Annotated in this window: 202 protein-coding genes, 2 tRNA genes and 2 pseudogenes (1 of these 206 cut by a window edge); 113 read left to right on the top strand and 93 right to left on the bottom strand. The window is 42.6% G+C overall.

What is annotated here, in order from left to right; genetic code table 11:
• From rpoC1 to gcvT, 3 genes are all read right to left on the bottom strand, one after another.
• Positions 1 to 552, bottom strand: the 5' portion of a protein-coding gene (gene rpoC1 / locus H6G05_RS03610; protein ID WP_190576368.1) for a DNA-directed RNA polymerase subunit gamma. It extends 1,485 nt beyond the left edge of the window; only the first 552 of its 2,037 coding nucleotides appear in the window; its start codon is at positions 550 to 552; the stop codon falls past the left edge of the window.
• Positions 553 to 783: 231 nt separating this feature from the next.
• The gene (gene rpoB, locus H6G05_RS03605; RefSeq protein WP_094529762.1) at positions 784 to 4,086 is read right to left on the bottom strand and encodes a DNA-directed RNA polymerase subunit beta; all 3,303 of its coding nucleotides are present in this window, start codon (positions 4,084 to 4,086) and stop codon (positions 784 to 786) included.
• A gap of 210 nt (positions 4,087 to 4,296) precedes the next feature.
• A complete protein-coding gene (gene gcvT / locus H6G05_RS03600; RefSeq protein WP_190576366.1) occupies positions 4,297 to 5,385 on the bottom strand; it encodes a glycine cleavage system aminomethyltransferase GcvT in 1,089 nt (362 codons plus the stop codon).
• A gap of 316 nt (positions 5,386 to 5,701) precedes the next feature.
• Between gcvT and H6G05_RS03595 the strand changes: the two genes are divergently transcribed.
• From H6G05_RS03595 to H6G05_RS03580, 4 genes are all read left to right on the top strand, one after another.
• Positions 5,702 to 6,130, top strand: a complete 429-nt coding sequence (locus tag H6G05_RS03595; RefSeq protein ID WP_190576364.1) for a hypothetical protein — start codon at positions 5,702 to 5,704, stop codon at positions 6,128 to 6,130.
• Positions 6,131 to 6,212: 82 nt separating this feature from the next.
• Positions 6,213 to 6,635: a large conductance mechanosensitive channel protein MscL gene (gene mscL, locus H6G05_RS03590; RefSeq protein ID WP_190576362.1), complete on the top strand. Its 423-nt coding sequence runs from the start codon at positions 6,213 to 6,215 to the stop codon at positions 6,633 to 6,635.
• Positions 6,636 to 6,787: 152 nt separating this feature from the next.
• On the top strand, positions 6,788 to 7,807 hold the full coding sequence (locus tag H6G05_RS03585) for a hypothetical protein (RefSeq protein ID WP_190576360.1): 1,020 nt from the start codon (positions 6,788 to 6,790) through the stop codon (positions 7,805 to 7,807).
• 85 nt (positions 7,808 to 7,892) lie between these two features.
• On the top strand, positions 7,893 to 9,140 hold the full coding sequence (locus tag H6G05_RS03580) for a dihydroorotase (RefSeq protein WP_190576359.1): 1,248 nt from the start codon (positions 7,893 to 7,895) through the stop codon (positions 9,138 to 9,140).
• Positions 9,141 to 9,388: 248 nt separating this feature from the next.
• Here the strand turns inward: H6G05_RS03580 and H6G05_RS03575 are convergent, their stop codons facing one another.
• The 6 genes from H6G05_RS03575 to H6G05_RS03550 form a co-directional block, all read right to left on the bottom strand.
• On the bottom strand, positions 9,389 to 10,684 hold the full coding sequence (locus H6G05_RS03575) for a homoserine dehydrogenase (RefSeq protein WP_190576358.1): 1,296 nt from the start codon (positions 10,682 to 10,684) through the stop codon (positions 9,389 to 9,391).
• A gap of 244 nt (positions 10,685 to 10,928) precedes the next feature.
• Entirely contained in the window at positions 10,929 to 11,270 is a 342-nt protein-coding gene (locus H6G05_RS03570; protein WP_190576356.1) for a DUF1830 domain-containing protein, read from the bottom strand.
• 349 nt (positions 11,271 to 11,619) lie between these two features.
• Entirely contained in the window at positions 11,620 to 13,089 is a 1,470-nt protein-coding gene (locus H6G05_RS03565) for a mechanosensitive ion channel domain-containing protein (RefSeq protein ID WP_190576355.1), read from the bottom strand.
• Positions 13,090 to 13,255: 166 nt separating this feature from the next.
• A complete protein-coding gene (locus H6G05_RS03560; protein ID WP_190576353.1) occupies positions 13,256 to 13,498 on the bottom strand; it encodes a hypothetical protein in 243 nt (80 codons plus the stop codon).
• 314 nt (positions 13,499 to 13,812) lie between these two features.
• Positions 13,813 to 14,892 (bottom strand): ligand-binding sensor domain-containing protein, encoded by a 1,080-nt coding sequence (locus H6G05_RS03555; protein ID WP_242025210.1) that lies wholly within the window; start codon positions 14,890 to 14,892, stop codon positions 13,813 to 13,815.
• A gap of 169 nt (positions 14,893 to 15,061) precedes the next feature.
• The gene (locus H6G05_RS03550) at positions 15,062 to 16,186 is read right to left on the bottom strand and encodes a FecR domain-containing protein (protein WP_190576350.1); all 1,125 of its coding nucleotides are present in this window, start codon (positions 16,184 to 16,186) and stop codon (positions 15,062 to 15,064) included.
• Between the two features lie 210 nt (positions 16,187 to 16,396).
• Between H6G05_RS03550 and rplI the strand changes: the two genes are divergently transcribed.
• Positions 16,397 to 16,858 (top strand): 50S ribosomal protein L9, encoded by a 462-nt coding sequence (gene rplI / locus H6G05_RS03545; RefSeq protein ID WP_094531764.1) that lies wholly within the window; start codon positions 16,397 to 16,399, stop codon positions 16,856 to 16,858.
• Positions 16,859 to 16,916: 58 nt separating this feature from the next.
• On the opposite strand, the gene pdxA is transcribed toward rplI, so the two are convergent.
• The gene (gene pdxA / locus H6G05_RS03540; RefSeq protein ID WP_190576348.1) at positions 16,917 to 17,999 is read right to left on the bottom strand and encodes a 4-hydroxythreonine-4-phosphate dehydrogenase PdxA; all 1,083 of its coding nucleotides are present in this window, start codon (positions 17,997 to 17,999) and stop codon (positions 16,917 to 16,919) included.
• Positions 18,000 to 18,083: 84 nt separating this feature from the next.
• Here pdxA and dnaA point away from each other — a divergent pair, with 84 nt between their 5' ends.
• Complete coding sequence (gene dnaA, locus H6G05_RS03535) at positions 18,084 to 19,559, top strand: chromosomal replication initiator protein DnaA (protein WP_190576346.1); 1,476 nt, start codon at positions 18,084 to 18,086, stop codon at positions 19,557 to 19,559.
• Between the two features lie 49 nt (positions 19,560 to 19,608).
• Positions 19,609 to 19,986 carry an allophanate hydrolase-related protein gene (locus tag H6G05_RS03530; RefSeq protein ID WP_190576344.1) on the top strand — a complete coding sequence of 126 codons (378 nt, stop codon included), beginning with the start codon at positions 19,609 to 19,611 and terminating at the stop codon, positions 19,984 to 19,986.
• A gap of 148 nt (positions 19,987 to 20,134) precedes the next feature.
• Here H6G05_RS03530 and H6G05_RS03525 read toward each other — a convergent pair whose 3' ends face one another.
• From H6G05_RS03525 to corA, 3 genes are all read right to left on the bottom strand, one after another.
• The gene (locus H6G05_RS03525) at positions 20,135 to 21,814 is read right to left on the bottom strand and encodes a CocE/NonD family hydrolase (protein ID WP_190576342.1); all 1,680 of its coding nucleotides are present in this window, start codon (positions 21,812 to 21,814) and stop codon (positions 20,135 to 20,137) included.
• A 9-nt stretch (positions 21,815 to 21,823) separates the two neighbouring features.
• Complete coding sequence (locus H6G05_RS03520; protein ID WP_190576340.1) at positions 21,824 to 22,009, bottom strand: hypothetical protein; 186 nt, start codon at positions 22,007 to 22,009, stop codon at positions 21,824 to 21,826.
• Between the two features lie 79 nt (positions 22,010 to 22,088).
• Positions 22,089 to 23,243 carry a magnesium/cobalt transporter CorA gene (corA, locus tag H6G05_RS03515; protein ID WP_190576337.1) on the bottom strand — a complete coding sequence of 385 codons (1,155 nt, stop codon included), beginning with the start codon at positions 23,241 to 23,243 and terminating at the stop codon, positions 22,089 to 22,091.
• 339 nt (positions 23,244 to 23,582) lie between these two features.
• Here corA and H6G05_RS03510 point away from each other — a divergent pair, with 339 nt between their 5' ends.
• Positions 23,583 to 25,163 carry a glycoside hydrolase family 10 protein gene (locus tag H6G05_RS03510; protein WP_190576336.1) on the top strand — a complete coding sequence of 527 codons (1,581 nt, stop codon included), beginning with the start codon at positions 23,583 to 23,585 and terminating at the stop codon, positions 25,161 to 25,163.
• Positions 25,164 to 25,224: 61 nt separating this feature from the next.
• Here H6G05_RS03510 and coaBC read toward each other — a convergent pair whose 3' ends face one another.
• The 5 genes from coaBC to H6G05_RS03485 form a co-directional block, all read right to left on the bottom strand.
• Positions 25,225 to 26,424: a bifunctional phosphopantothenoylcysteine decarboxylase/phosphopantothenate--cysteine ligase CoaBC gene (gene coaBC, locus H6G05_RS03505; protein WP_190576334.1), complete on the bottom strand. Its 1,200-nt coding sequence runs from the start codon at positions 26,422 to 26,424 to the stop codon at positions 25,225 to 25,227.
• A 56-nt stretch (positions 26,425 to 26,480) separates the two neighbouring features.
• The gene (locus tag H6G05_RS03500) at positions 26,481 to 27,056 is read right to left on the bottom strand and encodes a Uma2 family endonuclease (RefSeq protein WP_190576332.1); all 576 of its coding nucleotides are present in this window, start codon (positions 27,054 to 27,056) and stop codon (positions 26,481 to 26,483) included.
• A gap of 83 nt (positions 27,057 to 27,139) precedes the next feature.
• Positions 27,140 to 27,838 (bottom strand): hypothetical protein, encoded by a 699-nt coding sequence (locus H6G05_RS03495; protein WP_190576330.1) that lies wholly within the window; start codon positions 27,836 to 27,838, stop codon positions 27,140 to 27,142.
• A gap of 309 nt (positions 27,839 to 28,147) precedes the next feature.
• On the bottom strand, positions 28,148 to 28,651 hold the full coding sequence (locus H6G05_RS03490; protein ID WP_190576328.1) for a hypothetical protein: 504 nt from the start codon (positions 28,649 to 28,651) through the stop codon (positions 28,148 to 28,150).
• A gap of 115 nt (positions 28,652 to 28,766) precedes the next feature.
• Positions 28,767 to 29,240, bottom strand: coding sequence for an EVE domain-containing protein (locus H6G05_RS03485; protein ID WP_242025208.1), 474 nt, complete (start codon positions 29,238 to 29,240; stop codon positions 28,767 to 28,769).
• Between the two features lie 628 nt (positions 29,241 to 29,868).
• Here H6G05_RS03485 and gltB point away from each other — a divergent pair.
• A complete protein-coding gene (gene gltB, locus H6G05_RS03480; RefSeq protein WP_408962456.1) occupies positions 29,869 to 34,491 on the top strand; it encodes a glutamate synthase large subunit in 4,623 nt (1,540 codons plus the stop codon).
• A 45-nt stretch (positions 34,492 to 34,536) separates the two neighbouring features.
• Here the strand turns inward: gltB and H6G05_RS03475 are convergent, their stop codons facing one another.
• The 3 genes from H6G05_RS03475 to H6G05_RS03465 all read right to left on the bottom strand — a co-directional run bounded on the left by H6G05_RS03475 (position 34,537) and on the right by H6G05_RS03465 (position 37,903).
• Positions 34,537 to 34,695 carry a hypothetical protein gene (locus H6G05_RS03475; RefSeq protein WP_190576326.1) on the bottom strand — a complete coding sequence of 53 codons (159 nt, stop codon included), beginning with the start codon at positions 34,693 to 34,695 and terminating at the stop codon, positions 34,537 to 34,539.
• 15 nt (positions 34,696 to 34,710) lie between these two features.
• Positions 34,711 to 35,268, bottom strand: a complete 558-nt coding sequence (locus H6G05_RS03470; RefSeq protein ID WP_190576324.1) for a GIY-YIG nuclease family protein — start codon at positions 35,266 to 35,268, stop codon at positions 34,711 to 34,713.
• Positions 35,269 to 35,335: 67 nt separating this feature from the next.
• Positions 35,336 to 37,903: a TIGR03960 family B12-binding radical SAM protein gene (locus tag H6G05_RS03465; protein ID WP_190576321.1), complete on the bottom strand. Its 2,568-nt coding sequence runs from the start codon at positions 37,901 to 37,903 to the stop codon at positions 35,336 to 35,338.
• A gap of 131 nt (positions 37,904 to 38,034) precedes the next feature.
• On the opposite strand from H6G05_RS03465, the gene H6G05_RS03460 reads away from it, so the two are divergent.
• Positions 38,035 to 38,655: a hypothetical protein gene (locus tag H6G05_RS03460; RefSeq protein ID WP_190576320.1), complete on the top strand. Its 621-nt coding sequence runs from the start codon at positions 38,035 to 38,037 to the stop codon at positions 38,653 to 38,655.
• A 119-nt stretch (positions 38,656 to 38,774) separates the two neighbouring features.
• On the opposite strand, the gene H6G05_RS03455 is transcribed toward H6G05_RS03460, so the two are convergent.
• Positions 38,775 to 39,338, bottom strand: a complete 564-nt coding sequence (locus H6G05_RS03455; RefSeq protein ID WP_190576318.1) for a Uma2 family endonuclease — start codon at positions 39,336 to 39,338, stop codon at positions 38,775 to 38,777.
• Positions 39,339 to 39,455: 117 nt separating this feature from the next.
• Here H6G05_RS03455 and mfd point away from each other — a divergent pair, with 117 nt between their 5' ends.
• From mfd to H6G05_RS03435, 4 genes are all read left to right on the top strand, one after another.
• Positions 39,456 to 42,896 (top strand): transcription-repair coupling factor, encoded by a 3,441-nt coding sequence (gene mfd / locus H6G05_RS03450; protein WP_190576314.1) that lies wholly within the window; start codon positions 39,456 to 39,458, stop codon positions 42,894 to 42,896.
• A gap of 271 nt (positions 42,897 to 43,167) precedes the next feature.
• Positions 43,168 to 44,925, top strand: coding sequence for a DMT family transporter (locus tag H6G05_RS03445; RefSeq protein ID WP_190576312.1), 1,758 nt, complete (start codon positions 43,168 to 43,170; stop codon positions 44,923 to 44,925).
• A gap of 93 nt (positions 44,926 to 45,018) precedes the next feature.
• The gene (locus H6G05_RS03440; RefSeq protein WP_190576310.1) at positions 45,019 to 45,744 is read left to right on the top strand and encodes a hypothetical protein; all 726 of its coding nucleotides are present in this window, start codon (positions 45,019 to 45,021) and stop codon (positions 45,742 to 45,744) included.
• A 77-nt stretch (positions 45,745 to 45,821) separates the two neighbouring features.
• Positions 45,822 to 46,325, top strand: coding sequence for a hypothetical protein (locus tag H6G05_RS03435; protein ID WP_190576308.1), 504 nt, complete (start codon positions 45,822 to 45,824; stop codon positions 46,323 to 46,325).
• 32 nt (positions 46,326 to 46,357) lie between these two features.
• On the opposite strand, the gene H6G05_RS03430 is transcribed toward H6G05_RS03435, so the two are convergent.
• A complete protein-coding gene (locus H6G05_RS03430; RefSeq protein WP_190576307.1) occupies positions 46,358 to 46,708 on the bottom strand; it encodes a hypothetical protein in 351 nt (116 codons plus the stop codon).
• A gap of 468 nt (positions 46,709 to 47,176) precedes the next feature.
• On the opposite strand from H6G05_RS03430, the gene H6G05_RS25555 reads away from it, so the two are divergent.
• The 3 genes from H6G05_RS25555 to H6G05_RS03415 all read left to right on the top strand — a co-directional run bounded on the left by H6G05_RS25555 (position 47,177) and on the right by H6G05_RS03415 (position 50,283).
• Positions 47,177 to 47,578 carry a pentapeptide repeat-containing protein gene (locus tag H6G05_RS25555; protein WP_190576306.1) on the top strand — a complete coding sequence of 134 codons (402 nt, stop codon included), beginning with the start codon at positions 47,177 to 47,179 and terminating at the stop codon, positions 47,576 to 47,578.
• A gap of 151 nt (positions 47,579 to 47,729) precedes the next feature.
• A complete protein-coding gene (locus H6G05_RS03420) occupies positions 47,730 to 48,806 on the top strand; it encodes a PIN/TRAM domain-containing protein (RefSeq protein WP_094533477.1) in 1,077 nt (358 codons plus the stop codon).
• A gap of 52 nt (positions 48,807 to 48,858) precedes the next feature.
• Positions 48,859 to 50,283, top strand: a complete 1,425-nt coding sequence (locus H6G05_RS03415) for a hypothetical protein (protein WP_190576305.1) — start codon at positions 48,859 to 48,861, stop codon at positions 50,281 to 50,283.
• 35 nt (positions 50,284 to 50,318) lie between these two features.
• On the opposite strand, the gene H6G05_RS03410 is transcribed toward H6G05_RS03415, so the two are convergent.
• On the bottom strand, positions 50,319 to 50,786 hold the full coding sequence (locus H6G05_RS03410; protein WP_094531081.1) for a tetratricopeptide repeat protein: 468 nt from the start codon (positions 50,784 to 50,786) through the stop codon (positions 50,319 to 50,321).
• Positions 50,787 to 50,963: 177 nt separating this feature from the next.
• On the opposite strand from H6G05_RS03410, the gene H6G05_RS03405 reads away from it, so the two are divergent.
• Positions 50,964 to 51,302 (top strand): rhodanese-like domain-containing protein, encoded by a 339-nt coding sequence (locus H6G05_RS03405; RefSeq protein WP_190576304.1) that lies wholly within the window; start codon positions 50,964 to 50,966, stop codon positions 51,300 to 51,302.
• A gap of 57 nt (positions 51,303 to 51,359) precedes the next feature.
• On the opposite strand, the gene H6G05_RS03400 is transcribed toward H6G05_RS03405, so the two are convergent.
• Positions 51,360 to 51,545 carry a hypothetical protein gene (locus H6G05_RS03400; protein WP_190576303.1) on the bottom strand — a complete coding sequence of 62 codons (186 nt, stop codon included), beginning with the start codon at positions 51,543 to 51,545 and terminating at the stop codon, positions 51,360 to 51,362.
• An 82-nt stretch (positions 51,546 to 51,627) separates the two neighbouring features.
• Here H6G05_RS03400 and H6G05_RS03395 point away from each other — a divergent pair, with 82 nt between their 5' ends.
• From H6G05_RS03395 to H6G05_RS03360, 8 genes are all read left to right on the top strand, one after another.
• Positions 51,628 to 52,986 (top strand): anthranilate synthase component I, encoded by a 1,359-nt coding sequence (locus tag H6G05_RS03395; protein ID WP_190576302.1) that lies wholly within the window; start codon positions 51,628 to 51,630, stop codon positions 52,984 to 52,986.
• A gap of 162 nt (positions 52,987 to 53,148) precedes the next feature.
• On the top strand, positions 53,149 to 53,874 hold the full coding sequence (gene purC / locus H6G05_RS03390) for a phosphoribosylaminoimidazolesuccinocarboxamide synthase (protein ID WP_190576301.1): 726 nt from the start codon (positions 53,149 to 53,151) through the stop codon (positions 53,872 to 53,874).
• 246 nt (positions 53,875 to 54,120) lie between these two features.
• Positions 54,121 to 56,130, top strand: coding sequence for a BamA/TamA family outer membrane protein (locus H6G05_RS03385; protein ID WP_190576300.1), 2,010 nt, complete (start codon positions 54,121 to 54,123; stop codon positions 56,128 to 56,130).
• A 2-nt stretch (positions 56,131 to 56,132) separates the two neighbouring features.
• Positions 56,133 to 56,960, top strand: coding sequence for a UDP-3-O-acyl-N-acetylglucosamine deacetylase (lpxC, locus tag H6G05_RS03380; protein ID WP_190576298.1), 828 nt, complete (start codon positions 56,133 to 56,135; stop codon positions 56,958 to 56,960).
• A gap of 39 nt (positions 56,961 to 56,999) precedes the next feature.
• Positions 57,000 to 57,506, top strand: a complete 507-nt coding sequence (fabZ, locus tag H6G05_RS03375; protein ID WP_190576296.1) for a 3-hydroxyacyl-ACP dehydratase FabZ — start codon at positions 57,000 to 57,002, stop codon at positions 57,504 to 57,506.
• A 120-nt stretch (positions 57,507 to 57,626) separates the two neighbouring features.
• Positions 57,627 to 58,424 carry an acyl-ACP--UDP-N-acetylglucosamine O-acyltransferase gene (lpxA, locus tag H6G05_RS03370; RefSeq protein WP_322096322.1) on the top strand — a complete coding sequence of 266 codons (798 nt, stop codon included), beginning with the start codon at positions 57,627 to 57,629 and terminating at the stop codon, positions 58,422 to 58,424.
• Positions 58,425 to 58,819: 395 nt separating this feature from the next.
• Positions 58,820 to 59,149 carry a Mo-dependent nitrogenase C-terminal domain-containing protein gene (locus tag H6G05_RS03365; RefSeq protein ID WP_190576292.1) on the top strand — a complete coding sequence of 110 codons (330 nt, stop codon included), beginning with the start codon at positions 58,820 to 58,822 and terminating at the stop codon, positions 59,147 to 59,149.
• 109 nt (positions 59,150 to 59,258) lie between these two features.
• Positions 59,259 to 60,530 (top strand): hypothetical protein, encoded by a 1,272-nt coding sequence (locus H6G05_RS03360; protein WP_190576291.1) that lies wholly within the window; start codon positions 59,259 to 59,261, stop codon positions 60,528 to 60,530.
• Between the two features lie 69 nt (positions 60,531 to 60,599).
• Here H6G05_RS03360 and H6G05_RS03355 read toward each other — a convergent pair whose 3' ends face one another.
• Together H6G05_RS03355 and H6G05_RS03350 are read right to left on the bottom strand one after the other, a co-directional pair.
• Positions 60,600 to 61,913, bottom strand: coding sequence for an FGGY-family carbohydrate kinase (locus H6G05_RS03355; RefSeq protein ID WP_190576290.1), 1,314 nt, complete (start codon positions 61,911 to 61,913; stop codon positions 60,600 to 60,602).
• A 138-nt stretch (positions 61,914 to 62,051) separates the two neighbouring features.
• A complete protein-coding gene (locus H6G05_RS03350) occupies positions 62,052 to 62,456 on the bottom strand; it encodes a DUF3119 family protein (protein ID WP_190576289.1) in 405 nt (134 codons plus the stop codon).
• 179 nt (positions 62,457 to 62,635) lie between these two features.
• Here H6G05_RS03350 and H6G05_RS03345 point away from each other — a divergent pair, with 179 nt between their 5' ends.
• Entirely contained in the window at positions 62,636 to 62,878 is a 243-nt protein-coding gene (locus H6G05_RS03345; RefSeq protein ID WP_190576288.1) for a hypothetical protein, read from the top strand.
• A gap of 15 nt (positions 62,879 to 62,893) precedes the next feature.
• Positions 62,894 to 63,565: a HEAT repeat domain-containing protein gene (locus H6G05_RS03340; protein ID WP_322096321.1), complete on the top strand. Its 672-nt coding sequence runs from the start codon at positions 62,894 to 62,896 to the stop codon at positions 63,563 to 63,565.
• A 69-nt stretch (positions 63,566 to 63,634) separates the two neighbouring features.
• On the opposite strand, the gene H6G05_RS03335 is transcribed toward H6G05_RS03340, so the two are convergent.
• Positions 63,635 to 64,060 carry a DUF29 domain-containing protein gene (locus tag H6G05_RS03335; protein WP_190576287.1) on the bottom strand — a complete coding sequence of 142 codons (426 nt, stop codon included), beginning with the start codon at positions 64,058 to 64,060 and terminating at the stop codon, positions 63,635 to 63,637.
• Between the two features lie 107 nt (positions 64,061 to 64,167).
• A complete protein-coding gene (locus H6G05_RS03330; RefSeq protein WP_190576286.1) occupies positions 64,168 to 65,823 on the bottom strand; it encodes an iron uptake porin in 1,656 nt (551 codons plus the stop codon).
• A gap of 839 nt (positions 65,824 to 66,662) precedes the next feature.
• Here H6G05_RS03330 and H6G05_RS03325 point away from each other — a divergent pair.
• The 6 genes from H6G05_RS03325 to rdgB all read left to right on the top strand — a co-directional run bounded on the left by H6G05_RS03325 (position 66,663) and on the right by rdgB (position 75,824).
• The gene (locus H6G05_RS03325) at positions 66,663 to 68,987 is read left to right on the top strand and encodes a ribonuclease R family protein (protein WP_190576284.1); all 2,325 of its coding nucleotides are present in this window, start codon (positions 66,663 to 66,665) and stop codon (positions 68,985 to 68,987) included.
• 103 nt (positions 68,988 to 69,090) lie between these two features.
• Positions 69,091 to 71,100, top strand: coding sequence for a chloride channel protein (locus tag H6G05_RS03320; RefSeq protein WP_190576282.1), 2,010 nt, complete (start codon positions 69,091 to 69,093; stop codon positions 71,098 to 71,100).
• Positions 71,101 to 71,154: 54 nt separating this feature from the next.
• Positions 71,155 to 71,745: a GUN4 domain-containing protein gene (locus H6G05_RS03315; protein WP_190576280.1), complete on the top strand. Its 591-nt coding sequence runs from the start codon at positions 71,155 to 71,157 to the stop codon at positions 71,743 to 71,745.
• A 147-nt stretch (positions 71,746 to 71,892) separates the two neighbouring features.
• Complete coding sequence (locus tag H6G05_RS03310; protein WP_190576278.1) at positions 71,893 to 73,047, top strand: Hpt domain-containing protein; 1,155 nt, start codon at positions 71,893 to 71,895, stop codon at positions 73,045 to 73,047.
• Positions 73,048 to 73,131: 84 nt separating this feature from the next.
• The gene (locus H6G05_RS03305) at positions 73,132 to 75,126 is read left to right on the top strand and encodes a DUF3352 domain-containing protein (protein WP_190576275.1); all 1,995 of its coding nucleotides are present in this window, start codon (positions 73,132 to 73,134) and stop codon (positions 75,124 to 75,126) included.
• A 107-nt stretch (positions 75,127 to 75,233) separates the two neighbouring features.
• The gene (gene rdgB, locus H6G05_RS03300) at positions 75,234 to 75,824 is read left to right on the top strand and encodes an RdgB/HAM1 family non-canonical purine NTP pyrophosphatase (protein ID WP_199310294.1); all 591 of its coding nucleotides are present in this window, start codon (positions 75,234 to 75,236) and stop codon (positions 75,822 to 75,824) included.
• Between the two features lie 375 nt (positions 75,825 to 76,199).
• On the opposite strand, the gene H6G05_RS03295 is transcribed toward rdgB, so the two are convergent.
• From H6G05_RS03295 to H6G05_RS03280, 4 genes are all read right to left on the bottom strand, one after another.
• Entirely contained in the window at positions 76,200 to 77,165 is a 966-nt protein-coding gene (locus tag H6G05_RS03295; protein ID WP_190576271.1) for an exopolyphosphatase, read from the bottom strand.
• Between the two features lie 453 nt (positions 77,166 to 77,618).
• Entirely contained in the window at positions 77,619 to 81,125 is a 3,507-nt protein-coding gene (locus H6G05_RS03290) for a response regulator (RefSeq protein ID WP_190576270.1), read from the bottom strand.
• A gap of 290 nt (positions 81,126 to 81,415) precedes the next feature.
• On the bottom strand, positions 81,416 to 81,703 hold the full coding sequence (locus H6G05_RS03285; protein ID WP_190576268.1) for a DUF3288 family protein: 288 nt from the start codon (positions 81,701 to 81,703) through the stop codon (positions 81,416 to 81,418).
• Positions 81,704 to 81,742: 39 nt separating this feature from the next.
• Positions 81,743 to 82,939, bottom strand: coding sequence for a hypothetical protein (locus H6G05_RS03280; protein ID WP_190576265.1), 1,197 nt, complete (start codon positions 82,937 to 82,939; stop codon positions 81,743 to 81,745).
• A 630-nt stretch (positions 82,940 to 83,569) separates the two neighbouring features.
• Here H6G05_RS03280 and H6G05_RS03275 point away from each other — a divergent pair.
• The gene (locus H6G05_RS03275; protein WP_190576264.1) at positions 83,570 to 84,751 is read left to right on the top strand and encodes a glycosyltransferase family 4 protein; all 1,182 of its coding nucleotides are present in this window, start codon (positions 83,570 to 83,572) and stop codon (positions 84,749 to 84,751) included.
• A gap of 17 nt (positions 84,752 to 84,768) precedes the next feature.
• Here H6G05_RS03275 and H6G05_RS03270 read toward each other — a convergent pair whose 3' ends face one another.
• Together H6G05_RS03270 and H6G05_RS03265 are read right to left on the bottom strand one after the other, a co-directional pair.
• A complete protein-coding gene (locus H6G05_RS03270) occupies positions 84,769 to 84,963 on the bottom strand; it encodes a hypothetical protein (protein ID WP_190576262.1) in 195 nt (64 codons plus the stop codon).
• A 100-nt stretch (positions 84,964 to 85,063) separates the two neighbouring features.
• Entirely contained in the window at positions 85,064 to 85,696 is a 633-nt protein-coding gene (locus H6G05_RS03265) for a GIY-YIG nuclease family protein (RefSeq protein ID WP_190576260.1), read from the bottom strand.
• A gap of 67 nt (positions 85,697 to 85,763) precedes the next feature.
• Here H6G05_RS03265 and H6G05_RS03260 point away from each other — a divergent pair, with 67 nt between their 5' ends.
• Both H6G05_RS03260 and H6G05_RS03255 read left to right on the top strand, forming a co-directional pair.
• Positions 85,764 to 86,807, top strand: coding sequence for a tRNA dihydrouridine synthase (locus tag H6G05_RS03260; RefSeq protein WP_242025205.1), 1,044 nt, complete (start codon positions 85,764 to 85,766; stop codon positions 86,805 to 86,807).
• Between the two features lie 219 nt (positions 86,808 to 87,026).
• Positions 87,027 to 88,721 carry an ABC1 kinase family protein gene (locus tag H6G05_RS03255; protein ID WP_190576258.1) on the top strand — a complete coding sequence of 565 codons (1,695 nt, stop codon included), beginning with the start codon at positions 87,027 to 87,029 and terminating at the stop codon, positions 88,719 to 88,721.
• A 91-nt stretch (positions 88,722 to 88,812) separates the two neighbouring features.
• On the opposite strand, the gene H6G05_RS03250 is transcribed toward H6G05_RS03255, so the two are convergent.
• Entirely contained in the window at positions 88,813 to 89,649 is an 837-nt protein-coding gene (locus H6G05_RS03250) for a DUF6745 domain-containing protein (protein ID WP_190576257.1), read from the bottom strand.
• A gap of 178 nt (positions 89,650 to 89,827) precedes the next feature.
• Here H6G05_RS03250 and H6G05_RS03245 point away from each other — a divergent pair, with 178 nt between their 5' ends.
• Positions 89,828 to 90,781: an RluA family pseudouridine synthase gene (locus H6G05_RS03245; RefSeq protein ID WP_190576255.1), complete on the top strand. Its 954-nt coding sequence runs from the start codon at positions 89,828 to 89,830 to the stop codon at positions 90,779 to 90,781.
• 23 nt (positions 90,782 to 90,804) lie between these two features.
• On the opposite strand, the gene rsmI is transcribed toward H6G05_RS03245, so the two are convergent.
• Positions 90,805 to 91,641: a 16S rRNA (cytidine(1402)-2'-O)-methyltransferase gene (rsmI, locus tag H6G05_RS03240; RefSeq protein WP_190576253.1), complete on the bottom strand. Its 837-nt coding sequence runs from the start codon at positions 91,639 to 91,641 to the stop codon at positions 90,805 to 90,807.
• A 122-nt stretch (positions 91,642 to 91,763) separates the two neighbouring features.
• Positions 91,764 to 92,087 carry a phasin family protein gene (locus H6G05_RS03235; protein WP_094535806.1) on the bottom strand — a complete coding sequence of 108 codons (324 nt, stop codon included), beginning with the start codon at positions 92,085 to 92,087 and terminating at the stop codon, positions 91,764 to 91,766.
• A 332-nt stretch (positions 92,088 to 92,419) separates the two neighbouring features.
• On the opposite strand from H6G05_RS03235, the gene H6G05_RS03230 reads away from it, so the two are divergent.
• The gene (locus H6G05_RS03230; RefSeq protein WP_190576251.1) at positions 92,420 to 92,902 is read left to right on the top strand and encodes a peptidylprolyl isomerase; all 483 of its coding nucleotides are present in this window, start codon (positions 92,420 to 92,422) and stop codon (positions 92,900 to 92,902) included.
• Positions 92,903 to 92,961: 59 nt separating this feature from the next.
• Here the strand turns inward: H6G05_RS03230 and hmpF are convergent, their stop codons facing one another.
• From hmpF to H6G05_RS03205, 5 genes are all read right to left on the bottom strand, one after another.
• Positions 92,962 to 94,650, bottom strand: a complete 1,689-nt coding sequence (gene hmpF, locus H6G05_RS03225; RefSeq protein ID WP_190576249.1) for a pilus motility taxis protein HmpF — start codon at positions 94,648 to 94,650, stop codon at positions 92,962 to 92,964.
• 169 nt (positions 94,651 to 94,819) lie between these two features.
• A complete protein-coding gene (locus H6G05_RS03220) occupies positions 94,820 to 95,848 on the bottom strand; it encodes an ABC transporter permease (protein ID WP_190576247.1) in 1,029 nt (342 codons plus the stop codon).
• A complete protein-coding gene (locus H6G05_RS03215; protein WP_190576246.1) occupies positions 95,848 to 96,033 on the bottom strand; it encodes a hypothetical protein in 186 nt (61 codons plus the stop codon). Before H6G05_RS03215 ends, H6G05_RS03220 begins: the two co-directional genes overlap by 1 nt.
• Before the next feature lie 101 nt (positions 96,034 to 96,134).
• On the bottom strand, positions 96,135 to 96,860 hold the full coding sequence (locus H6G05_RS03210; RefSeq protein WP_190576244.1) for a hypothetical protein: 726 nt from the start codon (positions 96,858 to 96,860) through the stop codon (positions 96,135 to 96,137).
• Between the two features lie 364 nt (positions 96,861 to 97,224).
• On the bottom strand, positions 97,225 to 97,635 hold the full coding sequence (locus H6G05_RS03205) for a GIY-YIG nuclease family protein (RefSeq protein ID WP_190576242.1): 411 nt from the start codon (positions 97,633 to 97,635) through the stop codon (positions 97,225 to 97,227).
• A gap of 130 nt (positions 97,636 to 97,765) precedes the next feature.
• Here H6G05_RS03205 and H6G05_RS25550 point away from each other — a divergent pair, with 130 nt between their 5' ends.
• The 4 genes from H6G05_RS25550 to H6G05_RS03190 all read left to right on the top strand — a co-directional run bounded on the left by H6G05_RS25550 (position 97,766) and on the right by H6G05_RS03190 (position 100,291).
• Positions 97,766 to 97,900 (top strand): hypothetical protein, encoded by a 135-nt coding sequence (locus tag H6G05_RS25550; RefSeq protein ID WP_254923778.1) that lies wholly within the window; start codon positions 97,766 to 97,768, stop codon positions 97,898 to 97,900.
• Positions 97,901 to 98,093: 193 nt separating this feature from the next.
• Positions 98,094 to 98,582 (top strand): flavin reductase family protein, encoded by a 489-nt coding sequence (locus H6G05_RS03200; protein WP_190576241.1) that lies wholly within the window; start codon positions 98,094 to 98,096, stop codon positions 98,580 to 98,582.
• 135 nt (positions 98,583 to 98,717) lie between these two features.
• A tRNA-Gly gene (locus tag H6G05_RS03195) sits at positions 98,718 to 98,789 on the top strand.
• A 59-nt stretch (positions 98,790 to 98,848) separates the two neighbouring features.
• Complete coding sequence (locus H6G05_RS03190; RefSeq protein ID WP_190576239.1) at positions 98,849 to 100,291, top strand: TldD/PmbA family protein; 1,443 nt, start codon at positions 98,849 to 98,851, stop codon at positions 100,289 to 100,291.
• Between the two features lie 31 nt (positions 100,292 to 100,322).
• On the opposite strand, the gene H6G05_RS03185 is transcribed toward H6G05_RS03190, so the two are convergent.
• Both H6G05_RS03185 and H6G05_RS03180 read right to left on the bottom strand, forming a co-directional pair.
• The gene (locus tag H6G05_RS03185) at positions 100,323 to 100,478 is read right to left on the bottom strand and encodes a hypothetical protein (protein ID WP_190576237.1); all 156 of its coding nucleotides are present in this window, start codon (positions 100,476 to 100,478) and stop codon (positions 100,323 to 100,325) included.
• A 314-nt stretch (positions 100,479 to 100,792) separates the two neighbouring features.
• Positions 100,793 to 102,391, bottom strand: a complete 1,599-nt coding sequence (locus H6G05_RS03180) for a glycoside hydrolase family 57 protein (RefSeq protein WP_190576235.1) — start codon at positions 102,389 to 102,391, stop codon at positions 100,793 to 100,795.
• Positions 102,392 to 103,433: 1,042 nt separating this feature from the next.
• Between H6G05_RS03180 and H6G05_RS03175 the strand changes: the two genes are divergently transcribed.
• From H6G05_RS03175 to H6G05_RS03155, 5 genes are all read left to right on the top strand, one after another.
• Positions 103,434 to 105,977 carry a peptidoglycan DD-metalloendopeptidase family protein gene (locus tag H6G05_RS03175; protein WP_190576234.1) on the top strand — a complete coding sequence of 848 codons (2,544 nt, stop codon included), beginning with the start codon at positions 103,434 to 103,436 and terminating at the stop codon, positions 105,975 to 105,977.
• A 245-nt stretch (positions 105,978 to 106,222) separates the two neighbouring features.
• Positions 106,223 to 107,227 (top strand): phenylalanine--tRNA ligase subunit alpha, encoded by a 1,005-nt coding sequence (gene pheS, locus H6G05_RS03170; RefSeq protein WP_190576233.1) that lies wholly within the window; start codon positions 106,223 to 106,225, stop codon positions 107,225 to 107,227.
• Positions 107,228 to 107,259: 32 nt separating this feature from the next.
• Positions 107,260 to 109,098, top strand: coding sequence for a heterocyst formation ABC transporter subunit HepA (gene hepA, locus H6G05_RS03165; RefSeq protein ID WP_190576232.1), 1,839 nt, complete (start codon positions 107,260 to 107,262; stop codon positions 109,096 to 109,098).
• Between the two features lie 207 nt (positions 109,099 to 109,305).
• Complete coding sequence (locus tag H6G05_RS03160) at positions 109,306 to 110,814, top strand: hypothetical protein (protein ID WP_190576231.1); 1,509 nt, start codon at positions 109,306 to 109,308, stop codon at positions 110,812 to 110,814.
• 392 nt (positions 110,815 to 111,206) lie between these two features.
• Complete coding sequence (locus H6G05_RS03155) at positions 111,207 to 112,049, top strand: ABC transporter permease (protein WP_190576230.1); 843 nt, start codon at positions 111,207 to 111,209, stop codon at positions 112,047 to 112,049.
• A gap of 17 nt (positions 112,050 to 112,066) precedes the next feature.
• Here the strand turns inward: H6G05_RS03155 and H6G05_RS03150 are convergent, their stop codons facing one another.
• Together H6G05_RS03150 and H6G05_RS03145 are read right to left on the bottom strand one after the other, a co-directional pair.
• Positions 112,067 to 112,849, bottom strand: a complete 783-nt coding sequence (locus tag H6G05_RS03150; protein WP_190576229.1) for a TIGR03943 family putative permease subunit — start codon at positions 112,847 to 112,849, stop codon at positions 112,067 to 112,069.
• A gap of 264 nt (positions 112,850 to 113,113) precedes the next feature.
• Entirely contained in the window at positions 113,114 to 114,307 is a 1,194-nt protein-coding gene (locus H6G05_RS03145; RefSeq protein WP_190576228.1) for a class I SAM-dependent methyltransferase, read from the bottom strand.
• A 372-nt stretch (positions 114,308 to 114,679) separates the two neighbouring features.
• Between H6G05_RS03145 and H6G05_RS03140 the strand changes: the two genes are divergently transcribed.
• Complete coding sequence (locus tag H6G05_RS03140; RefSeq protein ID WP_190576227.1) at positions 114,680 to 115,831, top strand: ABC transporter ATP-binding protein; 1,152 nt, start codon at positions 114,680 to 114,682, stop codon at positions 115,829 to 115,831.
• Between the two features lie 3 nt (positions 115,832 to 115,834).
• Here the strand turns inward: H6G05_RS03140 and H6G05_RS03135 are convergent, their stop codons facing one another.
• Positions 115,835 to 116,410 carry a Uma2 family endonuclease gene (locus tag H6G05_RS03135; RefSeq protein WP_190576226.1) on the bottom strand — a complete coding sequence of 192 codons (576 nt, stop codon included), beginning with the start codon at positions 116,408 to 116,410 and terminating at the stop codon, positions 115,835 to 115,837.
• 126 nt (positions 116,411 to 116,536) lie between these two features.
• Positions 116,537 to 117,601, bottom strand: coding sequence for a heat-inducible transcriptional repressor HrcA (hrcA, locus tag H6G05_RS03130; protein ID WP_190576224.1), 1,065 nt, complete (start codon positions 117,599 to 117,601; stop codon positions 116,537 to 116,539).
• Positions 117,602 to 118,233: 632 nt separating this feature from the next.
• Here hrcA and H6G05_RS03125 point away from each other — a divergent pair.
• Positions 118,234 to 120,105 (top strand): protein phosphatase 2C domain-containing protein, encoded by a 1,872-nt coding sequence (locus H6G05_RS03125; protein ID WP_190576222.1) that lies wholly within the window; start codon positions 118,234 to 118,236, stop codon positions 120,103 to 120,105.
• Between the two features lie 62 nt (positions 120,106 to 120,167).
• A complete protein-coding gene (locus H6G05_RS03120) occupies positions 120,168 to 121,709 on the top strand; it encodes an NAD(P)H-hydrate dehydratase (RefSeq protein WP_190576221.1) in 1,542 nt (513 codons plus the stop codon).
• A gap of 119 nt (positions 121,710 to 121,828) precedes the next feature.
• Here H6G05_RS03120 and H6G05_RS03115 read toward each other — a convergent pair whose 3' ends face one another.
• Positions 121,829 to 124,000, bottom strand: a complete 2,172-nt coding sequence (locus tag H6G05_RS03115) for a glutamine synthetase III family protein (RefSeq protein WP_190576220.1) — start codon at positions 123,998 to 124,000, stop codon at positions 121,829 to 121,831.
• 184 nt (positions 124,001 to 124,184) lie between these two features.
• Here H6G05_RS03115 and H6G05_RS03110 point away from each other — a divergent pair, with 184 nt between their 5' ends.
• Positions 124,185 to 125,819, top strand: coding sequence for an Hsp70 family protein (locus tag H6G05_RS03110; RefSeq protein WP_199310292.1), 1,635 nt, complete (start codon positions 124,185 to 124,187; stop codon positions 125,817 to 125,819).
• Positions 125,820 to 125,934: 115 nt separating this feature from the next.
• Here the strand turns inward: H6G05_RS03110 and H6G05_RS03105 are convergent, their stop codons facing one another.
• Positions 125,935 to 126,615 carry a hypothetical protein gene (locus tag H6G05_RS03105; RefSeq protein WP_190576218.1) on the bottom strand — a complete coding sequence of 227 codons (681 nt, stop codon included), beginning with the start codon at positions 126,613 to 126,615 and terminating at the stop codon, positions 125,935 to 125,937.
• Positions 126,616 to 127,239: 624 nt separating this feature from the next.
• On the opposite strand from H6G05_RS03105, the gene H6G05_RS03100 reads away from it, so the two are divergent.
• Positions 127,240 to 128,901 (top strand): S8 family serine peptidase, encoded by a 1,662-nt coding sequence (locus H6G05_RS03100; protein WP_190576215.1) that lies wholly within the window; start codon positions 127,240 to 127,242, stop codon positions 128,899 to 128,901.
• 94 nt (positions 128,902 to 128,995) lie between these two features.
• Here H6G05_RS03100 and H6G05_RS03095 read toward each other — a convergent pair whose 3' ends face one another.
• Positions 128,996 to 129,610, bottom strand: a complete 615-nt coding sequence (locus tag H6G05_RS03095; RefSeq protein WP_190576213.1) for a hypothetical protein — start codon at positions 129,608 to 129,610, stop codon at positions 128,996 to 128,998.
• A 506-nt stretch (positions 129,611 to 130,116) separates the two neighbouring features.
• Here H6G05_RS03095 and H6G05_RS25205 point away from each other — a divergent pair.
• The 10 genes from H6G05_RS25205 to H6G05_RS03045 all read left to right on the top strand — a co-directional run bounded on the left by H6G05_RS25205 (position 130,117) and on the right by H6G05_RS03045 (position 137,950).
• Positions 130,117 to 130,551, top strand: coding sequence for an ATP synthase subunit I (locus tag H6G05_RS25205; protein ID WP_190576212.1), 435 nt, complete (start codon positions 130,117 to 130,119; stop codon positions 130,549 to 130,551).
• A 32-nt stretch (positions 130,552 to 130,583) separates the two neighbouring features.
• Positions 130,584 to 131,357: a F0F1 ATP synthase subunit A gene (gene atpB / locus H6G05_RS03085; RefSeq protein ID WP_094535394.1), complete on the top strand. Its 774-nt coding sequence runs from the start codon at positions 130,584 to 130,586 to the stop codon at positions 131,355 to 131,357.
• 103 nt (positions 131,358 to 131,460) lie between these two features.
• Positions 131,461 to 131,706, top strand: coding sequence for an ATP synthase F0 subunit C (gene atpE, locus H6G05_RS03080; protein WP_094535410.1), 246 nt, complete (start codon positions 131,461 to 131,463; stop codon positions 131,704 to 131,706).
• A 143-nt stretch (positions 131,707 to 131,849) separates the two neighbouring features.
• On the top strand, positions 131,850 to 132,347 hold the full coding sequence (locus H6G05_RS03075) for a F0F1 ATP synthase subunit B' (RefSeq protein ID WP_190576211.1): 498 nt from the start codon (positions 131,850 to 131,852) through the stop codon (positions 132,345 to 132,347).
• A 68-nt stretch (positions 132,348 to 132,415) separates the two neighbouring features.
• Positions 132,416 to 132,949 carry a F0F1 ATP synthase subunit B gene (locus H6G05_RS03070; protein ID WP_190576209.1) on the top strand — a complete coding sequence of 178 codons (534 nt, stop codon included), beginning with the start codon at positions 132,416 to 132,418 and terminating at the stop codon, positions 132,947 to 132,949.
• 8 nt (positions 132,950 to 132,957) lie between these two features.
• The gene (gene atpH / locus H6G05_RS03065; protein WP_190576208.1) at positions 132,958 to 133,515 is read left to right on the top strand and encodes an ATP synthase F1 subunit delta; all 558 of its coding nucleotides are present in this window, start codon (positions 132,958 to 132,960) and stop codon (positions 133,513 to 133,515) included.
• 144 nt (positions 133,516 to 133,659) lie between these two features.
• Positions 133,660 to 135,177, top strand: coding sequence for a F0F1 ATP synthase subunit alpha (atpA, locus tag H6G05_RS03060; protein WP_190576206.1), 1,518 nt, complete (start codon positions 133,660 to 133,662; stop codon positions 135,175 to 135,177).
• 108 nt (positions 135,178 to 135,285) lie between these two features.
• Positions 135,286 to 136,191: a DNA adenine methylase gene (locus H6G05_RS03055; RefSeq protein ID WP_190576204.1), complete on the top strand. Its 906-nt coding sequence runs from the start codon at positions 135,286 to 135,288 to the stop codon at positions 136,189 to 136,191.
• Between the two features lie 3 nt (positions 136,192 to 136,194).
• The gene (locus H6G05_RS03050; RefSeq protein ID WP_190576202.1) at positions 136,195 to 136,926 is read left to right on the top strand and encodes an HNH endonuclease signature motif containing protein; all 732 of its coding nucleotides are present in this window, start codon (positions 136,195 to 136,197) and stop codon (positions 136,924 to 136,926) included.
• A 274-nt stretch (positions 136,927 to 137,200) separates the two neighbouring features.
• Positions 137,201 to 137,950 (top strand): AlbA family DNA-binding domain-containing protein, encoded by a 750-nt coding sequence (locus H6G05_RS03045; protein WP_190576200.1) that lies wholly within the window; start codon positions 137,201 to 137,203, stop codon positions 137,948 to 137,950.
• A gap of 122 nt (positions 137,951 to 138,072) precedes the next feature.
• Here the strand turns inward: H6G05_RS03045 and H6G05_RS03040 are convergent, their stop codons facing one another.
• Positions 138,073 to 138,273: a hypothetical protein gene (locus H6G05_RS03040; RefSeq protein ID WP_190576198.1), complete on the bottom strand. Its 201-nt coding sequence runs from the start codon at positions 138,271 to 138,273 to the stop codon at positions 138,073 to 138,075.
• Between H6G05_RS03040 and H6G05_RS03035 the strand changes: the two genes are divergently transcribed.
• From H6G05_RS03035 to H6G05_RS03015, 5 genes are all read left to right on the top strand, one after another.
• Positions 138,272 to 138,550: a BrnT family toxin gene (locus tag H6G05_RS03035; RefSeq protein WP_126386019.1), complete on the top strand. Its 279-nt coding sequence runs from the start codon at positions 138,272 to 138,274 to the stop codon at positions 138,548 to 138,550. The genes H6G05_RS03040 and H6G05_RS03035 overlap by 2 nt on opposite strands.
• Positions 138,528 to 138,791, top strand: coding sequence for a BrnA antitoxin family protein (locus tag H6G05_RS03030; RefSeq protein WP_242025203.1), 264 nt, complete (start codon positions 138,528 to 138,530; stop codon positions 138,789 to 138,791). Before H6G05_RS03035 ends, H6G05_RS03030 begins: the two co-directional genes overlap by 23 nt.
• Positions 138,792 to 138,945: 154 nt before the next feature.
• Positions 138,946 to 140,283: an FAD-binding oxidoreductase gene (locus tag H6G05_RS03025; RefSeq protein WP_190576194.1), complete on the top strand. Its 1,338-nt coding sequence runs from the start codon at positions 138,946 to 138,948 to the stop codon at positions 140,281 to 140,283.
• A gap of 87 nt (positions 140,284 to 140,370) precedes the next feature.
• Positions 140,371 to 141,801 (top strand): aromatic ring-hydroxylating dioxygenase subunit alpha, encoded by a 1,431-nt coding sequence (locus H6G05_RS03020; protein ID WP_190576192.1) that lies wholly within the window; start codon positions 140,371 to 140,373, stop codon positions 141,799 to 141,801.
• Between the two features lie 142 nt (positions 141,802 to 141,943).
• Entirely contained in the window at positions 141,944 to 142,498 is a 555-nt protein-coding gene (locus H6G05_RS03015) for a glutathione S-transferase family protein (RefSeq protein WP_190576190.1), read from the top strand.
• Positions 142,499 to 142,549: 51 nt separating this feature from the next.
• On the opposite strand, the gene H6G05_RS03010 is transcribed toward H6G05_RS03015, so the two are convergent.
• The 4 genes from H6G05_RS03010 to psbE form a co-directional block, all read right to left on the bottom strand.
• Positions 142,550 to 142,669 (bottom strand): photosystem II reaction center protein J, encoded by a 120-nt coding sequence (locus H6G05_RS03010; protein WP_009625496.1) that lies wholly within the window; start codon positions 142,667 to 142,669, stop codon positions 142,550 to 142,552.
• Between the two features lie 111 nt (positions 142,670 to 142,780).
• A complete protein-coding gene (locus H6G05_RS03005) occupies positions 142,781 to 142,897 on the bottom strand; it encodes a photosystem II reaction center protein L (protein ID WP_071590099.1) in 117 nt (38 codons plus the stop codon).
• Positions 142,898 to 142,977: 80 nt separating this feature from the next.
• Positions 142,978 to 143,112 (bottom strand): cytochrome b559 subunit beta, encoded by a 135-nt coding sequence (psbF, locus tag H6G05_RS03000; RefSeq protein ID WP_094534729.1) that lies wholly within the window; start codon positions 143,110 to 143,112, stop codon positions 142,978 to 142,980.
• A gap of 107 nt (positions 143,113 to 143,219) precedes the next feature.
• Positions 143,220 to 143,462, bottom strand: a complete 243-nt coding sequence (gene psbE, locus H6G05_RS02995; RefSeq protein ID WP_094534731.1) for a cytochrome b559 subunit alpha — start codon at positions 143,460 to 143,462, stop codon at positions 143,220 to 143,222.
• 220 nt (positions 143,463 to 143,682) lie between these two features.
• Between psbE and H6G05_RS02990 the strand changes: the two genes are divergently transcribed.
• From H6G05_RS02990 to H6G05_RS02970, 5 genes are all read left to right on the top strand, one after another.
• Positions 143,683 to 144,354, top strand: a complete 672-nt coding sequence (locus tag H6G05_RS02990) for a Uma2 family endonuclease (protein ID WP_190576188.1) — start codon at positions 143,683 to 143,685, stop codon at positions 144,352 to 144,354.
• 9 nt (positions 144,355 to 144,363) lie between these two features.
• On the top strand, positions 144,364 to 145,590 hold the full coding sequence (locus H6G05_RS02985) for a GNAT family N-acetyltransferase (protein WP_190576186.1): 1,227 nt from the start codon (positions 144,364 to 144,366) through the stop codon (positions 145,588 to 145,590).
• A gap of 52 nt (positions 145,591 to 145,642) precedes the next feature.
• Positions 145,643 to 146,032: a Fur family transcriptional regulator gene (locus tag H6G05_RS02980; protein ID WP_190576184.1), complete on the top strand. Its 390-nt coding sequence runs from the start codon at positions 145,643 to 145,645 to the stop codon at positions 146,030 to 146,032.
• A 68-nt stretch (positions 146,033 to 146,100) separates the two neighbouring features.
• Positions 146,101 to 146,640 carry a DJ-1 family glyoxalase III gene (locus H6G05_RS02975; protein ID WP_190576182.1) on the top strand — a complete coding sequence of 180 codons (540 nt, stop codon included), beginning with the start codon at positions 146,101 to 146,103 and terminating at the stop codon, positions 146,638 to 146,640.
• A gap of 206 nt (positions 146,641 to 146,846) precedes the next feature.
• Positions 146,847 to 147,305 carry a DUF2214 family protein gene (locus H6G05_RS02970; RefSeq protein WP_190576180.1) on the top strand — a complete coding sequence of 153 codons (459 nt, stop codon included), beginning with the start codon at positions 146,847 to 146,849 and terminating at the stop codon, positions 147,303 to 147,305.
• Positions 147,306 to 147,335: 30 nt separating this feature from the next.
• On the opposite strand, the gene H6G05_RS02965 is transcribed toward H6G05_RS02970, so the two are convergent.
• Entirely contained in the window at positions 147,336 to 147,695 is a 360-nt protein-coding gene (locus tag H6G05_RS02965; protein WP_190576178.1) for an ArsR/SmtB family transcription factor, read from the bottom strand.
• A gap of 93 nt (positions 147,696 to 147,788) precedes the next feature.
• On the opposite strand from H6G05_RS02965, the gene H6G05_RS02960 reads away from it, so the two are divergent.
• The 11 genes from H6G05_RS02960 to H6G05_RS02910 all read left to right on the top strand — a co-directional run bounded on the left by H6G05_RS02960 (position 147,789) and on the right by H6G05_RS02910 (position 162,802).
• Positions 147,789 to 148,793: an ArsJ-associated glyceraldehyde-3-phosphate dehydrogenase gene (locus H6G05_RS02960; RefSeq protein ID WP_190576176.1), complete on the top strand. Its 1,005-nt coding sequence runs from the start codon at positions 147,789 to 147,791 to the stop codon at positions 148,791 to 148,793.
• Positions 148,794 to 148,974: 181 nt separating this feature from the next.
• Positions 148,975 to 150,234, top strand: a complete 1,260-nt coding sequence (gene arsJ, locus H6G05_RS02955) for an organoarsenical effux MFS transporter ArsJ (RefSeq protein ID WP_190576174.1) — start codon at positions 148,975 to 148,977, stop codon at positions 150,232 to 150,234.
• A 202-nt stretch (positions 150,235 to 150,436) separates the two neighbouring features.
• Positions 150,437 to 150,679: a thioredoxin family protein gene (locus tag H6G05_RS02950; RefSeq protein ID WP_190576172.1), complete on the top strand. Its 243-nt coding sequence runs from the start codon at positions 150,437 to 150,439 to the stop codon at positions 150,677 to 150,679.
• A gap of 12 nt (positions 150,680 to 150,691) precedes the next feature.
• Positions 150,692 to 151,687, top strand: coding sequence for a permease (locus tag H6G05_RS02945; RefSeq protein ID WP_190576170.1), 996 nt, complete (start codon positions 150,692 to 150,694; stop codon positions 151,685 to 151,687).
• 144 nt (positions 151,688 to 151,831) lie between these two features.
• Positions 151,832 to 152,326, top strand: coding sequence for an HNH endonuclease (locus H6G05_RS02940; RefSeq protein ID WP_094535652.1), 495 nt, complete (start codon positions 151,832 to 151,834; stop codon positions 152,324 to 152,326).
• Between the two features lie 369 nt (positions 152,327 to 152,695).
• On the top strand, positions 152,696 to 153,292 hold the full coding sequence (gene clpP, locus H6G05_RS02935; RefSeq protein ID WP_190576169.1) for an ATP-dependent Clp endopeptidase proteolytic subunit ClpP: 597 nt from the start codon (positions 152,696 to 152,698) through the stop codon (positions 153,290 to 153,292).
• Positions 153,293 to 153,381: 89 nt separating this feature from the next.
• Complete coding sequence (locus tag H6G05_RS02930) at positions 153,382 to 154,878, top strand: tetratricopeptide repeat protein (protein ID WP_322096320.1); 1,497 nt, start codon at positions 153,382 to 153,384, stop codon at positions 154,876 to 154,878.
• Between the two features lie 164 nt (positions 154,879 to 155,042).
• A complete protein-coding gene (gene glmM / locus H6G05_RS02925; RefSeq protein ID WP_190576167.1) occupies positions 155,043 to 156,428 on the top strand; it encodes a phosphoglucosamine mutase in 1,386 nt (461 codons plus the stop codon).
• A gap of 205 nt (positions 156,429 to 156,633) precedes the next feature.
• Positions 156,634 to 159,252, top strand: coding sequence for a PAS domain-containing protein (locus H6G05_RS02920; RefSeq protein ID WP_190576166.1), 2,619 nt, complete (start codon positions 156,634 to 156,636; stop codon positions 159,250 to 159,252).
• Between the two features lie 229 nt (positions 159,253 to 159,481).
• Positions 159,482 to 159,919, top strand: coding sequence for a response regulator (locus H6G05_RS02915; protein ID WP_190576165.1), 438 nt, complete (start codon positions 159,482 to 159,484; stop codon positions 159,917 to 159,919).
• 549 nt (positions 159,920 to 160,468) lie between these two features.
• The gene (locus tag H6G05_RS02910) at positions 160,469 to 162,802 is read left to right on the top strand and encodes an EAL domain-containing protein (RefSeq protein WP_242025201.1); all 2,334 of its coding nucleotides are present in this window, start codon (positions 160,469 to 160,471) and stop codon (positions 162,800 to 162,802) included.
• 36 nt (positions 162,803 to 162,838) lie between these two features.
• Here the strand turns inward: H6G05_RS02910 and fabD are convergent, their stop codons facing one another.
• Together fabD and H6G05_RS02900 are read right to left on the bottom strand one after the other, a co-directional pair.
• A complete protein-coding gene (gene fabD / locus H6G05_RS02905) occupies positions 162,839 to 163,720 on the bottom strand; it encodes an ACP S-malonyltransferase (RefSeq protein ID WP_190576164.1) in 882 nt (293 codons plus the stop codon).
• A 471-nt stretch (positions 163,721 to 164,191) separates the two neighbouring features.
• Positions 164,192 to 165,088, bottom strand: a pseudogene (locus H6G05_RS02900) (ferredoxin-NADP reductase); the annotation flags it as partial.
• Between the two features lie 627 nt (positions 165,089 to 165,715).
• Between H6G05_RS02900 and ilvB the strand changes: the two are divergent.
• The 3 genes from ilvB to H6G05_RS02885 all read left to right on the top strand — a co-directional run bounded on the left by ilvB (position 165,716) and on the right by H6G05_RS02885 (position 168,888).
• A complete protein-coding gene (gene ilvB, locus H6G05_RS02895) occupies positions 165,716 to 167,500 on the top strand; it encodes a biosynthetic-type acetolactate synthase large subunit (RefSeq protein ID WP_408962457.1) in 1,785 nt (594 codons plus the stop codon).
• A 176-nt stretch (positions 167,501 to 167,676) separates the two neighbouring features.
• A complete protein-coding gene (locus tag H6G05_RS02890) occupies positions 167,677 to 168,162 on the top strand; it encodes an RNA pyrophosphohydrolase (protein ID WP_190576159.1) in 486 nt (161 codons plus the stop codon).
• 198 nt (positions 168,163 to 168,360) lie between these two features.
• On the top strand, positions 168,361 to 168,888 hold the full coding sequence (locus H6G05_RS02885; protein WP_190576157.1) for a DUF5684 domain-containing protein: 528 nt from the start codon (positions 168,361 to 168,363) through the stop codon (positions 168,886 to 168,888).
• A 474-nt stretch (positions 168,889 to 169,362) separates the two neighbouring features.
• On the opposite strand, the gene H6G05_RS02880 is transcribed toward H6G05_RS02885, so the two are convergent.
• Both H6G05_RS02880 and H6G05_RS02875 read right to left on the bottom strand, forming a co-directional pair.
• Entirely contained in the window at positions 169,363 to 169,734 is a 372-nt protein-coding gene (locus H6G05_RS02880) for a HEPN domain-containing protein (RefSeq protein WP_190576155.1), read from the bottom strand.
• Positions 169,731 to 170,066, bottom strand: coding sequence for a nucleotidyltransferase domain-containing protein (locus tag H6G05_RS02875; RefSeq protein ID WP_190576153.1), 336 nt, complete (start codon positions 170,064 to 170,066; stop codon positions 169,731 to 169,733). The genes H6G05_RS02880 and H6G05_RS02875 overlap by 4 nt, the downstream gene beginning before the upstream one ends.
• 557 nt (positions 170,067 to 170,623) lie before the next feature.
• Between H6G05_RS02875 and H6G05_RS25940 the strand changes: the two are divergent.
• From H6G05_RS25940 to H6G05_RS02845, 6 genes and pseudogenes are all read left to right on the top strand, one after another.
• Positions 170,624 to 170,728, top strand: a pseudogene (locus tag H6G05_RS25940) (DUF29 family protein); the annotation flags it as partial.
• 7 nt (positions 170,729 to 170,735) lie between these two features.
• Positions 170,736 to 171,323: a nicotinate-nucleotide adenylyltransferase gene (locus H6G05_RS02865; RefSeq protein ID WP_190576151.1), complete on the top strand. Its 588-nt coding sequence runs from the start codon at positions 170,736 to 170,738 to the stop codon at positions 171,321 to 171,323.
• Entirely contained in the window at positions 171,299 to 172,030 is a 732-nt protein-coding gene (locus H6G05_RS02860; RefSeq protein WP_094534967.1) for an NUDIX hydrolase, read from the top strand. The genes H6G05_RS02865 and H6G05_RS02860 overlap by 25 nt, the downstream gene beginning before the upstream one ends.
• A 196-nt stretch (positions 172,031 to 172,226) precedes the next feature.
• The gene (locus H6G05_RS02855) at positions 172,227 to 172,964 is read left to right on the top strand and encodes a phosphoadenylyl-sulfate reductase (RefSeq protein WP_190576149.1); all 738 of its coding nucleotides are present in this window, start codon (positions 172,227 to 172,229) and stop codon (positions 172,962 to 172,964) included.
• 70 nt (positions 172,965 to 173,034) lie between these two features.
• Positions 173,035 to 173,919, top strand: coding sequence for an alpha/beta fold hydrolase (locus H6G05_RS02850; protein ID WP_242025199.1), 885 nt, complete (start codon positions 173,035 to 173,037; stop codon positions 173,917 to 173,919).
• A 463-nt stretch (positions 173,920 to 174,382) separates the two neighbouring features.
• Positions 174,383 to 175,396 carry a hypothetical protein gene (locus H6G05_RS02845; protein ID WP_190576147.1) on the top strand — a complete coding sequence of 338 codons (1,014 nt, stop codon included), beginning with the start codon at positions 174,383 to 174,385 and terminating at the stop codon, positions 175,394 to 175,396.
• Between the two features lie 29 nt (positions 175,397 to 175,425).
• Here the strand turns inward: H6G05_RS02845 and H6G05_RS02840 are convergent, their stop codons facing one another.
• The 6 genes from H6G05_RS02840 to H6G05_RS02815 all read right to left on the bottom strand — a co-directional run bounded on the left by H6G05_RS02840 (position 175,426) and on the right by H6G05_RS02815 (position 183,112).
• The gene (locus H6G05_RS02840) at positions 175,426 to 176,409 is read right to left on the bottom strand and encodes a beta-ketoacyl-ACP synthase III (RefSeq protein ID WP_190576145.1); all 984 of its coding nucleotides are present in this window, start codon (positions 176,407 to 176,409) and stop codon (positions 175,426 to 175,428) included.
• 150 nt (positions 176,410 to 176,559) lie between these two features.
• Positions 176,560 to 177,603, bottom strand: a complete 1,044-nt coding sequence (plsX, locus tag H6G05_RS02835) for a phosphate acyltransferase PlsX (protein ID WP_094534988.1) — start codon at positions 177,601 to 177,603, stop codon at positions 176,560 to 176,562.
• Between the two features lie 403 nt (positions 177,604 to 178,006).
• Positions 178,007 to 178,918, bottom strand: a complete 912-nt coding sequence (locus tag H6G05_RS02830) for a prohibitin family protein (protein ID WP_190576143.1) — start codon at positions 178,916 to 178,918, stop codon at positions 178,007 to 178,009.
• Between the two features lie 86 nt (positions 178,919 to 179,004).
• Entirely contained in the window at positions 179,005 to 179,625 is a 621-nt protein-coding gene (locus tag H6G05_RS02825) for a Uma2 family endonuclease (RefSeq protein WP_190576139.1), read from the bottom strand.
• Positions 179,626 to 179,651: 26 nt separating this feature from the next.
• Entirely contained in the window at positions 179,652 to 180,962 is a 1,311-nt protein-coding gene (locus H6G05_RS02820; RefSeq protein WP_190576137.1) for an amino acid ABC transporter substrate-binding protein, read from the bottom strand.
• A gap of 188 nt (positions 180,963 to 181,150) precedes the next feature.
• Entirely contained in the window at positions 181,151 to 183,112 is a 1,962-nt protein-coding gene (locus tag H6G05_RS02815) for a cation transporting ATPase C-terminal domain-containing protein (protein ID WP_190576135.1), read from the bottom strand.
• A 365-nt stretch (positions 183,113 to 183,477) separates the two neighbouring features.
• On the opposite strand from H6G05_RS02815, the gene H6G05_RS02810 reads away from it, so the two are divergent.
• A complete protein-coding gene (locus H6G05_RS02810) occupies positions 183,478 to 184,065 on the top strand; it encodes a Uma2 family endonuclease (protein ID WP_190576132.1) in 588 nt (195 codons plus the stop codon).
• Between the two features lie 38 nt (positions 184,066 to 184,103).
• On the opposite strand, the gene H6G05_RS02805 is transcribed toward H6G05_RS02810, so the two are convergent.
• Together H6G05_RS02805 and H6G05_RS02800 are read right to left on the bottom strand one after the other, a co-directional pair.
• A complete protein-coding gene (locus tag H6G05_RS02805; protein ID WP_190576130.1) occupies positions 184,104 to 185,216 on the bottom strand; it encodes a DegT/DnrJ/EryC1/StrS family aminotransferase in 1,113 nt (370 codons plus the stop codon).
• 95 nt (positions 185,217 to 185,311) lie between these two features.
• Complete coding sequence (locus H6G05_RS02800; RefSeq protein WP_190576128.1) at positions 185,312 to 185,740, bottom strand: cupin domain-containing protein; 429 nt, start codon at positions 185,738 to 185,740, stop codon at positions 185,312 to 185,314.
• Positions 185,741 to 185,824: 84 nt separating this feature from the next.
• On the opposite strand from H6G05_RS02800, the gene H6G05_RS02795 reads away from it, so the two are divergent.
• The 3 genes from H6G05_RS02795 to H6G05_RS02785 all read left to right on the top strand — a co-directional run bounded on the left by H6G05_RS02795 (position 185,825) and on the right by H6G05_RS02785 (position 188,168).
• Positions 185,825 to 186,400, top strand: coding sequence for a peroxiredoxin (locus H6G05_RS02795; RefSeq protein WP_190576126.1), 576 nt, complete (start codon positions 185,825 to 185,827; stop codon positions 186,398 to 186,400).
• A 139-nt stretch (positions 186,401 to 186,539) separates the two neighbouring features.
• Complete coding sequence (locus tag H6G05_RS02790) at positions 186,540 to 187,163, top strand: response regulator (protein ID WP_190576124.1); 624 nt, start codon at positions 186,540 to 186,542, stop codon at positions 187,161 to 187,163.
• A gap of 108 nt (positions 187,164 to 187,271) precedes the next feature.
• Positions 187,272 to 188,168 (top strand): alpha/beta fold hydrolase, encoded by an 897-nt coding sequence (locus H6G05_RS02785; protein WP_190576122.1) that lies wholly within the window; start codon positions 187,272 to 187,274, stop codon positions 188,166 to 188,168.
• Between the two features lie 17 nt (positions 188,169 to 188,185).
• Here the strand turns inward: H6G05_RS02785 and H6G05_RS02780 are convergent, their stop codons facing one another.
• The 6 genes from H6G05_RS02780 to H6G05_RS02755 all read right to left on the bottom strand — a co-directional run bounded on the left by H6G05_RS02780 (position 188,186) and on the right by H6G05_RS02755 (position 193,907).
• On the bottom strand, positions 188,186 to 189,025 hold the full coding sequence (locus H6G05_RS02780) for a SirB1 family protein (RefSeq protein WP_322096319.1): 840 nt from the start codon (positions 189,023 to 189,025) through the stop codon (positions 188,186 to 188,188).
• Between the two features lie 65 nt (positions 189,026 to 189,090).
• Entirely contained in the window at positions 189,091 to 189,951 is an 861-nt protein-coding gene (locus H6G05_RS02775; protein ID WP_190576119.1) for a helix-turn-helix domain-containing protein, read from the bottom strand.
• A gap of 342 nt (positions 189,952 to 190,293) precedes the next feature.
• The gene (locus tag H6G05_RS02770; protein ID WP_190576117.1) at positions 190,294 to 191,793 is read right to left on the bottom strand and encodes an isochorismate synthase; all 1,500 of its coding nucleotides are present in this window, start codon (positions 191,791 to 191,793) and stop codon (positions 190,294 to 190,296) included.
• A 97-nt stretch (positions 191,794 to 191,890) separates the two neighbouring features.
• Positions 191,891 to 192,997, bottom strand: a complete 1,107-nt coding sequence (prfA, locus tag H6G05_RS02765) for a peptide chain release factor 1 (RefSeq protein ID WP_190576115.1) — start codon at positions 192,995 to 192,997, stop codon at positions 191,891 to 191,893.
• Between the two features lie 76 nt (positions 192,998 to 193,073).
• Positions 193,074 to 193,310, bottom strand: a complete 237-nt coding sequence (gene rpmE / locus H6G05_RS02760) for a 50S ribosomal protein L31 (RefSeq protein ID WP_190576113.1) — start codon at positions 193,308 to 193,310, stop codon at positions 193,074 to 193,076.
• A 99-nt stretch (positions 193,311 to 193,409) separates the two neighbouring features.
• Positions 193,410 to 193,907: a GNAT family N-acetyltransferase gene (locus H6G05_RS02755; protein ID WP_190576111.1), complete on the bottom strand. Its 498-nt coding sequence runs from the start codon at positions 193,905 to 193,907 to the stop codon at positions 193,410 to 193,412.
• Positions 193,908 to 194,413: 506 nt separating this feature from the next.
• Between H6G05_RS02755 and H6G05_RS02750 the strand changes: the two genes are divergently transcribed.
• Positions 194,414 to 195,130: a hypothetical protein gene (locus tag H6G05_RS02750; protein ID WP_190576109.1), complete on the top strand. Its 717-nt coding sequence runs from the start codon at positions 194,414 to 194,416 to the stop codon at positions 195,128 to 195,130.
• Between the two features lie 45 nt (positions 195,131 to 195,175).
• On the opposite strand, the gene H6G05_RS02745 is transcribed toward H6G05_RS02750, so the two are convergent.
• Positions 195,176 to 196,603: a protein adenylyltransferase SelO gene (locus tag H6G05_RS02745; protein WP_190576107.1), complete on the bottom strand. Its 1,428-nt coding sequence runs from the start codon at positions 196,601 to 196,603 to the stop codon at positions 195,176 to 195,178.
• On the opposite strand from H6G05_RS02745, the gene H6G05_RS02740 reads away from it, so the two are divergent.
• On the top strand, positions 196,595 to 198,274 hold the full coding sequence (locus H6G05_RS02740) for an RluA family pseudouridine synthase (RefSeq protein WP_322096318.1): 1,680 nt from the start codon (positions 196,595 to 196,597) through the stop codon (positions 198,272 to 198,274). The two genes, H6G05_RS02745 and H6G05_RS02740, sit on opposite strands and share 9 nt — an antisense overlap.
• A gap of 20 nt (positions 198,275 to 198,294) precedes the next feature.
• On the opposite strand, the gene H6G05_RS02735 is transcribed toward H6G05_RS02740, so the two are convergent.
• The 3 genes from H6G05_RS02735 to H6G05_RS02725 form a co-directional block, all read right to left on the bottom strand.
• Positions 198,295 to 198,714 (bottom strand): putative toxin-antitoxin system toxin component, PIN family, encoded by a 420-nt coding sequence (locus H6G05_RS02735; RefSeq protein WP_190576105.1) that lies wholly within the window; start codon positions 198,712 to 198,714, stop codon positions 198,295 to 198,297.
• Positions 198,711 to 198,968 (bottom strand): hypothetical protein, encoded by a 258-nt coding sequence (locus H6G05_RS02730; protein WP_190576103.1) that lies wholly within the window; start codon positions 198,966 to 198,968, stop codon positions 198,711 to 198,713. Before H6G05_RS02730 ends, H6G05_RS02735 begins: the two co-directional genes overlap by 4 nt.
• Positions 198,969 to 199,084: 116 nt before the next feature.
• Positions 199,085 to 200,035 (bottom strand): tetratricopeptide repeat protein, encoded by a 951-nt coding sequence (locus H6G05_RS02725; RefSeq protein ID WP_190576101.1) that lies wholly within the window; start codon positions 200,033 to 200,035, stop codon positions 199,085 to 199,087.
• Between the two features lie 126 nt (positions 200,036 to 200,161).
• On the opposite strand from H6G05_RS02725, the gene H6G05_RS02720 reads away from it, so the two are divergent.
• Positions 200,162 to 201,694, top strand: coding sequence for a family 10 glycosylhydrolase (locus H6G05_RS02720; protein ID WP_190576099.1), 1,533 nt, complete (start codon positions 200,162 to 200,164; stop codon positions 201,692 to 201,694).
• A 175-nt stretch (positions 201,695 to 201,869) separates the two neighbouring features.
• Here the strand turns inward: H6G05_RS02720 and H6G05_RS02715 are convergent, their stop codons facing one another.
• A complete protein-coding gene (locus tag H6G05_RS02715) occupies positions 201,870 to 203,387 on the bottom strand; it encodes an autotransporter outer membrane beta-barrel domain-containing protein (protein ID WP_190576097.1) in 1,518 nt (505 codons plus the stop codon).
• Between the two features lie 337 nt (positions 203,388 to 203,724).
• Positions 203,725 to 205,584: an iron uptake porin gene (locus tag H6G05_RS02710; protein ID WP_190576094.1), complete on the bottom strand. Its 1,860-nt coding sequence runs from the start codon at positions 205,582 to 205,584 to the stop codon at positions 203,725 to 203,727.
• Positions 205,585 to 205,739: 155 nt separating this feature from the next.
• Between H6G05_RS02710 and H6G05_RS02705 the strand changes: the two genes are divergently transcribed.
• The 4 genes from H6G05_RS02705 (at position 205,740) to H6G05_RS02690 (ending at position 211,256) form a co-directional block, all read left to right on the top strand.
• Positions 205,740 to 207,227: a DEAD/DEAH box helicase gene (locus tag H6G05_RS02705; RefSeq protein WP_190576092.1), complete on the top strand. Its 1,488-nt coding sequence runs from the start codon at positions 205,740 to 205,742 to the stop codon at positions 207,225 to 207,227.
• A 212-nt stretch (positions 207,228 to 207,439) separates the two neighbouring features.
• Positions 207,440 to 208,600 carry a peptidoglycan-binding domain-containing protein gene (locus H6G05_RS02700; RefSeq protein ID WP_190576090.1) on the top strand — a complete coding sequence of 387 codons (1,161 nt, stop codon included), beginning with the start codon at positions 207,440 to 207,442 and terminating at the stop codon, positions 208,598 to 208,600.
• A gap of 83 nt (positions 208,601 to 208,683) precedes the next feature.
• Positions 208,684 to 210,459: a peptidoglycan-binding protein gene (locus H6G05_RS02695; RefSeq protein ID WP_190576088.1), complete on the top strand. Its 1,776-nt coding sequence runs from the start codon at positions 208,684 to 208,686 to the stop codon at positions 210,457 to 210,459.
• Positions 210,460 to 210,464: 5 nt separating this feature from the next.
• Positions 210,465 to 211,256: a hypothetical protein gene (locus tag H6G05_RS02690; protein WP_190576086.1), complete on the top strand. Its 792-nt coding sequence runs from the start codon at positions 210,465 to 210,467 to the stop codon at positions 211,254 to 211,256.
• Positions 211,257 to 211,297: 41 nt separating this feature from the next.
• Here H6G05_RS02690 and H6G05_RS02685 read toward each other — a convergent pair whose 3' ends face one another.
• The 3 genes from H6G05_RS02685 to H6G05_RS02675 all read right to left on the bottom strand — a co-directional run bounded on the left by H6G05_RS02685 (position 211,298) and on the right by H6G05_RS02675 (position 213,252).
• Positions 211,298 to 211,708, bottom strand: a complete 411-nt coding sequence (locus H6G05_RS02685) for a DUF2996 domain-containing protein (protein WP_190576084.1) — start codon at positions 211,706 to 211,708, stop codon at positions 211,298 to 211,300.
• Between the two features lie 62 nt (positions 211,709 to 211,770).
• On the bottom strand, positions 211,771 to 212,121 hold the full coding sequence (locus tag H6G05_RS02680) for an NAD(P)H-quinone oxidoreductase subunit M (RefSeq protein ID WP_190576082.1): 351 nt from the start codon (positions 212,119 to 212,121) through the stop codon (positions 211,771 to 211,773).
• 120 nt (positions 212,122 to 212,241) lie between these two features.
• Positions 212,242 to 213,252, bottom strand: coding sequence for an RNA polymerase sigma factor, RpoD/SigA family (locus tag H6G05_RS02675; RefSeq protein ID WP_277874735.1), 1,011 nt, complete (start codon positions 213,250 to 213,252; stop codon positions 212,242 to 212,244).
• 1,862 nt (positions 213,253 to 215,114) lie between these two features.
• On the opposite strand from H6G05_RS02675, the gene H6G05_RS02670 reads away from it, so the two are divergent.
• From H6G05_RS02670 to H6G05_RS02650, 5 genes are all read left to right on the top strand, one after another.
• On the top strand, positions 215,115 to 216,026 hold the full coding sequence (locus tag H6G05_RS02670) for a DUF928 domain-containing protein (RefSeq protein WP_190576080.1): 912 nt from the start codon (positions 215,115 to 215,117) through the stop codon (positions 216,024 to 216,026).
• A 386-nt stretch (positions 216,027 to 216,412) separates the two neighbouring features.
• On the top strand, positions 216,413 to 216,742 hold the full coding sequence (locus H6G05_RS02665) for a hypothetical protein (protein ID WP_190576078.1): 330 nt from the start codon (positions 216,413 to 216,415) through the stop codon (positions 216,740 to 216,742).
• Positions 216,743 to 216,907: 165 nt separating this feature from the next.
• On the top strand, positions 216,908 to 217,189 hold the full coding sequence (locus H6G05_RS02660; protein WP_190576076.1) for a YggT family protein: 282 nt from the start codon (positions 216,908 to 216,910) through the stop codon (positions 217,187 to 217,189).
• 69 nt (positions 217,190 to 217,258) lie between these two features.
• Positions 217,259 to 218,035: an enoyl-ACP reductase FabI gene (gene fabI, locus H6G05_RS02655; protein WP_094528491.1), complete on the top strand. Its 777-nt coding sequence runs from the start codon at positions 217,259 to 217,261 to the stop codon at positions 218,033 to 218,035.
• Between the two features lie 137 nt (positions 218,036 to 218,172).
• On the top strand, positions 218,173 to 218,856 hold the full coding sequence (locus H6G05_RS02650; RefSeq protein ID WP_190576074.1) for a Crp/Fnr family transcriptional regulator: 684 nt from the start codon (positions 218,173 to 218,175) through the stop codon (positions 218,854 to 218,856).
• A gap of 39 nt (positions 218,857 to 218,895) precedes the next feature.
• Here H6G05_RS02650 and H6G05_RS02645 read toward each other — a convergent pair whose 3' ends face one another.
• Complete coding sequence (locus H6G05_RS02645; RefSeq protein ID WP_190576072.1) at positions 218,896 to 219,900, bottom strand: zinc-dependent alcohol dehydrogenase family protein; 1,005 nt, start codon at positions 219,898 to 219,900, stop codon at positions 218,896 to 218,898.
• 336 nt (positions 219,901 to 220,236) lie between these two features.
• Positions 220,237 to 220,839 (bottom strand): hypothetical protein, encoded by a 603-nt coding sequence (locus tag H6G05_RS02640; protein ID WP_190576070.1) that lies wholly within the window; start codon positions 220,837 to 220,839, stop codon positions 220,237 to 220,239.
• A 295-nt stretch (positions 220,840 to 221,134) separates the two neighbouring features.
• Between H6G05_RS02640 and H6G05_RS02635 the strand changes: the two genes are divergently transcribed.
• Positions 221,135 to 221,590, top strand: a complete 456-nt coding sequence (locus H6G05_RS02635; protein WP_190576068.1) for a single-stranded DNA-binding protein — start codon at positions 221,135 to 221,137, stop codon at positions 221,588 to 221,590.
• A 164-nt stretch (positions 221,591 to 221,754) separates the two neighbouring features.
• Here the strand turns inward: H6G05_RS02635 and H6G05_RS02630 are convergent.
• Both H6G05_RS02630 and H6G05_RS02625 read right to left on the bottom strand, forming a co-directional pair.
• Positions 221,755 to 221,826: transfer RNA gene (locus H6G05_RS02630), tRNA-Thr, on the bottom strand.
• Between the two features lie 342 nt (positions 221,827 to 222,168).
• Positions 222,169 to 222,549, bottom strand: coding sequence for a phasin family protein (locus H6G05_RS02625; protein WP_242025197.1), 381 nt, complete (start codon positions 222,547 to 222,549; stop codon positions 222,169 to 222,171).
• 276 nt (positions 222,550 to 222,825) lie between these two features.
• Here H6G05_RS02625 and menE point away from each other — a divergent pair, with 276 nt between their 5' ends.
• From menE to H6G05_RS02610, 3 genes are all read left to right on the top strand, one after another.
• Positions 222,826 to 224,394: an o-succinylbenzoate--CoA ligase gene (gene menE, locus H6G05_RS02620; RefSeq protein WP_190576066.1), complete on the top strand. Its 1,569-nt coding sequence runs from the start codon at positions 222,826 to 222,828 to the stop codon at positions 224,392 to 224,394.
• A gap of 71 nt (positions 224,395 to 224,465) precedes the next feature.
• On the top strand, positions 224,466 to 225,803 hold the full coding sequence (locus H6G05_RS02615) for a cytochrome P450 (protein ID WP_190576065.1): 1,338 nt from the start codon (positions 224,466 to 224,468) through the stop codon (positions 225,801 to 225,803).
• A gap of 125 nt (positions 225,804 to 225,928) precedes the next feature.
• Positions 225,929 to 226,453 carry a pentapeptide repeat-containing protein gene (locus H6G05_RS02610; protein WP_190576064.1) on the top strand — a complete coding sequence of 175 codons (525 nt, stop codon included), beginning with the start codon at positions 225,929 to 225,931 and terminating at the stop codon, positions 226,451 to 226,453.
• Positions 226,454 to 226,510: 57 nt separating this feature from the next.
• Here the strand turns inward: H6G05_RS02610 and gyrA are convergent, their stop codons facing one another.
• The 4 genes from gyrA to H6G05_RS02590 form a co-directional block, all read right to left on the bottom strand.
• Positions 226,511 to 229,189, bottom strand: coding sequence for a DNA gyrase subunit A (gene gyrA, locus H6G05_RS02605; RefSeq protein WP_190576063.1), 2,679 nt, complete (start codon positions 229,187 to 229,189; stop codon positions 226,511 to 226,513).
• A gap of 80 nt (positions 229,190 to 229,269) precedes the next feature.
• Entirely contained in the window at positions 229,270 to 229,560 is a 291-nt protein-coding gene (locus H6G05_RS24960; RefSeq protein ID WP_199310288.1) for a hypothetical protein, read from the bottom strand.
• Positions 229,561 to 229,738: 178 nt separating this feature from the next.
• A complete protein-coding gene (locus H6G05_RS02595; RefSeq protein ID WP_190576062.1) occupies positions 229,739 to 230,191 on the bottom strand; it encodes a Panacea domain-containing protein in 453 nt (150 codons plus the stop codon).
• Between the two features lie 15 nt (positions 230,192 to 230,206).
• Positions 230,207 to 230,401: a type II toxin-antitoxin system HicB family antitoxin gene (locus H6G05_RS02590; protein ID WP_199310286.1), complete on the bottom strand. Its 195-nt coding sequence runs from the start codon at positions 230,399 to 230,401 to the stop codon at positions 230,207 to 230,209.
• Positions 230,402 to 230,686: the final 285 nt, after the last annotated feature.

Raw genomic sequence — 230,686 nt, 5'->3', positions numbered from 1 at the left:
TTTAGGATGTAGATGGTAAGCTCTTTCAATACCGTCAACGCCACGAATACGGATCTCACGGCTATTGACGGAAACAATTACACCATCAACCTCAGACTGAATTCCGGGATTAAGGACAACGTAGGCATTAAAGTAAACAATTTGCTCGACATCACGTAGAGGAATATCCAGCAAAGTCGCCATATAACTAGGAATACCCTTGAGATACCATACATGGGTAACCGAAGCCGCTAACTTAATGAAGCCCATGCGGTGACGGCGTACTCGTGACTCCGTGACTTCTACACCGCAACGTTCACAAACGATTCCACGATGGCGCACACGCTTATACTTGCCGCAATGACATTCCCAGTCCTTAGCAGGGCCAAAAATTCGCTCACAGAACAAGCCATCCATTTCTGGCTTCAGTGTGCGGTAGTTAATTGTTTCAGGTTTTGTGACTTCGCCAACCAAACTGCCATTTGGTAAAACTCTCTCGCCCCACTTACGAATGCGATCGGGTGATGCCAAGCCAATCTTGACATAGTCAAATCGCTGTTCCACTTTCGCCATACGTTACAACGTCCTTAAATTAAGTTCTTTAGGTTGAAAGCTGTTAGCTATTAGCGGTTAGCTTTTAGCTTTTTTATAATTGAATTGCACTAGCTTGCATTGCGTAGAAAATCGCTGAATTGCAGCACCAAACTTGAGTTAGCTATCAAGGTTTAGCATTTAGCTATTAGCCGTTTAGATTGGATATTCCAAAAGCTAACAGCTAATAGCCACCTGCATAACAGCTAATAATTAATCGTCGTCCTCATCAAAGTTGATGTCACCTCGATAGACTGACTCATAGGTCGGACGATTTGGTGTACGACGGGAACCAGTATCCACCATCAGATCTACTTCAGTATCTTGGTTACTGCCATCCTCAGAGAGTTTGTGAACTGATACATCCAAACAGAGAGACTGAAGCTCGCGCACCAATACCTTGAATGATTCAGGCGTACCAGGACGAGGAATCGCATGACCTTTCACGATCGCATTCAGAGCTTCGTTACGTCCAGTCATGTCATCAGACTTAACTGTGAGAAGTTCTTGGAGAATATAGGCTGCACCAAAAGCTTCCAGCGCCCATACTTCCATTTCTCCAAAGCGCTGACCACCTTGCTGGGCTTTACCACCAAGAGGTTGCTGGGTAACCAGAGAGTAAGGACCTGTCGAACGTGCGTGAATCTTGTCATCAACAAGGTGAACCAGTTTCAGCATGTATGCCTTACCAACGGTCACAGGTTGATCGAAGGGTTCACCAGTGCGTCCGTCATACACGGTCAATTTACCTGGGAAACCATCATTGAAGATCCAGTCTTTGCCAGTGTGGTTACGAGCATGTTCTAGCTGACCATGTACCAACTCACGAGATGCTTCTTCACCATACATTTCATCGAAAGGTACGATTTTAAAGCGAGCATTCAAGTTTTCGGCAGCCCAACCGAGCAAGCATTCAAATACTTGACCGACGTTCATCCGAGAAGGCACACCAAGAGGATTCAACACGATGTCGAGAGGCGTACCATCAGGCAAGAAAGGCATATCTTCCTTCGGCAAAATCCGCGAAATAATACCCTTGTTACCATGACGACCTGCCATCTTGTCGCCGACTTGGATCTTGCGCTTTTGAGCAACATAGACACGGACGACCATATTTGCCCCAGGAGGAAGCTCATCGCCTTGTTCGCGAGTGAATACGCGCACATCAACAACACGTCCCTTTTCACCGTTAGGTACACGCAAAGAGTTGTCTCTTACATCACGAGCCTTTTCACCGAAAATTGCTCTTAACAGCTTTTCTTCAGGAGGCTGATCCGATTCACCCTTAGGAGTGACCTTACCAACAAGGATTTCTCCAGAACTGACCCAAGCACCAATGCGGATAATGCCCTGCTCATCAAGATTACGCAGAGAATCTTCACCAACGTTAGGGATTTCACGAGTGATTTCTTCGGGGCCCAATTTGGTTTGACGTGCCTCAATTTCGTATTTCTCAACGTGAATTGAGGTGTAAACATCATCAATTACCAGACGCTCGTTAATCAGAATTGCGTCTTCGTAGTTGTAGCCTTCCCAAGGCATATAGGCAACCAGAATGTTCTGACCAAGGGCAATTTCACCGCCTTCAGTTGCCGAGCCGTCAGCAAGTACTTGTCCTGCGACGACCGTATCGCCAACCCATACCAGAGGACGCTGATTTAAGCAGGTGTCTTGGTTAGATCGCTGATACTTTTGTAGACGGTAGATACTCTCAAGCCCAGTATCATCAGCCTTGACGCGAATTTCGTCGGCAGATACATAGGAGACTTCACCTGTGACTCGCGAGACGATTACCATCCCTGAGTCACGCGCAGCTTGAGCTTCAAGTCCAGTACCAACGAGGGGACGCTCAGGACGCAAGAGAGGAACTGCTTGACGTTGCATGTTCGATCCCATCAGGGCACGGTTAGCATCATCATGCTCAAGGAACGGAATCAGCGATGTTGCCACCGAGATGATCTGTACGGGTGAAACTGCAACATAGTCAATTTCTTCAGGTGTTGCTGTACCCCATTCTTGGCGGTAACGAATCGGCACAATTTCGTTAAAAATGTAACCGTCATCGTTAGTGGCTACGTCACCAGGAGCTACGCGGAATTCATCTTCTTCATCAGCAGTCATGTAGACAGGTTCTTCGTTTTTGAGAACCTTGCCATTCTCGACTGCGTAATAAGGAGTTTCGATGAAGCCGTATTGATTTACACGGGCATGGGTTGCCAAGGAACCGATCAGACCTGCGTTAGGTCCTTCAGGCGTTTCAATAGGGCAGATGCGACCGTAGTGGCTAGGGTGAATATCACGTACCGCAAAGCCTGCACGTTCACGAGTCAAACCACCAGGACCAAGGGCACTAAGACGACGCTTGTGGGTCAACTCAGCTAGAGGATTGGTTTGATCCATAAACTGAGACAGCTGACTGGAACCAAAGAATTCTTTAATTGCGGCAACTAGGGGCTTGGGGTTAACCAAGGATGCAGGTGTTAATGCATCAACATCAGAGACTGTCATCCGTTCGCGAATGATTCGCTCTAGACGGTTTAAGCCAACACGAACTTGGTTTTGCAGTAGTTCTCCAACTGACCTGACCCGACGGTTGCCTAAGTGGTCAATGTCGTCGATCTCACCAATGTCAAATTTGAGGTTGATCAGGTAGTTAATCGCAGTGAGAATATCCTTCTCGGTCAATACCCGCATCGTGTCAGGGGTATTTAAGCGCAATTTCTTATTGAGCTTGTAACGTCCAACCTTTCCGAGGTCATAACGTTTGGGGTCAAAAAAGCGTGATCGCAAAAGTTCACGTCCGCCAGACTCTGTAGGAGGCTCACCTGGACGCAGCTTACGATAAAGTTCTTTCAGTGCTTCGTCTTCGTCGAACTGACCTTCTTTATCAATGGTCTTCTGGAAATACTCACGGTGAGTAAGCGCATCAAGAATTTCAGCATCACTTAAGCCGATCGCTTTGAGTAATACCTGAGCAGAAAGTTTACGAGTTTTGTCAATGCGTACCCATACAAGATCATTCTTGTCGGTTTCAAACTTTAGCCAAGCGCCTCGGTTCGGAATGAGGCTGGCGTTGTAGGTACGGCGACCGTTCTTGTCGATTTCTTGTTTGTAATAAACCCCAGGACTACGGACGATCTGATTGACGATGACTCGCTCAGCGCCGTTAATAATAAAGGTTCCACGATCTGTCATCAGGGGCAGATCGCCAATAAAAACTTCTTGCTCTTTTATTTCTCCTGTTTCTTTATTGATAAGCCTTGTGGGAACGTACATCTGTACGGCATAGGTGGCATCCCGACGTTTGGACTCATCAACACTATATTTTGGACGCTTGAGTTTATAATCTTTGGCAATGAAATGGAGTTCCATTTTGCCCGTATAATCTGTAATCGGTGAGAAACTCTCAAGCTCTTCAATAAGTCCTTCTTCTAGGAACCATCGAAAACTCTCCCGCTGGATTTCTACAAGATCTGGTAGAACGAAGGCAGGAGTAACAAGAGTAGGCTTATTCATGCACTAATGACTGCAGTTTTAGTGGGCGGAGTATATGTCTAGTTTTGATTCAAGACATAAGCACATTATCCTAACCTAGCTACGATCTAATTGTCAAGCTATCTTTGATGTTTTATCGTTAGCCACCCAACAAGATAAAGGCGGCGCTTCGCGCCGCCTTTATCTTGTTGGGTTTATGGGTTTGCCCCGAAACTATATTTACTCAAAATCCTACAAAAAGTTGCGCTTGGTTACTTTGGCAGGAAACTCTTTATCGCGGATTTGGACTTGGAGGATTTGCCCATTCTTAGCAAGGTGCGTTGGTACATAGCCGAAAGCGATCGCCTTTCCTAGAGTCGGTGACATCGTACCACTGGTGACAATACCGACAGTTTCGCCTTCAAAACGAATCGGGTAATCGTGACGAGCGATATTGCGACCTTCTAGCTCTAAACCGATTAATTTACGAGAGACTCCATTTAGTTTTTGATCTTCTAAAACCGCACGCCCGATAAAATCGCCTTTCTCTTTGAGATGCACAATCCACATCAGATCAGCTTCAAGAGGAGTGATCGTTTCATTCATATCTTGACCATAAAGATGCATTCCAGCCTCTAGTCGTAATGTATCGCGGCAACCTAAGCCACAGGGAGCAACACCGAGATCGAGAAGTTTTTGCCAAAGAGCCTTACCTGTTTCGATATCGGTCATGATTTCACAGCCATCTTCGCCTGTGTAGCCTGTCCGCGCTACGAAGCTTGGTACACCTAACACTTGGGTACGGGTATGTCCAAACCGCAAACGAGGTAGCTTGGATAAATCTTCAGTAATGATGTTTTGGAGAGTCGCGATCGCCGTTTTACCCTGAACAGCAATTAAAGTTTGCGAAGCAGAATTATCGATCAGGCGATCGCCTAAATGTTGTTGTAACCATGCTTTATCTTTGTCAGTGGTGGAAGCATTGACAATTACTGACCAATTTTCAAGATCGCCATTAGGTTCATGACGATAAAAAATCACATCATCAATAATCCCTGCTTGCTCATTGAGTAAAACCGTATATAGAGCCTGTCCTACCTTCACTCTGCCTAAATTAGATGGCACAAGTTTGTTTAAGGTTTCGAGAACACCTTCCCCAGAAATTGCAAATTTGCCCATGTGCGACACATCAAACATCCCGACTTGCGATCGCACAGCTTTATGTTCGGCAACCAGTCCTTTATATTGGACAGGCATCTCCCAACCACCAAATTCCACCAATCGCGCACCAGCAGCAACATGGAGATCATACAAAGGAGTACGTTTGAGAATGTTGGTCATCAATTTATTTAAAAAATTATTACAACTACAATAATATGTAGCCTTGGCATATGCAGTTTTGGATACTGACTGTCAGCTTATGCTTGCATGATACCAAAGCAAAAAATGGCGTATCCATTTTTTGTTTTTAAAACCCTTGCTGAGTTTGGTTTTTAATTCATAAAAGAGTTGCAACACTTTCGTGAATTGGGATTAAAGCTTTGTGTAGTGTAGAAAGATTTTGGAAAAAGGCGCTTCGCGCCTTTTTCCAAAATCTTTCTGGGTTTTAAGTCAGTGCAAAGCGCTGTAACATCGTCTCAGAAGTAAAGGTAAAGTTATGAGCCGTTATTCTAAGCGCGATCGCCAAATCGAGACTCCCGACCAAATATCTCGTGATTCCACCAAAGAGCGCATTGAGATGTTTTTTTGTTTAATGCCAATATTTGGACTAATCCCATCGGCGATCGCTTTGGTGCGGCAAAGAAGCAGTCGCAAAGTACGCGATGTTAGTCAAGTAGCGATCGCCTTGATGTTGACTTGGGCGATCGCCTATGGCGCGATGGGAGGCGTACCAACCGAGGGTGCAACTTTACAAGTGACATCAGAATTAATCAAAGCAACCTTAAGTTCAGGCTATTTTGCTCTTTGTATGTATTTGATGTATCGGTTATACCGCCATCAAGCGATCGCCTTACCGTGGTTAAGGGTTATGAGTGAGATTAAAGAATCAAGATCAATAAAACGTGATCAAAAGCCTGATAATTAAAACCTGTTTATTTTAGAGCTGTAATAAGCAGTACAAAGCTGCACAATTACAGCCAGACTTTCTATTTGAGGAGCATTATTCTATGGGTTTACAAAATAGTAGACGTGCGGCTGGAGGTTTTATGAAAGACTTTCAGACTTTCATTTTGCAAGGAAATGTGATTGATTTAGCCGTTGCGGTGATTATTGGTGGTGCTTTTGGCAAAATTATCACTTCGTTGATCGAGGACATCATCACACCTTTGCTTCTAAATCCCGCTCTCAAAGCAGCCAATGTTGAAGATCTTGCTAAGCTACAAATCAATGGCATTAAATATGGTGTGTTTCTAGCCTCAGTGATTAATTTTTTAGTTATCGCTTTTGTGATCTTCATGATTATTCGTTCCTTTGAAGCGATGAAGCGTAAAAAAGTTCATGAAGAAGCGGCGGCTGAAGTCAAACCTGACCCTCAAGAGCGTCTGACCTTAGCTGTTGAACGTTTAGCAGAAGTGATGGAATCCAAATAAATTACCAAGTTTATAAGGTTGCATCTCTCAGGGGCGCAACCTTATAAACTTGGTTTTGCAATTAATTACATCCATCTACTTAAAATATAAGTGTCTGCTTTGCAGACACTTATATTTTAAGTAGATGGATAACTCTAGACTGCCCGCATATCATGCCATTTAGACAATTCAGCCACAAAATTTACCGATCTATATCGACATCTCTCTTAATTTTAGGAATTGCTATTGGTCTTAATGCTTGCTTTAGCCCAAATAATGACAAAAAAACGGAAGTAGATAAATCACCAGTCCCGATTTTCTTATTTATCCAAGCTTCTCCCGATGGTAAGACGATCGAAGGAATTGTCCCTTCCGATTTGGTAGAACAGTTAGGCAGTTTAGATCGGGTAATTCAATCAATTCCGTTAGGGAGCAGTTTTTCATTAATTCAGTTCGGAAAGCCACTGGGCATGTTTCAAGTCAGTGGGGTGCGTGGCTCCGATACTTTTGGAGCGATCGCCAGTTTTAAGGTGCAAGTACCAGCCGAAAATGAGAAAAATCAACCGACAAAAAGCTTTGATCCAGCCATTTTACGCCAGCCCAATTTAACAATTGTGGCAAGCGATCGCCTGAATACGGCAAGCGATCGCACCTACTTTTTTAACTGTCCCAGCAAAATCCAACCCCTTGTACTCGAAAAATCACGTAATTTATTTTTAAACCTTGGAGCAAAACAAGCTGCAATCTCACAAGTAGCGATCGCCTCGTTAGTATGTGCAGATATTGATGGTGACAACCAGCCTGAAATCATTGCAGGTTTGCGTCTCGATAATCCCATTCGTCCCGCAGGATTTGATCCTCAAGTGTGGCAAGAGTTTCTATCCCGTTCGGCTCTTGAGCGTCAGGAGTACAGCATGTTAGTCATGTTGCGAAAATCAACAAACGGAGATTGGACTTCAGAACCAATTTTGACCCATACTAGAGCGCTTTCCTATATCAATGATAGTGTCAGCAGCTATGCCCTCTATGGGCTTCAAGAGATCAATGGCGATCGCTATCCCGAAATTATCGTCCAAGAAATTGGCTTAAACTCACTTGATGTCCGCGTATTCACTCCTACTGTTGATGCTCAAGGTAAATGGCAATGGCGCAGTTATTACCAAAATCAGCGATCGCTCAATATTGTTCAATAAAAAAGTGTTGAGGGACTTTGCACCTCAACACTTTTTTAGTTTTAACGCACATCGCGCTATACAGTAAAAAGAAAAATCGTTTTGTATGCCCTCCGAAAATTCTCTCACTTACCCAGTTCTCTTCAAGCAAGTACGCATTCTTGATGCCGCCTCATCGTCAAATATTTCTGAAACTTTTGCCGATATTTTTGTTGATGGTGATCGCCAAATTCATCTCAACTTTGATCGATCCCAACTTCCTGAGAACATCAACATTGAGCAGCGGTCAGGTGTCGTCTTAGGAACAGGGCTGATTGATCTTTACAGCACTAGTTGTGAGCCTGGGCATGAATCTACCGAAACGATATCGGAACTAGTACAAGCAGCGAAAAATGGCGGTTTTACAACAGTTGGCATTTTGCCCAATACTCAACCCGCGATCGATGATATTGCCGCTCTAGAATTTTGGCGCAATGTGCAGCTCAAACAAGGAAATATTCTGCAACCTTGGGGAGCTATTACCAAGGGGCTAGAAGGAAATCAACTCACCGACATAGGAGAGCTAGCTGACTCCGTAGTTGGCTTTACCGATGGCAAAGCCGTTAACAATTTGCTGCTCGTGCGTCGCGCGATGGAATATATCAAACCGCTTGGTAAACCAATTGCCCTATTTCCCAAAAATCCTGATCTAGCAGGTAGTGGTGTAATTCGGGAAGGCAAATGGTCGATCCAATATGGCATGACAGGCTATCCTGCCGCCGCCGAGACTACAGCCCTTGCCGCCTTAATTGAGCTAGTACGCCTCACCAAAGCTCCCACCCATTTCATGCGACTTTCTACCGCCCAGAGTGTAGAACTAATTACTCAAGCCAAAAATGATGGATTACCTGTAACGGCAAGTACCACTTGGTTACACCTTTGTCACTACGATCGCGATTTAGCAACCTATGATCCGAATCTTCGTCTGATTCCGCCTCTCGGAAGTGAAAGCGATCGCCTAGCGTTGATTGCGGGTATCAAATCAGGAGCCATCGATAGCATTGCGATTGATCACACTCCCCGCGCTTACGAAGAAAAAGTTGTGCCTTTTGAAGTTGCGCCCGTAGGTGCAATCGGCTTAGAGTTTGCACTCTCTGTCCTCTGGCAAAACTTAGTAGTAACAGAATTACTGACTGCTAGTGAGCTTTGGCAATCTCTTAGCGTTAACCCAGCTAAAACTTTGGGACTTGCACAACCCAAACTTGCAACTCTTTTCGATCCAAGCTTAGAGTGGTTAGTTACAAATAATGCGATCGCCTCTCAATCGAGAAATAGCAATTATATGGGGCGATCGCTTATTGGTAAAGTTCTCTAAATCAAGAAGAACCCTAATCTCTTCCTAGCAAATAAGTGTTGCACGGCTTTGTCTTCCAATACATTAACTTCTTAATTACTGATGTTATGTGGAAGGAATTCTTGCGATGGCGTAAGTCTAGGGCTGGCACGGGGGCACAGCCCCTACAAGATCTAAAATTTACAGGTAGGGGCAATCCCCCCGTGGTTGCCCTGTTATGTGCTAGCAGCAAGAGGTTCATCATCTGAGTTCCGCATAACATCAGTTAATTAGAGAACTCTTAGGATCGTGGGGATACTATGCAAAGTAGTTAACTGGCGAATGGCAGCGATCGCTTGTTGGAAGTTGTACTCACTGACCCTTTGCGTTACCACCACAATTTCAGCTAACCCATCATGACTTGTATTTTTTTGTAAAATTGCATTCAAGCTAACGCAGTGTTTACCAAAAGCAGTACCCAGATCGCCGATCACCCCAGGTTTATCATGGGTTAGCAGTCTCGCATAGAACTGATTTACGGTGTTTTCAATGGGGGCAATTTTTGCGTAATGCTCATGGGAGCAGCCCATTAATTGATTTACTTGATTGGGCATAGATTTCAATGCTGCCACAACATTGATAATGTCGGCAACTACAGCACTAGCAGTTGCGCCTGCACCTGCGCCAGGTCCTGAAAAAACAACTTCACCAATGGGATCGCCTTCAATGCGAACGGCATTAGTGACACCATGAATATTCGCTAGGGGATGTTGAATCGGGATTAGCGTAGGATGTACCCGAATTTCCAAATCAATGTCATTTTTGTTATCGGTACGCCGCGCAATTCCTAAGAGCTTGATTGTAAAGCCTAACTCTTTGGCATAGCCAATATCAGCACTAGTGATCGAGCGAATACCCTCTCGGTAAATGTCCTCAAGTTTGACGCGATCGCCAAAGGCAAGACTTGCTAAAATCGCCATCTTGTCGGCAGCATCATAGCCATCGACATCGGCGGTGGGATCAGCTTCTGCATAGCCCAATTGTTGAGCTTCAGCAAGAGTTGCATCAAAATCAGCACCCTCAAAATACATACGGCTAAGAATGTAATTAGTTGTGCCGTTGACGATTCCTGTCAATTCACTGATGCGATTACCGCCTAGACTTTGCTTAAGGGCTTGAATCACAGGGATACCACCACAGGCAGCAGCTTCTAGCATTACATATACGCCTTTTTGTTTGGCGGCAGTAAAAATTTCATTGCCATGTCTAGCAATTACAGCTTTATTAGCAGTAACAATATGTTTGCCATTGGCGATCGCCTCTAAAATCAAACTTTTGGCTGGCTCAATTCCGCCAATAACCTCAACCACAACATCGATCTCAGGATCACTAACTATCGCAACCAAGTCATCTGTGACAATGCTGGAAGCGATCGCCACATCACGCTGCTTGTCTAGCGATCGCACACCTACCCGCGCGATTTCGATATCAGGTAGCAAAGGATGACGACCCGCAGGGTCTTGGAAAATTTTGGCAACGCCTGTGCCAACTGTTCCTAATCCGAGAAGTCCAACTTTATATGTCACAGTCTTACTTTTTTTGATTTTCGTCGATTTCAATTAGCTTTTATTGTAGTTTTTTTGGGGACGCGATGAATCACTGCATCTGCATCCGCATAAATGAAGGCGGCGCTTCGCGCCGCCTTCATTTATTTATATTAAATAAGGAAGAGATTGCATGGCAATCTCTTCCTTTGACAAAATAGTAAAATAATAAAGTTAAAGACAAAAAAGCAACGGCTACTACATAATCCAAAAACTAATCCAAAAACTAGGCAGCGATCGACAGATCTTTATTTGCCCCTTTGATATTTGATAAATTTAGTCCCATATTCATGTCCATAGCTACGACTGCAATTTGATAACAAGGAATCGTATCCGCATGAATTAAACCAGATGAAACACATTCACAGATTTCTAGTAAGGCATCTATGGAAGCAGTAAATTGAATGCATTGATTAGGAAATACTACTCTTTCAAAAAAATTAGTCTTGGGTTGAGCTATACGAATAATTTGTACAAACTCAGTGTCATTACGATAAATGCAGATTGATTGATTAAATTGAGATTCTAAATTGCTGGAATTAATTTTTTGTGCTTGGATATTAGACATTTTAATCACTATATTGAGTAGCCACTAACTTTGCTGGTTAATGATCCCAGAGTAGGGGATCGTCTCATGGCTAGCAGTGATATAGCGCACATATTCCAAGTTTCTTAAGCTTTGGGGATCGATTTTTTAATGGTTTGGGATAGTTGGTCATAAAGTGACCAACTATCCCAAACCATTAAAATTAGTCTTGCTATAGGCTTGATCTTTACGTCACTTTGCAATGTATAGCTGTCGCCAGTATGAGGACATAAAACCCAAGAAGATAATGGCGGCGCTTCGCGCCGCCATTATCTTCTTGGGTTTTGCTTTTGTCCAACACAATCGACGGCAGCTATATTTGCAATGTATTTTATGGACTTTTGCCTAAATTAATTCCAAAAATATTATTTAAGCGATCGCGTACCCAAGACAAAGCCGCATATTGCGATCGCTGTAATTCCTCTTCGTTGAGTAATCCCAGACTGATTAACACCTGCTGTCGTTCTGATAATTTCAGAGCAATCTGCTCACCTAATTCTTTATGTTCACTGAGCAGCTTTTGTAACTGTTGACGCTCCACCACAAATAGAACTGTATCTATAGTCAAAGCCCTTACCGTTGCAGTCCGAGGCGTACCTATTAATAGTGAAATCTCTCCAAAAAATTCGCCTTCACTTAATGTGGCGATCACCTGATTATTCTTCTCTGAAAAGACTTCGACGACACCCGACAAAATAATATAAAACTCTTCACTGGGATCATTCTCATGGCAAATGATTTCACTAATATCAAAATGCTTACGATAACCCCTAGCGATTAAAGCAAATAGTTCTACCTCAGTGCATCTCTCAAAATAAGATATTTTACGTAATAGATCACGTAGACTCTTAGAATTTATGACATTATTAGCTGGAGAAATTGCAGAATTTGTCTGTTTTGCATTTAACAGTTGATAATCTTCTGGATTCGGTGGCGCGATAACCTGCTGCATTGCCTCAGGATTGTGCAGGATGATCTCTCTGGTTGGGAAAGGAATTCTAATGCCTCTAGATCTAAACTCATAGGCAATCCGAAAATTAATCGAACTCCGAATTGGTTCATTAGCATCAGGATCATCAATCCAGACCAGTAGCTCAAACTCAAGTGATTCTTTCCCAAATGCCTGAAACCAAACTTCTGGCGGTGGATTTGACAATACTCGCGGCTCATGGCGAGCGGCAGTGAGCAAGGCTTCAGTTAATACTAATAAATCAGTGTCACAAGCCACGCTCACAGGAATATGAATACGGCAAGTATGTCCCTCATAGCTCCAGTTAACCGTATTGTTTTCAATAAATCGCTGATTTGGCACAATTACAAATAAATCATCTTCAGTACGAATAATGGTGGAGCGAATAGAGATTTTCTCAATTGTGCCTTTGAGTTCACCAATCTCGATATAGTCACCAATTTTGATAGTTTGCTCAAACAGTAAAACTAATCCACTAATAAAGTTGCTAGCTATATTTTGCAATCCAAAACCAATCCCAATACCGACCACACCCGCAATCACCGCTAGCGAACTAAGATTTATTCCCGCCGTTTGCAGAATAATTACACTGCTAAGGGTGATTAGTACATATTTAATAAATACGGTAATCGCCTCTTGCAATCCGCGATTAATCCGAAGTTTTGACAATAATGACTGCCTAATGATTTCGCTAATAATTCTTGACACAAAAAAAGCTAAGACAATAAGACCTAGCAAAGAAATGATCGTAGCGATCGAAAACTTAGTACCTCCAATATCTAAAATTTGGGCTGTGAAGATTTCATACAGTTTTGTTAATAAAACATCCATCTTTTAGTTTAATTTCTCCACAAAAAATCAACCCGAAATAATTTTAGAAAGCCCCACTAAGCCCTGCCTTCTAAAATCACTCTAAATTTAAACATTTACAAACAGCTCAGTCCTAAATCATTTGTAGGTTTTTTATTTTGTCTGAAAATAAACCCTTGGAACAATCTTATACAAACCATTTGAGAAAACCTATGTTTAGGTTGCCCCGATCTAAATATAGATTTCCATAATTTAAAATATAGCCCCAAAATATAGCAATTGGAGAAAAAAGAAAGACAACAATTCCTACTCGTTTCTTAATTTTATAGCTGTTGCCAAGTGTAAAACCCAAGAAGATAATGGCGGCGCTTCGCGCCGCCATTATCTTCTTGGGTTTTTCTTGTGTCCTAACACAATCGATGGCAGCCATATATAGCTGTCGCCATTCTTGTTAGGACATAAAACCCAAATAGTGTGAGGCGGCGCTTCGCGCCGCCTCACACTATTTGGGTTTTGATTTGTCCTGATACAGATGGCTATAGCTATAACTAGTGTTGACACACTTTTGGAAATTGAAAACCAAACCCAGTAAGGATTTTAAAAACACAAAATGGCGTAGCCGTTTTGTGTTTTGGTATTACAACCTATTGAGGCTTTGAGTAGTACAGAGAAATTTTTGGAAGCGTCGCTCCGCGCCACCTCCAAAAATTTCTCTGTAGTTTAATTAAGCGCAAAGCGCTGTACTTATTTTTGAGTTGTATAAACTACAGTCGCATTTGCACTTGGTATTTCCGATTTTTTAAGTTGAGTGTTGATCTTGCCTAAACCATCCTCAGTACCAATCCATATTTGTTGATTATGGACAAGCAAATTGATGACTGAACTACTGGGCAAGTTATAAATCGATGATGTAATAGCGCCATTATAGGTATTGGCGAGAACTAACCCATCCCTCATTCCAATCCACAACTCACCATTTTTATGACTCGCCAGAGCCACAATATCTCGTCCTGTTACAGCATTAATGCGGGCGATCGCCTTATTAGTTTTTGGATTAATTTCAAATACATTGCGAGGAGTACCTGCCCAAATCTTGCCCGAAGGCTCCACGGCGATCGCTTGGACAATTTGCCCCGATACATAGGGAATCCTTGCGGTGATTTTGGCTGTTCCGGGGTTGATTTTCACCAGTCCATTTAATGTCCCGACCCAAAGATAGCCAGCATTATCAAACTGCATCACATTGGCGGCTGTCCCTGGTAGGTCGGGCATTCTGGCATAGGTTTCAGCATTGTAAGGACTGATGCGGGTTAAACCTTGATCAGTTCCGACCCAAATAAAACCTGCACGATCCATCGCTAGACTGAGGATTCGGCTGGAAGATAGTTGAATCGCAATGTTTTCAATTTTGCCAGAGCTAGGCTCAATCTGATATAAGCCTGAGGTTGTGCCAACCCAAAAATAACCACGACGATCTTCTAATAGGGCGGTAACCGTGGAATTGGGTAAAGAGATGGAGTTAACTGCCGCACCAGTTCTCTGATCAATTTGCATCAAACCTTGCCAAGTACCGATCCATAGTCTTCCCTGATAATCGATGAGGGTGGAACTAACTCGACTATCTAGATTTGATGAGGGATTACGGGCAAGAAGAATGTTAGCTGGTATATCTGAATTATGCTTGTCAGGATTAATTGCATTGGCGCTGTTAACGACTCCATAGGTGACGGTGCATAGGCTGACTACATTAACTATTAGGGAAATTAATGTACTGGATAACGCACTGGAGATTTTTTTGGCTGCCAACATCTTTACCACCATCATTAGTCGAGTCGCTATTTATGCTCTTTTAAGGGTCAGATGTTAACACAAGAGATTGCGATCGCCACATCAATTTTAGACATCCTCTATAAAACCCAAAATAGTAATGGCGGCGCGAAGCGCCGCCATTACTATTTTGGGTTAAAGGTGGCACGAAGCGCCACCTTTAACCCTATGGTTTTGGCTCTGGAGCTACGGGTGCGGGTGCAGGGATCTCAGGTTGAACTGGCTGAGGTGGTGGCTCTAAGGGCGCAGGTTGTGCAGGTGGTGGCTCTATCGGTGTTGCCACAGGATTGTTAGTTACAGGTGTCGGCTCTGTCCTTACTGGTTCTGGAGCATTATTGTTGGCTGGAGCAGGGTTGTTGGAGTTTGCTTGTGGAACAGCAGGTTCCGTCCTAGCAGCTGTTGGTTCTTCACGTCTGGGTGCAGGTGGTTCTTCACGGCGATCATTGCGATCGCTATTTGCGGCTGGGCTTGAATTATAAGTAACTTTATTGCGATTGGGATTTTCAGTGGGTTTAGGTAAGTCAGCACGGCGAAACTCAATCGTACTTGCTTCCTTGACCGTCGCTGTCACCCCAAATTCCGAGGTAATTTGCGGCAAACTTGCCAACTGGGTACTAAATCCAAAAATCAAAGCATTATTCGCAATCCGTTTGTCAATACTTTCTTTGTCAATGCGTTTTGGGGCTGAAGCTTTACCATCGGCTTTGATCCTAATTTCTTCGCCTTTGCCAAGGGTGACAATTTCTGATGTGCTTTTGAGTAAGACAGTTACAGTGCCATCAAGCGCAATCACCCGCCGATCTTCCGCCGCCTTAGGTGGAATTTCTAGATACACCGTGCCATCGTTGCTAGAAATTTCGCCAAAGGGGGTTTGGACTTGGGCTGGAGATTTGCGATCGCTAGCTGCCCAAGCCACTAAACGCCCAGATGTAAATTCAACTTGATTCTGTGGTTTGAGGGTTAAGCTTGATTTTCCGCCAATTCTGATAATCGCCCCACTGCGTAAGGTCACTTGAGCCGTTGAGGAGTCTTCGGTGCTAACGCTTTCATTTACCTTAAGTGGCACACCCACAGTCGCAGGTCTTGCGGATGTGGAGTTAACATACCTAACGCGCACAGGGAAGCTGCGAATTTCACTAATTTCGGCGATCGCTTCGGTCGGTAAAGCCTCAGAACTAAAAGGTTTAGGAGGCTGATTAATTGTGCAACTAGGCAGAACTACGACCGCTAAAGATAAGGCCAGAAGCGGCAAAATTTGCCTAGAGATTTTGAATAACTGCCAACGCTGCATCGTAAATTTTTTGTAGAGTCTACAAAGCCAGTTTTTTCGCTATACTAGAAAGTCTGGTTAAAACCGTAAATTCTAATGTATCTATATTAGTTCTAACTTCGTTGTTTGACCATAGCTAGTAGTAATTCTCATCATAGCTGTGAGACTGCGCCGTAGCCGCAATCCCTCAGATGTACATCTATCTTTTAAACGAGTAAGAGTCAAAAGCACATGGCAAAGAGTAATTTGCAGGTCATGCTGACCAAAAATGTTACAAAATTAGGCAAACTTGGCGATTTAGTAGCTGTAAAGCCTGGCTATGCCCAAAATTTCCTCATACCTCAAGGTTTAGCTATTCGTGCTACCTCAGGTGTTGTTAAAGAAGTTGAAAGACGTAAGGAAGTTGAGCGTCAACGCTTGATCGCTATTCGTCAAGAAGCAGAAAGCCGTAAGACCGCATTATCAACTATTGGTGGCTTTATTATTAAGAAAAAAGTCGGCGAAGGTAATGCAATTTTCGGTACTGTGACCGATCGCGAAGTTGCTCAGTTGATTACCGCAAAGTCGATGCTAGAAATCGATCACCGCGACATTACAATTCCTGAAATTAATCAAACAGGTACTTTTGATGTTTCGATCAAGCTTCATGCTGAAGTCACCGCAACGATCAAAATTCAAGTTATTCCTGAATAATCATCCCAAAAAAGAGGCGGCGCAAAGCGCCGCCTCTTTTTTTGTTCGTAAGGGCAATTCATGAATTGCCCTTACGAACGTTTGCGAGTTCGACCGCAAGGAGGATCGCCTCGATCGTACTAGCAGGATCGGCAATACCTTTGCCAGAAATATCAAAGGCTGTACCATGATCGGGTGATGTGCGAACAAAGGGCAACCCAATTGTGGTATTCACAGCCCGATCAAAGGCTAAGAGCTTAACGGGAATTAAACCCTGATCGTGGTACATAGCAAGATAAGCGTCATACCCAAGATGCGCCCGATCGCGATCGCTCCAAGCCTTGGCAGGATTGATCCACATCGTATCGGGTGGAATTGGGTTTGTAACTTGGGCGTTGGGGTGTTGCTGACGATAGCGATCTATTAACGGCTGTAACCAGTCCCTCTCCTCGCGCCCTAGTTGTCCCTGTTCACCACTATGGGGATTGATCCCCGATATGGCAATCCGTGGATTTGTAATCCCGAAATCCTGTAATAGCGATCGGCGTAGTAATTCTAATTTCTGCTCGATTAACTCTGGTGTAAGTTGCTTGGTGACTTCGCTCAAAGGAATATGCACCGTTGCTAGCAAAGTACGAAACACCCAGTCTGTATGAGGGGATTTACCCACAAACAACATCCCAAAATCATCAACTTGGCTCCGCTCAGCCAATAACTCAGTCTGTCCTGCATAGTCATGCCCCGCTTGTTTCCATGCTGACTTAGCGATTGGTGCGGTAACGATCGCATCAAAATTCCCTGAGAGAGTTTGGGCGATCGCAGCATCAAGATAAGCAAAACTAGCTGCCCCACTTGCGCGATTGCCAATTCCTAAAGAAATCTCCTCATTAGTGCAGATATCGACAATCTCTATGCTGTCAGGATCAGCCATCAATAAATTGTTATGATTTCTCAACAAATCATAGGTTTCCCCTAGATAGCGGCGATCGCCAAAAACTGTAAACGTTGTATCCAGTCCTAATAAATGGCGATCGGCAAGAGATTTTAGAATGATTTCCGTACCAATTCCTGCGGGATCGCCTATAGTGAGAGCTATTCGCGCTCTAGAGTTAGACTGAGATTTTGATCTGGAGCTTGTGTAGTCATTCCGCAGAATATTCATTAAGTCAATTAAGTAATTCTCCAAAATTTTAATACACGCGATAAGATCGTGATCCGCCGTTAGCCCTCTTGACCACAACCAACGATGTCTGTTGATATTTCCTTAGAAACCCTCTGGAATCAAGTTCTCGAACTGCTTGAAAGCCAACTTAGCCGTCCAACCTATGAAGGATGGATTAAGACAGTTGTGGCTGATGAGCTTACGGCTGATCGCTTGACTATTCGCACGCCCTCAATTTTTGCTAAAAATTGGCTGCATAAATATTACGTTCAAAATATTACGGATGCAGTCACGGAAATCCTTGGCTATCCAGTAGAAATTCATATTGAGGCAGCTCCAAGCAGTGAACCGCCTACGGGTCAACCTGAGCTAAATCTTAATCTTGATGGTGCTGAGATTAGTCAAGATGGGATGCTGGAAACGGCGATCGCAGCGGAGGCAGTTCACGCAATGGCGGCGGCAATTCCTACCACGCTCAATAATGCCCAAAGTCCTCAGTCATCAGATAGCAATGGTCACGTACCACGTCCTAGCAACCTCAATGCTAAATACAATTTCAATCGTTTTGTAGTTGGTTCCACCAATCGCATGGCTCATGCAGCGGCGCTTGCCGTGTCCGAGTCCCCAGGGCGTGAGTTTAATCCTTTGTTTTTATGCGGTGGTGTGGGCTTAGGCAAGACCCATCTGATGCAAGCGATCGCCCATTACCGTCTAGAAATCGAACCGAAAGCAAGAATCGCCTATGTATCGACAGAGCAGTTCACTAACGATCTAATTTCGGCAATTCGCAAAGATAGTATGCAGCGATTTCGGGAACTGTATCGCGAGATCGATATGTTGATAGTTGATGACATTCAATTTATCGAAGGTAAGGAATATACTCAGGAGGAGTTTTTCCATACTTTTAATACGCTTTACGAAACTGGTAAACAAATCGTATTAGCCAGCGATCGCCCACCTGCTCAGATTCCGCGTTTGCAAGAACGACTTTGTTCACGATTCTCGATGGGATTGATTGCGGATATTCAAGTTCCAGATTTGGAGACGCGCATGGCAATCTTACAAAAGAAAGCTGAATACGATCATCTCAAAATCCCTGCCGATGTCCTCCATTACATTGCCGCTAGCTATACTTCTAATATTCGCGAATTGGAAGGAGCATTAGTGCGAACTGTTGCCTATATCTCGATTTCGGGATTGCCGATGACGGTGGAAAATGTTGCACCAGTTCTCAATCCTCCCAAAGAACCTGTAGAAGTATCTGCCGAGATGGTTTTGAGCGTAGTTACGGAAATGCTGAATATCGATTTAGCCGATCTATTAGGGAATTCACGCCGCAGAGAAATCAGCCAAGCCCGTCAGTATGTGATGTATCTCATGCGTCAGCATACAAATCTCAGCTTGCCCAAAATTGGTGAAGCAGTAGGTGGTAAAGACCATACAACGGTGATGTATAGTTGCGAAAAGGTCGCTCAGTTGCAATCAACTGATGGTGATATCGCCCAGTTGTTGAGGCAGTTAAGCGATCGCATCTATCTCGTTGCTCAAACCAAAAACTAATGGAGTAGACAGCGCAAAGCGCTATCCACAATTACTACACTAAAAAATTATGCAGATGATTGATTTTGCCGTAAATGGAACTTTAATGCGCGGACTGGAGCTGAATGGTAACTTGCAGAAAGTGGGGGCAGTATTTGTAAGAGAAGACATAACTGCACCTATATATCGACTTTGGTCGATCGCTGATCGCCATCCTGCGATGTTACGTGTTAGCGAAAATGGACAAGCGATCGCTTTAGAGATTTGGTCAGTTACTCCCGATGCTTTGGGTGCAATTTTATTGTCTGAGCCTGCTGGGCTATGTATTGGCAAAATTGTTTTAGCCAATGGACAAGAAGTTTTGGGCGTTCTTGGCGAACCATTTTTATGTGAAGGGCAAAAAGAAATTACTTCCTATGGTGGGTGGCGGGCTTACACCGCAAGTTAAACCAAGAATCTCTTGTCGCCAGCCAAGCAGGGCAACCACGGGGGGATTGCCCCTACCTGCAATAATTAAATGTTCTGTAGGGGCTGCGCCCCCGTGCCAGCCCCAAACCTTAGCGATAGCAGGAATTCTATCTGCGTAAGGTGAATTTTTATTTTATGGGTAGTTGTAAATGGGAAGGATATTCCGCACCATAAAAAATTTGCTGCGTTGCCTCCACCAAGTCACTGACTGTCGCCTCTGACGGTAACTTCTGTGTATTAGAATGTCGCTCGATCGCAGGAAAAGCTGAACTGGCGATCGCTATCCCAATCCGATGTCCTTGAGCAAAATTTTGACAGGTTGGACGTAATTTAATCCGATATTCATTCACCACATCAGACTCGATCCATTCAGGCTCAGTCCATGATTTACGGAATTTCGCTCGTAAAACACCCATCGATACCAGCATTTGTTTACCATCTGGATAAATATCTAAGAGCTTAATTACCCAATCAGTATCAGGAGCAGTAGTAGCTGCATAGAGAACAAATTCGGGAATACCTGCGATCGCTATCTCTTCATCCAGTTCTGCACTCTCATAAACCAATACATCCCAACGATGATGCACATTGCGCTGATCGTAGAATCCGTAGGGAGTAGTAGGGTTAGGATTGCGGGGATCGTAGACATAGATATCGGGTAGTTGGTGATTGGTGATTGGTGATTGTTCGATTAGTTGTTTTTGGGAAGTAAGATAGAATACTTTGGTGCGAGTATCTTTCGGGAATTCTGGTAAATCTAGCCACTGATTTTTGCCCATAAAAAACATTTGAACGGGAGCGCGATCGCAGATTCCGTTATCAATCTCTTTTAACCAAAAATCAAACCAATCCACTTGCAATTGATCAATTTTAGAAACAGCCGCTTCACCAAAATCAAGCTCGCCAACTTTCGGTAGCCAAGGCATATGCTGCCAAGGTGCAACTACTAGATGCTGTGGTTTTGTCGTTGCATATTTGGCTTGGTGGTAGGTGTTAATCGTCGCCTCAATGAAAATATCTGCCCATCCCGCAATGTGTAAAGCAGGCAAATCATAGCGATCAAAATAACTGAGAGGATTTAGCTGTTGCCAATATTGATCATCAGCTTGCTGATTCCCAATCCAATCAAAAAAGAATCTTCCGAAATCTCCAAAGGATTCATTCTTAAATAGTTCTATTTCACTTAATGGCACAGTCTCTAACCATTTAGAGACCTGCTTTTGGGCTTCAAAAAGCTTCGTTGCTTGTGGTTCTTGCTTTAAATACCATGCTCGATTTTGCGCCAATTGCAAAGCCCAACCTAGGTCAAAGTCTAGACAAAGCGCACCACCAAAATAAAACCAACCATGATACAAATCCGCCGTTGCCATAGTCGGACAGATCGTCACAAGTCCTTCAGGTTGCTTTACAGCCGCTTGAAATTGAGTTACCCCCTGATAGGAAAATCCATACATTCCCACCTTGCCACTACTGCCTTCTAGTTCCTTTGCACACCATTCCACTGTGTCAAATCCATCATCATATTCACTGACAAATGGATAGAACTCACCATCAGAAGTACCACAACCACGCACATCTTGGATCACGACAATATAGCCTTGGCTGGCATACCAACTGGGATGAGCATAGGTGCAACTAGAGGCGATCGCTCGACCATAGGGCAAGCGCATCAATAACACTGGCAAAGGCGTATCAACGTTTTTGGGGCGATAAATATCAGCCGTCAAGTTAAGGCGATCGCGCATGGGGATCTTGACTTGACGCTGGACATTAACTTGAGAATGGAATGAAGTTAATTTAGGAGGCATGGAGATATCCTAGTCCTGTTGCCAATCAGGGAAGATCTTTCTGATTTCAATCAAGAGATCATCAAGTTCTTCTAAGGCTTGGATCACATCAATGCTCAAGCTACCCAAATTATCTTTGAGAGACAATTGCACCAATAATTCACGCTTGCTAGCGATCGCCACAAATCTTTCTTTTAAAGCTTCAGGAGTAGACATATCTCAGGTTTTAGTAAGTTGTTTTGACTAGGATTTAAGTAATATTTTAGCTCAAAAGCTATAATCCGTGATTCTGTCGTTATTTTGGACTAAATAGCCAGCCTTTTTTCCAAAAGTAAAATAGCAATCCACCAGAAATAGACATGATCACCAGCCAAAAGAAAGGATATCCCAATGGCATCTTTAATTCAGGCATATTCCATGGAATATCTGTATCAAAGTTCATCCCATAGACTCCCGACACGAAAGTAAGAGGAATAAATACCGTTGAGATGACAGTCAAGAAGCGCATGATCTCGTTGGTGCTATTACTCAAAGATGATAGGTAAATATCCATCAAGTTGGCGGCAAGTTCGCGATAGGTCTCAACCATGTCCATTACCTGTACCGTATGGTCATAGCAGTCTCGCAAGAAAACTCTTACCTCGCGATCAATCAAAGGGCTTTCTTCGCGAATTAGAGAATTAATTGCGTCTCGCTGCGGCCAAATTGCACGACGGAGTAACAAAAGTTCACGCTTGATTTTATGGATTTTATCGAGAGTTTGGCGGGTGGGATTTTCCACCACTTCATCCTGCAAATCTTCGAGACGTTCGCCGTAGTCCTCTAGCACAGGGAAAAACCCATCAACGATCGCATCAATTAGAGCATAGGCAAGATAATCAGCCTTTTGCGATCGAATTACCCCACGATTGCGATGGATGCGCTGACGAATTGGCTCAAATACATCATTTTCGGGTTCTTCTTGGACGGTGAGAATGTAGTTTTTGCCTAAGATTAAACTTACCTGCTCATCATAAAAACCCCGACCATCTTCACGACTAGTCACCATGTGCAAGATGATCAATTCCTGATCCTCAAAACTCTCAACCTTGGGACGCTGCGGAATATTAACAATGTCTTCTAATACAAGCTCATGGAGTCCAAACACTTTACCTAGACGTTTCAAGACCTCCTCAGACCCCAAGCCTTGTACGTCCACCCATGAGACTGAGTGGCTATCTAGATAAGGAAAGCAATCTTCGGGCGTAGCAAGCTGAACTCCGAGAGCTTCATCGGCGTTGTAATCAATCAAAAAGATATTGGGAATAGCCGAGTCTTCATCAATGATCAGCGTTCCAGGTGGACTGCCTGGTTCGGGTTCATTGAAGTCATAAAATTCCAATTCATCATCATTTTCTTCAGAATCATCTTCGATGGGACTAGGCTTAAATCTGGCAGGGTTGTGAAGCATGGTGAAGCGGTCATGAAATACACTTGTCAGTGTGCCACATTGTTAAGCCAAGTTCGTCTATGAAAACGCGGATAGTATAGGATTTATAGCAATTACAGCAATTTTCGATCAAACGTACCACAAGAAATTTTTTGAAAGGGTTGCTTTGCAACCCTTTCAAAAAATTTCTTGGTTTGAGCCTGAGCGCAAAGCACTGTAACAAAAGGGTTGTCATACTTTTGTGAGTTAAAACCAAACCCAGTAAGGGTTTAAAAACAAAAAATAGCTACGCCATTTTTTGTTTTGGTACTATTTCTGAGCAGTCTCCCTTCAATTACTGGGATTACCATTTTTTAGTCTATGAAATACAAAAGAAATTTAAGCAAGATCAATAAATTTAATTTGTTGACGATCGCCTCTCTTACGGTTTTAAGCACAGCTTTGACAGGGAAAGCGATCGCGGGATCTCTACCAGATAAAATCCTGTGGGGCAACCCTACCTGTGATGTGAGCAAGGCGGAAATCTTGCGAAAACATGAATTACGAAAATCAGCTTTAGTCATAAACCCTAGTAACTCTACTGCTCAATCGCAATATCAGGCTATTGTCCAAAAACATAAGTCAGAATTACAAGCCTGTCGCGATCGCAGCAAACCCCAAACGCAAGCCACTTGGGTAAGGCTATATCCCAATGATGTTAAGTCAGGCGTTTTGGAGGATGTTTTCGACAAAATGGCAAATCGTGGCTATAACCAAGTTTTTGTCGAAGTTTTCTATGATGGTCGCGTCTTACTACCTGTTGCTGATAATCCAACACCTTGGCGATCGGTGATGGAGGAAGCGGTTAAGTCGGGGGAAGTGCCTGCGGATTATGATCTATGGCAACGAGCAATCGAGATCGGCAGAGAACGGGGCATCAAAGTTTATGGTTGGTCATTTACGATGAATTTTGGCTATGGCTATAGCGAAATCAAGGGGCGTTCAGGAGCCTTAGCACTTAATGGTAGAGGGGAAAATAGTATTGCCAATACCAATTTTGATCGCAACATGGTTAGTAATGGACGTGCTTTTTATGAAGATGCCTATGAAGTTGATCATTTATTTGCTGATCCCTATAGTGCGATCGCCAAAGCCGATCTAACAGCCGTAGTCAAAGCTTTGATGAAACGCAATCCTGACGGGATGGTATTTGACTACGTGCGCTATCCCACTAATTCCACAGGTGAATTGATCAATAACGTCAAACAACTTTGGATTCATGGACAATCTTCGCGATCGGCTTTGCTCAATAGCATTGACAATAAAAATGTGCGCGAGCTAATGGCGCTCTATCTCCAGAATGGGGATCTCACGGCTGATGATGTGATTCAGACTGAGAAGAAAATGACGGAAGCAATCAAAGTGCAACCGACTAATATTAAAAACCCTAGAGAAACTGCCACGATCACGAAGAGACTTCTTTGGAATATCGCCACTAACCACGCCTATCAAGGGGTGATTAATTTTGTGAATGCAGTTACCATTCCACTTCAGCAAAATAATATGCCGATTGGTACAGTTTTCTTCCCTGGGGGCAATCGTACTGAGGCAGGTCGGTTCGATCCTAAAATGCAACCATGGGATCGTTTCCCCAAATTCATGGAGCGTCATCCAATGACCTATGCCCTATGTGATGATGGTCAATGTGTTGCGGAACAGGTCGCTGAGGTTGTCCGCCAATCTGCACCTGAGACTTTAGTTTGTCCAGTTTTAGCGGGAACTTGGGGACAGGGCTTTGATGGACATCCTAGCTTTGAGATTCAAACGCGAGCTATCCTTGCTAGACAACCAAAGATTAATTGCATTAGTCACTTTGTCTACTCATGGATGGAACCCGAAAGCGATCGCCTTCGCAAATTTGGAAAAGCCACAGGTTTAGAACCAGCAACGATACCTAACTAAAGAAAGAGTGACGCTTTGCGTCACTCTTTCTCTAATCTAGAGGTGGTGCAAAGCACCACCTCTAGATTAGGAAATCGAATAAACGATGGGCAAGTTCTAATTTTGAGCAGAGGGGAGTAGTTTCCTCATGTCCCTCTTTATGAATGAATATGGCTTGATTAGTATCAGTACCAAACCCTGTTAGAGAAGTATTAACAGCATTAGCGGCGATCGCATCCAGTCCTTTTCGCTCTAGTTTCTCTTGTGCTGCGGCGCAAACCTCTGCCTCAGTTCCAGTTTGCGCCGCAAAGCCGACTAGTATTTGCTCAGGACGTTTACGAGTGGCGAGATCGGCAATAATATCAGGAATATACTCAAGTTCAAGATTTAAGGGTAGTTCTGATTTTGGTAACTTGCGATCGCTTTGTAATTTAGATCGCACATCACCAACGGCTGCTGCTGCGATCGTGATGTCAGCGTTAGGGAATTCCTCAATCATCGCTTGGTGCATTTCTGCGGAAGTGCGAACTTCTCTCACCCCCAGCATCTCTCCCATAGGGAGAGAGGAGCTAGATGTAGTGATGAGGGTGACCTTTGCGCCACGATGGATTGCAGCTTTAGCGATCGCAATTCCCTGCTTTCCTGTGGATGGATTACCGATAAAGCGGACAGGATCGATAAATTCGCGAGTTCCCCCTGCATTAACTAAAATATGTTTCCCTTTTAAATCCTGTTTCCCTTGTGTAAATAGAAAAGATTCTAAATATTCCAAAATTATTTCTGGCTCAGCCATCCGCCCAGTACCTACAGCATCACAGGCAAGAATGCCATCCGTCGGTGCGATCGCTGTATATCGATAATCCTTTAATAACTTATGCCAATTCTCCTGCACAGTGGGTTGTAGCCACATCGTTGTATTCATTGCTGGCGCAAAGAGAATTGGACAATTGGAAGCGAGGACAGTATTAGTGAGAAGATTATCCGCCATGCCATAAGCTAGCTTCGCTAAAGTATTGGCGGTCACAGGCGCAAGCAAAAATACATCTGCCCATTCTGCTAGTTCAATATGTAGAGGTCTTCCATTTGTCGGTTGCCAAAAGTCAGCATCAGTGTAGGTAGGTTGGCGCGACAATGTAGCAAAGGTAAGAGGCGTAACAAATTCGGCTGCTGATCGCGTCATGATTACCCGAACTTCAACGCCGCGTTTGGCTAAGCTCGAAACCACTTCACAAACTTTATAAGCGGCAATACCTCCAGAGATTCCAATTAATACATGATTCATGGTTATAAGAGCCTACGTGAAGATTTATGATGAGGTTTCAATAGATTTTGTGTCATCTAGGCTTTAAAAATTTGCTCAGGAGTTAGCTTTAACTCGGTAAATAGTAAAGATTTAATTATTTCGTCACCTCGATACAATGTTTCTTCATATAGTCCATCTTCAAGCAATAAAACTGTCACTTTGCGATCGCTAAAATCGATAATCCAATATTCAGGAATTTCAATTGCATTGTATTCTGCTCTTTTCTTGCGATAGTCAATATTGCGAGTACTATCGCTAACGATTTCTACAACTAAAAGTGGAACCGAGTCAGTTAATACTGCCTCGCGGAATCTCATATCCTGCCACTGATCTGATGTAATTACTACCACATCAGGAACCCGACAGGTAATTTTGCCACCGACTCGCCCCGTTTGCACCGCAATTAAATCTTGCTTAGAAACTAAAGATAACTGTAAACGTTGAATTTCTAAACGAAAGTTATCATTAACAAATTCACTCATGCCGCCATGAATTCCTGTAGGCTGTGCCATCGCCACTAATTCTCCATTTACTAATTCATACCTTGCATCTGTTCCATCATCATAAGCAAGATATTCCGCCATTGTGAGCAAAGGACTTGCAACAATCATAGTCACATTCTCCTAAACGATAAGTTAACAGAGCTTAGTTACTCTTTGTCTTTATCAATGTATTTTCAATTTTACAATAAACTCTATGGCTGACTGCTAAATTCAGAATTACTGACGATTTCTTGCGATCGCAGATCAACTTCGGCAACTTTGAGCTTATTTTCTGATTGATACAGTATGGAGACACGATTATTTTTAATAGTAGAAGTGCCATTAAACCGATCTACTTGATTAATCAACACTTTAAAGCGCAACCCTGAAGGATCAGAAATCGCAATGCTCTTTTGATCTTCGTCATTGATACGTTTGTCATTGTTGGTGTCTTTGTCCGCAACTAAATACACATAGCCAACTGTCGGCAACTGCTGTTCTTTTCCCGTACTTTCCGTGAGATCTGGTAAAGCGATCGTAGATAGAAGTAATCCTTCACTCTTCGGTCTTAACCAATAAGACACTTTTTTAGTTGGATCATAGAAAATATAATTCTGAACAGAACTAGACTCCTTAGCTCCTGCTCTATAGTCATATTCTTGGATCAGATAAAGCGGAGCTTTAATGATATCCGTTCCTGAAATCTGTCCAAAGGTTCCAATTGTCGTTTTTACCTTGACTTCATCATTTGTAGATAAATTGACAACATTACTAACTTCCTGCGTACGGGTAGCCTGTCGAAATAATCCCCAAACAGTCGCAGCAAAACTAGCGCTAGCAAGAATTCCCATAAGTAGAATAATTACAGCATTAATGCGCCAAATATAAGTAAAGACTTGACGTGATTTCATATTTCTATTTTTGGTAATACCTTTATGCTTTGTTATACTCAAGCACAAAATGGCTACGCCATTTTTATGCTTTCAAAACTCTTGCTGGGCTTGACTTTTAATCGATAAAAGTATTGCCACACTTTTATCGATTGGTATCTAAGAGAGTCGATTAGCGGGACTCTTAATAAAGCCCTGTAGACGACTTACAACACAAGTTATTTTCCCAAATTATTTATATTTCAACAGAACAATATATTTTTCAAAAGCTTTGCAATGTAAAGCTTTTGAAAAATATATTGTTCTGGATTGAGCGTAAAGCGTTGTAATTTAGGGAGCAACATAGCCTTGAATATTCTCAGGGCGCAAAGGACGCATGAGTTGATTAGCCCGCACTACCTGCTGATCTGTACCTTGGACAACGATCAGATACTTACCTTCATCAAGACGGTTACGCAGAGGAACGGAGTCGCTGCTAGTTGCCACACCAACACCACCGCCCACAAATAGACTTCCCATTGCACCACCAAATGCACCGAGCAAGCCACCGATCAAATGATTGCCAATACTGCCAGCCCAAGCAAAAGTATGTAAATCAGTAACGAGGCTAAATCCAATTCCTGCTAAAAAGCCAAAGGGAACTAGCCAATAGGACATAAAAAAGGCTTGTTTGCGACCTTGGACAAGGGGATCGATAAAGCCAAATTCTTCAGCGCTTTTGTAGCCCTTGCCTAAAATCGAAATTGCTTCCATCGGAAAATTTGCAGATTCTAGTCGCGTATAGACTTCTTCAGCCTTCAGGCGATCGCTCCAAACACTAACCAAATAGTTCATATATTCTAAAAAATTACTAATAACTTCTAGCCAATATCCTATAGCGCAAAGCGATCTAAATAAATTAGGGCTACCTAAAAGCTAATGAAGTGCCGCGCATAGCGCGGCACTTCATTTAAATATTGGCGAGTTCTAAAATTTTTTGCCAATGCGCCTCAGAGACAGGAACAACAGACAGGCGACTAATCCGAATTAGATCAAAGCCTTCAAAATCAGGATCTTGTTTAATTTGAGCAAGGGTGACTGGCTGAGGCAGCGATCGCAAGGCTTTAACATCAACCACCGCCCGTTTGGGGTCGTCTAATTTCGGATCTACGTAGGGCAAACTGATCACTTCCGCAATACCCATAGCACGCCGTTCATCGCCTGTGTGATAAATCAAGGCAAGATCTTTGATCTGCATCGTGCGGATATGCTTGAGCGCCAAATTATTATTCACCCCATCCCAAATCGTCTGGCGATCGCGCTCTAGATCAGCATAGGAATAAACATCGGGTTCACTTTTAAGAAGCCAATAAGCCATGATGCAAGTCACTGAAACTGTTTTGCCATTATAAGTACTTGTCCAAAATAAATTACCCAAACCCATAAAGTTGTGCCCCGTAAAGTCACAACTTTATGGGTTTGGGTTTGTAATTACCTAATTATGTAGCAATATGAGAGTTCACCCCAAAGGGGCGAACTCTCACAACCCATTTAGGACTGCTATAAAAACGCAAAAGAAGAAGTACTTAATTTTGTAGCTTTGGGTCTCGCTTGTAGGTCAAACTACACCCAAAAACTGTAGTGAGTCGAACATAAGAAAGATCTTTGTCGCTTATAATCGATAATGCCCCACTTAAAAAATTCATACTAAAATATCTACTTAGTACCTATGCACAAGACTAAGTAAAGAGCTATGCTCTAAAATCTGCCTTCATTCAAATGATTGAATGCAAGCTTAGTTCAAATATTAAGTCTTGACTTAGATCCCAAGCTACAGCTAGGGTGCGACTGCTAATTTGCAATAATCTTAAGCGATTTATGTCAGTTTAAAGCAAATTTCTGCAAGCAAGATATTAACAGTTTTGCACCTGTTAATAAAAAGCTTAATCTAGAATTAACAATGTACAAGGTACGAAGTGACGCAGTGAGAGCTTCATCACCCACCTTAAGAATCTCATAATTTCAACATACATTTTTTGATAGCAACAGATAATCCGATGGAAGTGAGCCGCGTGAATACAAGTCAGTCTAATCAGTCTGGAACTACTAATCTTGTCCAAGGTCCCTATTGGCTAGTGGAAGAGCGTGATGCCTGTGGGGTAGGATTTATTGCGGACAAAGAAGGTCGTGCTAGCCATAAAATTGTGAGCAATTCCCTAAAAGCTCTGACTTGTATGGAGCATCGCGGCGGATGTAGTGCCGATCAAGATTCGGGAGATGGTGCAGGTTTGATGACCGCAATTCCTTGGGCTTTGTTACAAAAGGAATTTGCAGATTTGACCATTGATCCTGAGCATTCAGCTTTGGGGATGTTTTTCCTGCCACAGGATCACGATCATGCAGCTAAATGTCGTGCAATCACCGAAAGAATTGCTTCAGAAGAAGGCTTAAAGCTCCTACGATGGAGAATTGTGCCTGTTAATCCAGAGGTCTTGGGTGTGCAAGCTAGGGAAAATCAGCCCCAGATTGAGCAAGCGATTTTCGTGGCTGATGCCGATCATCAAAAACTCGATCAGATTGAAAGAGCGATTTACATTACTCGTCGCCGCATCAAACTTGAGGTCAAAAAGCTCGCTCCTGATCTCCCTAGCGACTTTTATGTCCCATCTCTATCTAACGCGACCGTAATTTATAAGGGGATGGTGCGATCAGCTGTATTAGATGCGTTTTATGCAGACCTTCAAAATCCCGATTATGTCTCGGCTTATGCAATCTATCACCGTCGTTTTAGCACCAACACCTTACCCAAATGGCCCCTTGCTCAACCGATGCGTTTTCTGGGTCACAATGGTGAAATTAATACTTTGCAGGGAAATACCAATTGGTTCCTTGCTCGTCAAGGTGATCTCACCCATCCTACTTGGGTAGACGCAAAGGGCGATCGCCTCAAGGATTTACTTCCTATTCTTAAACCAAATGAGAGCGATTCGGCAACGCTCGATCACGTTTTTGAATTGCTAATTGAGACAGGGCATAGTCCGCTTGAGGCGATGATGATCCTTGTGCCAGAAGCCTATGAGAATCAACCAGATTTAAGCGATCGCCAAGCAATTGTTGATTTCTACGAATATTACAGTGGCTTGCAAGAGGCTTGGGATGGACCCGCCTTGCTAGCCTTTAGTGATGGCAAAATTGTCGGTGCGGCTCTGGATCGCAATGGCTTACGTCCTGCTCGTTACATGATTACTAATGATGGCATGGTGATCGTTAGCTCAGAAGCAGGAACTGTGGATATTCCTGAAACGGATATCATTGAAAAAGGTCGCCTTGGTCCTGGACAAACGATCGCTGTGGATTTGCAAACCCATGAGATTCTCCACAACTGGGAAATAAAGGAGCGAGTCGCCAAGGCTCATCCCTATGGTGAATGGATTAAACAATATCGGAAGAATCTGGAGGTCAAACCTTTTGCAGAAGCGCCAACCCTTGATGAGCAGAAAGTTCTTACCTATCAAACCGCCTTTGGCTACACCCTCGAAGACGTGGAAATGGTGATTGAAGCGATGGCTCAAGATGGAAAGGAGCCAGTCTTCTGCATGGGTGATGATGCGCCGCTAGCATTTTTATCACAACGTCCACACCTGCTCTATGACTACTTCAAGCAGCGCTTTGCACAGGTAACTAATCCACCGATCGATCCTCTGCGTGAGGGAACGGTGATGTCTTTATCGATGTTCTTAGGAGAAAGAGCGAATTTGCTCCTTGCCACTCCTGATGCGGCTAATCAGATTAAGGTAAAGAGTCCCGTAATCAATGAAGCAGAGCTTGAGGAACTACAATCATTAGGTTTTGCTTCGGCAAAATTAGATATGTTGTTCCCGATCGCCTCAGGAGCTAATGGACTAAAACAGGCGATCGCTAAGCTCAGTGATGCAGCAGTGAAGGCTGTTCGCGATGGCGCAAAATTGTTGATTTTAAGCGATCGCAACTTGAGTGCAGAAAGTGCCTATATTCCCCCTCTATTAGCTGTGGGTGCTGTGCATCACCGTCTTTGTGCCGAAGGGCTTCGCATGAAGGCTTCGATTATTGTGGAAACGGCTCAATGTTGGAGTACCCATCATTTTGCTTGCTTGATTGGTTATGGAGCTAGTGCGATCTGTCCTTATCTAGCTTTTGAGACCACACGCCAATGGTGGGGTAAAGCCAAGACCCAAATGCAAATGCAACAGGGCAAAATCAAGGCTTTGACAATTACCCAAGTTCAAGATAGCTATCGTAAAGCAGTTGAAGGCGGATTGTTGAAGATTCTCTCCAAGATGGGGATTTCGCTCCTATCGAGCTACAGTGGCGCACAAATTTTTGAGGCGATCGGTATTGGCGAAGAAGTAATTACCAATTGCTTTAAGGGAACAGTTTCCCGCGTTGGTGGTGTTAACTTCGCTGATATCGCATCGGAATTACTCAGTTTCCATTCTCAAGCCTTCCCTGAATTGCAAATCAAAAAGCTAGAGAACTACGGCTTCATGCAGTATCGCCCCACAGGTGAGTACCACATGAACAGTCCTGAAATGGCAAAGGCTTTGCATAAAGCAGTGGCTGGTGATGGCTACGACCATTACGAAGTCTATCGGACACAGTTACAGAATCGCACGCCAACGGCTCTACGTGATTTATTAGAATTTAAGAGCGATCGCCCTAACATTCCCCTAGAAGAAGTCGAAGATGTTTCTGAAATCCTCAGCCGCTTCTGTACAGGAGCTATGTCCCTCGGAGCCTTGAGTCGAGAAGCCCATGAAGTCCTTGCGATCGCCATGAATCGCGTCGGTGGTAAATCTAACTGTGGTGAAGGTGGCGAAGATCCAATTCGCTATTTGCCCATCAATGATGTAGATGCTAATGGCATTTCCGCAACATTCCCTCATCTCAAGGGGCTAAAAAATGGCGACACTGCTAACTCCGCAATTAAACAGATTGCGTCGGGACGCTTTGGGGTTACTCCTTCCTATCTTGTCAGTTCCAATCAACTAGAGATTAAAGTTGCTCAAGGTGCGAAACCAGGAGAAGGCGGACAGTTGCCAGGACCAAAAGTCAGCAGCTATATTGCCATGCTCCGAAACTCCAAACCAGGGGTATCGCTAATTTCGCCTCCTCCACACCATGACATCTATTCCATCGAAGACCTCGCCCAGTTGATTTATGATTTGCATCAGATCAATCCCACCGCAAAAGTATCTGTAAAACTAGTATCGGAAATTGGTATCGGCACGATCGCCGCAGGTGTAGCTAAGGCAAACGCCGACATCATCCAAATCTCTGGCTACGATGGCGGTACGGGCGCTTCACCCCTAAGTTCGATTAAGCACGCTGGCTCACCTTGGGAACTTGGTTTAGCAGAAGTGCATACGGTGCTGATGGGTAACAAACTACGCGATCGCGTTTTATTACGTGTTGATGGCGGTTTCAAAACTGGCTGGGATGTGGCGATCGCGGCTCTTCTCGGTGGTGAAGAATACGGCTTTGGTACAGCGGCGATGATTGCTGAAGGTTGTATCATGGCGCGAGTTTGCCACACTAATAAATGCCCTGTTGGTGTAACTTCGCAACTAGAGCAGTTCCGCAAGCGCTTCCCTGGAACGCCTGAACATGTGGTTAATTTCCTCTATTTCGTTGCTGAAGAAGTGCGTCAAATCCTTGCCAAGCTCGGTTACAAATCCCTCAAAGAGATCATCGGACGTTCTGACCTATTGGCACAGCGCCAAGACTTGCAACTCGCTAAACTCAATCTCAATCAAGTAGATTTAGGTTGTCTCATCAATCTCCCCAACACCAAGAGCGATCGCAGTTGGTTAGAGCATTCTCCAACTTCCCATAGCAATGGTGCAGTTCTGGATGATGAAATCTTGGCAGATCTCGAAGTGCAGGAGGCGATCGCTAATCAAACTGATTTAAGCAAAACCTATGCGATCGTTAATACCGATCGTTCAGTGCCTGCGAGAGTATCAGGGGCGATCGCTAAGCAATATGGCAACTCTGGTCTGGCTAGCCACCTCAATCTCGAATTTGTGGGCGCAGCAGGTCAAAGCTTCGGCGCATTCAATATCAATGGATTGAATCTATCTCTAGTCGGTGAAGCCAATGACTACATTGGTAAAGGGATGAATGGTGGCACAATCAGCATCAAGCCAAAACCTGATTGCACCTTCAATCCTGCGGACAATGCCATCATTGGCAACACCTGCTTATATGGTGCAACGGGTGGCTATCTGTTTGTACATGGACGTGCTGGCGAACGATTCGGAGTGCGGAACTCTGGTGCAAAGGCAGTAGTGGAAGGGACAGGTGACCACTGCTGTGAATATATGACGGGTGGCGTAGTTGTAGTTCTAGGAACCACAGGTCGTAATGTTGGCGCTGGGATGACAGGCGGGATTGCTTACTTCCTTGATATTGATGGCAAGTTCAAAGAGCGGTTAAGCCAAGAAGTTCTCAAAGTCCAACGGGTTTGCACCGCCGCAGGTGAGAATCAGCTAAAGGAATTGATTCAATCCAGCTATGAGCATACTGGTAGTTCTAGAGCGAAGGAAATTCTCGATAATTGGTCGAGCTATTTGCCGAAGTTCTGGCAGGTTGTGCCACCTTCGGAGCAGAATAGCCCTGAAGCTACGGATGCAGTGCCTGTAGCAGCAACGGTCTAAAATAAGTGAAGGCGGCGCTCCGCGCCGCCTTCATTGCTACATTTGTTAGCGCATCGATTCGCGATGAACCTTGACTAATTTAATTTCATCTTCTTCTGAAAGATACTTATTCATCATATAGACCACATACTCAGGTTTGAGATTGCTGTCGGGCTTGCAACTACCCATGAAATGAATTTTCGGAAATTCAGGATCGGTATTCAAGAACTTGTTTAGTTATCAATATCGCAAGATAATTTCCTCAATAGTTTTGACAGCTAATTCAACTTCACAATCGAAAAGCTCACTACATTCAACCAAATTATCCTGCTTCCAGTAAGATTTATGAACATTATGAGGCATTAAAGCTTGATGTGCTTCAAATTCTATGCGTCCATGTTTATTGCATTGTTCATTAAACATAATTTTCCAATCACTACAACCGCCGTACCGAAAATTATTTAGACTATATTCCCTTTTTACAGTATCCTTTGCTGTACCAATTTTGATTAGTTTCAAGCTCTCAGACCTTGCGATATAGATAAATCCTGACTCGTTGTAACGTTTCTGGAAAGCGAGGTTAACAGGTTTACATTGAATGCACTTACCGTATTTATCTTTAAGCGTATGTCTTTCTATTGCTCTACAAGGATTTACTCCGATCGCAATAGTCATACCCAATTCTTTCATTACCTCTTCGTATTCCTTCTTTTTCATGCCAGTCGCATCAAAAACTTGAGATAAAGGTATTTTGTGATGAATTAGAAAGCAATTCTGAGCGAGTGTTAGTTCAGCCATATTAAGACCTTGAATTTGTCATATTGGTAATATTTAAACAAGGGGCTTAAGCCCCTTGTTACTTAGTCTAACGCATCGATTCGCGATGAACCTTGACTAATTTAATTTCATCTTCTTCGGCAAGATACTTATTCATCATATAGACCACATACTCAGGTTTGAGATTGCTATCAGGCTTACAACTTCCCATAAAATGGATTTTGGGCAACTCAGGATCGGGGTTAATTACATTAATCGCAAAGAGGCGATCGCGTAATTCCAGCATCTGATTACGACCTGATTTCGAGACTTTTGGCATTTGGATCGAAGTTGCCGCCAGCACACAATAACTCGCACCTTCTAGTAAATCCATAATATCCGCCGCATTGCGTTCCTTAGGCGTAATAAAAGCACAAGTAAGCGTATATTCAGCAACTTCGAGCATCGCATCCAAAGAAGGCGCATGAACAGGAACTTCCTCGATCGCATAAATTGGCAGATCCGCATCTAATTCTGCTTTGAAGCGTTCTTGAAATTCTTTAATGGGTATAGTTGCCGTTAGCTCAAAATCCACAAATTCAGCACTACTAGTTTGACCAAGGGGCAGAGCCTTCGCGATGGAAATACGCGGTAAAGGATTAAAACCTTCAGTATGAGCAACGGGCAGAGCCGCACGCCTAGCCGCACGTTGAAAGAATCGGTGCAAGTCTAGATGAGAAATTAGACTCATATCGCCTAGCTTGCCAAATTTGAGACGAATACGTTGAACTCTGGGCGGTACTTTGGGCTTCTCTAGAGAAATGGGCGGCACTTCAGGTGGTGGAATCACCTCGTTATGTCCAAATTCAGGACCACAGACTCCACAATGGGAACAACCACCAAAGGAACAGTCAGGAACAATCTGAGCCGCGATCGCTCTTTCCCAATCTTCGATCAGCCATTGTTTATCGATACCCGTATCAATATGATCCCAAGGTAAAGCATCCTCCATTTTTAGCGATGGTGCATCCCAAACCAGATCTGCCTCTGCGATCGCCTGTGTCCATGCACCAAAAGCTTTTTCGGTATTTTCAAACCATGAGTCCATACCCGCACCCAGTTGCCATGCGCGATACAGCACTTTACCCAAACGGCGATCGCCCCGCCCAACAAAATCCTCCATCGCACTGATGCGAACCTCGGTGTAGTTCACCTTCACTCCACTCAAGCGACGAAATTCCTTGCGAAGCAATTGCTGCTTCCGCACAAACTCACCACTAGAGACAGTGAACCACTGGAAAGGCGTATGGGGCTTGGGTGTAAAGTTGGAAATAGTCAAGTTAAAGGAAATCTTCTTCCTTCCCTTTTGCGAACATTCATTTTGGAGCCATTCCACCGTATTGACAATGCCAATCACATCTTCATCGGTTTCCGTCGGCAAGCCAATCATAAAGTAGAGCTTGACCTTATCCCAACCTTCGACATAGGCAGTTTTCACCCCTTGCAATAGCTCTTCATCGGTCAAGCCCTTATTAATAACATCCCGCAGACGCTGGGTTCCAGCTTCAGGAGCAAATGTCAGTCCCTGTTGACGACCATCGCCACTACGCAGCATATGGGCAATATTCTCATCAAAGCGATCGACTCTTTGGCTAGGCAAAGAGAGGGTAACGTGTTCATCTTTAAAACGATTCTTGATCTGTACGCCTACCGATGGCAACGCAAGATAATCGGAACAAGAGAGGGAAAGCAAAGAAAATTCGTTATATCCTGTTTCTCGAATGGCTCTCTCAATCGTGTCAACCACCTTTTCGGGTTCGACATCACGGGCGGGACGGGTGAGCATCCCTGGTTGGCAAAAACGACAGCCGCGAGTACAGCCCCTTCTAATTTCGATGACGAGGCGATCGTGAACGGTTTCCACAAGGGGAACTAAGCCAATGCTATGCTCAGGCATTGGTGTAGCCACCCGCCGCAATGCACGGGGAGAAACGTCGCTACGGTTGGGAGTGACTGCGCCTGTTTTCTCATCCATATCATAGAATTCTGGAACGTAAACCCCATCAACTTCATTGGCAAGATCTAGTAAAGTTTCACGACGAGTTTTACCTGCAAGTTTAGCGGCTTTGAGAACTTCTCCAATTTCAGGTAATAGTTCTTCTCCATCACCGAGAGCAAAGAAATCAAAGAAGTCAGCATAGGGTTCAGGATTAGAAGTGGCAGTTTGACCCCCTGCAAAAATTAATGGGCATTCCTCAATACTCAATTCACTCCTTTCACGCCATGTCATCGGAATATTGGCAAGGTCAAACATTTCTAAAACATTGGTTGCACCTAGTTCATAGCTGAGGCTAAAGCCTAAAATGTCAAAGTCCCGCAGCGATCGCTTGGACTCCACCGCAAACAAATCTGTCTTGGTTTCACGTAATTTTGCGGAGAGGTCAGGGGCAGGGAGATAAGCGCGATCGCATAGCTGACCATCTTTAGAGTTAATGATGCTGTAAAGAATGATATGCCCCAAGTTGGACGCGCCTACTTCATAAATTTCAGGATAGGTCAGCGACCAGCGCACGATCGCCTGCTCCCAAGGTTTATGCACTGCGCCAAACTCATTACCTAAATAACGAGCAGGTTTGAGGATTTCGGAGTTAAGTAACTGTTCAACGGGTACGGGCATAGTTTCACGACAATATGAGCTAAACCTATTTTACATTTCTTGCGATCGCGATTTCATTTCATCACGGGTAGACAGATGTTGACGATCTCAATACAAGTAAAATAGGAGCATCACAAAAAATGTAGGTTTTTATGGCATACAGTGACTTCACCTTTAGCAAAGTCAAAGAAGCTTTTCAGTTAACCATTGACGAAAAGACAAATCTTTTTGTAGATACAGCCAAAGTTACACCATCCCAAATCTTGACGACACTACTTCAAGAAAATCTATCTTTTGCGATCGCAGTTGGCACTGAGAAAGCGCGATCAGAATTTATCATTGCTCAGATTTTGAGCGAAGTTCGCCGTCAACTAAACTACAAGATTTCATTGTTTTCTGGCTCAGAGTTCACAGTTGATCGCGATCGTGGATTGACAGGGTTCTGTGATTTTTTATTGAGTAGTTCTGAAGAACAGTTGGAAATTACATCTCCTGTGGTGATTATTATTGAGGCAAAGCGAGAAGATATTTTTGGTGGTGTTGGTCAATGTATTGCGGCGATGGTTGCGGCGCAAATCTTTAACGAACAGCATCATAACAAAATCCCAATTATTTATGGGGGCGTTACTAGTGGCACGAACTGGCGGTTTATTAAGCTAGAAAAAAATTTAGTCCAGATTGATGCGATTGAGTATTATGTTAGCGAAGTGGATAAGATTTTAGGAATACTATTAGAACCATTGAGATCAGTTTCTCAGCTTGTAAACGTCTAAATTGCAATAATTTTATTTAAGTAGTTAAGCATAAGTAAACTTAAAACCCAGATTGCCATGTCGCCCGCTACGCGGGCGACATGGCAATCTGGGTTTTGTTTATAACTATGCCGAGCTACTTAAAAACTAACGTCTTCGTAAAGATCTTTAAATTTGCCTTCAAAATTAATGCTTGATAGTTGAAAACTCTCTTGCTCTTCAGAATATGTTTCTAAAAACCAGCGCCCCTCCTCTTTACGAAAACAATCAATTCGTTGACGTTTTGTATTTACGAGAACATATTCTTCTAAACTATCTAGTTGCTGATAATCGGCAAACTTATCACCTCGATCAAATGCTTCCGTAGATTTTGATAGAACTTCGATAATTAGTTTAGGAAAACGCTTGTGATTTGGAGTTTGGGTATCTCTAAAATCACAAGTCACCATCACATCAGGATAGTAGAATCGATTCAATGCATCTATCCGCGCTTTCATATCTGACATATAAACTCGGCAACCAGATCCACGCAAATGGTTGCGGACAGCAAAAGCCATATTCAAGGCGATCGTAACGTGGGGATCGTTTGCTCCAGCCATTGCATAAACATATCCATCGATATATTCATGTTTGATATCACTTTGTTCCTCCATTTCGAGATATTCATCTGGAGATATGTAATTAAATTTGGGATTAGCAATCATGGCTTAATTACAATAGGTTGGCGATAGATATTTTTATTTTAACCTTCATCACTAGACGATTAAATATTATTGCTAAACTCTGATGTATTGCCATTTCCAAATATTGCCTTTTAGCCCATGCCATTTTCCTCAGTAATTCGTTCTTTAATCCGATCGCCTCTCACTGATGAACTAGAGAGTAAATTGGTGCGATCGCATCAACTCACGCTTTCGGGTTTATCACGAGTCGGCAAAGGGCTGGTTAGTTCGACCCTGAGCCAAAAGCAAGAACGGCTGATGTTAGTTATTGCTGCCACGATCGAAGAGGCAGGTCGCTGGTCGGTACAACTAGATACTATGGGTTGGCAGACTGTACATTTTTATCCCACTTCTGATGTCCTGCCCTACGAACCCTATGCACCTGAGTCAGAGGTCGTTTGGGGACAAATGCAGATTTTGGCGGATTTAGTCAACTGGGATGAACGGGAAGGAGAAAAGAAAAAAGTAGCGATCGTCGCAACCGATCGCGCCCTCCAACCCCATTTACCCAGTCCTGAAGAATTTAGAGAATATTGCTTATCCTTGGAAGTTGGTACAGAGATTACGCTTAAGGACATGTCAGAGAACCTGACTCTGATGGGCTATGAGCATACATCAACGGTCGAGACAGAAGGACAATGGGGAAGACGTGGCGATATTATTGACATTTTTCCTGTTTCCAGTGAAATGCCTGTACGGATTGATTGGTTTGGCGATGAAATAGAACGAATTCGTGAATTTGAGCCTTCCACCCAAAGACCACTCGATAGCATTCCCTCGGTGATGTTAGCGCCGATTAGCTATGGGCATATTTTAGGCAACCTACCAGCAAATGATAGCAATCTAGAAGATGAATTTAGCGTTCAGGGGTTTGCAGTCCATCCCAAATCTACAGCTTCTCTATTAGATTATTTACCAACTTCAGAAAACTGTTTGGTTGTAATTGATGAGATCGACCAATGCAAAGCGCATTGCGATCGCTGGTACGAATCCGCCGAACAGATTTACTCCCTACTACCCACTCCCAGTGGGAGAGGGTCTGGGGGAGAGGGCAAACTCCATCGCTCCTTTGCTGAATGTTTAGAACAAATCACCAAATTTGATCGCCTCGAATTATTTGAACTAGGAGAAGAAAATCGCGGCGTGAATATGTCGAGTCGGTCGATTCCTGCAATTCCCCATCAGTTCGGCAAAATCGCCCAAACTATCCGTGACTACCGCGAACAGAAGTATAAAATCATTCTCATCTCTGCCCAACCTTCGCGCACAGTAGCACTGTTGCAAGAACATGATTGCCAAGCCCAATTTATTCCCAATGTTCGCGATTATCCTGCGATAGACAAAACCCACAACCTCCGCATTGCCGTTGCTTTGAAATATTCGGGCATTGCTGAAATTCAAGGCTTTGTGCTGCCTACTTATCGAATTGTGGTGATCAGCGATCGCGAGTTTTTTGGACAACACGCCTTGGGTACTCCCAACTATGTTCGCAAACGTCGCAGGGCAGTTTCGAAACAAGTAGATCTCAATAAACTCTCCGCAGGAGACTATGTTGTTCACAAAAATCATGGCGTGGGACAGTTTATCAAATTAGAAAAATTGACGGTCAATAATGAAACTCGCGAATACTTAGTTCTCAAATATGCCGATGGATTATTGCGCGTAGTCGTCGATCAGATGTCAATTCTGTCGCGTTATCGGGGCATGAATGAAGGCAAGCCCGAATTGCACAAAATGACGGGCAAAACATGGACAAATACCACAGCTAAAGCAAAGAAAGCGATTAAGAAAATCGCTTTTGATTTACTAGAACTTTACGCCAAGCGATCGCAGCAGGTAGGATATGCTTTCCCGCCTGATAATCCTTGGCAACAGGAAATGGAAGATTCTTTTCCTTACCAAGCGACACCTGACCAATTGAAGGCAACTCAGGATGTGAAGCAAGATATGGAAAGTTCACGCCCAATGGATCGACTTGTCTGCGGCGATGTGGGCTTTGGCAAAACCGAAGTTGCTATCCGCACAATTTTTAAAGCCGTGACAACAGGAAAACAAGCGGCATTGCTGGTTCCGACCACGATTCTCGCACAGCAGCACTATCACAGTTTGCAAGAGCGCTATGCCGCCTATCCTGTAAATATTGCGCTGCTTAATCGTTTCCGCACCACATCTGAGAAGAGAGAAATTTGTCGCAAGCTGAAAACTGGGGAACTGGATATTGTTGTCGGTACGCATCAACTTCTATCTAAAGATGTGGAATTTAAAGATTTAGGGCTATTGGTCATTGATGAAGAGCAGCGCTTTGGGGTTGCCCAAAAAGAGAAGATCAAAACCATGAAAACGGAAGTTGATGTTCTTACACTATCCGCCACACCCATTCCTAGAACCCTATATATGGCTATGTCTGGCGTGCGCGAAATGAGCCTGATTACGACCCCACCACCATCAAGACGCTCAATCATGACACATTTATCGCGTTATAACCTTGAGCTAGTTCGCGCCGCAATTCGACAGGAACTCGATCGCGGTGGTCAGATCTTTTATGTGGTGTCGCGCATTGATGATATTGAGGAAGTGTCGGCGCGAGTCCATGAAATGTTGCCATCGGTACGCATGGCGATCGCCCACGGACAGATGCCCGAATCAGAACTAGAAGCAACGATGCTCAGTTTCAACAGTGGCGAAGCCGACATGATGATCTGCACCACAATTATCGAATCAGGGCTAGACATTCCCCGAGTCAACACGATCATTATTGAAGATGCCCAAAGATTTGGACTCGCGCAGCTTTATCAATTGCGTGGTCGGGTTGGTCGGGCTGGCATTCAAGCCCATGCTTGGTTGTTTTATCAAGAAAAAGGTGAGCTAACTGATGTCGCTCGCAAACGTCTCAAAGCAATTCAAGAATTTACCCACCTCGGTTCAGGCTATCAGTTAGCCATGCGCGATATGGAAATTCGCGGCGTGGGCAATCTCTTAGGCTCTGAGCAGTCGGGACAAATCAACACGATTGGCTTTGATTTATATATGGAGATGCTGCAAGAAGCGATCGCCGAAATACGTGGCTCAGAAATCCCTGAAGTCGATGATACACAAGTAGATTTGCCAATTACCGCCTTTATCCCTGCGGAATATATTCCCGATGGCGATCGCAAAATGAGTGCATACCGAGCCGTAGCCTCCGTAAGTTCTCGCCGCGAACTCACCCAAATCATCGAAGAGTGGAAAGACTGCTATGGAAATGTCCCCGCCCCTGCTATGCAACTTTTAAAAGTTATGGAATTAAAACTGATCGCTAAGCGGATTGGGTTCTCGCGGATTAAGCCAGAAGGTAAGCAACATGTTGTCCTAGAGTCTAAGATGGAAGAGCCAGCATGGAAACTCCTCCATGAGCATTTACCGAGCCACCTGCGATCGCGCTTTGTTTATAGTCTAGGTAATGTCACCGTGCGAGGCTTAGGCACACTATCTCACGACAAACAACTTGATAGTTTGATCGAGTGGCTTGACATTATGCATCTTGCCAAAGCTGAAGCTTAATTATCTAGAAAGCTATGCATCTCCTAAACACTCTCCCGAATTCAAAAAACAAAGGAAAGTTGCGGCGCGAAGCGCCGCAACTTTCCTTTGTTTTTTGAGACTGCTATAAACATTTTTTTGATCAACAAATAAAACTAAATATGTCAGATGCTCAAATTAGTGCTATAAAGTTCGCAAACTAGACGCAACCAATTAAGCCAATTAAAAAATTAGTGCCAAACTTAGTCCCTAGCGTTATTTCAGATGGCATTGTTACGAGGTGATTTCTTCAATGGAGAGCAATAATATTCGTAGTAATAGTAATTACGAGCAGACCCTCGCGGGAGTCACCAAGGACTTGTCTGATCTGCGGGCAAATATCTTGGGCAAGCTCAGCCGTGAAATTTTGATTTTACAAGCTCAAAAAAATGCCTTAACTGATGATATTCAGCGACTCCAGTCTCAACGCAAAGAGCTAGAGGTGCTAACTGTCGCGCAGCAAGGCATGAATCAGCAAGAAATCCAGCGCCAACAATGGATCGAGCAACTTGCCCAAGCGATCACCTATCACTTAAAAAATGATGTGATCGTTACTAACTCAAAGGTACTCAATGATCATTCTGAGAATTTTGAGCAGTTAATGCTTAATCTTGATGGTGCTATTCGAGCCACTTTTCAGTCTTTACAACGGGATGTGGATACATATCAGCGAGATCTTGATGATCAGATGCAACGTATGTATACACAACGACAACAAGGCGAGTTGATGCTCTCGGCGCTTGTTGAAAGAATTGATGAATACTTGCGGCGATCATCGGGCGATCGCTACACAGGTGGGAGCCTAGGCAGTAATCCACCAGTCAACTTCACGGGGACATCTGGTTTTGCAGGAGCGATCGGCACTAATGGCAGTAGTGCAGCGCCTACTATTCCTAATGGCAATGCTAACTATGGGCAAATTCAGATCCCTACATTCAACAGTAGTCAATTTAGGCAATATGACTCAAATGACACTCGCCCATATGTAGGTGATCCGACCGAACCATTTAACTCTCTAGAGACAGCCCCTCCCATAGCTCAACCAACTAAGCGTCTCAATGATTGGTGGTTAGGATTTATCTTAGTATTGGGCGCTTCAGTGGTTTTGTCCTTGCAAAATATTTTGGTAAGGGTGATTTTCTCCAACTCCAGTATTTTTGGGATGTTTAGTTTTGGGGGATTGATTAAAGCCACCGTCCCCAACTCCTTCATGTTGTTACTGTTGCGAATGCTATTCGCAACACCAATTATGTGGATAGTAGCTAAGCTTATTTTTCGGGTAGATGTATTACGAGACTTTCAGCAATTGCTCACACCCGGTCGTAGATTATTATTCTGGCGGGTTGCCTTCAGCGCTTTACTGCAATTTGCCTCTTTTGCATTCATTTATGTAGCTCTAGGCATTTTGAACCCCGGACTAGCCGTCACCCTGTTTTTCATCTTCCCGACGGTTACAGTTTTGATGGCTTGGATGCTATTTGGCGATCGCCCTAGCAAAGAACGCTGGTTTGTAATTGGAGTGATTTATGTAGGCATTATGCTTACCTACAACATTTTTGGAGTAACAAAACCTGATACGTGGGGGGTAATTGCAGCAATGCTTTCAGGAATTTCTTTCGCGGGATATATCATTACCTCTCAGGCTTGCTTTAAACAACTAAATCCTGTTTCTTTTACTTCAATTAACTTTGCAATTATTTTGCTGCTCTGCTTTGGGACATTACCATTCACCTTGGCTTCGATTTCCTTTAATAGCTCACTTATATTTATGTGCTTCTTGATTGCACTAACGACTTTAGGGGGTTATTTGCTGACCAGCTTTGGTACAAAGCTAATGGGTGCAGCGCAAGCATCGATTGTGAGTGCTAGTGGTCCCGTCTTTACCACGTTCCTAGCCTACACAATCTTGGGAAACAAACTAGATTTTATCCAGCTATTTGGGGTGTTTCTCGTCACGGGCGGTGTAGGGCTACTCAGCTTGCAAAACATGTACAAGAAACCTGCTAAATGAAAAAAGGTGAGATGTGCTTAAGCGCTCTCACCTTTTTTAACTAAAATCCTGTAAAGTAGCTATTACAGTCCTTAGGGATATAAGTGGCAATCAGTGGTCAAAACTTCACATCATTCAGAACAAGAATCAACTGCATCCCCATCGCAAGCTCAACAATTAATGCGATCGCTTTGGCGTGGGCTTGCCCGTGAGCAAGGGTTGCCAGTATGGGCTTTGTTGGCGATTTTTTTGGTGATGTTGCTACTGTGGAATTGGCAGCTAATCGCGGCAACTAGTGCGGGGATCTTTGCCATGACTGCGGTCTATATAATACAGGACTGGAACTGGAATGTGATTTTGTGGCGCATTCAGAAGTTTTTGCAAAGTCCCTATCGCCACTTACCTTTATCAGTCGCGAGCGGCACGGTCACTGTTTTTTTGACCTATACAGTATTAGCTGTATGGTCTAACCAAGAAAATCATTGGTTAGCGTCAGCCAACATTTTGCAGCTTGTCGCAACTTTAGGGATTTTAGTGTTGCTCGTACGTCAAGCTTTTAGCCAATGGTTGCAACGTCAACAAAATAATTTTGATCAGCTTATTGCTCAGCTAGCAGTAAATGACGATCTAGCAAGACTGATTGCCATTAAGAAAATCAATCAATATGTTCAAGATAATCGGTTGCCTGCTGCTCAAGAACGGGCGATCGCTGATTATTGCCAAGTATTGCTAAATCGCGAAACCGAGACAACTATGCGTGAGGCAATTTTTGAGACTTTAGAATCATTGCAATCAATTACAGCCAAACCTGCACTTCAGAGATCAGCCAATAATATTTAGATGATTGAGCCGCGCAGAGCGCGGCTCAATCATCTAAATTCAAGATATTAATCACGATCAAAGTTAACTAAAGATTCATGCAAACTAAAGATCAAATTCTGGATCGCCAAGTTGCTTTATTAGTTCAGAGTACCCCCGATGAAGAAACGGCTAGCGCAGTTAGTTTGATTGCGTCAGTACTAAAGGCGATCGCCCAAAATCTTAAACATACAATTTATTTTGTGATTCAAGATATTGAAGGTGGTTGGTTACTCACACCGCTTAGCAATCATGACAATCCTGAACTGGAAAAAACGACGATTTATGCCTACTGCGATCGCACTCCAGCCAATATTGACCGATTGCGATTAAATGACGAAAATCTCGAATGTGGAGAATATAACGTAATTGATATGCTGTTTCGCCTAATTGGGATGAAACAGGTGGACAGCATTGTATTTTTTGATCGAGCCACAGATACGCAAAACGGGCTTGAAATTGCGCGTACTGATATTGAAGAATTATGCGAAAAAAAAATTAAACGCGCTCAGTTTGGACTGCAAAAGCTAAACGAACTTAAAAATAACGCCAATATTGCCTAAATCAAGAAAAAGGACGCTTCGCGTCCTTTTTCTTATTCGTAGTCGATGAATCCACACATAACAGCACCATCAACAGAGCCGTTGCCACTTACTAAGCAAGCAAGACTATCTTTGTGGCTCACAGTTACGATGCGATCGTAACTATCACCAGTAACCAAGTTGTACGCGATCGCCATTACTTCAGGAGTGCTATTGACCGCAAGGATAATTTGATTGGTGCTAGTAGCAGCACTGTCATAACGAACTTCGGTTTGAGGAGCAGTAGGGTTTTGATAGAGAGCGGCGACGATCGCTGTTTGAGCATTAGCTGATGTAGCGAATGCAAAACCTGAAATGGCGAAACCCGAAATGGCTAAAAATGTGGCGACGATTGTACTTTTCATGACTGCCTCTACTTCTACGTTCTCTAATTACTTGCAACGAATTAGAAAATCAAATTTCTATAAATTTAATTTTCTATCAAAAGTAGCAATCGCTACTTCCTTCTATCAATTCAACCGACTGGGTGATCTTTAACTTGTGAGTGATTAACTCCATGAAGTCATCATCTAGCTTTTTTTGATAATCGCAAGTGACACCAGATATCTACCCTTGTGATTGCGATCGCACTCCATAGTGATATGGCTACAGTTACTTGTCTTAGGACAAAACAAAACCCAAGAATTGATTGGCAGTGCGGAGCGCTGCCAATCAATTCTTGGGTTTTATGTCAAAAAAATGAAAGCATTGCTTTGCAAACCTTTCATTTTTTGGGTGATTGAAATTTGCTAATGCTAAAGGTGAGACTTTACACGGACTCTACTTTCTAGGTTTTATACTGACAGTAAGCTCAACAACTAAGATCCAAACAAATGAAAACTCTAATCAAGACTTGTTTGATAATTTCAGGACTAACCTGCGCGATCGCCACAATTAGTTGGACAGAATCCGCCTCTGCTGATCCCAACCAAATCCGTCAGGTTTTGCAAACTAGAGAATGCCAAGGTTGCGATCTATCAAGGACAAAACTAAGTTTTGCCAACCTGAGAGGTGCAAATTTACGTAACGCGAATCTATTTTCAGCAGATCTTAAGCTTGCTGATTTGCGAGAGGCAAACTTAATAGGTGCAATTCTAGATAAAGCGGATTTAAGGGGAGCTGATCTCACAGGAGCCGACTTGACAAGTGCATACATATCAGAAACCAACTTTTGTGGGGCAATCATGCCCGACGGACAAAAATCCAGCGAAGGTTGCGCTCAATCCCCAAGATAGACAATTCTCTATTGCATTTGTGTAGAATTGTATGCAAAGGATTGAGAAATTTTGAAAAATATTACCTAAACTCAATTAAAGCTCTAGGCTAGAGATTATTTGAGTTGATCTCACGTCCTTATATTTATTCGTCCAAGCGGAGTTCCGCCCTATGATTGACGCTATTATCATTTTTACATTCATCCTCGCGGGAGCAGGCACTGGCTTCCACGGTATTGATTTCTTACCACCAGAGACGATCTCCCATCTGAATATCCAAAATCTACGCTGGGTGACGCTTGGGGTAGGATCTGTGGTCGGATTAATTGCAGGCTTGATCGTCCAAAATACCTACCGCCGCATCGAAACGAACATTCGGTCAATGCCGCTTGAGACGATTTTGGGTCGTGCTGTTGGTTTGGTCTTTGGTCTACTGGTCGCTAACTTGATGCTAGCACCATTATTTTTAATCCCTATTCCTGACAACTTTGACTTTATTAAGCCACTCACGGCAATTTTAGTAAGTATTATCTTTGCTTATTCGGGGATGACTCTGTCGGACACTCACGGGCGTGCATTGTTGCGGTTGATCAATCCCAACAATGTCGAAAGCAGTCTCCTCGCTGATGGAACTTTGCGTACCGCGACAGCGAAGGTTTTAGATACTAGTACCGTAATTGATGGACGAATTCAGACTTTGATGGAGACGGGATTTTTAGAAGGGCAATTACTGATCCCCCATTTTGTGATTCAAGAATTGCAGACGATCGCTGATAGCTCCAATGATCAAAAACGGGTTCGTGGTAGAAGGGGGCTAGATATTCTCAATAATATGCGTGACCAGTTTAGCGATCGCATCACAATTCATTCCGCCGATTATGAAGACTTGCATACTGTTGATGCCAAGTTAGTCCGTTTAGCCCAAGAGCTAAGCTGCACGCTGATCACTAATGATTACAACCTCAACAAAGTCGCCAATTTACAGCAGGTTGAAGTTTTGAATATCAATGATCTCGCTCAAGCTTTGCGCCCAACCTATTTACCAGGGGATCTGATCGAAATCAAAGTACTCAAGGAAGGAAAAGAAGCATCGCAAGGCATTGGCTATCTTGAAGATGGCACAATGGTTGTCATTGAGGAAGGTCGTGAGTACCTCGGCAAACAAATTATTGTGATAGTCACTAGTGCGTTACAAACTTCGGCTGGTCGCATGATTTTTGCGCGTCACGAAGCGATCGCCACTGTGTAAGGCAAAAGTAAAAAGTAGAAAGTAAACATTAAATACCAATTCCCTATCGCCAATGCAAGTTTTGCCTTCTCACTCACAGCGACAATTGGTATCGGGTAAAGTCGGGTGGGGCTGGCGGCAGGCGACTTATCCTATTTCTGTGAATTTTATTTTTTCAGGCTTGTTGATTTTCGTATTGGCGATCGCTCAATTAGTGCGATTAGGTGATGCGATTATTTTGGCGATCGCGAGTTTCATATTACTTGTGGGCTTTGTATTAGGTCTACATACGGCTAAGTCCGTGGTTGAAGTATGCCGCCAAAACTCCGATTATCTATTCTCGCGATCGCAGTTAATTGGGATGACAGCCTATTGGTTGGTTTTAATCGCAGGGCTAAGCCTATCTTCCGAAGCTTTAGCAAAGTCATTGATCGCATTGTGGTGGATTTTACCTGCTGCGATTTTCACAGGTTTGGCTAGCTCTCTAGCTTGGCGATCGGGTAAATCGAAGACAGAAGCAGAGAAAAAGCAAGTCATCGAAGCCGTTAATGCGGACATATTGAATGTAATTACCTATTCTGACCAAACAGTTTTGGTTAGCCCATCGGCTATAGGTCAACAGCCACGACAGTTTAATAGTTTGGTGCTAATCGTGTTGGGCTTTTTCTTTTGGACAATGCTCGATTTTTCTGCAAATTTAAGGGCGCTCGCGGCGATCGCTTTGACAGCTTCAGGACTTACAGGATTTTTTACATGGCAAGCCCAGTTGCGATCGCCCGAAAAGATTTTACATCTGAGATTTAGTGGCTTATGGGGGATTGATGCGGAATATGCGATCGATTTACGCCCATTCTCAAGTCTGTCATTGGTTAAATTGCAAGAGGCTAGTGGCGAACTAAGCTGGATGCAGCTATCAGGCAATAAGAGTGACATCACCATTCCTTTAGCGATGACGGTTGTGACATCGAGTACTAAAGAAGGCCCAAATCAAAATGATCAGTTAGGGCAAACGATTCGCGATCAGTTTCACCTTGCCAAACAAGAATCTGAGCGTGATAGTTTAGGCATGGCGAATGTATTACTGCCTCAGGGCGCAGGAATTTTAGCAGGAACCGCATTTATCACGGTGGGAGGATTGATCCTATTTCTTTTCCCCTTACCTATAAAACTAGTTGCCGAGAGTTTGATTGCTTGGCTTGGTGTTTGTCTCCTTAGTCCTGCGATCGCCAGATTTTTCTTGCAATTAGTTGCCCCTAATAGTCTGCAAAGCGATCGCCCTAGCTATATCAAAAATCATTTGCAACCTTGGGAAATCGGTACGGCTCTTTTATTGATCAGCGCTTTTTTATCCAGAAAAACCACAGAGAACATCGCTTCCCTAGTGACATTCAATCAATCATTGCCCCTATTAACGCTAATTTGTGGCTGGCTCAGCATTAGCATCGGTGTTTGCATCCTTTCCTTTGTACGTCGCACACCTCTTTGGAATACAAACTAACCAAGCAAAAACTCGCAAAGCGAGTTTTTGCTTGGTTAGTTAAGCATAGCTGTACATTCAAGAATTAGTTTTTGGTTGGTGAGGGAATAGGGTTGAATTTCTAAGGCGCGGCGGAAAGTAGCGATCGCTTCGTGATAATTACCGATCGCCGCATAGCACAAACCCAAACCGTGAACTGCACCAAAATGATAGGGATTAAGGGCGATCGCCTTCTGGCAGTCCTTGATGGAACGCTTGTAATCCCCTTGCATATAAAACAAAACTGCCCGCCGATTCCATGCTTCGACGAAATCTGGTTGAGCATGAATTAATTGGGTGAGCATTAGTTCCGCTTGTCTGACATTGCCGCTATCTGCCATCATTTGGCTCTGTCGCAAAACTTGTAAGCCCTGCATTCCCTTTTGCATAAACCACATTTCCCACAGCCCCTGCGTGGCACGATCGCGTATCTCCTCATCTTCACTTTTGAGGTCTCTCAACAATTCTTCGATGGGCTGGCTCATTAGTCTAGACAAATAAATTTATAGTACTCAAATAGTTTTTTAAGAACCTTGCAAAGCAAGGTTCTTAAAAAACTATTTGGGTTTGTTGCGATGGCAAAGCGCAATAATCTAAAGTTTGAACTAAAAGCGGGACTTGTGTTAGTTTTTTAACTCATACCTAAGAGATATTTTGCACGTATGTCTATCATACAAATTACTGTCCAAGAGCTAGCCGAACGTTTGGCTGGAGATCGCCAAGATTTACAACTGATCGATGTGCGGGAACGTGATGAGGTAGAAATTGCCGCGATCGCTGATTTTACGATCTTGCCTCTCAGTGAATATGGAGAATGGTCAGTAGATTTTAAGGAAAAGTTTGATCCCCATACGGAAACATTAGTACTTTGCCATCATGGGATGCGATCAGCCCAAATGTGTCAATGGTTAATCAATCAAGGCTTTACTAACGTCAAAAATATTAGTGGCGGCATTGATGCCTATGCCTATGCGGTTGAGCCAAGCATGGCAAAGTACTAATACCAAAACTCAATAAAGTAAAGAGCCCGCTACGCGGGCTCTTTACTTTATTGGGTTTTAGTTTGCGGTTAAGAAAGGAATGCTGAAAAATACTGCTAAGCCGATCGCCGAAACGATACAGGTGATAATCGTAATTATGATGAACTTGCGATCACTCGCACCGTAGAACTTATTCGGTAACGAACTCGCCAATACCATTAGCCCAATTAAGACGAGAATCCCAATAAATAAGGTGCGATTCATAAGGTTTTTGCTTTTAAATTATAGAGAGGCGGCGCTTCGCACCGCCTCTCTATAATAAAACCATACCTTACGTAATCTATCTATGACCGATTGGTTGTGGCTTCAGCGATCGCTACCAGCAAATATGACAGGTGCAGATCTATGGGAATCGCTCTATGCTCATGAACCGATTGCAGTTCTGCTAGAAAGCCCTGCCATTGATACAGTTTCTTCAAAACTAGCAAGATATTCGATCGCCGCAGGGCAGCCTCGACAAATTTGGACTCCTGAAGTTGGTGAGATTTTGCCATGTTTGGAAAAATTGCGATCGCGGATGCAAAATTCTCATTCTGATTTACCTGATCATTTGCCATTTACAGGAGGATATTTAGGATGGTTAGGCTATGACCTCGCTTGGGAAATTGAACGCTTGCCCTATACCAAGCCTGATACTTTGCCTTTTCCTGTTGCCTTTTGGTATGAGCCATCTAGTTTTGCGGTAGTTGATCATCAAACTGAAACAGTATGGTTAGCCGCTAGCGATCGCCTTGAATTAAAGGAATTAGGCGATCGCTTTAGCAATGCAGAAAACAAGGGGCTTACGCCCCTTGCCTGTCTTAGTAAAGATCGCACTGTACAAGCTACTCCAACTTATTTACCAGAACGACAAGGCTATGAAGCCATGGTGGAAAAAGCGAAACACCATATTTATGCTGGCGATATTTTTCAGGCAAATCTCTCGATGCGGTTTGGATACCCTTGGAACTCGGATGGGTGGCAACTATATCGCCATTTGCAAAAGATTAATCCATCACCCTTTGCAAGCTATTGGCGCACAACTTGGGGAGAGGTAATTAGCGTCTCGCCTGAGCGTCTAGTTAGCCTACGCGATCGCCATGCCGAAACTCGTCCGATCGCAGGTACAAGACCACGCGGCAAAACTGAACAGAAAGATCTCGAATTTGAGAGTGAATTACTAGGCTGTACTAAGGAGCAAGCCGAACACATTATGCTAGTCGATCTAGAGCGTAACGACCTTGGGCGAGTTTGTGAATGGGGCAGCGTTAAGGTCGATGAGCTATTAGCGATCGAGCGCTACAGCCACGTTATGCACCTTGTCAGTAATGTGGTGGGGACATTACGCCGCGATCGCACGTTGGTAGATCTCATTCGGGCTACTTTCCCAGGGGGAACAATTACGGGCTGTCCAAAAGTACGCTGTATGGAAATCGTCGAAAAGTTAGAACCACAGCGACGCAGTTTGTTTTATGGCTCCTGTGGCTATATTGACAGGCGCGGCAACATGGATCTGAATATTTTAATTCGCACTTTACTCAAGACTGACAATCATATCTGGGGACAGGTTGGAGCAGGAATAGTTGCTGATAGTATAAGCGATCGGGAATGGCTAGAATCTTTGCAAAAAGCCCAAGCTCAACTGGCTGCACTAGGCTTAAATTAAGGGCTTCACTGTAAATTTTTTGATGGTGCGGCTAAGCCGTGTCATCAAAAATCTGGTTCTTAAACCCCACAAGATATTTGGGGCGCAAAGCGCCCCAAATATCTTGTGGGGTTGGCGATCCTATAGAATACTTAAGCAACTACTATCGCCATATATCTATCCATGAGTGGAACCAAGCTCTACGAAGGCAAAGCCAAAATCCTGTTTACAACAGATGATCCCCACATTTTGCTATCGCGCTACAAAGATGACGCAACCGCCTTCAATGCTCTAAAAAAAGGCACGATCGCCAACAAAGGAGAAATGAACTGCGCGATCGCCTCACACATTTTTCAGTATCTGGAAGCCCAAGGTATTGCGACCCACTTCATTAAGCAAGTTTCACCTAATGAGATGCAAGTTGCCGCCGTCCAGATATTGCCCATCGAAGTTGTGGTTCGGAATATTGCCGCAGGTAGTATTTGCAAACGCCTTGGTTTAGCACAAGGTCAACCACTCAAGCAGCCCCTAGTCGAATTTTTCTATAAAAATGATGACCTTGGCGATCCTCTAATTACTGATGCCCATGTATCCATGCTTGATCTCGCCACACCTGAACAAGTTGCTCAACTCAAACAACTAGCTCTAGATATTAATCACCATCTGCAAACTTTTTTTGAGCGCTGTAATTTAATCCTCGTTGATTTTAAGGTGGAAATTGGATCTGACGCTAATGGACATTTACTGCTAGCCGACGAAATCAGCCCCGACACCTGTCGTCTCTGGGATAAGGAGATCTCTGACCCCACTGCCCGTATCCTAGATAAAGACCGCTTTCGTCAAGATCTCGGTAATGTTGCTGAAGCCTATCAAGAGGTGATGAAACGAGTCTTAGCCGCGATCGCTTAAAAGCAATTTTGCGAAAATTTGCAAAAAAGGGCTTCAACGGTAAACTTTTTAGGTAGGTATGATTTTTAACATTGGCGATCAAAATGACAAAATTTAGTTCTTAGTTAATTACTGCTAGCAATATAGGGGTGTTGAAAGTTATAGTTATTTATTAGTATTATCAGAAACTTTCTGTTCACATTTGTCCGTCAATAGTTTCCTGTTCAGTATTCTGTTTAAATATTCTGTAGGTGTTTGGAAGACTTTATGCGTATAAACTTGCTCGTATTCACAGCCATTGCCGCATCCAGCACGTTACTAACAAGTCCTTTGCTGGCACAGGCTGCTCCTGCAAAGCAAGAGATTGCTCAAGCGCCAACCCCGCAGCCAACTACTCCCCCCACTACAACAGAGGAGCCTCCTACTCAGCCAAGCACCCCAATTCCCCCCACTACATCACCAACTTTTACACTACCTTCTACCACTCCTCCCCCTGCAACTACAACTGAAACTCAAGTGCTAGTGGGAGAAGTTGCCATTAAAACTCCAGAAGGTCAGCCTCCTTTACCTCCTGAACTTGAGCAAAGAATCTATGATGCGATCGCCACAAAACCAGGTCGGACAGTAACTCGTACTCAGCTTCAGTCTGATATCAACGCTGTGTTTGCCACAGGCTTTTTCTCCAATGTTCAAGCGGAACCAGAAGATACCGACATCGGTGTGCGCGTAACTTTCTTCGTATTACCAAATCCTGTCCTCAAATCTGTAAACACTGAAGGCACACAAGTACTAGAACAAGGTGTGATTGATCGCATCTTTGGTTCACAGATTGGCAAAGTCACTAATCTCAAAGATATCCAAGCAGGGGTTAAAGAGCTTGAAAAATACTACCAAGACAAGGGCTATGTTTTAGCTCAAATCGTTGATATCAAAGCTACACCCGAAGGAAATATTAACCTCGTTGTATCTGAAGGTGTAATCGAAGACATCAAAGTAGCCTTTATCAATGAAGATGGCAAAACCGTTGACAATGAAGGCAAACCAGTCTCTGGCACTACCCGCGACTTTATCATTACCCGCGAGTTGACGATTAAAGAAGGTGAAATCTTCAACAAAAATACAGTTCAGGGCGATTTACAAAAAGTCTTTGCTCTTGGTTTGTTTGAAGATCTCAACATTGGGCTTGCTCCAGGAACCGATCCACGCAAAGTAATCGTGACTGTCAATGTCAAAGAACGTAACACAGGCTCGATCGCCGCAGGTGCAGGTTTAAGCTCATCCACAGGTTTATTTGGTACGGTTAGTTTTCAACAACAAAACCTCGGTGGCAACAACCAAAAGCTCGGTTTAGACATTCAAGTCGGTGAACGTGAATTACTATTTGACCTCAACTTCACCGATCCTTGGCTAGCGGGTGACCCTTATCGCACTTCATTTACAGCCAATATTTTTAACCGTAGCTTGTTCAGCTATATTTTTGATACCCCAATTGGTATTGGACCTGACAACGTTAGCCCTCGCATCAACCGACTTGGCACAGGTTTTAGTTTCTCTCGTCCCCTTGGCACAGCCACCACGGCTTCACTGGGCTTACGCTACGAACGGGTCAGCATCGCCAATAGCAACAATAACGTCATTTCTCCCACCGACTCCCTAGGCAATCCTCTATCAGCTAGTGGTATTGGACAAGATGATTTGCTATTGCTGCAATTCGCCTATGCCACCGATCAACGCGATAATCCGATTAAGCCATCTTCTGGCTCTGTATTTCGGATTGCGACTGAGCAGTCGATTCCCATTGGTTTAGGTTCAGTTTTCTTAAATCGGGTTCGTGCTAGCTACAGCTACTTTATCCCCGTTAATTTCTTGAACTTCTCTGAAGGTACACAGGCTCTTGCTTTCAACATTCAAGCTGGGACTGTAATCGGTACTTTGCCACCCTACGAAGCCTTTCAACTAGGTGGTAGCAACTCAGTTCGGGGTTGGGATGAAGGCAAAATTGGTAGCGGTCGCAGTTTTGGCATCTTCTCGGCAGAATATCGCTTCCCTGTGTTTAATATCGTTGGCGGAGTCTTGTTCTTTGATTATGGTACTGATCTAGGCTCAGCCTCAGCCGTACCAGGGAATCCCGCAGGAGCACGAAACAAACCAGGTAACGGTGCAGGTTATGGCATTGGGGTACGGGTACAATCGCCGCTAGGTTCCATCAGAGTGGACTACGGCATCGGCTCAAATGGTGGTACACAGTTTAGCTTTGGTCTAGGAGAAAAATTCTAGTCATGCTCTACCAACAGACGATCGCTGCCCCATTTGCTTTGTCGGGGATTGGATTGCATAGTGGTGAGCAAGTTTCTGTGACTGTCAGTCCTGCGCCCATTAATTCAGGTCGCTATTTTATCTATGGTGAAGCCAAGATACCTGCGGATACGACTGTAGTTTCGGCTTCGCAGCTATCGACGGAGTTACGCCAAAATGGCACAGGTGTTCGCACGGTCGAGCATTTGCTGTCAGCTTTGTTTGGTATGGGTATACATAATGCCTGTATTGAGCTTGATCGTCCCGAATTGCCGATCCTTGATGGGTCGGCGTTGCCTTGGGTGGAAGCGATCGCTAAAGTTGGTATTGACACACAAGTACAAGGCGATCGCCTAATCCCTCTACCCGAAGCAGTTACAGTATCCAAAGGTGACAGCTTTGTCACGGCGATACCTGCGGATACTTTGCGCTTCACCTATGGCATTGAATACCCAACTCAGGCGATTGGTGAGCAGTGGTTTAGTTGGTCACCTACGATCACTAACTTCAGCGAAAGATTTGCTAGTGAAATAGCACCCGCAAGAACTTTTACACTTGCAGCATATATTGATCAAGCTCGTGCGGCAGGGTTAATCAAGGGCGGAAGCCTAGAAAATGCGCTGGTTTGCGATGCTGAGAAGTGGATCAATCCGCCTCTACGTTTTACCGATGAACCATGTCGTCATAAACTTTTAGATCTTATTGGTGACCTAAGCTTGCTAGGATTCTTACCGAGAGCGCATATTCTTGCCTACAAAGCTAGCCATAATCTTCATGCTGAATTTGCGATCGCCTTAGCTCAAAAGCTATAGCCCCACAATTCATTTTCCTCCTATGCCAAATTAGTTAATATGTCAACTTTGACCGAAGAACCGACCCTAAATAGTGCTGAACTCAATACTGATAGTACCAACAGCGTAACTAGTCAGGTTTTAATGATTGAAGATATTCAGAAATTGTTACCTCACCGCTACCCATTTCTGCTAGTTGATCGGATCATTGATTTTGTGCCAAATAAATCTGCCACAGGGATTAAAAATGTCACTTTTAATGAACCCTTCTTTCAAGGTCATTTTCCTGAAAGACCGATCATGCCTGGTGTACTAATTGTCGAGGCGATGGCGCAAGTAGGTGGTATCGTCCTAAGACATTTACCAGGAATGGAAAATCAACTTTCATTATTTGCTGGCATCGATAAAGTCCGATTCCGTCGTCCTGTAGTTCCTGGCGATCGCTTAACTATTACTACCGAGCTGATAGTTGCACGCAAGCGCTTTGGTAAGATGCATGGACGTGCTGAAGTTGATGGTCAATTAGCCTGCGAAGGTGAATTGATGTTTTCATTAGTTAACCTTTAAATCTTTTCACTCTCGTTTCAAATTTTAATTTGTTATCTGGCGATCCAAGCGATCGCAAATCAAGCGATCTAACTTAGTATCAAGCGAGCCAAACTTTTTATGCCTGTGTCTCATGCGCCTGTGTCTGAATTTATTCACCCGACAGCCATAGTGCATCCTGATGCCCAACTCCATCCGACTGTCAAAGTTGGAGCTTATGCTGTCATCGGTGAACAGGTGAAAATTGGCGCTCATACTGTCATTGGGCATCACGCCATTGTCGAAGGGAGAACTGAAATCGGCGATCGCAACCAAATTTATCCAGGGGCAGCGATCGGTTTAGATTCTCAAGACTTGAAATATTCGGGTGCTGATAGTCTCGTCCACATTGGTAATGACAACCGCATTCGCGAATATGTCACAATTAACCGCGCTAATGAAGCTGATGAAGTTACCTATGTTGGCAACGGTAACTTACTGATGGCCTATGTCCATGTGGGGCATAATTGCGAAATCGAAGATCGCGTAATTATTGCTAATGGTGTAGCTTTAGCAGGACATGTACATATCGAGTCCCATGCCAGAATCAGTGGGGTGCTGGGTGTGCATCAGTTTGTGCGAATTGGGCGATTATCAATGGTTGGTGGTATGAGTCGGATCGAGCGAGATGTACCTCCTTACACTCTTGTCGAGGGTAATCCCTCGCGGGTGCGAACTCTAAATCGAGTTGGCATTGATCGGGCTGGACTAGATGGGGAAACCCAACAAGCTTTGAAGTCGGCATTTCGATTGTTATATCACCAAGATTTAACCCTTGTTGAAGCTCTTGAGAAACTAGTCAACCTAGTCGATAACCCTCATGTTCAGCATCTGCGCCAATTTTTACAGGATTCGATCACTATTTCTCAACGACGTGGTCCAATTCCCATCCGTCTCTAATCTTAAAAGCCCAAAGAGTCATGGCGGCGCTTCGTGCCGCCATGACTCTTTGGGCTTTTATAGCTGTCGCCATTCTTGTGTGAGGCGGCGCGAAGCGCCGCCTCACACTATTTGGGTTTTGATTTGTCCTGATACAGGTGGCTATAGCTATAATTCACAAAAGTGTTTGCAAAATTTTGTGAATTATAGCTATAGCGATCGGCTATACAGACAAGTGGGTACGATCTAAATTATCAAGGTCATAGAAAAAGCTCTTTCATTCTACTTGTATCGACCATCTCATACATAAGGATGAATAATGTATTTTCTACCCTCTATTTAAGACGATTATGTTACGATTAGTAACGTAAATGCTTTAGATCTACATACTCTGTTGTAAAGAGCGTTTGGTGAACATGTCAAGTATTAATAGTTCAGGATTTGGCGGGGAAAACTCATATATCGGCAGACCTCAATCCAAAAAGACCTTCGATTTGCTCCAGCCTCTACGTAAGACCATCGATAATTTTGAAATCCACAAATCTAAAACAGCCCATCGCATTGCTAGACTAATTCCTGCTCAATGTCCCTTTGAGCGCACCATTAAATTCTTTGGTCACACCCTCATCCACATTCCGCCCCTTTGTAAACTCAACCCTGTATACGATGAACTAGTCGGGCTTCGATTCCGCGCCCTTTGCTTTTTAGCTGATCGCTGTGGCGAAGACATTAGTGCTTATTGTTAATAAAATTAAAAGGTTGCCAAGCAACTTTTTAATTGCAATTTTATATGCGAAAAATAAATGATGTAAGCTAAGCTTGCATCATTTATTTTTTGTGCTTAGGAATTTGCATATGCAAAAAAAAATGCAGTGGCTATGGCGATCGCTGGTCGCTATCTTGATTTCTTGTTTGATCGTGATTACCACGATCTCCTTACAGCCAAGTAACGCAGCGATCGCGCCATTACCTGACCCTTATCTCACCACAGGAAAGCTTGCTGAAGGTGAAAAGGTCTTTAACGACTATCTAAAAAATAATTCTCAGGATGACAAAGCTCGCTTTGGGTTGGGCGTAATCCAATTTATGAGTGGTACTGAACGGTTAATGCAGTCGCTCTATCGTTATGGACTGATTCAAAATCCCGTAAGTGGATCGATCCCTTTTTTACGCTTGCCAGTACCTCAAAACCCCAAACCACAAACTTTAACTTACGACGGACTCCAGCAGGTTTTTCAGACTTGGATTAATGATCTTGCTACTGTACGGACTACCCTCGAACCAATTAAAGATCAAAATCTTAAACTTGCCCTGCGCTTAGGCTTAATTCGTTTAGATTTTGATGGCAATGGCAAAGCAGATGACAAGGAAATGCTATGGCAGATTTTTAATTCTGTGACTGGTGCAAACGTTACCGAAAAAGATGCCCAACAGTTTTTAATCGCTTTTGATCGTGCTGATGCTTTGTGGTTACAGGGCTATACCCATGTCTTAGGAGCAATTAGTGAGTTTTTACGGGCTTATGATAGTCGTGAGTTATTTGCTGCTTGCGCTCACTTATTTTTCCAAGATGTAGATACGCCCCATAAATTTTTGCTCACGACGCGCAGAAAATCTCCTGAAGACTATAGCTACAGTTTCTTTGAGATTCTCGATTTGCTTTCAGCAGTTCATCTTGCCAAATTTCCTTTAGTGGAACCACAAAGGATGACGACTATTCTCAATCATATGAAATCAGTAATTAGTCTCAGTCGTGAATCATGGAAGTCAATTTTGGCAGAAACGGATAGCGATCGCGAATGGATTCCCAATCCTAAGCAGACTTCTGCAATTCCTCAAGTTCGGGTTACAGATGAAATGGTGAAATCTTGGCTAGCCGCTCTTGATGAAATCACCGCAATTCTTGACGGCAAGAAGAATTTACCTTTCTGGCGTGATGAGAAGCTCAGCATTGATTTTGCCAGAATTTTTACAGAGCCACGCACTTTTGATTTGGGATCTTGGATACAAGGAACAGCCGCTACTCCCTATTTAGAAAAAGGAAAGGTTACCGATATGAACGTTTGGAATATGATGGTTAACGCTTTCGGTAGTAATTTATTTGGATTTGTAGTTTGGTTTAATTGAGAATTGCTACTATCTCAATGAAAGTGTTGCTCAAACCCAAATAAATGAAGGCGGCACGAAGTGCCGCCTTCACTTATTTGGGTTTGGGTTATAAGTTCTACTTGCGGCGTATAATGCAGCCCCATAGGCTGCTTCAGTTTGCTGAGACTGTTGCATCGAGATCTGTAAATGGCGATCGCGTATTTTTATCCATAGTGTATTTTTTGCCCCACCCCCTGCGGTATAAATTCGCTGAATTGGTGAAGCGCCTAATTTTTGCAAGATTTGATAGCCCTTTGCCTCAATTCTTGCCATACTTTCGAGCAATCCATGCAAAAACTCAACGGGATCATCAGGACGTGGTTCTAGTCTTGGCGCAAGATGAGGATCATTAATCGGAAACCGATCGCCTATTTTGGTTAGAGGATAGTAATCCAATGAACTAGCAATATGTGGATCAATGCGATCGCTAAACTCTTGTAACTCTGAATCTGTAAAAAATTGTCGCAATACAGCCCCACCAACATTGGAAGCCCCACCAACTAGCCACAAACACCCTAATTCTCGATGCTCAAACCGATGACTATAAATCCCGTAACTGGGTTCATTAATGGGGCGATCGCTTAAAACTTTTAGCACCATCGTTGAACCGAGAGAGGTCACTGCTGTCCCTATGGCAGGAGTCGCCGTACCAACACTAGATAAAAAAGCAGCATTACTATCAGTCGTTCCCGCACCGATCGCACAATCTAAAGGCAAATTTAATTTTAAGGCGATCGTCTTATTAACCATCCCTACAGTTTTACTTGGTGCAAAAACTTCAGGCAAAACTACCGCAGGATTATTGAGTAACCATGACTGTAACCAATCAGGATATTGCAGAAGCTGAGGATCGTATCCTAACTTGAGCGCATTGTGATAATCACTCACGCCCAATTTACCATGGAGTAAATAACCCAGCCAATCAGCTTGATGCAAAAAATAAAGCGATCGCACTTGGCTTGTAAATGAATCTTGAATCTCTGCTCTGGCAAGGAATGAAATTAATTTAGCAAAACTGGAAGTTGCACTACAAACTGAATGCTTTGCTGGGGCGATTTTTTTGACTTGCTCTAAAACTTCAGACTCACAGGTATCGCTATAGATCAGTGGTGCAGCGATCGCCTTACCAGTACGATCGCAAATCAAAACAGTAGAGGAAGTGCCATCGACAACTATTTTTTTAGTATTTTGCCTAATTTTCTGAGGCAAACTAGTAATTACTTCATAAAGCGCTAATTGCCATGTTTCGCAATCACGAATGTCATATTCAGCACGAGAGATTACGTCAATTTCGTTACTTGCATTAATGGCGATCGCCCTCACGCCCGAAGTCCCAAAATCAATACCTAAAAAGTAATTCATACAAATTGCCAATACAGCGCTTTACGCTGACTTAAAACCCAGAAATATTTGTAAAAGCGGCGCGAAGCGCTGCTTTTACAAATATTTCTGTACGACTATATTAATTAGTAGTAAGGAGGGCAATGCCCTCCTTACTTGCTACGACTTTTTCAAAGGAATATTTTTTTCTAAACAAGTTTTCAGCATTCTTGCATCAAATAAAACTGGCAAGAAATGAATACTTTTTACTTCTTTGAAATAAAACAAAATTGGAAAAGCAAACCAAAATACTTTCCAATCTTGCCACTCTTGATAAGGGAAAGTACGGAACTTTTCTTGCGATCGATAAACCTCTAAATCTGTCGCGGTAAATACTAACCGAATCGTCGCTGCTTGATAAACTAGAAACAATCCAAAAATTGCAACTACACCCGCAGCAATTGGTTGAACCCAAATAAGTGGTACTCCTGCCAACACAAGTACAACAGGTATTGCATAGTTTGGATTTAGTTCTGTAGCCTGCGATGCAATATTTGGATCAACAAAAGGATTTGAAGTAGTCATAATGATTTAGATGATTGATTTATATCTGTAGATATACATTTAATTCTAGGTCTATGGCTTGTTTATTGAAGTGATAGGATAAACATTATTGAGCTAATTATGCTCTTTAATTGGTTTATTCTTAACTAATTGCGCTTTTAGCACATCTGGTAATTTCTATATAAGCTTAGGAAATGTCTATGAACTTATCCTCAACAGCGAATGACTTGGCTCTCCCTTTACATGAAGCTGCCAAAGATCCTAAAGTCTGGAGTCATCTCAAACAAGCGATCGCTACCAGTTCAGGATTTGATAAGTGGCAGCGATCTCGAAATGGTGATCCCAAGGGCGATCCCAAAGATGTTTTAGTAGTACAAGAAAGCGTTCTTGATGATCTCGTGCGTAGCTACTTACGTGAGACACTAGAAACGTTAGCGTATTAATTGCGAGATTTTCTTGTGAGCGAAACATCAGAAACTCAGTTTGAAACCTTAAGAGAGCAACTAGCTATAGATGATATGGGTATTCGGATGAAAGCCCTTCATGCTAGTCGCTCTCTTCCCATTTCTGAGAGATTTACTTTACTCTCGATCGCGGCGATCGACTCCTATGCACGTATTCGTTATGATGCCGTTAGTCAACTTGGCACAGTCGGCACGGTTGATTTAGAAAAATCCTTAGCAATTTTAAGCGATCGTTTATCGCTCGATCCTGAAATTGATGTGCGCGCCGCCGCCGCCGCTTCGCTTGGTTCTCTACAACTTACCCAAGCCTTTGATTTACTAAAAAAATCTTACGAGTCCACTAACGATTGGATGTTTCAATTTAGTATTGTGGCTGCGATCGGTGAGCTAGGTGATCCTCAAGGCTTTGATTTACTAGCTGAAGCATTACAAAGTCCCAATGAGCTAGTCAAAATTGCTGCGATCGGCTCCCTCGGTGATTTAGGCAATCCCGCCTCGGTGGCTCTTCTGTTGCCCCTTGTCGAAGATCCCGATTGGCAAATCCGACATCGAGTTGCCCAGTCTCTGTCACAGCTTGGCGGTACTGAAGCCAGAGCAGCTCTGGAAAAACTTGTCAACGATCCAATGCCCCAAGTTTCTGAAGCCACGCGATCATTTCTAGCTTGATGTGCAGTTAAAACAAAGGGGAGTTGCAGCACGAAGCGCAGCAACTCCCCTTTGTTTTTTAAATTGGCCTTAGACTAAATTAATTGGACGTTCCAATACATCCTCAATAGAGTAAGGACAATCGACTGGAAATTCTAAATCTGTTTCTTTTTGTGCATTTAAACTAGATACCACATAAGTTTCGTCTAGCCACTCATCGGTCAGATAACGCTTTAGGCTGGGACTATCTTTTAAATAACGAATGATTTGAAGTCGTTCTCGTTGAATAGTTATCTGCCAACTTTTCGATCTAAGCTGTGGCTGATAGTCCCACTTAAGCAAATAATGCACAATCAAGCGTAGGCTGCTCAATAAGCGATCGCGTTCTCGCTTGGATAAATCGCGTACCTCTTCTACCAAATTATCGATATCCAACTCGGCGAACCGACCCGCCGACAACAAATCAGCCATCTGTTCTGCCCAGAGTCCATAATCCTGCTCGTATAGTACAGTCATTGCTACAACTCCAACTAAGGCGCATCACACTTAACTATATATTATTTTAAAAATTAAAAAGGAGAGGCGCAGAGCGCCTCTCCTTTTTAGTAAGACAACACCAAATCTTAGAAGGAGAAAGTGGTACGAATTACACCAACAGTTGCAGTACCGTTAGCATTGGTACTGCCTGGGTTGAATACAAAGTAAACACCAGGAGTAATGCTGATATTCTTGGAAACACGGAAACGATATAGAGCTTCCAAGTGATAAGGAGTATCGGTGCTGCCAGTTGCAACGCCACCAACACTACTTCTGTAAAGTGGTTGACCAAACATCACAGCAGCTAGGTCGCCTTCGGTAAACAAGTCCTTGCTAGACAATGCAGCCATCCAGCTAGTAAAGGTTGTTGATGCGGTAGTTGCACCAGTTGTATCAGCAAAAGTCCAAGCACCCCAAGTATTGAAGGTAAACTTCTTGGTAATATCCCAAACTAAACTGCCAACTACGGTATTACTTCTAATACCACTAATCCCAGCAGCGTTAACAGCAGATGCTCCAATAGAATCACCATTTAGACCAGAAGCAAGAGTGTTACCAAAAGTATAGGCATTAGCGTAACCAACGCCGAGAGTTAATACATCAGCAGGCTTGAATACAAACTGAGCAGCAATCTTGGTGTCACCACCAGTTACACCACCTTGTCCAGATGCTAGAGCGGCATTCGATGCAGTGTATGCAAGTTCAAGGGAAACCTTATCGCTAAACTTGAAGTTCAAACCAGCAACAGCCAAGCCACTAGTACGACTACTAGATGCAATGCGGATCAGAGGATTGAAACGACCAAAGCGAGAGATTGTACCTTGAGAGTCACTTTCGAGAGGGTTAAGAGGGCTGATGACATCTTCAGGAGCGCCGATTGGTGCAACATAAGCAGTAATGTTATCGCCAACTGGGAAACGATAGAACAAACGATTGATTTCAAAGCTGTTATTTGGTGTGCCACTTTCATAGGACAATCTAGTGCTATTTCCACTGCCAAGTCCAGATGCAAAAGCTGCACCGTCAGTATTTAGATTAGGAGTATTGCTTGCTTGCAAGCGAGTTCTTAGCAAGTCCTTACCAGTAAAGCTTGTATCTAAATTGAGACGAACACGGTAGCTAAAAATTGTGTTGGTTCTGTCTGTAAAGTCGCTAGTAGCGGTAGGGGCATCATTAAGACCATCAGACGCAGCAGTAAGACCGAAGATTGCTTCGCCACGTAGCTTGGTAGTTGTCGAGAATTGCTGAGCTTCGAGCTTAGCAGTCTTAGCATCAAGAGCATCAACACGACCACGAAGGGTTGCTAGTTCAGCAGCAAACTCTTCTTGAAGCTTTTGCAAGGTGGCTAGGTCTTCTTTGCTGACCTTATCAGCTAAACCTGCGGAGATAATTTCGTTGATCTTGTCTAAGCAAGCATTCAAACCAGCAGCAAATTCATAACGGCTGGTTGCTTGTCTGCCACGGAAAGTGCTGTCAGGATAGCCAGCGATACAACCGTAGCGCTCTACCAAGGATTGCAATGCGGTGAAAGCCCAGTCAGTAGGGCGAACATCGCTAAGTTGAGATACTGAAGTTACATTTTGGGCAACAGCACTGGGACGAACCAAGCTGTCAGTAGTTACGGAGCGGATTACTTGAGAATCTTGGGAAGCTTGAGCATTAGCAGCACCGCTAATTAAGGCAGATGCAGCAACAGCAGCAGAAATTACTACGCTGTAGTTTTTCTTAGAAAATTTAGACATTTGTTACTATTCCTCACAACATAACAGCTTAAATATCTGTGTGGAAATAATGTAGCAATAATAGCAGCACAAAGTTAAGTGTTGCTCAACACATTAACCATGTATTTATGCTCAGATTATGTATTTATGCTCAAAAGCTTTAATGCGTTTGCAACAAACCTAAAAAACAAATGCATCAAATAGCGAAGGATGGTGCATAGGAATATCTAGAGTAGAATTTCAAAACCTCTGGGCGGGATAACTTCAAACTGTCTCCTAGGAAGGTTTAGCGCCGCTAGATCCTTCTAAGAGCCAAGACAGTAAAAGCAGATTTTGCTGCCTTGGTTTTGAAATTTTGTAGCTTACGCTGAAATCACATTAAATTAAAGTCCAGATCCAAAATATTTGCTGGAGCAATTGGGCTAAAATAGGAATAGCAGGGGAACACTATACAAGCTAACTTTGCAAATTCGTAAGTTACCTGAGTTCTATAAGCATATATAAAAAAGCTATAGCTAAAATCCCTCCAGAAATAATTAAAGCTTCTGAAGGGGATGCAATTCGGGATGAGAATATATGCGTTTCGATCCATATTTCACTATCCTGATATTGAGTCCGTAGTAACATCGCAGAGTATCAAGATCGTCTCTAAGAAGATAGATTAACTTCCACAGTTTCGTTTTGATAAGTCGAATCTATCGAAGTTATTTGTCTGTGCTAATCGTCGAAATCTTGACTGTCGTTGATTTGTGATGTTGATGTTTGCTTCTAGTTTGTGTTTATAAGTAGCTCTCTACTTTGCTGTTACCCCTCGTTTGCTCTAATTTGCTCACCTTAAACAATCGTTCGACCTTCGCCTCATGGAATTCTCGATTAATCAACTGTTAGACAATTTCTCTGATGACAAGCTAGTTACGCCCAAAGCGATCGAAAAAAAACTTGGGATCGGTGATGACAACAAAAGCGTTCGTCGGCTCCAAGTTGCCCTAGATGCGCTTGAAAAAATCGGTATTCTTGAAAAAGACAAAGGACGATACCGCCGCATCCAAGAAGAAGGTCTGGTGGAAGGTCGCCTGCGTTGTTCAAGTAAAGGTTTTTGCTTTGCGATCCAAGATGTCGAGGGTGCGGAAGATATCTATGTGCGCGAAAGCCGTTTAAGCAATGCTTGGAATGGCGATCGCGTGTTAGTGAGGGTGACCAAAGATGGAGTAAGACGGCGATCACCTGAGGGTGAAGTACGGTTGATCCTTGAGCGATCGAATCCAACGTTACTTTCAACCGTGAAATTTACGGATGATAGTTATCGAGCCGTACCGCTAGATGATCGCCTATTGTTTGAAGTAGAGCTAATACCAGACGAGGAAACGCCCGATCTCAGTGTGGCAAATGGCAAACTCGTGCATTTAGAAATGGTGAGATTTTCCTTAGGTAATCACTTACCTTTAGGACGCATTTTGCAGATTTTGGGTGATGATGCCGAATCAACTAATGATATTGATCTGGTATGTTGCAAACATAATTTGCCTAGAAGATTTAGTGCCAAGGCTTTGACAGCCGCAGCTAGTTTACCTAGGGGTGTACGAAAAGCTGACCTCAAACATCGTCTTGATTTACGCAAGACCCTAACCGTCAGAATTGGTAATGCCTCAGCAATTTCGATCACAGAGGTCGATACTGGCTGGGAATTGGGAGTACATATTCCTGATGTAGCAACCTATGTGACGGCGGGTTCACCTTTGGATTTGGAAGCTCAGAAGCGTCTGCGGTCATTTTTCTTGGGTGACACCATTTTGCCAATGCTGCCTGAGATGAATGTGTTTAATCAGCCCGAATATCTCACAATGTCGGTGTTGATTAAATTGGATCATGAAGGAAATATGCTTTCTTTCGAGATTCAGCCTTCAGCAGTATTAGTTCGAGCGAACTTGAGTTATCAGAGAGCGCAACAAATTCTTGATGGGAAAGTAACAGTTGATGAGGATGCACCTAGTCAAGAAATTGATACAGAAGTAGAAGAGTTAGTACATCTAATTGCCAAAGTAGGAGCCTTGCTGCAAGAGCAATCTAATGCGATCAGACTGGTATTGCCACAGATTCCTTCTCAAGAGGCGGATGAGGGAGTACGCGGTTTGACAGTAGTTCCCTTAACTTTGCAGATTTCTGGCAAGGTTACAGAAGTAATGATTTTGGCAAATAAAGCGATCGCTTCGCATCTTCAGTCTTTATCAATTCCAAGTATTTATTTGCGACAGATTCCTCCTGATCAAGGTAAGGTTGATGACTGGGCAAAGCTATTAGAGAGCATGGGGATTTCGGCGCAATTAGAAACACCTGAACAGATTCAAATTGCGGATTTGCATCAGATTTTGACACAGGTAAATCAGCTAGAACAAGACGCAACTCGCGATATTCTCAAGTATCTACTGATGTCGATGTTTAAGACTAACGAGTATGTGCTTTCGCCGTCACTTCACTTTGGACTAGGCTTAATTAACCAGCCCTATGTGCATGGCGTGTTTCCACAAAATCACTATGGCGATTTACTAATCCAACGCATTTTACATACTGTATTTGAAGAAGGACGCGATCGCCGCAGCATCAGGATTAAGGATGATGTCAACCTTCGCAGTTCTAGCGCCCATGGTCAGGTAAATTGGAGTGTTTTACCACCTGAAACAGAGCGGCAGTTAATTGAAGATTTGGAAGCCATTGTGCCAAAGCTCAATCAAGCTGATGCTTTGTATCACCGTTCAATCTCTGATCTTGATGGATTGCGTAAAGCAGAATTTATGAGATCGCACACAGGCGGGAATTTCTATGGCATCATCACCAGCGTTCAGTCCTATGGATTTTTTGTAGAGATTGAGTCTCTCTTGGTTGAAGGCTTAGTTCATGTCAGTTCTCTTAAGGATGATTGGTACGAGTTCCCCTTGATTAATGGCAAAGGTAGAGCGAGAGCTTCAACTTTACTCGTTGGTCGTCGTAGTGGTCGCCAATATTGTTTGGGCGATCGCGTAGAAGTACAAGTCAAAGGGGTAGATTATTATCGCCAACAAATCGACTTAGTTGCCGTAGTGAATTCTGAAAGCGATCGTGACTTGTCTAATTCTGAATCAGGAACGAGGGCAGAATCAGAGGCAACTGTAGAGTTTTCTGAGCATCTCGATGCAGAAAATTTAGAATGATCTCTCCAATAATCCCCTTGGACTTAAGTATTTATCTACTCCAGTCTGGGTCAACCACTGAATTTCTCTAGCTCCAATTACTCCTTTCCATGAGTTCTCCACCATGTCGCTTTCCCGCCTATTGGTGACCGTTCTAAACCGTCTTCAGCCATCTGCGGAGACGGTTATGCTTGTTTCGGCGATCGCAGTGGGTTTAATCAGTGGCACTGGTGTAACCCTATTCCGCAAGCTGATCTTATTTACCCAAGAACTCTATTGGCACAAGATCGCCGTAGTTATCAGTAACCATTGGCATTGGGCGATCGTCTTTATTCCGATGATTGGAGCGCTAGTTGTAAGCCTTGTACGCTTCAGATTAGATAAGTTAGATCAAGCAGAAGCGAAGACTTCTAGCCGAGAGCTAGGGCTTTCCTATTCGCAAGTCCCCCTAAAAACTGTAGCGGCGGCTCTTTCACTGGGCGCAGGCGCTTCTCTTGGACCTGAGGGACCAAGCGTTGAACTAGGGAGCAATATTGGCTCTTTACTTGGTCAAATGCTGCAATTTTCCAGCGAGCGCATTCGGCTACTAATAGGAGCAGGGGGAGCAGCAGGATTGGCGGCAGGATTTAATGCACCGATCGCAGGTGTATTTTTTGCCCTTGAAGTCTTGCTACGTGATTCATATCGCACCGATAAATCTAGCCCTAACTCCGATGTTAGCGTTGTCGTTATTGCCTCGGTCATTTCGGCGTTAGTTTCCCAGATTAGTCTGGGCGAACGTCCAGCTTTTAGCCTGCCTGTCTACGAAGTACGCAGCTACTGGGAATTGCCTCTATACCTTGGATTAGGGGTACTGGCTAGTGTTGTCGCCCTGATGTTTACTCGCGCAATTAAACAAGCGAAGAAATTTTTTGCTGGAGAATGGGAGATCGCCCCATTTATGCAAAAGCTATCGATGCCAATCAAATTACTGATTGGTGGACTATGTGTCGGACTGATTGCCTTAACTTTTCCTGAAGTAATTGGGATTGGTTACGAAACTGTGGAATCGATCTTGCAAGATACACCGTTCACGATTCCGCTATTAGCAATTTTGTTGGTAGTTAAACTTTTATTGACGGCAATTAGTTCTGCGAGTGGTTTTGTCGGTGGCATTTTTGCACCTTCGATTTTCTTGGGCGCGGTGCTAGGTAGTTTATATGGTCAGGCGATCGCTAGTTTTTTACCTGCTTCAATCCCGATCGCTGCTTCGCCTGCCTATGCTCTTGTGGGAATGGCGGCAGTTTTGGCAGGGACTGTTCGCGCCCCCTTAACATCTGTATTGCTGCTATTTGAAATGACTCGCGACTACCGCATCGTTTTACCATTGATGGCAGCCGTAGGACTTTGTGCATGGGTACTTGACCACCAAATTGATTCATCAAAATCCGCAGATCGGATGATCATGCAATGGTCTGGGCTACCCGCTGATATCGAAGTCCTTGAAAAAATCAAAATTGCCGAAGTCATGACCCTCAATCCCGCTTCGGTTAAATATTCAATGCCCCTGATGCAAGCCGCCCAATTTATCACCAGTGGCTACCACCATAGCGCCTTAGTATTAGATGAAATTAACCACTTGCAAGGGATTCTGACCACTCAAGATCTAAAACGCTTGCTATCAGCACCTGCAACTGATCGCCCCCTTGAAGACATGACGGTACAGAATATTTGCACCAGTGAAGTAATCTGTACATTTGCCGATGAATCTCTGGCTGAAGCTCTAAAACGCATGGCAACTAGGGACTTGCGACAGATGCCTGTGGTCGATCGCCACCAGCCTAAACGGGTAATTGGGATGGTGGATCGGCTGGCGATTACCACAGCCTACAATACAGCACTAACAAAACGAGCGATTACTGCTAGAATTACAGCGACTAAATCGACTGTACCTATTGCGAATAATACTTATACAGCTATAACTAACGGTTCTAGTAATGGTTCAAGTAATATTCCTAGCAATAGTGCTAATGACAAGAGCAACGATAAAGACAATAATTTAAATAATTCTCTAAGTAACACTTTAGATAGCAATTCAACCAATAACTTAAACAGAGAGTCAGATATTCATAGTTCTGAGGCGATTTCTTCTTAAAATTTACGCAGAGATTGTCTTAAATATCTGGCAATTAGCCCAAACAAGGATGTCATGGATAGCGAAGAAATACTAATTGAATTTGTGGGAAATGGCGATCGCGCCAATGGTGAGTCGATCAAATCGATCAGCACCACGAAGATTAAAGACAGCATTCAAAGACTTGCCAGCTTGGTACAGCAACTCGCTACAGACAGCACGTCAAGTCATGCCAATGGGTTAGCGCTAGATGAGGTCGAGATTTCAATCAAGCTCACCGATACAGGCGAAGCCATTTTATTGGGTGATGGTCAAAGCAATGGAGCCATGACTTTACGGTTTCGTCGTCCTCAAAAAGGATTAGCGATCGCCAGTGGTGAGCCATCTACTCAATTACAATCACTCACTTCTAGTACAGGCGTTGACTATACTAAGTTAAGGGCTTTGCTATCCAATGGTAAATGGCAAGAAGCAAATCAAGAAACATGGAATGTGATGTGTCAAGCCGCACGTAAAAATATTGGTTCGGTGTTGACGGCTGAGGAAATTAAACAAATTTCCTGTGATGACTTGCAAATCATTGATAACCTGTGGCGGCAGCATAGTAAGGGTCGCTATGGATTCAGCGCTCAAAATCAGATCTATATGTCATCAATTCTGGGGTAAGCGCATGGACATAATTAATTACCAATCAAAACCTATAAAGTTGCAACTCTCAGGGATGTAACTCCACGGGTTTGGGTAATTTATTTTGTACAGATACTTAGCAATTTCATAATCAATTCATAAGGCAAATCATAAGGGGTTAGTGTCATGGATCAGGATAAGCAAAAGCAGATTACAGGCTATTTCATTGAGGAGGCTAAAGAACATCTCCAAACAATTGAATCAGGACTGCTCAATTTGCAATCACTGATGGGCAACTCTGAAGCGGTAAATGAAATATTTCGGGCAGCCCACTCAATTAAGGGTGGGGCTGCCATGCTGGGATTTAGTAGCATTCAACATGTGGCCCATAACTTTGAAGACTATTTCAAAGTTATGCGAGAGAATACTAATTTTCAAGTCGATCAAGATTTACAGACACTTTTTTTACAAGCTTTTGACAAGTTACAAGAGCTGGTTGAACATTTGCAAAGTCCTTATGGGTTAACCAAAGACGCTGTTGATAACGTAATGGCGGGTTCTGATCAAATCTTTGCAAATCTCAAAAATCATCTTCAAAATTTAATTTCAGGCAAAGAAACCCAAGGTGATGCTCTAGATGGCGGGACAAAAATTGATACAAAAGTCATGTTGACCGCATTTCAGTCGGAAGTACCGCTCAAGTTGCGAAATATGCTGGAGTTATTTAAGCAGCCTGATAGTCCTCGCAGTCGCCAAAATCTCGCAACAATTTGTACTCAGCTACAGCAAATTGGCGATCGCTTTGGTTTAGCACCTTGGTCAGTGTTGATGGAATCGGTAAACATAGCCGTATCCAATCCCAACAATCAATTTCGCACCCTTGCACCAATTCTCATCAAAGAAATCAAACAATCTCAGGAGCAAGTTTTAGCGCAGAAAGCTGATCAAATTAAAGCATCACCGCAGTTATTGCAATTACTCCCAGCCAATTTTACCAGTAAGTCACCAGCACCCAAAACGGCTTCCTCACAGACTACCAAAGCGGCTAACATTGCTTCGGAAAATACTTCAGCCGATGAAGTGAGTAAGATTTTTGGCGCTGTCATCGAAGAAGATAAAGCGATGAAAGGTTGGCAAGTCTTTAGCGATTGTGTTGGGTGGCGACAAAACGGAACTTGGATTGCGTCTAATGCAACTTCCCCTCAAACCGCTCCTGATGGACATTTCCCCACCCCACTTTGGTTAGCATCATGGCATCAGTCCAAGGATTCTAAAGCTAAAGAGTTTCAAGCTCAGTATGCTGCTCTTTTAGCGAAGATTGCTAGCTGTAATATTAATTAATCATCTTAATGAGAATGAGCGGTGCTAAGTACCCCACATTCTCATAGCAAAATTTTACCGTTTACTTTAAAGAGGGTTACTTCTGTGAGGAGTTTGTTTGCCACGATTTTGGCGATTAGTGCTAGTACTTCAGCTTTGCCTGCGATCGCTAATTCCATTAAAGATGTATCTGTTAGTTCCAAATCAACGAACTATCTAAGTACTGTTGCTGCTGGAAATATCCAGAATCCTGCATCTAGTCAATTCGCTCAACGTTCTCTTAATCTTGCCAAGCAGATTCCTATAGATGTAATCGGATTAGTTGTGGTTGATCTGAATCCAGACTCTTGGAATGTGGTGAGTAAATCTCAAACTGTCGATCCAATTTCTGCACTTGACCAGTTGTTGACCTTTTTCAGTCAATCCCCCCAAATTTCCATAGCCAAAGATATCCAACCTTGGCTGGGCAAAGAAATGGCGATCGCCTTTTCAGCCAATACCGAGGACGAACTGGAATTAACTTTTACAGCTTTATCTCCAGTTACAGATGGACAAAAATTTGAGCTTTTTCTGACTAAGTTAAAAAGTCTCGATTTGCCAAAACCAACAGAAACTCTGTATCAAAATGTCAAAATTCTGGAATGGCAACTCGAAGAAGAATCTATTGGAGATAAGAAACCAGTTCTATCTCAGAAAAAACCAGCAATCACATTGAAATCTTTGTTAAGCAATAAACAAGATAATGCGCCTGATCCAGATGATCAAGAAGAAGATGCTGATTCTGAAGAAGAACCAATTGTACCTAGCGATCCTGATTTCAGCTTAAAACGCTTCGCGATCGCCAAGTTGCCCAGTGGAGTAGCCGTGATTTCTACCAATCGCCAAGCAATCCAGAAAATAATTGATACATCAGTTGAAACTTCTGAACTGAAAGTAGCACCTCTCGCTAATCATCCCTTGTTTTTGCGATCGCTCAATAATCCTCTATGGAATCGATCTCTGATTGCAGGTTACGGTGATTTTAAAGGGCTAGGTCAAATTAGTGAGCTTGTGGCTGCGGATCTGCCTGAGACTTCGGAAATTCCGGGATTTAGTCGAGCAGAATATATTGAAGGCTTAAAATACACGTTGGGGCAGTACAGCAGTTTTGATCTATTTACATGGGTAACGCCCAAAGGTATTCGTAGTCAAAGCAATAGTTATTTTTCAGAAGTACGATCGCCTCTACCCAAAGATACCCAAACTCGCGATCGCCTCCTGTCTTACCTGCCCTCCAATCTCTATGGAGCAATCACCAGCCGCAATCTCAATCGTCAATGGCAATGGTTTGTGGAAGAGTCAAAAATGCAACCTTCCTACAAAATTTTTGTTGAAGGAGTGAGAATGCTTTCTTCCTTGTTTCCTTTGATTGCTGGTGATGGATTAGATCTCGACATTGAGAAAGATATTATCTCTTGGATGGATGGAGAATATGCAGTTGTTGTGTTTCCAAGCGAACATTCTCCTTTTAAAGAGATTGGTGTTGATTTGACCATAGGAGCGTTAATTCGTACATCCAATCCTGAAGCGGCTAATGCAACTCTTGCCAAATTAGCCAAATTTTTTACTGGATTTACGGAGATGGATGAAAATATTCTCCAATTGAAAAAGCGTCAGGTAGGGGCTACTTTACTAACCAGCTTTGAGGTTCCTGATAATCAAGTTGCTGGTAAAACTCAAAGCATTTTTGCCTATGGCTGGCGCGATCGCCAGACTTTAATGTTGACCTTGGGTGCAAATACTGCATCGGCTTTTATTCCAATTCCTAAGCCTGCCCTCGCGCAGTCAGAGATGTTTCGCGATGCGATCGCCGATATGCCCCAACCAAACTTTGGCTATTTTTATCTCAATGCTAATGCGATCGCTAAACAAGTCGCGACTTTGGGGTTTCTCTTGTTCGCACCTGATTCTGATATTCCACCAAGTCAAGACAAGTCATCGCAACCAGTAATTCCCGCCGAAATCCAAAAGGCAATTGATCGACTTGGAGGTGCAGTTTTTGTCTACTCCGAAACAAGCGATCGCTTTCAGTCTGATTTCTTCCTTGGAGTAAATCCATAGCCACAATCGCAACATCTTGCGTTGCTATAGCAAGACAATTTATAGCATCATTGCTATGGGAATCATATATGATTCCCATAGCAATGATGGTTTAACAAATGTCTGATATGTCAACTCAACTGCAAAAATTAGTAATTGCCAGCGGAAATGCGGGCAAAATAGAAGAATTTCGTGCTTATTTAGCAGACCTAGGCGTAACACTGATTCTCAAACCTGACAGTATTGATGTCGAAGAAACAGGTACAACTTTTATTGAGAACGCTCATCTCAAAGCTTCTCAAGTGGCGATCGCTACAGGCGAATGGGCGATCGCTGATGACTCTGGACTGGAAGTAATAGCTCTTAATGACGCTCCAGGAGTACTTTCTGCTAGGTATGCTGACACAGATAGCGATCGCATTAATCGAGTTTTATCTGAACTTAGTCATCACTCTAATCGTGAAGCTCAATTTGTTTGCGCGATCGCGATCGCCTCACCCGATGGCGCGATCGCTGCTGATGCAATAGGAGTTTGCAAAGGGGCGATCGCCGATGCTCCCCGTGGTAATCATGGATTTGGATATGATCCGATTTTCTTAATACCAGAGTTTCAGCAGACCTTTGGCGAAATTCCACCAGAAGTTAAAGCCAAAATAAGCCATCGAGCCAATGCGCTCTCCATCCTTCGTTCCAAACTACAAAATTTCGTGAATCAGTAAATTTTTACAGCTATGGTAAATCAAACGAACTATAGCTGTCGCCATTCTTGTTAGGACATAAAACCCAAATAGTGTGAGGCGGCGCTTTGCGCCGCCTCACACTATTTGGGTTTTGATTTGTCCTAATACACTTGACTACAGCTATACAAGATATTTTTTGAAATTGTTGCAAAGCAACAATTTCAAAAAATATCTTGGTTCGGGTTTAAGCGCAAAGCACTATAGCAAAAAAAGAGTTAGCTAGTACAAACCAAAACCCAAGAATCGAGTGGCGGCGCTCCGCGCCGCCACTCGATTCTTGGGTTTTATATCCTAAGCAAAACTTGCTTTGCTATATAAAAAGTTTTAGAGCCTTGTATAGCAAGGCTCTAAAATCTATTCGAGAAACGTCATTGGTTGAGCCACATTATTTCTGGTAATAACGTCAATTAATTCCTGTTTAACTTCTTCTGCTTGTTCGTTATCAATCTGACAAGTACCAGCATTAGCATGTCCACCACCTTCATACCTCAACATCAACTCACCGATATTGATTGAACAGGTGCGATTGAGAACTGACTTGCCAACTGCAAAAACAGAATTCTGTTTTTGTCTTCCCCACATCTGATGAATAGAGATATTGCAATCAGGATATAAAGCATATACCATAAAACGATTGCCCGCATAGATCGTTTCTTCCTTCTGCAAGTTCACTATAACCAATTTATCGTGGACTTCCGCACAATGCTGAATCTGCCTCTTAAAGATCTCCTGCTGCACAAAATAAAGTTCCACTCTCTCCTTAATATTCGGAAGTTCCATAATTTGTTCAATGGACATGACCCGACAAGCCTCCACTAGTTCCATCATTAAGGCATAGTTAGAAATCGTAAACTCACGGAATCTCCCCAAACCTGTCCGCGAATCCATTAAAAAGCTCAATAATACCCATCCCTGAGGATGGAGAATGTCATCTATATTAAACTGTGCTGAATCGCATTTGTCCACTGCTTGCATCATTGCTTGCGAGATCTGGGGAAACTTTAATTTGCCACCATAGTAGTTATAAACAACTCTTGCCGCCGATGGAGCTTCTCCTTCGATAATATGATTTTCGGGGGTATCATAAATTCGCATCGTTTCACTTGTATGGTGATCAAAGACTAAATATGCGCCTTCTATATATGGCAAGTTAGTCAAAATATCGCGATCGCACACCTCGACTTTTCCATCTTGGACATCTTTCGGATGGACGAATAGAATCTCATCGATCATATCAAGTTCTTTAAGCAATACCGCACTAACGACACCGTCGAAGTCACTACGGGTAATTAATCGATATTTTTTGGTTGCGGCTGACATAAGTTGAGACCTTTGATAAACTTACAAATATTACGATTCTGTCCATAACTATAGCAAAGCAAGTTTTGCTTAGGACATAAAACCCAAGAATCGAGTGGCGGCGCTCCGCGCCGCCACTCGATTCTTGGGTAACCAAAACTTGCAAAGCGCTATATAGCACTTTGCGTTGTAACCGACGTATAACTATCGCCATTCTTGTTAGAACATAAAACCCAAATAGTGTGAGGCGGCGTGAAGCGTCGCCTCACACTATTTGGGTTTTAATTTGTCCTGATACAGGTGGCTTCTAAAAATGGACATTAAAACTAAAAGATTAGCGGTGCGGAGCAAAGCGCCACACTACTAATCCTTCAGTGTGAAAGGATTAGACATAATTAATAGCAAATCTAAACCCGTAAAGTTGCGCCTCAGAGAGGCGCAACTTTACGGGTTTGACTAAATTTATTTGCCATCTTAAGAAGAAATTTTTTGTTGCAGATATTGAGATACTTTATCAAACTCAAGCTCTAACTTCTGAAGTATCATATCTAAAGTTTCGACCTTCCTAGGATGACTACTCGATTTGCAAAGATTGCTTAATTCTTTACAAATTGCAACGAGTCTATCGGCTCCTAATGTACCGCATCCTCCTCTAAGTGAATGATTTTCAAAACTGATTGCGGCAAAATCTAATTGGTTTAAGGCTTGACGCATTCTGGCGATCGATTTCCCCGATTCTGTTAAGTAAGAGGCAATAATTTCAGTCAGAGCCTGTTTGCTTATACATTTCTCTAACATGTTTATGGTTGACGCATTAATTACTGCAAGCCCAGATGTAGAAGCTGATAGTTGCAAATAGGCATTAGGTGTAGTAATCGATTGCTCAACATCACTAAATTTTACTTTTGATGACTCAAGTAATTGTTCTGCTGGTTCTAGGTTTCGGTTTTGCAGGTCAAGTTTAGGCTGCTCAGACTGAGGTTTATTTAATTGTAAATTTTCCGAAACTCTTTGAAGGGTCGTAATTAAATCTTCAATTTGGAGAGGTTTGGTAAGATAATCATTCATTCCCGCCGATAGAGCTATATCACGAGATTCTCTAAAAGCATTTGCCGAAAGTCCAATCACCCAAGGACTACGTCCTGTCATCTGTCGAATATGCTGACAAGCTGTCAAACCATCCATGACTGGCATTTGTATATCCATAAAAACTAAATCATAGGATTGTCTTTCTAAAGCATTAACTGCTTCCAAACCATTTGCTACTGCATCACCCTTATATCCTAATCGTTCTAGCATCAATAAAAGAATTTGCTGATTTACAGAGTTATCTTCAACAATTAAAATTTGGAAAGGATAGCGTCCAGCAAAATCACTGTTTAGTTGAAAAACATTGACTGAGTTAGTTGATTGAGAAGTATCAGGCAAAAATAGATTTGAAAATACTTGATAAAGCTTAGATGCTGTGATTGGTTTGGTTAAATATCCCGCACAATTGATGGAATTAGGAACATCAATATCTGCAACTGAAGTCATTAAAATAATTGGTAAAGTAGGGAATAGTTCTTGAATATTTCTTGCTAAATCTAATCCATCTATTGATTGAAGATGACGGTCAATGAAAATAGCATCATATTCTGAAGAACTCAAGTATTGTAATGCTTCCACTTCAGATAGAGCAGGTTGCCCAACCATATCCCATTCTTGAGTATAAACTCGTATCACTTGTTGAATTGTGGCATTGCTGTTGACGATCAACACCTTTTTTTGATTTAGTTCTGGGGCGATCGCTTGAGTTTCTACAGCGATCGCCTGAGCGCGGATAAAAAAGCGAAAAGTTGTCCCCTGCCCCACGGTACTCTCAACTTGAATATCTCCTCCCATAAGCTTACAAAGCTGCTTACTGATTGCTAATCCTAGTCCAGTGCCACCATATTGCCTTGTAATCGAACTATCCGCTTGACTAAAAGGTTTAAACAATCGATGTATCGAGCCTGCATCAATTCCCATGCCTGTATCGCGTACCTCAAAATTCAGTTGAGATATACTTGAGGATGAATCGATTAAAGTGGAACTTACCGTAATCGCTATTTCACCCTTTTCCGTAAATTTGATCGCATTACCAATTAAGTTAACTAAAATCTGTCTTAAACAAGTGGAGTCACTAATAATCCATTGCGGTACATCAACATTGATTAGCGCCGATAGTTCTAGAGATTTCTCAGCAGCAGGTGATGACATCAGATCGAGGATCTCTTCAATGCAAGTTCGTAAATCAAAGGGATGTTCTTCTAATTCAATAGTACCTGCTTCAATTTGAGAGAAGTCAAGAATTTTATTAATCACGGATAGAAGTACTTGCCCCCCTTGACGAATCCCCGCAACAAATTGGTGTTGTTGCGGAGAGAGCAGTGTATTGCTTAGGAGTCCAGCCATACCAATGACAGCATTCATGGGCGTGCGAATCTCATGACTCATTGCTGCCAAAAATTCACTTTTAGCTTTGTTAGATGCTTCAGCAACTCTCGCAGCAGCTAATTTTGCTTCATTTTGTTTTCTCTCCGTGACATCCTCAACACTCACTACAAACTGAACAGGACGATTATCAATATCTCGGATTAAGCTGACACGACTGATCGCATCAACTATTTCACCATTTTTGTGGATATATTGTTTTTCTAGAATTGTACTTTCCATTTCTCCTACTAATAGTTTGTCTAAATGCATTAAGGTTAACTCGACAGAATCAGGATGAGTGATATCAATAGCTGAGATTTGCAGTAATTCTTCAGGAGAATAGCCATAGGTCTTACAAATATCTTTATTAACGGTTAAGAATCTTCCTTTTACACTAAGTGTTGCCATACCCACTGGTGCATTATCAAACGATACCTTTAGAAGTTGCTCGTTCTGCCTTAACTCATCAGTACGTTGTTGTACTTTTTCTTCTAAAGAAGAATTGAGATTTTGCAGGTTTTGATATAATTCTGCTTGTTGAATAGCGATCGCTAATTGTACTGATAATTGCTGAAGTAGTCGTAAATCTACATCTTCCCAACTACGTGTAGTTGAACATTGATGAACAACTAATAGCCCCCATAGCAGTGATGAAGAATTATTAGTGTCAACATCAAAGCACTGAGGTAGTTCGGGTAAAAGAATGGGAACTACTAAATTCGCTTTTACTTGAAAGCGTTCTAACAATTGAATATGACAATCAGTTAAATTGGCTTTATAAATATCATTAGCAGCAAAAATTTTCCCCTGTCGATATGCGCCGCCTAAGTTATCACGAAAACAAGTGTCAATAATATTGCAGTGGATACTTGGCTCCCAAGGAGAATCAACAGCTTCGGCGACGATTGTGCCGCTCATATTCGGATTAAATTTGTAAATTACCGTGCGATCAGCCTTGAGAAAGTTTTTGACATCTTGCACAATTGCTTCGTAAATTTTATCAAGTTCTAATGACTGCCTAACATGCAAAGAAATTTCAGAGATTAAAGCCTCTTGTTGTTGCGATCGCTGAAGTTTATAAAATAAGGTAAACCGATCTAGCAACCTGTGCATAGATCGGCGCAGGGATACAGCACTAATCTCATCCTTAATCAGATAATCAGCAGTTCCCAATTTGATCGCGTTAGCTGCGGCAATTCCATCTTCATATCCAGTCAACATAATTACTGGCAGTTTAGGATCAACAATCCCTGAGCTAATAATCTCTAAAAGATCGATTCCATTACCATCCAACAAATTAAAGTCCAGCAACATGATGTCTGGATTATGCGATCGCCAAAGAATGAGAGCCTCTTTGATATTGTCAGATTCTAAAATCTGATAGTTAGTGGTGACATCAGCTTGAATATAATGGCGATAAATTGACCGATCTTTTTCACTATTATCTACTATCAAAACCTTTACTTGAGAGGGTGATGATTGTGAATCGTGGGATGAGATCAGGCTATTGGCAAAATTAGACATTGAATATTTATAAAAATCATCCCATAGGAAATCAAAAAAATAACTACTAACAGCCTGTTTGAGAATTTTCCTTTAGCCCCAAAATTAGGTATATTGGCTTCTCAAAAATGCTCTCAACCTTTCGCAAAATAATAGGTTTAGCTATTGAAATTTGCTGTATCTGTACCTTAGATATTTTTTGTTATGGGTTACGAGTAATAAGGTGAACCTACTTTATTAAGTATAACCGTTGCTATTTTGAATTAATCCTAAAAAAAGAGATAGAGCGCTAAGCACTCCATCTCTTTTTTTTAAGCCCAGTCGTCTTGACCTTCATCTCTCCCCATATAGACCTTGCCGATCGCATGGATCTGTCGGGTTTTAACAAATAATTCTTCCTCAGTTAACTGCCAATTATGGAGAACTTTGAGTAAATCAGCCTGAATATCTCGCGCCCCTACAAATCCTTTATAGCGAATGCTCAAACGAGCTAACTCGACATAATCGCGATTACTTGGCGTGGTTTGCGCCAATAGTTCATTTATGATTTGACGATCTTTAGTGTATTGAGGATGTCTCTGATCTTTTACTTCTGCCATAAAAACTCATAATGTAAACGGCGCTTTGCGCCGTTTATATTATTGCCTCAAAATAACTACTTCGTTACCAGTGACAGGGGTACGTGCAATCAGATGATTTTCGGCATCAGCCACGAATAGTTTCTTGAAATTCAGCGACTGAGAACGATTTTGTAAATCTGTCACCAATTGAGTTTGCTGACTTGGCTCTAGCTTGTACCATTCGTCATTGAGCGCCACAACTAATCGTCCACGCTTAAAGTCAGTCTGCACCGAACCAAACAAAGATTCGCCATACTGCTTGGCTACTTCAGAAACTTGAGTTTGGATTTTGGCGATCGCAATTTGTTCAGATGTTAGCGGAGCGTCACCACGTTCTGGTTTTACTAAATCTTTATTGACAGATGGTGGTTGCTTCTTCGCAACAGTGCTAACTGGTTTGTTAAGAGGTGCTGGGGTATCTGAGACCTTCTTAACATTTTGACTTAGCGCATGGGATGGCTTCAGAATGATCAACAGGGAAAACAAAGTGACCAAAGCCACAGTACCAGCCCGCTTATCTAGAATCCGTTTAACCTCATCGGAGAGGGGAACTTGTACTGCAATCCCACTAATGGATCGCCAAATGGGAGCCGTTGCAGTTACAGTCTTTTTCCAAGCATCGTTTTCTTGGAGCTTTTCCCAAGAATTGACCAAAGAAGGGGTTGCCGCCACTTTTGTCGAAACTTTTTGCCAAATATTTGTGGCGATCGGATCAAGTTTGTCTACAGAAATTTGTAAGAACGACAAAACTTTTGGTGTGACTTGCTCTTTGACAAATTTCCAAGCAATACCAAACTCTTGCTTAACTTGGGCTACTAGTGGGGAATCCACTTCAGTTGATGCATTAAGTAGCCCTGTGGCTTCACCTGTAGCATCTAAGGTACTGTCTCCTGAAAGACTCTGTTGAAGTTTCGTTAGGGCAACGATTAAAGTAGCGATCGCCTTAGATGAAAGTACTTTTCCTATCTCTAAAGCTTTATTGAGTGTAGGGTTGCTAGAAAGCTTTTCTGTGCTGGTTGTGGCAGATGCGTCTTCGCCTTCTTTTGCCATCAAATCTGACTTGGTGAGCTTTGCTTGTAGGTTACGCAATGCAGGCAACAAACTTTTAACAAGTTTAAGTAGTAGCGCTTGCAATTGCGGCTGCACTTTTGTCCAAGTCTGCCCAACTTGCTTAGAAACGCCCTCAATCACTTCTTTAGTTTTGTTTTCTGTCATAACTGCCTCCTGTCACAATTCACACGGTTGTCATGAAAAGTATCACAAATTATGCAGTGAGATTAGCATATCTTGAGCCATTTCTTAGTATTACAACGCTTTACGCTGAATGTAAACCCAGTATTTTTGTTAAAATTGTTTCTCTGCAACAGTTTCAACAAAAATACTAGAGCTTGTTTAATAGCAAAGTATTGTCAGTAATTGTGAAGCGATCGCGCTACAGCAGTTTTCATTACAAAAATCGTTTTTTTGAAAGCCCGCCGTTGGCGGGCTTTCAAAAAAACGATTTGGGTTTTTCATAACGAAAATTACTGATCGCGCTAGGAATACAGATTGGATAAAGTCTTTTTTTTCGTAGATTCTTACGTTTATATCGTTTCTCAAGCAAGCGAGGTGAAGTACGTGTTTGTTTCCCCGCCGAAGGTGGGGAAACAAACACGTACTTCACCAGACTGATAAACGCTATAACAGCTATAAGCCGTAAAAAAGCTCTATCTTTAGGTTAACTTTACTTTTTAGGATCTACATCCCTATACATACATAATTGCTATAGTTAGTTAAGCTTAATTACTCAGTTCTTATTCTTTCCTTAGCCGCCGTTTTTATTAATACAAATATCACTCAAACATCATGCGTATTCTCGCTCTAGCTTGGGAATTTCCACCACGCATCATTGGAGGAATTTCTCGCCACGTAGCTGAGCTATATCCTGAAATTGTTAAGCGCGGTCATGAGGTGCATCTAATCACTGTCGCTGTCGAAAATGAGCCATTAGAAGCGATCGTTGATGGCATTCATGTATACCGCATTCCCGTTGGAGTTAATAACGACTTTTTCCAATGGGTTGGGCAAATGAATAGAAATATGCTGAACTTTGCGAGAGGTTTTTTGGCAGTTAATTCGATGGATTTACTCCATGCCCATGACTGGTTAGTCGAAGAAACTGCGATCGCCATTACTAATGAATTTTCGATCCCGCTAGTTACCACAATCCACGCCACAGAATATGGACGATGTAATGGGATTCACAACGATACACAACGATATATCCACCATAGGGAGATGCTCTTAACTCAAGCATCCCAACGAGTAATTGTCTGTTCCGAGTATATGCGCGGCGAATTACAGCGAGCGCTCGATTGTCCTGCCGAAAAAACTGATGTGGTTTATAACGGGCTAAGTGTTGAGCGTTGGCTAAATATCACTGCGGAGCATCAGCATGATTTTGAAGATCTTCGAGCGAGATACGCCAAACCTGATGAAGCGATCGTCTATTTTGTAGGACGAATCACCTATGAAAAAGGAATTTATATCTTGCTCAATGCCATGCCCAAGGTGATTGCAGCAATGAATGATCAAGTACGTCTAGTAATTATCGGCACTGGCGACGCTTATTCGATTTTGCTACAACGTCAAGCTTGGGATCTGGGGATCTACCACAAAGTTTTATTTACAGGCTTTATGGCTGACGCTGACTTTTGGAAATTTCAGAAGGTTGCTAATTGTGCAGTATTTCCTAGTTTGTATGAGCCATTTGGTATTGTCGCCCTTGAGAGCTTTGCCGCCAGAATTCCGCTCGTAGTCTCTGATACGGGCGGATTACCAGAAGTAGTTCGTCATAAAATTACAGGCACAGTGACACGAGTTAATGATGCTGATTCCTTAGCAGACGGGATCATCGAGGTTTTGCAAAATCCTGAGTACGCACAAACGTTAGTCCAAAATGCTCAAGCAGAACTAAGAGAGCGCTTTGCTTGGGAAAAACTTGCTGAACAAACTGAATCTGTTTTTTTCAAAGTTAAAGAAAATTAAATCGTAACTCTTAGAAATTAAACAACAACAGAAATAGCTTGCAAATTCAACAATGAACTTTTAATTTGTGGTGAATTGCGTAGTGCTGGTGATGAAGGCAAGAAAGACAAAACTACAGTTAATAAGGCGATCGATGCCATACTGCCAATAAAAAATTTCGCAAACCATAGTTCATTCACATCATGGTTAGGGTTTAGATTTTGAGAAGACATAGTAATCTTAGTGTTTTTAGATAAAGTACTTATAGATGGCGGTGTTTAAGGCTACCTGAATCATTGCGGAGAGATACGTAATTACAGAATTACAGACTCTCTAATTCATAAAAGGAGTTCCCCAATATCTCCAGTTTTCCTTATTAAATGGCGATCGCCATTTCTCGATCAAGATCCGTTCTAGCTGTTGTCGAGGGCGTGTGGCTGAGGGTGCATCCCACCAAAAGGTCATGACAACTTGTGTCTGAAGATTGTGGGTGGTATGCAGTTCACGGTAATTAAGGAGATACCGTTTGCAGTCATGCATTCCTTTCCATCGCTTATGAGAACGACCTGTTTCACCTATATACAGTAACACGGGTGATTGCGTCTCGCAGGTGAGATCGATCACAAAATATATGCAAGCGTCGTCACTGTCACGACTGGGCAAGCGATAGAATTCCGCAGGTTGAATTGGTAAGGCAAAGGGATTAATCCTATGGGGATCGCAATGACTAGACGGCATGTCAAACAGAGCGGTTTGAACTGCGGGGATCATTGTGGTGATGGAACTCTGATACTTCGCGATTACCTGTTTCCATACCTGTAATGACTGACTTCCCATTTCATAACTCGCACTACTGTCATAGACTCGCGAAGTACGCTGAATTCCTTCATTAAAGAGCGATCCCTGTTTATACTCAGAGGATTTATTCTCATCTTGGCTGTTGTATTGAGTGGGGCGATCGCTCATAGGGATTGTTATAATTGTGAGTCTTGCTTTATACATCACAGTTCACAATCAATTATAGTTAGCCGCTTTGCCAGAAACTTTACCGCCACCAATTTTATCTGGTCAACCACTGACTGCACTTGCGCCAATGCAAGATGTAACCGATCTCGCTTTCATGCAAATGTTAAGCGCCTATGGCTGTCCTGATTATTATGTGACAGAATACTTTCGAGTCTATGCTAATTCCAATATCGATAAGAAAATTCTTAGGTCAATTACTCTCAACACAACAGGAAGACCTGTATTTGCTCAATTAATTGGCGAAAGTATTCCTGATATATTGCGGATTGCTCAACAGCTTACAAAATATCCGATCGCAGGAATTGATCTTAACCTTGGCTGTCCTGCGCCGCGTGTCTATCGCAAAAATGTTGGTGGTGGATTATTGCGTGAACCCGAAGCCATTGAGAGAATTTTTGAGGCTATGCGATCGCAAATTTCGGGACTTTTCACCGTAAAAATGCGCGTGGGCTTTGACTCAACTGATAATTTTGAAAAACTTTTAAATTTAATTAATCAATACCAAATTGATCTCCTGAGCTTACATGGTCGCACCGTCAAGGAGTTATATCGAGGCGAAGTGCATTATGACTTGATCCGTCAAGCAGTACAAACTGTGAATTGCCATGTATTAGCCAATGGCAATATTACTTCCTACCTCAAAGCCGAACAGGTTCTAAAGGAGACAGGTGCAGCAGGTGTAATGATTGGGCGATCGGCAATTCGCAATCCTTGGATCTTTCAACAAATACGCGATCGCTTTGCTGGGAAAGCTGTCCAAATAATTACACTTGCCGATGTGTATAAATATATTCAGCATCTGTTTACGATTACTTGCCAAGACACACTCAGAGAAAAATCCCATGTGAATAGCTTGAAAAAGTTCTTGAATTTTATTGGCACTGGCATCGATCGCGAAGGCAAATTTTTAGCAGGAATGCGCTTGGTACAGTCAAAACAAGAACTTTTTGATTTATGTGATCGCCATTTATTAATAAATCCTGAACAGCCTTTTGCGATCGAGCCATACGAAAATCTCGTAGCGCGTCCTAGCTGTGAATCCTGTGCATAGAGTTTGGAATAGCGCTTTTTGCTGAATTATAGCTATCACCAGTCTTGTTTGGACATGAACCCAGAAGACGAGTAGCGGCGCAAAGCGCCGCTACTCGCTTCTTGGGTTTGAAGAAAGCGCAAGGCGCTAAACTATAACTATTTAAAAATTATTACCACTATATTATGTAGTTTTGTATACTGATAGATTGATGGGATATAAAAAACGGTAATTACCAGCGTGAGTCAGCATCCTCTTGAGCAGCTAAATCGCTACGATGCCAAAGCCAATGCCGCATATTACGGTCGTCGTCCTTGGTTAGCGATTAGTCGGATTTTTAAAATAATTTATTTTGCAATCAGTTTTGGGCTAGCTTTTGGCTGGGATGTCTTGACTGGTAACACAGTGAGCCAACCTAAACTCGCCGAGCAGTTACGACGTATTATTACAGCCCTTGGGCCCACCTATATCAAGGTAGGGCAAGCACTATCAACACGTCCCGATTTAGTACGGATAGACTTTTTAGAAGAACTAACCAAACTCCAAGACCAATTACCACCATTTTCTAACGAGCAAGCTTTTGCCATCATTGAGTCAGAGCTAGGTAAGCCTGTTAACATGGTTTATCGCAATATTTCTGAAGATCCAGTTGCTGCGGCAAGTTTAGGTCAGGTATATAAAGCGACCTTGTTTTCAGGTGAAGAAGTGGCGGTAAAGGTACAACGCCCCACCCTAATTCCGATACTAACGCTCGATCTTTACCTGATGCGTTGGATTGCTGGATGGCTAGGACCACTATTACCTCTTAATTTAGGCAATAGTCTACAGGCGATCGTTGATGAGTTCGGCTTGAAATTATTTGAAGAAATTGACTATGCCCATGAAGCAACCAACGCTGAGCGCTTCGCTGGTTACTTCAAAAATGATCCCGATGTTAAAGTTCCATCGATCTATCGTCAATACAGTACCCATCGTGTTCTCACCTTAGAATGGATTAATGGCATCAAGCTTAATGAGATCGAGCAAATTAAATCGGCAGGCTTGAATACCGACAATCTCGTGAGAATCGGTGTCATGTCTGGTTTACGTCAACTTCTCGAATTTGGTTTTTTCCACGCCGATCCTCACCCAGGAAATCTTTTTGCCACCTACGATGGCAAGATGGCTTATATCGATTTTGGGATGATGGATCAGTTGGATCTGCAAACTAAAGAGCAGTTAGTTGATTCGGTCGTTCACTTACTGAATAAGGACTACGATGAGCTAGGACAAGACTATGTGAGACTTGGTTTCTTGCAACCAGACATCGAGATGAAGCCAATTGTGAATGCGCTGGAATCAGTACTGGGCGATATCATGTCTGAGAAGGTGAAGGACTTTAACTTTAAAGTTGTCACCGATCGCTTCTCTAAGGTGATGTATGACTATCCCTTCTGTTTACCTGCGAAATTTGCACTGATTATTCGCTCTGTGATCACTCAAGAAGGTGTCGCTCTAAGTCTCAATCCAGAATTTCGGATCGTGCAGGTTGCCTATCCCTACGTAGCAAGACGTTTGCTCACCGATGAGTCTGACAGTCTGCGTCAACGGCTACTGGAAATTCTCTTTAAGGACGACAAATTCCAATGGTCAAGGTTAGAGAATTTATTGGCGATCGCTAAATCCGACGGTCAGTTTGACATCATTCCTACTGCCAGCATGGGCTTTAAGTTCCTAGCTTCCAAAGATGGCGAATATATCCGCCGTCGCATATTGCTAGCTCTCACCGAGGACAATCGTTTGCATACTGAGGAGTTAATGCGAATCTGGCAAATGATCGGTGCTGACTTAGAACCTGCGAAGTTATGGAATATGGCAGTTAAAACTTTGACTGGAGCAATGCCTAAGGCGATCGCAGCGGCTCTCCCCTTCGCTGCTTTTCAAAACATCAACTAATAGTGGATTAGGAGCGATCGCTGCTAAGGGTGGACTTTGGCATCATCGCGATCGCTCAAAAATAAAAATAACTGAAAACTATGCGATCGACCTATGGAAATTTTCCTTGCTTTCCCAACGCAACCAAATTGATCAACTGCTCACGATCCACAATTTGTCCGTGAAAGGAATAAAATCCATAGCCGTCAGCATACTGCAAAGCAGGCTCCTTTTCGTGATGTAATAGATCGTCCGCATCAACAGATAACTTAGTCGGTCTAGCACAAATTAAGGCAAGTCCATCCAATGGAAAAATCCAGCCACAGGACTGAATAAGAGACTCGATCAATTGCCATTGTCTAGAATCATCACAAGCCAGAACATTGATACAAAAGTCAACAGCACCAGACCAAAGTTCAATCTTGCCACTACAGTAATTACCATAGCAATTCAAAGGAAACAATTCTTTCGACGTTATTTTCAATATTTGTTTATTTAGAGCGAGATCAGACTGCAAATTATTCGTTGTTTTTTTATAGATTTGGCAACGATAAAATCGATTTAATTGACGACGAATTGACTCCCACCATGAATGTTTGTGATAAATATAAATTCGATCTTTATAAGTGATTTTACGAAAATACACCTCGAACATTTCTTGAAAATAAGGTTCAAAGTATAAATCATTAAGAGTATTAAGTAAGCATCCAAATTGTTCTGATAGTTGCAGATCAATTAGTACTGAGATCGCTGAGAAAGGACTTGAAAAAAAAACGACTAAAGGTTTGTCTTTCCCAATCTTTGCATAAGCATTTTCAACCGCAGTTTTTGCTTGATCAAAATTAAGGGGTTGAGTCGAAAGTGCTAAATTACGCCATTTCAGCACATATTTTTCAATATATGCTGGTAGTATAAGCGCAGACTCTGAATCATTATCAGGAATATTCATAATATATTAGATATAAAATTTAAGTTAAAAGTTTATAACACTATCCTCAAATTTTTTTATTGGTAATTGCAACAATAGGCTCATTAGTTCTTTAACATCAACTTTATTATTAAAGGTGAGGCAATTTTTTTCAATGAGATAAACAGACTGTCAAGTTTTAGCATAAAGTTGAATTACTATGAACTTAGAGCCAACTCACATAGAAAATAATATTAACTTAATTGAAGTATCGCTAGACCTTGCAAAGTCTGAGCGTATTGATCGATTTTTAGCACAACAACTCGGAGATCTATCCCGATCACGTATTCAAGCATTAATTGATGAGGGCTATGTCACTGTTAATAATGCTCTTTGTAATAACAAAAAGGATTTAATTAAAGCAGGCGATCGCATTCAGTTAATCACTCCAGCATCAACACCCCTTGATTTAGTAGCGCAAGAAATTCCTTTAGACATTCTTTACGAAGACGACCATTTAATTGTGATTAATAAGCCTGCGGGATTAGTAGTCCATCCTGCGGCAGGACATAGTGACGGAACCTTAGTTAATGCACTTTTAGCACATTGCAAAGAACTTTCAGGAATAAATGGAACTCAACGTCCTGGCATCGTGCATCGTTTAGATAAGGACACTAGTGGCGCAATGGTGGTAGCCAAAAGCGATCGCGCTCATCAAGATTTACAAACACAAATCCAAGCAAAAACAGCCCGACGTGAGTATTTAGGAGTTGTGCGTGGAGTTCCTAAAAATGAATCGGGAGTGATTGATGCAGCGATCGCCAGACATCATAGCGATCGCAAAAAAATGGCAGTAATGGAAAATGGGCGCAGAGCCATCACCCACTGGCAAATCAAGGAACGTTTAGGAAATTACGCACTTGTTAAATTTGATCTGGAAACAGGACGCACCCATCAAATTCGTGTCCATTCCGCACATATGGGCTGGGCGATCGCTGGCGATCCTGTCTACGGCAGTCCTAACAAGGAGGTGTCACAATATCTCTCAGGGCAAGCCCTCCACGCATGGAAGCTGACTTTTACCCATCCAGTTTCAGGCGAATTAATTGAGAATATTGCGCCTTTACCTGAAGGATTTGAGAAGTTATTAGTATTTTTACGTCGTCGAAGATAAGATGTCGTGCTTAGCGCGACACCTTAGAGAGTTAGTGCTAACTGATAAATTTGGCGGCGCGGTAAGTCGGCAAGTTCTGCTAATTGACGGCTTGCATCCGATCGCGACATACCAGCCTCAATCAAATTTTGTAACTCTTTTAAAATTACATCCTCAGTCCATATAGGCTTTTCACTAGGTTCTGCTCCTTGTAAAACTAGTGTAAATTCTCCCTTCGGTGAGTGCATCGTAAAATAGGCGATCGCATTTTCTATGGAACCACGCCAGAATTCTTCATGGAGTTTCGTTAATTCTCTAGCAACTGAGATACGCCTTTCTCTTCCCAAACTTTCTGCTAAATCTTCCAAAGTGCGTAATAAACGATGTGGTGCTTCATAGAGAATCATCGTTCTTGTTTCTAGTCGCAAAATCTCTAAGTGATCGCGCCGTTCCTTTTTATCAGTTGGTAAAAATCCATCAAATCCAAAATGCTGAGTGGCAAAACCCGAAGCTGTTAAGGCAGCAATACCAGCAGTAACAACAGGAATCGGCACAACTCTAATTCCCGCAGCAATACAACCTTGTACCAGTTCCACACCTGGATCAGAAATTGCGGGCATTCCCGCATCTGTAACTAAGGCGATCGCCATACCTTGCAATAACTTTTCAACTAGCTCAGGTACGCGCTTAAAAGAATTATGCTCGTGATAGCTGGTTTGCGGCGTATCAATTCCAAAATGATGTAATAGCTTACCTGTATGTCGCGTATCCTCAGCCGCGATTAAATCTACTTGTTTGAGAGTAGCGATCGCCCTGAAGGTCATATCCTCCAAATTACCGATCGGCGTTCCCACCAAATAGAGAATCCCTGAAACTTCCATTAATTAATATCCATATACAGCATTTTAGGATTAATCCAAAGCCCAATATTTTTGTTAAAAGTGTTGACCTGCAACACTTTTAACAAAAATATTGGGCTTTCGTTTAGGACAAAGCACTGTAGTTAGCGCCACTGTTTATTTTCTAAATCACGCATCTGACGCTCTAGGCGATCAATCCGTCCACGCAATTCATCCATTTCATTTTGACGTGGTACACCCAAATCTTGCATCACATTACGGATTTGTCTCTGAATTAATGATTCCAGATTTCCTTGCTCTGACTTGAGGCGATCGGCAATATCATTAAAAATCTCTGAAGCCTGATCAGGATCGATTTTGCCATCTTTGACCCAATCTTCACTAGCTTCTTTTATTTTTTCTAGCACAATCGAAGTCGTACCGACACCAAGCATAAGTAACTGCTTAAGCAAATTATTGGTATCCATAAATATCTGTGATCCTCAAAAGCGATCTATCACTCCATCATACTAAACAAAAGTAGGGCAATTCATGAATTGTCCTTGCTACTCAGCAATTCTCATTATGAAACCGATTTTGGTGTTTCCACCGCCTTCGGCGGTGGAAACACCAAAATCGGTTTTTTGAAAGCCCGCCAACGGCGGGCTTTCAAAAAACCGATTTTTATAATTAGAATTACTCCCTTGCAACCCAAGAATTAGTAGGGCGGAGCTAAGCACTGCGCTACCACAATTCTTGGATAGCAAAGGGTATACTTTAAACTGATTTAAATTTAAAAAACTTTCAGGTAAGTTGATTTATGATCCGTGCTGTAATCGAGACTGCTAAGGGAACTATGCGTGCTGAGTTTGACGACCAACACGCCCCGATCACTGTCAAAAACTTCGTAGACCTCGCCAAACATGGTTTTTATGATGGGCTAACTTTTCACCGTGTTGAGCCAGGATTTGTCATTCAAGGCGGCGATCCTCTTGGCAATGGTACTGGTGGATCAGGCGATCGCATCAAGCTGGAAATCTGGGCTGAAGGTGACAGTGAAGCTACTATTGGCAATATCTTAACTGGTGGCAAAAAGCCTATCATTAAGCACAATAAGGCAGGTGTATTTTCGATGGCGCGTACTAATGACCCTAATAGTGCTACTAGTCAATTTTTTATCACTCTTGGTGATGCATCATTTTTAGATGGTCAATATGCTGCCTTTGGCTATACCAACGATACCGAAGTTGCTCAAGCAATCCGTCGTGGTGACAAAATCCTTTCAATCAAAATTGAAGACTAAAAAAGTTAGTCTTTCCTATAAAAAAGAAAGGGTACGAAGTACCCTTTCTTTTTTAGGTTTTAAGAAGAAACTAAACTCTGGATTACTAATTGTAAATCAGTAAGAACTTGCGAAGAGTTGTTACCATTTGACATAACTCCCAAATCCTGAATCGCCGCCTCTAACTGTGGACGTAACGTATCCACAATGTCCTGCACAGGACGTAAAAGCTTCTCTTGAGCGCTAATTTGCCCTAACAACTCAGCCACTACTCTAATGCGATCTTGTTGTTGAGCTTCCGCAGTACGAATTGCTTGCTCTTGTTGCTGATGTTCCTGAGTTTGCTTTCCTAACACCTCTTGCTGCTGCTGCGTGTAGTTTCTTACTGCATCAATCTGACTTTCCATCTTTCGCAGTTCTTGCTCTTGACGATTCCTTTGCGCTTCAATTTGGGCTAGCAAAGGCAATAAACTCTGAACAGGGCTTGACTCAACCGTAATTCCTTTACGACGATCTAAAATAGCCCTCTGTTGATTTAGTACCGACAGTCTCTCTTGCATACCACGTCTCATACCTGAAACGCTTTCTTCAAGGAGCTTATATTGTTCCTCGGCAAATTCTTTATTACTTTCTAGCTCAATTCGAGCAAACTGATCAGATGTTTCTACCTGACTTTGCAAATCAGCAATTTCACCTTCTAAACCAGCTAACTCATCTTCTTGAGCGCTGACGTAATTTACTAATTTGTCAAAATCAGCTTGAAGAGCTTTAATCGTTGACTCTAGCTCTTCAATAGGCATTGACTGTAAGCGGCTTTCTTCTTCTGGACTAAGCACTTCCATACTGCCTGGTCCACCAAACGTCTCGATCGCATTAGATGTTTGCTCATAGAGATCAATTTGAGCATCAAGCTGCACCCTCGACATCGCCACATTATTTTCTTGCAACTTGAGAATGCCACGCTGAGCCTTCAGCTCCGCTTGAGCATCAGCAAGAGCAACTTGGGTCTGCTGCCATTGAGCTTTACGGATATTTAGTTCTTCTGTTGATTTACTCAGAATTCCCTTTTGTTTCTCAGCCTCATTTTTCAGCCCATCTAAACTTTGCCAAAATCCTGTAAGTACTTCTTGGCGTTGGTTGATCAGATTAATGGCACTATGAATTCTATCTCTTAGAGAGTCTGGATTTGTAAAGCTTGTCGATAGTTGACTAATTAGGGTTTTAATATGCTCAGCCTGATCGACAGTTAGAGCTGCTGCTTTAGCTTCAAACTGACCACGTTCTGCTTCAATATTTTTGCGTAATTGCTCAATTTCACTACGCTCTTTGGCAAACTTGGATTCTAACTCCTCAATCTCTTGCTTTCTTGAATCAAGATGTTCTAGCTCTAGCTCCTTTTGTTCTAATTCCTGCTCACGACGGTGTAACTCTTGGCTTTGAAAATTAAGAGATTGTTTCCACTGTTCGACTTCTTCTTCGGCAGATTTATATTTATCTTGCGATCGCGAAAAAGCTTGCAAGATATTAACAATTTTTTTAGAGGCATCTTGAATACTTTGTACTTGATTACTGCCAGTCACCTCAGCAATAATCATTTGCCCATCTTTAAAATCTTTCGCTTGACTCGAATCCTGAACTGGTAAAACTTGCTCGTTAGTAATCGGCTGCCAAACATTTTCACCCGTATTACGTGCTAGTAGACGGACTGACGAGTTACCACCTAATCCAAAAGCTGCTTGAGTTTTTTGAAGTTCCGCTAAGTACTGCACGCTGAATATACTCCTATTTTGCTGATGCTGACTTTCAGATTGACATGACGAAAGAGCAAAAACCCGTCACAAACAATACAAAACAGCCTAAATCCTAGTCACATACTACCTAATTGCACAAACATTTTGGCGGCATATTTTAAGACAAATGGAAATTTTTTTAAAAAGTCTATTGCCTAATGTTTTTTGGGTCAAGAGCATCGCGTAAACTATCACCCAAGAGATTAAATGATAGCACCGTCAATACGATCGCTATTGCAGGAACCCACACTAGCCAAGGCTGTAAAATTACAACCGAAGCATTTGTAGACACAGACAGCATATTACCCCATGAGGGGTCGGGAGGCTGAATTCCCAGTCCTACAAGACTTAACACTGCTTCTACAACAATAAATCGGGGGATATCGAGGGTTGCCGATATAATAATAAATGTGATGGTCTGTGGTAAGACGTGATTGACAATGATCCTCAGTGGACTTGCTCCTGATGCCCGAGCTGCCAAAATAAAAGTCTGTTCTTTGATGGATAGTACCTGTCCTCGAATAATTCTTGCTAGTCCTGCCCATGATACAAATGAAATTATCGCAATAATTAACGCGAATCGCTCAGTATTGCTGATTTGTGGCGGTAAAATTGCAGCTAATGCTACTAACAAATAAATTGAAGGGACTGACATCAACACCTCAACAAAGCGCATTAAAACTACGTCAAGCCATCCACCAATATAGCCAGAAATACCACCGACAAGACAGCCTACTGTATAGGAAATAATTGTGCCGATAAACCCAATTAGGAGGCTAATCCTACCCCCATATAATAAACGGGTCAACTGATCTCGTCCTTGCTCATCGGTTCCGAGTAGATTTAGCTGGGCGGTGCTAGTAGTACTAAACAAATGCCCACCATGAAAAAGTTGGATTTGGGACGGTTTGGTGTAGTCAACTACTAGGGCGCGATCGCCTGTTTCCATATCGACTTTGCCCTGAGTCGTTGGGTAGACATGAGCGCCGATATATTGCCCCTGTTGATCGCGCCAATGAATTTGGGTAGGTGGAAGTAATGCCCCATTTTTAGCTGATTCGTTTACCCCATAGGGAGTCACAACATCAGCAAATAGAGCAGCCGCATAGAAAATCGTTAAAATCGTAATTCCAATCCAAGCAAGAGGATTGGCTCTGAGTCTTTTCCACCAAGTCATTAGGAGCCTTTAAGTGCTTTAAAAAAATTTTTGCGATAGTTGCCATTCATAGCGAATAGGACGGGCCAGAGCAATGCTAGTCCAATCTGATTACCTGAAAAGTCGGTACGACGAAAACCTTGCAAAAATTTCACTACACCAAATACATAAGCGATTAATACCAAAATTACAATTAGCTTTGCCATATAACAATTTCTCCTTACTTAGTTATCTAATTTAACATCAAAAATTTGTGACGTATGTGTTTCAGTGCAACGTAAAGTCCTTATACTATTCCATGCTTATCTTAAGCATAAACTCCAGTCCATTCTGTCCATATCCAGTCACTTATTATTGCTCCTTTAGTCAATATATCTTGATTTAGATTAGCTATGTTTTCGATCTCACCCAGATAAGCCGAGGTGATCGCCCCTGACTGAAGAGTGACTTGCGGATGATTGCTTAAGGGATGTTTTCGGGCGCGCTCGGTAACAATCTGCCAACAGTGAGGCGTGCTAAGGAAATAGTACAAACTACTGGAGATCGCTTGGAATAAACCACTATTTAAAATATGGGAAGTAATTATACTTGCTCCTTGATCGACAAACTTTTGAGCAAGCTGTAACTGCCTTAAGCAATTTTCTTGATCTGCGGGATCGCGGCTCAGCAATTTTCTGTTATTGAAGTCCTGACAAATCTGGCTAATAAACGATCGCGGATGCAGATCATCCCGACAGGCTAAAGCGATCGCATAGGCTAACACTAATTCCTGAATGTCAGCATTGCTCTGGGATTGTAAAGCTAATATCCGCGATCGAACTTCCTGTAAGTCTTGATGCCAATATGCCCCAATGACGATGACCACTATAGTTAGATCAATTTCGTTGGCTATTTCTAGCTTGTGCAAGGAGTCCTTAACAACTAATTTGGTCAAAAACTCCAAGCGATCGGCATAATTTGGCGGTGTAGTTAATAAAATGCTTATCCAAATTGCGCTAAATCGACTTTTTAAAGATTTCTGTATTAGCAACATAAACTCCAATATAGCAATCCTAAATGATTTATGAGAGTGCGCCCCTTTCGGGGCGCACTCTCATAACCCTCCAAATCTTACAACTCATTTAACGTCAGTTCGACGAAAGCGAAAAATGGGAAGAATCGCTAAGCGATTCTTCCCATTTTTCGCCATTTGCGTCGTGCTTCGCACGACGCAAATGGCGATATCGAACTAACTTTAAGTAAGTTGCTAGTAAATGTAGGATGGGCTACTGCACCACAGCAATGCAATAGATAGCTAGCTAGAACAAATCAAAACCCAAATAAATGGAGGCGGCGCTTCGCGCCGCCTCCATTTATTTGGGTTTTATGGCTTGAATTGCACTAACGTATCCTACGAATTAATACTGCGATAACAGATAAATAAGAGTAGCGATCGCCAGTAGCAGCAGCGAAATATAAATGATTACACGCCCCCATACCGCGACAAACAAACATAGTAAATCCCCAAAAGTTACTCTGGCTGTCCCATTCCATGCAGGACGAAATCGGGCAATTTCTGCTTTTTCATAGGAATGGATCTGAGCAGTTGTCAAAATTTTGTAATGTAGTCTGCCAAATGGATGAAGAAGTTTGAATTGTTGATAGCGATGATGAGCAGTTTTCCAGCGATTGCGTAAGTTTTTTGCTTTACCAACGTACAACACAATCCATAAAGCGGTAATGTAATATACCCCTGCATCTTGGGGTAATTCTTTTAACTTTGCAATAGGTTTAGATGGTAGCCAAAAAATACGAAGCCATTCAATCATAGGTAATTTATTATCCTAGAGAGCCTATTCCCAGAAATTTAGTTACTTTTGCACTATCTTCATCAGAGTTAGGCGATAATTAAAATGTTTTGCTTAAATAATCTAAATCATCTAGTTAGGTTTTGCTTATATGTCAGATTTTAATCGCGGCATCATGAAGTTTGAAAATGCCGATAGCCCTTTATCAATCGTGCTATCCAGCGTGGTGGTTTTGAGTGCGATCGGGTTCCTGCTCTGGTGGGGATTCCAGACTGCTTACGTCTAAAGCTTAAATATTTAATAAAAAGCGGCGCATAGCGCCGCTTTTTATTTACTACAGCAATTAGCGAGCAAACGACCCAAAAGAGATTTTTTGAAAGGATTGCAAAACAAACTTTCAAAAAATCTCTTGGTTTGGTTTTGAGCGCAAAGCGCTGTAAGTTAAGCTAAAAAAAGTCTTTTTATAATTTTAGTGAATAATGACCGTTACCACATCTCAAGATGAACAACTCGGAGCCGCCATCGGTGCGATCCCCAGTGGGTTGTTTATTGTTACATCTCAACAAAATGGCAAAACTGCCACCATGCTCGCTTCATGGGTGCAACAGGCTGGATTTAACCCTCCTTCTGTAACAATCATCGTTGGCAAAGGTAGACCCATTGAGTCTTTTTTGACCATCGGCAGTCCAGTAGTAATTAATATTGCCGAAAAAGGAAATGGCAAAATTATCGGACATTTTGCCAAAGGGTTTGCTCCCGATGTTGATCCTTTTGATGGGATTGATACCACCACAGCCCCCAGTGGTCAGCCCTACCTAACTGAGGCGATCGCCTATCTTGATGCAACAGTGACAGGTAGTCTCGATGCTGGAGACCACACTGTAATTTTGGCAACCATCACCGCAGGCGATCGCCTCCGTGATGGCGAACCTGCCATCCACACTCGCAAAAATGGCTTCAAATACTAAAAGATTAGGGGCGCTTCGTGCCCCTAATCTTTTAGAGATAAAAAAATAGTTGACATTAATCGCAATGTTTGTCATATTAATAAAGCGCTAAACGCAATCAAGTGACTTAACAAAGCACTAAGTGAGTTTAGAAATGCGGGTGTGGCTCAGTGGTAGAGCATCTCCTTGCCAAGGAGAATGTCGTGGGTTCGAATCCCATCACCCGCTTAATAGTTGATAAAGTAAAAGGTACGCTTTGCGTACCTTTTACTTTATGGACTTTACTGATGCAATTTGATTTAAAAGCCGCCTTATCTCATATTGATCTACCATCTGCTGAATGGATCGGCTTACGTGAAGTCAAAGAAATTAATACGACTCGATATGTACGCGATCGCAACCCCCAGTCCAATGGACGTAGCCAGTCCCACGGCGTGATGATCGAAGTATTAGCTGACGGACAGTTTGGCTATGCTAGTACCAATCACCTGGATCTCGAAAATATTCAAATCACGGCGCAGAAAGCCTATCAACAAGCGAAAACTGCTGCGAAATGGGCTGTACATCGCTTTACGATCGCTCAACGACCACAGGCGATCGGGCAGTACTTCTCACCATTTCTCAAACCGTCGGATGCGATCGCCCCGCAAGAAATTAATGAACTCTTGATCGAGATCTGCGACACCTTAAAAGTTTCTGACAAGATCGTCAAAACTAGTGCCTATGCTGTCATTACTGAAATTGAAACCAACTTTGTTAGTAGTAACGGCTCTGACATTTATCAAAAATTTCTGACCATAGCCACAGACTATGCGGCTACGGCTCAAGATGGTGCGATCATTCAACGACGTGGTGATAACGGACAACTTGCGCGATGCAATCAAATCGGCATGGAAGTATTTGATCGCCAATCAATTTTGCAAAGAGCGCAAATTATCGGCGAACAAGCGATAGAACTACTCTCAGCAACCGAATGTCCTACGGAAACCACAGCACTAGTCCTTGCACCAGATCAAATGTTGCTACAAATCCATGAAAGCATCGGACATCCCTTAGAAATCGATCGCATCCTAGGAGATGAGCGCAATTATGCAGGTGGCAGCTTTGTCAAACTCGAAGACTTTGGCAATATGCAGTATGGTTCATCACTGATGAATGTCTCATTTGACCCCACAATGGCTGGCGAATTTGCTAGCTATGCCTTTGATGATTCAGGAATACCTGCTACCAAAGAATATTTAATTAAAGAAGGTAAGCTTTTACGAGGTTTAGGCAGCACTGAAAGTCAAGTGCGATCGGGTATCGAGGGTGTCGCTAATGCCAGAGCAACTTCGTGGAATCGTCCCGCGATTGATCGCATGGCAAATATTAACCTTGAAGAAGGCGAACAATCCTTTGAAGAAATTATCGCCAATGTTGAAAGTGGCGTATATATGGAATCCAATCGCTCTTGGTCAATTGATGATTATCGCAATAAGTTTCAATTTGGCTGCGAATACGCAAAACTCATCGAAAATGGCAAATTAACCAAAACTCTGCGTAATCCTAATTATCGCGGGATTACCAATCAATTCTGGAATAGCCTGACAAAAGTAGGCGATCGCTACACTGTCGAAGCCTATGGTTCCCCCTTTTGTGGCAAAGGCGAGCCTAACCAAGTAATCCGTGTAGGACATGCTTCACCCGTCTGTTTATTTGAAAACATTGAAGTTTTCGGCGGTGCATCCTAACAAAAAGGGACGCTAAGCGTCCCTTTTTTGTCTAATTCAAGCCCAGTTGCTTCATTTCTTGTTCTAGGACATTTAGTAATCCAGCGTCATTATTAGAACGAGCAACTTCCATACGGCGCTTGACTGAGGCTGATAGATTGGCTTTATGATTTGCAGCAGCTTCAGCCTTTCTTTGAAGAGTATTCATCGCTAATATCCTTTTAATTACATATTGTTTACATATGAGTACCATAACATATAATTATCTAAACGGTAGCATATGCTACTAATACTTTGTTAAATAAATGTAAAGAAAAAGTCTTGTATTATAGCTACCGTCAATTGTGTTAGGACAAAAGCAAAACCCAAGAAGAGAATGGCGGCGCTTCGCGCCGCCATTCTCTTCTTGGGTTTTATGTCCTTATACACTTGGCGACAGCTATACAAAACTTTTTTAGCAAACCCAAAAGAGAAAAGAGGCGCAATGCGCCTCTTTTCTCTTTTGGGTTTGTACTGAATCAATTAGCCAGCAGTCAGTGGTCGATAGGTTCTGTAATTAATGTCAGGGAATATATTGTCTATATATTCAATTTTCTCCAACCAACCAGCGTCAATTTTGCCAGCCTCGATATCTTCAAATAATTTCTCCAATCGCATTAAGTGCGATCGCGTCCTTCTAACCGCATAGGGAACCATCGTGCCAGTACGCATAATGAAAGCCCAATCAGAGGATTGTGCCAAAAGCAACTCACGAGCAGCCTGATTTAAGGCTCTCCACTCCAGTTCATCCGCAGGTTCACGATAAGACAGATGGATCATCCGTTCTGCACCTTTGTGTAAATGCTGATAAACCCAAGCATTCGTCTCATTTAGCCAATATTCATGGAAACCCTTATAACCCCAACTAGATTGAGCAGGACGTGATACCTGTTGAGTGGGGTTGCCGCGTAAATAATCAGCAAGATGCGTCATCTCATAGGTCGTTTGATCGTAATGGGACTTACGGATCAAAAAGTCAATAAACCAAGGACCTTCATACCACCAATGTCCAAACAACTCAGCATCGTAGGGAGATACCACAAGGGGCGGACGACCCATCATGTCATGGAGATAGCCAATCTGACGCTCACGATTTTGCATGAAATTCGTAGCATGTTCAGCAGCCTTTTCTTTTGCCCAGTAAGGATCGTAAAGCTGCTTCGCATCTAGCCCAAAATCATTTCCTGTAATGCGGTGGTATTTGACCCCTGTGTTTTTACGCTGACCATTGGGCATCACAAACGGCTTGATATACTCATACTCCGCCTCCCATCCGAGATCTTTGTAAAACTCCCGATAAACAGCATTGCCTGGATAGCCAACTTTCGATGACCATACTTGCTGTGATGACTCATGATCACGCGCAAATGCAGCTACGCCTGTTTCCGTAAATACAGGCGCATATGTGCCAAAACGAGGTCGAGGCTGACCGTACAAAATGCCATGTCCATCGGTCAGAAAATAGCGCAATCCTACATCCGCTAATAATCTTTCTAGCCCATCGTAATAAGCACATTCTGGCAACCAAATTCCATTCGGTGCGCGACCAAATTCTTGGGTGTAATGTTCAACTGCGACTTCTAGTTGAGCCCAGACTGCCTCTGGATACATTTTCATCAATGGCAAATAGCCATGAGTAGCTCCACAGGTGATGATTTCCAGATTATTTGTATCTTGAAATTGCTTAAATGCAGTTACCAGATCGCCGCCGTATTTTTCCCAAGTTTCGCGAGTTTCGGCAAATTCTTTGACATAGTACTCAGCAAGATACTTGACATGACCATTGTGTTCATTACGAATTACTTCAAGCTCAACCAATTGCTGTAACAGAGCCAGATGCTTATCATAACGTTCTTGCAGAAGAGGATCACGCAACATTGATACCAATGGCGGGGTCATGCTCATGGTCATTTTAAAATCAATACCATCTCGCCTCAGCCCCTCATATACTTTGATTAGGGGAATATAAGTCTCGGTGATCGCCTCATATAGCCATTCTTCTTCAAGTACGTAGTCGCTTTCAGGGTGGCGGACGTAAGGCAGGTGAGCGTGTAAGACCAGCGCGAGATATCCAATGCTCATAGATCTTCTTTTCCTAAAAAGTCTTTAAATTAGCCTATAGTGCTAAAAATGGCGGAATTTCAATATTTGGCAGACAAAGCTATATGCTGCCTATCCAGAATATTGAAATCCATTCAATTAGTCTGACAACGGTTTTCGAGCAAATAAATAAAGTACGTTAACTCTAGTTTAAAGATGGGTAGAGTCTCTGTACTGTGGTTATGCTGATCAAAGCTGCTATCTCTAAATGTAATTTCATTTTTTAAGGCATTTTTAAAGTAATTTTAAGCTATTGATGTACCCAATGTAATTATGTATACATCCTAATAATCGTGAATAAATTACAGACAAAAATCCTCAAAAGTAAAGGAGTAATACGAATGTACAAAAGTGTGAGGTCACTTTTGTACATTCCCAAGCGACGGCAAGTATGAGATTCAGATGAACCTCTCCCTTTCAAACTTTGATCACATGGTCAACATCCTAGTAAATTCTCTACTTAGGATTTATTTTGTAAACTTTTTAAAGCAAATTGTTAAAAAAAGCTTACACAACAAAACAAATTAATTTAAAACGCTAGACGCAGTAAATAAGCGTAAAACAGAGATATTCGGAGCTTGCACCCATAGAAAACTATAATAACTGCTATTGCTATCTGTAGGAATGAGAGATACTTTAAGATCTCAAATTCAGCAAAATCATTTTGTAGACTCAAAAAAAACGATAACGGGGGAGAAGAGTTTTTCACAAAAACTATCTTTAGGTATATTTAATTACGAATTGATTTTCTATAGATTTTGCAAGATTATTTTACCAAACTGATGGTTGACAGATCGCTTTCATATATGCATCCAGCAGAAAACAAGGCTTGAATGCATAAAATCAAATTTTCTGCTGTTCATCATGAACTTGTTTTAAGGAAAAAATCAAGGTAACTTATGATCTGTAATTGCTCCTTAGTGGGTTGATAATTAGCTAAACTTAAATAGGCTCAATTATTTAACTCGCTTTATTCTCACACTTGATTTATCAGGAGCAAAGCTAGTTTAGAGGAGGCAGTTTTTTGAAAAAGATATCTTCCAAAGACGAGGATCTAACAACCAATGTTTCCCTGACATTGGGCGAAAAGATGACCTCTCTGAAGGTGCGTCGTTCGCTTGCAGTTTTGGGTTTTGCTCTATCCGCTGGAACAGTGGGGGTGTTGGTTAACCAACAAACAGCAAATAATAACCTCAAGGCATCGCCTGTTGCTGCATCATCTCGAACCTTGACTGATGTGATGGCACAAAATCAGGATCGCAAATACGAAATGGCAAGAACTGCGATCGCCTCAGGTACATGGGATCAAGCCCAAGGCGTAATCGTCCATGAAGTGCGTGAAGATGAAACTTTATGGAAATTAACTCAAGTTTATCAAGTTGATGCGGCAGCGATCGCAGCTTCAAACAACATAAGTGCAAATACTGAATTGCAACCAGGCGCGAAGTTGGTCATCCCTCCTGTGAACGGTTTGGTTCACAAGGTTAAACCAGGCGATACTTTGGAAGCTATTTCTAGTTACTACAACGTTCCTAAGAACGAGATTATTAAGTTTACCTCCTTAACTTCTGGCGATTTCTTAGCAATTGATCAGCCTCTGGTGATTCCAGGCAATGTCTCGACCTTAATGCAAGTTAAAGAAGGTCATGTCAAAAGACAGTTAATGGCTGAGAAAGAGCGCTTAATGCAGCGTTTGCAAGAATTAGAAGGCAAAAAAGCAATCGCTACCTTAGCTAGCACTAATTCTAAGTCAAATGTTGCGGAGAACTCTATCTCTAAGCAGCCAAAGTATACTTCCTACCGTGTCCAGAACGGCGATACGATCGAGACCATTGCTCGCCGCTACGGTATTACCCAAAAGTCAATCATTGAAGCAAATAAGCTAGAAAATCCTCAATGGTTAGAACTTAATCAAGAGTTAAAGCTACCTCAAGAGCGCAATCTACCAGCCACTCAAACGATCGCCTCTTCTAATGAGAAGCCAATCAAGCAAATCCCATCTCCTGTAGCAACTTTGTCTGAGACTACAAGAGTTTCTTCGACTTCTAGAGAAGTTGAACCAGTAAGAGTTACGGCTGCAACACCGATGGTTTTGCCCAAGGAGACAGTCACTAAGATCGCAGCAGCTAACCGTGTTTCTCCTTGGGACGGTTTAATGCAGCTAACTGGCTCTGAAGCTTCTAATAATCTGCCAGTTGCTCCTGCTCAAGAACAGTCAGCCAGTTTGCAAACTAAGCCCACGGCTTTGCAAACAAGTTTACCAGTTGCTAATGAGCCAGCAGTTAAAGTTGCGGTTGCGCTTTTCCCCTTTGCTCCTGAACAGCTACTGGGTGAGCTAGGTGGTTCTAACAACAAGAAAACCCCTGCACTATCTCCAACGGCTCTTAATCTACCAGCTAGATCGATCTCTACACCGTCAATCCCTGCGGCGACAGCAGCTGAGCAGTACAGTAGCAGTCGCTCAATCCCTATCGAAGCTAATTCTTCTAAGCCAGTGGCTGAACCTAAGATCCAATTCTCTCCCAGAATTGCAGCAGCTTTGTCAGTTCCCCAGATTCCTACAGCATTGATCAAGGAACAGCGAGTCAGCCTAGGTAATGCTCCAGTAGAAACGGTTAACCAACCAGCAGCCGAGCCAATTGCCAAGCCTGCACCTGTAGCAGCTATATCAACTCCGACTATTCCTTCCAGTCGAGCGATCGAGCAAGGCAACACCAATAATCTTGAGCCAATATCTGCGATCTCTCAACCCGCATCGGAACCAAACATCCAGATTCCTGCAAGGCTAGCAGCTAGTCTTGCCCCAAAGGTTCCTGCTTCGGCTTCTGTTGACCAACAAGCAACAATTGTTACCCAGCCAAATCAAGTGGCTCTATTGCCTGAGCCAGAAGCAAGGATGACTTCTCTAGAAGTGAAGCGCTTAGAGTCTGAAGTAGATCAACTGAATGCTAAAGTTCGTGATGCAGAAATCAAAGAAGCAGCACGCAGAGCCGAAGAAGCTCGTAAGCTAGAAGCAGCCAAGATTGCAGCCGCAAATTTAAATGCTTCCCCTAATCCTGATCGCAATTTTGACAGCAGTCGTAGTGCGATCGCCAATCCAGGGGATCGTTCAGGAATTTCTCCTCAATTACCACAACTGACAGCCAGTGCTTACTTGCCTGATGTCCAAGATTATGGATTATCGACAGGCTTTATCTGGCCTGCTGATGGTGTCTTTACCTCTGGGTATGGCTGGCGTTGGGGAAGAATTCATGCTGGTATTGACATTGCAGCACCTATTGGCACACCAATCTTGGCAGCAGCATCAGGTGTAATTGAGTATTCCCAGTGGAACGATGGTGGCTACGGTAATATGATCGATATCCGTCATGCTGACGGCACGATCACCAGATATGCCCACCTCAATGAACTCTATGTCAAAGAAGGACAGACAGTTGGACAAGGACAGATAATTGGTGCAATGGGCAGTACTGGCTTCAGTACAGGTCCCCACCTCCACTTTGAGATCCGTCCAAATGGTGGTAGCCCGATTGATCCAATGGCTTTCTTAGCTAGTGCTAAAAGATAGAGATTAAATCCTATCTTTTTAAAAAGCCGAGAGTTTGCTAAGCAAACTCTCGGCTTTTGGTTTATACACTCTAGCTTTTATCCCAATTCACGAAAGTGTTGTCACACTTTCGTGAATTGGGATAAAAGCTTTGTCTCTAGCTTTCGGGAATATACCAAGAAAATTGACCAATCACCGCAGAGCTTGTATTTTTTCTGCTAAAGTTAGGACAGCAAAAATTCTTCATAAATAAATAGGAAACGTTGATGGCAACGGACTTAGAGAGCTTAACCGCTCAATTGCAATCTCTAGCAGAACTCGCAACAAAATCAGTTGGAGATGTGCAAACGCCTGAAGAATTAGAACAGTTAAGGGTAGAGTACTTAGGAAAGAAAGGCACGCTCTCTCAAATTCTTGGCGCTATGGGTAAGCTATCTGCTGAAGAACGCCCTCAAGTTGGTGCGATCGCCAATCAAGTTAAGCAAGCTCTCCAGACCCAGCTAGAAGAACGCAAAATTACGATTCAGCAATCAGTAATTGCTAAGCGTTTGGAGGCGGAAACCCTTGATGTGACAATGCCAGGAATATTGAATTCCTATCAAGGTAGACAGCACCCCATTCAAAGCACAATTGACCGTATGCTAGATATTCTGGTGGGCTTAGGTTTTACAGTTGCCCAAGGACCAGAAATTGAGACTGATTATTATAACTTTGAAGCCCTCAATACCCCTGCTGATCACCCTGCTCGTGACATGGCAGACACTCTGTATTTAAGCGATGGTAAGTTGCTGCGATCGCAAACTTCATCAGTGCAAATCCGCTATATGGAAGAAAATGAACCTCCATTAAGAATTGCTTGTCCTGGGCGAGTTTATCGTAAAGACGACATAGATGCCACCCACTCACCCATTTTCCATCAGATCGAGCTATTAGCCGTAGAAGAAGGACTAACATTTGGGGATCTCAAAGGTACTGTCAAAACCTTTGTCGAAGAACTTTTAGGAGATTGCCCAATTCGCTTTCGTCCTAGCTACTTCCCTTTCACTGAGCCATCTGCCGAAGTCGATGTAATGTGGAACGGACGATGGCTCGAACTTGGTGGCTGTGGTATGGTTGATCCTAATGTTTTTAAATCCGTTGGCTATGATCCTGAACTAGTCACTGGTTTTGCTTGGGGTTTTGGCGTAGATCGGGTTGCCATGGTTTTACACAAGATAGACGATATTCGTCGTCTATTTACAAGTGACTTGCGCTTTTTGCGTCAGTTTTAAATTGAGACTCAAGCTAGATATTGGTCAAATCCATGTTCCTGAAAACAGATTTTTTCAAAAATATTGTAAGAAACAGCAAATTTTGGCGACACAACTACATTTTTCTTCGGGAATTTAAGTATTTTTGGTTAATTGCTTTACTTGCAATAGTACTTTCTATTCTGGGAGCAGTATTTGAAGGAGTTGCTGTAGGAATAATTAATTTATTCCTACAAAGTATAACTAGCACATCCTCATCTCAAGCAGGTACAGGTTGGATAGACACTTTTATCATTGGAGTACAATCTAACCCTATAGAAAGACTCAACAAATTGGGGCTTTTAGTAATTGTTGCGGCTTTTTTACGTTCAATGTTTTCTTATGGAGCGACAGTATTTGCTCTGTCAACAGAGTCTTCATTTGGAGATCGCTTACATAAATCAATGTTTGAGCAATTGATAAGTGTAAGTTTGAGTTATTACTCAAGCTCAAAGTCTGGCGACTTAATCAATTCAATGACTCATGAGATAGAGTCTATCCAACGATCTTTTTCATCGACTTCAGCTCTTTGCGTTTCTGGAGCAACGTTGATAGTCTACATTATCTCAATGTTTGTTATATCTTGGCAGTTATCCATAGTTGCTTTAATTCTATTTGGTACATTGTCATTGTTTATATCAAAATTTGGCGTTAGAGTAAGAGAGTTGAGCTTCCCAACATCACAAGCTTATTCTAATTTTGCTTCTGGTACGCTTGAGTTTATTAATGGTATTCGCACAATCCAAACCTCATGTACACAAAAATTTGAGAGAGAAAGATTTTATAAAAACTCATTAAATTTGCGGAGAACGCATCTTAACTTGTTCTCCTATATGAGTCTTGTGCGTCCTTTAGCAGAATCTATTTCCACTGCAATTTTGATTGGTATTATTTTAGTAGCATTTAACTTTCTAGTAACAGCAGGAAAGTTAGAAATCTCATCTTTACTGACTCTTATGTTTGTTTTATTTCGGATGATGCCCCTTGTACAACAAATAAATGGCATAAGAACCGAACTATCAGGTTTTGCTGGCTCATACAGCAAAATCAGGAGTGTCCTGCAAGAAGAGGATAAAGTTTATCTTCTAAATGGTGATATAGAATTTAAGAGCTTGAATAAATCAATTGATTTCTTGTCTGTTTACTTTAGTTATAGTTCTGACCAACCTATTTTAAAGAATATCAATTTATCCATCAAACGTGGAAAAACCACTGCTTTTGTTGGCACTTCAGGAGCAGGAAAAACTACTTTAGCTGATTTAGTGCCTAGATTATACGATCCAACTCAAGGGAAAATTTTAGTTGATAACGTTGAATTAAAAGATTTAGAAATCAACTCATTTCGTCGCAAGATGGCTATCGTTAGTCAAGATACATTTATATTCAATGCTTCAGTTAGAGATAACATCGCTTATGGAGTAGATATAGTTGATGAAATAGAGTTACAAGAAGTTGCTAAACAAGCCAATGCTTTAGATTTTATTTTAGCAATGCCTGAGGGTTTTGATACAGTACTTGGCGATCGCGGAGTACGATTGTCAGGAGGACAAAGACAAAGAATTGCGATCGCACGAGCTTTGCTACGAAAGCCTGAAATTTTGATTTTAGATGAAGCTACAAGTGCGCTTGATTCTGTAACAGAGAGATTGATTCAAGAATCATTAGAAAACTTATCAAAGGGATGTACGGTAATTATGATTGCCCATCGACTTTCGACAATTGTTCGTGCTGACAACGTAATTGTTTTGGAAAAAGGAGAAATTGTTGAACAAGGAAGTTATCACGAGCTTATAGAGAAAAAAGGTAGTCTATGGAAGTATCATCAAATGCAAAATGAATCGTCCCAAGACTAAAGAGCTTGCTAAAAATATGTTTATCTATCAAAGAAATGAAATAATGATATTTGGGAGATAAAATGTTGAGAACTCTTCTTAAACAATTTATATTCATACACAAACACGATGCTCCTATTTAATTAAAAGTCAAACCTAGTAAGTTTTTGTAACTCTAAAATAGCTCTGCCATTTTGAAACTTCTTATAAGTATGTATAGTTAAACAAATGGATGTAAGTTTTTCTCCTTCTATAAAAACAGATCTCAATCGTTACGAACAGTTGATAGTAGAAAATGAAAAACTATCATCTTATTTTAGATCTCGACTGGTTGAGACATCGCGTATATGTCGATTACATTGCCCTGAAACTGAGTTCAATAAAAAGACAATTTGGGATACTGCTACCAATGTTATTGCGCCAATCATTTTTGGTTTCGTCCATTGGGTTTTGATACAAGCAAAGCAGAAAGGTATTCAAAGACTATATTTCATGGCTAGAGATGGACAAATTCTTTTTAAGGTTGCTCAAACGATCATTAGTCAATGGGGATATGAGATTGATTGCCGATATTTTTACGGCTCGAGACAAGCTTTTCACTTTCCCGCCATTGAGTCTATAGGTGAACAGGAATTTAATTGGCTTATCGATAATCCAGGATTTCTTTCGATTCGTATCATTTGCGAACGAGTTAATCTGAAACCAGAACTAATTGCTGATATTCTCTCTAGATATGATTTTAGAGAAGACATTTGGAACAAAGAGCTTAATGCTAATGAAATTATGATCTTGACAGAAGTCTTTCAAGATCCATCTGTTCTAGAGCAAATTCTTGCTATGGCTAAGATCTTTCGGGACAAAGCTATTGGATACTTTAAGCAAGAAGGAATGGGTGACAAAACACCTTATGCCACAGTAGATATTGGCTGGTCTGGTAAATCTCAAAGATCTCTGAGTAATCTTCTAGCAGCAGGGAAAATTTACCCAGATACGGGCTTACAGGGCTTCTTTTTCGGTCTCCTTAGTACTACTCAAGCATTCCCTAAGGATCAGTTAATGCCTTATTTTTTAGAAGTTAATGACAGAAGCGATCGCTATTTTTTATGTGATCCTCAAATTTTAGAGTTGTTTATGGCAGCAGATCATGGAAGTACAGTTAGATACGAAAAACAAGATGACAGATATGTACCTATTTTAAGATCTGATAGTAATGAAAGTGGTATTGAGTGGGGTCTACTAGTGCAACATCAGGCAATTGTTAACTTTGCTGAGCATCTAACTAAAAATTTACAGCCACAAGAATGTACATCTGATTACTTTAAGCAAATTACCGAAGACTTACTGAAAGTTTTTATTTATAATCCAAGTAAGGCTGAAGCTGAATCCTTCGGCACGCAACCATTTTCACGACATCAATCAGAAAGTAAGTTCTACGATCTTGCACCAAAGTATGAATTCAAAGATACTTTAAAGATTTTATTTTCAAATTACGTTCATGCGTTTGCTTGGCTACCTGCTTCAATTCAAAGAAGTAATCTATTAGCCAAGATCGCTCTAAAATATGTCTATGCTCGCCAAAGTAGTTTTGCATACTCTAATTATGCGTGGCAAGAATTGCAAAAAGGACATAAGGATTCATCTCGCAGGCTCGCTGTGAAAGCCCTAAAATCTAGTCCAATTATTTTATTGTCAAGACGATTTATTCACATGAGTTTTTTATTGCTTTTTACTAAATAGCTGGGCATAATTAAAACCCAGAGTCTAAAGCCTGTAGCGCACTCGCAGAGTGAGGCACAGGCTTTAGAGTTTTATATTTAATTGCGCCCATTATATAAACTACTAATACCAAAACACAAAATGGCTACGCCATTTTGTGTTTTGGTAACCCTTACTGGGTTTGATTTTCAATCCACAAAAGTGTTGCCACACTCTCGGGAATTGGGATAACATGACTGACTTGACATTTACATCTAAACTTATCACGTCTTAAGAGAGTTGTGGACTGAAAGGAAGTAAATACGCGAAGACTTAACTTACACTTATCTCGTATGAGGCATAGCTTGAAACCCTTGCTATATAAGCTGTACAATTGCGAATCATCTAAGACGCTTATTCTAAATTTTAACTTTATGGATGACCAAGGTAATACTTCTCAAAAAGAACTAATAATCGAAGCTGGAAGTATAGAAAGTCAGTATTGGAAGGATTTGTGGCGCTATCGAGAACTATTTTATTTTTTAGCATGGCGCGATATTTTGGTGCGCTATAAGCAAACTGCGATCGGCATTACTTGGGCATTAATTAAACCTTTCCTAACCATGATTGTGTTTACTGTGGTGTTTGGCAATATTGCTAAATTACCCTCACAGGGTGTTCCTTATCCAATTCTAGTTTTTGCAGGTATGTTACCTTGGCAGTTTTTTGCCAATGCTTTGGGCGAGTGTAGCAATAGTTTGATTGGGAACGCTAATCTAATTTCTAAGGTGTACTTTCCTCGGCTAATTGTGCCAACTAGTGCAGTGATTGTCAGTTTTGTGGATTTCTTAATCTCAGGAATTATTCTGTTAGGATTAATGGCTTGGTATAAATTTGTTCCTGATTGGCGAATTTTGACATTGCCATTTTTTATCCTAATCGCTTCAGCAGCTTCAATGGGTGCAGGTTTATGGTTAGCCGCGTTGACTGTCCAATATCGAGACTTTAGATTTGTTGTACCTTTTATTATTCAGTTTGGCTTGTATATTTCGCCAGTTGGTTTTAGCAGCAATATTGTGCCTGAGCAATGGCGTTTACTGTATTCTATTAATCCAATGGTGGGTGTAATTGACGGGTTTCGTTGGGCAATTCTTGGTAGTAAGGCGAATATATATATGCCAAACTTTTTACTTTCAATCGGATTAGTCTTTTTATTGCTTTGGAGTGGAATTTGGTATTTCAGGAAAATGGAACGGACATTTGCTGATGTCATTTAGCTGATGTCATTTAATTGTTAATAGTCGTAGGGATTTTTGGGTTCTGCGATCGCTGTGATATTACTTGCCACAATTACTACTTGGCGGTTGCCATTGTTAATATCCACATCGGCTTGACCTTCGATTTGCAACCATTTATCTGGTGGGTAGTTAGCACGGCTTTCCGCAATTTTGACTGGCAGACTCACAGGATAAACATCGGCAGCGCAACAGGTAATCACAAATCTCGTAATCAAAAACATATTGTCTGGCTGATCGGGCGCATGGACAACAAAGCCTGTTAGTTTTACCTTTTGACCTTTATATGCATCAGGTTCAGGATAGGCACTGATTGTGCGTACCCATTCTACTAGGGTACGCTCTTCGGGGCGGTTGCTAGCGCGAAACGATTGGGGGATAGTTCTGGCATCGGCAATATTGTCGATAACACCCCGATGAATTGCTTTTTCGCTAGTGAATGGTCGTGGATTAATAAACAAAGCGATGATCGCTACAATCAAGAGCAAACTACTACTCAAGGATGGCTTTATCAATGTCACATGTTGTTGATTATTGGTATAACTTTGCCGCCGTTTTGACACACGCCAAGCTTCGGCTATGCCAACAATGGTTAGTATAATACCTCCGATTACGGTTAGAGGAATGTAGTTAGGATGGATTAAAAGATATAACTGTCCCGCCAGCCATAGCTTCAGAAGTGTAATTCCCCAAGCTAAGATTGCACAAGATTCTAACCAAGGTAAAAACTTCTGCCAGTAAGTAATTAGAAACGATGAAGAATTAGTGGATCGTGAAGACATGGGAAAATACGACTAGATAAGTCCTACAGTTTGTATCTTATACCAAAACACAAAATGGCGTAGCCATTTTGTGTTTTTAAAACCCTTACTGGGTTTGGTTTTTAATTCGCAAAAGTGTGGCAACACTTTCATGAATTGGTATTACAGCAATTGCTGATCGAACAAGCCAAAAGAAAGACCTTGAAAGGATTGCGAAGCAGCGCTTTCAAGGTCTTTCTTAGTTTGGGTTTCATAGCAAAGTGCTATAGATCTGCAAATTAAATTTTAGGCGCTCAAAAGAATGATTTGTTGCTTTTGGAGCGATCGCACATCATCTAAACTTACATTAACGGACTGCAAAATCTGGGCAACTGTTTGCTGTTTAGTTTGGTTCTCATCGCAAGCTAGTAAGAACTTCCATTCAGCATCGCTAATTCTCGCAAGTTGATAATTATAGTCAAAGAAGTTCGGGCTATCTTTCCAGCCATAAATACAAGGACTAGGCTCAGGGATAGCCGCAAGTAGCTCTGCATCAACTTGCCAAGTTTGTTTGGGAATGGGAGGACGTGCTAAGAAGAACTCATAATGGGAAATTGTATGCGGATCGAGAACTTCAATCAGTCGGTAGCGATCGCGTTCAGAGAGATTTTGCGATCGCTCAATTAAATCGGGTGCTTTACCAATCAAGCGATCTAAGTCCCAAACTTGAGGATTAGAGAATCCCAGAAATTCTAAGCCCGATGCATCAATTAATTCAAATAAAGTATTAACGTTGTAATTAATCTCTTGGGGATGCACATACATATCGGCAAAACAGGCATCCTGAGTATTTTCCATTTCCCAACGTTCTTTTTCGCGACGACGTAGAGCATTAGTCTCAGGTAGATTGGCAAATATCTCTCTACCAATTTTTACACCATCAACATAATCACCACGCTGATCACCTTGCAATAAAGCGATCGCTTCTTGCATCAAGCGAATTTCCCAACGACCTAATTCTCCATAAACAAAAATATGCAGCAATCCCTCAGGAGCAAGCTTATTCGCTAAAGCTTGAATGCCACGAATGGGATCGGAGGTATGGTGTAAGACTCCTACGGAGTTGATGAGATCAAATTCTCCTTCGAGTTGGTCAGCATCAAATAAGCTGAGGTGATGGAACTCGGCTCTAGTGGCTCCCGATCTTTTGCAGCGCTCTTTGGCAACGGCAAGAGTCCCTTCACTGAGATCAATCCCAACTACGGTTGCTTCAGGATTGAGATGGACTAGATATTCTGTACTTACGCCCGATCCACAGCCAGCATCAAGAATCCGAATATTATCTCTAGCAGGTTTCTGCCCCGTACAAAAGCTATAGGCAGCTTGCCAATTCCAACGCCAGTTATACCCCGGTGGTGGCTCATCTAAGATGGGTTCGGGGGGAAAGGGATAGGTGTTATAGAGACTTGCTACGGCAGCGCTAACCTTGGGATCGGACATAGATATTTTTTAGAATTGTTTTATGATCGGTTTAATATTTTAGGGTTAATTTAGACCACAAAGCGAGGTTTGGGCGTACCTAGAAACTAAGTAATATTCCTTAACAAATCCAGCAAAAATCTTATGGCAAAACCCAAATAATTTTTAAAAGCTTTGCTTTGTAAGGCTTTTAAAAATTATTTGGGTTTTGTTTCTATCGCCAAGGTTAGCAAGGTATAAACCCAAAATAGAGTGGCAGCGCAAATCGCTGCCACTCTATTTTGGGTTTAGATACAGTTATATTTGATCGCAAAGAGATAAAATTAATTCTGGGATTTTCATCTTTTTTAGTTGCTGAAAATCTCAAAATTGACTTGATTAGGATATTTTGCGATGGCTCCTGTGCGATTGTGTGGTGTTACCAAGAAATTTGATCAAAATATTGTGCTGCAAGAAATTGATCTAGAGGTAAATGATCGGGAGTTTATGGTTTTAGTGGGACCATCAGGCTGTGGCAAAAGTACCTTGTTACGATTGATTGCAGGTTTAGAAGAAGTCAGTGATGGTTCGATCTATTTAGGCGATCGCCAAATCAATCATTTACCGCCGAAGGTGCGGGATATCGCCATGGTTTTTCAAAGCTATGCGCTTTATCCGCACATGACGGTTTATAACAATATTGCGTTTGGCTTGAGGAGACAACGATCGCAAAATTCATCACCTCTGGCTTGGTTTGCAGCGACAAGTAAAAAACAACGTGCTGAAATTGATCAAAGGGTGCAGCAGGTTGCCGAATCCTTGCAAATTTCTCATTTATTGACGCGCAAGCCCAAAGAATTATCGGGTGGTCAAAAACAAAGGGTTGCCTTAGGAAGAGCGATCGCTCGAAATCCGCAAGTGTTTCTAATGGATGAGCCGTTATCAAATCTCGATGCTCAGTTACGTAGTGATACGCGATCGCAAATTGTGCAGTTACAAAAACAATTACAAGTAACGACTATTTATGTGACCCATGATCAAGTAGAAGCGATGACCATGGGAGATCGAATTGTAGTCTTAAACAAAGGCGATATTCAACAAGTAGATACACCCCTAAATATTTATCGGAAACCAGCAAATCAATTTGTAGCTGGATTCATGGGGTCTCCTCCAATGAATTTTTTACCTGTAAATGTCAATGGCGATGGATTTTTGCAAGGGGAAAGTCTGATTCAGGCGATCTCTATTAATGAATTGCCACTTAAAGAAATTGCTAGCGCTCGCTCTTTCATTCTCGGATTTCGTCCTGAAGATTTACAACCTGCATCGTCTGACGTTGCACATCTTGAGGGAACTGTAGAACTAGTGGAAGCTCTTGGTTCAGAAACAATTGTGTTATTGAAATTGCAAAATAGTGAATTAAGAGCGCGAGTTTCGGCAGATATTGGCTTAGAACATCATTGGCAAATCGGCGATCGCAGCTTCTGGCGATTTGATCTAAATAAACTTTATGCTTTTGATTCTGAATCTGGAGTTACTTTGCATCATCCGTACAACAAGATTTAGCTTTTACCAAATGGAGGCTAGCTCTAAAACGAATTCAGGTAAAACAGTTTCACCAGAAAGCGTAATTGGTGATTGGAGAACTTCTACAGATTGTCCAATGCGATAAATTTCTACTTGGCGATCGCGACGATTAATTAGCCAACCGAGTCTCGCGCCGTTGTATTGATATTCTTGCATTTTGGCTTGGACAGTTGACAAGGTATCGGTTCTCGACATTAACTCGATTACAAAGTCTGGACAAATTGGTGCAAATTTAGATTGCTGTTCTGGGGTCAGCGCATCCCATCTTTCTTTTAGTATCCAACAGGCATCAGGCGATCGCATTGCACCATTAGGCAATATAAATCCTGCGGAAGAACCAAATGTAAAGCCTAATTTCTTCTGTTGATTCCAAAGCCAGAGGTGACCATTTACGTTAGAACTACGCATTCCTGTGTCACTACCTTCGGGAGCCATGATTGTAATATCTCCTTGAGCGCAGCGCTCGAATCTTAGATCGCGATTTTTTTGGCAGAGTTGAAAAAACTTTTCATCTGTTAATTCAAATATTGGCTCTAGGCTGATAGTTAGGGCGTTCATAACGAATATTTGCCTCTTGCTGCTAGATATGGCAGATCCCAATATTCATTATGACAGAATTATTACAGCAACCCCATAGGCGATCACCTGCTAATCATCGGGAAATTGCCAACACAGATCCGTTGCCTACCATTTACTAATTGCATCAGTTAGATGTAATGCAGCCGCCTGTACTGAAGCGATCGCCCTTGTATAACCCAAGCGCGTTGGACCTAATACCCCAACTGTTCCTACGGGCTTATCATCACAGAGATAAGTACTAGAAATAAATGTACAGTTCTGAATTGGCTCAATGGATATTTCTGAACCGATTCTAATGCTGACCGAATTAGCAGAAGGAGTAGGCTGATCGACAATCAGAGCCATCAACGAAGCGCGATCAGCTTCGAGTAACTGCACGATATTTTGCACCTGTCGCAAATTAGAAAACTCAGGCTGACGTAACAGCTCAGTTAAACCACTAATAAACATTTGTCCCAAAGCCGTGCGATCGCATAGCTTCATAAGCTGTTGCAAAGATTGCTGCAACAACACCGCATATTGCTGAAACTGTCGATCAAGATCATCCCATTGCAAAGCGCTATTTAGATCCGACCAGTTTTTATCACGTAGATGTTCATTTAAGAAGTTATTGAGAATATTTAATTCACCTTCTAAAACTTCGGGCTTAGTTTCACTGGGCAAATCCATCGTTACTGAAGCCGTGTGGTAAGTATCACTAACCGCGATCGCCATCACCTTGCAATGATCCACCATTACTAATTGCAAATGCCTGATTCGCATCGTTTGCATATTTGGAGCAGTAATCACCGCAATACAGCCACTTAAAGTCGCCAAGATTTGAGCAACATCCCGCATCACCCCATCCAGACTGGACTTACCGAGGCGCTCATTTTTACTAGCAAGAAATTGATGAGTACTGTAGGTTAATTCGCTCGCAGGATCGATTAATTCATCAACATAGACTCGATAGCCAGAGTCCGAGGGGACACGCCCCGCCGATATATGGGGTTGATACAACAAACCACTGCGATCGAGCATATTCATCACATTACGGATCGTCGCAGGGCTAATATCAAAGTCATACTCTGATACCAACGCCTTAGAACCAACTGGTTCCGCCGTTTGAATATAGTGATCGATGGTTGCCCACAGAACTTTTTGTTCTCGATGGGTAAGTTTATGCTTCATAGGTTATAGCGATGTAATTAATGTTGAAAAAATTATAAAAAAGGGATCTAAAAAAGAGGTAATGATAAAAACCAAAAAATAAACGAGAGAAAGAAAAATAAGTATTAAATTTTTACTGTTAAATTTGACTTCTAACAAACAAAAGTCTAACTACTACAATAACCAGATTCTAAAGAAATCTGGTAACAAGTTGTACAGGCTCTTAATTTTTGTAGATTTGCACGCCCAGAAACACTGTAGGTAGATGGGCATAATTAATTACAAACCCAAACCCGTAAAGTTGCGCCCCTGCGGGGCACAACTTTACGGGTTTGGGTAATTTATTCTGCACAGGTGCTTACAAATCCATAAAAATATTCTCTCTGTTTCGCTACAATAGCCAAATGTCTCTTGAACAAATAGGTTAAAACTTCTAACTTATAGGTAGGATATGGCTCAGCGCCTCCTATTCTTACCTTAGAAACTAGTAACTTAATTAAAAATCGTTTCATATGTGGATGGTGAAGCCACCTAACATAATAATGAAACAAATTTTTGATTAAGTTGCATACTCCTTATCTATCAATAGTTCTAAGACATCTGCGCTTTTCACTATATTCACCACATAATTTTGGCAAGCGATCAATACCTTCATGGAAAAACAAGAGCAAGCTACGGTAGTTGAGCAGCAATATCTTTGGGCCGTCGGACTGGACACCGAAGCATTTCCCCCTGAATCTCTGATAGGCGATCGCTACCGTGTCCTCTCCTCACAAATTGTTGTCGATACGGATGCTTTTTCACTGCCAGAGCTACCCCTTGAATTTCAGACCTATGTGGTGTCTTATCTCAAGTTATCGCGTCTGAGCTTACATTTGCCGCGTCCTTACGGCTTATTGCTAATCGGTGAAGAACTAAATCTTTCCGAAGTATTTTTGTTGGAAAATGTGCCAATTGATCGCCAAGGCAAGCTCTGTCCTACTTTGGCAGAGGCATGGGCAGAAGCATCAGCTCTGCGGCAAATTAATCTGCTGTGGCAAGTGCTAAACCTCTGGCAACCTCTGGCTGAGCAGAACATGGCTCGTACCTTGATTGATTTCAAATTGGTGCGAGTTGATGGGATGTGGGTGCGGTTGTTGGAATTGCAAGCGGATGTTGCGGCTGTGCATATCTCCCAATTAGGTGATATTTGGGTGCAATGGTTAGATCTGGCTAAGCCTGAGATTGCTGAACCGATCGCAGAATTTTTCTACAGTCTGGGGCGTGGCGAATACGACATTAACAGCGCGATCGCCTACCTCGATCAAATGACGCTCAAGGTGATGGAAAATCAACCGCTCACAGTGCGAGTCGCCAGTGCTAGTGATGTAGGGCAACAGCGCGAACATAATGAAGATGCTTGCTACCCTGATGTAAAACGCCAAAAACGTTCGGAACAGGCGGATAGTCTTCGCGATCGCCTTGCGATCGTTTGTGATGGTCTAGGCGGACATGAAGGCGGCGAAGTAGCAAGTTCTTTAGCGATCAAAACCCTTGAACAACAGCTAAAGACCCTATTACAACAAGCTGAAAACGATCCTGATTTTTCTGCTCAAGGTTTTATTGCTCAACTGGAAATGGTGGCTCGTGTTGTTAACAATCAAATTGTTGCCATTAATGACCAGCAGCAGCGTCAAGCTCAGCAACGCATGGGGACAACGCTCGTAATGGCAGTGATGCCTCGTCCTAATGGCAAGATGAGCAATGAAGTCTATGTGGTACATGTGGGAGATAGCCGCCTCTATTGCGTCACTAAAGACAATTTACGTCAAGTTACCCTTGATGATGATGTGGCTACTCGTGAAACCACCCTTGGCTATAACTTCTATGCCTATTCTTCGCAGCGCATTGATGGAGGAGCCTTAATCCAAGCTTTAGGCACAAGATCCTCGGATATGCTTATCCCTCGTGTCCAAAGATTTTTTATCGATGAAGATTGCCTCTTGCTACTCTGCTCCGATGGATTGAGTGATTTTGATCGGGTTGAACAAATTTGCGATCGCTACCTAATGCCAGTTTTGAGTGAAAAGAAGCACCTTGACCGCAGTTGTCAGGATTTAATCGATCAGGCTAATGAGTTAAATGGGCATGACAATATCACGGTTGCGTTGATGCGTTGCCGCTTTGCCCCAATCGATCCTCAGGAAGATCAGGTAAGTGAAAACGATGTCCTCACATCAATTAATACTGCCGAAGAAGAAGCGGATACTGAAGATATTCAGCCTGAGACTGAAGAACCAGCAGGTACTTTAGCATTGACCTCACCAGATTCACCAGCTTCAGAAGAGATCGAACCTGAACTTAAGGATATTGATTCAGCAAAAACTGAATTTGCTGTGCCGAAGCAAACCAATAGCGCTTTTATTATTATTTTAATTTTAGTGGCTCTGATTCTGGGCAGTGGCTTAGCTGCAATGCAGTTCCCTCAAGTCAAAGATTGGGTTCGCCAAAACTTGCCAGTCAGTCTCCAGAGATTTGTCCCATAAGTTGGTTCCAGTTATTTGATGGCGCGGCTACGCCGCGCCATCAAATAACTGGGAGAAACCTAATGATTGAATCGCTCTCATCACAGGCGATCGCTACAGCATCACAAATGCAAGCGATCGAAAATCTGATTTTTCAGGCTGGAATGCCTGTTGCTGCTTTGATGGAAAAAGTAGCAATCAGGATTACCCAACGCTTAACCGAACTCTATCCCGAGCAATCTCACCCGCATGTCGGTATCTTAGCTGGCTCTGGACATAACGGTGGCGATGCCTTAGTAGTTGCGAGAGAACTACATCATCAAGGGCGACAGGTCAAAATTTATACCCCATTCGCTAAATCAAAACCCTTAACAAGAGTCCATAGCTGCTATGCCAAAAGCTTAGGGATTCCCTTTGTTTCTTTAGAGTCATTGCAAGATTGTGACCTGTTAATCGATGGCTTATTTGGATTTGGGTTAGAGCGTGATGTCATTGGTGATGTAGCGATCGCGATCAACACAATCAACAATTGGCAAATCCCAATCGTCAGTATCGACTTACCTTCAGGAATCCATACCGATCATGGTGGCATCATGGGAACAGCGATTCAGGCGACCATGACCTTTTGCTTAGGACTATGGAAGCGTGGCTTGCTTACAGAATCCGCCACTCCCTATGTTGGTAAACTTGAAAGAATCAGCTTTGATATGCCTGAAAAATTCATTTTGCAAGTACTAGGTGCACATCATCTTTGGCGGATTAATCCGAAACAAAGCCTACTAAAGAATTTCCCAATTTCTCGAAGTGTGATCACACATAAATATGAAATCGGGCATTTGTTATTGGTGGTCGGTTCTCAAAAATATGGCGGTGCTGCAATTCTGGCGGCAATGGGAGCTAAAGCTACAGGTATCGGCATGTTATCGATCGCAGTTCCCAATTCCCTCAAACCAATCATCCTCGCCCAAGTCCCTGATGCCCTAGTGATCGGCTGTCCTGAAACTGAGTCAGGAGCGATCGCTTCATTACCAGATCTTGATTTGCGGAAATATCAAGCAATTACTTGTGGCTGTGGACTTTCTCTTGATGCTTTCCCAATTGTGGAACAGGTAGTAAATTGCGATCGCCCTTTAGTTCTTGATGCCGATGGCTTGAATGCTTTAGCATCTATAGGCAAAGCGCAAATTATAGAGAAATTAAATCAGCGCAGTAGTTCGATCATCCTCACACCGCATTGGGGCGAATTTTGCCGATTATTTCCAGACTTGCATGAAGTGGAAAGATTAGAGGCTCTACAAACTGCTGTAAATCAAACAAAAGCAACTATTTTACTTAAGGGCGCAAGAACGGCGATCGCTGTTCCCGAAAAAGACGGAACACAGACATGGATTAATCCAGAAAGCACCGCAGCATTAGCAAGAGGTGGCAGTGGTGATGTCCTAGCGGGGATGATCGGCGGAATCTTAGCCCAAGGGATATCAGCAAAAGATGCAGCGATCGCCGCGACAGTTTGGCACTCACAAACAGCCCTATGGTTAGCAAACCAGCGTACTGAAATGGGAGTTGATCCTGTGACCCTAGCTCAAAATTTATTACCATTTTTACAGATTTCAAAAAGCCAATAAAAAAGCAGCTGATTATGCCGCTTTTTTATTGTTCCAAAAGATAATGGCGGCACTAAGTGCCGCCATTATCTTTTGGATTTTAAACATACAAAACGGCATAGCCGTTTTGTATGTGGAAATTACTTAATGAAAAGCATTTCTTGATAAGTTGGCAATGGCCATAGGTCATCAGCAACTTCACCTTCTAATGCATCGACATAACCACGAATGCCATCCATTAGGGGACGTACAGTCTTAGAAAGATACTGCATGTGATCTTCAATAGAATCAAAATCGTGTTTTGCTAAAGCATCACTGAGCTTGCTGACTCCATCCATCGCTAGCTTGGTCAAGGAAGCGACTTTTTCGATGCTTTCCTTGTCAAAGTCCACACCAATTTCTTTCAAGCTAAGTGAAGTATTGCTGAGATCTGCAAGATAGCGGGTTGCCGCAGGGTAAATCATGGTTTTTACCATGCTGACAACGAGCTTAGCTTCCACTTCAATCGAGAGAATATACTGCTCTGCATAGGTTTCAAAGCGGCTAGCTAGCTCAACAGGAGACAGAACTCCCATCTTGCTGAACAATTCTTCGATATAAGATTCCTTCAGAACAGGTAGAGCATCAGCAGTAGTGCGAAGGTTGGCTAAGCCACGTTCAACAGCAAGTTTATGCCATTCTTCAGAATATCCATTGCCATTGAAAACTACTGCTCCATGAAGTTCCATGACTTCCTTGAGAACCGTAGAAATAGCAGTACTCAGATCAGCACCTTTAGCAAGTTCGCCCTCTAGCTTGTCAGCCATCCAGTTGAGGGAGTCTGCCAAAATCGTGTTCATGGCAACAAGAGGACCAGCTACAGATTGTCCTGAACCAACAGCACGGAACTCAAAGCGGTTGCCAGTAAAAGCAAAAGGTGATGTACGGTTGCGATCGCCTGGGTCAGTCGGCAAGACTGGCAGAGTGTCTACACCGATATTCATCAAGCCTTTACCAGTCGAACTCTTTAGTTCACCTTGACGGATTTGCTCAAATACATCCTCAAGTTGTGAACCAAGATAAACTGAGATAATCGCTGGAGGAGCTTCGTTTGCACCAAGACGGTGATCATTGCTTGCAGTTGCCACAACTGAGCGCAACAGAGGACCATAGGTGTGAACACCACGAATAATCGCACCACAGAAAACCAAGAACTGGGCGTTGGAGTGAGGAGTGTCACCTGGATCGAGCAAGTTACCTTGGGTCGCATTACCAACTGACCAGTTGACGTGCTTACCTGATCCATTGATGCCTGCAAAAGGCTTTTCATGGAGCAAACAGACAAATCCATGTTTCTTCGCGGTGAAACGAAGCATGGTCATGATCATTTGTTGGTGATCGGTTGCTACGTTAGCGGCTTCAAAATATGGGGCAATTTCAAATTGACCAGGAGCAACTTCGTTGTGGCGGGTCTTAGCAGGAATGCCGAGACGATACAAACGCTCTTCCACATCTTGCATGAAGACTTGGACTCGTTCTGGAATTGCACCAAAGTAGTGGTCATCAAATTGTTGACCCTTTGCCGATGGTTTACCAAATAGGGTGCGACCTGCTAGTAGCAAATCGGGACGTGCATTGGCAAAGTTAGAATCTACTAAGAAATATTCTTGTTCAGCGCCACAGCTAGAGTTAACAGGAGCAACTTCTTTTTCACCCAAAAGTTTTAAGACTTTGGTAGCAGCTTTGTTCATAGCAGCATTGGAGCGCAACAATGGGGTTTTCTTATCCAGAGCTTCGCCAGTCCAAGACACGAAAACGGTAGGAATACATAGAGTAGAACCGTTGTCGGTTTCCATGATGTAAGCGGGGCTAGTTACATCCCATGCTGTGTAACCGCGTGCTTCAAAGGTGGAACGAATACCACCATTGGGGAACGAAGATCCGTCTGGTTCACCTTGTACTAATAACTTGCCAGCAAATTCTGAGATCGCCGAACCGTCGCTTTGAACTGAGATAAAGCCATCATGCTTTTCGGCTGTAGCGTTGGTCAAAGGATAAAAGACGTGGGCGTAATACAATGCGCCTTTAGAGATAGCCCAGTCTTTCATTGCTAGTGCGATCGCGTCAGCTACTGAGCTATCAAGAGGTTCGCCAGTTTGAATAGTTTTCTTGATCGATTTGAAGACTGTCTTAGGTAGACATTCTTGCATTTTGCTCAGAGTAAACACATCGGTTGCCCACATCTCTTCCAATCGCTTTGGAGCCTTTTTGGGCTGTGGTTCACGATTGGTGATCTGATAAATAGCTTGAATGCGTGACTCGTTTCCGCTCATGATTATTTTTAGAGAGTATTGTCAGGTTTTTACAATCATACTCAAGATATATTTATCAAATGGCTAAAAAAGATACCGAATTGATCACACTTGATTGGTATAAACGCGCACAAAAAATTAATACTGTAATCTTCAGTGCTGATAATTCAGTGCTGATAATATTAGCAATCCTAAATAGATAGAGATGATAAATGCGATCGCGATTGACTTTGGTAGTAGCAACACCTTGATTGCACGATGGAATATTGCTACAGATCAGCCTGAAACGATGATTTTTGAGGGACTTAATCGTCCTGTGCCTTTAAATGGGCTTGTACCTTCGTTGATATATGTGCAGAATGCCCAAGCAGAAATAGTTGAAATCGGTCAGCGCGTTATCGATCAAGGCAAAGATCGCGCTCAACCAAGATTATTTAATCAAATCAAGCGGCGGTTAGTGGCAAATGTAAATTATGTCCCTAAGCTTGATGGCGTGAAAGTGACACCTGAATGGTTGGGCAGTCAATTTTTGCGTGAAATATCTAAGGAACTGCGATCGCAACAAATCTTCCCTTCGGAAATCATCTTGACTGCACCTGTGCAATCCTACGAAAAATATTTACGATGGCTAGAGGAATCTAGTAATGCAATATTCGCGCCAAATTTACCGACCTTGCAGTCACCTCGGATTCGGATTATTGATGAACCAACGGCGGCGGCGCTTGGTTATGGAGCGATCGCACCTAGTGCTTTAGTGTTAGTCATTGATTTTGGGGGCGGTACATTGGATTTATCACTGGTGCGGCTGCCTAAGAGTGAAAATGTCGCAAAGTGGGGAGAGCAAATCGGAGTCAATCGCAGTGAATGGACAGAACATCAAGCAGAGGTAATTGCAAAAACTGGATATACAATTGGTGGTGAAGATATCGATCAATGGTTAGTCCAAGATTATTTAGAAGGATGTGAAGACAGCAATAATAGAAGTAAAACACATAATCTGAGTGTTCTTAAATTTTTAATGGAACGAATTAAGATTAACCTTTCGGAAGTAGAAACTGCTTCCGAAATCTTTTTTGATCTAACTACGCAATCTACTACTGAAATTACCTATACTCGTCAGCAATTAGAAAAGATACTAGACTATAAGGGTTTTTATCGGGTTCTCCAATCAGCGATCGATGAATTAATCAATCGCGCTTTTAATAAAGGAATTCTCAAAGGTGATATTAAACATATTCTCTTAGTTGGTGGTTGTACATTGATTCCATCGGTGGTTTCGTTTGTCGAAGACTATTTTAAAATGGGGAAAGTCTATAGCCATCAACCATTTGAAGCGATCGCCCATGGAGCTTTGATGCTCAGTCAAGGTGTAAGCCTTCAGGACTATCTCTTCCATTCCTATGCAATCCGCTATTGGGATCGTGCTGTAGAGCAATGGAAATATCAGCCACTATTTCGGCGTGGTCAAGTTTATCCGACTCGCCGCCCCGTAGAGTTATTACTCAGAGCGACTCAACCTGATCAGCCTGAGATTGCGCTTACCATTGGCGAACTCGAAAGTCGTCCCACAGGTGCAGCAGAAGTCAGTTTTGATGGCGATCGCCTTGTGATGCAGTTCGATCAAAAAGCCAGAGAAACTTTTCAGCCATTACAATCTGATGCTAATGGGGCAGGAATGCCACAGGCGATCGCTGTACTCGATCCTCTTGGTCAGCCCGACTGCGATCGGCTCAAGGTTTTATTTAGCATTAGTGAAAAACGCGAGTTATTGGTAACAGCGATCGATCTACTCACTCAACGCCAATTATTAACTAATCATCCTGTCACCAAACTGCAATAGTCTTCACCATTATTGTGGCGCAGCGAAGCCGCGTCACGAACCATTATTGTGGCGCAGCGAAGCCGCGTCACGAACCATTATTGTGGCGCGGCTTCGCTGCGTCACAATAATGGTTTTAAAGCGCTAGTTCCAATAAAAAGCCCACACGGCTGTCATAGATTAAAGGCGATCGCCGCCATTCAATTTTTGTCCCTAAGCGCAAATTATTCGTAATGGCATAACTAGAAGAGAATGTCGTCGTACTCATCTCCAGATTGCCACTGGGAGATGTAAAAGTATGGCTCAGTCGCAAATCCGAACTTTGGGGTGATAAAACTAAAATCCCCTGTAATCCCAAATCTAATCCTGAAATTTGGGGACGATCTAGTTGATTAAATTGACGATATCCGACAATTGGCGAAACATTCCAATAGGAACCTAATGGCAGAACATAGTAACGAATATTTGCGTGAAGTTCACTTTCACGACCACTAAACTCGGTTTGATAGCTACCACTGATAGTCAAAGGAGATCGCCCCACAAAAAGATCCTCAACTCCCGCCTCAACACCCAAAGAATTATCGCGTGAGGTAAGTCCAACTCGCAGCTTGGTATTAAAGCTAGGAATATTATAAATATCTTCTAAAAGATTAGGTGGTTGCTCTAACCAACGCTGTAATACAGGACTACTCTCGATCACTTGCCGATCTATTTCTAAATCATTGGCTCGCTGTGACATTTTGGCATCGCCATAGGCTGCGGTGCTAATACCAAAGAAAGAAATTGCAGCTATCGCGATCGCCCAAGTTTTTGTCATAAATTTTCAGACTGTCTGCCAAAGGTGAAATTAATTAAAGTCTTCGCCATAAAATTAAGGAATCTATTTTATAGCGCGGCAAAGCCTCACTATAAAAAATCGTGGTTTTTATTAAATTGCTGAATCCTAAGTAAGCATGTATAGATAATTATGCACGCATATTCTCGTATTCAGCCCCTAGATTCAACCGCCAAAATACCTTTTATACCTAAACACAAAATGGCTATGCCATTTTGTGTTTTTAAAACCCTTACTGGGTTTGCTTTTTAATACACAGAAGTGTTGCCACACTTTTGTGTATTGGTATTAGTCCTCAACGTGAAAGTTAGGGCTTTGCGCCGCTTTTCAGGATGGGACTTATATTCTAGTGAAAATAGCGATCGCCATTTGGCAAAATAAAGCGAATAATTTATACCAAATCACAAAATGAGTACACAGTTTTGTGATTTTAAAACCTTTGCTGAGATTAGTTTTTACCCCCCAAAAGTATTGCCCCACTTTCAGGAATTGATATTATTTGATGGGAAGGTAATAACACCAACATTACTAGAAGTTTTTGGCTATCCTAGTAATATTTGGCGGTAATTTTGGCGCAAAATCTTATAGGCAATGAGGAAGATAAAAATGCGTAGGTCAGGTTGGTTTGTCGGTGCGATTTTGATCAGCCTGTCTATTGGCTCCACAGGTTGGGCGCTAGACAAGTCATCAGATCGGCAAGGCATTGACGCACGTACTTTACAAAAACCACCCTATAACTTGACTGGCAAAGACATATTTATTGGACAAGTTGAGCTAAGTCGCCCTAGTCGTTTTGCTGTAGATAAAATTTCCAATAAACTTTTACAACTTGACCGCATAATTGTTCAGCCCTACGAAGTCTTTTTTCGTGATGGTAAAGCAATCCCCAATCGCAATGTCGATGATCACTCCGCCCAAGTTGCCGCAGTAATCATTAGCCAACATAAAATTCGGCGCGGTGTTGCCCCAGGGGCTAGATTACTATCTTCGGCATATTCCCAACGCCGCCAAGATGGACAACCTGAAGCCTGCATTGCCGCTCAACATGTCGCTCGACAATATAACAGCACCGTTCGCGCCATTAATTTTAGCTTTGGTGAACTCCTCAGTGAAGACCCTCGCCCCAAGGCAACACTCGATGGTGGTGCTTTACTAACCCTATGTGTTGATTGGGTAGCAGCTACCTATAACACTTTGCCTGTTGTGGCTGGGAACCAAGGCAAAGGAGGTATCCCCATTCCTACCGATCTTTACAACGGATTTACAGTTGGGTTTACTCGTGAAGTTAATGGCATTTATCGCCAACTCGATCGCGGCAATCTGATTGATGAGCCATATCTCGATCGCAACAGTAATGGCAAGTACGATCAAGGTGAAGTCTTTAGCGACCTCAATAAAGATCAGAAATGGACAGCAGGAGTGGAAAGCCCCATTGATGGCAGAAGATCGATGGCGATTCTAGCCCCCGGCAATAACCTACAACTGCCAACTTTGCAGGGTAAATTCAAAAATGCCAATGGTTCCAGTTTTGCTACCCCCCACGTTGTCGGAGCGATCGCCCTATTACATGAATATGCTAATCGTCAAATTGCAAGCGGCAAATGGAGCATTGACGCACGTCGCCATGAGTTAATCAAAGCAGTATTAATTAACTCTGTTGACAAGATCCAAGATCGCGGTGATGGCAAAATCCTTGGTATGTCTAAGACCATTCTCGATGCGTTTGGTAAAACATGGATCGACACTGAAGCCTATCCTAATCGAGAAATCCCCCTCAGTCGGAGTCTTGGCGCAGGACAACTCAATGCCTATCGAGCGTTTCAGCAATATCAAGCAGGACAGCAATCTCCGATCAATGGATCAGGCAATATTTCGGCGATCGGCTGGGATACAAATATTGTCGAAGTTGATAAATACCAAGAATATGTTTTTAGCGATCCGCTAGTTGCTGATAGCTTTATCTCAGCAACCTTAACTTGGGATCGTCAAGTCAAGCTTAATGACAAAAATGGTAATGGATTATTTGATATTGGCGAAGGCTTTACCGACCAAGGTTTTAATAAAATTGAGTTGTACTTAATGCGATCGCGCGATACCGATATTTCTCAAAATATCTGGTCATCGGTAAGTCAAATTGACAACTTACAGCATATTTTCATAAAAATCCCCGCCACAGGCAAATACAAACTCAGAGTTGTATTTAAATCACCCCAAACAAATAACTTAAATCAGCGCTACGGCTTAGCTTGGTGGGCAAAATCCATATAAAAAAGCCTCGCGACGCGAGGCTTTTTATCCCAAAACATAACGCTTTAAAAGATAGTGCGGCGCTTCGCGCCGCACTATCAGATCAGATTAGGAGTTACTTAGGTGCAGCCGCGTTGGGGCGCACAAAAGCAGCGTCCACAAAACCTAGCTCAAATAATTGCTGATAAGCTTGTGAACCCAAATCGCGAGTAGGGGCTTGGCTACGAATCAACTGAATTAGCAAAGGTACGGCTAGTTCAGGCTGATTTTTAGCCCGATAGACCACAGCAAGCTGATAGGTCGCCTCATCACGTAACTGAGCAGTTTGTAGAGCCTTACGACGATGGCTATCAGAAATGCGATTGTCAATTCCTGAAAAACTCGTTGTTAACTCTTGATAAAAATTTGATAACTGGTTAAACACTTGACGGGCATCTTGCAACTTAGTGACAGCTTGATCGTAATTTTGCTGACTAATTGCGGTCATCGACTCCGACATCAATCGCTGTCCACCCGAAATACTAAACACACTACTCTCAAGAGAATTGGGCTTAGTCGGCTCTACAGGCTGAGCTTGGGGAGAAGCGACGGACTGGGCTAGAAGTTGTTCTGCTGAAGCAGAATTTGGCGCGATCGCTCCTAGAGACAGCAAAGCAGCAGAGATCAGAGAAGCAACTGCGGCTGGGAAAGCAAACTGAAACGGGCGAGGCTTAGCGAAAGATGTGGACATAGGTTGCAAATTCTGGATGCTCACAAAAAGTAATGAGTTTTAGGTGACCACTTAGTTCTAAAAAATAAATTTAAAATTAAAGATTTAATTTAAGTTTTTAATTTAATTTTTTAAGCATTCGTCTAAAACTTTTTGCTATGGTAACACCCCACCATAGACGAAATACCTATTAAAAGTATCCGCCAAAAAGTATAGGAGTGTGATTTCTGCTGCCACACACAGCCTATTGAGGCTTTAGGCGGTACAAAGAAATTTTTGAAATCGCGGCTTCGCCGCGATTTCAAAAATTTCTTTAGGTTTTAATTCAGTTCAAAGCGCCATACCTATTTGTTGAAGAGTTGTAAAGCAAATGTGACATCTTGCGTGATATGCTTAGCAACGGTGTAGGCAGCTACATCCAAGTTTTTGGACACCCATTTTCGTTACTATCCTCAGTAACAGTTCTTCACTCAAATCACTCAAATAATCAGCAAATTTCGCTAAAAAGCAGCCACCAAAAGTCAACAGTGAAGATCATTCCCGCAAAAAACAGTACAGTTTCGCAGACGGTTGTAGAAACCTCATCCACATCAGTATCTGATGGCATGGAAGAGTACAACCGCCTCAAATTTAAGCTGTTAGTACTTACGCTCGCTTCTGGAGTCATTATTGGCTTAGTAGTGTGGTTTTGGTATGGATGGACGATCGCTCTCAGTTATGCTGTTGGGGCAGTGGTTGGCGCGGTTTATTTCAGAATGCTGACCAAGAGCGTAGACCGATTGGGTGGTGAGTCCAACCGTCTCGGTTTTTCTCGCCTTGGTTTATTTGTAATTCTGATTGCGATCGCTGCCAAATCAGATCAATTGGAAATTCTGCCCGCATTCTTCGGCTTTATGACCTATAAAGTAGCTGTTTTAGTGATTCTTGCTCAAGATTTGAGCAATGGGTTCCATTCTCGCTGATTTGACCTCCTACAGGTTGTAACATATCGAACATGATTGATCCAGTATCTTTTGGCTATGCAATGAGCCATCAAACCAGTCTTGCCGCGCTAGAAGTGGGCAAACACTTTTATTGGCAGTTCGGTAACTTTACGGTACATGGTCAAGTATTAATCGTGAGCTGGGTTGTAATGGGTGCAGTACTAGTTGCTGGACTTATTGGAGCTAGCACCGCTAAAGCTGACCAGCGTGTTCCCGCAGGTTTTCAAAATTTCATGGAATATGCTCTGGAATACGTTCAGGGCATCGCTAAAGACCAGATTGGCGAAAAGCACTATAGAGAATGGGTGCCATTTGTTGGTAGTCTATTCTTGTTTATCTTCGTATCAAACTGGTTAGGAGCGCTAGTTCCTTGGAAATTGATCGAATTGCCAGAGGGCGAACTTGCTGCCCCGACAAGCGACATCAATACCACGATCGCCCTAGCATTATTAGTCTCCCTAGCCTATTTCTATGCTGGATTGAGCAAGCGTGGTTTGGAATACTTCACTAGATATGTCCAAGCCTCTCCGTTTCTCCTTCCTTTATGGGTTCTTGAAGATTTCACAAAACCCCTTTCGCTAAGCTTCCGTCTTTTCGGAAACATCCTTGCGGATGAGCTGGTTGTGGGGGTCATGGTTCTCCTCGTGCCTTTGTTTGTGCCTCTGCCATTGATGATTCTGGGATTATTTACCAGTGCCATCCAAGCATTGATTTTTTCTACGCTGGCAGCGTCATACATCGGTGAAGCGATGGAAGGACATGGTGATGAAGGACATGAACATTAAGTTCATTTACTTCAAAATAATTGATTCAAGCGATTGATTCGGGAAGTTTACTTCCCATATATGTAAACCAATAACAATAATCTAAGAAAGGAAAAAGAACGTGATTGATCCATTAGTAGCCTCAGCATCCGTAATCGCCGCTAGTATCGCCGTTGGTCTTGGTGCAGTTGGACCTGGTATTGGTCAAGGTACAGCAGCAAGCCGTGCTGTAGAAGGTATTGCTCGTCAGCCTGAAGCTGAAGGCAAAATCCGTGGCACACTATTGTTGAGCTTGGCTTTCATGGAAGCTCTTACTATTTACGGTCTGGTTGTTGCCCTCGTATTGCTATTTGCTAACCCCTTCGCCTAATAGCTCTAGCATCACAAAGAAGCTAAGTATAGCCATCCTGTAATTGTGGATCATCCTTAGCTTCTTTGTAAATCTAGATAATCGCCTTTGGTGATTGCAATTCGTAATCGCACTAGAAAGAGTGCTGTTTCAGCAATATAACTATGACAATTTGGAACCTTTTTTCAACTGTTCTCATGGCTGCGGAAGCAGTAGAACATAAAGGCGGCTTGTTTGATATCAATGCCACGCTTCCAATTATGGCGGTGCAGTTTATTGTTTTCGTAGCGCTTCTCAACGTTATTTTCTTTAAGCCTCTAACCAAAGCGATCGACGATCGCGATGATTATGTTAGAGACCAAATTATCGGAGCAAAAGAGCGCCTCGAAAAGTCAGAACTAGTTGTTAAGCAATATGAGCAAGAGCTTGCTGCTGCTCGTAAAGCGACTCAAAACATTTTGGCTACCGCTCAAGCGGACGCAAACAAGATTCGTAAAGAACGTATTGATGCTGCTGTTGCTGAGGCGCAAGCCAAAGTTGCAAGCGCAAAAGCAGAAATCGACAAGCAAAAGCAGGATGCTACTGCATCTTTGGATGCGGAAGTGGAGTCTCTCAGTCGCCAAGTTCTAGAAAAGCTGCTAGGTAACTTAGTAAGATCCTAGTTTTAGTCTTTATATTCCTAGATAGTTCTTGTCTGGCTTCTTGCCATTGAGTAATAGAAATAACGTTTATGATTAGAAATTTCGTCTTACTTGCAAGTGAAGCGGTAGAGCATTCAGGATTCGGACTAAACACCGATATTCTGGAAACTAACGTAATCAACTTAGTGATCGTTATCGGTCTTTTGATCTATGCAGGTCGCGGTTTCTTAGGCAAAATTCTCTCAGCGCGTTTGGAGTCTATCCAATCGGCGATCGCTGATGCAGAAAAGCGCCAAAAGGATGCATCGGATAAGCTAGCAGTACAACAAGGAAAATTAGCACAAGCCAAAACTGAAGCTGATAACCTACGTCAACAAGCTGAAGCTGATGCAAAACACGCGGCTGATTTAATTTTGGCAACGGTTGATGCAGATATTGCGCGGTTGCGTGAATCTGCCGATCAAGAGATTGCTACCGAACAAGATCGTGTAATCGTGCAGTTGCGTCAGCAAGTTGCCGAAAAAGCTCTTGCGAGTGTGCAGTCTTACTTTGATCGCGGTTTGAGTGAAGACACTCAGATTGAATTGATTGACCGTAGCATTGCCCTTTTGAGTTCTGACTAGGAGAAAACATGAAATCTAGTTCTGTTAGTCAAGCAGTTGTGTCTCCCTACGCTGAGGCTTTGATGTCTTTAGCGCAGGAGCAGAATAATTTGGATGCGATCGCTAAAGATGTGCGCTTTGTTGGCAACACTCTCAGTGATTCTGTTGAGTTAAGCCAACTTTTTGCTAGTCCCCTAATTGGCGCAAATGTCAAAAAAGGCGTAATAGAAAGTGTGTTTGGTTCGCAAGTTGATGCTGTCACCAAAAGCTTTTTGCTTCTATTAGTAGATCGCAAACGTATTGCTTTTCTCGGTGAAATCATCAGTGAGTTCAAGTCATTGTTGCGTGTAATCGATCAAGTTTCCCTTGCTGAAGTTACATCGGCATTGAAATTGAGCAGAGCGCAAGAAGACACTATTTGCGATCGCGTCAAAGCGATGACCAAATCAAAGAGTGTCGAACTCGCCGTGACCATCAATCCCGACTTAATCGGTGGTGTAATCATCAAAGTTGGCTCTCAAGTAGTAGATGCCAGCATCCGTGGACAACTACGTCGACTAAAAAGCAGCCTAACCGCAGGCGTTTAGAAGTAAAAAGGTAAAAGGAAAAGGGAAAAAAGTAATCACCAATTCCCTATCACCAATTACCAAAAGCTAATAGCTAAATGCTAATAGCTAAACCCCCAAAATATTAAAAACAAATCGATCGCTGATAACTGGTAAAACACAACTATGGTTAGCATCAGACCTGACGAAATAAGCAATATTATCAAGCAGCAAATTGCTAATTATAACCAAGAGCTGCAAGTTTCCAACGTTGGTACTGTCCTGCAAGTCGGTGACGGTATCGCTCGTGTCTACGGCTTGGAACAGTGCATGGCTGGCGAGTTGCTGGAATTTGAAGATGGTACTGTCGGCATTGCGCTGAACCTTGAAGAAGACAACGTTGGTGTTGTGTTGATGGGTGAAGGTCGTAAAATCGCTGAAGGTAGCTCGGTAAAAGCAACTGGTCGCATTGCCCAGATTCCCGTAGGCGAAGCATTTATTGGTCGCGTTGTTGACGGGTTGGCTCAACCTATCGATGGCAAAGGCGAAATCAAAGCAACCGAAACTCGTTTAATCGAATCTCCTGCTCCTGGAATCATTGCCCGTAAATCCGTATTTGAACCTCTGCAAACTGGCATTACCGCGATCGACGCGATGATTCCTGTTGGTCGTGGTCAACGCGAATTGATCATTGGTGACCGCCAAACTGGTAAGACCTCCGTTGCCGTAGACACAATCATCAACCAAAAAGGTTTGGATTGTATCTGCGTATATGTAGCGATCGGGCAAAAAGCTTCTACCGTTGCTAACGTTGTTAACAAGCTCCGCGAAAGTGGCGCAATGGAATACACGATCGTCGTTATGGCAAGCGCCAACGATCCTGCTACCTTGCAATACCTCGCTCCTTATACTGGCGCAGCATTGGCTGAGTACTTCATGTACAAAGGCAAAGGCACTTTGATTGTATACGATGACTTGTCCAAGCAAGCTCAAGCTTATCGTCAGATGGCTCTCTTGCTCCGTCGTCCACCAGGTCGCGAAGCATATCCTGGAGACGTATTCTACTTACACTCTCGCTTGCTCGAACGTGCTGCGAAGTTGAGTGATGAACTCGGTGGTGGCTCGATGACTGCCTTGCCGATCATCGAAACCCAAGCTGGTGAAGTATCGGCTTATATTCCTACCAACGTAATTTCGATTACCGATGGTCAAATCTTCTTGTCTTCTGACCTCTTCAACGCTGGTATTCGTCCTGCAATCAACCCTGGTATTTCAGTATCCCGCGTTGGTTCCGCAGCACAAATCAAGGCAATGAAACAGGTTGCAGGTAAGATCAAACTAGAACTAGCTCAGTACGATGACCTCGTAGCTTTCGCTCAGTTCGCGTCTGATTTGGACAAAACCACTCAAGCTCAACTAGCTCGTGGTCAGCGTCTCCGTGAAATCCTCAAGCAACCTCAATACTCGCCATTGCCTGTTGGCGATCAAGTAGCGATTATCTACACTGCGATTAATGGCTACCTTGATGAACTCGAAGTTTCTCAAGTTGGTGCATTTAACAAGGGACTACGTAATTACTTGGCAACCAGCAAGCCTAGGTATGGTGAAATCATTACGGCTGAGAAGAAGCTCTCTGATGAAGCAGAAAAAATCTTGAAGGAAGCACTTGTCGAATACAAGAAAACATTTTTGGCTTCTGTCTAATCCACAAATAAGCTAATAAAAAAGAGGGCAGATAATGCCCTCTTTTTTATTGAAAATGAAATTTAAACTCTGTGATATGCTGCTAGGCAAGTATTGTTTTGTACTTCGATGTCTAATTTGCCGCATCCAGTTCAATATCAAGGGAGTAAGAGAAATCTCGCTTCATTTATTCTTGGTTTCTTGCCTAACAAAATAGATAGGTTAGTTGAGCCTTTTGCAGGGACTGCATCAGTTAGCATTGCGGCTTCCGCGAATCAGTATACACAAAGATTTTGGTTAAATGATCTTAATAAGCCTCTAATTGAACTACTCCAGTTGATTATTGATAATCCGCGTGAGATTGCTGATGCTTACGCAAATATATGGGAAGAGCAGCATTCTGATTCGATTAGTCACTATTTTGCAATTAGAACAAGATTTAATCAAACTAACGATCCAAGATTGTTTTTATATTTACTAGCTAGATGTGTCAAAGGCTCAGTGCGTTACAACTCTGAAGGTCTATTTAACCAGAGTCCAGACAAGAGACGCAAAGGGACAGTTCCTGCAACGATGAGTAAAAATATTACAGGGGTTTCTAGCCTATTAAAAGGTAAATGTCAGTTTACAGCTTGGGATTATCGTAAAGTATTAGCAACAGTACAGAAAACTGATTTGGTTTATCTCGATCCGCCTTATCAGGGTGTATGTGGGAATAGGGATTCGAGATATTTATCGGGGATTGATTTTGATGAATTTGTTCTCGCTCTTGAGAGTCTCAATGATCGGGGTATTAGGTTTGTAATTAGTTATGATGGGAAGTTAGGGAATAAGACTTTTGGTCAGATTTTACCTGAGAGGTTGGCTCTTAAAAGAATTGAAATTGAAGTTGGGCGATCGTCACAGTCAACTTTATTAGGTAGAGCAGAAAAAACTATTGAGTCTTTGTATTTATCGCCAAATCTAATTCAGGACAAGTTGATCGATTTGTCTGGCTATAGGCGCGAACAGCCTAAACAATTGGTGTTGGTGTAAAAAATGGATAGCTCTCAGTCATTACCCGATGATTTTTTGCTGCTTTGTCAGTCTGTGACTGCAAAAAGACCCAAAGCAGTGATTGACCATATTCTCCAATATGGTTTCATTACGACTGAGGATCTAAAGAAAACCTATGGTTATAATCATCCACCGAGAGCTGCTAGAGATGTACGCGAGCATGGTATTCCCTTAGAAACTTTTCGGGTGGTCGGAAGTGATGGCAGAAAGATTGCTGCCTATAGATTTGGAGATATTAGCAAGACAAGATTTTCGAGGTTGTCTGGTCGGACAGGTTTATCAAAGCAAATTAAGGATGATTTGATTAAGAGTTATGGTTGTCGATGTTTTATCTATTTAGAGCAAGTGGATGAGCGCGAGTTACAAATCGATCATCGTGTCCCTTTTGAGGTTGATGGTGAACCAGATTTAGCGCCTGAAAACTTTATGCTTTTATGTGGTTCGGCAAACCGAGCAAAGTCTTGGGCTTGTGAGCATTGCCAAAATTGGATTGAGCTTAAGGATAAGTCTATTTGTTTGTCATGTTACTGGGCATATCCAGAAAATCATCTGCATATTGCAATGCGACAGGTGAGACGAATTGATCTCTTGTGGGAGGGTGATGAGGTGGCTGATTATGAGGCGTTGAGGCAAAGAGCGGTGAGTTTAGATAAGGCGATTTCTGAGTTTGTTAAGGAAATTATTGAACGGGAAATTAGTCTTGATGAAGATTAGGTATTTTGCAGACGCGGATATTATTTATATTGTTATCTTTCAAAATCCACCTATAAAAACGCGATATTTATAAGATAATAGGTTATTAGTTGAAGATAGATAAGCTTAGCATTATGACGATTAAACACGCTAAACAAAGGTTATGTATTCCAGAGGTTGATTATCAATAGATTGCGACACAAAAATCATTACTGTACCTAAATAACAAAGAATATGATTTTTAGAGAACAATCAATTTCATAGACATATTTCCCCTACAGACTAGAATTATTTTATGATGCAATACAACCCTCCAAAACTTGCCTTTAAGGAAGAGTTTGCCCGTTTTTTAGAAAATCCAAGTCGCGAATCTTTGCGCCTTGTATTACAAAATCAAATAGGAGAACAGAATGAGCTAGACTTCAAAGAAATGTGGAATGAAAAAGAAAAAACTATTATAGCAAAACATATTTTAGCTTTTGCTAACACGAACTCAGGCTGCATTATTTTTGGTGTATCAGAGAAAGAAGATAAAACATTTGATATTAAAGGCTTAGCAAATTTAATAGATAAAACTGAGATTAAGAACAGAGTAAAAAAGTATATTCCAGAATCAGTACTGTATGATATTTACGACTTTGACTACTCAGAATCTGAATATTCAAAGTTAACTGGAAAGAAGTTCCAAGTCTTACATGTTAATTACAATCCCAATATTATCCCAGTTCTTGCTATTGCTGAGGGGGATTCATTAAGACCTAATGCAGTGTATATAAGACACAATAACAGCTCATCCGAGGCTAATTATAGCCAACTGCAATCGATGATCAATAAAAGAATTGAAGATTCAAGGCAACCTACTAAAGGAAGAGCGTTAAAAGAACATTTATCTGAATTAGAGGCTTTGTATGAAAAAAACAGTCGATTTGCTTCTATCAGATCCCCATTTGAAACTAGTTTGAAAGCAGATTTCTACAAGTTTATTGATAAGATGATTGCCCAAAAACAGGAGATAATTGAAAGAATTATTAACAGTAGTTTGTAATAGTAAACCAGTATTATTGCTGACAAACAATATTTTAATGTAATGTAATTTAGCTAATATGAATCTTGTTAAAATTGCTTGTTTGAAGTAAAGGTAGCTAGATTTTGCTTATGGCAACTTGACTAATAGGGTGATAGCCTAATTTTAAATTTTAGCGAATAGGCGATCGCTGTTTTGTGAGTTGCATGATGTGGCGATCGCCTAGTTTTATTTTTGATGAATAGGCGATCGCTGTTTTGTGAGTTGAAGCATGGGGCGATCTGGTTATTTTTGAGGAATAGGTGATAATGAAAACAATTAGTTTGATTAGCTATAACCTTCATGCAATTTGAGTGGGACGAAACAAAAAATCTTGAAAACATTCGCAAGCATGAAATTGACTTTGCAGATGTCCCCTCAATGTTTGATGGTGAAATGCTGATAGAACTAGACGATCGCTTTGATTATGGCGAAGATCGCTGGTTTGGGATCGGTTTTCTCGGTCTTGGAATAGCGGTAGTAGTCTGGACAGAACGTAAAAACAACATCATCCGAATCATTTCTGCAAGAAGAGCCAACCGTCATGAACAGAGAAAATTTGAACAGTACCTCTCGTACTAACTGGGCAGCATTGGAGGCAATGTCAGATGAGGATATTGATTATTCAGATATTCCGCCACTAACAGATGAGTTTTTTGAACGTGCAACCTTACGCATTCCCGTAGATCAAGCTCAAAACTTAGTTCAACTAGATCCCGATGTAAAACAATGGTTTCAGAATCAAGGAGATCAATATAAAACTCTGATTAATAGTGTTTTACGCCAATATATAGAAAACAGTAAAACTCAACATTCCACCTAAAGTTTTTCTGTTTTGATGAATAGACGATCGCCTTGTTTTAATTTTTAGTGGATAGGCGATCGCTGTTAGTGGTTTGCACGATGGGGCGATCGCTAATGTTTTTTTAGCAAAGCTTTTCAGGACTAGAATAGGATGATAGCGACAGTCGGCAAATATGCAAATATCTTTAGACAATCTGTTAGAAGAATTATCGGGACTTGAGACAATTACTAATCCCACACAAGTTGCGAAACTTTCAGAGGATTATGCTCACTTTAGCCCAGTTCTTATTCCATTACTAGCTGGCAAAGTCGGCGATGTCGTAGTCCGTCCTAGCAACGAAAGTGAAGTACTGAGAATCGCTAAAACTTGCGTAAAATATCAAATCCCCTTAACAGTGCGCGGTAGTGGCACAGGCAACTATGGACAATGTACCCCCCTCATGGGTGGAGTGATTTTAGAAACTTCGCGATTGCAAGAAATCAAATGGATTAAAGCAGGACTCGCTTGTGTGGAAACAGGCGTAAAAATGGTGACCCTTGATAAAAAAGCTCAAGAAATTGGCTGGGAATCGCGAATGGTTCCATCGACAGTACGAAGTGCGACGGTGGGCGGATTTATTGCGGGGGGAAGTGGTGGGATTGGCTCAGTTTTGTATGGGCAATTGCGCGATCGCGGCAACTTGCGAGCCGTGCGCGTCGTTACCCTCGAAGATGAACCAAGAGTCATTGAACTACGTGGTGATGATGTCCAAAAAGTAGCTCACGCCTATGGCACAAACGGCATCATTACCGAATTAGAAGTTCCCTTAGCTCCTGCCTATGGCTGGGCTGAGTATGTTGTTAGGTTCGCTGATTTCATGACTGCGGCGAGATTTGGGCAAGCGCTGGGGAATAGTGATGGCATTATCAAAAAGATGATCAGTGTTCATTCCGCACCGATTTCTAATTATTTCACAGCTTTACAGAGTTATATTCCCACGGATTCCCATTGTGCTTTAGTGCTAGTTGCCGAAAGCGATCGCGAACCGTTTAAAAGCCTCATTCAAGAATTCAAAGGTGAGATTTGCTATGAGAAAAGCCCTCAGGAAGCGAGTAAGGGGATTAGTCTAGTTGAGTTTTCATGGAATCACACTACATTACATGCTCGTGCTGCTGATGCTTCCCTGACTTACCTCCAAAGTCTATTTCTGAACGATCCGAAATTAGAACTTGTGCAGCAAATGTATAAACATTTCGGTGATGAGGTGATGATGCATTTGGAATTTATCAAGGTCAATGGAGTCGTAATTCCTGCGGCGATTCAAGTGGTGCGCTTTACGACGGTTGATCGCCTAAATGAGATCATTGAATACCATGAGTCGCAGGGTGTATTTATTGCCAATCCCCATACCTATATCCTGGAAGATGGGGGCATGAAAACCATTGATTACGATCAGCTCAACTTCAAGCGCCAAGTCGATCCCTACGGTTTGATGAATCCCGATAAAATGAAAGGCTGGCAAATTAAATAATCAAAGGCGACGCTTTGCGTCACCTTTGATCGGCGATCGCAAGCTAAACTATTTACATAACTTTACAAAGCGAAGAGTCCATTAGCTATGACTGCAAGCACTTTGCTCAGAGATAATCTCGATGATAAATCCAAATCTGAGGCTGATCGGCGATCGCAAGTTTTGCCTGCGGGTGGACAAGATCCTGATCGCTTTGATTGGCAAGAGGTATGGTATCCCGTATTTTATATTGAAGACTTAGATAAAACTAAACCTGCCAAATTTACCTTGCTAGAACGCGATTTGGTAATTTGGTGGGATCGACACACAAACTCATGGAAAGCTTTTGACGATCGCTGTCCCCATCGATTAGTCCCTCTATCAGAAGGAAGAATTGCGGAGGATGGCTTATTAGAATGTCCCTATCACGGTTGGGCTTTTAAAGGCGATGGAAATTGCGATCGCATACCCCAACAACCCGAAGGCGGACTAGCTCACACCTCAAAACGTGCTTGTGTAAAGTCTTTGCCCACCGCCGAGCGTCAAGGCTTACTATTTATTTACGCGGGCAAGCCCGAAAATGCCCCTCAAGTCAAAATTCCAATCATTGAACCGTTGGAATCTGAGAAATGGACTCTTTTCGGCACTTTCCGCGACTTACCCTACGATGCCATCACACTTTTAGAAAATGTCCTTGATGCGAGTCATCTTCCTTTTACTCATCACAAATCGGTAGGCAATCGCGCCAATGCTGCACCGATGGTTTTAGAAGTTCTCGAAAGTGATAAGCACGGTTTTACAGGAACTTGGGAAGAAGGTCCAAGGCGAGGCAAATTAGGAAGACAAGACACTACCTTCATCGCACCTTCGTTGATGTGGCATGATCTTACGTCTAAGCAATTTGGTCGCACGATCACGGCTGTCTATGCGACACCCACTCGCAAAGGTGAATGTCGCTTGTTTGCGAGATTTCCCTTCCAATTTAATTCCGCAATTCCCCGATTTTTCATTGGTATTACACCACGTTGGTATTCACACATTGGACAAAATGGAATCTTAGAAGATGACCAGATTTTTCTGCATTATCAAGAGCGTTATTTAGCTCAGACCCTCGCTCAGCCAGAAATTGATGGCAATTATGCTAAGGCTTTCTATTTGGCAACAGCCGCCGACACCTATGTTTCGGAATTACGGAAATGGGTCAATCGTTATGAAGCCGATCCCTTTGTCGATCAGAGATTAGTTGCACCTTTAGCAAAGGAAGTTCTCTTAGATCGCTATCATTCGCATACTTCTAAATGTGCAAGTTGCAGTCAAGCTTTGCGAAATGTCCGCAAGATAAAAACAATCAGTCTGGCGATCGCGGCGATCGCATGGACAGCCACACCATTACTCAGTTATATTTTTGCCCCAGCTAATTTAACCTTGATTTTGCTTGGTTCTAGTACGGCGGCGATCGCGATCTCAGTATGGCTAATTTGCAATAACCTAGAACGCAAATTCATCTACGGACAAGAAACGCCTTTACGCAATTTATAGATAAGGAGCTAAGCAAAGCCATAAAGTTGCGCCCCTTGGGGGCGCAACTTTATGGCTTTGGTAATTGGTACATAAAGTGCTTTGCACCTTAATATAAATGAGGTCGCTTAGCGCCCTCATTTATTGTGTTTAGAAAAAAACTATGATCAAGCTCTATGGTGGCGCAAGAAGTCGCGCCTCAATCGTCAGATGGTATCTAGAAGAATTGCAAGCTCCCTATGAGTTTCAGTTACTGGATATGAAAGTAGGTGAGCATTTACAGCCTGAATTCTTAGCAATTAATCCCTTTGGTAAAGTCCCTGCGATTGATGATGATGGCTTTATCGTCTGGGAATCAGGTGCGATTATGCTTTATGTGGCGGAAAAATATGACCAATTGAAGACATTACAAGAAAGAGCGATCGCTGCTCAATGGGTCTTATTTGCTAACTCGACACTGGGAACTGGACTCTTTGTTGCGGAAAGTCGCGAGAAAGAAACACCCCGTTTACTGGGCAGCTTAAACAAGGTTCTCGAAAATCAGGATTATATTACTGGCGAAAATTTCACAGTGTCGGATGTTGCCGTAGGTTCAATTTTGGGCTATGCGATCATGATGCTGCAAATGTCCTATGCTGACTATCCTGCGATCGATGCTTACATGAAGCGAATTAGCGATCGCCCCGCTTACAAAAAAGCAATTTTAGGTATTTCATAAAAAAACAAAAAAAGAAGGGGCGCAATGCGCCCCTTCTTTTTTTATGGAAAGTTAGCTAGCCGAACCAAGTCCAACATAGGAACCATAAAAGAAAAGACCGACAACAACTAGTACACCAGTACCAGCAACAGTTGCGACCAACCAAAGCGGAATACGTCCATTTTGAAGCATGAATGAAACCTCCAGATAAAAATTGTTTTTATGAAATGAAGTGCAAATGAGTTTGAGAATTTAGAGATTATTCAAGAAATAGAATCTTTTCTAACTAATCCCTAAGCCACACTAGTTAAAGAAATAGCTGGAAAAAAGTAGCACAGTTACGAAAATGAGCAGTAGTCCCAAGAAGAGAGAAGTACGGTTCAACTCTACAGGTTGGCTGTTAGGATTTTTAGGAGCCATAGGTAGGTAAAAGGAGAAAGGTTAAAGGTAAAGGTAAAAAGTTTTGTTTTTTAAGAAAGCAAAACTGGAATGAATTTCGATTAGCGGCTGATGAATTGCATTGCAGCGATCGCGCCGATGAAGAACACGGTAGGAACCCCTAAACCGTGAACAGCCAGCCAACGGAAAGTAAATACAGGATATTGAATGGGTTGGTTAGGGTTGTTGCTTGCCATAGTTGTTTAAGTAGTGGATGCGTTGATTGAGTGCGTTAATGGGGAGTCGTTAATTTAGCGCTTAAGTTTATGGCTGCAAAATTAACGAAATATTGTTGATCTAAGCGCTATTTACCCATTTGGATATCTTTGGAGGGATTGTAGCGATCGGTTACCAGAGGAGCGGTCTGACGATCTTGACCATAGTATTCGTTGGGGCGTGGTGTGCCAAATACGTCATAAGCTAAGCCTGTGCTTACAAATAGCCAACCTGCCAAAAATAAAGCGGGAATTGTAAGGCTGTGGATTAGCCAATAACGAACGCTAGTAATAATGTCGGAAAATGGGCGTTCTCCAGTAGTACCTGCCATAACAGTCCTCTAAATGTGTGATGTTTAAAATCTTTATCTTAAATAATAATTTACTATTGTACATACTTGCGATCGCAGAGCTAAAACAATAGCCTCATCAATTCCAAATATTTTATGAGAGTAAGCCCCACAGGGCTTACTCTCATAAAATATTTAGATGATATCAATTACAATCAAAATATCTCAAAACTATCTAATTTCAGTTCGGGAGCCAAACAAAATGGTCAGTCAACTGAGCAAACCTAACCCCAACGAAGTCGAGATTATTTATCCCGAAAGTGATGGCAAACCAATGGCTGACAATACCAAACAGTTTGAACTAATCGTGGAAATTAAGAAAGGCTTAGATTGGCTATACTTCAATAATCCCCAAGTATTTGTAGCAGGGGATCTGTTCTGGTATCCTGTCAAAGGGCAGAACACGATAGTTACTGCACCTGATGTAATGGTCGTATTTGGTCGTCCTAAAGGAGATAGGGGATCTTATCGTCAATGGGAAGAGGATAATATTGCGCCTCAAGTCGTTTTCGAGATTCTCTCACCTAGTAATAGCCGTCATGAGATGAGCAAAAAGCTTCTCTTCTTCGATCGCTACAATGTCGAAGAATATTATCTCTATGACCCCGAGACCAATCTACTTGATATTTGGCTCCGCACCACCAATGGATTAGAGCCAATCTTCTCCAATGATGATTGGGTTAGCCCACGCCTCAATGTTCGCTTTAATATATCTACAGGTCATCTACAGCTCTATCGTCCTGACGGTACAAAGTTCCAATCCTATATCGAAGTCAATAACTTGTTAGAAGCAACTACAGAGAGACTTAGTGAAGCCGAAGCTATGCTTCAAAAATATCGAGATCGCTTTGGTGATCTCCCAAGCGAAGGCTAGAGCTAAGGAATGAAAATTCGCAAAATCGACAAAAACGATCGCCTTGAAATTCTCAAGGGGGATTTGTATGCCTATTCACGCTGGACTAATCAAGATTTACCACGATCGCATTTGACGGCGATTAATCCTGAAGAGGTCTTAGCGGCGGAAATCGATGGCAAAATTGTGGCGGCGTTGCAATGTTTTAGCTTTCAGCAGTCGGTGCGCGGTAGTCTCAAGGCTATGGGAGGTATCGGTGGTGTATGGACATATCCTGAATATCGCAACCAAGGATGTGTCAAGGCTCTGATGAAAAGTGCCTTTTTAGAAATGCGGATGCAAGGGATCTGCGTAAGTATGCTTACGCCCTTTAAAGAAAGTTTTTATGAGTCACTGGGCTATGCGATCGCTAATGCCACCAATGAAGTAAATATTCCTGTTTCGTCTTTATCGAAATATTTAAAACTACCGAATGCAGCTAACTTAACCTGCGATCGCCTTGCCGCGACAGAAGCAAAGGATATTTTGGCAAATTTTCTCTACGAAAACCTGCGATCGCAAACACTACTACCCCATAGTCATGGGCTGGCAATTACTAATTTTACCTACGATCAATGGTGGCATCTACATCGCCAAAAACTCTGTGTAGTAATCAAACGCGATCGCCAACCCGTAGCCATAGCTATCTATGTGATCGATAGCAGTGGCAATTTGCCAATGCACGATCGCCAGATTGAAATTTCATCGATATTCTGGACAGATATCGACTCACGAGATCGACTATTGCATTTCTTTGCTAGCCATCGTGACCAGATTCATAGTCTGAAAATACCTTTGCCACTGAGCGCAAATGTGCATACATGGTTCAGTAATGCAGGACGTTTAGACTCAATCATGACCGATCCTTGGATGGTCAGAGTGATCGATATTGTCGGTGCTTTGCATGGGTTACCGATCGCCTCTGAGCCATTTACCTTTGCCCTCTGTGATCCCTATTGCAATTGGAATGATGGTGTATTTGGAGTAAATGGCGATCGCGGTCAGCTTACAGTTAAACGCTATAGTAATGGCGATATCGCAGATCTGGCGATCGACTTTAAAGCAACGATCGCAGGTATATCTGCCTTAATTTATGGTACTCAAGCGATCGGTGATCTTGTACATCAACAATGGATTACTGGAATCACACCCGAAACCTGTGAGCGATTAGAAAAATGCTTTACACCATGTCTGATTTATAATCCTTTTAAGTTCTAACCATACCCAAGAAAATATTCTGTGGATATTTTCTTGGGTAAACAGCAAAAGCATGAAAGAAAAACTCACTCGCAGTCAAGAACGAGTGCTACATCTCCTCCAACATCACGATCGCGCCATATCCGCGCAGGATATTCATTCGGAGTTACGCAATAGTGAAAACAGTGTGGGTCTGGCTACGGTTTATCGATCTCTAGATACTCTCAAGCTACAAGGCTTAATCAAAGCGTTGACCTTACCAAATGGGGAAACCGTCTATAGTGTCACCCCTGCCGATAGACATCATCTTAATTGCCTTAATTGCGGCAAGTCTTTACCCATTGACTCTTGCCCTATCCATGATTTGGGCAATCAACTAGCAAAAAAACACTCTTTCCAAATTTACTATCACACGCTTGAATTTTTTGGTTTGTGTAGTGAATGTCAGCAGCAAACTCCATAAAGGCAAAGTTGGGCGAGCTTTGCTCGTCCAACTTTGTCTTTATGGGATTTTAATTTAATTGGTGAAATATGACTAACGCACTTGTCCCACTATTTGAAGGCTTTGAAGAAATAGAAGCGATCACAATTATTGATGTGTTACGTCGTGCTGGGGTTGAGGTAACTACCGCAAGCTTAACTACACAAACTGTGATCGGCGGTCATGCGATCGCCATTATTGCCGATACACTTCTCGATCAAGTCGATGCGAGTCAATTTGATGCGATCGTCCTTGCTGGCGGTGCGGGTACGTTTCGGATGAAAGAAGATCCACGCATTGCCAAAATGTTAATTGCCCATGATTCCGCAAATAAATTGGTCGCCGCCATTTGCGCTGCCCCCACTGTTCTGTCCGCCGCAGGTTTACTCAAGGATAAACGCGCCACATCCTATCCATCGGTCAAAGATGAGATGCAAGTCGCGGAATACTTGACGATTCCTGTGGTCGTTGATGGCAATGTGGTTACCAGTCGGGGTGCGGGGACAGCAATGGCATTTGCTTTGAAGTTGGTTGAGATCTTAAAAGGTGAGGCGATCGCTAATAAACTCGCAGTAGATATGATCGTGTAGTGGATTGAACTATAAGCTTCTAGTGGTTTAATTTGTCATCAGCTTTGTGTTTTGGTATAAGGCTGTAATTGATAAATCATACAGCGAATAAAGCTAAAACCCTATAAATTTCCACAAATATCATAGATTATCGTCATTATTTGTTGGAAATCATGATAAAGCTTGATTGTAGTGATAATCTTGAAATCAAGTTATAGGAGAGTCTTATGTGGGCTAATGCGATCGCTGCTTATTTACATTATTTGAGCTTAGGACTTATTTTTGCGGCTTTATCTACAGAACTATTTACCCTAAAGCAAGACCTAACCAATCGTGATGGATGGCGAATTCTAATTGCCGATACTATTTATGGAATTGCAGGAATTACGATCTTAGTAACGGGGATTTTAAGATATTTATATTTTGAAAAAGGCGCAGATTACTATTCCCATCAACCAGTTTTCTGGATGAAAATATCTGTATTTATTGCGGTTGGCTTATTGTCGCTATATCCCACAGTTTCATTCTTGATGTGGATTAAAAACCTTCGTGCGGAAAAGCCTCCAGAAGTAAGCCCAGAGAAAGTCAAAACCTTAAGAACAATTATTCACATTGAGCTTGTTGGATTTAGTCTCATTCCTCTCCTTGCTTCCATGATGGCAAGAGGAATTACGTTAGGCTTATAAAACAGAGGGGACGCTAAGCGTCCCCTCTGTTTATGAAAGAGCATCCCTTAACATCGCTAACTTTTCAGGCAAAATGCGATAGTAAATTGAAGTGCCACGTCGTTCTTTCGTAAGTAGTCCAGACTCATAAAGAACCTTGAGATGATGACTGACAGTTGGCTGCGATATACCTAAGGTTTCAACCAATTCACAGGCATAGACTTCTTGAGTGGGCTGAGCCGCAATCAAACTCAAAATTTGTAATCGCACAGGTTCGCCCAATACACGAAAGATACTTGCTAATAAAGCTGTGTCCTCTGGTTGCAATCGCCCAGCCATTAGTGGCGGACAACATCTCGTTGCGATCGCAGCTTCCTTGGGTTGGGCAATCATCGGTTGAGAAATTTTCATAGCTTTAATCTTGACATATCCCCATCAAAACCGCCAAAATATCGACAAATACAAATATTGATATAAATCAATACTAGGATTATAGGTTAAATCATGGCAGTGCGAGTTGGTATTAACGGTTTTGGCAGAATTGGTAGATTGCTTCTGCGTGCTGCTTGGGGCTTTCCCGAATTAGAATTTGTGCATATTAATGAAATCAATGGCGGCGTAGAAGCTGCCGCGCATTTACTTGAGTTTGACTCGGTGCATGGACGCTGGCAACAGGATGTGCGATTAGAAGGCGATCGCATCCAAATTGATCATCAATCCCTCAGCTTTAGCGAATATGCCAAACCTGAATTAGTCAACTGGCAAGAATTAGGCGTAGATATTGTTCTCGAATGTTCGGGCAAATTCCGCACCCCCGAAACCCTAAATCCCTATTTCAGCAAAGGCATAAAGAAAGTCATCGTTGCAGCTCCAGTGAAGGAAGAAGCGCTGAATATCGTGATGGGAATTAACGATTATCTCTACGATCCCGCACAGCATCATCTATTAACAGCAGCGTCTTGCACGACCAATTGCCTCGCGCCTGTGGTGAAAGTTATCCATGAAGGTTTAGGAATTAAGCATGGCGTAATTACCACCATTCATAACAATACGAATACCCAAACCCTCGTTGATGCACCGCACAAAGACCTGCGTCGTGCAAGGGCTTCGGCTTTATCGCTAATTCCGACAACAACGGGATCGGCAACTGCGATCGCAATGATCTATCCCGAACTCAATGGCAAACTAAATGGATTAGCGGTGCGAGTGCCTTTGCTTAACGCTTCTCTTACAGATTGTGTATTTGAAGTAGCGCGATCGACCACGATTGAGGAAGTAAATCAATTATTAAAAACAGCCGCCGAAGGTGAACTCAAAGGGATTTTAGGTTATGAAGAACGTCCCTTAGTTTCTATTGACTACAAAGACGATCCGCGATCGTCCATTATTGATGCTCTTTCGACAATGGTAGTTGATGGAACTCAGGTCAAGATATTGGCTTGGTACGACAACGAGTGGGGCTATTCTTGCCGCATGGCGGAATTAGCGAGAAAAGTGGCTTCGTTCTAAGACCCTCACCCCCCAGCCCCATCTCCCGCAGGAGATGGGGAGTGAAGAAGATATTTTTTGCTTTTTCTTCTTTCAATGAGAAAGGGAGAGCAAAGAACGCTTATTTTTTTCTTGTTCCCCTCTCCCAATGGGAGAGGGGCTAGGGGTGAGGGCAAATCATCTAAACTTTGAGAGATTTATCATGAACTCCTCAACTGCATCACAAGCAAACTTCAAAAATTATGTGCTTGTCACCCTCACCTATTGGGGGTTTACGATTACCGATGGAGCTTTGCGACTATTGGTCTTGCTTTATTTCAACAATATTGGCTATACCCCAATTCAAATCGCTTCGCTATTTCTGTTCTATGAAGTGTTTGGAGTTGTTACCAACTTTTTAGGCGGATGGATTGGTTCACAATTAGGACTAAAAGTTACGCTTTATACTGGGATAGGATTGCAGATTTTCTCGCTGATAATGTTATCTTTTCTCAATCCTGAATGGGCGCAATGGCTAGCAGTTCTCTATGTGATGATCGCGCAGGCTTTTTCGGGAATTGCTAAAGACTTGACGAAGATGAGTACTAAAAGTGCAATTCGTCTTGTCGTACCACAAGACGCTCAATCAGCTTTGTTTAAATGGGTAGCAATTCTTACGGGTTCCAAAAATGCTTTGAAGGGTGTCGGCTTTTTTATCGGCAGTGCTTTACTAGGACTATGTGGCTTTGTAAGTTCCCTTTGGATTATGGCAGGATGCTTATTTCTGCTTCTGTTCACAGGTTTATTCTTGCCAAAAGGTATGGGCAAAATCAAGGCAAAGGTCAAATTTAAGCAACTCTTTTCTAAAAGCCCTGAAATCAATCTTCTATCAGCAGCTAGATTCTTTCTCTTTGGCTCTAGAGATGTGTGGTTTGTGGTGGGATTGCCTGTATTTTTGCGAAGTGTCTTAGGCTGGTCATTTTATCAAGTTGGTGGCTTCTTAGCCTGTTGGGTGATTGGCTATGGTTTAATTCAATCCCTTGCACCAAAATTAATTAAGCACTTTGGTTCTGGACAACCACCCCGATCGCAAACTGTGCGATTTTGGACAACTTCCCTAATTGCTGTACCTGCGTTAATTGCGATCGCTTTGCAATTAAATCTTTCGCCTAATCTAGTCATAATCGGCGGCTTACTGATTTTTGGTGTAGTCTTTGCCTTTAACTCATCCGTACATTCTTACCTAGTTCTCGCCTTCACGGACGATGACAAAGTTGCTCTAAATGTTGGCTTCTATTACATGGCAAATTCAGGCGGACGCTTAGCAGGGACGGTGTTATCGGGATTAGTTTATCAGTTTGCGGGTTTAGTGGGATGTCTCTGGGTATCAACTGCTTTAGTTCTTGCCGCCGCCGTAATTACGCACAAGTTACCCGATCCGCAGATCAGCAAGGCGATCGCATGGAGATCTGATGGAGAATAGTGCGATCGCCTCCTGATTACAGTTCCAATCTTGCTTTTAAGTTAGCTGGAGCAATATAAATACGCCTACAAATCTAATTGACTCGGATTTACTATAAAAAGCTAGAAAGTCATATGTAGGAATTGTAACGAAATCAGGTTTATATATTTATTGCTCCTATAATCAATATATTGATATACATCGATATATTAGGGAGCGCGTTATGGATATGGTCAAAATTGAAATTTTGGGTACGGGTTGTAAAAAGTGCCAACAGTTAGAATCAAATGCCAAACAAGCTGTGGCAAAGCTGAAACTCACGGCGGAAGTTCTGCATATTACCGATCCTGTGGAAATTGCTATGCGTGGAGTGATGTCCACTCCCGCAATGACTATCAATGGCAAGGTTGTCTGTAAAGGTCAAGTAATTAGTCCCGAACAAATCCAACCGCTATTACAGAGTTAGAGAGATAAAGCTATGTTTGATCCTTTCTATCCCTTTGATTGGTTAGCGACGCAGATTGTTACAAAACTTTTGGGGTTAGAAATCGTCTCCCATTTAGGATCTAGTCTGCACTTCTTCCTCTACGATGTGCCGAAAGTTTTAACCTTGCTAATTGTGATTAGCTTTATCGTTGGCACATTTCAGAGCTTTTTAGAACCAGAGAGAGTTCGTTCTTTATTAGAAGGAAAGCGTACTTTTGCAGGAAATGTCATGGCGGCGATGGTCGGCATTGTCACACCATTTTGTTCTTGTTCAGCCGTTCCCTTGTTTATTGGATTTTTAGAAGCAGGCGTTCCTTTAGGTGTGACTTTCTCCTATCTGATGGCTGCACCCATGGTCAATGAAGTCGCGGTAATTCTGTTGTGGGGACTATTTGGACTGAAAGTAACTTTGCTGTATATCGGTTTTGGTGTGAGCTTAGCGATCGCATCAGGATATATCATCGGACTGCTCAAACTCGAAAAATGGGTAGAGCCATTTGTATGGGAACTGCAAAGATCCCGTCAAGGTGTAGCGATCGAAGATGAAGACAGCCTCGAACTTGCCATGACTTGGAATCAAAGATTTGAGCAGGGCAGATTTCAATCTAGTGAAATTGTGCGATCGGTTTGGCTTTATGTGGTACTTGGCATTGCGATCGGTGCAGGAATACATGGTTATGTGCCGACTGATTTTATTGTCAAATATGCAGGAGTTCACAATCCTTTAGCCGTTCCTCTCGCGGTGGTCTTGGGTGTACCACTCTATGCCAACATCGCAGGAGTGATGCCAATTACTGAAGCCTTGGTTAATAAAGGAATGCCAATGGGTACAGTGTTAGCTTTCACGATGGCAGTTACCGCGCTCTCTCTTCCTGAAATAGTAATTCTTAAAAAAGTACTGCGCCCTCAACTGTTAGCTGTATTTGTTGGGTTGATGACGATTGGTATTATCAGCATCGGTTACATTTTCAATGCATTGTTGCTGTAGCAATATTGGTTGTGATGAAAGTCAGCCATTGGCTGACTTTCATCACAACCAATATTTATAATGAGAATTGCTGATCTATATAGAATTATCTAGCTGATTTTTGACTACCTGTGCTAGCATCTCTTGTAAGTTCGCTTGATGGTAATGGCAAAAGTCCTTGTACTAAATGCATCCTATGAACCGCTGAACATTACAAATTGGCAGCGAGCTATTGTGTTGGTTATAAAAGGCAAGGCTGAGCAAGTAGAACATAATGGCAAGATGATCTATCCTGGGATGCCATTGCCCACGGTAATCCGAATGCTGCAATATATCAGCATTCCCTACAAAGAAATTCCGCTTACCCGTCGTAATATCCTGCACCGTGATGCTCATTCCTGTCAATACTGTGGGCATACGGGCGATGATCTGACGCTGGATCATGTGTTACCGCGATCGCGTGGAGGTGGTGATAGTTGGGACAATATTATTACCGCCTGTGTCCGTTGCAATGTCAAAAAAGGCAATCGCACTCCCAAAGAAGCTTCTATGCCACTACGCAAGCAGCCACGCCGTCCCCACAGTGGTTTACATTTCGAGGTCACAAAATATCTGCGATCGGGAAATCATGACGAGTGGCAAAAATATATTATCAACTAGTGGATAGTCAAAAGTTTATTTTAAGAATATTGACTTGAGCGGTAAATAAGCTGTTCGTTTGACCAATACTCAAAATCTTATTTAGATAATATATAGCTGTCGTCATTCTTGTTAGGACATAAAACCCGAATAGTGTGAGGCGGCGCTTCGCGCCGCCTCACACTATTCGGGTTTTGATTTGTCCTGATACAGATGGCTATAGCTATAAAAGAGCAAGTGGGCGCAAAGCGCCCACTTGCTCTTTTATATTACTGGGTTGTGCATGATCATAAAGCAATATATTTGCGGGGTGAAATCCGAATAGAGACAACGGTTAGCTTTTATGACATATCAGTACAATATGATGAGAGTAAACCGTAAAGATAAACTATGATCCCAACCGTAATTGAACAGTCTGGTCGTGGCGAAAGAGCCTTTGACATTTTTTCGCGTCTACTGCGGGAGCGGATCGTATTTTTGGGGCAACAGGTTGACGACAGTATTTCTAATATCATCGTTGCTCAGTTGCTTTTTCTCGAAGCCGATGATCCCGAAAAAGATATTTTCTTATATATCAACTCCCCTGGTGGCTCTGTGACCGCAGGCATGGCTATTTACGATACGATGCAGCACATTCGACCTGATGTTTCCACTATTTGTGTGGGACTAGCGGCGAGTATGGGCGCTTTCTTGCTCACAGGTGGCGCAAAGGGTAAAAGACTATCTTTGCCCCATACACGCATCATGATTCACCAGCCCCTTGGTGGCGCACAGGGACAAGCGACGGATATCGAAATCCAAGCCAAGGAAATCCTGTATCACAAGAATCGGCTTAATGAGTTGATGGCTTTCCATACGGGACAGCCGATTGAACGCATTGCTGAAGACACCGATCGCGATTTCTTTATGGCTCCTGATGAAGCTAAAAATTATGGGTTAATCGACGAAGTTGTGACCCAACGCCCAAAATTTGAAGTTGCTACTTAGTACTTAGTATTGTAAAAAATGGCTCAAGTCTTGAGCCATTTTTTATTTTTAATATTTAATTTTGAGTAAATATGCTTGAAGCAAACTCTGTGAAATCCCTTAAACAAGAAGCTGAAGTAAAACCCTCTGATGATCAGGCATGGCTGCATCTAGCAAGAGCTTGTTATAGTCAAGCGAATTGGGAAGAAGCGATCGCAGCTTATGTTCGAGCTATTGATATCCGACATCAGTACGCCGCAGAGAATTATGATCCTAGCAATATTTTAGTCACATCCTCTTCAAATATTTCTAATAGTAATGAAGATAGTTCTAATGCATTAGATGAAGCATTTACTTACTATCAAGAAACCTTAGAAATAGAAGCTGAATACGCAGTATTCTATCTTCATTATGGGTATTTCCTGCGTGATCAATTACAGATTAATGCAGCCGAATTGGCATTTCACAAATGTCTAGAGATTAATCCAGAATTGGCTGAATCCTTTCTAGAGTTAGGCAACATCGAATATAACCGATGTAACTATGCGGCATCTATACAATATTTTCAAAATGCGCTTGTTCATAAACCCGAATATGCCGAAGCCTATTGCAATATTGGTAATTGTCTAGCATTACAAGGTCAGTTTGAAGAAGCGATTACTTGTTATGAAAAAGCCTATACCATAAATCCCAATTTGCCAGAACTTTCTCAGAAGTTGAACAAAATCTACAACAGGTTCGTACCACGTTGGCATTTCCCAATGATGAATGATACCTACCGCAATGATTGCTATGAAAAGACCTTACAAAAACTAGTCAAGCCTGATTCTATAGTTTTAGATATTGGTTCTGGCTCTGGATTACTAGCCCTTATGGCTGCAAGGGCTGGTGCAAAGCAAGTATATACCTGTGAAAAGGTGAATGTAATCGCTAATATAGCTCGACAAATTGTGGAGGCTAATGGCTACAGTCAACAGATTACTACGTTTAATAAACTATCTGATGATTTAAAAGTCGGTGAGGATTTAGCCGAACCTGCCGATATCTTAGTCAGCGAAATTTTTGATGTGGGACTCTTAGCAGAGTACGCAGTCCCTTCTATTCGTCACGCCCGTGAGCACTTACTGAAACCCAGTGCCAAGATTATTCCTAGGGCAGCAACTGTATATGCAGCTTTGGTTGATAGTCAGGATGTATTTCATACGGATCGTGTGAATATGGTGTCTGGTTTTGATCTGAGTTTGTTTAATACTTTTTCCAAAAAAGAAGATTACTTGCAATTATTTTTGTGTAACTTCAAACATAAAATCCTCTGTCAGCCTTTTGAGGTATTTGAGTTTGACTTCTGCGGGGCTAATATCGAGCCTGAAAATCGCAAGATAGCTGTCCAGATTACGCAAAATGGAAATTGCCATGCGATCGCTTTCTGGTTCCGTTTATGGCTAGATGATGAGATTTATCTGGATACCAGCCCCTTGAGTCAAGATACTTGCTGGATGCAGGCTGTACATATTGTCGATCCGCCTAACGTTGTTCATGCTGGGCAGGAAGTAGTAGTATTAGCCAGCCACGATACCACCTACATTGATTTAAAGTTGAGTGAGTAGAAAAGTGTTGTCACACTTTCGTGAATTGGTATATAGCGCTTTTCAAGCAAGCGAGGTACAAAGGTTAGTTTCCCCGCCAAAGGCGGGGAAACTAACCCATACTTCACTAGATTGGTAAATGCTATAAAGGCTTTCTAATATGTAATGTGTGAGGAGACATATTTATGAAATTGTTTGGGACAGATGGTATTCGTGGGCATGTTGGGAGTTTTTTAACAGCCCCACTGGCGCTTGAGGTTGGGATTAGTGCAGGCAAAATTTTAAAAGAGCGGGTTGAGCTTGATCGGGCTATAAATCAGACCCAAAGTGCAAATGTAATCGCGATCGGGCAAGACTCGCGGACATCGGGCGACATGCTCTCATCGGCAATTTCCGCAGGGTTAACGGCAGCGGGTTGGGATGTCTGGCATATTGGGCTATGTCCTACACCTGCGATCGCCTATCTTACCGCCAACTCCCCAGAAATCTTTGGCGGTGTAATGATTTCGGCGAGCCATAATCCACCTGAAGATAACGGTATTAAGTTCTTTGGTGATAATGGTGCAAAGCTTTGTGGTGAGACTCAACAGGCGATCGAAAAACTTTTAGAATCACGGCTTCATGCGGATCTGGTTAATTCCTCTACGGATTGGGGCAAGTATCACGAAAAGGCGCATTTAATTTCTGATTATCAAGAGTCTTTGCAATCCTCAATCGCTACGGATTTAAGCGGCTTAAAAGTAGTATTGGATCTAGCCTATGGTTCAGCAACGCGCGTCTCCTTGGAAGTATTTCGCAACTTAGGCGCAGAGGTAATTTGCTTACACCAAGAACCCGATGGCGATCGCATTAATGTCAATTGTGGCTCTACCCATCTGGAACCTCTACGTGCTGCTGTCAAAGAACATGGCGCAGATATGGGCTTTGCCTTTGATGGTGATGCCGATCGCGTCTTAGCGGTCGATAGTAATGGACGGGTGGTTGATGGTGATTACATCCTGTACCTGTGGGGACAGGAGTTACTCGAAAATAATCAACTCCCCAACAGTGCGATCGTCACCACCGTGATGGCAAATCTCGGCTTTGAACGCGCATGGCAAAAACTTGGCGGTAACTTAGTCCGCACCGATGTGGGAGATCAATATGTCCATGCCGAAATGGTGCGATCGGGTGCAATGCTCGGTGGCGAACAGTCAGGACATGTACTATGTCGGCACTATGCCGTTAGTGGTGATGGTTTACTTGCAGCATTGCACCTTGCGGCTTTGGCGAAACAAAAAGCTCCTCTTGCTGAACTCATGGATCAGAGCTTCCATCCTTATCCCCAATTGCTCAAAAATGTGCGTGTCGAAGATCGCGAACTACGCCGCAATTGGCAGACCTGTGATGCATTAGTGCAAGTGATCGCTTTAGCCGAACAGGATTTAGGCGATCGGGGTCGGATTCTAGTCCGAGCCTCTGGTACAGAGCCGTTGATGCGAGTCATGGTGGAAGCTGAGACTCTTGATTTGGCGCAGCATTGGACAAATAGTTTGACAGGACTCATCGAAAAGCAGTTTGTCAAAGCTTAAAAACCTATAGCGCACGCGGCGCGTGCGCTATAGGTTTTTAAGCTTTTATAGTAAAATCTTGAGTCAAATCAAGTATTTTTATAGCAATGCAAATACAAGTAGCGGTGCGAAGCGCCGCTACTTGTATTTTAGGTTTTATGTCCTAAGCAAACCTTTGGTTGCTATAGATAGTTTTTTTAAAACTTTCTAGTGGAGGGCTAGCCTCATGCGTCATGCCCAAGAATCCATCATTCCTCCTGACAACTTGCTAGCTGAGATCATGGATAGCTTTGACGATCTCATCTGGTCGTTGGCTTTGCCCAGTCTCACGGCGCTATATTTTAATGCTGCGGCTGCCGAAATTTATCAATGCTCCTGTGATGATCTGCTGGACAATGGTTATTTATGGCTGGATCTGATAGCCATTGATGATCAGGCGAAAATGCAACGGGCGATCGCACAAGCCCAAAAAACAGGATCATCCCAAATTACCTATCGTATTCAGCCGCTTAATGGGGAAGTGCGCTGTTTCTCTGCAAGGTTAAAAGTATTTAAAGATTCTTCAGGAATTCCCATTCGGCTAGATGCGATCGCCAATGAGATTAGCGATATTAGTATTAGCGATCGCCAAAACTCAGATGCGGATTTGCACAAAAGTGAAGCCCGTAATCGGGCGATTCTCCAGGCTCTTCCAGATCTGTTATTGCTGCTTAAGCCTGACGGAACCTGTGTGCAGTGTATTCTGCCCTCAAACTACGACCAGTCAAAATATATTCCAATCAAACATCATATTTCTGAAGTTTTATCCTCAGAGACCCTAACTGCCCAACTACAACTGTATGAGAAGGCGATCGCCACAGGAGAAGTCCAGATTTATGAGCATCAACTCACTAAGTTTGGCAAAACTGTACACGAAGAGGTGCGGATTGCCCCTTACTGTGAGGACGAGCTATTGGTAATTGTGCGTGATGTGACCGATCGCCAAATAATCAAGCAACAACTTCAAAATCTCACTGATCGTTTGACCCTAGCCCTGAAGTCAGCCGCGATCGGTATTTGGGAATGGGATATTGCCCACAATTGTCTCTTTTGGGATGAGCGCACCTATGAACTTTATGGAGTTAATCCTGATCAATTTGCTGATGTTTATTTAGCTTGGGCAAGTCGTGTTCATCCTAGCGATCGCCCATTTGTCGAAGCAGCCGTGCAAAAGGCTCTTAATGGTGAACAAGATTACGAACCCGAATTTCGGATTGTCTTACCCAACGGCAATATTCGCTATCTCAAAGCCTATGCTTTGGTGCAGCGCAATGCTCAAGGCGATCCTCAACGTTTTGTGGGGATTAATTTTGATATTACAGCGCGGAAGTTAGCCGAAGAACGTTTACGAAAAAGTGATACTCACCTCAAAACCGCCCAGCGAATTGGCAAAATTGGCAGTTGGGAATATGAGACTGATACGGGTATTCTCACATGGTCAGATGAAGTTTTTCGTATTTATGGACTAGAACCTAGCGCTCATCCACCAACCTATGAGCAATTGCGGCTCTATATTCATCCAGATGATTGGGAGCATTTTGACAAGGTTGTACAAGCTGCGGTGCAATTGCATCAATCCTACGATCTTGAGCATCGGCTCATTCAACCCAATGGCACATTGATCTATGTTCTGGCTAGGGGTGAAATGATTTATAACAGCTCAGGTCAATTGACTCACATTATCGGCACAGCTATGGATGTTACAGCCCAAAAGCTTGCCGAAGCTGAGCTAACTCGTAGTCGAGATTTGCGCGAAGCCTTGTTTAACGAATCCACTGATGCACTGTTTCTGGTTGATCCTCAAACATTACTCACCACAGACTGTAACCATCCCGCCGTAAGACTCTTTGCTGCTGCTACTAAATCAGATCTCATTGGTATCGAAGGACATACACTTCTGCGATCGCAATTTTCTGATGCAGAACTTAAGTCGATTGATCTAGAACTGGAAACCAAAGACTTTTGGAGCCGAGAACTTGAATATGTAACCCTCAAAGGTGACTACTTTTGGGGGAATCTTGCCGTTAAGCCCATTACAGTGGGGGGACGGACGATTAATCTAGTACGAGTAACTGATATCAGCGATCGTAAACTTGCCGAAGCCAAAATCATCCAAACAGCTAACCAATTAGCCAATACTAATCGCGAATTAGAATCCTTTAGCTATTCTGTCTCCCATGATCTGCGAGCACCATTGCGCCACATGCATGGATTTGTCAATGCTCTACAACAACGCCTAAAAAACCATGAAGCTCTGAATGATGCGAAAGTAGCTCACTATCTCCAAGTAATTGAGAGCAGTAGCCAAAAGATGGCTCATCTGATCGATGGACTACTTACCCTCTCTCGTTATGGACGGCGACCATTAGAAGCCACTGAGATCTCCATCCGCACCCTAGTTGATGAAACGATCGAGATCCTTCGTACTGATCTTCACCACAATCCGTTAGCCAAATTTGAGATCGGTGACTTGCCCACTACAGTTGGCGATCCTACACTTCTACAACAAGTTTTCCACAACCTGATTAGCAATGCCCTAAAATTTAGCCGTAACCAACCTCAACCTTACATCCAAATTGATAGCTTGCCAGATCAAACCATTAGAATTAAAGATAATGGCGTAGGCTTTCAAATGGAATATGCAGATAAACTCTTTGGTGCTTTTCAAAGATTGCATAATGAAAGAGAGTTTGAAGGTACGGGCATTGGCTTAGCGATCGTGCAACGGATTGTTCAACGTCATGGCGGCTCAATTTGGGCTGAAGGATATCCTGATCAAGGAGCCACCTTTTTTATAAGACTTTAGAACTGTGCGGCACAACGCTCCACATATAGAAATTTTCATTTTATCTACGACAAAATGAAAATCCAAAACCCTTACTCTGAAATTGCAAAGCGCAATAATTCTAGTAATACAAATTCACAAAAGTGGCGGCACGCTTTTGTGAATTAAAACCCAAACCCAGTCAGGTTTTTGAAAACACAAAATAACGTAGCCATTTTGTGTTTTCGTGTAATTCTTATAGTTTAAATATATGGAACCCACCCAAATTCTCCTTGTTGAAGATGATCCTAATGATGTTGAATTAATCCAAATTGCCTTAGACAGCTATAACTTTGTCAATCAAATAAATGTCGTGTCAGACGGCGAACAGGCGGTTCATTATTTATTTGGGCGAGATGGTCAACCACCTACTCAGCCATTGCCTCGGCTCGTACTTTTAGATCTAAAACTACCGAAAATCAATGGCATTCAAATTTTAGAAATGATTCGTCAATCTCCGCGTACTCGTAATATTGTGGTTGTAGTCATGACCTCATCAGGCGAGAACCGAGATTTAAAAGCTTGTTACGATTTAGGTGTCAACAGTTATATTGTCAAACCTTTAGATTTTCAACAGTTTGTAGAAATGTCGCAAAAAGTAGGGTTTTACTGGATGATGCTAAATCAGATACCACCAGTTGATCCATGATTGATATAGCAAAAAAAGAGTTAGCTAAGACAAATCAAAACCCAAGAAGTGAGGGGAGGCGCTTCGCGCCTCCCCTCACTTCTTGGGTTTTATATCCTAAGCAAAACTTGAGTTGCTATATATAGCAAAAAAAGAGTTAGCTAGTACAAACCAAAACCTAAGAATCAAGTAGCGGCGCGAAGCGCCGCCACTCGATTCTTGGGTTTTATGTCCTAAGCAAAACTTGCATTGCTATATCAAATCTAAAAATAGCAATGCCATTTTAGCTTTTAGAACCCTTACTGGGTTTGAACTTGAGCACTCGAAAGTATAAAGGAACTTTTATGAATTAGTATTATTACTGTTTATCTAAGTATTTTTTTAGATATACTTTGGTAAATAGGAGCTATTAGCTAACACTTGAAGATCTCTCAGTAAAATAAAGACCCATTTTTGTAGCGCGGCGAAGCAGCACCACAAAAATGGGTTCTGTAGTTCTCATTAAGTAGTTGCAAGTAGTTGGGAATGACTAGTAAAAACTCTAAGCCGATATCTTTGCGTCTGTAAACCATGGGAAACTTGATGCCAGAGTTGGGAGAATCCGAAAAGTTGGAAGAACAGCGATCGCTGCATATTTTGATTATTGAAGATGTAGAAGCAGATGTGGAGCTAACTCTATTAGCTCTTGAATCATCAGGTTTATACTTTACCTATGACACCACAGCCACAGCGATCGAATGCCAGAAGCTTTTGCAAAATAAAATCTACGATGTCGTCTTGTCAGACTATCGACTACCTAGTTTTAATGGGCTACAGGCTTTTAGTTTTCTCAAGCAATCGGGACAAGATATTCCATTCATCTTGATTACAGGCAGTTTAGGGGAAGAAGCAGCCGTTGAATGCATCAAAGCGGGGATGACTGACTATGTGTTGAAGGATCGGTTATTTCGGTTGCCTAGTGTTTTACAGCGGGCTTTGCAAGAGTTTACATTACGCCAGCAGCAAAAAGCAGCGATCGCTCAAATTGAGCAGCAAGCATGGCGCGAAACTATTATCAATCGTATTGTCCAATCCATGCGAGAGACTCTCGTTTTAGCAGAGGTGCTGCAAACAACGGCGGATCTCTTACAGGAAGCCTTAAATGTTACTCATTGTTTAATCTTCCAGCCAGATAATTCGCAACAAATGCGGGTATGTTATGCCAGCAAAAAGAATATTGATCCTGATGAACTTGTCGTTGGTTTATCTTGCGAGTTTTATACCCATTATCAACATGTTTTGATCCAAGGAAAGCAGATTCCTATTCATCAAATTAGCAATGATCTTCCAGAGGAGCTAAGAAACTTAGCAGAACAATATAGTATTCAGTCTCTGTTGATTACCTCTCTGTTGTATCAACAAACTTATTTAGGTGGAATTAGTCTATATCAGTGCGATCGCCCACGTATTTGGTCTGAAAATGAGCTATCACTCGTTAAGGCGATCGCTGATCAATGTGCGATCGCCATCCATCAGTCAGAACTCTATCAAAATGCTCAATCAGAGTTATCAGAACGCAAAAAGATGGAAGCTCAACTGCGTCATGATGCTTTTCATGATTCGTTAACAGGCTTACCAAATCGTTCCTTATTTTTAGATCGCCTCAACCATGCTTTACAACTATCCAATCGGCGCTTATATCTAAATTCAGTAAATCTGCCTGAGCAGTTCGCAGTTCTCTTTTTAGATTTAGATCGATTTAAGGTGATCAATGATAGTTTGGGACATCTAGCAGGTGATCAGTTATTAAAGATTGTGGCTCAACGTCTAGTTGACTGCTTGCGATCGGGGGATACGGTCGCAAGGCTGGGCGGGGATGAATTTGTGATGTTGCTGGAAGAGATTGACGATATTAATGATGTAATTGAGGTTGTAAATAGGATTAAAGACTCATTGCAAGTACCAGTAATGCTAGAGAGCAATGAAATATTTATTAGTACGAGTATTGGTATTGCTCTCAATTCTGCCGACTATACACAACCAGATCAGTTGTTGCGTGATGCTGATACTGCCATGTATCGAGCCAAGGAACAAGGAAGAAATCGATATGAAATATTCAATCCTACGATGCATACGGAGGCTCTCAAAAAACTGAGGCTAGAGAATGAGCTACGTCGAGCGATTGAACGCCAAGAATTGCGAGTACATTACCAACCCATTGTCTGCTTAAAGTCACTACGAATATTGGGCTTTGAAGCTCTAGCACGATGGCAGCATCCTGAACAAGGATTGATCTATCCTGCGGAATTTATTCCACTAGCAGAAGATGCAGGACTAATTGTAGATATTGACTTTTGGGTACTAGAGAAGGCTTGCTTTCAGCTAAGGGCATGGCAGGAGCAGTTCCCGATCGCGGCTAACTTAACCATGAATGTTAATTTATCTGCTAAACAGTTTTCTAAATCTGATTTATCTAGTCAAATCGAGAATATTATCCAAAAGACAAAGATAAACAACCACAATTTAAAGATAGAAGTAACAGAAAGTATATTAATCGAAAAAACTTCTTTAGCGGCGCAAATCCTAGGTGAGTTGAGTGAAAACAATATTCAAACTTGTATTGATGACTTTGGTACGGGCTATTCTTCGTTAAGCTATTTGCATCGATTCCCAATTCATACCCTCAAGATTGATCGCTCCTTTATAAACCAACTTGATCATCATTCTGGGGATGGTGAAATCGTCAAAGCAATAATTGTGTTGGGAATAAATCTGGGTTTAAATGTGATTGCAGAAGGGGTGGAAACTGCGGAGCAGTTGGACTATCTGAAAAGTTGTAATTGTGATGCAGGGCAGGGATATCATCTGTTCGCACCTTTAGAAGCTGAGGCGATCGCACCCCTATTAGAGTCTATTTCACAATAGAATAGGCAACATATACCTATTCTATTGTAATGATTTTTAAAAAGCGATCGCCTGTTCCAAATTACTGACATTCACCAATTTCAAGTTAGGAGCCGTACGTTTTACAAGTCCTGTCAAAACTTTGCCTGTACCAACTTCGATCACTTGTTCATATCCTTGGGCGGCTAGATACAAACAGATTTCGCGCCAACGGACTGGGGAAGTCATCTGCTGAGTCAGGCGATCGCGCAAAAGCTGTCCAGAAGTCGTAGCATCATTTGGCTCTACATTAGAAATAACAGGAATTGCTGCTTCATTAAAGATAGTCTGTTCAAGAACTGTCGTAAATTTAGCCGATGCATCCGCCATTAGAGGGGAATGGAATGCACCACTTACCGCCAAAGAAATCGCTCTCTTAGACTTAACCTGTTCACAAATAGATTTTACCGCCGCTTCTGTTCCCGAAATCACAGCCTGATCATTGCTATTGTCATTAGCCAAAATTACATTTTCAGTTTGGGCGATCGCAGTTTCTAAGGCAGTGCGATCAAATCCAAGCAGAGCAGTCATTGCACCGCCGCTTGCCTCTGACATCAGTAGCGATCGCTGCTTTACTAATTCCAAACCTGTAGCAAAATCCACTACACCCGCACAATAGAGTGCACTATATTCGCCCAAGCTATGCCCTGTCACAACCTCTGGTTTTGCACCTTTTGATTTCAAGATATCAGCAAGAATCGCAGAAATTACATATAAGCAAGGCTGAGTAAATTCAGTTTTGGCAAGTTCGTTCGCATCTGTCTGTGATTTTTCTAAAATCGACCAGCCTAAAATTTGCTCAGCCTTATCTAACTTATCCTTGCCTACTTCCGCAAGATCTAAGCCCATACCAACAGCCTGAGAACCTTGTCCAGGGAATACCCATACATTTTTGGTCATTTTTATAAAATGTTTATTAAGCTTTAGTTGCATTTTACAGTTTAACTCTATGTGATCCCTAAGGGATTTTTTGAAAGTGCTGCGAAGCAGCACTTTCAAAAAATCCCTTGGTTTGGGTTTGAGCGCCAAACTACGACAAATCAAAACCCAAGAATCGAGTGGCGGCGCTTCGCGCCGCCACTCGATTCTTGGGTTTTATGTCCTAAGCAAAACTTTTATGAATTAAAACCAAGACCCTTACTGGATTTGAGTTTTAATTCATAAAAATATTGCCACACTTTCGTAAATTGGTATTATAGCTGTCGCCATTCTTGTTAGGACATAAAACCCAAATAGTGTGAGGCGGCGCTTCGCGCCGCCTCACACTATTTGGGTTTTGATTTGTCCTAATACACTTGACTACAGCTATAGATAGTTACAAAAAAATAGAGGTTCGCTGTGCGAACCTCTATTTTTTTAGTTGTTTAGTTTTTAGTAAGTTTCAACGTGCCAACGACCGTCACGCTTCATTTGCTTTTCAAAATCCTTCCAAACAGCACCATTTTTCTCAGCCGTCTTAGTCATAAACTCAGAGATCCCGTCTTCCATGCCGCGCAAGCCGCACATATAGGTGTGGGTAGTTGGCTTTTGCATTACTTCCCACAACTCATCAGCATATTCAGCCATGCGATTTTGGATGTACATCTTTTCACCCTTAGCATTCTTCTGCTCACGGCTAATCGCCACATCATAGCGGAAGTTCCGCTTGTGTTTGTAAGCTAGCCATTCAAGGTCTGGCTTATACAAAACTGTTGTGTCAGTTGGCACGCCAAAGAATAGCCAAGCTAAACCATTGAATTTGTAATCTTCATGCTTTTCTTTGAACATCCGCCATAAAAAGGCGCGGAAAGGGGCGATACCTGTGCCTGTGGCAATCATGATGACTGTGGCATTAGGATCATCGGGCAACAACATTTCTTTACCAACTGGGCCAGTCAGCTTGACTTCATCACCAGGTTTAAGATCGGTCAAGAAGTTGGAGCATACGCCTTTGATCGTTTCACCTGCTTCGTTTTGATACTCTAGACGCTTGACGCTTAAAGATAGAGTTTTACCATCAAGATCATCACCGAGGCGGGTTGAAGCGATCGAGTAGAGGCGAAGTTTATTAGGCTTACCATTTTTGTCTTCACCGGGGGGGACGACACCGATACTTTGACCTTCTAAGTATCGAAGATCGCCTCCAGAAATATCAATCTTTACGTGACGAGTATCTCCAACCGCACCTGGTCTAACCAGCACATCATTGGAAATACATTTAGCCGTAAAGGGATTGGCAGGGCGGTAGATATTAACGGGAATATCTTTATCTGAATTTGCACTCATGAGAAGTTATATGGACGCTATATGACAGAAGAACACGAAGTCATTATATTTTCAAATGGGACTTGTCGGTATTTTGTAGCTTAAAGATCTCTTTCGTGGGGCAAACATTACATGTTTGTTAATATTTTGTACATTTTGTTAAAACCAAAATCCCAAAGGGGATCTGCTACGCTTCATGTCGCAACTCCCCTTTGGGGTCTGTCTATGGCTAAATTAATAATCAAACTTTGCGCTGGACTGGGCTTTCTTTCCAAAATTTTGGAAAATCAAGACATCATTCCTAGCAGCTTTTGGACAGCTTGTCTATGTTATTATCGATACAATTGCTACAAATTATCAACTTAAGGTACTTGCTACAAACTACTTGTTCGTAGTAGGGGTTGTGGAATTTAATAAAGAACCAGATTTTTGATAGTGCAGCGAAGCCGCGCCATCAAAAATTGATTCTTTATTTCACAGCGCAGCCCTAAAAAGCAAAAAAGTATCTGAAAATGTTTCAAAAATAAGTTTTCTTACAGCAATGACCGATCAAGCGAACATAATAAATTTTTTAAAAGCGTGGCGAAGCAACACTTTTAAAAAATTTATTGCATTGGGTTTGACCGCATAGCGCTGTAGATCGCGAATAAGATCAGTATGAGTCTAGAGGAGGCTACTTTGCGAACAACGGGTGCATTTGCTCTCATCGATAGCGTGAGACGGCAGGGTGTAAAACATATCTTTGGTTACCCTGGCGGAGCAATCCTGCCAGTGTACGATGAAATCTATCAGTCTGAGGCAAGAGGAGAGCTTAAGCATTATCTCGTGCGTCATGAGCAGGGAGCCGTCCATGCTGCTGATGGATATGCCCGCGCCACTGGAAATGTGGGCGTATGTGTGGCGACTTCAGGACCTGGGGCAACCAATTTGGTGACTGGCATTGCAACAGCCCAAATGGACTCGATCCCAATGGTGGTAATCACGGGACAAGTTCCTTCCTATGCGATCGGGACAGATGCTTTTCAAGAAACAGATATTTGGGGTATTACGCTACCGATTGTCAAACATTCCTATGTTATTCGTAGACCCGAAGATATAGCACGTATAGTTGCCGAAGCTTTTCATATTGCTGGCACTGGTCGTCCAGGACCAGTATTGGTAGATATTCCTAAGGATATTGCTCAGAAAGCTTTTGAATATAATCCTGATGTACAGATTGATTTGCCTGGTTATCAGCCTAGGGTCAAAGGACATCTGCATCAAATTGCAGCGGCGATCGCCTTAATTCGTGAAGCCAAAAGACCTTTGCTCTATGCAGGTGGTGGTACGGTGCTTGCTGATGCCCATGCTGAGCTTGCCGAGTTTGCCAAACGCTTCCAGTTGCCCGTCACTACAACCCTGATGGGTAAAGGTGCTTACGATGAAAGCAACTATCTGTCCCTAGGTATGTTGGGGATGCATGGTACGGCTTATGCCAACTTTGCGGTACAGGGTTGTGACCTATTGATTGCAGTTGGGGCAAGATTTGACGATCGCGTTACAGGTCGTCTGGACAAGTTTGCGCCTGAAGCCAAAGTTATTCATATTGATATCGATCCTGCGGAAGTAGGCAAAAATCGTAAACCCGATGTGCCAATCGTCGGCGATGTGAAGGAAGTCTTACAGGCTCTACTTGAAGCAACTAGCTACGAAGAAAATATTCAAACCAAAGATTGGTTTGCTCAACTCGATGAGTGGAAAGAGGATTACCCTCTGGAAGTGCCTGCCTATGACAATGTTTTGTCACCCCAGCAAGTAATCTACGAATTTGGTAAGCAAGCGCCAAAAGCCTATTTCACCACTGATGTTGGTCAGCATCAAATGTGGGCGGCTCAGTTAATCAAAACTGGTCCTCGCAAGTGGATTTCCAGCGCAGGGCTTGGCACGATGGGCTATGGGATGCCTGCGGCGATGGGCGCAAAGGTAGCTTTACCAGATGATCAAGTGATCTGTATTAGTGGTGATGCCAGTATTCAGATGAATATTCAAGAACTTGGCACTCTGGCGCAGTATGGCATTAACGTCAAAGTGATCATTATCAATAATGGTTGGCAAGGCATGGTACGCCAGTGGCAAGAAAGCTTTTATGATGAGCGTTACTCTTCTTCTAATATGGAAGTGGGTATGCCTGACTTTGTGAAGCTTGCCGAAGCCTTTGGGATTAAGGGGATCAAGGTAATTGAACCAAGTGATTTGCAATCTGCGGTTGCAGAGATTCTTGCCTATGATGGTCCTGTGTTTGCGGATTTCCGTGTCAAGCGTGATGAAAACTGTTATCCAATGGTTCCCCCAGGAGCAAGCAATGCGGAAATGGTGGGTTTGCAAACTCCTAAGAGATCGCCGCTAAGCGCAGAAATATCAGAACCTGTAGCCCAGTTGGAACGAGTCTTAGTCTAGGGATACGACTCGCAGATGAGCTAGCAAGAGCTGCTTTGCTGCACTTGCTAGCTCATTTATAGGTTTGAGCGCAAAGCGCTGTAAGAAAAAAATCCTCGCGCTCAGTGTGAGGATTTTCTCTTTTTGATGATAATTAATGACGGTGCTATGCTTTTGCTTTGTTTACGTGAAAATCTATGACACCAGAAAAATCCTATCGCCCAAATGTGGGGATTATTGTTTTTAATCGCAAAGGTGAGGTGCTGGTCGGTGAACGTATCGGCGTACCTGATTCATGGCAATTTCCACAGGGTGGAATTGATGATGGTGAAGATCCTCAAGCGGCTGCTTTGCGTGAACTGTATGAAGAAGTTGGCATTAATGATGCTGTCTTAGCCTATGTGCATCCTGAGTGGCTCTATTATGATTTTCCGGCAACCCTAAAACTATCAGGAAAATGGGCTAACTATTGCGGTCAAAGACAGCGTTGGTTTGCTTTTTATTGGGATCATCCTGCCTCTGATTGCCAATTAGATATCCACGATCGCGAGTTTCGGGTGGTTCAATTTATGGCGATCGATAAGACTCTTGATTCGATTGTGAGATTTAAAAGAGAAGTTTATCAACAGGTAGTGAAAATCTTTACGCCCGTAATTCGCGATTACATTGGGAAACTACCGTAATAATAATTAAGCTCAAGAATTAAGAAATCTGAAGCCCTTGAATTAACAAGATAGGTATTCCTATAGGCTTACATTATTGCCAGAAGTAATACTGATCTTGCTCTGGTTTTAGGAGTATAAAAAGTGAATTTTCCTAAATATATACGCTTTATTCACCTAGGGATAATTTGGCGTAGATTGGCTCTGGTTTTGATTACTATGTTTGCTGTCATTGGATTACAGCATTTTATTGTGAAGCCTAGTTTTTCTGCTTCTAGTTCGTTGTCTAATGCGATCGCTACGTCTTCTCTAATTACCAAAAACAATAGCGATCGGCTCATTGCTCAAGATAGTAATGTGGATTCACCTATTCTTAGAAATTTCGGCTCTCTGGCTGAAGACGAGAAAGCAATTATTAACAAAATCATACTTTTTGCTAGTATTTTTGGCTTAGTAGTTTATGTTTTCACTAGCTTCTGTCTGATGAAAATTGCTGACAAGCTTAGTATTCCCAATAGTTGGCTGGCATGGATTCCGCTCGCACAAGCTTGGGTAATAGTTCGCGCTGCTGGAAAACCAGGATGGTGGCTAATCTTACTGTTTATTCCCTTCGTTAATATTGTCATTGCTTTGATTATTTTATTTGCTATGCCTGTCAATCTCGGCAAATCATCGCTTTATGGTTTGCTGACTTTTGTACCCGTATTGGGAATATTTCTATACTTCGGTTTGCTTGCTTTCACATAAACACAGAAGGAACGCAATGTGTCCCTTCTGTGTGTTTATAGCAATTCTCATTTTTGTTGGATAGATAGCAATAGAACGTTTAATACCAATTCACGAAAGTGTGGCAACACTTTTGTGAGTTAAAAACCAAACCTAACAAAGGTTTTATAGCTATAGCCACCTGTATCAGGACAAATCAAAACCCAAATAGTGTGAGGCGGCGCTTCGCGCCGCCTCACACTATTTGGGTTTTATGTCCTAACAAGAATGGCGACAGCTATAAAAGCGCAAAATGGCTACGCTATTTTGTGCTTTGGTATAAAAAGCAGTTCGGCGGCTGAATAGTTCCCCTGTGACTGATGCAAAGAAAAAATAGGCGATCAGGTTTATAGGTGATAAAGTGCGATCGCTGTTTGAAGTGGGAAATAGGCGATTAAGTTTATGGGTGATGAATGGCGATCGCTATTTAATTTTGGGAATTTGCGATCATTAATTTTAAGAATGTAATATTTTAACTTCAGAAATAAAAATTTGGGCGTTAGCGATCGCATTTTTAGCCATAGCTTCATCTTCAGCCATATCGGATTCATAATCACAAGCTTGTCTCGCATCGTAAGCCTCTCTCAGTAAGTCAGCAACACTTGGAGTTATTTTCCCTGTTTTCACAAAATGAAGACTAAGCATCTTGAGAACTCCTTTGTGAGTAGAAGTATCCAATCCTTCAGAGAGAAGTAAATATTGAGTCATATAGAACATCGCATAGTAAGCACGTGATATAGCAGAACGGTAGCGCCCGCAGTCACATAGCAATTGAGCAGTTTCCAGATCGTCATTAGACAATAGCAAGAACTTTGCTAATTCATTCATATCTCAATACCTTCACGCTTAACCACTCTCAAAAAAGAAATCTCGCCTGCTATAAATCGAGATTTTGACATTGGGATAATTGAGATTAATTCATCATATTCTCTCAAGAAATACCAAAAAAGACTAGACATTCTTGCTCTCTCCTCAACTGCGTTAACAGGATCTGCCAAAACTATCATCACATCAATATCTGATTCGGAAGTTGCCTCTTCTCTTGCATGAGAACCAAAAAGAATCACCGAAAACAATCTATCTTCATAGAGTGTTTTCAGAGCAGCCTTTAGCTCGTTCAATAAAACAAATATTTGCTTGTTCTTAAGAGTTGTAATCATAGATTTAAGGCTAAAGCAAGCATCATCAACACTATTTTAATCTACGATCACTAACATGAAGATGCGATCGCTTATTGAATCGCATGGATAAAACCTATTTATTGTGTGATGCAGTAATCTCTATTTTGATACGCCAAAGGTATAACATATGCTCTAACTACAGATCATCATTTTGAAAAGGAAGGTTTTGTATCGCATTGATTTTTAGCTTCGAGAAAAAGCGATCGCCTCAAAAAATGCTTTAACATACATATAGCAATCCTAAATGGTTTGTGGAAGCGTACCCCGAAGGGGGGCGCTTCCACAAACCCCAAAAATCTACAAATGATTTAGGACTGATATATATAGCTTTTCAGATAGCCAACCAAGCAAACTAGACTATGGAAAAAGCAGCAAGTTATGAACAAGACTTCTTAACAAGGATAGAGAAATATAGCTGTCGCCATTCTTGTTAGGACATAAAACCCAAATAGTGTGAGGCGGCGCGAAGCACCGCTTCACACTATTTGGGTTTTGATTTGTCCTGATACAGGTGGCTATAGCTATACTATCGACGGGCGCGGAGAGATGTGGCAAAGGAAACACAAAAATCCCTACAAACATTTTCCACTAAATGCCCATATACGATCGCCCAAATCCTCGATCCAGAGTTTCTCTTTTAACACGCAAATGAACATCGCTCTCTTTGGAACTAGCGCCGATCCACCAAGCATTGGACATCAACAGATATTGCAATGGCTCGACAATCATTACGATCGCGTATTAGTTTGGGTATCCGATAACCCCTTTAAAACCCATCAGGCAAGCCTCAGCGATCGCCTTACCATGATGGAGCTAACCATCGCCGCGATCCAACCACCAGCACAAACGATTGGCTTGCATCCCGAACTGAGTGATCCGCGCACGATTAACACCGTCGAGAAAGCCAAAGAACTTTTGCCCCATGCAAATTTTACCCTTGTCATCGGCGGCGACCTTGTGACCCAACTAACCACATGGTATCGCGCCCCAGATTTGTTACAACAAGTCAAACTGCTAGTCGTTCCCCGTCAAGGTGTGACCATTACAGAGTCGGATATCGAGCGACTTGTGAATATGGGTACTGAAGTTGCGATCGCCCCTGAATCCACCTCAATACCTAACGTTTCTTCGTCAGACTATCGCAACAATGGCAACAGTTCAGTCATAATACCCACAGTCGCAGCATATATCCAACGAGAGTCGCTTTACGCATGGCCGAAAAGTCCCGCCCCATAGCCCCCAAACCCTTAGCAGATTTTAAGGTCGGTGTTGACAACGTGATTTTTTCCGTAGATACCGAGCAGAATCGTCTATTGGTGCTACTGGTGATGCGCCAACATGAACCATACCGCGATCGCTGGTGCTTACCAGGGACTCTCGTGCGTCAAGGTGAATCTCTCGAAGAATCGGCTTATCGCATCCTCTCCGAAAAAATTCGCGCTAAAAATCTTTATCTAGAACAGCTTTTCACCTTTGGCGACATTGGACGGGATCCTCGCGAAGCTCCTGATAGCTATGCAGTGCGTTATCTATCCGTTAGTTATTTTGCTTTAGTTCCATTCTCTCAAGCGGAACTAATTGCCGATGGAGTCAGTGGTATTGCGTGGTATCCCGTCAAGCAGGTTCCCGAACTCGCCTTCGATCACAATCGCATTCTCGAATACGGACATCGCCGCCTTCGTAACAAGCTCGAATACAGTCCTGTCGCTTTTGATGTCTTGCCCGAAGCCTTTACGCTCAGCGATCTCTATCAACTCTATACAACTGTGCTTGGAGAAAATTTTTCTGATTATTCTAACTTTCGCACTCGCTTACTCAAGCTAGGGTTCCTCAGCGATACTGGTATCAAAACCTCAAGGGGAGCAGGTCGTCCCGCCAGTCTCTACCGCTTTGATGCGGAAGCTTTTGCGCCATTTAAGAATAAGCCAATGGTTTTTATTTAAACTACAGCAAGGATTTGCGGTTTTCATTTTGCCTTAGGTAAAATGAAAACCACTATAGTAAAATTATGGTTAGGACTTACGCGAAAAGACTAAATGTAAAGGCAATGCATGAATTGCCTTTACCGTGAAATGAGACTTTCAAAGCGTTTTGCGTAAGTTCTAATAATTTTAAGTCAGCGCATTCACCAAGTAACTAATGACCTTACAAACAGACATTGACAGCGCCGCCGCTCAACTCAAGGGCAAAACCCCTCAAGAAGTACTCACATGGGCGCTCGGTAACTATAAAAAGATCTCACTAGCTTCGAGCTTTGGAGCCGAAGATGTCGCCTTGATCGATATGATCGCCAAAATCAAGCCCGATGCCGATGTGTTCACCCTTGATACAGGTCGATTGAATGCTGAAACCTATGAAGTAATTGCCAAAGTCCAACAAAAATATCCTCAACTCCAATTGCGAATCATGTTTCCACAGGCTGAAGACGTGGAGAAGATGGTTAGTGCTAAGGGAATTAATCTGTTTTATGACAGCGTAGAAAATCGCAAGCAATGTTGTTACATTCGCAAGGTAGAGCCTCTTGGTCGTGCGACTAAAGGGCTAGATGCTTGGATTACAGGGTTACGTCGCGACCAAACCGCTAACCGTTCCACAATGGAGACTGTTGAGCTAGATGGCGATCGCAACATTGCCAAGATTAATCCTTTGATTGATTGGACAAATGATCAAGTTTGGGAATACATTCATGCCAATGAGGTTCCCTATAATGCCCTCCATGATCAGAACTTCCCTAGCATTGGTTGTGCGCCTTGTACGAGAGCCGTCCAAGCGGGTGAAGATCTTCGTGCTGGTCGTTGGTGGTGGGAGATGAGTAACCAAGAATGCGGATTGCATGTCACCAGTGACGGTCGTTTAGTTCGTGCAAAAGGCGAATAAATGACAAAGGCTCGCTTTGCGAGCCTTTGTCATTTAAGTATTGTTCGCAAAAATATTTACAGTGATCAACATGACTAATGGAATGCAATATCGCGACTGGTATTTTCGAGGATGGCGATTGCGTTATGGCTTTTGTCGATCACAGAGTTCCGATCGCACTAAGCCACCAATTCTACTAATTCATGGATTTGGGGCAGCGATCGATCATTGGCGTGGCAATATTCCTGCCTTAGCAGAAAATCATACGGTCTATGCAATTGATTTAATGGGCTTTGGCGGCTCAGAGAAACCGCCAACACACTATTCGATCCATCTATGGGTAGAGCAGGTTTTTCAGTTTTGGCAAAAATTTATTAATGTGCCAATGGTGATTATTGGTAACTCAATTGGTTCTCTCGTTGCAGCGATCGCGTCGAGTCATCATCCCGAAATTGCCTCAGGAGTAGTCGTCATCAGTTTGCCTGATATCGCTGCTTTTAACGATATGGTTCCCAAAGCATTACAGCCAATTGAACGCACGGTTAAGGCAATCGTTTCGGCATTTCTGGTTAAACCGCTATTCCATTTAGTGCGTCAACCCTTTACGATTCGTTTAGTTCTTAAGGGAATTGTCTATTGCAATCGCCGTCGGGTGGATGATCAGTTAGTAGAAATTATCGCTAAACCTGCCCGCGATCGCCAAGCTGCTGAAGCTTTTCTCCGTCTCAATCGGAGCATTAATCAACCCAATTATTCGCCCAGCTTAACTCAAGCTCTTTCTCAATTACGAGTTCCATTGTTAATTCTATGGGGAAGTTGCGATCGTTTAATTCCTCCGTCTGAAGGTAAGCGATTAGTGAAGTATGCACCTAATGCGACTTTAATGTATTTGGAAGGACTGGGGCATTGCGCTCACGACGATCATCCTGAGCGCGTCAATCATGAAATTTTAACTTGGCTAAGTACCTCGGCATAATTAAAAACCAGAAATGTCCCTTAGCGAGATGCAAAGGGGCGTTTCTGGTTAGGAATGAAAATTAATTAACTTGTGCAATTAAAACCAAAATTTGTAGTGGCGGGCTTCGCCCGCCACTACAAATTTTGGTTTTAATTAATTTTCATTCCTTATTTCAAAGTTACGCGATTTTATAAACAAACACTTGTTGTATGGATGTATAAAACCAAAAAGATGAGTGGCGGCGCGAAGCGCCGCCACTCATCTTTTTGGTTTTGAACAGACATAAGAATTACCTCTATTTTTTATTTATTGCTCATGTTTGATTACGTTATGTAAAGTGATCAAACAATTCAATCAAGAAATCAATCAATAGAGTGAAAGACTGCCTAAATCATAAGAAAGCTTCCTTATGACTTAGGCAGTCTTGCTTAAACATCTGAGACATATGAATTAAATATGAGCATTTTTAAGGTTTACTCGGATGTATCAAAAAATCATATCTCAGGCTTATCAAACCCTTGATAAACTACGGCAGCGAGCAGTCAGCGCTCCATCGGACATCGCCTTATTTATTAGCAATCTGGACGTGATTGAGCAAAGGTTGTTGTATCCACGCTATCAAAGATTTATCCAAGACTATCAACCATTACTCCATCGACCAACACCTGAAGAGCAAAAAATTGTCCAAGATCTAGAAAAATATGGGGTTGCGCTGGCAACTTTGGAGGATTTGGCAATTGCAGGTAGCGATCGCTTTTTTCTGGCTGCCAAAAATATCTCACAAGAGTTCAAATCCAATGCCCAAAATCCTCTATATAGAGGTAAACACACCTTAAACATTAATGCAGAGCAGATCATTCGTTACCCAGAGTTATTCTTGTGGGGCGCAGATGCCAAGCTTCTACGCATTATTGAAAACTATCTCAAGTTACCCGTTGCTTATGATGGCTTGTCTTACTACTACAGTCTTCCAGACGGGAGAGAATCTGGCCCTCGTAAATGGCATCGGGACAAAGAAGACTGGCAAATGATCAAAATAGGCGTTTATATCAATGATGTAACCGAAGATGGTGGCCCCTTTGAATGTGCCACTCCTGACGCAAATGAATTTCTATGTAGAAACTTAAGAACTAAATCTATACGCCGTTATAAAACTGCTTTTCATCATGAAATTCAGGAGATGCTACCCGAACATATGCAGGAAAATTGGTATAAAACCTGTACGGGTAAAGCAGGCACGGTGATTTTTGTAGATACAGCGCGATACTACCATCGAGGCAAGCCTCCTACTAAATTTGATCGATCGGCGATCTTTTTTGGCTATTGCAGTCGCAAGCCTAGACATCCATTTTTTTGTGGGCGATCGCCTCTCTCTGATGCAGAACTGCGATATATGGCAAGCCTTCTGCCTGAAGAGGTTCGAGACTCCGTGACTTGGCGTGATCGCTTGACAGGGTTAAGTAAATGGATTCCCAAAAATCGACTAAGAGTATAAACAAAAGGATTGCAAAGCAATCCTTTTGTTTATCCCCAACGCAAGACTGCTGAACCCCAGCTTAAGCCTGCACCAAAACCTGCGATCGCAATTAAATGATCGGGTTGAATTTTGCCAGCCTGTACCCACTCATCAAGGGCGATCGGGATGGAGGCGGCAGAAGTATTGCCATATTTACCCATATTGCTGACAGCCTTCGCGGGATCGATGCCAAAACGGTTGACTACAGCATCAATAATGCGCTGATTGGCTTGGTGCAGAATTAGCCAATCGAGATCATGAACTTCCAGATGAGCATAGTGCAAGGATTTTTCGATCACTTCAGGAACGCGCCTTACTGCAAACCGATAGACTTCCTGACCATTCATACTGATGGGTTCAAAGGTGCTACGTCCCAAATAATTGATATTGAGTAAATCATTACCCTTGCCATCACTTCGCATCTCGAAACCTAAGAGATGATCTTGGGGCTTACTTTCACTGCTAGCTTGCAAAACGACAGCTCCTGCGCCATCACCAAACAAAATACAAGTGCGACGATCTTGCCAATCTACCCAACGCGAAAGCACATCTGCGCCAATCAACAGGACATTTTTATAAACCCCTGTGCGGATATATTGCGAAGCCGTGACTACGCCAAATACAAATCCTGAACATGCCGCCACCAGATCAAAAGCAACGGCTCGTTCGGCTCCCAAGATTTTTTGAACTCTGGCTGCTGTGCCAAACAAGTCATCACTGGTTGAGGTGGACAGAATAATCAGGTCAATATCTTCGGGTGTAAGCCCTGCGGCAGCGATCGCCTTTCTCCCTGCTTGTGCTGCCAAATTTGCTACCGAATCATTCTCGCCATCAGCAATGTGACGCTCTCTGATGCCTGTACGTGAGGCAATCCACTCGTCAGTGGTATCTACCATCTGGGCGAGATCGTGATTGCTAAGTACGCGATCTGGTACTGCGGAACCGCTTCCGACAAAACGCACTCCGACGAGAGAAGATTCAATATTAGTCATTGGCTGTATTTAGTCTGAATAGCTGAATAAAGGCTGAATAAAAAGTGTTACAGCGCTTTGCACTGAAATAAAACTTCTATTTTTATGGAAATATTTGCCGAGAAACCGTTTCCATAAAAATAGAGAAATTTAGCCGATCTCGAAAGTAGGCTAAGTTGGTGGGTCATCAGGAGTGTCGTCCGCAGGGACAGATACTTTGGGCTTGATTTGACCGCGAATGCGATCGAGTACACCGTTATCGACTGCATCCTTGGCAACACGGATAGCGTTACGAATACTTACAGCGTTAGAGCTACCATGACTAATCACACAGATACCTGCCACACCGAGCAATAAAGCTCCACCATACTCATCGGCATCAATGCGCTCTTTCACCTTTTTGAGATTAGGTTTCAAGATTAATGCGCCCAGCTTGCCCCGCCAACCTTTAGGCAATTCTTCCTTCAGAATTTGCATGACGGCATTACCAACACCTTCAGCAAATTTGAGGACAATATTGCCTGCAAAACCGTCACAAACAATGACATCAAACTGACCTTTAAGAATGTCACGCCCTTCAGCATTTCCTGCGAAGGTAATTTGGGGATTATCTTGGAGCGCTTGGTGAACGCGAATCGCGAGTTCGTTGCCCTTACAAGCTTCTTCGCCGATATTGAGCAAACCAACTTTAGGCTCTTTAATCCCGATCGCATATTGGCTATAGAGCGATCCCATGATGGCAAACTGCTCTAAAAACTTGGGGCGACAGTCCACATTTGCTCCGACATCGAGCAGTAATACGGGTTTATGTGCGACTTGTGTAGGAAATAGTGCGCCGATCGCTGGTCGATCTACACCCGATAAGCGTCCTAAACGCAATAGAGCGGCTGCCATAGCTGCACCCGAATGTCCTGCCGAAACTACAGCGTCAGCTTGCTTGCGCTTAACTAAGTTCATGGCAACGGCGATCGAGGAGTTGGGCTTGCGGCGCAACCCTTCGAGAGGCTCATCATCCATTTCGATGATCCCTTCTGACGGCACGATCTCAAGGTGATCGCTTTCTTGATAGTTATGTTGCTTGAGGTAATTAGCGAGAATGTCGCGATCTCCCACTAGCGCGATATCTACACCCAATTGGGCTTGAGCTAATATTGCTCCTTCGATTATTTCGCGTGGGGCAAAGTCCCCACCCATCGCATCTACTGCAATTCTCACGTTTTGCGATCCTGTCTGCGTTTTCTGACTAAAACTGTAAAGAAACTGTAAAGAATTTTATTAAACCTAGCAAAAATTTTAACAGTTTGAGTCACCTCAACCATCAGCAATCTCAAGCAAGCCATAAGAGATTTTTTAAAAGTGTTGCTTTGCAACACTTTTAAAAAATCTCTTATGGCTTGCTTTTGGGCGTTATATAGCTATCGCCACCTGTATCAGAACAAATCAAAACCCAAATAGTGTGAGGCGGCGCTTCGCGCCGCCTCACACTATTTGGGTTTTATGTCCTCACAAGAATGGCGATAGCTATATGCCAAGAATTGGTGGTGCGGCGCTTCGCGGCGCACCACCAATTCTTGGGTTTTAAAAGCAAAAAATGGCTGCGCCATTTTTTGCTTTGGGATTATGGTGCTGGCGCAATAGCTCTAGCAGCTTCACGATCAACAGGCAAAATTAAAGGTGTATTTTGACTATTGCCAAGAATTACTAGTTTAGAGTTTTGAGATTGCGCTAGTTTTTCAGTCGCTTCAATTTGTCTTAGTTGCAACACTGCGGGAGTAAGCCCTTCCGCCAAGATTTTTTGAGCATCAGCGCTACCCTTTGCCTCGATTCGTTTGCGATCGGCTTCTTGCTTCTCTTTTTCTAAGACAAATTTCATTTGCAAGTTTTCCTGCTCAGCTTTGAGGCGTTGCTGAATGGCTGCTTGCAAAGTCTCAGGCACTTTCACGTTTCGCAATAGAGCCTCATCAACAATGAATCCGATCGGTGCAAGTTGCGATCGCAATTTTTCGGAAAGTTTTTGACTAACTTCTTCGCGCTTAGTGGCATAAACTTCTTCGGCAGAATATCCAGCTACAATTTCGCGAGAAATCGACCGAAATCGCGAAATCACAATTTCGCTTTCTTCAGTGCCGATATTTAGGTAAATACTTGGTGCTTTAGCAGGATCAATTCGATATTGAATGCTGACATCAATCCCCAAAGCTAAACCTTCCTTAGAGGTTGCGCCAATTTCTTCTTTGAGATCGCGTAATCGCACAGAAAACTGCACTACATCCGCAAAGGGATTAATCACATGCAGCCCTGCGGTTAAGCTGCGATCGCTGACCTTCCCCTGAAAATCTTCTACGCCAACATTTCCCGCAGGAATCACAATTATCAATCGACTCAAGGCATTGATCGTAGTGACTAAAGCAATTAATCCTGCGATTATCTGAATCACCAGTTGGGCAATACGATTATCAACAATTTTTTTGTTATTAAAAAATACCAATATCGAGATGAGTGAGGCAATCGCGGAAACGATAAATGACATTTGTGTATACCTTCAAAATCACCACACAGATATTTTATTTTTACCATAAGATTTTTGATGGCGCGGCAAAGCCGCGCCATCAAAAATCAAAAATCTTTACCCGAATTAAAAATTTGCTCTGCGGTTAACGTTAGCTGTGGGAAAGCGTTCGATATCAAGCGATCGCCACCTCGAAATTGTTGTACTTCATATTCCCCATCGACAAGACTATAAATCGATAAGGTTGGCTGTTTTGGAAAACCGATATAGCGCCGCCCACCCAAGCCAAGATAATCAATAATCCAATATTCAGGGATACTTAAAGCTTCATAGTCTCTCAACTTCGTTAAATAGTCATCTTGCCAGTTGGTACTAACTACCTCAATCGCCAACCTAATTGTTTCGCCTTTAGTAATGGTGGAACGTTTTTTCCACAGGGGTTCAAATTCTAAGGCTGCTTGATTGAGGACGATCACATCAGGAATATAACCCGATCGATGAGAATTCATCGGTTTCACAAATGCTTGACGGGGAATGAAGCAATCCATGGAGTAGCGATCAATTTCTACTGCTAATTTTGTCGCCGTAAAACCGCCTACTTGTTCATGGGTTCCTGTTGGCTGCATTTCGACGATCGCTCCATCATAAAGTTCATAACGGCCATAGCCATCGGGATACCAATCGAGAAACTCTTCAAAGGTAATTTCCCTAGTCGCAGTTTGAAACATAAATACCTCTGCATTTACTGCCGCATTTAACGAAATGGCATCGAATAGAGCAAACCACCTTGCTTCCAAGTGCGATTTAGACCACGGGGAATATCTAGGGGCGCAAGATTGCGATTGTAGATATCACTGTAATTTCCCACTTGCTTAAGAATTTGGGTAGTCCAATCAGGAGCAAGTCCCAGCTCAATCCCCAAAGAGTCAGATGTGCCAAGAAATCTCGCCACCTCAGGATTTTTAGTATCCTTAAAAATCGTGTAATTATTCATATTAATACCCAATTCATCGGCGTAGAAGGTGGCATAGATTATCCATGTCACCACATCCCGCCAGCGATCATCATTACCAACTAGGGCTGGGCTAAGGGGTTCCCTCGATAAACTCAGATCGAGAATTTTGTGATCGGCAGGACGAGGTAACTTACTTCTCCATGCTGCAAGTTGTGATTTTTCCGAAGAAATTGCTTCGCAATCACCTTTTGAATAAGCATTCAAGACTTCATCGAGATCAGGCAAAATAATGGACTCGATCGCTATATTTGCTTCTTTGAATGTAGATTCCAGATTGGTGGCGTTGATACCTGTTTCCACACAGATTTTTTTGTCTGTCAGTTCTTTGAGCGAGATCGCCAATTCTTCAGTGGTTTTAGGTGTTTGTTGCTCCGTTTTGTTCCTCTCTTTGTCGGCGGAAGGTGTACTAGTAGGACTAGGAGTGGGAGAAGCCGAGGCGGTTGGTGAAGGCGACACAGAAGTTGCGGAACTGGGCGAACTCGTCGGAGAAGCTGTTGGTTTTGCCCCAATTCTGAGCATTACACCCTGACCATCAAAAAAAGTTGTAGGCGCAAAGGAAATATTCGTAGCGACATCACGGGTTAGAGTGCGGGTCGTATTTCGCATCAAGACATCGATTTCCCCACTTTGGATCGCTGCAAAGCGATCCTTGGCTAGCAATGGTTTAAACTCAACCGCTTTGGCATCCCCCAAGACTGCCGCCGCGATCGCTTGGCAATAGTCTACATCTAAGCCACTCCATACCCCTTTTTCGTCAACGTAGCTAAAACCAGATAACTTACCATTTACACCACAGATTAGCTTACCGCGAGCTTTCACCCGTTCTAAAATCCCCTCTGGAGCTTTATCTTTGATGGTGGTCGTTGCCGTTGGGGTCGCCGTCGCAGTTGGTGTGACTGTGGTGCTTGGAGTTGGTGCTGGTTGGCATCCTGACAGCAAAGCGATCGTCAAGCATGAAAAAAAACACCATTGCCTTAGAGATGTTTTTCTAGAGGGCATTTGGGCGTTACGTTCTAAAAAGGCAGCAGTTTTCGGTAAATGCTTAGGCATTAAGCTCATGGGTTTACTAATTTCTAGCGAGATTCGATCAATGGTCTATTTGCAGCTTACCTTGATTCGATTAAATCTCATCAGGATTTATAACCAGTGACCTTAAAACCTTAAATAAGTTGCTAATTTCTCTTTCTGTTGACGTTCTTAACTAGCAAGTTTTTCAGCCTTTTTAGCAAGCACAATCACTAGCTCGTTTTGATTAGTTCTTGCACCCAAAAAACAGCAGTAGCACTGAGAACTGCGATCGCCCATTCAACACCATTTAAGGGAACCGTTGACATCAGATCGCCAAACCAAGGAACTTGCACAAAGGCTATTTGACAAATAGTAATAAAGGATATGCCAAGAATCAGTGGCAAGTTGCTAAATACACTTTGACGAGCGATCGCACAGGCATGAAAAATCTGACTGAAACCAAGGGTGACAAAAGCCATAGATCGCGCTTGAGAAAATAGCGAGGGTTGACCTTGATACTTTAGCCAGAAGACTAGGGAAATGGCAGTAATCGTCGCGGTTACAGTTAGCAAAATGCGGAGGTAATTACTTGGACGCAACATGGTTTGAAAACGATGTGCTGGTTGAGATAGCAGACTCTCATGGGTAGGTTCAAGAGCGAGAGGAAAAGCAACAAGTGGGGTAGCGATTGCACCGACCCAGATTAATTGCAATGGTGGTATAGAAAACCCTGCGGCGGTATCCATTAGGGTTAGTACAGCTAGCGTAAAGGAACTTGTAGCTGTAAGTAAGGCGATCCGTTGCAACCGATCAAAGGTAGCTCTTCCTTCAAGAATCGCGATCGGTAAATAATGGAAGTCTTCCTTCGGTAAAATTAGTGCTGAACTATCTTGTAATTCTTTGCGACAAGTGCGATCGCAGATTCCGACATCGGCGGATCTGAACAGAGGAATATCTTCAATATCATTCCCAATTACAGCAACTGCTTTTAAAGGCTTTTGGCTAAATTGGGAGGATTCTCTTTGCCATTGGCGAATCCGCTCTTGAGGTGCATCAAAATAACTATGGGTTTCAATACCAATTACTTCACTAAATGCGGCTGCATCATCTTCAGAAGCTCTGATCAGTCCTCTCCACTCAATGCCAGCCCGACTCAAATCATCAAAGCTCAACACCACATCCGACTCGACTATTGGCACAATTTTAGTTACTCTGGCGATCGCATCTAAGACAGAAGGAAACCGCACCCATATTCTCTGTTTGGCAAGATCGCACATCCCCAATAATTGGACTTGTGTTGCAATGCGTAATAAATTTTGAGGATAGGTACTCACAATTAAAGCGGCAGCAGTCATCGCATTGATCGTAATTCCGCGTTGCCATGCAAAGCCGACCGCCGTAGTTGTCACTAACAGCAACATCCCAATCCAGACTTGACGTAGTTGACGCAATTCAGAATGGATAACTGAAAATGGCTTCTCTTTGATTAGAGCTGCTTGTTCTTGGGTGAAACGACTTGTTGCAATCACAATACCTTTCACGGTTCCTGTGGAAATTTCTGTTCCCGCATAGATCATATTGCTGCATTCAAGGGGTGGAGTTTTTTCTTCAAAAGTAAGCTCAGCTCGCTTAGCGCAAATTGCTTCACCGCCTAAATTAGTTTGATTTACTAGTAAATCCTCTGATGTCTCTAGTACGCGCAAATCCACATTCGGGCGATCGCCTTCGCGCAGCACTAAAATATCACCTAATACCAAATCCCGCGATGGCAGTTCCATCTCTTCACAATCGCGCAATACAATCACTGAATTGGATGGAGCATTTTGACGACGCTGAGGGCGATCACGACTGACCTTCTCTTTGGTCTTAATTGACCATAATGAAATTCCAAGCCCAGTTATGCTATGCAATACCCCTACAGAAATTAGCGCCCATCCTTCAGCTCCATTCCATTGCAAATAAATTGCTGATCCTAATAAAAGATAAGTTAAAGGATTGATTAAAGGTTGTAAGAGAACCTTGCCGATGGGACGCGATCGCGGTAGTTTATTGGCTCCCAAATGCCGCAATCTTTGCCGCGCATTAACATATGATAAACCTTCTATCGAAGATTCCAAAGCTGCCAATACTTGCTCTACGTCCATGTAGTGCCAAGGTTTTTGAATATCTGATAGAAAGTCAAATTTTGTCATAGTTTGATTTTGGGGCTTCCTTAATCTAGATGTGGCTATTATAGAGCGGAGATTTGAGTTTTTAAAATTTGCTAGCAATCACGATATATCGCTTCTGGAGTTTAGGGTGTGTAGCGTGAAGCGCCACCCATCCTAAACTTAAAATTCCACCATCTTTAGTAATACTAGAATTACACAATACTTACAGTTTATTGAGGCTTTAAGTAGTACAGAAATAATTTTGAAAGCGGCACTAATCCGTGCTTTCAAAATTATTTCTAGTTTTTTAAGTCAGCGAAAAGCTCTGTAGATGGCAAATGCGATAAACATCTTTCCACCATTAGACTTTGCTACAATTTTGTCATGCGTAATAGAGGACTTAAATTATGACTTTAGCTACAGCTAGCCCCTCTACCCTAATGACCATAGAAGGGTATCTCAACTATGACGATGGGACAGATACACGCTATGAGCTAGTCAACGGAGAATTAGTCAAAATGCCCACAGAATCCTTTGGGAACATTAGTATTGCTAAGTTTTTACTGTTTGAATTTGCTAAATATATACCGCTTGCCTTGATTCTTTACAATACTGAAATTGCAGTGTCAGGAAAAAGATCAACCTGTCGTATACCAGATCTCATGATAGTGACTGAAGAATCGGCAGCATATTTACAAGCATCGTCACGTAATTTTGTTTCAATGGTGATACCACCGCCTGTTTTGGTGGTCGAAGTTGTTTCTCCTGGGCAGGAGAATCGAGATCGCGACTATCGCTATAAGCGTACAGAGTATGCAGCTAGAGGCATTAACGAATATTGGATTATCGATCCTGAAATGCGCCAAATTACCATATGCCTATGGGTGGAAGGGCAATATGAGGACAAGATTTATACAGGTGAAATGCAAATTTCATCAACAGTAGTTGATGGCTTTGCTCTAACTGTCGAGCAAGTTTTAGCGTTTGGAGCATAAAAAAGCAGTGTATTGCACCGCTTTTTTATGACTTGAGGTTATTTGAGAATGTCTTTTAAGGTACTGACGACTCGCTCCTGTTGCTCTGTGCTTAGTTCAGGAAACATCGGTAAAGACAGTACGCGATCGCAGATATCTTCGGTAACAGGGAAATCACCTTTTTTATAGCCAAGATGTTTGTAGACCGATTGTAAATGCAAGGGCAAAGGATAGTAAATCATCGTGATGATATTTTGCTCTCGCAGTTGTGTCTGTACATAATCTCGCTTTCCTGATCCAATACAAACTGTATATTGATTCCAGACACTGCCTGTGCAATGGTGAGGAGTTACAAGGTGAGGAATATTTGCCTCCTTGAGCAAATCTGTATAGCGATCGCTAATTTCGCGACGTTGATCGTTCCACTTGTCGAGATAGGGTAATTTCACTTGCAAGAGAGCCGCCTGTAACGAATCCAGACGCGAGTTCATGCCGATATATTCGTGGTAATAGCGTTTAGGACTACCATGTTCACGCAAAATTTTTAATTTCTCAGCAACTTCCGCACTTTTGGTGGTCATTATGCCACCATCACCACAGCCACCGAGATTTTTGGTTGGATAAAAACTAAAACAACCGACATCCCCAATATTTCCTACTTTCTGACCGTTGAAAGTTGCGCCTGTTGCTTGGGCGCAGTCTTCGATCACATAAAGATTATGCTTTTGGGCGATCGCCATCAAACTCGTCATATCAACCGATCGCCCAAACAAATGTACAGGCATGATTGCTTTGGTGCGATCGGTGATGGCGGCTTCGATGAGATCCATATTGATATTGAAACTATGTGCTTCTATATCAACAAATACTGTTTTTGCCCCAGTCATGCTGATCGTTTCCGCACTCGCAAAAAAAGTAAATGGTGAAGTAATTACTTCATCGCCCTCCCCAATATCCAAGGCTCGCATTGCTAAATACAGAGCATCAGTACCTGAGTTGCAAGCAATACCATAATCAGAGCCAATATAGCTGGCAAACTCAGTCTCAAACTGACTTACGGTCTGTCCGCCAATGTATTGCCCTGATGCGAGTACTTCTAAGGCAGCTTTGTTGAGGCGATCGCCAATTTGTTGATACTGCTGCGATACATCAAAGGGAGGAATTTTATTCACGTTGAAACGATTCTAGATTGCCTCAACTATTTTAAACGCGATCGCCATTGCTTGTTATCAAAAAAAAGACAAGGGGCTTAAGCCCCTTGTTTTAATTATTTCTTTTCGTGACGTGCGTAGTCATCTTGGAAGCGAATAATGTCGTCCTCACCCAAGTATTCACCATTCTGTACCTCGATCAAGATCAAAGGGATTACCCCAGGATTTTCTAGGCGGTGCGCTGTACATTTGGGTACATAGGTCGATTGATTAGTGCTAATCATCGTTTCTTCTTCGCCACAGGTCACTTTTGCCGTACCTGAAACTACAATCCAATGTTCACTACGATGATGGTGCATTTGTAAACTCAGGCGATGCCCTGATTTCACTTCGATGCGCTTGATTTTGTAACCTCGTCCTTCTTCGAGTGTGGTAAAAGAACCCCACGGACGTTCTACAGTTGGGCCATGGTGTCCATGGATCGCTTCCCCATTTAAACTCGTAATGCTGGCAATCGCCGAAGGAGCTTCTTTTACTGGTGACATAACTGCAATTTAGAAAGCTGGTTGGTTATTAGGATAACATTAAGCCCAAGAATCGCGATTGAATTTTATTAGGATAGATGAGTTATGTCAGAATTCTTGCGCGTGGGTTGTCCTGCTCCAGATTTTGAGGCTGATGCTGTAGTTGATCAGGAATTTACAAAAATTAAGCTTTCTAGTTACCAAAAAAATCAAAAAAACAAATATGTTGTTCTCTTCTTTTATCCCCTAGACTTCACTTTTGTTTGCCCTACAGAAGTAATTGCCTTTAGCGATCGCTATGAAGAATTTGCCAACCTGAACACGGAAGTAATCGGCATTTCTGTGGATAGTCAATACGCGCATTTAGCTTGGATTCAAACACCCCTAGCGGATGGTGGACTGGGTGGTGATATTAAGTGTCCGCTTGTTTCGGATTTGACCAAGGCGATCGCCACATCTTTTAATGTGCTTGATCCTATAGCAGGTATAGCTTTACGTGGTTTGTTTATCATTGATAAAGCAGGTATTGTGCAACATGCCACTATTAATAATCTTGCCTTTGGACGTAGTATTGACGAAACCCTGCGTACTCTTAAAGCGATTCAACATACTCAGATCCATGATGATGAAGTTTGTCCTGTGGATTGGCAGCAAGGTATGGCAACCATCAAAGTCAAATAATAGAGATAGCGCTCTGCGCTATCTCTATTATTTGACTTTGGTTAACTACAGTACAAAATATCATTGTAAAATCGGTTAAGTTTTCCTTAATCAAAACTTAAATTGCACAACTCATCTCCATGGGGGAACCGAATAAGCAATGGCTGAACAAAAAAAAGCTGTTTTAATGATGCACACCGATCAAGCACAAGGGGAATTGTGGCAGACAGCTTTGGCAACTCAGCAATTAGAAGTGATTTGGGAAAACATTTCCTTAGATTTAGTGCAGTATTTAGAAAAATGCGATCGCCAACAGCTACCAGATCTATTGATTATGGACATGGCGATCAAAAGCCCTACTTCGGAGACATTGCAATCATCATCGGTTTGTCAATGGATATCTAAGCAACAGGCTCCAACCAAAGTTGTGTTATTTAATCCTAGACAAGAAAGAATTAAAGATATCGAACATAGTTGGGCGTTGAGGCGAGGGGCATCTGATGTGTTACCACGCCTATCGCCCGAAAATCTAATGGCTGAAGTTGCCAGAGTGACAGCTTTGATTGGCTGTTCATTGATTTCTCAGCCCTTGGAAAAAATTGCTAAAAGCTTAGGAGCTAACACTGCATCTACGCAACCTAGAGCGAGTGAGTTAGCAGTTAAGTCAGAAGTTGAGGCTCTAAAACCAAGTTCAAAATCTGAAACTAAAAATAGTTCTAAAGCTAATCAAAAATCGGATGCTGGGGAAGTAGTTATGTATCGGGGAGTAAGAATTAGGCGATAGAATTATCATAAGTTTCTGTGCAAAAATTACCCAAAACCGTAAAATTGAGACCCGTTGGGTCTCAATTTTACGGTTTTGGGTTTTGTAATTCACTATGTTGATCTACCTATGCCTAGCAATTTACCGCCGCAAAACTCACAGGAAGAGAAAGACTTTATCTTGTTTGCACAGCATGGCTGGGCGGATACTTACCATGACATTGCTCAATTAGCCCGATCGCTTGCAAACGCAAACACCGTTACCTATACCCCAGATCTAGGCTGGATCAATACTTGGCTAGAGATCGCCCCATTAATTAATAAGGTTGAAAAAGTCGCCCTAGAGGCGATCTCCACACATCCACAATTACCATGGCGCATTGTCGCCCATTCGATGGGTGGGCTAATTTGGCTAGAGGTTTTAGATCGCCATCCTGAATGGTTGCCCAAAGTCCATAGCCTATGTCTAGTCGCATCACCCATCGGCGGCTCCGATCTCGGCAGATTATTTGATCCATTCCGTTGGTTTCCCTTGATGGCGCGTGACCTTGGTACAAATCGTCGCCCCAATGCCGAAGCGATCGCCTCAAAAATTCCGACGCTTTCTATTGTTGGTGATATTGGTCATCATACCGATGGCACAGTGCCTGTGGGGTGTTCCCAGTTTGCCCATGCTAGTTTTGTGCGTTTAGAAAATATTCGCCATGCCCCTCTGAAAAATCATCCGAGAGTTGCTGATGCTGTACGTCAGTTTTGGGAAAATCCTATAATTGCACCGAACTCAACTGACCCTACATCACAGTTAATTTCTAAACTGCGATCGCTTGATCTCACCGAAACTGACAATCAAAATTTTGCCAAGGCGAAGTTAATTCAAACTGGTTTAGAAGGGACAAAACTCTGGGTTTGGACAAATGCTTTGCAGGTTATGCATGTGTTTGTCAGTGTGGGTGATCGCTGTGTTTATAGTGCTTACGCTAGTTGGCAAGCCAAAGAAAAACTAGCCATAATGCTCAAAACTTTATGAGGCGAGATTTATTCACATCACAAAGTCTTAGGTTTGATTTCTTCAATTAATTGTAAAATCACCCGACCATCCTCTGCATAGGGGACACTTTGCAAATAGTTTTCCAGATCAATCCTTGCTTCGGTATAGCGATCAAGTTGATAGCAAATTAAACCGCGATCGCGCCATTGGGTTGGTACATCAGGATTGAGCATCAGCGATCGCTCAATGGCAGCTAAGGCTTTGTCTGGCTCACGGCGGCGGAGGTAGATCAGTTTGAGATTGGTGAGTAACCGATCTAAAATGCGCCGCATACTAACAGGTTCGAGATATTCAGGCTGAAGCGGGATCTCATAGCCATATAGCTGTGTCAACTTAGCGGCACAGTCTTCAGGAAATAAAATTTCGCCCTTATTGTAGGGATCAATGAAAATCTCTAGATCAGGATGACGAGGACGAATAATAAAATGGGCTGGGAAACTAATTCCATCCATCGGAAATCCAAGGCGATCGCAAATCACCATATAAACCAGTGATAGCGACAGAGGAATACCTAAACGACGCTCTAAAACATCAGTGATGAAACTATTACGGGGATTGTAATAATCGCTGTCATTGCCGCAGAAACCTTGTTCGGCAAATAAATATTGATTAATTTCCTGCACCACCTTGAGTGGGTAATGCATTTTGGCAATTCGTGGTTGCAGATCCGCAACCATGCGATCAAAAATTTCTCGATAATGTCCGAGATCCATACGCGGATATTCTTCCCATGCGATCGCCAATGCTCCTTCGAGCAAATGGTCAATCGACATGTCCTGATCTGGTGTATGGGCAATTTGCCAAAACTTTTGCCGCGCTGGGGAAAGAGTCAACACAATATTTGTCTTTTGCTCAACTGGGAATTATGCACCGCGCAAAGCGCGGTGCATAGTTATATCTTCTAATTTAATGTGTATACCTGTCCGCTAAACAGAATGCGGGTAATACCCTTTTGGACAAGTTTAGGACGGGTAATATGAATCAAATCGCTAGGAAACTTAATCACACGCTGATTGTGATGAGAAAACCGTCTTGCTACCCGATGATTATCAAAAATTGGAATTGTTTTTGACAGTGACTCCTCAGGTGGAATTGCACCGAGGTCTTTAAAGTCCTTGAGGGGGCGAGTAATAATTTCGGCAATGCGATCGACGACGATATAGCAAATTAAAGGTAAATCAGCTCTGTCTAAGGGCAAGATTTCAAGGCGATCGCCAATACTATGACCACCACTGAGGTCGGCAAACATTGGTAAGCCAGAATCAGCATCATCTTCATCGGTGAAGTCTTGATCTAGCTCATCTTCATCTAGATCAAGATTATCTTCATCAACCAAGTCATCTTCATCTTCGTCTTCATCGTCCTCTAGATCTTCGTCATCAAGGTCGCTTCCTTCAATATTCAGGGTTTCATCTAGATTTTCATCCATCGCGATCGCCGTTTCATCACCTTGGTCAAAATTTGGTTCACAATCATGGTTACTAGCTTCAGGAGTTAGTGGCAAATCGTCAGGAATCAAAGCAAGCTGATTTACCTGAAAACCGCCTATATCATAATTGATCCGCGATCCTCTTTTTCCTTCAGCCTTTTTTTGACCTACCAATTGTCGATACTCCTCAGTAGGAATTAGCTCTTGTAGCAGTCGCAAGACCGTACTCGTACTAATGCCAAACTGCTTCGCCAACTGGGTCGTGGTCGCATCAGACTCACGATAGAGGCGAAGTATTTCTTGTTTATCATCCAGCGCAAGTTTAACAGCCATTGATTTGGGATACCCCGAAACCGCATCTACGAACCAATCAATATCTTAACGCTTGAGCGTAGGCGTTAGAGTTTTAATAAGTAAACTATTTGCAAAACTATTTGGTGAAAGTGTAAATCCACAAAGTAAATTAAAATTTCAAGCCTAGTAAACTAGATATTCCATTCTGGGTAGAGTTAAAATATGACGGATCCTGCAATTCGGGTCGAAAATCTTAGTAAGCGCTATGTGGCACTGGTCAGTTAAAGCGTGAGAGAATGAAAACAACGCGACAATAGTAACTCCATCCAGCATGGAAAACGGTCGATGATATAGCCCAATCGCCATAAGTCAGAATGTAAATTACATTGCGCCTAAAGCTTTTAACAGAGCCGCAAACTTAATCGTGGTTTCGCTTTGTTCATTTTCAACCTGAGAATTTGCCACAATCCCTGCACCAGCAAAAATCCTCGCCCGATCGCCTTGAATATATCCAGCCCTAATCCCCACACCAAAAGTCCCTTCGCCATCACCATTTAGCCAACCGATGGGCGCAGCATACCAACCGCGATCGCAGGCTTCCCATTGCTGCATGAAACAAACTGCACGATCCCTTGGCTCGCCACCAACTGCGGCGGTTGGATGTAACTGCTGCAAAATATCAAGGGCAATCAACCAATCAGGATCGTCAATTTGAGCAGTAATCGGCGTATATAAATGCTGCACATTAGAAAGCCTTAGCAAACTAGTCTCTGATTGGGGATCGATCGCTGCGCCCATACTTTGCAAGCGATCGCAGATCGAACGAATTACAATCTGATGCTCGCGCATATCTTTCTCGCTATTGAGCAAGCGATCGCCCAGCATCAGATCCTCTTGAACAGTTTTGCCACGCTCGATCGAACCTGCCACTGCATCACTGCGTAACCAAAGGCGATCGCTTTGAGCTTTAAATTGCAACACCACTTCAGGAGTCGCACCCAAAAAGGTCTTGCCCACGCCATAATCTAATAAAAAGGAAATGCATTCAGGATATTCACACCGTAAAACATGCAGTACCTGAAACGGATCAAAATTGCGATCGGCTAACACATCCAACGCTCTAGCCAATACTACTTTCTCAAAATGTCCTTGATGAATTAAAGCCAAGGCGCGTTCGACGATCTCTGTCCAGATTTGTTGACCTTGAACCTCGACAATTTTGCTCACCTCATGGACTGTTGGGGCTTCGTAATGAGAGCTTTCTTGTAAATGCGATCTCAAAACCTCAATGCTTTCTAGTACTTCATCGGGCTTATCCCAAGGCTGGATGTAATGATTGAGGGTTAAGGTACAATTTTGCTCCTTGTGACGCACCATCCAACGCGGAATAAAAAAGAGTAAAGTCGGAAACTCGATCACTGGTTGATAATCATTGGTTTCTGCTAAATCCAGATAGTCACTCGCATCACTTCCATTGCGATAAAACGAAAAAGCCCCAAAAATATGTATGGAAATCGGAGATTCTGTAGTTGCAAAATTGGAATTCTTGGCGATGATCGCGTTAGTTAAATGGGCTTTGATAAATTTTTTGGCACAATCAAAGCGATCGCTCAAGTCATGGTTGGGAACTGACACCTCGGCAACTGAACCTGCCGCCGCTAGTACTAAGTCTGCATTTGGTTGTTCCCAGTAAAATTTGGGTTGCTGAGCTTCGGATTTACTCGCCAACAACAATAAAGGATTAAAGCACTCCCAATTTTGAGAGTAACTCAATAAGATCGGTGATCCTGTGATCTGTGCTTTAGCGATCGCTTTAACAATCCAATCGTGCAGAGATTTAGAATCGATGCTGCTATAGGTGACACTCTGACGAACTTGCATGATTATATTTTAGCTATACAAGGTCGTTCAGCCTACAAAAACAATTAAGTAAAGGGGGCGCTTCGCGCCCCCTTTACTTACCTAAATTATTCTAATTTTATGAGACGAGATCATCCCCAGTGGCGATCGCTAATTCCTGTAAACGTTCTTGTTGATCCTTAGAAATGCAGCTTTGGATTACTTCCTCTAGATCCCCTTCTAAAATTGGTGGCAAAGTAAAGTTCTGACCCAAACGATGCTCGGTGAGGCGACTGTCTTTGTAATTATAAGTCCGAATTTTTTCAGATCGCGAACCAGTACCCACCTGAGATCGCCGCATCGACGTAATCTCAGCTTGCTGTTCGCGCAACTTTATTTCATAGAGCTTAGCCCGTAAGATCTGCATGGCTCGCTCTTTGTTTTGGAGCTGCGAACGCTCCTCTGTACAAAAAATTCTGATCCCCGTCGGTTTGTGAAATAAGTCAGCAGCAGTCTCAACCTTGTTAACGTTTTGACCACCAGCACCGCCTGATCTTGCGGTGGACATTTCAATATCCTTGGGGTCGATGTGAATTTCCACTTCATCAACTTCAGGCATAATTGCCACTGTCGCCGTTGATGTATGCACTCGCCCCTGTGATTCGGTAGCAGGAACACGCTGCACGCGATGCACTCCTGACTCAAATTTGAGTTTGCTATAAACGCGATCGCCCTGAACTTCAATGATTGCTTCCTTAAAGCCACCCATTTCTGCCAAAGTCTCACTGACCATCTTCACCCGCCAGCCTTGACGCTCGGCATAGCGCGTATATAGCCGCACCAAGTCTCCAGCCCAGATTCCAGCCTCATCGCCACCTGTACCCGCACGAATTTCCAACATGATGTTCTTGTCATCATTAGGATCTTGGGGCAGCAGTAGAACCTGTAACTTCTTTTCAAGATCTTCTAGCTTTGTCGATAATTCTTCGACCTCTAGAGCCGCCATTTCCTTGAGATCAGGGTCGTTAGACTCCTTCAGGATTTCTTGCGACTCTTTATAATCTTGCTCCGCCTTACGAAAAGTCTCGTAAGTCAGCACTGTCTCTTCCAACGAAGCCCGCACCTTAGCAATGCGCTGAAACTCGCCGTGATCGGTCGCCACGTCAGGATCACCCATCCGACGAGTCAGTTCATTGAAGGTTTGTTCAACAGATTCGAGCTTTTTGATTAAGTAAGCAGCAGGCATGGAATTTGAGTTACCGCAAAAGAAAGTGAAAAGTTATAGTAAGCCAGAAAGAAACCTTGAATTAATTCAAGGTTGGCTATACCTGATTTTCCACAGCAGCGTTTTCGTCAAACATGCCGTACTTACGTAAGAAGCGTTCTACGCGACCTTCGGTATCGATAATCTTTTGTGTGCCTGTGTAGAAGGGGTGATTGCCCGACCATACATCAACATTAATCTCAGGATGTGTAGAACCAATGGTTGCTACCACTTCACCGTTGCAAATTACTTTTGCTTCGGGATACCACGTTGGGTGAATTCCAGCTTTAGGCATAGTCTTAGCTATAAAAAATCAAAAATTAAGCTTTTCTAGACTAGCACAGAATTAGGCAATCTAAAACAAGATATAGAGCTTTGCTCTATATCTTGTTTCTTATGGATACCAAAACATACCTTTAATGCCTTCGGGATCGGCGTTGAAACCTAGCTGATTGTAAAACTCGACCACATGGGCATCGGCAAACAGACTGATATTACTAATGTCGGATTTGCGTAACTCGCGGATCATTTCTTCCATCATTGCTTTACCCAAACCCTTTCCCTGAAAATCGGGGTGAATTACCACATCCCACAATGTCGCATTAAAAGCATGGTCAGAAGTAGCGCGAGCAAAGCCAATTAAACGCCGAAAGCCGCCACGATGTTCCCACATGGAGAGAACGACAAAGCTATGCTGTAAGGCAATGCGGACTTTACGAATCGGTCGCCTCGCCCAACCTACAGAGTCGCATAATTCTTCTAGTTCGTAGAGATCAAGATCTTTTTCGGTGCTAAAGAAAATCTGTCCGCTTTGGTTTGGCACTTGGCGAAGTTTTGTTTTTTTTGTCGGTTCTAGGGTGTCAGAACCAAATAAGCTTTTCCAGAACCCCATTTGCCTAATTTTTATATAGCAGCGATCGCCCTACTTGTTACAGACATACTAAACGCTTTTGTATTGTATCTGCTTTTGTTGAAATCACGCGATCGCAAATACTAAAATGCTGTCGCAAATACTAAAATGCTGTTATTTATAGCTGTCGCCATTTGTATTAGGACAAATCAAAACCCAAGGAGTGAGTTGCGGCGCGAAGCGCCGCAACTCACTCCTTGGGTTTGTATCCTAACAAGACTGGCGACAGCTATAAATGCTAGGAGCTTTTATCCAGTCTTGTCTCTATATTGGTAGAATTATGCCATCATTGCTGCCTTGTAACTGAGCCACCAATATTAGCTTTTACTTTTTTAACTCCTGAACCAAGCAATGTTAAATCTGATCGCGCTATTTCACAGTTATAGGGCTCTAATATTGGTAACTGCACCAAAATCAATAGGTGTGTTGATATCTTGGGAAATATTCTGGACAATGACAGGCGATTGTAAGCGATCGGGAGGTTGGCAATGACGTTTGGGCTAAAAACCTCAACGATCGAATTACTGAAACGCTTCAATATGAGCTTTCCTCAGTTTTACGAGCAGTTTGTGAGTAGTGACATTCAACTGCAAAATTTGCGTTTGGCTTATCAGCTATATCAAACGAAGGAAGCTGTAATTGAACTAAAGTCTGAAAGCAGCAAAAGTGTGCTGTACTTTGCATATCGCAATCAATCTTTTTTGTTAAACGATATTTTTGGTGTATTAGCGGCTTATGGCTTAACGATTCATAGCCTCAGTTTGTATGGGCAGATTCATTCGCCGATGCTGGTGTTTATTAAGCTGGTGATTTCGCGTGGGGGCAAATCTCTGCCTCAAAAAACTGCCGAAAATGTACGAAAAGCGATCAAAGAGACTCTACTGGGGCGCTTTGAGGTGGAGGAAATGTTGGCGCTAGAGTTTAATCTCGACAGTGGGCTTAAGAAAGTAGAAACAAACTTTTATGTCGATCGCGTATTTCATTTGCCAGCGTTGTTAGTTGAGGCAGATAGCCAACCAGGATTATTTTATAAAGTGATGAATGCGATTTGGCAGGAGGATTTGTTGGTGGTGAATGCCAATTTATTAGTTTGGCGCGGGCGTACAAGGTTAATTTTGTATTTGTTGGGACCAAACGAAAATTTGATCCCTGAATATTTGGGAACAAAGATTGCAGAAAGTCTCAAGCAGAGATTGTCTTATTAATTCTTGTTCCCCTCTCCCACTGGGAGAGAGGCTAGGTGTGAGGGATTATTCTTTTAATTTTGCGATCGCATCATACAGAGGCTGCCAATCATCATCAACGGTAATCCGTTCCCAAATTTCTTCGATTTTGGGACGCAAGAAAATAATGGTGGGATTGGATTGCTGGAGTTGTTGAGCAATATTTTCTAATTCAGCGATCGGTTGGCGGATCAGCAACTGATGATAAACAACGCGCCATTTTTCTAATAGAGGTAATTGCTCATCGGTGAATTGCCAATCGTGATCAGCAAAAATATTACCTGCATCTTCGCGCCAATTAGATTGAAAAGATTGACGCAAATTCACGAAGAACTGGTTATAGCCGATCGCTTGTACACCTGACAATAATTCCAAAGTTGCACCGATTAAATCCTCAGTTTCAGGCTCGGAAAGCGTAGCAAAGCCCAAACGCTTCAGCATCATTTCACAATAGGCAACCCGATAGAAGTCTTTAAACTTCAACAGTGACGCTTGCATATCGTCCTTGTCCATCACCATGCTCAGAGGATCTTGCAGCTTTTCTAAGTTCCAATAGCAAGCGGCAGGTTGATTGGCATAGCTATAGCGTCCTGCATGATCAAAGTAAGCCGCCGTAAATCTAGGATCATAGTTAGGAATAAAGGCAAAAGGTCCGTAATCAAAGCTTTCACCAGTAATTGACATGTTGTCAGTATTAAGAACTGCATGACAAAAGCCTGCTGTCATCCATTGAGCGCAGAGAGTGGCTACTCTTTGTACGAGTTCCAAATAAAAAATGCCATCTTGATTCTCTTTCCCCCAAAATTGCGGATAGTAAATTTGGAGAACATGGTCTAGTAATTTGCGAGTGAGATCGGCGCGTCCAATCCAACGCAATCGCTCGAATGTACCGAAGCGAATATGCGATCGCGAAAAGCGCACCATTACTGATGAGCGTGTTGGCGATGGTTCATCACCGCGCCATAGGTCTTCGCCTGTTTCGACAAGACTGAGACAACGGGAAGTTTTAACACCCATACGATGCAATGCTTCTGAAGCAATGATTTCGCGCACGCCGCCCTTGAGAGTAAGCCGACCATCCGCAGTTCTTGAATAAGGAGTTCTGCCTGAGCCTTTTGTTCCAAAATCATAAAGCTCGTTATCGATGCCGAGTACTTGTCCATAGATAAAGCCACGTCCATCACCGAGTTGGGGGTTATATTCACCAAATTGATAGCCGTGATAGCGCAGCGCTAAGAATGGACGCACAGCACGAAAATGTCCAAAGGCTTCGATAAAGTCATCATCGCTTACCTGTGAGGAGTCAAGCCCTAGTATCGGCAAAATGTCATCATTACGCCACCGTAACTTGTGCATTGGAAATTCGGCAGCAGTAACAACATCGTGATAGTCTGCTAGGGATTCGATCGCGGGTTCGTAGTTGAGATTAAGGAAGGGGTTGCTAGGGTGACTCATATCGAAGAAATAGGCGGCGAAATATTAGATGCTTCTGCCATGATACTTGTTTCAGAGGAAGATCAAGCTGTTACCTATTGGTATGAAGGGATTTGTCCCTATAGTGGTGAATTGTTGCGATTGCCAAGAACTTTGCAGGTTGAGGCGATCGCTCAAAATATGATGCAGGAACTCAAACGTAGCTATCCTGAAAATGCAGAAGGGAAAATGTATGGGGTATTGCTAGCAAAATCACCAACGGGAGAAAGATTAGTGCTCAAAGCCTTTTCTGGATTATTAAATGGTCAAAGTGATCTTGAAGGATGGGTTCCCCCAATTGCAGGTCGAGAGAAGGTGGCGATTGAGGAATCAATTACATTAAGCAAATTAGCGACCATTAAACAGGAATTAATCGAGTTAAGCGAGATTCCTGAGAGGCTGCAATATAAGAGTCTATCTCAAGAATATGAAGCTCAGTTTCAAGCTTTAAGCGATCGACATCAAGTTTCTAAACAAGCAAGACATGCTACGCGATTGCAATTATTAGCATCCTTAACAGGAAAAGAATTGGAAATCGCACTCAAGAACTTGGATAGGGAAAGCCAACAAGAAAAGATGGCAAGACGTGATTTTAAACGCGATCGTGATCAGGTTCTGTTGCCCTTAAAAGAAATAATTACGCTGGCTGACAGCAAAATGCTCATTCTCAAACAACAACGGCGAGAGTTATCGCGCACTTTGCAAGCGCAATTGCATAATGCTTATGTGTTAACTAATTTCGCTGGAGAAACGCGATCGCTGAGGGAGTTAATTACGGAAGGAGCGATGCCTACGGGAATTGGTGATTGTTGCGCTCCAAAGTTACTGCACTATGCAGCAACTCATAACTTTATACCTCTAGCAATGGCAGAGTTTTGGTGGGGAAATCCTTCACCCGATGGTTATAAAATTCAGGGAGAGTTTTATGGTGCTTGTGTAGAACGCTGTCAGCCATTAATGGGATTTTTATTGTCAGGAAGAAAAAACTCCCCAGCCATACCTTTGACAAAGGTTGCTTCGCAACCTTTGTCAATCATCTATGAAGATGATTGTTTGATTGCGATCGCTAAACCTCCAGAACTTCTCTCTATTCCTGGACGATATCTAGATACTCAAGACAGTGTGCTAAGCCGATTACGTCAATCTTTCGGGGCAGACGTTCCTATTTATCCAGTACATCGTCTTGATCGCCAAACTTCAGGGATTCTATTATTTGCCCGTGATTTAGAATCTCTTCGCTGTTTGAGTGAACAGTTTCAAAAGCGAGAAATCCACAAAATTTACGAAGCATTGCTATCGAGTAAGATTGAACGTGAGCAGGGGATAATTGATTTGCCACTATGGGGCAATCCCGAAAATCGCCCCTATCAACAAGTAGACTTACCACGTGGGAAGCCCAGCGTGACGGAGTTCCGCTTACTAGGACAGGTCGGGAATTATTCACGGATAGAATTTATTCCTTTAACAGGAAGAACTCATCAATTGCGAGTTCACTCTGCTGATCCTCAAGGTTTAGGAATACCAATTTTAGGCGATCGCCTTTATGGTTGTCAGACTGCAACTACGCGCCTACATCTCCATGCGCGGGATTTAACTTTCAGGCATCCGCGATCGCAAGAGTATGTCCATTTGCAAATACCTGTTCCTTTTTAAGCAGCTAGCGATCAATATCTCTACAAATTAAAATACTGCTCCAAAAAATCCGTAGCAGTCATAATCTGCATGTTTTGATATTCTTGCAAAATCAACAAATCGCGATCGCCTGTAATAATGACTTCAGCATTAGCAGCGATCGCTGTAGCTAAAACAATAGTATCGTCTGGATCTCGGAGCTCTGGAACAATTAATTCTTCAATTGGATAAATATTTACAGACTCATAGACAAGACTGATTGCAGAAGAAGTCGTTAATTGTAATGCCTCTAATTTGGTCTGAATTTTCTTCTTGTTAAATGTATTTTCTAACTCACTTAACAATTTTCGCGAAGAAGCTATTTCTATTTTCCTTTGCTCTTGTAGAGAGATAATCTCATCAGGGATGCCGCCCCAAATAGTTGCAGACAACCAAATGTTTGTATCTAAAACCACTATCATATGGCTGCTTCTTTACGTACTTCTTTCACAATTTCACAAATTTCCTCATTAGTGAGAGGATTAGGATCACTACCAAGCAACTGTCTTTTTTCTCTGATTTCTTGCCAACTTAATTTAGTAGCTTTTTTAAATGTAATTGTATTTTCGCTTGTAATAACCAAGTACTGTTCGCCATTGGAAAACTGTTCACGAATTTCTAGAGGAAGTTGTAAGTTTCCTTCGGGGGTTAGACTGATAGTTATTGTTTTTTGCATGGTTTTTTACTTACATGATTTTCGTCTTTAGTTAATTGATCCTGCCATCTTCGGTAAGGATTAAAGTTAGACTGTGCTTTGAGTATAGCAAACGCATTACCTAGCAACATTTGCGTTTATAGCTGACGTTCTAGAAGCTTACCGAGATATTGTTTTGCTTCGACCCAATTGGGAACAAGATCAACTGCGGATTGGAAACAGGCGATCGCTTCGTCAGTTTTGCCAATATTGTTGAAGATAATGCCAAGATTGAAGTAGGGTTGGGCAAAATTAGGGTCAATATCGATCGCTTCTTTATAGGCAAGAATCGCATCTTTAAGTTGATTTTTGCGAATGAAGGTACTACCAAGATTGCAATGAGCATCAGCATAGGTAGGATTGATTTGAATTGCTTTTTCAAAACAGGCGATCGCGTTACTTTCTAAATCCTCTTTTAGAGATTGCTGATCCGAGTCAATCACCGTAATTTTTTGTAAATATGCTATTCCTAGAGCGTTGTAGTCCTTAGCTTGTAGAATTTCTGAATTATGGTCTTCCGCTCTTTCATAGATAGCCTTGACTAATTCTGGCTCATTCTGTTGAAAATACGTTTGAGCGATCGCTCGATAGCCATCAACATCATCAGGATTTGTGGCAATCGCTCTTTCATAGCTAGCTAATGCTTCTGTAATTCTGCCCCTCTCCTTGAGGCTATCCCCCAGTTTGCAATGGTATTCTGCTAAAAAACGATCAGGATGTAGTTCCAGTGCTTGTTGAAAATGTGTAATCGCTAGCTCCGCCCATCCCATCTGTTGATAAGCATTACCTAATCCTAATTGTGCCGCTAAAAATTGTGGATCGAGCTGCACTGCTTGACTAAAACTGGCGATCGCTTCCATCAAATTCCCTTGCTGTTGATAGATTGTCCCAATCCGCTCATGGGCTGGGGCAAATTCTGGCTTAATGGCTAAGGCGCGTTGATAATTTTTTAGTGCAAGAGGAATGTTACCAGACTGGTAATAGCGATCGCCAAACTGTAAATAAGTCTCAGGTGATTCAACGGTTGATGGATTAATAACATCAGTCATGGCGATTAAAGTCTGCTATGGTGTTCGATTTCTGTTACAGTGCTTGGCGCTATGTCAAAAATTTAATAACATATTTCCCCAAAACATTACAGCAATTTCATCGCCCATCAATATTGCGGTTCTCCTATGTCAGTAAACATCGCTACTCAATTCTTTTCCCTTATTGTCTGTACTAACTTTTTAGTAGCCATTGTTTCACAACCAGCCTTGGCTCAAGTTGGTGAATATTGTCAATTTGAGAGTGAGGCGATCGCTACCAAAGAAAATTTGCGAATTGCTGCTTTTCAAGACACAACTAAAAGTGCAAATTTAGCAGCAACTAGAGAATATCAAGCGATTATGAAAGAGCATAGTCAATCTCTCACCACCTGCCGTCAAAAATCTTGGCTGAAAACTCAAGGGATCTGGCTGCGTTTATATCCCTGTGATTTACAGTCTGGCAAACTTGACGAAGTGATGGATCGGATTGTGAATAAGGGCTATAACCAAGTATTTATAGAGGTGCTGTCCGATGGCAAGATTCTATTACCACAATCAGAGAATACGACAGCTTGGAATTCCCTTGTGCAATCTGAGAAGCATAAAAATGCAGACTTATTAAAACTAGCGATCGCTAAAGGACGAGAACGGGGAATCAAGGTTCATGCGTGGATCTTTACGATGAATGTGGGAACTGGCTATGGTAGAGGCATAGATCTTAATGGACTATCAAAATTAACCGTAGCCCGTCAAAATGCGATCGCTCGCAATGCTAATGGTGATAGTACAATTTCCATAGTTGAGAACTTAGGAAAAAATGGTGAAGGTGAAGTTCCTACTAAAGATCAGCTATTTATCGATCCCTACAATTATCAAGCCCAGAGTGATTTGTATTTAGCAGTGAATGAGGTCGTTAAGCGCAAACCTGACGGGGTAGTGTTTGATTATGTGCGTTACAAGCGCGGCGCGGGTGCGTCTTCGGTGGTGAGTAATGTTCGCTATCTATGGATTTATGGACAAGCTTCTTTGCAAGCTTTTCGCGATCGCGCTGAGAATTTTCAGGGTCGAGAAATTATCAATCGCTTTCTCAAACAGGGTTATATCACACCAACAGATCTGCAAGCTGTCAAAAAGCTCTACCCACAAGAAACAGAACCTCTCTGGCAAGGTCGCCAACCATCTGAGCAAAATAATCCTGCGATCGCCTATTGGCAAAGTGAACTCTGGCGATTAGCTGTTGGTCATGCTTTTATTGGTGTGACCTATTATCTTGACACCGTTTCTAAACCTGTTTTCCAGCAAGGGCTTCCTGCTAGTATTGCTTTTTTCTCCGATGGTAATCAACCCGTAGGTGCTGGATTTGACTCGCGAATGCAACCTTGGCATTTGTTTACCAATGCTTATGAGTGGCAACCGATGGCATATGCAGTTTGTGGTAAGCCAGACTGCATCGTGGCGCAAGTTCTTAGGATTGCAAACTATGCTCCGAGCGGAACCAAGATCGCGCCAATTTTAGTTGGTCAATGGAACGAACCCTTTACAAATCGTCCATCCTTAGAAGTACAAATGCAAGCCATTCGGGCAGCTGTACCTGCGGTTAATTCTATTAGTCATTTTGCCTTTGGTTGGCAAGTAGAAGAAGTAGCACTTTCGCGATCGCGCCAAATATGTAAACTCTAAAAAAGATTCGGATGTAATACAAAAGCACAAAATGGCTACGCCATTTTGTGCTTTTGTATTATTTAACGTACTTTGCACTCAAAACCAAAAGAGTAATGGCGGCGCGAAGCGCCGCCATTACTCTTTTGGTTTTTGAATTTTTCTAACTAGCTTAAGCCTTGCTATAGCTTAAGATTTAGTCATCATCATTGTCATCGCCACGACGATCATCACCACGACGATCATCACCACGGCGGTCATCATCATCATTGCGATCGCGGCGTTCAAATTTTGCGACTGTGCCAAAACCAGGGATAAGGCGACTAGGTAGACCAACAAAAACCACTCTCACAACTTGAGTAGAAGTATTAGTGGAGGTGTTGTTAGAAGTGTTGTTGGAGGTATTAGTGGAGGTGTTGTTAGAAGTGTTGTTAGAACTGTTGTTGGAGGTGTTGTTAGAACTATTGTTGGAGGTATTAGTGGAGGTGTTGTTAGAACTGTTGTTGGAGGTATTGTTAGAACTATTGTTGGAGGTGTTGTTAGAACTATTGTTGGAGGTATTGCTAGAATTAGCGATCGCTGTCAACAAAGCTTGATAAGATACCTCGCTAAAATAGTAGAGATTCTTCTTCTGGAAATTGACGAAAACGATCTTATCTACAGCATTGCTATTACCAAAAGATACTGGATCGCTAGAATCAAATTCGGAAGACTTTGATTCTATATAGTTTAGCAAGCTTTGGTTGTTGACTAGTACAAGCAGGAATTTGCTTTTACCAGGAGCTAAGAAACTTGGACTCAGACCAACCAACTTCAGCAACTTGGGATTATTGACAAGAATGAGAATTGTCTCAGTGCTGGTGTTTGGTATAGTGGTTGCACTAGATGGAACAATCAGATTGCCACCAGTGATATCGCCCTTGAGAGTGAATGAAGCGTTTGGGTTAGCTGTCGCAGTTGTAAGCTTCCCAACCATAGCAGTCTTCGCATCAGTAAAAGTGCTAACCTTGCTGGGAATAGAACCAGAAGCTAAACCAGTAGTACGCACTTCATCATCAACAGCAAATAGTGATGATCCATTCAAATTTTCAAGAGTTTTAAATGTAAACTTGGTGAGTTGAGCAGTTCCAAAGGGAGTAAGCACTGTAGGAATGCTATTACCAACTGTTGTGCCATCATTAAAGCGAGTGACATCAAACTTCCCACTTGTAATAGGAATAACGACTGTGTTAGATGGTAATGCAGAGATGTTCGCTGTAGGAACTTGGATAAAAGAGTCTTTTTGAATAGAACCAGTTACTGTGGCTGGCGCTGCTAAAGCGGAGACATTCCCAGGAGTCGTTGTAGTAACAACTTTACCTTTGATGGTGGTATCAGCATTTGTAAAGTTAGCAGTTGTCCCAGTGTCAAAGTTGACAGAGCCAGTGGATTTACCAACAATGTCAAAATTATTGCCAACAGCTAGGTTAGTAGTCCCAGCAGTAGTTCCTGAAAGAGCAGAAATTTGAGCAGTTCCAACTGGTGTTAGTACAGTTACAGCTGTGCTATTAACGTTGTTTGTGGCTGCATTAGTCACGTTTACTGTAAAACTACCACCAGTAATTGGTACGGAGGTTGTTTGAGCTAGTGATGGAGATGCTGCGATCGCTGTTGCACCAAGTGTAATTGCGATCGCCCCCAAATTAAATGTGTAATTCTTGATCCGAGTTAACATTTTTATTGTCCTTCTTGATATTTTGTGCGCGTACCTGAGTAATCTTGGAACTAAAGCTTTGCTAGCTAAAAGCTTCAGTTCGACGTAAATAGCTCGGAAGTAGTTCCATATCAGAACTGATTTCACCCAAGACGACTAGGCTATTTCTATGGTTCCCCAAATTTCAAAAAATTTTTTCTTCATAAAACCTGAAAATTAAATCCTCCTAAAATTAAGGGTGGCATAAAGCGCCACCCTTAATTTTAGATTTGTGTGTGAAGACACTTTTACGAATTAAAAACAAACTCAGTAAAGCTTTTGCAATCACAAAATGGCTACGCCATTTTGTGATTTTGCACTAGAACGTAAAAGTTGTGCGGATAGCACCAACAGTAATGGTGTCACTGCCTGCCGTTTGTACAGGGTTGAAAATGAATAGTAAGCCAGGGGTGATACTAATATTGTCATTTAGACGCATCCGATAAAACAACTCTAAATGAGTGGTTGAGGCAGGCTGACCACCAAAGTCTCCTGGGGCAACACCAGACAAACCGATCGCACTAGGAATGTTAAACGCAGGTACGCCATTTTGAGTAAGGTTACTGCTGGTAATTTTGGGAGGTTGTCCCACGTAGATACCGCCCAAGTTGCCTTCAGCAAATAAGTCGGGGAAGTTTAAAAACGCCATCCAATTAAATGTGTCAACTGAACCGCCAAGTCCTGCATCTCTAGTAGCCGATGTAGTATAACCAGCCCATCCACCCAGAGTAATTTGAGGAGAGATTCTCCATGTCGCCGTACCACCAAAGGCATTGGTTGAGAAACGTCCTGCGATCGGACCAAGCAAGTTATCACCAACGCCTGTATTTAGGCTGGCATTAGTGGTGTAGGAATTAAGGTAATACAGTGCAAGATCGACTGCTTCACTGGGTGTGAGAGCAAGTTGTACACCTGCGGTAAAGGGACCACCTGTTAAACCATTGTTGGGGTCTGAAGCTAATGCTGCCGCATAAACGCCTTGCAAGCTAATGTTATCGCTGATTTGCCAGTCAAAGCCAATACCAGCTTGCCCTGGAAAGTTGAGGATGGGGTTGCGTTGAGCAAAGGCTGAGAGCGCACCTTGACCTGCACTTTCATAACGGTTAGGTCCGCGAAATACACTTGATGGAGCAACCCCTGCTGCACCTACAATCACTGCAAGATTATCGCCCACTAAAAAGCGATAGGACAAATCGCTCAATTGGATTGAATTAGCTGTATCCAGCTCGTATCCGAGGCGAGTATAAGAATTGGTTAGAAAGTTATTGTTTGCAAAAAGTGTCGAAGCGGTGGAAGCGTTCCCCGCTTGAATACCTGTTAACAAAAGACTGCGGTTGTCAAACTGGGTGACCAAGCTGAGTTGCAGGTTATAGCCAAAGGTAAGATTCGTGGCATCATCAACGGTGTTGCGTGTCCCATCTCTAGGAGTGAGGCTACCAGTGTTTGGCAAACGGCTTTGAAGTCCAAAAATAGCTTGCCCAAATAGCTTGGTTGTTGTCGAAAATTGCTGTGCTTCAAGTTTGGTGGTTTTTGCTTCGAGAGCATCAACTCGACCACGCAAAGTCGCAAGCTCAGCCGCAAATTCCTCTTGCAGTTTTTTCAAGGTAGCGAGATCTTCTTGTCCAACTTTGTCTGCTAGCCCAGCGGAGATGATTTCGTTGATTTTGTCGAGACAAGCATTTACACCTGCGGCAAATTCATAACGACTAGTAGCTTGTCTACCGCGAAAGGTGCTGTCTGGATAGCCTGCGATGCAACCGTAGCGCTCAACGAGGGATTGTAATGCTGTGAAAGCCCAGTCTGTAGGTTTAACATCACTTAGTTGCGAAACTGATGTAACCCCCTGAGCATTAAGATTTGGTTTAGTACGATCGCTGGTTTTGACTAGTTTTGATTGACCTAATCCAGAATTGATTGCCCGAATAATTTCTGAATCAGTACTAGGATTGTTGGAAACTGGTAATGTCTGTGATTGATTGGCTGTGGTGGCAGGTATGATCATTGGATCACGACCAATTGATCGAACTAGTTCAGATTCATTTGTAGCGATCGCGGATTCCTTTTGAACTTCAGCTTGAGCATAGTTGGGATGCAAAGCGCTAGCCATCAATGTTGATGCGATCGTTGTTGCTGTAAGTGCAACTAAATTGATCGAGTTACTAGATCTGGGTTTGAGCATAAACATTTACAATCCTCACATGATCACTGTATTTAGGTACAAAGGCACACTTCTACGAAAGACGAAAAATCTTTTCAATAGTTCCTTAACTATTGAAAAGATTTTTGTGAATTTTTGCAAGGTCTGTATATAAAATTACTTGATTTGTACTAGATATGCCCCGTATTTCCCAGCTAACCTACGATCGCGGAACCTTAATTCTCCATCCACCACCTAAAGGTAAATCATGGATTGAATTTGCTACATGGGATGATCGCATTGAGAAGTTTCGCATTCCTGCTAATCGTTATCGTGAGTTGATTCTGACTCTACGCTCAGAAGGAATTGCCATCGAAGATAAGTCACGGGGATATCAAGAAATCAACTTGATTTCTCACTCTAAAATGGAACCCTATCCACATCAGAGTGAAGCGCTGACCGCATGGCAGCGAGTCGGGAAATGTGGTGTAGTTGTTTTACCGACAGCCGCAGGCAAAACTTATCTAGCGCAGTTGGCGATGCAAGTCACCAATCGCAGCACCTTAGTGATTGTGCCGACCCTTGATTTGATGCATCAGTGGTATGCCCATTTATTAGCAGCGTTTCCTGATGTGGAGATTGGTTTATTGGGCGGTGGTTCACGCGATCGCACAGCAATTCTCGTTTCAACCTATGACAGCGCCGCGATTCAAGCGGAAGCTTTAGGCAATCTATACGGCTTGATCGTGTTTGATGAATGCCACCATTTACCCACTGATTTTAATCGCGTGATTGCGGAATATGCGATCGCGCCCTATCGCCTCGGATTAACTGCCACACCTGAACGCAGTGATGGCAAACATGCCGATTTAGAACTTCTCATCGGTGAAGAAGTCTATCGCAAATCTGCTGAAGACTTAGCGGGGCAAGCTTTAGCCGAACATAAAATCGTCCAGATCAAAGTTTCTCTTTCAGAAAAAGAACGCGATCGCTATGATTCTTTAATTCAAAGTCGGAACCAGTTTTTAAAGGAATCAAAAATTTCCCTCGGTAGTCTCGAAGGTTGGCAAAGATTTGTCCAAGCAAGTGCGCGATCGCAGGCAGGTCGAAGAGCAATGCTCGCTCACCGTGAATCGAAGGAATTATCTTTAGGAACAGAATCAAAATTACGAGTCTTATCAGATTTACTGGCTCAACATTTCGGCGAAAGAATATTGATTTTTACCAATGACAACGCTACGGTTTATCGCATCTCACAGGATTTACTAATTCCCGCCCTTACACACCAAACTCCTGTAAAAGAACGCCACGAAATTCTAACGTTCTTTCGCGAGGGTAAATATAGGTCTCTAGTTGCTTCCCATGTTTTAAATGAAGGTGTTGATGTGCCTGATGCGCGAATTGCCATCCTCCTATCGGGTACAGGTTCAGCCAGAGAGTATATTCAGCGTTTGGGGCGGGTGTTGCGGCGCGGCACTGAGACAAATAAACAAGCAATTCTCTATGAAGTAGTGACTGAAGATACCAGTGAAGTAAGGACTTCAGAAAGGCGCAGGGGAATTGAGCGATCGCATCCAGAACCAAAACAGGACAATGTGGTGCAAATAGGAATTAAGTACGATGCAGATATCCATAAAAAACAAACAATCGCTGCGGAAATTTCCAATGATTACGATAAAAAATAGAATGGGGCGCTTCACGCCCCATTCTATTTTTTTGTTTGCTAACGAGCTACAAGAAAAAAATTTAAAAGCGTTGCTTCTCAACGCTTTTAAATTTTTTTCTTGATTTGGTTTTGATCGCAAAGCGCTATAAAAAAAATGTATACATTTTTTGACGTAAGAAACCAGAAAAAATCGTTTAAAATAAGTTAGACCGCAATCATTTGGTAGCCGTTATGGAACTTGCAGCATACATATATGATGCATGGGCATATGAACAAGCCAATCAAGAGGCGACAGATCAGCATCTGATTACTTGTGACGAGCTTTGTGCTGACGAAGATCTGGTAAATAAGTTTGACTGGAATTTCATCACGATTAAACAGCAAGCCTCTTTACTATCCGCGATCGCTTTTACTAGCCTTAGTGGATTGGGCTGGAATTTAGCCCCAGCTATGGCAGCTCATGTACTAGAGCCATCGGTGAATGTTGCACCTTGGTGTAACAATTTGTATCTTTGCAATACCAGCTATATGTTGGAAGTCCAGACATTGCTGGCTCAGCGTGGGTTTGCGGTAGGTGCAATTGATGGGGTCTATGGTCGCTATACCAAGCAAGCCGTGATTGACTTTCAAAGAACTCAAGCCAATCTAGTTGCCGATGGTATTCCTGGGGAGAAAACCTTGGCATTGTTGCGAAACTCATTAGTGAGAACGCCTTTAGTACCTCAGCAACCAAATCAACCTACAGGTAACCCGACTAGTAGCCAGTCCCCAAACCAGACAATTGTGATTGTGCGGTCAAATAACCCTCCAGCCAGTAACTTTCAACAGCCAGCGATAAGTGAGATTGGCAATTTGCAAATGCTACTGAAACAAAGGGGATTTTATCAAGGTGAAATCGATGGACAGTTAGGGCAAACTACAACTAACGCCATATTGAAAGCGCAAAAAGCTTATGCCTTATCTCAGGATGGCTTTGTAGGGCCCTTAACTATTCGGGCATTGTTAGCTGGTGGCAACAATCTTCCCCTCACTCAGCCTGCTTTTCCCAGATTGCCAGCTAATCAGGATGTCTTGGCAATCCAAACGTTACTTAAGGAACGAGGCTTTTATGATGCAGATCTTAATGGTTTATACGATATGCAGACCAAGGCAGGTATTTTGAAGGCTCAACTTGCTTATGGACAAGTCGCCACGGGTGATTTGTCCGCAGATATACTGACAGCTCTTAAATCTCAAAATCCTGCTCAGACTATTGCTCAAATCACTTCCAGTAATGCAAATCAAACTGTTCAGCCAATTCCAAGTCCTAGCAACACTCCGTTAGGAAATGGAACTCAAGTCCCCACCTCTAGTCAAAATGCACCAGCAGCCAAAAATGCCAATTCTTCCTAAATAAATGCTGATCAAATCTCGCCAATCAAATTGAATTTTTTCCAATCGCAAATCTTAATTTTTAATCTCTAAAAGGTCTAATTATGGAACTCCTAGCATATATCCAAGAAGAATCTATCTACACTGATGATGCGATCGCCAATGAAAGTATTGAAAGTACTGAATCTTTCCAAACATGGCTCAAGAAATTAACTACCAAATCTGCAAAACTCAGTTTGAGTGTACTCCTGACAGGTACTACTCTCATGATTGGCTTAGGCTCTACCCTAAATGCTTTAGCTGCTGAAACCCCATCATCGGATGTGAAATATGTGCAATCGCTACTAGCCAAAAATGGCTTTGACCCAGGAGCGATCGATGGGGTTTCAGGAGCTTCAACTAAAAATGCTATCCTCCGCGCCCAAAAAGCTTTTGGGCTTACTCCTGATGGGATTGTGGGTAGTCAAACGATCTCCGCCCTCGAAAATGGTAAAGCCTCAGATGCGATCGCCACAAAAGCCAATACTGTTGAGCCTATTGCCGTAGTTGAAACTACTACTAGCGTCTCATCGACTGTGATGAATCTTCAGAAACTGCTAGCAGATCGTGGTTTTTATAACGGTGCTGTTGACGGCATCATGGGATCTCAGACTCGCTCGGCGATCATTGCTGCTCAGAAAGCTTATAACCTCACAGCCGATGGTGTTGCAGGTCCACAAACCTTAGCAGCGCTAGAGTCAGATGGTGGTAAACCTAAAGCTACGCCCATTATCACCACTGCAACTACTAAAAGTATAGAAGTTTCCAAGCTGCAAGAATTGCTCAGCAAACGTGGTTTTTATAACGGTGCTGTTGACGGCATCATGGGACCACAAACTCGCTCGGCAATCATTGCGGCTCAGAAAAACTATGGCTTAGTCACCGATGGGATTGCAGGTGTTCAAACTATGGCTGCTCTTGAATCAGGAGCAAGCACTGTTAGTATTGCCAGCAAAAACGCGCCAACATCCTCAACCACCACTGCGGTGGCTGGAGATAAAAATGTTGTAGAACTCCAGCAGTTGCTAGCCAAGCGTGGTTTTTATAATGGGGCGATCGATGGAGTTAAGGGAGCGCAGACTAATGCGGCGATCACTACTGCTCAGAAAGCCTATGGCTTAACAACTGATGGTATTGCAGGTCGTCAGACGATCGCTGCATTGCAAGCAGATGTAAGACCATCCGCCGCCGCTACGCCAGTTACGGGTAATCAAGCTGCTGCTAGTAATGTGGCTACGGCTAATGACGGTGGAGTTGCCAATTTACAAAACTTGCTGACCGATCGCGGATTTTACAATGGTCCAATCACAGGTTTTCTAGGTACACGTACTAGAGAAGCAATTATTGCTGCTCAAAAAGCCTATGGTTTGACTGCGGATGGCGTAGCTGGGGCAAGAACGATCGCGGCTCTAGAAGCAGGTGCACCCAAGCAACAGATTGCGGTAACTAATGTCACACCAACGGTCACACCAACTATTCGGGTAGAACCCAAACCACAGGTAACACCTCAACCAACGACTCAACCGCAAGCAGTTGCTACCCCTCAACCTACAGTTCAAGCAACTCCTAAACCTGCTCCAGCAGTCCAGCCCACCCCCGCCCCCGTGGCTCAGCCCACGACACCTGCTACAACTGCAAATACTCAAGTCTCAGAATTGCAAAGATTACTGGCTCAGAGAGGCTTCTACACAGGTAAAGTGGATGGGGTATTAAGTGGCGAAACTCGTAATGCGATCGTCAGAGCACAAAATTTTTACACGATTAGCCCTGCTGATGGCGCACCAAGCAATAAACTGATTGATAGTCTCAGTAAAGATACATTCATTTCCGAAGGCAATTAAGTCAAATGCGGCTTCGTAAACTTGCAATTAATTTAGGCGCGATCGCTGTTTTTGCAGGGATCGCGCTCGCTTTGCAATTTCCTAAACTTAATCAACGACTGAGTGGACAAACTCCAGAAGAGACTCGTAAGGCAGTCAGAGATGAAGAAGCGCGTCTTAAACTAATTAGGCAATTGCCATCGCGCGGATTTGGCTTTAATAACATGATTGCCAACTTTGCTTTTTTACAATTTTTGCAATACTTTGGCGATGATGTTTCGAGAAACACCCTGCAAACGGGATACGGGTTAAGCCCACTGTATTTTGAAAATATTATTGCTCGAGATCCCAGATTTATTAAAAGCTACATATATATGTCAGCTAGCGTCTCAATATTTGCGGGAGTTCCTAGCCAAGCGATCGAAATATATAGTAAGGGTCTAAAATCTCTAAATCCCGATCAACAGCCTAGTGCTTATACTGTGTGGCGTTATAAGGCAACGGATCAGCTATTGTTTTTAGGTGATGCTAAAGGCGCAAGATTTTCTTATCTTCAAGCTGCGGCATGGGCTGAGAGAGCTAGCTTGTCAGGCAAAGATCTGATCGAAGATCCTAAGTTTGCTGCTGAGATATCTCGCCAATCAGCTAAATGGCTAGAAGAAGAACGGGATTTGACGAAAGCCCAGATCGGCGCTTGGTCAGTAGTTTTGCAAAATGCGACGGATAAAAAAACTGTTGAGATTATTGCTCAGGAGCTAGATAAACTGGGAATGAAAATTGAAATAGAAAATGGTGTACAAGTTATTGTTCCGAAATAAAAAATAACCAGAAAAAAGGGGTGCGTTGCACCCCTTTTTTTCTAGTTGGCTGTTAACCACTTTTGGGCATTTAAGCGTTGAATTACACCAAATACAAGTAAATCGAGAGGGGCTTTACGCTCATCGATCAAAAATGGCTCAATTGTACTAGGCGATCGCCCAGCATCAGCACAGGAAAAAGCCTTCTGAGCATTGAGATCTGCTTTAGAAAAATAAACCGTAAACTGGCGTAGCCCTTGCGCCCAAATCCCATGTACTTGAGAATTGCCAAACTCCAATTGCAAATCATCTACACCTTGCTTAGCAAAGGCTTTAGTTAAGGCAGGTAGATAATGCTTGTTAATAAATTCGTCAAAGGGTAACTCTTCGATCGCTGGAGGCTTTTCGGCTTTGGGCTTTGCGGCAGGTTTTGCCTTTGGCTCTTCAGAAGTTGATGCAGTGGTTTCAGACATAGTTTTTGAGTATTGCTAAATTTGATAATGAGAATAAACAACGTGAAGCGATGTCTATATCTCTATTTGGCTTCAGTGTTGACGATCTGCGGTAAACCCATACTGTAGTTAAGCGATCGATGATTGAGATTGTAAGTAACTTCGCCCTCTTGTAATAGCGATCGGACAAAATGCTCTAAATCTGAACCAATGCGACGCAAATTGTAATCAGACAGGTCTGCGCCTTTATAATCCGCCACAAGTTGATCAAACTTGCGGTATACCTTTTGCAGAGCGCCATCTGTCCAGTTCAGTTCATTATCAGGATCGACATCTAGGGTGAGCATGTTTTCGCTATCGATAAGCTCATCATTCTGCTCCTCAACAATGGCAGCATAAATCTGAATATGACGGGTTGTAGATTTGAGCGGCATAAAGGTTGTGACTTGGGTAAATATTGAAGAACTAACTCTAGATTATTGCAAATTTTTAAGGCTTAACTTTTATAACTTTCAATAAAAAAATAAGTGTGGCTCTAAGAGCCACACTTATTTTTAACTAGCAAGATATTCTTGCATTCTGGTTTTGCGCTTGCGGAGATAATCCATCGCTTGACGCTCTAATTGTCTTACTTGTTCGCGGCTAAGATCCATGCGCTTGCTAATACTAGCTAACGACATTTCCTGTCCATCCTCAAGCCCGTAACGCAAAATCATCACTTGACGTTGCTTTTCGGGTAACTCCTTAAGCAAGCTTTGAATATCTGTCCGCAAAGACTCGCGCTCTACATAGTTATCAGGAGAACGTCCTGTATCTTCTAATAACTCAGCAAGTTCTGTATCTTGATTATCACCAATGCGTAAGTCAAGGGAAATTGGCTGACGCGATAGGGATAGACATTCACGAACTTGATCAGTTTTGATGTTTAGCTCATAAGCAATTTCAGCTACCGTGGCAACTCGACCAAGATCTTGGGAAAGTTGACGTTGGGCTTTTTTGATTTTGTTGAGCTTTTCGGTAATGTGAACTGGTAAGCGAATAGTCCGTGCTTGTTGAGCGATCGCCCTCGTAATTGCTTGACGAATCCACCAATAGGCATAGGTCGAAAACTTAAAGCCTTTAGTAGGGTCAAACTTATCTACGGCTCGCTCTAACCCCAGAGTTCCTTCCTGTACTAAGTCCAGAAGTTCTAAGTTCCGTTTTTGATATTTCTTAGCGACAGAGACTACTAATCGGAGGTTTGCCTCGATCATCTTGCGTTTAGCGCGTGTGCCTACACGAATAAGGCTACGCAAAATCTCTGGCTCTAGCCCAACAGTTTCCGCCCACTCTAGCTCAGTTGGTAGGCGATCGCTATTTTGAGCAATCTTTTCTTGAACTTCAAACAGCGCCATCATCTGCTGCACTTGCTTGCCATAGATAATCTCCTCTTCATTGCTGAGTAGAGGGATTTTCCCGATTTCATGCAAGTATGTGCGAACCATGTCAGCAGACAGACCGACCTGCTTGTTAGCTTGCCTATCCACTGTCTTTGGCGTGGGTTGGGTCAATGGTTCTTCAGACATATTCGCTCCTACTTTTTTTAAACTAAGCGTTTTCTAAGAGTGCTTCTCCAAGACTAGAAGTCTGATACTAAAGAAGACCCTATAACTTTAAAATCTAAATTTATGAGCTTGATAGCTTAAAATCACAATCTTTAAGTTTTATAAAGTTGATCTAATAATGTGTCATTTGCTCCAAAGTTGATTTGTATAATACATGATCAACCTTTTTTTCTCTTGCGTCTGGAGTTACATATTATTACAAATTAACTAAAAAAGTCAAAGGACGGCTATCACTATCCCTCTAAAGATTTAGCTGGAATTCGACTAAGTATTTACACTCATTGTTTTGGGTATTTTATGATTTTTCATAGGATAGAGAATGTTCACTACTGTTATTAATGGAATCAGGCTGCCTTAACGATGAGAAGAGGTTACAAACTAAAAATCTGAATCTAGAAATCAAATAACTATTTAAGTTACGTATGTAACTACTTGTTTAGATTTAATAAATATGCAGAAATACAATTGTTGAGAGTAATTGTTCAGGTATGGGGATTTAGAAAAATTGAAGCTCTGAATATCTAAACTTGAAATGTGTCATAGCAATGTACACAAGTTCAGAGTGATAATTCCTGACTGACTTAACTGACAAAAATGCTTTACTGGTTTTACTGACTGCTAGGCTACATAGGACGCAGAGGATAAACTACAGGTTCCCAACAGCCCTAATTTGAGAGTTAACCATAATAACGTTTACTAGACGGAAAGTTCCATAACAGAAACCCCCTATTAATTATTCCCTGCGATCACCTCAGGTTATCTTTAATTTTGCTTAAGAAACTTATATAAATTTATCCATAACTTCCAATCAGATGGTCAGTAAACTCTAGTCATTAGCTTGATGATTAATTGTGACAAATGCTTCATTTAGGTGATTGCATAGTTTACTAACTTTTATTGTTAAGGAAAATCTGCAAAATGCAATCACTCATCTGGGTGAGGTCATATATCAAAATCAGCAACCTAAAGCCAATTTTTTAGATGACATGAAATTGATTTGATGTAATTTGTTTGTGAATCATTTTGTAATGACGATCTAGGGTATATAGCTTTTATCAGTCTAGTGAGGTACAAAGGCTTGTTTCCCCGACGAAGGCGGGGAAACAAGCCTTTGTACCTCGCTTGATTGAAAAGCGCTACAAAGAGCATTTCTCTGATGGTATAGCTAAGCAAGTTATGCGTAGGACATAAACCCCAAGAATTGAGTGGCGGCGCGAAGCGTCGCCACTCAATTCTTGGGGTTTGGTTTGTACTAGACTCTTTTTTTGCTATAGGACATTGTTCGGGAAAATATGGAAAATCTGTCTGCTGGCATCAAATTTAAGACTGTTACAGAAATGCTGCTAAAGACCATAAGTACCTGTGCAAAATAAATTACCAAACCCTTAAGGTTGCCCCCCCGCGGGGGGGGGCAACCTTAAGGGTTTGGTAATTTACGCTATAGAAAAGCGATTGGGCAAGTTTATCCGCATCAATTCGGCGATCAGTACTAATCTAATACCAATTCACGAAAGTGTGACAACACTTTTGTGAATTGAAAACCAAACCCAGTAAGGGTTTTAAAAACACAAAATGGCTACGCCATTTTGTGTTTTGGTATAATTTCAGATTTTGGTAGCCGCCACACTTTCCAGTTTACCTTTGACCATAAATTTGAAAAGAGCATTCGTGTCTTTCGACTCTTCTCCTTCCAAAATAGAAATATTTATAAACTTTTTATTTCGAGGGAACTTGTCATCACAACTTCTCGACCTAAAACCTATAGTTAAGCTTTTAATTAAACTTTGGTAAAGTGATGTTGTCCTGTGCTGAAGCTAGTAAAAATGACTGGGATGATTACAACTGGGATGATTACAACCATGACTTCAACTAAGACTCAAATTAAAATCAATATCAAAAAAGCGATCGCTCTCAGCACCATTTGTATAGCATCTGTCGCAAGTCCAACGTTTTTGGGGTCTGAGGCGCTTGCTCAATATGGCTTGGGATTACCAAAATCTGCAAGTTCAGGTGGCGCAACTAGGGGTGACTTACCTCTGATTACGATTCTGGGACTTGAAGATGGCGCAAAGACTTTAGCGTCTCGACCAACCTTGTATTGGTATATTGCTCCTCAAAATACTGCAACAACCACATCAACGACAGTTCCTCAAATTGATAGTGGTAAAGGCTCCTTTAAAGTGACTTTCTTTTTGCGTGATGGTCATGAAAGAGCAGCAAAATCAGTCTTTGTCGCTGAAGGCAAAGCTGAAGATTCAGGACTCTACAAATTCACATTGCCAGAAAATGCGCCTGAGTTAATCAAAGGAAAAGCACAACGTTGGCAAATTCGTTGGCAAGGCAATGGCGGTGCATCACAAGTTGATGTTTATGCTTCTATTCGTCGAGATGATGACCTTGTGGTTTTAAAGGCGATCGCAGCAGCTAAAAATGATTTAGAAAAAGCAAGAATCTATGCAAAAAATGCATATTGGTATGATGCACTCGATGCTTATACTAATTGGCTATCCAAAAATCCTAAGGATAATGTAGCCCTCACTGAGCGTAGTGCTTTAGTCAAAGCAGGTTTAACCAACAACTCAGTTTTTCTGAAAAGAAATGAACAAGGTAAACTGATCCTGCCTACAGAGCTAGATCCAACTAAATTATCCACCTTTCTCACTAAACTAGATGAAAGCAAAAGTGCTACATCTATTTTGTTACAGCCTAAAATCGGCTCTAGACCGTCACTGTAGCTAATTTTTCATATTTGCTATGCTGTAACGCTAAGTAAATTACCAAAACCCATAAAGTTGCGCCCCTGCGGGGCGCAACTTTATGGGTTTTGGTAATTTACTTATGCGATTTAATAAACAACCGATTTTCAGGGGTGCATCAAAGCCGCACCCCTGAAAATCGGTTGTTTATTTTACTGCGTGTCCCTAATACCAAAAACACAAAAGTGTTGCCATTTTGTGTTTTTAAAACCCTTGCTGGGTTTGGTTTTCAATCCACAAAAGTGTTGCTACTCTTTCGTGAATTGGTATAACGTAAACCAAAATGATATGATGTGCCAAAAGTCTCACTGTTTAAGTAATGCTTAAGCACTATTCAATGTTGTTGAGATCGTTAAGGCAAAGCTATGGCAGATAATTCAGGTAATTTTTGGGGAGGCTTTCTCTTCGGTGCTGCTGTCGGTGGCGTAGTTGGCGCATTAGTAGCGATTAAGCTCAGTGAGCCAGAAGATGATCTTGTCGATCAGCAATCCGATCGCGATCGCATCATTGATAAGACTCAGACTTCTAATGAATTTGCCCGCCGTAATCTCGAAAAGAAAATTGCTCAACTGAATGCAGCGATCGACTCAGTTAGCCAAGAGCTAGCTACAGCTGAAGGAAAAAATGGTCGCAAGCAAACATCAATTGAATCATTACGAGATATGACAGTTGATGATAAAGGTTCTACGATTTAGTAAAGAAAACCATTTTTTATAGCGCAGTTTCGTCGTGCTATAAAAAATGGTTCTTTATTTGACTGTGAGATCCTATAGTAATGATAAAAATCCTTATTTCTGTTGCATTCAGTAGAATGATGGTAGCTATTTACTCTAATTGTTCTTTAACCTAACCAATCTCCTATGGAAGTTATTCTTGGTACAGTCAGTTCATTCATCTCGATCTATTTGGGCTTGCTCTTTATTCGAGTTCTGTTGACTTGGTTTCCCAATATTGATTGGTACAATCAGCCCTTTGCTGCCCTCGGTCAGATCACCGATCCCTATCTCAATCTATTTCGCTCGATTATTCCCCCTTTAGGTGGCATGGATTTTTCACCTATGCTTGCTTTCCTAGCACTTAGCTTCTTGCAACGCGCCCTCGCTTCCATTACATCAGCAGGAAGCGCGAGTATGGGCTTTTAAGGTAAGCTTATTTCTAATTACAAATTACGAATTACGCTGCGTTCACGTTAGGAAATATACATGACGGGTTTGTTAGATTTGAGCGGGAAAACTGCTCTTGTGACTGGAATTGCCAACAATCGTTCGATCGCTTGGGGTATTGCCCAAAAGTTACATCAAGCTGGCGCTAAGCTTGGTATTACTTATTTGCCAGATGATCGCGATCGCAACAAAGGCAAGGTTGCTGAGTTGACCGATTCCTTAACACCAGATTTCTTGTTGCCTTGCAATGTTCAGGATGATGCCCAAGTAGATTCATTGTTTGCCTCGGTTGCCGAGAAATGGGACAAGATCGATATTTTGGTGCATTGTTTAGCATTTGCTAATAAAGAAGATTTATCTGGTAACTTTACGGATATTTCCCGCTCAGGCTTTCAACTCGCCCTCGACGTGAGTGCTTACTCACTGATCCATTTATGCCGAGCCGCCAGACCACTACTCAAAGATGGTGGTAGTGTGATTACTCTTACCTATATTGGCGGCGCGAAAGTTGTCCCTAACTATAATGTCATGGGGATCGCCAAGGCTGCATTGGAAATGAATGTGCGCTACCTCGCCTCCGACATGGGTCCAGACAATATTCGGATTAATGCAATTTCTGCTGGTCCAATTCGGACTCTTGCTTCGGCAGCGATCGGTGACTTCCATAAAATGTTGCATCATTACGAAGAAACAGCACCTTTACGTCGTTTAGTTACTCCCGACGATGTTGGCAATGTGGCGACTTTCTTGGGAAGCGATCTATCAAGTGCTGTAACTGGGCAAATTATTTATGTAGATGCTGGTTACGAAGTGATGGGTGCTTAGTTTGGTTGACTGGTATTCCAGAATTCTGAATCAGTTGCCCTTTGATGTGTAGCGCAAATTCTTTGGTCTGCATAGCTAATTGCAGGTAAGGTGCTTGCGCTACGGTTCTTACAAGATAAGTCTTTAAAAAAATTCCCATGCAAACGGATATCTTCAAAGAGCTATTTCCACTATTTGATGCTGCTAGCGCCGAAACTTTGGAATGGCTCCTCGCCGAAGCAGTAGAACGTGACTATCCTTCGGGACGAGCGGTACTAATGGAGGATGCTTGGGGCAATGCTGTATATTTCATTCTTTCGGGTTGGCTAAAAGTTAGATTTTTGCGAAGTCAGGATGCGACCACCCTCGCCGTACTAGGAAATGGCGACTTTTTTGGGGAAATGGCAATTCTAGATGAGTCACCCCGATCTACAGATGTCGTGGCTTTTACACCAGTGCGTGTTCTGAGTATTCCTGCCCAAAAATTTATTCAGTTTTTATTTAAAGATCCCCAGTTGCATCATCGGATGTTGCAGTTGATGGTGAGACGACTACGCAAAACCAATCAACGCATTCAGTTACGTCAACAAGTTCCTGCGGTGCGGATTGCCACGATTTTGACGAGTCTTGCGGAAACCTACGGTAGTAAAACCGATGTAGGTATTGATATTTTTAATATCCCCGTGCAGGATATTGCCGATCTATCAGAGGTAAGCCCTGAAGACACCTCCAAAGTATTAGATAAACTTAAAGAAAAGGGTTGGATTGTGATCGATCCTAAGCGTCAAGTCATGAGTATTGCTAACGAAAAACAAATGTTGCAACTAGCAACATTTCGCTAAAAAATAAAAAAGGCTTGCTTTGCAAGCCTTTTTTATTTTTTAGATGGCGATCGCAATTTTTCCTGTCATGGAGCCAGTCTCCAATAATTGATGAGCTTTGGCTGTATCCGCAAGCTGAAACACATCGCTGACATGAATTTTTAGTTTGCCTGAGTCAAATAATGCTGCACATTCACTCAGAATTTTAGCCTGTTGAATTTGGAGATTGGCTTTTCCCAGCAACATCGGGGTCAGCATCAGTTCAAAGCTAAATCGTAAATTACGGGTACGGGCAACTTTCCAACTAATATCGGTGGGTGGTTCAAGAATAGTGACGATATCGCCATAGATTTTGACGGCGGGAAAAGTTTTTTCGATCAATTTGCCCCCAACTGTATCAAAGGCAAGATCTACACCTTCACCCTTTGTCCATGCGATCGCTGATTCTACAAAATCAGTTTGTTTATAGGCTATTGGTAAATCCGCACCCAAATCGCGGACAAATCTTGCCTTAGCTTCGGAGCCAACAGTAGTACAAACATTTGCGCCTCTGAGCTTGGCTAGTTGAATGGCAACATGTCCAACACCGCCTGCACCTGCATGGATTAAGACATTGTGATTGGTTGATAATGGTTGCAAATTTCCACGATCATACAGAGCTTCCCAAGCTGTGATTAGTACCAATGGAGCGGCGGCAGCTTCTTCAAAACTGAGGGATTTTGGTTTATGGGCGGCGAATTTTTCGTCAATCGTGGTTAGTTCAGCATAGTTGCCCTGATGAAACCCAAGACCACCGTTACAAAAATAAACTTGGTCGCCCACTTTAAATTTAGTGACCTCTGCCCCGATCTCTTCCACGATACCTGCCCCATCGCAACCTAGGATTGATGGTAGGCGATCGGGCTGAAATGTGCCACGACTACGTAGTTTAGTGTCTATCGGATTGATCCCTGCGGCTTTGAGTCTTACCAACATCTCGGTTGGAGCCTGAATAGTTGGTTCTGGTACATCCCCAAGTTTCAGCACATTAGGATCACCTGCTGCGGTCATCAAAATTGCTTTCATAAATTTCTCCTGAATAAAAAAGATTAGCTGTTATAGCAATGTAATACCAATTCACGAAAGTGTGGCAACACTTTTGTGAATCGAAAACCAAACCCAGTAAGGGTTTTAAAAACACAAAATGGCTACGCCATTTTGTGTTTTGGTATAAGAGATAGCTCGGACAAAAATCAAAACCCAAAAGATGAGTGGCGGCGCTTCGCGCCGCCACTCATCTTTTGGGTTTAATGTCCTAAGTAAAACTTACATTGCTATATCCCAAAACACAAAATGACAGAGCTACAGCGCTTTGCGCTGACTTAAAAACCAGAAGACGAGTAGCGGCGCGAAGCATCGCTACTATTGTGCAGGAGGAGCGGGTTGTGGGGCTGTAGTTGGCTTGGCAATAGGACTAGGCGGCTGACGGATAACATTGTTGTTGTCCCCAGATCGAGGAGCGCTTTGCACAGAGCGAGTTTGCCAATCACCAAAAAAGCGATTCATTGCTGCAAAGCCTAAAACTGCTGCACCGCTCATAATTGCTAGTAACACAATAATCGTTGTCCAAGTCTCTACGATCTCGGCAATGCCATAGCGAGTGCGGTAGGGATCGATTTTGCACTGATTATCGCGATCGCGTGCAGTGATGGGACGACGAAACCGTAATCGATGATCGTCAAGCTTTTCTAATAAAATCCATCCTGCTTGAGACTCTTCAGCACAAACTTTGTTTAAAACTTTACGACTGCGGAAACCACCGCTACTAGTACGCAGGATTTTAAATTCCCAGCCTTTGGGCTGATCGCTAGATGTGTTGGACTCGTAGCGAGTAAGATTTTCTTCTTCCACTTCTTCCCGCCGCCTATTACTTTGTTTTGCTCGAAATATTCTGTCGATAATCACGGACTGAATCCCAACATCGAGAATGATAGTACTGATGATGATTGCATTGATGGTCAGCATATGTGCGTGACTAATCCTAATAGCAGCATAGCAGCTTAATAATCAGCAAAAGTATACATGCTGATGAGACTATTGAAATCAAGATTTTGCCTAAAATTCGGCTAGGGCTATCAGAAGTTTGGATGATCACTAAGCGATCGCCACTTAAATAACTTGAACCATTCAAAACCCAAAACTATTATGGAGGGCAAAGTCCGCCACAATAGTTTTGGGTTTTATTTAATTTGCGATCCTTAGCGATCGCGATATTATGGTGATTAATAAAAAATAAGCCATAAGCTTTTGATAAAACCCTATGAACTCTATTGTCTTAATGGCCGAAGTGCTGACCGATCCTGAGCTACGCCGTACTCCTGACAATCAAAGCTCGATCGCTTCATTTCTCGTCCAGTTTGCAGGTGGACGCTCCGAGGAAGCCCCTTATCGTATCAAGGTTGTGGGTTGGAATAACTTGGCGGATGAAATGGTAGAAAAGTATCACAAAGGCGACCAAGTTGTAGTTGAAGGTCGTCTACGTCTGGATACGGTTGATCGCGGTACTTATAAAGAAAAACGGACTGAATTGATTGCTCAGCGTGTCCATAGTTTTGGTGCTGGCAGTACTGGAGGTGTTACAGATGTAGCTCCTACAACTATACGCAATGTTAGAGCCACTCCATCTAGCGCCTCTGTACCGACGGCAACACCAACCTATGTTCCTGTGGCAACACCTGCAATTGATGCTCCCGATTATGACGATATTCCGTTCTAACTAAAAACTGAGGGGGCAAGCATCCCCCTCTCCCGCAGAGGAAACGATGAGTATGACATTTGAGCATCTGCAAAAACTTGTTTTACAGATAGCAATCGGATTTGTTTTCACAACTCAAAAAGCCTTGCAATGCAAGGCTTTTTGAGTTGTGAAAAATTAAAATAAGCCGATGATGAGATTTGAACTCACGGCCTGCTGATTACGAATCAGCTGCACTACCCCTGTGCTACATCGGCGAGTTATTAAAACAGCAAGTTAAACAGAAGTTTTTTGCGAAAATTATTATACCATTATCACACACTTTGCTGAGTCTAAAAATTTGCCATCCCTCGGAATAATTTATCTCCAGCTATCACCGAGTAATACCAAAATACAAAATGGCTATGCCATTTTGCGCTTAATTAAACCCCAGAAAAATTTTTGGAAGCGGCGCTCCGCGCCGCTTCCAAAAATTTTTCTGTACTACTCAAAGCCTCAATAGGCTGTAAAACCCTTGTAATTTTTGAAAAAGGCGGCTCCGCGACTTTTTTAAAAATTACAAGGGTTTTAAGTTAGAGTAAAGTGCTTTACTACAGATGCTATTTCTGCAATCGTTTCAGTTCATCCTGTAAAGCCTGAACTTTGCTCTTGAGAGAATCCACATCGTTTACAGGTTGGCTAGAATTATCATCTTCCTCATCATCAATGGAGATCGTGCGAGGGGTATCTTTACCACTAGGATTTGATGAGTTTTGAGATTCACTGATCGGCTTTTGGGAGTTACGCACAAGGTCATCAACAAATTTCTTTGCTTCTTCGCTAGTCATTTCACCGCGCTCAACTAGCTCATCGGCTAACTTGCTAGCCTGTATGCGGAGTTCCCCCAGAGTTTCCCCTGCTTTCTCACCTGCGACAGTCGCCAAGCCTAGACCTAGATAAAATGCTTTTTGGACGATGCCACCAAATGGATTCATTGCCATTACTCCATAAAATTTTATAGTGTAGAAGTTTTAATTTTGCTGTAAGCAAAATTAAAACTCAAAATCTTTACTGTGCTTGTTTTGTGGCTTTGAGAATGAGTATGTACTCATTGGCAAAACGCTATAGTTATATCGATTCATAAAAGTGTGAAGACACTTTTATGAATCGAAAATCAAAACCAGTAAGGGTTTTAAAATGCAAAATGGCTAAACCATTTTGGTAGTAGTACGCACGGCGTAAAGTGCTGCCTATGCTAACTATCATATCGCGATATTATGAAATTTCCCAATTGGCTATCACAACGCGCAGTACAGAAAAAAGATGCGATCGCCTTAATTTTTAAATCTACGATTAGCCAAAAATCAGAGTATCGGAGTTACTCACAATTAGAAGAGGATGTTAATTACTGGGTAGATTACTTGCAAACCTTGGGGATAAAGGCAGGCGATCGCATTGGCTTATTATTAACTAATCATCCAAGGTATATCATTCTCGTTCATGCCTTAGTTAGGTGTGAAGCCATAGCTGTTTTTCTGAATATTCGCCTCACTGCTGAAGAAATACGCTGGCAAATAGAAGATAGTCTGACCAAATATTTAATTTGCGATGAATTTACCCAACTCACTGCTAATCATTTAGGAAGTCAAATTAAGGAGTTAGTAGTTGAGAATTGCCCTCACCCCCCAACCCCCTCTCCCAGAGGGAGAGGGGGAGAAAAAGTCATGTTCCCCTCTCCCTCTGGGAGAGGGGGAGAAAAAGTCATGTTCCCCTCTCCCTCTGGGAGAGGGGGCTGGGGTGAGGGATTAATTAATCTAGAAAAAATACAGGGTATTTTCTATACATCTGGAACAACTGGCAAGCCCAAGGGAGTGACCTTAACTTATAGCAATCACTTCCATAACGCGATCGCCTCAGCTTTACAGTTAGGTATTAATCCAGATGATAACTGGTTGCTGTGTATGCCTCTGTTTCATGTGGGAGGTTTGGCGATCGCATGGCGCAGTGTAATTAATGGAACGACGATTACATTGTTACCCAAATTTGATGAACAGAAAGTGCTGGAGGCGATCGCTTGTGAGAAGGTGACAATCATTTCCCTTGTGCCAACGATGCTAACTCGTTTATTGCAGCATCCCAACAGGCAAAATTTACAGAAATTACGAGCAATCTTATTGGGGGGCGCACCTGCGAGTTCAGAACTAATTGATCGCTGTTTGCAATTGAATTTGCCGATAATGCCGACCTATGGCATGACAGAAACTGCTTCCCAAATTACGACACTGTTACCCCATGAAGTTGCTGTAAAGCGAGGTTCTTCTGGGTTACCACTTTTCGGTAATCGTCTGCGAATTGTGGATGAACATCAACAAGATCTTGAGGTTGGGGTGATTGGGCAAATTCTAGTTCAAGGATTAAGCGTGATGAGTGGCTATCTCCATCAATCTGATGATCAGGCAAAGCAAGATGGTTGGTTTTATACAGGAGATTTGGGCTATCTTGATGGCGATGGATATCTCTATATGGTTAGTCGTCGTTCTGATTTGATTATTAGTGGTGGTGAAAATATTTATCCTACCGAAATCGAAGCAATTTTATTAACCCATCCTGCGATCGCAGAGGTTTGTATAGTGGGCTTAGGCGATCACGAATGGGGTGAAATAGTTGTGGCGGTAATTGTTGCCGAATCCCAATTATCATTGGTAGAAATTAGGAACTTTTGTGAGCAGAAATCTTTAGCTCGGTACAAATTACCCAAGTCAATCTACATTTGGGAATCCCTCCCCAAAACAGCTTCTGGTAAATTATTGCGCCAAGAAATTCGCGATCGCCTAGAGCCTAAATAAAATCTAAAAATCATAGCGATCGCGCTACAATATCCAATGGAAATAGCCAAAACCATCTACGCTCTAGCATCATGCATCAAGATTCTGATATCGCCAATTTGCAAAATCTTCCCCCTGGGGAATTAGGATTGCCAATCCTTGGACAAACTCTCCAGTTTCTCTTTGATCGCAAATTTGCGGAGAAACAATATGCTAAGTACGGCGCAATCTCCAAAACTAGCTTGCTTGGCAGACCGACAGTATTTATGATTGGCTCTGAGGCTGCGGAATTTGTGTTATCAAGTCATATGGACTCTTTTTCATGGAAAGAAGGATGGCCAGATAATTTCAAGATGCTGCTAGGAGAATCGCTATTCTTGCAAGATGGGGAAGAACATCGTCGCAATCGTCGCCTGATGATGCCCGCCTTTCATGGACAGGCTTTAGCTGGATACTTCTCGACAATGGAAGTAATCACGCAGCGATATCTTGCTAAATGGATAGAAAAAGGAGAATTTAATTGGTTCGATGAATTCAAAAAACTGACCTTTGAGATTGCTAGTCAACTTTTGATTGGAGCGAATGCTGGCGATGATGTGGAGAGATTTAGCAAATTATTTGCGACCTTAACTAATGGTTTATTTGCGATCGCACCTTTTGATTTACCATTTACTACCTTGGGCAAAGCGCTGAAAGCACGCGATCGCCTATTAGAACATCTCACCAAAGTTGTGCAGGAACGTCAACAAAATCCCACTAACGATGTGCTGAGTATGTTAGTTCAGGCTCAAGATGAAGATGGTGGACGCTTTAGTTTAGAAGAATTGAAAGCACAGGCGATGTTGATGTTGTTTGCTGGGCATGAAACTACCACATCGATGTTGACTTGGTTCTGTTTAGAATTAGGTCGTCATCCACAAGTTTTAGAACGTGCTCGACAGGAGCAAATAGCACTCGCAAAAACAGGCAAGTTAGATCTTGAACAAATTGGAAAAATGCCCTATCTCGATCAAATTTTTCAAGAGATTGAGCGCTTACGTCCTCCCGTGGGTGGTGGCTTTCGAGGCGTAGTCAAGCCCTTTGAGTTTAATGGTTATCATGTTCCTAAGGGATGGCTAGTTCTCTATTCGATCATGATTACCCACAAACAAAAAGATATTTACCCTAATCCTGACCAGTTTGATCCCGATCGCTTTAGTAGCGATCGCCAAGAACATAAACAGAAACCCTTCAGTCTGATTGGATTTGGTGGTGGGGCAAGGATTTGTATTGGGATAGCGTTTGCCAAACTAGAGATGAAGATTATTGCTGCCCATCTATTACGCAACTATCAATGGGAAATTTTGCCCTCTCAAAATCTAGAGCCATTCCCAATTCCCACTCTTCGTCCTAAAGATGGACTCAAAGTCAAATTTCAGCCATTAACATAATTAAAAGAAAATGTGGCGCAAAGCACCACATTTTCTTTTTACAGCACAAAGAAACTTAGAAAACCGCTATAATTCAAGGCGATCGCTAGAGTTACTTGAGCATAAATAATCTTGGTATTGGCAACATGACAAAGGTAAATAGCGCCGAACAATTGCTAGAACATTACAATCAAGGAGAGCGGAACTTTGAAGGCTCCAACTTAGATGGTGCTAACTTAAGTGCATTGGACTTAAAAGAAATCAACTTGAGTAGATCTAGCCTGAGAAAAGCCGACCTTACAGGTGCAGATTTAAGTAAGGCAATTTTGTTTCAAGTAGACCTATCAACAGCAATATTAAATCGAATTGAACTCAGTCAAGCAAATTTAACTGGTGCAAATCTTAGTCGTTCCTTAATTACTGGGGGAATTCTCAACAAGACTATTTTATTAAAAGCATCTTTAAATGGAGCGATTCTAATCGGGGCAAATTTAACACAGGCAAGACTTCGGCAAGCAGACCTAAGCGATGCAAATCTAAGTAGTGCAAACTTATCGGAAGCAGTAATCACAGAAGCCAAATTTACACAAGCCAAATATAGTATCAGCACAAATTTTCCCGTTGGTTTTGACCCCATTATTGCAGACATGCGAATTCAGGAAAGTGACTAAAAAAATAGATTTGATGAGCTTTGCTCATCAAATCTATTTTTTATCTAGAGAATCTTTCTATTCTTCAGTTTCTGGCTCTATACTTTCAGCAACTACTTCAGCAATTACTTCAGTAGCACCGATCGCCACATCACTACTTTGGATATCCACTTCTTCAATCTCTTCTTCCAAGGCAGGAGGAACTAAAGTTGCACCGACGATCGCATCGGATGCATCAAGCCTTTGCAGACGCACACCCCTTGCAGTACGGGATTGACGGGCGATCGCATCGGTACTTTGACGCATGACGATACCGCGACTAGTGACAATCATTAGCTCGTTATTCTCATCGACTAAACAAAGCGAAGCGAGTTGATCTTGACCAGATTTGAACTTGGTCACGCGCAAACCTTTACCTGCGCGTTTTTGGATACGGAACTGGTTGACAGGAACCCGCTTACCGTAGCCGCCTCTAGTGACGACTAGCACCCAAGGTCCTTGAGCTTTTTCATTCTCAGCCTCGGTCGTCTCAGTTTCGAGATTCTCATCCTCATTGACAGTTACAGTCAAATCAATCTCTTCTTCTGAACCTTCAACCTCCTCAATTTCGGCTAAGCCTGCGGGAAGAATATCCATACTCACGATTTCATCATCACCAGTCAGACGCATCGATCGCACACCGCGAGTATCACGACCCATTGGGCGCAACTGCTCATGGTCAGTACGGAAGCGGATCGACATGCCTTGGCGCGAACCGACGATAATGGTGTTATCGGCTTTAGCGCGACGTACCCAACGCAGTAAATCACCTTCTTCTAAGGCAATCGCAATCAGCCCATTGGAACGAATATTCGCAAAAGCTGGTAACTTGGTTTTTTTGATATAGCCGCCAGCCGTGAGCATGACCAGATATTCATCTTCGCTAAACTCGCTGATGGGTAATACTGTGGTGATTTTTTCGTCAGCAGCGATCGGTAATAGTTGCACCACGGCTGTACCACGGGCGGCGCGACCTGACTCAGGTACTTCGTAAGCCTTGACTCCATAGACCTTACCGCGATCGGTAAAGAACAGAACTTTGTCATGACTGCGACAGGCAAAGAAATGGGCGATCGCGTCATCATCCTTGACGTTGGCGCTAGCTTTGCCCCGTGTGGCGCGATGTTGAGCGGTGAAAGTATCCACAGGCATTCGTTTCACATAGCCTTGCTCCGTCACCATCACAATCGTTTCGCGATTAGCAATCAAGTCAGCAGTATCAATATCACCTTCATTGGGCAGGATGCGAGAGCGGCGGGGTGTTGTAAATTCAGCTTTGATTGCTTCCAATTCTTCACGGGTAATCGTGAGAATGCGATCGCGATTAGCGAGAATATGTTGTAAATCAGCAATCTTCTCAACTAACTGATTATGCTCATCGTGAATCTTATCAGCATCTTGAGCCGTCAAACGACGTAACTGCATCGCTAAAATTGCATCAGCTTGAGCTTCGGATAGTCCATAGTTCTCAATCAAGCCCAACTTCGCTGAACTACTATCATCAGCTCCACGAATCAGGGCGATGACTGCATCTAAGTGATTCAGAGCAATTAATAGCCCTTGTAATAGATGATCGCGTTCTTCGGCTTTACGCAATTCGTACTGAGTACGGCGCGTAATTACTTCGTAACGGAAATCGAGAAATACTTGTAGAGCATTACGCAGGGTTAGCGTAATTGGTTCACCATCGACTAGAGCGAGCATATTGCAGCTAAAGTTCGATTGCAGAGGCGTAGATTTGTAAAGATTATTTAGAACTACTTTTGGATAGGCATCGCGTTTTAATTCGATAACTAAACGCATACCATCGCGATCGCTTTCATCACGAATATCAGAAATGCCATCAATTTTCTTCTCATTGACCATCTCCGCAATGCGTTCGATCAGCGCTGCCTTATTGGTTTGGTAAGGCATTTCGGTGACGATAATCGCCTCACGATCTTGCCTTCCAGATGCAGAAATCGTCTCAAAGTTTGCCACTGCTCTCATGGTCACGGAGCCACGCCCCGTTGTGTAGGTTTCACGAGCACCATCGGTTCCTAAGATCAAAGCGCCTGTTGGGAAGTCAGGACCTGGAATATATCGCATCAATTCCAAATCTGTGAGGTTGGGATCAGCAATTAGAGCGACCAGTCCATCTACCAACTCGCCCAAATTATGCGGGGGAATATTGGTCGCCATCCCCACGGCAATCCCTGAAGAACCATTCAACAATAATTGGGGAATTCTGGCAGGTAATACTAGCGGCTCCTGTTGTGAACCGTCATAGTTATCGCCAAAGTTAACCGTATCGCGCTCAATATCTTGAATCAGACCGAATTGCGAAATCCGAGTCAACCGACATTCGGTATATCGCATGGCGGCGGCGGGATCGTTATCGACGGAGCCAAAGTTACCGTGACCATCGACCATGCGATCGCGCATTGAAAAGTCTTGCGCCATCCGTACCAGTGCTTCATATACGGCGGTGTCACCGTGGGGGTGATATTTACCGATTACGTCACCGACCACACGGGCGCATTTCCGAAACGGGCGATCGGCGGTCATGCCCAACTCGTGCATAGCGTAGAGAATGCGACGATGTACAGGCTTGAGTCCATCACGGGCATCGGGCAAGGCGCGACCGACGATCACGCTCATGGCATATTCCAGATACGATCGCGACATTTCGCCGCGCAGGTCTGTGGGGATAATGCGATCTTCTAAGATTTCAGTCATATGCTAATCAAATTCTCCTTGCATGGCTTGGCATTGCTTGCCCCGCGTGCGATCGGCAATTCTTACTAAGTGTCTTACTATTATAAGGCTTTGCGGGGTTGCTTTGCGTCTATACAACCTTTGAGCAAGGAGCTTAACACTGACGAATACAGCAGGTGATTTGGGTCTAGCCAAACAATGTAAAAAATGTCGTCAATGAAAAAGCCGTGTACTCTGCCATGCTCATTGGAAGAGAGAGAAAATTGATAGGGAGTATCCACTAATTGATCTTCATTGGGCAATCCAAATCCAGTTTCAGTAGTATCTTGCCATGCGATCGGATGACACCGTAAAGTTTTGCTGCGATTCACTAATAGCTCTTGTACAGACATAGTTGATAAATCCTTTAATCTATCTAGTAAGGCTAGACAGTAAGTAATTTCTTTGTCGCTGCAAGAAAATTTATCATGTCGATTTTGATAATATTTGAAAGAGAAACTAACACCCTGATTTACTCTGTTTTTTGTCGGCTTGATGTTAGAATCACGCGACTTCTCTATTTCAATTTTCTTAATCTTCTTTGGCACGAGAGCGATAATACTCCTTCATCCAGTCTTTATCGATTATTTCATTGCAGGGCATATCAGCACGTAATCCCGATCTAGCTAAATTCCAAGGTGCTTCGATATGGGTCATCTGTTCCATCTTATAGGCATCACAGGCAAAGTATTCTTCAGCAACTTCATGTAGAAATTCCTGCGTTGCTTCGGGTAGATTGACCTTTGCATCTTCAGCGATCGCTTGCCAGCCAAAGGGTTTATATTTTTGATAAAGTACGGGGATGACAGGACCATGCACCCATGCTTCAAAGTCTTCTGGGAAGAGAGGTGCATCATGGAGAGCGAGATGCCATGCTTGGGCGTAGTAAACTAATTTTTGTAATTTTAAGTTGCTTACAAAAGATCCAGTTTCATTGGCTAAGGCTATAAAGTAATCTGCTATGTCAAAACAAGAAAACAGCATAGTTTTTGATATTTTTTAATGTCTACATTGTAACTCATTACCTTGAGCTATCTCTTCAAGACACATCTCAATGACTTCTCGCATATTGAGCATTAGCTCGTCAATGGTATCTACTTGACTATAACAGGCTCGAAGTTGTGGAACTTCACCAATGCAAACTCCATCTTCATCTCTTTCGATGACTACATAAAACTCCTTACCTTTAATCATTTTATTCCTCTTTTTTATTTAAGTCGATATATTTTTTTAGTCTTAATAACTGATGTTACGTGGAAGGAAAACAGAGTAGAGTAAAGATAGGCTCAAAAAGAGGCTAAAAGGTATGGACAGAAAGTTCTTAGACCGTAAGAATTCAGGTAAGAATAGGGATGAGAGAGATGGAAGAAGGATCAATTAAAGCTTGACGAAAAAAATCAATGACAGATTTACCTTGAGCTTTACAAGTTTGAATAACCGTCAATAAAGCGGCGGTATTGCGTAAACCATCCATAGAAC

The organism is Phormidium tenue FACHB-1050, assembly GCF_014696925.1.
Lineage (GTDB): Bacteria > Cyanobacteriota > Cyanobacteriia > Pseudanabaenales > Pseudanabaenaceae > Pseudanabaena.
This window is presented reverse-complemented; position numbering and strand designations above follow the sequence as displayed.

Excerpts from the sequence above, each read along its gene's own strand:
- H6G05_RS03280 (WP_190576265.1), bottom strand. The coding sequence starts at position 82,939 with ATGACAGAAAACAAAACTAAAGAAGTGATTGAGGGCGTTTCTAAGCAA.
- H6G05_RS02980 (WP_190576184.1), top strand. The coding sequence starts at position 145,643 with ATGAAAGAAAAACTCACTCGCAGTCAAGAACGAGTGCTACATCTCCTC.
- H6G05_RS02810 (WP_190576132.1), top strand. The coding sequence starts at position 183,478 with ATGACTTTAGCTACAGCTAGCCCCTCTACCCTAATGACCATAGAAGGG.
- pdxA (WP_190576348.1), bottom strand. The coding sequence starts at position 17,999 with ATGAATATTCTGCGGAATGACTACACAAGCTCCAGATCAAAATCTCAG.
- H6G05_RS02950 (WP_190576172.1), top strand. The coding sequence starts at position 150,437 with ATGGATATGGTCAAAATTGAAATTTTGGGTACGGGTTGTAAAAAGTGC.
- H6G05_RS02855 (WP_190576149.1), top strand. The coding sequence starts at position 172,227 with ATGACCTTACAAACAGACATTGACAGCGCCGCCGCTCAACTCAAGGGC.
- H6G05_RS03455 (WP_190576318.1), bottom strand. The coding sequence starts at position 39,338 with ATGATTGCTAATCCCAAATTTAATTACATATCTCCAGATGAATATCTC.
- H6G05_RS03510 (WP_190576336.1), top strand. The coding sequence starts at position 23,583 with ATGAAATACAAAAGAAATTTAAGCAAGATCAATAAATTTAATTTGTTG.
- H6G05_RS03245 (WP_190576255.1), top strand. The coding sequence starts at position 89,828 with ATGAACTTAGAGCCAACTCACATAGAAAATAATATTAACTTAATTGAA.
- H6G05_RS02755 (WP_190576111.1), bottom strand. The coding sequence starts at position 193,907 with ATGGGGTTCTGGAAAAGCTTATTTGGTTCTGACACCCTAGAACCGACA.
- H6G05_RS03150 (WP_190576229.1), bottom strand. The coding sequence starts at position 112,849 with ATGTCTTCACGATCCACTAATTCTTCATCGTTTCTAATTACTTACTGG.
- H6G05_RS02650 (WP_190576074.1), top strand. The coding sequence starts at position 218,173 with ATGCAAACGGATATCTTCAAAGAGCTATTTCCACTATTTGATGCTGCT.
- H6G05_RS03530 (WP_190576344.1), top strand. The coding sequence starts at position 19,609 with ATGCAGATGATTGATTTTGCCGTAAATGGAACTTTAATGCGCGGACTG.
- H6G05_RS03470 (WP_190576324.1), bottom strand. The coding sequence starts at position 35,268 with ATGGCTGAACTAACACTCGCTCAGAATTGCTTTCTAATTCATCACAAA.
- H6G05_RS03155 (WP_190576230.1), top strand. The coding sequence starts at position 111,207 with ATGGATGACCAAGGTAATACTTCTCAAAAAGAACTAATAATCGAAGCT.
- hrcA (WP_190576224.1), bottom strand. The coding sequence starts at position 117,601 with ATGAAGCATAAACTTACCCATCGAGAACAAAAAGTTCTGTGGGCAACC.
- H6G05_RS03495 (WP_190576330.1), bottom strand. The coding sequence starts at position 27,838 with ATGAAATCACGTCAAGTCTTTACTTATATTTGGCGCATTAATGCTGTA.
- H6G05_RS03075 (WP_190576211.1), top strand. The coding sequence starts at position 131,850 with ATGACAATTTGGAACCTTTTTTCAACTGTTCTCATGGCTGCGGAAGCA.
- H6G05_RS03365 (WP_190576292.1), top strand. The coding sequence starts at position 58,820 with ATGTCAAGTATTAATAGTTCAGGATTTGGCGGGGAAAACTCATATATC.
- psbF (WP_094534729.1), bottom strand. The coding sequence starts at position 143,112 with ATGGCAAGCAACAACCCTAACCAACCCATTCAATATCCTGTATTTACT.
- H6G05_RS03355 (WP_190576290.1), bottom strand. The coding sequence starts at position 61,913 with ATGAATTACTTTTTAGGTATTGATTTTGGGACTTCGGGCGTGAGGGCG.
- H6G05_RS02920 (WP_190576166.1), top strand. The coding sequence starts at position 156,634 with ATGCGTCATGCCCAAGAATCCATCATTCCTCCTGACAACTTGCTAGCT.
- H6G05_RS03385 (WP_190576300.1), top strand. The coding sequence starts at position 54,121 with ATGCGTATAAACTTGCTCGTATTCACAGCCATTGCCGCATCCAGCACG.
- H6G05_RS03570 (WP_190576356.1), bottom strand. The coding sequence starts at position 11,270 with ATGTCTAATATCCAAGCACAAAAAATTAATTCCAGCAATTTAGAATCT.
- H6G05_RS03410 (WP_094531081.1), bottom strand. The coding sequence starts at position 50,786 with ATGAGCCAGCCCATCGAAGAATTGTTGAGAGACCTCAAAAGTGAAGAT.
- H6G05_RS02890 (WP_190576159.1), top strand. The coding sequence starts at position 167,677 with ATGACACCAGAAAAATCCTATCGCCCAAATGTGGGGATTATTGTTTTT.
- H6G05_RS02710 (WP_190576094.1), bottom strand. The coding sequence starts at position 205,584 with ATGCTCAAACCCAGATCTAGTAACTCGATCAATTTAGTTGCACTTACA.
- H6G05_RS02715 (WP_190576097.1), bottom strand. The coding sequence starts at position 203,387 with ATGTTAACTCGGATCAAGAATTACACATTTAATTTGGGGGCGATCGCA.
- dnaA (WP_190576346.1), top strand. The coding sequence starts at position 18,084 with ATGTCTGTTGATATTTCCTTAGAAACCCTCTGGAATCAAGTTCTCGAA.
- H6G05_RS02865 (WP_190576151.1), top strand. The coding sequence starts at position 170,736 with ATGAACATCGCTCTCTTTGGAACTAGCGCCGATCCACCAAGCATTGGA.
- H6G05_RS03315 (WP_190576280.1), top strand. The coding sequence starts at position 71,155 with ATGGATAGCGAAGAAATACTAATTGAATTTGTGGGAAATGGCGATCGC.
- H6G05_RS02720 (WP_190576099.1), top strand. The coding sequence starts at position 200,162 with ATGTCAGTAAACATCGCTACTCAATTCTTTTCCCTTATTGTCTGTACT.
- H6G05_RS02960 (WP_190576176.1), top strand. The coding sequence starts at position 147,789 with ATGGCAGTGCGAGTTGGTATTAACGGTTTTGGCAGAATTGGTAGATTG.
- glmM (WP_190576167.1), top strand. The coding sequence starts at position 155,043 with ATGAAATTGTTTGGGACAGATGGTATTCGTGGGCATGTTGGGAGTTTT.
- clpP (WP_190576169.1), top strand. The coding sequence starts at position 152,696 with ATGATCCCAACCGTAATTGAACAGTCTGGTCGTGGCGAAAGAGCCTTT.
- H6G05_RS02640 (WP_190576070.1), bottom strand. The coding sequence starts at position 220,839 with ATGCTGACCATCAATGCAATCATCATCAGTACTATCATTCTCGATGTT.
- atpH (WP_190576208.1), top strand. The coding sequence starts at position 132,958 with ATGAAATCTAGTTCTGTTAGTCAAGCAGTTGTGTCTCCCTACGCTGAG.
- H6G05_RS03320 (WP_190576282.1), top strand. The coding sequence starts at position 69,091 with ATGTCGCTTTCCCGCCTATTGGTGACCGTTCTAAACCGTCTTCAGCCA.
- H6G05_RS03005 (WP_071590099.1), bottom strand. The coding sequence starts at position 142,897 with ATGGCTCCTAAAAATCCTAACAGCCAACCTGTAGAGTTGAACCGTACT.
- H6G05_RS03430 (WP_190576307.1), bottom strand. The coding sequence starts at position 46,708 with ATGAAAAGTACAATCGTCGCCACATTTTTAGCCATTTCGGGTTTCGCC.
- H6G05_RS03345 (WP_190576288.1), top strand. The coding sequence starts at position 62,636 with ATGAACTTATCCTCAACAGCGAATGACTTGGCTCTCCCTTTACATGAA.
- H6G05_RS03200 (WP_190576241.1), top strand. The coding sequence starts at position 98,094 with ATGACCGTTACCACATCTCAAGATGAACAACTCGGAGCCGCCATCGGT.
- H6G05_RS03095 (WP_190576213.1), bottom strand. The coding sequence starts at position 129,610 with ATGTCCACATCTTTCGCTAAGCCTCGCCCGTTTCAGTTTGCTTTCCCA.
- rpmE (WP_190576113.1), bottom strand. The coding sequence starts at position 193,310 with ATGCCTAAAGCTGGAATTCACCCAACGTGGTATCCCGAAGCAAAAGTA.
- H6G05_RS03020 (WP_190576192.1), top strand. The coding sequence starts at position 140,371 with ATGACTGCAAGCACTTTGCTCAGAGATAATCTCGATGATAAATCCAAA.
- H6G05_RS03420 (WP_094533477.1), top strand. The coding sequence starts at position 47,730 with ATGATTGACGCTATTATCATTTTTACATTCATCCTCGCGGGAGCAGGC.
- H6G05_RS02875 (WP_190576153.1), bottom strand. The coding sequence starts at position 170,066 with ATGATTACAACTCTTAAGAACAAGCAAATATTTGTTTTATTGAACGAG.
- H6G05_RS03290 (WP_190576270.1), bottom strand. The coding sequence starts at position 81,125 with ATGTCTAATTTTGCCAATAGCCTGATCTCATCCCACGATTCACAATCA.
- H6G05_RS02700 (WP_190576090.1), top strand. The coding sequence starts at position 207,440 with ATGGAACTTGCAGCATACATATATGATGCATGGGCATATGAACAAGCC.
- H6G05_RS02945 (WP_190576170.1), top strand. The coding sequence starts at position 150,692 with ATGTTTGATCCTTTCTATCCCTTTGATTGGTTAGCGACGCAGATTGTT.
- H6G05_RS02590 (WP_199310286.1), bottom strand. The coding sequence starts at position 230,401 with ATGATTAAAGGTAAGGAGTTTTATGTAGTCATCGAAAGAGATGAAGAT.
- H6G05_RS02965 (WP_190576178.1), bottom strand. The coding sequence starts at position 147,695 with ATGAAAATTTCTCAACCGATGATTGCCCAACCCAAGGAAGCTGCGATC.
- H6G05_RS02725 (WP_190576101.1), bottom strand. The coding sequence starts at position 200,035 with ATGACTGATGTTATTAATCCATCAACCGTTGAATCACCTGAGACTTAT.
- H6G05_RS03160 (WP_190576231.1), top strand. The coding sequence starts at position 109,306 with ATGGATGTAAGTTTTTCTCCTTCTATAAAAACAGATCTCAATCGTTAC.
- H6G05_RS03100 (WP_190576215.1), top strand. The coding sequence starts at position 127,240 with ATGCGTAGGTCAGGTTGGTTTGTCGGTGCGATTTTGATCAGCCTGTCT.
- H6G05_RS03550 (WP_190576350.1), bottom strand. The coding sequence starts at position 16,186 with ATGCAGCGTTGGCAGTTATTCAAAATCTCTAGGCAAATTTTGCCGCTT.
- H6G05_RS03055 (WP_190576204.1), top strand. The coding sequence starts at position 135,286 with ATGTCTAATTTGCCGCATCCAGTTCAATATCAAGGGAGTAAGAGAAAT.
- H6G05_RS03285 (WP_190576268.1), bottom strand. The coding sequence starts at position 81,703 with ATGGCAGAAGTAAAAGATCAGAGACATCCTCAATACACTAAAGATCGT.
- H6G05_RS03015 (WP_190576190.1), top strand. The coding sequence starts at position 141,944 with ATGATCAAGCTCTATGGTGGCGCAAGAAGTCGCGCCTCAATCGTCAGA.
- H6G05_RS03235 (WP_094535806.1), bottom strand. The coding sequence starts at position 92,087 with ATGGATACCAATAATTTGCTTAAGCAGTTACTTATGCTTGGTGTCGGT.
- H6G05_RS03465 (WP_190576321.1), bottom strand. The coding sequence starts at position 37,903 with ATGCCCGTACCCGTTGAACAGTTACTTAACTCCGAAATCCTCAAACCT.
- H6G05_RS03595 (WP_190576364.1), top strand. The coding sequence starts at position 5,702 with ATGAGCCGTTATTCTAAGCGCGATCGCCAAATCGAGACTCCCGACCAA.
- H6G05_RS02735 (WP_190576105.1), bottom strand. The coding sequence starts at position 198,714 with ATGATAGTGGTTTTAGATACAAACATTTGGTTGTCTGCAACTATTTGG.
- H6G05_RS02775 (WP_190576119.1), bottom strand. The coding sequence starts at position 189,951 with ATGGCTGTTAAACTTGCGCTGGATGATAAACAAGAAATACTTCGCCTC.
- H6G05_RS02665 (WP_190576078.1), top strand. The coding sequence starts at position 216,413 with ATGGCAGATAATTCAGGTAATTTTTGGGGAGGCTTTCTCTTCGGTGCT.
- H6G05_RS03120 (WP_190576221.1), top strand. The coding sequence starts at position 120,168 with ATGATTGAATCGCTCTCATCACAGGCGATCGCTACAGCATCACAAATG.
- prfA (WP_190576115.1), bottom strand. The coding sequence starts at position 192,997 with ATGCCTGCTGCTTACTTAATCAAAAAGCTCGAATCTGTTGAACAAACC.
- H6G05_RS03145 (WP_190576228.1), bottom strand. The coding sequence starts at position 114,307 with ATGTCCGATCCCAAGGTTAGCGCTGCCGTAGCAAGTCTCTATAACACC.
- gyrA (WP_190576063.1), bottom strand. The coding sequence starts at position 229,189 with ATGACTGAAATCTTAGAAGATCGCATTATCCCCACAGACCTGCGCGGC.
- H6G05_RS02940 (WP_094535652.1), top strand. The coding sequence starts at position 151,832 with ATGGCAAAAGTCCTTGTACTAAATGCATCCTATGAACCGCTGAACATT.
- H6G05_RS02880 (WP_190576155.1), bottom strand. The coding sequence starts at position 169,734 with ATGAATGAATTAGCAAAGTTCTTGCTATTGTCTAATGACGATCTGGAA.
- H6G05_RS03210 (WP_190576244.1), bottom strand. The coding sequence starts at position 96,860 with ATGTTGCTAATACAGAAATCTTTAAAAAGTCGATTTAGCGCAATTTGG.
- H6G05_RS03230 (WP_190576251.1), top strand. The coding sequence starts at position 92,420 with ATGATCCGTGCTGTAATCGAGACTGCTAAGGGAACTATGCGTGCTGAG.
- H6G05_RS02830 (WP_190576143.1), bottom strand. The coding sequence starts at position 178,918 with ATGTCATTTATCGTTTCCGCGATTGCCTCACTCATCTCGATATTGGTA.
- H6G05_RS03050 (WP_190576202.1), top strand. The coding sequence starts at position 136,195 with ATGGATAGCTCTCAGTCATTACCCGATGATTTTTTGCTGCTTTGTCAG.
- purC (WP_190576301.1), top strand. The coding sequence starts at position 53,149 with ATGAGTGGAACCAAGCTCTACGAAGGCAAAGCCAAAATCCTGTTTACA.
- atpA (WP_190576206.1), top strand. The coding sequence starts at position 133,660 with ATGGTTAGCATCAGACCTGACGAAATAAGCAATATTATCAAGCAGCAA.
- H6G05_RS03180 (WP_190576235.1), bottom strand. The coding sequence starts at position 102,391 with ATGAGCATTGGATATCTCGCGCTGGTCTTACACGCTCACCTGCCTTAC.
- psbE (WP_094534731.1), bottom strand. The coding sequence starts at position 143,462 with ATGGCAGGTACTACTGGAGAACGCCCATTTTCCGACATTATTACTAGC.
- H6G05_RS03500 (WP_190576332.1), bottom strand. The coding sequence starts at position 27,056 with ATGATTGTTGCAAGTCCTTTGCTCACAATGGCGGAATATCTTGCTTAT.
- corA (WP_190576337.1), bottom strand. The coding sequence starts at position 23,243 with ATGCTTCACAACCCTGCCAGATTTAAGCCTAGTCCCATCGAAGATGAT.
- H6G05_RS03295 (WP_190576271.1), bottom strand. The coding sequence starts at position 77,165 with ATGTCAGCCGCAACCAAAAAATATCGATTAATTACCCGTAGTGACTTC.
- H6G05_RS03250 (WP_190576257.1), bottom strand. The coding sequence starts at position 89,649 with ATGAATATTCCTGATAATGATTCAGAGTCTGCGCTTATACTACCAGCA.
- H6G05_RS03045 (WP_190576200.1), top strand. The coding sequence starts at position 137,201 with ATGATGCAATACAACCCTCCAAAACTTGCCTTTAAGGAAGAGTTTGCC.
- H6G05_RS03360 (WP_190576291.1), top strand. The coding sequence starts at position 59,259 with ATGCAAAAAAAAATGCAGTGGCTATGGCGATCGCTGGTCGCTATCTTG.
- H6G05_RS03580 (WP_190576359.1), top strand. The coding sequence starts at position 7,893 with ATGCCCTCCGAAAATTCTCTCACTTACCCAGTTCTCTTCAAGCAAGTA.
- H6G05_RS02695 (WP_190576088.1), top strand. The coding sequence starts at position 208,684 with ATGGAACTCCTAGCATATATCCAAGAAGAATCTATCTACACTGATGAT.
- H6G05_RS02790 (WP_190576124.1), top strand. The coding sequence starts at position 186,540 with ATGGCTGAACAAAAAAAAGCTGTTTTAATGATGCACACCGATCAAGCA.
- H6G05_RS03185 (WP_190576237.1), bottom strand. The coding sequence starts at position 100,478 with ATGAATACTCTTCAAAGAAAGGCTGAAGCTGCTGCAAATCATAAAGCC.
- lpxC (WP_190576298.1), top strand. The coding sequence starts at position 56,133 with ATGCTCTACCAACAGACGATCGCTGCCCCATTTGCTTTGTCGGGGATT.
- H6G05_RS03520 (WP_190576340.1), bottom strand. The coding sequence starts at position 22,009 with ATGTCTACTCCTGAAGCTTTAAAAGAAAGATTTGTGGCGATCGCTAGC.
- H6G05_RS02615 (WP_190576065.1), top strand. The coding sequence starts at position 224,466 with ATGCATCAAGATTCTGATATCGCCAATTTGCAAAATCTTCCCCCTGGG.
- H6G05_RS02680 (WP_190576082.1), bottom strand. The coding sequence starts at position 212,121 with ATGCCGCTCAAATCTACAACCCGTCATATTCAGATTTATGCTGCCATT.
- H6G05_RS03525 (WP_190576342.1), bottom strand. The coding sequence starts at position 21,814 with ATGCCTCCTAAATTAACTTCATTCCATTCTCAAGTTAATGTCCAGCGT.
- H6G05_RS02770 (WP_190576117.1), bottom strand. The coding sequence starts at position 191,793 with ATGCAAGTTCGTCAGAGTGTCACCTATAGCAGCATCGATTCTAAATCT.
- H6G05_RS03330 (WP_190576286.1), bottom strand. The coding sequence starts at position 65,823 with ATGTCTAAATTTTCTAAGAAAAACTACAGCGTAGTAATTTCTGCTGCT.
- H6G05_RS03485 (WP_242025208.1), bottom strand. The coding sequence starts at position 29,240 with ATGGGTTTGGGTAATTTATTTTGGACAAGTACTTATAATGGCAAAACA.
- H6G05_RS02910 (WP_242025201.1), top strand. The coding sequence starts at position 160,469 with ATGGGAAACTTGATGCCAGAGTTGGGAGAATCCGAAAAGTTGGAAGAA.
- H6G05_RS03350 (WP_190576289.1), bottom strand. The coding sequence starts at position 62,456 with ATGACTACTTCAAATCCTTTTGTTGATCCAAATATTGCATCGCAGGCT.
- rpoB (WP_094529762.1), bottom strand. The coding sequence starts at position 4,086 with ATGAATAAGCCTACTCTTGTTACTCCTGCCTTCGTTCTACCAGATCTT.
- H6G05_RS02915 (WP_190576165.1), top strand. The coding sequence starts at position 159,482 with ATGGAACCCACCCAAATTCTCCTTGTTGAAGATGATCCTAATGATGTT.
- H6G05_RS02690 (WP_190576086.1), top strand. The coding sequence starts at position 210,465 with ATGCGGCTTCGTAAACTTGCAATTAATTTAGGCGCGATCGCTGTTTTT.
- H6G05_RS03035 (WP_126386019.1), top strand. The coding sequence starts at position 138,272 with ATGCAATTTGAGTGGGACGAAACAAAAAATCTTGAAAACATTCGCAAG.
- H6G05_RS02885 (WP_190576157.1), top strand. The coding sequence starts at position 168,361 with ATGTTTGCTGTCATTGGATTACAGCATTTTATTGTGAAGCCTAGTTTT.
- H6G05_RS24960 (WP_199310288.1), bottom strand. The coding sequence starts at position 229,560 with ATGTCTGTACAAGAGCTATTAGTGAATCGCAGCAAAACTTTACGGTGT.
- H6G05_RS03270 (WP_190576262.1), bottom strand. The coding sequence starts at position 84,963 with ATGTCTTCTCAAAATCTAAACCCTAACCATGATGTGAATGAACTATGG.
- H6G05_RS02970 (WP_190576180.1), top strand. The coding sequence starts at position 146,847 with ATGTGGGCTAATGCGATCGCTGCTTATTTACATTATTTGAGCTTAGGA.
- H6G05_RS03335 (WP_190576287.1), bottom strand. The coding sequence starts at position 64,060 with ATGACTGTACTATACGAGCAGGATTATGGACTCTGGGCAGAACAGATG.
- H6G05_RS03275 (WP_190576264.1), top strand. The coding sequence starts at position 83,570 with ATGCGTATTCTCGCTCTAGCTTGGGAATTTCCACCACGCATCATTGGA.
- H6G05_RS02750 (WP_190576109.1), top strand. The coding sequence starts at position 194,414 with ATGACGTTTGGGCTAAAAACCTCAACGATCGAATTACTGAAACGCTTC.
- H6G05_RS02975 (WP_190576182.1), top strand. The coding sequence starts at position 146,101 with ATGACTAACGCACTTGTCCCACTATTTGAAGGCTTTGAAGAAATAGAA.
- H6G05_RS02610 (WP_190576064.1), top strand. The coding sequence starts at position 225,929 with ATGACAAAGGTAAATAGCGCCGAACAATTGCTAGAACATTACAATCAA.
- fabD (WP_190576164.1), bottom strand. The coding sequence starts at position 163,720 with ATGACCAAAAATGTATGGGTATTCCCTGGACAAGGTTCTCAGGCTGTT.
- H6G05_RS03490 (WP_190576328.1), bottom strand. The coding sequence starts at position 28,651 with ATGAACTATTTGGTTAGTGTTTGGAGCGATCGCCTGAAGGCTGAAGAA.
- pheS (WP_190576233.1), top strand. The coding sequence starts at position 106,223 with ATGGCAACGGACTTAGAGAGCTTAACCGCTCAATTGCAATCTCTAGCA.
- H6G05_RS02705 (WP_190576092.1), top strand. The coding sequence starts at position 205,740 with ATGCCCCGTATTTCCCAGCTAACCTACGATCGCGGAACCTTAATTCTC.
- H6G05_RS03135 (WP_190576226.1), bottom strand. The coding sequence starts at position 116,410 with ATGAACGCCCTAACTATCAGCCTAGAGCCAATATTTGAATTAACAGAT.
- H6G05_RS03125 (WP_190576222.1), top strand. The coding sequence starts at position 118,234 with ATGGAAAAACAAGAGCAAGCTACGGTAGTTGAGCAGCAATATCTTTGG.
- H6G05_RS02745 (WP_190576107.1), bottom strand. The coding sequence starts at position 196,603 with ATGAGTCACCCTAGCAACCCCTTCCTTAATCTCAACTACGAACCCGCG.
- H6G05_RS02815 (WP_190576135.1), bottom strand. The coding sequence starts at position 183,112 with ATGACAAAATTTGACTTTCTATCAGATATTCAAAAACCTTGGCACTAC.
- H6G05_RS02985 (WP_190576186.1), top strand. The coding sequence starts at position 144,364 with ATGAAAATTCGCAAAATCGACAAAAACGATCGCCTTGAAATTCTCAAG.
- H6G05_RS03205 (WP_190576242.1), bottom strand. The coding sequence starts at position 97,635 with ATGATTGAATGGCTTCGTATTTTTTGGCTACCATCTAAACCTATTGCA.
- H6G05_RS03435 (WP_190576308.1), top strand. The coding sequence starts at position 45,822 with ATGCAAACTAAAGATCAAATTCTGGATCGCCAAGTTGCTTTATTAGTT.
- H6G05_RS03115 (WP_190576220.1), bottom strand. The coding sequence starts at position 124,000 with ATGAGCGGAAACGAGTCACGCATTCAAGCTATTTATCAGATCACCAAT.
- H6G05_RS03010 (WP_009625496.1), bottom strand. The coding sequence starts at position 142,669 with ATGCTTCAAAATGGACGTATTCCGCTTTGGTTGGTCGCAACTGTTGCT.
- H6G05_RS02795 (WP_190576126.1), top strand. The coding sequence starts at position 185,825 with ATGTCAGAATTCTTGCGCGTGGGTTGTCCTGCTCCAGATTTTGAGGCT.
- H6G05_RS03405 (WP_190576304.1), top strand. The coding sequence starts at position 50,964 with ATGTCTATCATACAAATTACTGTCCAAGAGCTAGCCGAACGTTTGGCT.
- H6G05_RS02850 (WP_242025199.1), top strand. The coding sequence starts at position 173,035 with ATGACTAATGGAATGCAATATCGCGACTGGTATTTTCGAGGATGGCGA.
- H6G05_RS25555 (WP_190576306.1), top strand. The coding sequence starts at position 47,177 with ATGAAAACTCTAATCAAGACTTGTTTGATAATTTCAGGACTAACCTGC.
- H6G05_RS03415 (WP_190576305.1), top strand. The coding sequence starts at position 48,859 with ATGCAAGTTTTGCCTTCTCACTCACAGCGACAATTGGTATCGGGTAAA.
- rplI (WP_094531764.1), top strand. The coding sequence starts at position 16,397 with ATGGCAAAGAGTAATTTGCAGGTCATGCTGACCAAAAATGTTACAAAA.
- H6G05_RS25550 (WP_254923778.1), top strand. The coding sequence starts at position 97,766 with ATGTCAGATTTTAATCGCGGCATCATGAAGTTTGAAAATGCCGATAGC.
- rsmI (WP_190576253.1), bottom strand. The coding sequence starts at position 91,641 with ATGGAAGTTTCAGGGATTCTCTATTTGGTGGGAACGCCGATCGGTAAT.
- H6G05_RS02660 (WP_190576076.1), top strand. The coding sequence starts at position 216,908 with ATGGAAGTTATTCTTGGTACAGTCAGTTCATTCATCTCGATCTATTTG.
- menE (WP_190576066.1), top strand. The coding sequence starts at position 222,826 with ATGAAATTTCCCAATTGGCTATCACAACGCGCAGTACAGAAAAAAGAT.
- coaBC (WP_190576334.1), bottom strand. The coding sequence starts at position 26,424 with ATGAATCATGTATTAATTGGAATCTCTGGAGGTATTGCCGCTTATAAA.
- H6G05_RS03105 (WP_190576218.1), bottom strand. The coding sequence starts at position 126,615 with ATGACAAAAACTTGGGCGATCGCGATAGCTGCAATTTCTTTCTTTGGT.
- H6G05_RS03400 (WP_190576303.1), bottom strand. The coding sequence starts at position 51,545 with ATGAATCGCACCTTATTTATTGGGATTCTCGTCTTAATTGGGCTAATG.
- H6G05_RS02675 (WP_277874735.1), bottom strand. The coding sequence starts at position 213,252 with ATGTCTGAAGAACCATTGACCCAACCCACGCCAAAGACAGTGGATAGG.
- H6G05_RS03215 (WP_190576246.1), bottom strand. The coding sequence starts at position 96,033 with ATGGCAAAGCTAATTGTAATTTTGGTATTAATCGCTTATGTATTTGGT.
- H6G05_RS03555 (WP_242025210.1), bottom strand. The coding sequence starts at position 14,892 with ATGATGGTGGTAAAGATGTTGGCAGCCAAAAAAATCTCCAGTGCGTTA.
- H6G05_RS02685 (WP_190576084.1), bottom strand. The coding sequence starts at position 211,708 with ATGTCTGAAACCACTGCATCAACTTCTGAAGAGCCAAAGGCAAAACCT.
- H6G05_RS03220 (WP_190576247.1), bottom strand. The coding sequence starts at position 95,848 with ATGACTTGGTGGAAAAGACTCAGAGCCAATCCTCTTGCTTGGATTGGA.
- H6G05_RS03070 (WP_190576209.1), top strand. The coding sequence starts at position 132,416 with ATGATTAGAAATTTCGTCTTACTTGCAAGTGAAGCGGTAGAGCATTCA.
- H6G05_RS03140 (WP_190576227.1), top strand. The coding sequence starts at position 114,680 with ATGGCTCCTGTGCGATTGTGTGGTGTTACCAAGAAATTTGATCAAAAT.
- H6G05_RS02730 (WP_190576103.1), bottom strand. The coding sequence starts at position 198,968 with ATGCAAAAAACAATAACTATCAGTCTAACCCCCGAAGGAAACTTACAA.
- H6G05_RS02990 (WP_190576188.1), top strand. The coding sequence starts at position 143,683 with ATGGTCAGTCAACTGAGCAAACCTAACCCCAACGAAGTCGAGATTATT.
- H6G05_RS03190 (WP_190576239.1), top strand. The coding sequence starts at position 98,849 with ATGCAATTTGATTTAAAAGCCGCCTTATCTCATATTGATCTACCATCT.
- H6G05_RS02625 (WP_242025197.1), bottom strand. The coding sequence starts at position 222,549 with ATGGCAATGAATCCATTTGGTGGCATCGTCCAAAAAGCATTTTATCTA.
- H6G05_RS03025 (WP_190576194.1), top strand. The coding sequence starts at position 138,946 with ATGCAAATATCTTTAGACAATCTGTTAGAAGAATTATCGGGACTTGAG.
- mfd (WP_190576314.1), top strand. The coding sequence starts at position 39,456 with ATGCCATTTTCCTCAGTAATTCGTTCTTTAATCCGATCGCCTCTCACT.
- H6G05_RS02670 (WP_190576080.1), top strand. The coding sequence starts at position 215,115 with ATGACTGGGATGATTACAACTGGGATGATTACAACCATGACTTCAACT.
- H6G05_RS02840 (WP_190576145.1), bottom strand. The coding sequence starts at position 176,409 with ATGACTAATATTGAATCTTCTCTCGTCGGAGTGCGTTTTGTCGGAAGC.
- H6G05_RS03560 (WP_190576353.1), bottom strand. The coding sequence starts at position 13,498 with ATGGCTGCCATCGATTGTGTTAGGACACAAGAAAAACCCAAGAAGATA.
- H6G05_RS03460 (WP_190576320.1), top strand. The coding sequence starts at position 38,035 with ATGGCATACAGTGACTTCACCTTTAGCAAAGTCAAAGAAGCTTTTCAG.
- mscL (WP_190576362.1), top strand. The coding sequence starts at position 6,213 with ATGGGTTTACAAAATAGTAGACGTGCGGCTGGAGGTTTTATGAAAGAC.
- H6G05_RS03110 (WP_199310292.1), top strand. The coding sequence starts at position 124,185 with ATGATAAATGCGATCGCGATTGACTTTGGTAGTAGCAACACCTTGATT.
- arsJ (WP_190576174.1), top strand. The coding sequence starts at position 148,975 with ATGAACTCCTCAACTGCATCACAAGCAAACTTCAAAAATTATGTGCTT.
- H6G05_RS02645 (WP_190576072.1), bottom strand. The coding sequence starts at position 219,900 with ATGAAAGCAATTTTGATGACCGCAGCAGGTGATCCTAATGTGCTGAAA.
- H6G05_RS02845 (WP_190576147.1), top strand. The coding sequence starts at position 174,383 with ATGTATCAAAAAATCATATCTCAGGCTTATCAAACCCTTGATAAACTA.
- rdgB (WP_199310294.1), top strand. The coding sequence starts at position 75,234 with ATGTCAACTCAACTGCAAAAATTAGTAATTGCCAGCGGAAATGCGGGC.
- H6G05_RS02860 (WP_094534967.1), top strand. The coding sequence starts at position 171,299 with ATGGCCGAAAAGTCCCGCCCCATAGCCCCCAAACCCTTAGCAGATTTT.
- H6G05_RS02595 (WP_190576062.1), bottom strand. The coding sequence starts at position 230,191 with ATGCTGTTTTCTTGTTTTGACATAGCAGATTACTTTATAGCCTTAGCC.
- H6G05_RS03585 (WP_190576360.1), top strand. The coding sequence starts at position 6,788 with ATGCCATTTAGACAATTCAGCCACAAAATTTACCGATCTATATCGACA.
- H6G05_RS03325 (WP_190576284.1), top strand. The coding sequence starts at position 66,663 with ATGGAATTCTCGATTAATCAACTGTTAGACAATTTCTCTGATGACAAG.
- H6G05_RS02785 (WP_190576122.1), top strand. The coding sequence starts at position 187,272 with ATGCCTAGCAATTTACCGCCGCAAAACTCACAGGAAGAGAAAGACTTT.
- H6G05_RS03040 (WP_190576198.1), bottom strand. The coding sequence starts at position 138,273 with ATGAAGGTTATAGCTAATCAAACTAATTGTTTTCATTATCACCTATTC.
- H6G05_RS03565 (WP_190576355.1), bottom strand. The coding sequence starts at position 13,089 with ATGGATGTTTTATTAACAAAACTGTATGAAATCTTCACAGCCCAAATT.
- H6G05_RS02800 (WP_190576128.1), bottom strand. The coding sequence starts at position 185,740 with ATGTCACCAGTAAAAGAAGCTCCTTCGGCGATTGCCAGCATTACGAGT.
- H6G05_RS02635 (WP_190576068.1), top strand. The coding sequence starts at position 221,135 with ATGAACTCTATTGTCTTAATGGCCGAAGTGCTGACCGATCCTGAGCTA.
- H6G05_RS03395 (WP_190576302.1), top strand. The coding sequence starts at position 51,628 with ATGACCGATTGGTTGTGGCTTCAGCGATCGCTACCAGCAAATATGACA.
- H6G05_RS03265 (WP_190576260.1), bottom strand. The coding sequence starts at position 85,696 with ATGAGCGATCGCCCCACTCAATACAACAGCCAAGATGAGAATAAATCC.
- H6G05_RS02825 (WP_190576139.1), bottom strand. The coding sequence starts at position 179,625 with ATGTTTCAAACTGCGACTAGGGAAATTACCTTTGAAGAGTTTCTCGAT.
- atpB (WP_094535394.1), top strand. The coding sequence starts at position 130,584 with ATGATTGATCCAGTATCTTTTGGCTATGCAATGAGCCATCAAACCAGT.
- H6G05_RS02820 (WP_190576137.1), bottom strand. The coding sequence starts at position 180,962 with ATGCCTAAGCATTTACCGAAAACTGCTGCCTTTTTAGAACGTAACGCC.
- hepA (WP_190576232.1), top strand. The coding sequence starts at position 107,260 with ATGTTCCTGAAAACAGATTTTTTCAAAAATATTGTAAGAAACAGCAAA.
- gcvT (WP_190576366.1), bottom strand. The coding sequence starts at position 5,385 with ATGACCAACATTCTCAAACGTACTCCTTTGTATGATCTCCATGTTGCT.
- H6G05_RS03445 (WP_190576312.1), top strand. The coding sequence starts at position 43,168 with ATGGAGAGCAATAATATTCGTAGTAATAGTAATTACGAGCAGACCCTC.
- H6G05_RS03310 (WP_190576278.1), top strand. The coding sequence starts at position 71,893 with ATGGATCAGGATAAGCAAAAGCAGATTACAGGCTATTTCATTGAGGAG.
- fabZ (WP_190576296.1), top strand. The coding sequence starts at position 57,000 with ATGTCAACTTTGACCGAAGAACCGACCCTAAATAGTGCTGAACTCAAT.